The sequence below is a fragment of the Larkinella terrae genome (genome assembly GCF_009668025.1).
GTDB lineage: Bacteria > Bacteroidota > Bacteroidia > Cytophagales > Spirosomataceae > Larkinella > Larkinella terrae.
The window spans coordinates 1-167,141 of the sequence record NZ_WJXZ01000007.1 but is presented as its reverse complement, the minus strand read 5'-3'; the positions used below and the strand labels follow the sequence as shown (position 1 = coordinate 167,141).

At 51.4% G+C, this 167,141-nt stretch carries 134 protein-coding genes and 1 rRNA gene; 61 read left to right on the top strand and 74 right to left on the bottom strand.

Going from position 1 to position 167,141, the window contains the following annotated elements; translation table 11 throughout:
* Positions 1-64 precede the first annotated feature (64 nt).
* Entirely contained in the window at positions 65-367 is a 303-nt protein-coding gene (locus GJJ30_RS13555; protein WP_170299187.1) for a DUF4286 family protein, read from the bottom strand.
* 181 nt (positions 368-548) lie between these two features.
* On the opposite strand from GJJ30_RS13555, the gene GJJ30_RS13550 reads away from it, so the two are divergent.
* The 3 genes from GJJ30_RS13550 to GJJ30_RS13540 all read left to right on the top strand — a co-directional run bounded on the left by GJJ30_RS13550 (position 549) and on the right by GJJ30_RS13540 (position 2,935).
* Entirely contained in the window at positions 549-1,007 is a 459-nt protein-coding gene (locus tag GJJ30_RS13550) for a cytochrome B (protein WP_154175700.1), read from the top strand.
* 108 nt (positions 1,008-1,115) lie between these two features.
* Positions 1,116-1,604: a hypothetical protein gene (locus GJJ30_RS13545; RefSeq protein ID WP_154175699.1), complete on the top strand. Its 489-nt coding sequence runs from the start codon at positions 1,116-1,118 to the stop codon at positions 1,602-1,604.
* Positions 1,605-1,762: 158 nt separating this feature from the next.
* A complete protein-coding gene (locus GJJ30_RS13540) occupies positions 1,763-2,935 on the top strand; it encodes a glutathionylspermidine synthase family protein (RefSeq protein ID WP_154175698.1) in 1,173 nt (390 codons plus the stop codon).
* Positions 2,936-3,072: 137 nt separating this feature from the next.
* Here GJJ30_RS13540 and GJJ30_RS13535 read toward each other — a convergent pair whose 3' ends face one another.
* Positions 3,073-3,870 (bottom strand): SDR family oxidoreductase, encoded by a 798-nt coding sequence (locus tag GJJ30_RS13535; RefSeq protein ID WP_154175697.1) that lies wholly within the window; start codon positions 3,868-3,870, stop codon positions 3,073-3,075.
* Between the two features lie 157 nt (positions 3,871-4,027).
* Between GJJ30_RS13535 and GJJ30_RS13530 the strand changes: the two genes are divergently transcribed.
* Positions 4,028-4,375: a DoxX family protein gene (locus tag GJJ30_RS13530; RefSeq protein WP_154175696.1), complete on the top strand. Its 348-nt coding sequence runs from the start codon at positions 4,028-4,030 to the stop codon at positions 4,373-4,375.
* Here the strand turns inward: GJJ30_RS13530 and GJJ30_RS13525 are convergent.
* Complete coding sequence (locus GJJ30_RS13525; protein ID WP_170299186.1) at positions 4,366-4,914, bottom strand: GNAT family N-acetyltransferase; 549 nt, start codon at positions 4,912-4,914, stop codon at positions 4,366-4,368. The genes GJJ30_RS13530 and GJJ30_RS13525 overlap by 10 nt on opposite strands.
* 86 nt (positions 4,915-5,000) lie before the next feature.
* The gene (locus GJJ30_RS13520) at positions 5,001-5,261 is read right to left on the bottom strand and encodes a hypothetical protein (protein ID WP_154175694.1); all 261 of its coding nucleotides are present in this window, start codon (positions 5,259-5,261) and stop codon (positions 5,001-5,003) included.
* Here GJJ30_RS13520 and GJJ30_RS13515 point away from each other — a divergent pair.
* Positions 5,247-7,283 (top strand): M13 family metallopeptidase, encoded by a 2,037-nt coding sequence (locus GJJ30_RS13515; protein WP_154175693.1) that lies wholly within the window; start codon positions 5,247-5,249, stop codon positions 7,281-7,283. The two genes, GJJ30_RS13520 and GJJ30_RS13515, sit on opposite strands and share 15 nt — an antisense overlap.
* A gap of 14 nt (positions 7,284-7,297) precedes the next feature.
* Here the strand turns inward: GJJ30_RS13515 and GJJ30_RS13510 are convergent, their stop codons facing one another.
* From GJJ30_RS13510 to GJJ30_RS13480, 7 genes are all read right to left on the bottom strand, one after another.
* Positions 7,298-7,945, bottom strand: a complete 648-nt coding sequence (locus tag GJJ30_RS13510; protein WP_154175692.1) for a putative outer membrane beta-barrel protein — start codon at positions 7,943-7,945, stop codon at positions 7,298-7,300.
* Positions 7,946-8,093: 148 nt separating this feature from the next.
* A complete protein-coding gene (locus tag GJJ30_RS13505) occupies positions 8,094-9,170 on the bottom strand; it encodes an aminotransferase class V-fold PLP-dependent enzyme (RefSeq protein WP_154175691.1) in 1,077 nt (358 codons plus the stop codon).
* A 6-nt stretch (positions 9,171-9,176) separates the two neighbouring features.
* Complete coding sequence (locus GJJ30_RS13500) at positions 9,177-9,614, bottom strand: hypothetical protein (RefSeq protein ID WP_154175690.1); 438 nt, start codon at positions 9,612-9,614, stop codon at positions 9,177-9,179.
* A gap of 10 nt (positions 9,615-9,624) precedes the next feature.
* Positions 9,625-11,529, bottom strand: a complete 1,905-nt coding sequence (serA, locus tag GJJ30_RS13495; RefSeq protein ID WP_154175689.1) for a phosphoglycerate dehydrogenase — start codon at positions 11,527-11,529, stop codon at positions 9,625-9,627.
* Between the two features lie 5 nt (positions 11,530-11,534).
* The gene (locus GJJ30_RS13490) at positions 11,535-11,852 is read right to left on the bottom strand and encodes a HepT-like ribonuclease domain-containing protein (protein ID WP_205880561.1); all 318 of its coding nucleotides are present in this window, start codon (positions 11,850-11,852) and stop codon (positions 11,535-11,537) included.
* Positions 11,853-11,880: 28 nt separating this feature from the next.
* Positions 11,881-12,168, bottom strand: coding sequence for a nucleotidyltransferase family protein (locus GJJ30_RS13485; RefSeq protein ID WP_154175687.1), 288 nt, complete (start codon positions 12,166-12,168; stop codon positions 11,881-11,883).
* A 14-nt stretch (positions 12,169-12,182) separates the two neighbouring features.
* Entirely contained in the window at positions 12,183-13,175 is a 993-nt protein-coding gene (locus GJJ30_RS13480) for a YheT family hydrolase (RefSeq protein WP_154175686.1), read from the bottom strand.
* 241 nt (positions 13,176-13,416) lie between these two features.
* Here GJJ30_RS13480 and GJJ30_RS13475 point away from each other — a divergent pair, with 241 nt between their 5' ends.
* Positions 13,417-13,941 carry a DUF2911 domain-containing protein gene (locus tag GJJ30_RS13475; RefSeq protein WP_154175685.1) on the top strand — a complete coding sequence of 175 codons (525 nt, stop codon included), beginning with the start codon at positions 13,417-13,419 and terminating at the stop codon, positions 13,939-13,941.
* 162 nt (positions 13,942-14,103) lie between these two features.
* Here the strand turns inward: GJJ30_RS13475 and GJJ30_RS13470 are convergent, their stop codons facing one another.
* Both GJJ30_RS13470 and GJJ30_RS13465 read right to left on the bottom strand, forming a co-directional pair.
* Positions 14,104-16,119, bottom strand: coding sequence for a hypothetical protein (locus GJJ30_RS13470; RefSeq protein ID WP_154175684.1), 2,016 nt, complete (start codon positions 16,117-16,119; stop codon positions 14,104-14,106).
* Between the two features lie 3 nt (positions 16,120-16,122).
* On the bottom strand, positions 16,123-17,979 hold the full coding sequence (locus GJJ30_RS13465; RefSeq protein WP_229313116.1) for a 3-keto-disaccharide hydrolase: 1,857 nt from the start codon (positions 17,977-17,979) through the stop codon (positions 16,123-16,125).
* A 281-nt stretch (positions 17,980-18,260) separates the two neighbouring features.
* On the opposite strand from GJJ30_RS13465, the gene GJJ30_RS13460 reads away from it, so the two are divergent.
* Positions 18,261-19,058, top strand: a complete 798-nt coding sequence (locus GJJ30_RS13460) for a 3-keto-disaccharide hydrolase (RefSeq protein WP_154175682.1) — start codon at positions 18,261-18,263, stop codon at positions 19,056-19,058.
* Between the two features lie 182 nt (positions 19,059-19,240).
* Complete coding sequence (locus GJJ30_RS13455; protein ID WP_154175681.1) at positions 19,241-20,110, top strand: ChaN family lipoprotein; 870 nt, start codon at positions 19,241-19,243, stop codon at positions 20,108-20,110.
* A gap of 7 nt (positions 20,111-20,117) precedes the next feature.
* On the opposite strand, the gene GJJ30_RS13450 is transcribed toward GJJ30_RS13455, so the two are convergent.
* Genes GJJ30_RS13450 through GJJ30_RS13440 form a run of 3 tightly spaced genes read right to left on the bottom strand, consistent with a single transcriptional unit; the run spans position 20,118 to position 21,328 of the window.
* Entirely contained in the window at positions 20,118-20,450 is a 333-nt protein-coding gene (locus GJJ30_RS13450; protein WP_154175680.1) for a type II toxin-antitoxin system RelE/ParE family toxin, read from the bottom strand.
* Entirely contained in the window at positions 20,440-20,673 is a 234-nt protein-coding gene (locus GJJ30_RS13445; protein ID WP_154175886.1) for a hypothetical protein, read from the bottom strand. Before GJJ30_RS13445 ends, GJJ30_RS13450 begins: the two co-directional genes overlap by 11 nt.
* Positions 20,674-20,725: 52 nt before the next feature.
* A complete protein-coding gene (locus GJJ30_RS13440; protein WP_170299185.1) occupies positions 20,726-21,328 on the bottom strand; it encodes an RNA polymerase sigma-70 factor in 603 nt (200 codons plus the stop codon).
* 200 nt (positions 21,329-21,528) lie between these two features.
* Between GJJ30_RS13440 and GJJ30_RS13435 the strand changes: the two genes are divergently transcribed.
* From GJJ30_RS13435 to GJJ30_RS13400, 8 genes are all read left to right on the top strand, one after another.
* Positions 21,529-22,635 carry a FecR family protein gene (locus GJJ30_RS13435; RefSeq protein WP_154175678.1) on the top strand — a complete coding sequence of 369 codons (1,107 nt, stop codon included), beginning with the start codon at positions 21,529-21,531 and terminating at the stop codon, positions 22,633-22,635.
* A 221-nt stretch (positions 22,636-22,856) separates the two neighbouring features.
* Positions 22,857-26,264 (top strand): TonB-dependent receptor, encoded by a 3,408-nt coding sequence (locus GJJ30_RS13430; protein ID WP_154175677.1) that lies wholly within the window; start codon positions 22,857-22,859, stop codon positions 26,262-26,264.
* Positions 26,265-26,275: 11 nt separating this feature from the next.
* Positions 26,276-27,961: a RagB/SusD family nutrient uptake outer membrane protein gene (locus GJJ30_RS13425; protein ID WP_154175676.1), complete on the top strand. Its 1,686-nt coding sequence runs from the start codon at positions 26,276-26,278 to the stop codon at positions 27,959-27,961.
* A gap of 125 nt (positions 27,962-28,086) precedes the next feature.
* Entirely contained in the window at positions 28,087-30,561 is a 2,475-nt protein-coding gene (locus GJJ30_RS13420; RefSeq protein WP_154175675.1) for a hypothetical protein, read from the top strand.
* Positions 30,562-30,871: 310 nt separating this feature from the next.
* The gene (locus GJJ30_RS13415) at positions 30,872-31,441 is read left to right on the top strand and encodes a hypothetical protein (protein ID WP_154175674.1); all 570 of its coding nucleotides are present in this window, start codon (positions 30,872-30,874) and stop codon (positions 31,439-31,441) included.
* Between the two features lie 109 nt (positions 31,442-31,550).
* Positions 31,551-32,015 carry a response regulator gene (locus GJJ30_RS13410; RefSeq protein WP_154175673.1) on the top strand — a complete coding sequence of 155 codons (465 nt, stop codon included), beginning with the start codon at positions 31,551-31,553 and terminating at the stop codon, positions 32,013-32,015.
* A 57-nt stretch (positions 32,016-32,072) separates the two neighbouring features.
* Positions 32,073-32,501 carry a response regulator gene (locus tag GJJ30_RS13405; protein ID WP_154175672.1) on the top strand — a complete coding sequence of 143 codons (429 nt, stop codon included), beginning with the start codon at positions 32,073-32,075 and terminating at the stop codon, positions 32,499-32,501.
* Between the two features lie 107 nt (positions 32,502-32,608).
* Entirely contained in the window at positions 32,609-33,550 is a 942-nt protein-coding gene (locus GJJ30_RS13400) for a hypothetical protein (RefSeq protein ID WP_154175671.1), read from the top strand.
* 100 nt (positions 33,551-33,650) lie between these two features.
* On the opposite strand, the gene GJJ30_RS13395 is transcribed toward GJJ30_RS13400, so the two are convergent.
* From GJJ30_RS13395 to GJJ30_RS13385, 3 genes are all read right to left on the bottom strand, one after another.
* Positions 33,651-37,034, bottom strand: a complete 3,384-nt coding sequence (locus GJJ30_RS13395; RefSeq protein WP_154175670.1) for a DUF1080 domain-containing protein — start codon at positions 37,032-37,034, stop codon at positions 33,651-33,653.
* Between the two features lie 41 nt (positions 37,035-37,075).
* Positions 37,076-38,311: a Gfo/Idh/MocA family oxidoreductase gene (locus GJJ30_RS13390; protein ID WP_229313114.1), complete on the bottom strand. Its 1,236-nt coding sequence runs from the start codon at positions 38,309-38,311 to the stop codon at positions 37,076-37,078.
* A gap of 184 nt (positions 38,312-38,495) precedes the next feature.
* Positions 38,496-39,245 carry a hypothetical protein gene (locus GJJ30_RS13385; protein WP_154175668.1) on the bottom strand — a complete coding sequence of 250 codons (750 nt, stop codon included), beginning with the start codon at positions 39,243-39,245 and terminating at the stop codon, positions 38,496-38,498.
* Positions 39,246-39,435: 190 nt separating this feature from the next.
* On the opposite strand from GJJ30_RS13385, the gene GJJ30_RS13380 reads away from it, so the two are divergent.
* Together GJJ30_RS13380 and GJJ30_RS13375 are read left to right on the top strand one after the other, a co-directional pair.
* Positions 39,436-40,839 (top strand): Gfo/Idh/MocA family protein, encoded by a 1,404-nt coding sequence (locus tag GJJ30_RS13380; protein ID WP_154175667.1) that lies wholly within the window; start codon positions 39,436-39,438, stop codon positions 40,837-40,839.
* Between the two features lie 153 nt (positions 40,840-40,992).
* Positions 40,993-41,691 (top strand): 3-keto-disaccharide hydrolase, encoded by a 699-nt coding sequence (locus tag GJJ30_RS13375; RefSeq protein ID WP_154175666.1) that lies wholly within the window; start codon positions 40,993-40,995, stop codon positions 41,689-41,691.
* Positions 41,692-41,835: 144 nt separating this feature from the next.
* Here the strand turns inward: GJJ30_RS13375 and GJJ30_RS13370 are convergent, their stop codons facing one another.
* The 3 genes from GJJ30_RS13370 to GJJ30_RS13360 form a co-directional block, all read right to left on the bottom strand.
* Positions 41,836-42,219 (bottom strand): c-type cytochrome, encoded by a 384-nt coding sequence (locus GJJ30_RS13370; RefSeq protein ID WP_154175665.1) that lies wholly within the window; start codon positions 42,217-42,219, stop codon positions 41,836-41,838.
* 244 nt (positions 42,220-42,463) lie between these two features.
* The gene (azu, locus tag GJJ30_RS13365; RefSeq protein WP_154175664.1) at positions 42,464-42,919 is read right to left on the bottom strand and encodes an azurin; all 456 of its coding nucleotides are present in this window, start codon (positions 42,917-42,919) and stop codon (positions 42,464-42,466) included.
* Positions 42,920-43,241: 322 nt separating this feature from the next.
* A complete protein-coding gene (locus tag GJJ30_RS13360) occupies positions 43,242-44,933 on the bottom strand; it encodes a VRR-NUC domain-containing protein (RefSeq protein ID WP_154175663.1) in 1,692 nt (563 codons plus the stop codon).
* A gap of 59 nt (positions 44,934-44,992) precedes the next feature.
* On the opposite strand from GJJ30_RS13360, the gene GJJ30_RS13355 reads away from it, so the two are divergent.
* From GJJ30_RS13355 to GJJ30_RS13335, 5 genes are all read left to right on the top strand, one after another.
* Positions 44,993-45,946 carry a DUF2157 domain-containing protein gene (locus GJJ30_RS13355; protein WP_154175662.1) on the top strand — a complete coding sequence of 318 codons (954 nt, stop codon included), beginning with the start codon at positions 44,993-44,995 and terminating at the stop codon, positions 45,944-45,946.
* A gap of 26 nt (positions 45,947-45,972) precedes the next feature.
* On the top strand, positions 45,973-47,142 hold the full coding sequence (locus tag GJJ30_RS13350; RefSeq protein WP_154175661.1) for a hypothetical protein: 1,170 nt from the start codon (positions 45,973-45,975) through the stop codon (positions 47,140-47,142).
* Positions 47,143-47,276: 134 nt separating this feature from the next.
* Entirely contained in the window at positions 47,277-47,669 is a 393-nt protein-coding gene (locus GJJ30_RS13345) for a RidA family protein (RefSeq protein WP_154175660.1), read from the top strand.
* 38 nt (positions 47,670-47,707) lie between these two features.
* On the top strand, positions 47,708-48,307 hold the full coding sequence (locus tag GJJ30_RS13340; protein ID WP_154175659.1) for a c-type cytochrome: 600 nt from the start codon (positions 47,708-47,710) through the stop codon (positions 48,305-48,307).
* A gap of 376 nt (positions 48,308-48,683) precedes the next feature.
* A complete protein-coding gene (locus GJJ30_RS13335) occupies positions 48,684-49,871 on the top strand; it encodes a phosphoglycerate kinase (protein WP_154175658.1) in 1,188 nt (395 codons plus the stop codon).
* A gap of 305 nt (positions 49,872-50,176) precedes the next feature.
* Here GJJ30_RS13335 and GJJ30_RS13330 read toward each other — a convergent pair whose 3' ends face one another.
* The gene (locus GJJ30_RS13330) at positions 50,177-52,627 is read right to left on the bottom strand and encodes an outer membrane beta-barrel protein (protein ID WP_154175657.1); all 2,451 of its coding nucleotides are present in this window, start codon (positions 52,625-52,627) and stop codon (positions 50,177-50,179) included.
* Between the two features lie 393 nt (positions 52,628-53,020).
* Here GJJ30_RS13330 and nadE point away from each other — a divergent pair, with 393 nt between their 5' ends.
* The 3 genes from nadE to GJJ30_RS13315 are packed head-to-tail and all read left to right on the top strand — an operon-like array spanning position 53,021 to position 57,104.
* Entirely contained in the window at positions 53,021-55,045 is a 2,025-nt protein-coding gene (nadE, locus tag GJJ30_RS13325) for an NAD(+) synthase (RefSeq protein WP_154175656.1), read from the top strand.
* Positions 55,046-55,077: 32 nt separating this feature from the next.
* Positions 55,078-56,337 carry an AAA family ATPase gene (locus GJJ30_RS13320; protein ID WP_229313112.1) on the top strand — a complete coding sequence of 420 codons (1,260 nt, stop codon included), beginning with the start codon at positions 55,078-55,080 and terminating at the stop codon, positions 56,335-56,337.
* A 14-nt stretch (positions 56,338-56,351) separates the two neighbouring features.
* Complete coding sequence (locus GJJ30_RS13315; RefSeq protein ID WP_154175655.1) at positions 56,352-57,104, top strand: hypothetical protein; 753 nt, start codon at positions 56,352-56,354, stop codon at positions 57,102-57,104.
* Positions 57,105-57,190: 86 nt separating this feature from the next.
* On the opposite strand, the gene GJJ30_RS13310 is transcribed toward GJJ30_RS13315, so the two are convergent.
* Together GJJ30_RS13310 and GJJ30_RS13305 are read right to left on the bottom strand one after the other, a co-directional pair.
* The gene (locus GJJ30_RS13310) at positions 57,191-57,607 is read right to left on the bottom strand and encodes a hypothetical protein (RefSeq protein WP_154175654.1); all 417 of its coding nucleotides are present in this window, start codon (positions 57,605-57,607) and stop codon (positions 57,191-57,193) included.
* Between the two features lie 255 nt (positions 57,608-57,862).
* Positions 57,863-59,152, bottom strand: coding sequence for a hypothetical protein (locus GJJ30_RS13305; protein ID WP_154175653.1), 1,290 nt, complete (start codon positions 59,150-59,152; stop codon positions 57,863-57,865).
* 261 nt (positions 59,153-59,413) lie between these two features.
* Between GJJ30_RS13305 and GJJ30_RS13300 the strand changes: the two genes are divergently transcribed.
* Positions 59,414-60,451 carry an SDR family NAD(P)-dependent oxidoreductase gene (locus GJJ30_RS13300; RefSeq protein WP_154175652.1) on the top strand — a complete coding sequence of 346 codons (1,038 nt, stop codon included), beginning with the start codon at positions 59,414-59,416 and terminating at the stop codon, positions 60,449-60,451.
* 87 nt (positions 60,452-60,538) lie between these two features.
* Positions 60,539-61,609 carry an alpha/beta hydrolase gene (locus tag GJJ30_RS13295; RefSeq protein WP_154175651.1) on the top strand — a complete coding sequence of 357 codons (1,071 nt, stop codon included), beginning with the start codon at positions 60,539-60,541 and terminating at the stop codon, positions 61,607-61,609.
* A gap of 90 nt (positions 61,610-61,699) precedes the next feature.
* Here GJJ30_RS13295 and GJJ30_RS13290 read toward each other — a convergent pair whose 3' ends face one another.
* Entirely contained in the window at positions 61,700-61,936 is a 237-nt protein-coding gene (locus tag GJJ30_RS13290; RefSeq protein WP_154175650.1) for a hypothetical protein, read from the bottom strand.
* A gap of 245 nt (positions 61,937-62,181) precedes the next feature.
* On the opposite strand from GJJ30_RS13290, the gene GJJ30_RS13285 reads away from it, so the two are divergent.
* The gene (locus GJJ30_RS13285; RefSeq protein ID WP_154175649.1) at positions 62,182-62,637 is read left to right on the top strand and encodes a hypothetical protein; all 456 of its coding nucleotides are present in this window, start codon (positions 62,182-62,184) and stop codon (positions 62,635-62,637) included.
* Positions 62,638-62,736: 99 nt separating this feature from the next.
* On the opposite strand, the gene GJJ30_RS13280 is transcribed toward GJJ30_RS13285, so the two are convergent.
* The 5 genes from GJJ30_RS13280 to GJJ30_RS13260 all read right to left on the bottom strand — a co-directional run bounded on the left by GJJ30_RS13280 (position 62,737) and on the right by GJJ30_RS13260 (position 66,603).
* On the bottom strand, positions 62,737-63,066 hold the full coding sequence (locus GJJ30_RS13280) for a hypothetical protein (RefSeq protein ID WP_154175648.1): 330 nt from the start codon (positions 63,064-63,066) through the stop codon (positions 62,737-62,739).
* Positions 63,067-63,101: 35 nt separating this feature from the next.
* Positions 63,102-63,536, bottom strand: a complete 435-nt coding sequence (locus GJJ30_RS13275; RefSeq protein ID WP_154175647.1) for a DUF3592 domain-containing protein — start codon at positions 63,534-63,536, stop codon at positions 63,102-63,104.
* A 108-nt stretch (positions 63,537-63,644) separates the two neighbouring features.
* Positions 63,645-65,531, bottom strand: coding sequence for a heparinase II/III domain-containing protein (locus tag GJJ30_RS13270; protein ID WP_154175646.1), 1,887 nt, complete (start codon positions 65,529-65,531; stop codon positions 63,645-63,647).
* Between the two features lie 49 nt (positions 65,532-65,580).
* Positions 65,581-65,922 carry an MmcQ/YjbR family DNA-binding protein gene (locus tag GJJ30_RS13265; RefSeq protein ID WP_154175645.1) on the bottom strand — a complete coding sequence of 114 codons (342 nt, stop codon included), beginning with the start codon at positions 65,920-65,922 and terminating at the stop codon, positions 65,581-65,583.
* A 30-nt stretch (positions 65,923-65,952) separates the two neighbouring features.
* Complete coding sequence (locus tag GJJ30_RS13260) at positions 65,953-66,603, bottom strand: class I SAM-dependent methyltransferase (protein WP_154175644.1); 651 nt, start codon at positions 66,601-66,603, stop codon at positions 65,953-65,955.
* A 293-nt stretch (positions 66,604-66,896) separates the two neighbouring features.
* Between GJJ30_RS13260 and GJJ30_RS13255 the strand changes: the two genes are divergently transcribed.
* The 3 genes from GJJ30_RS13255 to GJJ30_RS13245 all read left to right on the top strand — a co-directional run bounded on the left by GJJ30_RS13255 (position 66,897) and on the right by GJJ30_RS13245 (position 70,576).
* The gene (locus GJJ30_RS13255; protein ID WP_154175884.1) at positions 66,897-68,183 is read left to right on the top strand and encodes an Hsp70 family protein; all 1,287 of its coding nucleotides are present in this window, start codon (positions 66,897-66,899) and stop codon (positions 68,181-68,183) included.
* A 389-nt stretch (positions 68,184-68,572) separates the two neighbouring features.
* Positions 68,573-68,878: a hypothetical protein gene (locus GJJ30_RS13250; RefSeq protein WP_154175643.1), complete on the top strand. Its 306-nt coding sequence runs from the start codon at positions 68,573-68,575 to the stop codon at positions 68,876-68,878.
* Between the two features lie 267 nt (positions 68,879-69,145).
* Positions 69,146-70,576, top strand: a complete 1,431-nt coding sequence (locus GJJ30_RS13245; RefSeq protein WP_154175642.1) for an alpha/beta fold hydrolase — start codon at positions 69,146-69,148, stop codon at positions 70,574-70,576.
* 81 nt (positions 70,577-70,657) lie between these two features.
* On the opposite strand, the gene GJJ30_RS13240 is transcribed toward GJJ30_RS13245, so the two are convergent.
* Entirely contained in the window at positions 70,658-71,893 is a 1,236-nt protein-coding gene (locus GJJ30_RS13240; protein ID WP_154175641.1) for a DEAD/DEAH box helicase, read from the bottom strand.
* A 154-nt stretch (positions 71,894-72,047) separates the two neighbouring features.
* On the bottom strand, positions 72,048-72,434 hold the full coding sequence (locus GJJ30_RS13235) for a DUF3244 domain-containing protein (protein ID WP_154175640.1): 387 nt from the start codon (positions 72,432-72,434) through the stop codon (positions 72,048-72,050).
* Between the two features lie 477 nt (positions 72,435-72,911).
* On the opposite strand from GJJ30_RS13235, the gene GJJ30_RS13230 reads away from it, so the two are divergent.
* The 3 genes from GJJ30_RS13230 to GJJ30_RS13220 all read left to right on the top strand — a co-directional run bounded on the left by GJJ30_RS13230 (position 72,912) and on the right by GJJ30_RS13220 (position 77,489).
* The gene (locus GJJ30_RS13230; protein ID WP_229313131.1) at positions 72,912-75,011 is read left to right on the top strand and encodes a M3 family metallopeptidase; all 2,100 of its coding nucleotides are present in this window, start codon (positions 72,912-72,914) and stop codon (positions 75,009-75,011) included.
* 133 nt (positions 75,012-75,144) lie between these two features.
* On the top strand, positions 75,145-76,104 hold the full coding sequence (locus GJJ30_RS13225) for a hypothetical protein (protein ID WP_154175638.1): 960 nt from the start codon (positions 75,145-75,147) through the stop codon (positions 76,102-76,104).
* A gap of 29 nt (positions 76,105-76,133) precedes the next feature.
* A complete protein-coding gene (locus GJJ30_RS13220) occupies positions 76,134-77,489 on the top strand; it encodes a sensor histidine kinase (RefSeq protein ID WP_229313111.1) in 1,356 nt (451 codons plus the stop codon).
* A 93-nt stretch (positions 77,490-77,582) separates the two neighbouring features.
* Here the strand turns inward: GJJ30_RS13220 and GJJ30_RS13215 are convergent, their stop codons facing one another.
* The 3 genes from GJJ30_RS13215 to GJJ30_RS13205 form a co-directional block, all read right to left on the bottom strand.
* On the bottom strand, positions 77,583-78,404 hold the full coding sequence (locus GJJ30_RS13215) for an alpha/beta fold hydrolase (RefSeq protein ID WP_154175637.1): 822 nt from the start codon (positions 78,402-78,404) through the stop codon (positions 77,583-77,585).
* A gap of 298 nt (positions 78,405-78,702) precedes the next feature.
* Positions 78,703-79,533, bottom strand: coding sequence for a CvfB family protein (locus GJJ30_RS13210; protein WP_154175636.1), 831 nt, complete (start codon positions 79,531-79,533; stop codon positions 78,703-78,705).
* A 22-nt stretch (positions 79,534-79,555) separates the two neighbouring features.
* Positions 79,556-81,340: a DUF885 domain-containing protein gene (locus GJJ30_RS13205; protein ID WP_154175635.1), complete on the bottom strand. Its 1,785-nt coding sequence runs from the start codon at positions 81,338-81,340 to the stop codon at positions 79,556-79,558.
* Positions 81,341-81,721: 381 nt separating this feature from the next.
* Here GJJ30_RS13205 and GJJ30_RS13200 point away from each other — a divergent pair, with 381 nt between their 5' ends.
* On the top strand, positions 81,722-84,586 hold the full coding sequence (locus GJJ30_RS13200; RefSeq protein ID WP_154175634.1) for an FG-GAP-like repeat-containing protein: 2,865 nt from the start codon (positions 81,722-81,724) through the stop codon (positions 84,584-84,586).
* A 98-nt stretch (positions 84,587-84,684) separates the two neighbouring features.
* Here the strand turns inward: GJJ30_RS13200 and GJJ30_RS13195 are convergent, their stop codons facing one another.
* From GJJ30_RS13195 to GJJ30_RS13150, 10 genes are all read right to left on the bottom strand, one after another.
* A complete protein-coding gene (locus tag GJJ30_RS13195) occupies positions 84,685-86,637 on the bottom strand; it encodes an SGNH/GDSL hydrolase family protein (RefSeq protein ID WP_154175633.1) in 1,953 nt (650 codons plus the stop codon).
* A gap of 67 nt (positions 86,638-86,704) precedes the next feature.
* Complete coding sequence (locus tag GJJ30_RS13190) at positions 86,705-87,862, bottom strand: aldose epimerase family protein (protein ID WP_310588242.1); 1,158 nt, start codon at positions 87,860-87,862, stop codon at positions 86,705-86,707.
* Between the two features lie 106 nt (positions 87,863-87,968).
* Positions 87,969-88,793, bottom strand: a complete 825-nt coding sequence (locus GJJ30_RS13185) for a polysaccharide deacetylase family protein (RefSeq protein WP_154175632.1) — start codon at positions 88,791-88,793, stop codon at positions 87,969-87,971.
* Positions 88,794-88,815: 22 nt separating this feature from the next.
* Positions 88,816-90,180 (bottom strand): neutral/alkaline non-lysosomal ceramidase N-terminal domain-containing protein, encoded by a 1,365-nt coding sequence (locus GJJ30_RS13180; protein WP_154175631.1) that lies wholly within the window; start codon positions 90,178-90,180, stop codon positions 88,816-88,818.
* Positions 90,181-90,240: 60 nt separating this feature from the next.
* Complete coding sequence (locus GJJ30_RS13175) at positions 90,241-91,533, bottom strand: neutral/alkaline non-lysosomal ceramidase N-terminal domain-containing protein (protein ID WP_154175630.1); 1,293 nt, start codon at positions 91,531-91,533, stop codon at positions 90,241-90,243.
* 140 nt (positions 91,534-91,673) lie between these two features.
* Positions 91,674-94,727 (bottom strand): PVC-type heme-binding CxxCH protein, encoded by a 3,054-nt coding sequence (locus tag GJJ30_RS13170; RefSeq protein WP_154175629.1) that lies wholly within the window; start codon positions 94,725-94,727, stop codon positions 91,674-91,676.
* Positions 94,728-94,731: 4 nt separating this feature from the next.
* The gene (locus GJJ30_RS13165) at positions 94,732-96,378 is read right to left on the bottom strand and encodes a RagB/SusD family nutrient uptake outer membrane protein (protein WP_154175628.1); all 1,647 of its coding nucleotides are present in this window, start codon (positions 96,376-96,378) and stop codon (positions 94,732-94,734) included.
* A gap of 21 nt (positions 96,379-96,399) precedes the next feature.
* Positions 96,400-99,849 carry a SusC/RagA family TonB-linked outer membrane protein gene (locus tag GJJ30_RS13160; RefSeq protein ID WP_154175627.1) on the bottom strand — a complete coding sequence of 1,150 codons (3,450 nt, stop codon included), beginning with the start codon at positions 99,847-99,849 and terminating at the stop codon, positions 96,400-96,402.
* Between the two features lie 41 nt (positions 99,850-99,890).
* Positions 99,891-100,907: a FecR family protein gene (locus tag GJJ30_RS13155; RefSeq protein ID WP_154175626.1), complete on the bottom strand. Its 1,017-nt coding sequence runs from the start codon at positions 100,905-100,907 to the stop codon at positions 99,891-99,893.
* Positions 100,908-100,976: 69 nt separating this feature from the next.
* Positions 100,977-101,657 carry an RNA polymerase sigma-70 factor gene (locus tag GJJ30_RS13150; protein WP_154175625.1) on the bottom strand — a complete coding sequence of 227 codons (681 nt, stop codon included), beginning with the start codon at positions 101,655-101,657 and terminating at the stop codon, positions 100,977-100,979.
* Positions 101,658-101,857: 200 nt separating this feature from the next.
* On the opposite strand from GJJ30_RS13150, the gene GJJ30_RS13145 reads away from it, so the two are divergent.
* Complete coding sequence (locus GJJ30_RS13145; protein WP_154175624.1) at positions 101,858-103,345, top strand: arabinose isomerase; 1,488 nt, start codon at positions 101,858-101,860, stop codon at positions 103,343-103,345.
* Between the two features lie 22 nt (positions 103,346-103,367).
* Here GJJ30_RS13145 and GJJ30_RS13140 read toward each other — a convergent pair whose 3' ends face one another.
* Together GJJ30_RS13140 and GJJ30_RS13135 are read right to left on the bottom strand one after the other, a co-directional pair.
* The gene (locus tag GJJ30_RS13140; protein ID WP_154175623.1) at positions 103,368-104,450 is read right to left on the bottom strand and encodes a sensor histidine kinase; all 1,083 of its coding nucleotides are present in this window, start codon (positions 104,448-104,450) and stop codon (positions 103,368-103,370) included.
* A 31-nt stretch (positions 104,451-104,481) separates the two neighbouring features.
* The gene (locus GJJ30_RS13135; protein ID WP_154175622.1) at positions 104,482-105,324 is read right to left on the bottom strand and encodes a helix-turn-helix transcriptional regulator; all 843 of its coding nucleotides are present in this window, start codon (positions 105,322-105,324) and stop codon (positions 104,482-104,484) included.
* Positions 105,325-105,413: 89 nt separating this feature from the next.
* On the opposite strand from GJJ30_RS13135, the gene GJJ30_RS13130 reads away from it, so the two are divergent.
* From GJJ30_RS13130 to GJJ30_RS13120, 3 genes are all read left to right on the top strand, one after another.
* On the top strand, positions 105,414-106,355 hold the full coding sequence (locus tag GJJ30_RS13130) for an NADP-dependent oxidoreductase (RefSeq protein ID WP_154175621.1): 942 nt from the start codon (positions 105,414-105,416) through the stop codon (positions 106,353-106,355).
* A 119-nt stretch (positions 106,356-106,474) separates the two neighbouring features.
* Positions 106,475-107,527 (top strand): Atu2307/SP_0267 family LLM class monooxygenase, encoded by a 1,053-nt coding sequence (locus tag GJJ30_RS13125; RefSeq protein ID WP_154175620.1) that lies wholly within the window; start codon positions 106,475-106,477, stop codon positions 107,525-107,527.
* Between the two features lie 100 nt (positions 107,528-107,627).
* On the top strand, positions 107,628-108,083 hold the full coding sequence (locus GJJ30_RS13120) for a cupin domain-containing protein (protein ID WP_154175619.1): 456 nt from the start codon (positions 107,628-107,630) through the stop codon (positions 108,081-108,083).
* A gap of 95 nt (positions 108,084-108,178) precedes the next feature.
* On the opposite strand, the gene GJJ30_RS13115 is transcribed toward GJJ30_RS13120, so the two are convergent.
* A complete protein-coding gene (locus GJJ30_RS13115; RefSeq protein WP_170299183.1) occupies positions 108,179-109,399 on the bottom strand; it encodes a TlpA family protein disulfide reductase in 1,221 nt (406 codons plus the stop codon).
* 209 nt (positions 109,400-109,608) lie between these two features.
* On the opposite strand from GJJ30_RS13115, the gene GJJ30_RS13110 reads away from it, so the two are divergent.
* The 3 genes from GJJ30_RS13110 to GJJ30_RS13100 all read left to right on the top strand — a co-directional run bounded on the left by GJJ30_RS13110 (position 109,609) and on the right by GJJ30_RS13100 (position 113,873).
* Positions 109,609-112,413 (top strand): glycoside hydrolase family 78 protein, encoded by a 2,805-nt coding sequence (locus GJJ30_RS13110; RefSeq protein ID WP_154175617.1) that lies wholly within the window; start codon positions 109,609-109,611, stop codon positions 112,411-112,413.
* A gap of 158 nt (positions 112,414-112,571) precedes the next feature.
* Entirely contained in the window at positions 112,572-113,336 is a 765-nt protein-coding gene (locus GJJ30_RS13105) for a hypothetical protein (RefSeq protein ID WP_229313110.1), read from the top strand.
* Between the two features lie 51 nt (positions 113,337-113,387).
* Positions 113,388-113,873 carry an FKBP-type peptidyl-prolyl cis-trans isomerase gene (locus GJJ30_RS13100; RefSeq protein ID WP_229313109.1) on the top strand — a complete coding sequence of 162 codons (486 nt, stop codon included), beginning with the start codon at positions 113,388-113,390 and terminating at the stop codon, positions 113,871-113,873.
* Between the two features lie 32 nt (positions 113,874-113,905).
* Here GJJ30_RS13100 and GJJ30_RS13095 read toward each other — a convergent pair whose 3' ends face one another.
* The 4 genes from GJJ30_RS13095 to GJJ30_RS13080 form a co-directional block, all read right to left on the bottom strand.
* Positions 113,906-116,332 (bottom strand): glycoside hydrolase family 2 TIM barrel-domain containing protein, encoded by a 2,427-nt coding sequence (locus GJJ30_RS13095; RefSeq protein WP_154175616.1) that lies wholly within the window; start codon positions 116,330-116,332, stop codon positions 113,906-113,908.
* A 118-nt stretch (positions 116,333-116,450) separates the two neighbouring features.
* A complete protein-coding gene (locus GJJ30_RS13090; protein ID WP_154175615.1) occupies positions 116,451-118,667 on the bottom strand; it encodes an alpha-amylase family protein in 2,217 nt (738 codons plus the stop codon).
* 159 nt (positions 118,668-118,826) lie between these two features.
* Complete coding sequence (locus GJJ30_RS13085) at positions 118,827-119,633, bottom strand: SRPBCC family protein (protein WP_154175614.1); 807 nt, start codon at positions 119,631-119,633, stop codon at positions 118,827-118,829.
* 306 nt (positions 119,634-119,939) lie between these two features.
* Positions 119,940-120,389, bottom strand: a complete 450-nt coding sequence (locus tag GJJ30_RS13080; RefSeq protein WP_154175613.1) for an SRPBCC family protein — start codon at positions 120,387-120,389, stop codon at positions 119,940-119,942.
* Positions 120,390-120,517: 128 nt separating this feature from the next.
* Between GJJ30_RS13080 and GJJ30_RS13075 the strand changes: the two genes are divergently transcribed.
* Positions 120,518-121,507: a GlxA family transcriptional regulator gene (locus GJJ30_RS13075; RefSeq protein ID WP_154175612.1), complete on the top strand. Its 990-nt coding sequence runs from the start codon at positions 120,518-120,520 to the stop codon at positions 121,505-121,507.
* Here GJJ30_RS13075 and GJJ30_RS13070 read toward each other — a convergent pair.
* From GJJ30_RS13070 to GJJ30_RS13060, 3 genes are read right to left on the bottom strand one after another with little or no spacing between them, the layout of a single operon-like run.
* A complete protein-coding gene (locus GJJ30_RS13070) occupies positions 121,504-121,992 on the bottom strand; it encodes a YeeE/YedE family protein (protein ID WP_154175611.1) in 489 nt (162 codons plus the stop codon). The genes GJJ30_RS13075 and GJJ30_RS13070 overlap by 4 nt on opposite strands.
* Before the next feature lie 14 nt (positions 121,993-122,006).
* Positions 122,007-122,579 (bottom strand): YeeE/YedE family protein, encoded by a 573-nt coding sequence (locus GJJ30_RS13065; protein WP_154175610.1) that lies wholly within the window; start codon positions 122,577-122,579, stop codon positions 122,007-122,009.
* Between the two features lie 20 nt (positions 122,580-122,599).
* Positions 122,600-123,679: a dienelactone hydrolase family protein gene (locus GJJ30_RS13060; protein ID WP_154175609.1), complete on the bottom strand. Its 1,080-nt coding sequence runs from the start codon at positions 123,677-123,679 to the stop codon at positions 122,600-122,602.
* A gap of 319 nt (positions 123,680-123,998) precedes the next feature.
* On the opposite strand from GJJ30_RS13060, the gene GJJ30_RS13055 reads away from it, so the two are divergent.
* From GJJ30_RS13055 to GJJ30_RS13045, 3 genes are all read left to right on the top strand, one after another.
* A complete protein-coding gene (locus tag GJJ30_RS13055) occupies positions 123,999-124,616 on the top strand; it encodes a DUF4242 domain-containing protein (protein ID WP_154175608.1) in 618 nt (205 codons plus the stop codon).
* A gap of 361 nt (positions 124,617-124,977) precedes the next feature.
* Positions 124,978-125,532, top strand: a complete 555-nt coding sequence (locus GJJ30_RS13050; protein WP_310588241.1) for a gluconate 2-dehydrogenase subunit 3 family protein — start codon at positions 124,978-124,980, stop codon at positions 125,530-125,532.
* A gap of 14 nt (positions 125,533-125,546) precedes the next feature.
* Entirely contained in the window at positions 125,547-127,259 is a 1,713-nt protein-coding gene (locus GJJ30_RS13045; RefSeq protein WP_154175607.1) for a GMC oxidoreductase, read from the top strand.
* Positions 127,260-127,369: 110 nt separating this feature from the next.
* Here the strand turns inward: GJJ30_RS13045 and GJJ30_RS13040 are convergent, their stop codons facing one another.
* The 3 genes from GJJ30_RS13040 to GJJ30_RS13030 form a co-directional block, all read right to left on the bottom strand.
* A complete protein-coding gene (locus GJJ30_RS13040) occupies positions 127,370-128,566 on the bottom strand; it encodes a glycosyltransferase family 2 protein (RefSeq protein WP_154175606.1) in 1,197 nt (398 codons plus the stop codon).
* A gap of 57 nt (positions 128,567-128,623) precedes the next feature.
* The gene (locus GJJ30_RS13035) at positions 128,624-129,850 is read right to left on the bottom strand and encodes a glycosyltransferase family 2 protein (protein WP_154175605.1); all 1,227 of its coding nucleotides are present in this window, start codon (positions 129,848-129,850) and stop codon (positions 128,624-128,626) included.
* Between the two features lie 267 nt (positions 129,851-130,117).
* On the bottom strand, positions 130,118-130,525 hold the full coding sequence (locus GJJ30_RS13030; RefSeq protein ID WP_154175604.1) for a response regulator transcription factor: 408 nt from the start codon (positions 130,523-130,525) through the stop codon (positions 130,118-130,120).
* Between the two features lie 516 nt (positions 130,526-131,041).
* On the opposite strand from GJJ30_RS13030, the gene GJJ30_RS13025 reads away from it, so the two are divergent.
* From GJJ30_RS13025 to GJJ30_RS13015, 3 genes are read left to right on the top strand one after another with little or no spacing between them, the layout of a single operon-like run.
* A complete protein-coding gene (locus GJJ30_RS13025) occupies positions 131,042-132,508 on the top strand; it encodes an O-antigen ligase family protein (RefSeq protein ID WP_154175603.1) in 1,467 nt (488 codons plus the stop codon).
* A gap of 47 nt (positions 132,509-132,555) precedes the next feature.
* Complete coding sequence (locus GJJ30_RS13020; RefSeq protein WP_154175602.1) at positions 132,556-133,128, top strand: gluconate 2-dehydrogenase subunit 3 family protein; 573 nt, start codon at positions 132,556-132,558, stop codon at positions 133,126-133,128.
* A gap of 13 nt (positions 133,129-133,141) precedes the next feature.
* Positions 133,142-134,857, top strand: a complete 1,716-nt coding sequence (locus GJJ30_RS13015; RefSeq protein WP_154175601.1) for a GMC oxidoreductase — start codon at positions 133,142-133,144, stop codon at positions 134,855-134,857.
* Positions 134,858-134,863: 6 nt separating this feature from the next.
* Here the strand turns inward: GJJ30_RS13015 and GJJ30_RS13010 are convergent, their stop codons facing one another.
* Complete coding sequence (locus GJJ30_RS13010) at positions 134,864-135,517, bottom strand: acyltransferase (RefSeq protein ID WP_154175600.1); 654 nt, start codon at positions 135,515-135,517, stop codon at positions 134,864-134,866.
* Between the two features lie 13 nt (positions 135,518-135,530).
* Positions 135,531-136,733, bottom strand: coding sequence for a glycosyltransferase (locus GJJ30_RS13005; protein WP_154175599.1), 1,203 nt, complete (start codon positions 136,731-136,733; stop codon positions 135,531-135,533).
* A 456-nt stretch (positions 136,734-137,189) separates the two neighbouring features.
* Between GJJ30_RS13005 and GJJ30_RS13000 the strand changes: the two genes are divergently transcribed.
* Genes GJJ30_RS13000 through GJJ30_RS12965 form a run of 8 tightly spaced genes read left to right on the top strand, consistent with a single transcriptional unit; the run spans position 137,190 to position 145,827 of the window.
* Positions 137,190-137,951, top strand: a complete 762-nt coding sequence (locus GJJ30_RS13000) for a TolC family protein (RefSeq protein WP_229313108.1) — start codon at positions 137,190-137,192, stop codon at positions 137,949-137,951.
* Positions 137,952-137,960: 9 nt separating this feature from the next.
* Positions 137,961-140,183 carry a GumC family protein gene (locus GJJ30_RS12995; RefSeq protein WP_154175597.1) on the top strand — a complete coding sequence of 741 codons (2,223 nt, stop codon included), beginning with the start codon at positions 137,961-137,963 and terminating at the stop codon, positions 140,181-140,183.
* Positions 140,184-140,211: 28 nt separating this feature from the next.
* Positions 140,212-141,648, top strand: coding sequence for an MOP flippase family protein (locus GJJ30_RS12990; RefSeq protein WP_154175596.1), 1,437 nt, complete (start codon positions 140,212-140,214; stop codon positions 141,646-141,648).
* A gap of 11 nt (positions 141,649-141,659) precedes the next feature.
* Complete coding sequence (locus GJJ30_RS12985) at positions 141,660-142,271, top strand: PKD domain-containing protein (RefSeq protein WP_154175595.1); 612 nt, start codon at positions 141,660-141,662, stop codon at positions 142,269-142,271.
* A 25-nt stretch (positions 142,272-142,296) separates the two neighbouring features.
* Positions 142,297-143,196: a glycosyltransferase family 2 protein gene (locus tag GJJ30_RS12980; RefSeq protein ID WP_154175594.1), complete on the top strand. Its 900-nt coding sequence runs from the start codon at positions 142,297-142,299 to the stop codon at positions 143,194-143,196.
* Positions 143,197-143,212: 16 nt separating this feature from the next.
* Positions 143,213-144,217: a T9SS type B sorting domain-containing protein gene (locus GJJ30_RS12975; protein WP_170299182.1), complete on the top strand. Its 1,005-nt coding sequence runs from the start codon at positions 143,213-143,215 to the stop codon at positions 144,215-144,217.
* A 2-nt stretch (positions 144,218-144,219) separates the two neighbouring features.
* The gene (locus GJJ30_RS12970; RefSeq protein WP_154175592.1) at positions 144,220-145,002 is read left to right on the top strand and encodes a glycosyltransferase; all 783 of its coding nucleotides are present in this window, start codon (positions 144,220-144,222) and stop codon (positions 145,000-145,002) included.
* Between the two features lie 24 nt (positions 145,003-145,026).
* Positions 145,027-145,827, top strand: coding sequence for a glycosyltransferase (locus tag GJJ30_RS12965; RefSeq protein WP_310588240.1), 801 nt, complete (start codon positions 145,027-145,029; stop codon positions 145,825-145,827).
* An 85-nt stretch (positions 145,828-145,912) separates the two neighbouring features.
* Here the strand turns inward: GJJ30_RS12965 and GJJ30_RS12960 are convergent, their stop codons facing one another.
* The 12 genes from GJJ30_RS12960 to GJJ30_RS12905 all read right to left on the bottom strand — a co-directional run bounded on the left by GJJ30_RS12960 (position 145,913) and on the right by GJJ30_RS12905 (position 161,919).
* Complete coding sequence (locus GJJ30_RS12960; RefSeq protein WP_154175590.1) at positions 145,913-149,440, bottom strand: carbohydrate-binding protein; 3,528 nt, start codon at positions 149,438-149,440, stop codon at positions 145,913-145,915.
* Positions 149,441-150,564: 1,124 nt separating this feature from the next.
* Complete coding sequence (locus GJJ30_RS12955; RefSeq protein ID WP_154175589.1) at positions 150,565-151,764, bottom strand: glycosyltransferase family 2 protein; 1,200 nt, start codon at positions 151,762-151,764, stop codon at positions 150,565-150,567.
* 12 nt (positions 151,765-151,776) lie between these two features.
* Positions 151,777-152,730, bottom strand: a complete 954-nt coding sequence (locus GJJ30_RS12950; RefSeq protein WP_154175588.1) for a glycosyltransferase family 2 protein — start codon at positions 152,728-152,730, stop codon at positions 151,777-151,779.
* On the bottom strand, positions 152,709-153,893 hold the full coding sequence (locus tag GJJ30_RS12945; protein WP_310588239.1) for a sugar transferase: 1,185 nt from the start codon (positions 153,891-153,893) through the stop codon (positions 152,709-152,711). Before GJJ30_RS12945 ends, GJJ30_RS12950 begins: the two co-directional genes overlap by 22 nt.
* Before the next feature lie 34 nt (positions 153,894-153,927).
* Positions 153,928-154,338, bottom strand: a complete 411-nt coding sequence (locus GJJ30_RS12940; RefSeq protein ID WP_154175587.1) for a response regulator transcription factor — start codon at positions 154,336-154,338, stop codon at positions 153,928-153,930.
* 310 nt (positions 154,339-154,648) lie between these two features.
* Positions 154,649-155,023, bottom strand: coding sequence for an Hpt domain-containing protein (locus GJJ30_RS12935; RefSeq protein ID WP_154175586.1), 375 nt, complete (start codon positions 155,021-155,023; stop codon positions 154,649-154,651).
* A gap of 56 nt (positions 155,024-155,079) precedes the next feature.
* Positions 155,080-156,603: an ATP-binding protein gene (locus GJJ30_RS12930; protein ID WP_154175585.1), complete on the bottom strand. Its 1,524-nt coding sequence runs from the start codon at positions 156,601-156,603 to the stop codon at positions 155,080-155,082.
* A gap of 3 nt (positions 156,604-156,606) precedes the next feature.
* Positions 156,607-157,746, bottom strand: coding sequence for an FIST signal transduction protein (locus tag GJJ30_RS12925; RefSeq protein WP_154175584.1), 1,140 nt, complete (start codon positions 157,744-157,746; stop codon positions 156,607-156,609).
* A gap of 466 nt (positions 157,747-158,212) precedes the next feature.
* Positions 158,213-158,533 carry a hypothetical protein gene (locus GJJ30_RS12920; RefSeq protein ID WP_154175583.1) on the bottom strand — a complete coding sequence of 107 codons (321 nt, stop codon included), beginning with the start codon at positions 158,531-158,533 and terminating at the stop codon, positions 158,213-158,215.
* A 194-nt stretch (positions 158,534-158,727) separates the two neighbouring features.
* Positions 158,728-159,984 carry an NAD(P)/FAD-dependent oxidoreductase gene (locus GJJ30_RS12915; protein WP_154175582.1) on the bottom strand — a complete coding sequence of 419 codons (1,257 nt, stop codon included), beginning with the start codon at positions 159,982-159,984 and terminating at the stop codon, positions 158,728-158,730.
* The gene (locus GJJ30_RS12910; RefSeq protein ID WP_154175581.1) at positions 159,981-160,982 is read right to left on the bottom strand and encodes a 4-hydroxyproline epimerase; all 1,002 of its coding nucleotides are present in this window, start codon (positions 160,980-160,982) and stop codon (positions 159,981-159,983) included. Before GJJ30_RS12910 ends, GJJ30_RS12915 begins: the two co-directional genes overlap by 4 nt.
* A gap of 25 nt (positions 160,983-161,007) precedes the next feature.
* Entirely contained in the window at positions 161,008-161,919 is a 912-nt protein-coding gene (locus tag GJJ30_RS12905; RefSeq protein ID WP_154175580.1) for a dihydrodipicolinate synthase family protein, read from the bottom strand.
* A 212-nt stretch (positions 161,920-162,131) separates the two neighbouring features.
* On the opposite strand from GJJ30_RS12905, the gene GJJ30_RS12900 reads away from it, so the two are divergent.
* The 3 genes from GJJ30_RS12900 (at position 162,132) to GJJ30_RS12890 (ending at position 166,973) form a co-directional block, all read left to right on the top strand.
* Complete coding sequence (locus GJJ30_RS12900) at positions 162,132-162,995, top strand: AraC family transcriptional regulator (protein WP_154175579.1); 864 nt, start codon at positions 162,132-162,134, stop codon at positions 162,993-162,995.
* A 4-nt stretch (positions 162,996-162,999) separates the two neighbouring features.
* Entirely contained in the window at positions 163,000-165,186 is a 2,187-nt protein-coding gene (locus tag GJJ30_RS12895) for a S9 family peptidase (RefSeq protein WP_154175578.1), read from the top strand.
* A gap of 140 nt (positions 165,187-165,326) precedes the next feature.
* Entirely contained in the window at positions 165,327-166,973 is a 1,647-nt protein-coding gene (locus GJJ30_RS12890; protein ID WP_154175577.1) for a M1 family metallopeptidase, read from the top strand.
* A 47-nt stretch (positions 166,974-167,020) separates the two neighbouring features.
* On the opposite strand, the gene rrf is transcribed toward GJJ30_RS12890, so the two are convergent.
* Positions 167,021-167,132 (bottom strand): 5S ribosomal RNA (gene rrf / locus GJJ30_RS12885).
* Between the last annotated feature and the right edge of the window lie 9 nt (positions 167,133-167,141).

Below are 167,141 nucleotides of genomic sequence, written 5' to 3'. Positions count from 1 at the left end.
TGCCGCGGCCCCTTTTTGCGTTCGCCTCCACAAACGTCGCCCCGGCGAAAACTGTAACCCGCTCTCAAACCTCCTCCAGCAGACTCTGGAATAGCACGTATTGATTCGAATATTGCTGCTGGAGCTTGCCGAGCAGTTCGTCGGCGTGGAGTTTATTGAACCGGAAATAATCGATCCGGCCTTTGAACGAAAACTGAAACGTGTAGGTCTCTCCACCATTTTCCACTTCCGTGAGTAACCGCAGAATTTTAACCGCCAGCGGCAGACCGGTTTCCATGAATTGCGGCACGAGTTCAAACCGCATCCAGTTTAACCATTCCCGCTCGGTGGCTTTGTCAATGTTAATCGTCAGATTGTAAAGAACCATGAATAAAAGAAGTTGAAGACAGACGATTGACCATTGACGATTGTCCATCGTCAATGGTCTACGGTCAATAGAAAAAGGGGTAACAGTAAATTCGCCATTTTTGTCCGGAATCTTGTAGCTATTCTCGCTCGTCTTAGCCACAAATGTTGTTTCTTTGCTACCAGACAAATCTACTCACTCTATGCTTTACAATATACTGGTCCACACCCACTCGGGTCTTCGCTGGATTGTATTGATTCTCCTGCTTGCTGCCATTGTAACCGCTTTTCGCAAGTGGCAGGGGCGCGACGAATACACGCCCGGCAACAACAAATTATACCTTTTTGCCCTAATTGCAACCCATACGCAATTCACCATCGGCCTGATTCTTTATTTCCTGAGTCCCAAAGTGCCCCTGTTTGACGGAATCGATTTTGGTACTATCATGAAGACGGCCATTTACCGGTTTTACAGTGTCGAGCACATCGTTGGCATGCTGATCGCCGTTGTTCTGATCACCATTGGCCGGTCAAAATCGCGACGGATCAGCGGCCCGGTTCAGAAACACCGCACGGTTTTTATGTTTTACGGGTTGGGATTGCTGGCCATTCTGATTTCCATTCCGTGGCCCTTCCGCATTCCTGGTGCGGGCTGGTTCTGATTACGTACCAATACGGGCGCGGCAATGAGCAATAGACAGTCCAGGTAAGGGTGTTCGTTGTTCATTGCCGGGCGGGCCGTTCCGACTGACGTCATTCTATTTCACAAAATGCAACCCGTGCCCCAATACCGAACGGTTTTGAACTGGATTCAACCTTCTGCGGCTGAACGGTTTGAGATTTATTCGGAATTGGGAATGCCGCAGGCCGTTTTAACCATCACCCGGCCCGATTACGCCCTTATTGAGTCCCGCTTTGGCATCTATCAAATTCAGCGACCGACGCAACTACCAGCGATTACCGTTACCGACCTTTCCGGTTCAACGGTGGCAACCATCCGAACCAACTGGTGGGGGCGGTATTCCGTGACGTTCGACGGCAGCGACGAACTGCGGTTCCGTTCATCGAGCGTCTTGCGAAACCGCTGGCTCTGGCGCAATAGCAACGGCGAAGTGCGGGCAGTGGTGCAGCGCAGCCGGATTTTCTTTTCACCCGAGTGGCCCATCCGCGAAGTGCTTTCGGCGCTGTTAGCCGGTTTAACCATTTATTTGATCGTTACCAAATCCTCACTATTTCAACGACTTATGGTACCTGGTTGACGGTTTTCAGTTTTTGCCATGCCGACGGTTCGGTAGCTGGTACGTCCTGTTCGCTACTCAACTTTTTGTATCACTATTCGATAGTTAAGAATGCGCAGGCAACTAAAATGTCGGCCTGACGAAAACAGTAAACCCAATACTGTAAACCACACCTTCACATGGTACGAACTTTCTCTTTACCCATTCCTCCGGATCAGCAACTTCGAAATGTCGGCTGGAGCTGGATGCTCGGCACCGACACGCTACCGTATTTGACCAACGAAGTGGTGGTGGTTAAACCGGAAGAAACCGACGCGTATTACGGAGCCGTCAGTCAACTGTTTGAAATGCTGGTCGAAGCCGGGCAGCACGTCATCGACAACAACCGGTTTAGCGAATTGGGCATTCCTCAAAATCTGGTTGAATTGATCCGGTTTTCCTGGAACGACGACCGGCACATTCAGTTGTACGGGCGTTTTGACCTCGCCGGTGGAATCGACGGTCAACCGATCAAACTGATCGAATTCAATGCCGATACGGCCACCTGCATTCCCGAGACCGCCGTGGTTCAAAACGCGCATTTGCGGGCCAACGGTCTCGACGAAGAACAACAGTTTAATACCGTGTATGAAATGCTGGTCGAGCAGTTTCGCGAAGTGCTGGAGCAAAATACCGATCTGCAACCGACGCTAATGCTATCGTCCATGCGCGGTTTTCCGGAAGACGACAGCAACGTCGCGGTTTTGGGTGAAGCCGCCCGCGAAGCCGGTTTTACAGTCGATTTCGAATACATCGACAAGGTTGAGTTTTCGGTTGAGGAAGGACTTTTCAAGCAAAATCCTCAGAACGGGCAGTTCGACAAATTCGATTTCTGGTTCAAATTGCTGCCCTGGGAATACATTGGCTACGAGGAACCCGACCTGGCTCACATCCTGACGGAAGCCGTTCGCCAACGGAAAGTGATGGTGCTGAACCCCGCCTATTCGCTGTTGTTTCAGTCAAAATACATCCTGAAAGTCCTATGGGAACTGTATCCGTATCACCCGCTGCTGCTGCAGACCGACAGCAAACCGCTGACCGATCGGCCGTACGTCGAGAAGGTTTTGTTCGGTCGCGAAGGCGCTAACGTTCGCATCCTGGATGAGCGGGGCAACGTTCAGGCCGAAGCCGAAGGAGAATACGGCGATTACCCGAAAATTTACCAGGAATACGTCGATTTAGCGACCGATGCCGCCGGAAACCGGTACCAGGCTGGGGTATTTTTCGCGGGTGAAGGTTGCGGTTTGGGTTTCCGGCGCGGGGGCATTATCCTTGACAACGGCGCGCAGTTTGTCGGTCACCTGGTCGAATAACCCTGTCAGCGGTCGAAGACCCTGACAGCGGTTAAAACCCCGTTAATCTTTGAAGACCCTGACAGCGGTTGAAACCCCGTTAACATTTAAAGACCCTGACAGCGGTTAAAACCCTAGCAAAAAACTAAATCACCAAATTACCCCATCAGCAGCGACTCCCCGCCATCAATCCAGAGGGGCGTGCCGGTAATGTGGTTCGCCCGCTCGGAAGCCAGAAAAACCACCAGTTCGGCCACCTGCTCGCTGGTGCCGGGTTTGCCGTCGGTCAGGGGAATGGTGCCTTCCGGAAATTCGACCGGTTCTTTGGCCGACTCGATCTTGCGCTTTTTCGTACTGTCGTCAATCTCGGTTTCGATAGCTCCCGGACAAATGACGTTCACCCGGATGCGGTGTTTCGCCAGTTCGAGCGCGGCCATTTTCGTAAACGCCACCTGACCGGCTTTGGTGGTTGAATAGGCCGTAGCCCCCGTATTGCTGAAAATCCGCGTTCCGTTCACCGAAGCCGTAATGATGATCGAACCGCCGTTTTCCTTCAGGAGCGGAACGGCATATTTGACCGTCAGAAACGTACCGCGCAGGTTTATTTCGATGGTTTTGTCCCACTCCTCCGGCTTCAGGTCCTCGATCGGTGCCCAGACGCCGTTGATACCGGCGTTGGCAAAAACGATGTGCAAACCGCCCAGCTGTTTCTGAATCTCCCGAAACGCTTTCTCCATTTCGTCCGGTTTCGAGATGTCCGCCAGCAGGGCAATCGCTTCGCCCCCCTCCCGCCGGATCTGCTCGACGGTTTCCTGCAATTCGTCGTCCGTCCGGCCCAAAGCGGCCAATCTGGCCCCTTTTCGAGCCAGCAAAAGCGCGGCTGCCTTGCCAATTCCCGATCCTGCACCGGTTACCAATGCTACTTTTCCGGTAAATTCCTTATCTTGACTCGCCATATCGTCAGCCGAATTAGTTGCTTTCTGACTCATCTACCTATCCGCTGCCTTTTTTGTTAGAAAATTCAGTCATTTCTTTTCAAATTCTCTATTAAATGAGCGTTTCTGAATTCATTGAAAACCCAGGTTGTTCGTTTCAAAATTACAGTAATCGTCCATGAACAACCTGAGTCTCTACTGCATCGCTGCGATTTACGTGGTATCGGGTTTTCTGCATTTTTTCCGACCTGAGCCTTACCTCCGCATCATGCCGCCGTACATTCCGAACCACCCGCTGATGGTGTTGCTGAGCGGTATTGCCGAACTCGTTCTGGGCGTCGGGCTGCTATTTCCGGCCACCCGCATGCTGGCGGCCTGGGGGCTAATTCTGCTGCTGATTGCCATTTTCCCGGCGAATGTCTACATGGCAACGGCGGAGAAGTTTTCCTCCATACCGGGCTGGGTCCGCTGGGGCCGGCTTCCGCTGCAACTGGTGCTGATCTGGTGGGCGTGGCGCTACACCTGAACCGGATGATCAGGGCGGCTTTTTCGCCACCGCACCCCTTCTTCCACTTCGCCTACAAACGTGAAACCGGTTTTCTGCAACACCCGCTGCGAAGCGTTAAACTCCCTCAGTGTATCGGCGATGACCGTTTTTACGTCCGGTTGTTCAAAAATCCAGTCCAGAAAACAGTTGACGGCTTCAGTTGTGTACCCTTTTCCTTCGAATTTTCTGTCCATAAAATACCCGATCATTATTTGACCGTCGGCATCCGGCGGCCCCGCCATTCCCAAACCGCCGATGGTCAGGTTCAGCTCCCGATGAACCACAAGCCAGTGCGTATACCAAACCCACCTATCGGGATGAGCAATGAGGTTCGGGATGACAAAGTGTGCGAGTGCTTCATCAAATTCCGCCATAAAACGGGCATCGGCTTTGAGTTCAAAATGAGATAAATCCAGACAGCGGGCGGTTTCCAGCGCAGCCCGGCTGATGGACAGTTGTTCGAGATCAGAAAGTGAAAGTGGAATAATTTGTAACCGGTTTGAAATCAGAGAAGTCATTGAAGTAACTGATAAACGATTGAAAATAAAGACAATAAAAAACCGCATCACCATTTTCAGTGATGGCAGTCCTGAAACATCAATCGTTAAACCAGTTCAGGCGAAGAGCCGGAAAGAAGCAAAATGTACAGAGGCAGTTGTTTTATAACCGGCTTAAAAGTAGAGATAACCGACCAAGAAATCAACTCAACTGGTTCGAATTGAAGCGGTTGGCGGTTTTTAATTTCCAAAATTGTACCAACGGTCAATATCCCCCGTTTTACGGTAATCGATCGAATTCCAAAAAATCCTACTTTTACTTTTTTTGTAAGAGTCAACGAACCAAACCTTCTATGAAATTCACCCATTCGATCCTGCTGGCGGTTGGCGGCATGCTATCGCTCACCGCCTGTAAAACCGAAAAAGACGAAACCGCCCGCACGGTTTTTTTTGATAAATCGGGCATGGATACCACGGTCGTTCCCGGCAATGATTTCTTTTCCTACGCGAACGGAAATTGGGTTAAGAATACGAAAATCCCGGACGATCAAACCGGTTGGGGCTCCTTTTACGAACTGAGCGAAGAGAATCACAGGAAAACCAAGTCCATTCTGGAAGAAGCAGCCGCCAGCGGAGCCGCCAAAGGAAGCACCGAGCAGAAAGTGGGCGATTTCTACGCCAGCGGAATGGATACGGTAACCATCGAGAAACGTGGCTATGATCCGCTGAAAGCCGAACTGGCGAAAATTGCCGGTCTGAAAGATTACAAGGAAGCCCTGCATTACATGGCCGACGACGAAATCAACCGGGGTGGCGTTTTGTTCGGAATGGGGGTTGGCCCTGACGACCGACAGAGCACGATCAACCGGCTTAGCTTCAGTCAGAGTGGGTTGAGTTTGCCCGAAAAAGACTACTATTTCAAGACGGATGCCGAAACAGTGAAAGTCCGCACGGCTTTCCTCAAATACGTGACCCAACTTTTTACGCTGACCGGCGTGGATTCGACGACGGCCCGGAAGAAAGCCGACGGCATTCTGGCATTTGAAACCGCCCTGGCCAAATCGCACAAGGCCCCGGCCGAGCTGCGCGATCCAATCAAGAATTACCATAAACTGTCAGTGGCCGAACTGACCAAACTGACGCCCAACATCGACTGGAAATCGTTTCTGGAAACGCTGACGGCGAAAACCGATACGGTTTTGGTGGGACAGCCGGAGTATTACCAGGCCCTGAGTGCGGTTTTGCCGACGACACCGATCGACGTTATTAAAGACAAAGCGGCATTTGGTTACATCGATTTCAACGCGTCGCTGTTGAGCAAGCCGTTTGTGCAGGCCCGATTTGATTTCTACAACAAAACCTTGTACGGACAACCCGTTCAGTCGGAACGCTGGAAGCGGATTGCTCAAAATACCGATACGTATCTGGGCGAATTGCTGGGGCAATTGTGGGTCAAAAAGTACTTCACCCCCGAAGCCAAAGAGCGGATGCTGACGCTGGTAACCAACCTTCAGAAAGCGTACCGAAACCGCATTGAAAAGCTGGATTGGATGTCACCGGAAACCAAAAAAGTTGCGTTAACGAAGCTGGACGGCGTAACGAACAAAATTGGTTACCCCGACAAATGGAAGGATTATTCGGAAGTGGAGATCAAGCGGGATGGGTATTTTGAAAATATCCAGAGCGCGCGTAAACACGCTACGAAAGAGAATTTCGCCAAAATCAACAAAACCGTCGACCGCAGTGAGTGGCAGATGACTCCGCCCGAAGTCAACGCCTACGCCAATCCGTCGTTCAATGAAATTGTGTTTCCGGCCGGAATTCTGCAGTTTCCGTTCTTCGATAAAGACGCCGACGATGCTATCAATTACGGCTCCATAGGCATGGTGATCGGCCACGAAATGACCCACCTTTTCGATGATCAGGGTCGCCAATATGATGTCCAGGGCAATTTGCGCGACTGGTGGCAGAAGTCGGACGCCGACAAATTCACCGCTAAAGCCGATCAGGTGGTCAATCAGTACAACAATTACACGGTTCTGGATAACCTGAAACTAAATGGACGACTGACATTGGGTGAAAACCTGGCCGATTTGGGCGGTTTGGCCATTGCATTCGATGCGTTCAAGTTAACCGATCAGAGCAAATCCGAAACTAAAATTGACGGATTCACGCCGAATCAGCGGTTTTTCCTGGGCTTTGCGCAGGTCTGGCGTATTAAAATCCGGGACGAGACACAGCGGGCTTACGTTCAGATTGACCCGCATTCCCCGGCCAAATACCGAGTCAACGGGCCATTGTCGAATTTTGCGCCGTTTTATCAGGCATTCAACGTGAAACCGGGCGAAAAAATGTACAAACCGGAAGTGGACCAAACCCGCGTCTGGTAACGTACTTACGGGCGTTAGCGGCTGATGTGAAAATTAGCACCGAGTTTAATCTGAGGGCCCCGGTTGTTGCCTGCATAGACCGGGGCTTTATCGTAATAATTGTTCTCGATCATTAACTCGATCCCTAAGCGGTCGGTGGCCCGGATGCCCAGCCCCAACCCAATATTCAGGCTGCTAAAACCGCGACGATCGTTGGGCCCGACATCGCTGGAGCGGAATTTTCCGACATTAAAACCGCCTTCGCCAAACACATAAAACGCATTTCGAACCGGATAATACCGGACAAAGGCCCCCGCTGAATTAGCCCGGTAACTGGTAGAAGCCCGGCTTTCGAACGCACCCCGCAACCCGATGGCCAGCCCACGCTGAATGAAAAGAGCTACCCGGGGGTTAAAAGCCGTGTAGAGCCCCTGCCCTTTTCCGGTTGCGAAACCCAGCGCAACGCCAATAAAGGCAGCTCCGCGCTGAAACCAGGGCGAACCGGGGCGTTCGATATAGGATTTTTGATCGTCGGATGGCGTTGTCATCCTACTCGATGAATCGGGAACGGGAGTTACCGGAACGTCCCGACGAAGCGTATCCGTTTCCTGCGCCTGTACAGCTACGGTTGTTATCAGACAAATGGTCAATGCATAGATTAACCGATTTATAAACCTTTTCATTGGAGTACAGTGAAGTGTATTCCTAAAACCCCAGAGTCGAAATAAAGTTTATTTGAACGCAAAGAGCACCGGTTTTTACAAGGATTCATCGCGGTTGTGCGATTTTCCCAGTAAAAACCGGTGCTCTTTTCTACGGATTGACTAAAAACTAAACCTTTCCCAGCGCGTCGATCACCTGCGCAACCTGCTCCGCACTCGTTGCGGGGAAGTTGGCAATCCGAATCTGGGAGTCTTTGAACTGCCCGTAACCGCTGCCCACCACCAGGCCGGATTCCTTCACCTTGCTGATGATTTCTGAAGACGGTTTTTGGGTATTGGCCACCACCACCGTGCGCGACCGATGGCGGTCTTCTTTCACAAACGGGGAAAAACCGGGGTGGTTTTCAACGAATTTATAAAGCATTTTGGCCTTTTCTTCCGTCTCCCGGCGAATGATTTCGACACCAATCCGGTTGAAATCTTCCGCGATTTTCCCCAGCAGATAAATAAACAGCACGTTTGGCGTCGCGGGCGTTTCGTAGGTTTTGTAGTTCTTCCACAAGGTCGGCAGGTTGTTGTGCGCGCCGATATGCTGGTCGCCGTGCTTCAGGGTTTCAGCCTTTTCGAGGCACTTCTCATTCGCGATCCAAACGCCCAGACCGGCGGGTAAACCAAACGCTTTCTGAACGGAGAAAAAAGCCGTATCGATCAGCGAATAATCCAGATCCGGAAACGGAGCCGACGAAACCATATCGACCGCGATCAGTTTTTTGGCGTTGCTGCGTTTCAGTTTATGAATATCCGTTGGCCGGATCTGCACGCCCGAACTGGTTTCGTTGTGCGTCACCGCAATCAATTCCGCATATTCTGGTACCTCAATTTCGCCGTAATCGAAGCCTTCGCCGAACGGTTTTTCCTGCTTGTGGGCGTATTTCTGAAGCGAAGTCGCGTATTCGCAGAACTTTTTCGAAAAGGAGCCATTCACCAAATGGAAACTTTCGTGTTCAACGCAGTTGAGCAGAATCCGCTCCCATACTTCGGAAGCCGAACCCGTAAAGAAAATACCGTGCGATTCGGGAATCGTCAACAGCTCGCGCAATTGCTCGACGCAAAACTGGTACAGACTCCGAAACCGGGCGCTCCGGTGCGAAATCGAGCCAATCTGTTCATCCATCGCCGTTTGCAGGTGTTGGTAAACGGTCGGATATAACTCCGCGGGTCCGGCGGTGAAGTAGGTTTGTTTCATAGTTGATCAATAAAAGTATTGCCCTGTCCAGCGCAGACTATCTGGAAACATAAGCCCAAAATTTCCAAACCGCTCCTCATTGGCAAGCACGACGCCATTGTCCGGATTGCCTTTCTCGTAAATAACCGGTAGCTTTTCGTTCAGCACCGCGTTCAGTTGTGGCTTCGTCAATCGACGATTGAGCTTACCCGTGCCCGAGAACGATTTTCCATCCACCGAATACTGAATGCAGGCCCGGTAAAACTGCCGGTATTTGGTGCTGACATATTCGTACCGGACCACGGTTCCAACAGCAAACGCACTGTTTTTCCGAATCTGCTTTCGTTCGTAAATGCTATACATTTTCGGTACGGCCGCCAGAAAAAGCGCAAGAGGGATAAAAGCAACCAGAAGGGCTTTCGAAGGGGGCCAGTCCATTTGTTTTCCTTTTATCTCCTCTTTCATTTTTTTCCTTCTAATATAACAACCGGAATTTGATCGTGTTGTCGATATTCCGCAGTTCGTTCACCACTTCGTCCGAGTAATCCTTGGCAATATCCGTAATCACATAGCCAACCTGCTCGGTTGTTTTCAGGTATTGACCCTGAATATTGATGTGGTAATTGGCAAAAATCGCGTTGATTTTCGCCAGAATACCCGGAACATTCGCGTGAATGTGCAGCAAGCGGTGCGAATCTTTCAGGAGTGGCAATTGCACTTCCGGGAAATTGACGCTGCCGTAAGTACTACCATTGTTGATGTATTCCAGCAGTTTGCCGGGCACAAAGTTGCCGATGTTCTCCTGTGCTTCTTCCGTACTGCCGCCAATATGCGGGCTCAGAATGACGTTGGGCAAACCACGTAACTCGTTGATAAACTCTTCGTTGTTGGTTTTCGGTTCGTACGGAAACACGTCAACCCCCGCACCGGCCACGCGACCGGTTTTGATGGCATTCACCAGGGCCTCAATATCGACGATGTGTCCGCGCGAGAGGTTCAGGAAAATAACACCTTCTTTCATCAGCGCAAATTCCCGCGCGCCAATCAGGTTCTTGTTGCTGGCCCGGCCGTCGGTATGCAAACTGATGAAATCGGAAACGGCGAGCAATTCGTCCAGCGTTTTGCACTTCCGGGCATTTCCGAGCGCCAGTTTATCCACGATATCGTAAAAATAAACCTCCATGCCTAGTGCTTCGGCTACTACGGAAAGCTGCGTACCGATGTTGCCGTAGCCCACCAGACCCAGTTTTTTACCGCGAACCTCGAAGCTGTTTTTGGCCGATTTATCCCAGACGCCTTCGTGCATTTTATTGCTTTTCGGAACGATGTTCCGCACCAGCATGATGATTTCGCCAATGGCCAGCTCCACCACCGAACGGGTGTTGCTGTAGGGCGCATTAAAAACCGCAATGCCTTTTTCGGTACAGGTTTTCAGGTCGATCTGGTTGGTTCCGATGCAGAACGCCCCGACGCACATCAGCTTGTTGGCGTGTTCGAGCACGCGGCTGGTTACCTGCGTTTTGGAACGAATACCCAGAATGGAAACGTCCCGGATTTTCTCGATCAGCTCGTCTTCGTCGAGGGCACCCTTCAGGATTTCAACGTTAAAACCTTCGCTTTCAAACAGTTTCACCGCCACCGGATGGACGTTTTCCAGCAGCAGAACCTTGATGCGGCTTTTGGGATACGATTGACTGCGGCTCAATTTATTATGGTATAAAAACTCGTCGAGGGATGGCGCTACGTGGTCGGCTTTCTCAATGACTTTCGGCCGCATCACGTTCTCGGTAAAGGCATAAAACCGGTTGGCCAGCCCCGACTCCCGGATTTCGTAGTCGGTATAGCCGTCACCGATTACGTAAATGTCACCTTCCAGTTTCAGATCCCGGATCAGTTTTACTTTGCCTTTGTCGGTTGAAAGCGGGTTTTCGCAGTCGCAGCTGACAATGTTACCATCGGCATCGAATACAAACGTATTGGCAAAAACGTTTTCCTCCTTGATTCCCAACGACGTAACGATCGGCACAATGAATTCTTTAAAACCGCTCGACACGATGTAAATATGGTCGGCGTGTTCGGTCAGGAATTCGCGGTTTCGCTGAAAAGAGTCCGAAATTTCGTTTTTCAGTGTTTCGATCAGAGCCGGCAGGTGGTCGCGGTGCGCATGCAAGAGTTCCAGCCGGAGTTCGATTGATTTGGACAATGAAATCTCACCCGACATGCCCCGGTCGGTAATGATCTTGATTTTTTCGAGGATGGCTTCCCGGTCGCGGTGACCAGCCAGTGAGATTTCTCCGAGCACATCCAAAGCTTCAACTTTGGTGAAGGTGCTATCGAAATCAATGACGAAATACGTCTGTTCGAGCGTTTTGGTTAACATCGTGTTTACTCCAGATTATTGTCAGCATTTAATAATTCTTCCAACTCCTGCCTAAGTATAGGAAGATGTACAGTTATTATTTTCCAGATGATCTCATAATCAATTCCAAAATAATCATGCACCAGAATATGACGAGACCTTATTATTCGCATCCACTCAATTCCATCATGCTGATCACGAAAGGGTTTCGGCACCCGGTTTGCGGCCTCTCCTATCACCTGAACGTTCCTGATTACTGCATCACAAGCCATGCGATTCGCCAGAAAATCGTCAAAACTCATTCCTTCCGTGTATTCTCGAATGGCCTGAATCGCATCCAGCATATCATTCAGTAAAGCATGGCTCGACCGCTTAGACATACTGTAATTGCTTGCTGATAAATGGAAGTAATCTGGGTTTGATTGCTTTTCGTGTTACTAAATCAACCTTTTTCTGAAGTAACTCTTCTAGTTCAATCGCCAGATCAACTACCTCAAAACCAACGGGCTCACTAAACTCAACCATAATATCCACGTCGCTTTCTTCCGTAGCAGTTCCGTCAGCGTAAGAACCGAATAAAGCGATCGACACCAACGGATAGCGATGAAAGAGAACATCTTTATTCACTTTTAGAATCTGCTTTATTTGTTCCGCGTCCATTATCAGTTGAATTTTCACTGTACAGCATCATTTTTCAAAAACCGCAATGCCCGCTCTTCCGACCAGTAAACCGTTTTGTTTGGTCCGGCGGGGGCAAAACCGCAATGGCCTCCCTGCGTTGGAAACTCCATCCAGACGTTGGGAAGTTGACGCGCCAGTTCTTCCGGGAAACATTCGCGCGACAAAAAAGGGTCATTTTTGGCATTAACAATTAAAGTCGGGATCGCAATTTTGTCCAGGTATTGCAAGGCGCTGCTCTGCTCGTAATAATCCTCGGCATCACGAAAACCGTGTAATTGGGATGTAAACAGGTTGTCGAATTCCCGCAAAGTTCGCACTTTTTGCAATCCCTCCGTCGGAATGGCTCCCGGCATGAGGGCGGCTTTTTCAAAAACTTTGCGCTTGAGTGTCCGGTTAAAGCGCTTGTTATACACCTGACTGTCCCACGCTTCTAGTCGGCGCGAGGCCGTAGTCAGGTGTAAGGGCACGGAAAACACGACGGCTTTTTCAATGGCCGGATGAATCGCGGTTCCCTGCTCTCCGAGGTATTTCAGGGTCACATTTCCGCCCGCACTAAATCCCATCAGATTAATATGCCGATAGCCTTTTGCCAACGCATGATTGATAACCACTTGCAGATCACCAGTTTCGCCGAGGTGATAAAACCGAGCCTGTCGGTTCATTTCGCCACTGCAACTGCGGTAATGCCAGGCTAAACAATCAAAACCGCCCCCGTTCAGGTGCCGAACCATTCCCGCCAGATACTGCCGCCGGGAATCACCTTCCAAACCGTGGGAGAGAATCGTTAACTCATCACCGCCCGGCGGCCCGGTCTTAACTTCAGCAAAGCTCCAGTCCAGGTCCAGAAAATCGTCGTCGGGGGTTTCAATACGCTCGCGGGTGTAGGCTACGCTGACTTTTCGGAACAAAGCCGGGATGATGGTTTGCAAATGTCCGTTCCACAAATGAGCGGGCGGACGATAATCCGAAGTGGTAATCAGCGGCATAAGGTATTCTCTGAAGAAACACAAAGGTAAGCGGTTCGGCGGCAAAGGGAAAATCAATCGGCCAGAAAGACAAAAGAGTTTGATTCTCTCGATCTATTTGGTAATTTCTTCACATTGGATTGAACTATTTCGACTGACCTTTCAACTTATTTTATCGTCCGATTAAACCAGTTCTCTATCTTTTTGGTCTAAGTTTTGTTTTATTTGTGACCAATCATTCACTAAAAACTTTCTATTACCTATGAAAAAGGGATTGTTAGTATTGTTTGCGTTGCTGGTTACGGCAACCTCAACCCTTGTTTTTGCGCAGGCCAAAAGTCCACACCTGAAAGTTGAAAGCCCCGGTAAAAATGTAAAAGTCGTTTACGGGCAACCCTCGAAACGGGGACGTGTTATTTTTGGCCCGAACGGTTTGGAGAAATACGGGACGGTTTGGCGGACTGGTGCCGACGAAGCGACCGAAATTACATTTGCCAAAGATGTTACATTTGGCGGAAAACCGGTGAAAGCGGGCACGTATACGCTCTTTACCATTCCGAATGAAAAAGAATGGACGGTTATCCTGAATAGCAAATTGGGGCAATGGGGCGCGTACGACTACATCGACCCGGTGAAAGGAGTCGAATTGAAGAAAAAAGACGTCGCTCAGTTCACGGTTCCGGTTAAAACGAACGCAACGCCGGTGGAAAAACTGACCATCACCCCAACGGACTCCGATGTAACGATTGCCTGGGATAACGCAACCATTGCGATTCCGGTAAAGTGACTGCCACAGCGTAATCCAAATTTAATAAAACCTCCCGGAGCGATACGCCGACCTACGTCCTTGTAGCGGTTTTTAGTACCCCGGAAACAGCACAGCCCGACCATTGGCCGGGCTGTGCTGTTTTTAAGAATGAACCGTTAAAAATAGCTGGACGTTTTACCCTTACGGCTGATCCGCGTTTTTGGCAGTTCCTCCGTTTCCACCGGCCAGCGAATTGATCCAGGCGGCAATTTTCATGGCGTCGGCTTTGGGAACCTGCGGCATCGGTGGCATTTCAGTCGAATAATCCGGCCAGTTTTGCGGTTTCGGATTGTAGATCAGCTCCAGAATTTTCTCGTTCGAATAGCCTTTCTTCGCTACATCGACAAATGCCGGGCCGACCTGCCGTTTTTCGGCATTGTGGCAGGCCGTACAGGTATGGCGGTTGAGCAGCGGTTTTACCTCCTCGAAGGTCGGCGCTTTGGCGATCAGCGCACCGGTTTTTGTACCAGTTGCTGCCGTTTTCGTACCGGTTTTTACACCCGGTTTTGCCGGAACGCCTTTTTTGCCCGCCGGAGCGGTTTTCGACGCCGATGAGTTAAACGTACTCACTTCGTTCATCGCCAGTTTCTGACCTTCGGGCAGGTTGTTCAGCGTGTAGTAAGCGGTGGGGTGAACCAGCGAATACGAACCCTGAGCGGCCCGAACCCCTTCAAGCGTCAGGTTGTGGATGTAATACTGGCGCAGGTTGTCGACAATCACGCGGGCTTTCAAACCGTCGGCCGACACTTTAACACCTTTCACTGAGCAGGTTTCCTTGTTGACCGTCGGGCTACCATAAACCGGGTGGTATTTGTAAATGAAGCTTTCGACCGAATACGAAGCCAGATCTTCGGCAGATTTCCGGTCGACGGGCGTGGTGAATTCCACCTCAAAACCGTCCGGCATGGCCCGAACTGCCCGCATTTCAAACGGCATCTGGTTGTTCCAGGTCAGGCGTTGCAAGCCTTCGTCGGCATCGCCCGCCGAACCCCAGCCACGGTTGGTTTCGCCGACAAACAGCGAACCGTCTTTGGCCCACGCCATCCGCAAAACCCCCGAGCGAAAACCGCTGCGGAAATCGATCGAAGCACCCTGGTATTCGCCTTTCACTTTCTCCATAAAAACCCGGGTAATTTTGCTCTGGCCCTGATCGCCAACCAGCAATTGTCCCGAAAAAGGTCCGAATGAACCCTCCGGAATCTGAACGATTTCCGAGTTGGAAATGCCCTGAATTCCGTGCGGCAGCCAAACCACTGGCAGTTGAATTTCCGGAAAATCCTTCTTCATTTCGAACAAGGTGTAGTATTTTTCGTCGATCACGTTTTCCGGTTTGATGGCCCGGCCCCGCTCGTCACGGTTGTCGCGCGGATTAATTTTGGCGTATAACTGCTCCTGCGTTAGCTTAACCGGCGATTTCGGGTCGGCACTCCAGCGCAAACCCGCCGGGTGACCCATAAAAGCTCCTTTTTTGACGTGCCAAACGCCCCCGGAACCAATCCAGTCGCCCTGGTTATCGGCGTAAAACAATTCGCCGTTGATCATTCCCAAACCGGCTGGTGAGCGAACGCCTGTTGCCCAGGGCTCGATCTGACCGTCCTTGGTAATGTGCATGATCCAGCCACGCCAGGGGACACGACTTTCGCCCGCCCACCATTTTTCGTCACCGAAAGCGACGTTACCGGAAATAAAATACGAACCATCGGGCGCGATTTTAGGACCAAATGTATATTCGTGGTAGTGACCCGAAACCGGTATGTTGGTGACGGTTTCGATAATATCGGCTTTTCCGTCCTTGTTCGAATCCACCAGTTTGGTCAACTCGCCACGCTGGGCGCAATACAGGGCGCCGTCTTTGTAGGCCAGGCCCAGTACTTCGTGTAATCCCGACGCAAATTTGCGGAAGAACGGACGGCGGCTCGTCGGGTTTTCAACGATAAAAATGTCGCCCCGACGGGTGGCAACGCCCAGATCGCCGTTCGGCAGAACGGTCAAACCGCCTACTTCCAGCAAAGTGCCTTCCGGTGCCGACACCTTCAGAATTTTATAAAAATCTTCTTCCTTGGGCGACTCCTGCGCCCAGCCCACCGAGAAAGTAGCCGCTGACAACAGGATGCCAGCCGCGGCCCGGCGAAGAATGGATGTATGTATTCGTTTCATAAATTAAAACAGGATCGAGTAAACCAATTTTCCCTTCACCGGAACGATCAGTTCCTGTCGATCGCCCACTTTCCGAACGGCGGGTGTTGCCCCACCGGCATCGTCGATGCGCACGTAATACGCCTTTCCATCCACGATGTACATGCCGTTTTCCAAAGCTGCAATCGTGCTACCTTCCGCCAACCGGGCGTACAGGTCACCGGCGGGATTTTGTACCGTCACTTCCCGGCGAACGCCCTGCCCGTTTTCCAGCACGCGGGTCGCATCCGTAACCGTGGAACCGAAGGTTTGATACCTAAACGTCGGACGATCGCCTTCGTCGAGCACATAGCCCCGTGGACGAAAACCGCTGCCGGTCGTGTCGGTAGCCCAGGCCGCCGTTGGAGACGACAACTTAGCGAGTCCTAATACCGGCGCGCCCAGTCGCTGTACCATACCCATCGGCCGCGACGAACCATCGCCCCGCTCGTGCCACATGGGCGTTGTGTCCAAAAACTGTCCCCGCCAGACCTGCACCAGTGCACCATTGTCCATGTCATAGGTGTAATGCACCTGCTCGGGGCTGCCCACCGAAACCGCATGAACAACCCGTAACGTCCGGCCTTCTTTATTTTTATAGCCGGGCATATCCATAAAACTCCGCAGAATGGTGTTGGTCGACGCATCAACCATGATCGGATCGGTGGGATCGCCGTTGTAGGCACCGCTGGCGTCGCTGATGATGTATTCGCGAATGCCGGGTCCGGTTACCGCCAGGCCGATCGACGGTCTGGCCCAGTCCTCCATTTTGGCGTACAACAACTCGAACGGCACATCGCCCGCGGGCAGCGTAATGCTCCCGCGCTGACGGCGGTCGCCGGGCGTAATAACGGTTTTGTTGTTGATCTTCATCATGCCACCGCCACCGGCAGCACCCAGATTGAAGGCGTAATCACCGGCTTCCTTCACGCGAAGCGTGCCGGTGTAGCGAATCAGAAAGTCGTTCGGAATGCGGGTCACGTTGGCCGTCAGAATAACCGACGAACCTTCGGCTTCCGGCGGCAATTTGCTGAAATCCGGTTCTTTATCGAATCGTCCCTTGTAAACCGCATATTTCAGGTTCATCAATTCCGGACGCGGTTTATCGTAGTTTTTAATGATGATGTTCCGGATTGCAACCGGGCCGTGATCGCCCTGAATCCGGAGCGGCCCGCTGGCTACCTCGTCTTTACCGAGCGCCCCGCGGGTGGGTCCCGCCAGTTCGACGTTTTCGTGAATCGCCACGCCGTTCAGTTCAACGAGCAACATGCGGGCGTTTTCGATTTTCTTGCCGCTGGCGTCGAAGCGCGGAGCCTGGAATGAAATCTTCAGGTGTTGCCACAAACCGGGTGCCCGGCTGGCATTCTGACGGGGAGGGTGGCCGTCGTAGCCTTTCTGTCCATCGGGGCGGCTATCGTCCCAACGTTCGTAAATACCACCATTATCGCCCGCTTTGGGATTTTTGGCTCCCCAGCTATCGAGCAGTTGAATTTCGTAGCGCCCCTGCAGATAGACCCCCGAGTTCGAACCTTTCGCAATCAAAAAATCCAGATCGAGATCCACATCACCGTGCTGGAAATTCGATACCAGATCGATGTTCCCGTCTTTAGCGGGCAAATTGACCAGAATTCCAGTTCCCGGTGTACTTTTCAGGACGTCTTTCTGGTTCAGATCGCCGGAAACGTCACCGACTATACGCCAGTTGTTACCCGGTTTTTGGAAAGCACTTAAATCGTTTAGTGGCAGAGCTGCGGGCTGGTCCGTTTTGGGCTGGGCAATAGCCAGTCCGGCGCTAAAGACCCACCCGACACCAAACACCAAACGGGCGAACGTCGTGTTCATAGAGGTTGACTTCATTAGATTTTAGATGAAGTCGGGAAGTTACCTATTTTTTAAAAATTTTTATAAAATTGATTGCACTTCCACCCATCTACTGCATTATTTCGATAGCGGTTTTCAGAATTTCAAGAGACGTCCTTCACTTACAGGTATCCGGTTCTTTATCGGACAGAATTAAAAAATAAAGTCTCGCAAGCCGGAGCGACTCATGCGTTGACATTTTCGCCTATCTTTGAAGGCGGTTTTTCGTGCAAATCATTGTTCACCCAATCCTATTCTGACGAATGAAAAAAAGTACTTTAGCCCTTGCCCTTGTTTTAGGTCTGACCCAACTGGCGATTGCCCAGGAAAAGGAAAAACCCAAACAAAATCCGGAATCATCCGAAATCTGGGAACCTGTTCCTCGGGTGGTAACACCGGGTGAATTATCGCCCGGCACGGCATCGGGCACCACGGCCCCGTCCGATGCGATCGTTTTATTTGACGGAAAGGACGGCAGCAAGTGGGTATCGGTAAAAGGCTACAGCCCCGACGCCTGGGGTGGTGTAACGGAAGGCTCGAACCCCTGGCCGGTTCGCGATGGCGCCATGTTTTCGGCCAAAGGCGCTTCCCTGCGCACCAAGCAGGAATTCCAGGATTTCCAGCTTCACATCGAATTCCGGACGCCCGATAAAGTAGAAGGCAACGGTCAGGGACGCGGCAACAGCGGTATTTTTCTGCAGGGCCGCTACGAGCTGCAGGTGCTCGACGGTTACAACAACCCGACGTATTCAAACGGGATGGTGGGATCGATCTACAAACAGGCGATTCCGCTGGTTAATCCAAGCCGCAAACCGGGCGAATGGCAGACCTACGACATCATTTACTTCGCTCCCAAATTCAACAAAGACGGCATGATGGCCGAAATGGGCAAGGTGACAGTTTTGCTGAACGGTGTGCTGGTGCTGAACAACTTCAACATCAAAGGAACCACGGAATACATCGGTTACCCGAAAGTTCAGGCGCATGGCAAAGGTCCGCTGTTGCTGCAGGATCACGGCAATCCGGTCGGATTCCGGAACATCTGGATTCGGGAGTTGTAAAAACTTTAGAGCAGCCTTTTTAAAGGGGGGTTATTTCGCGGAGTTGAGCGGAGTTAGAGAAGTTATGCGGAGAAAAAACTCTGCAGAACTCTTATAAACTCCGCTCAACTCCGCGAAATAACCCCTTTTTTTACCAAGCCAGCAAATCCTTGTTTATATTGCGTCTAAATAATAACCTTCTCATGAAATACCTCCTACTGCTCGCGCTCGGCTGCCTTGCGTTCACGAGCGATAAACCGGCTTACCAGTTTTATTCCCAGAAATTAAAAACCGTTCCCTATCAGAAGGTTCTGAAAGAAGCCACCGATGCAGATGTGGTTTTCTTTGGCGAGCTGCACAACAACCCGATTTGTCATTGGCTGGAACTGCAACTGACGAAGGATTTATACGAAGCGAAAAAAGAGCAGTTGATTCTGGGAGCTGAGATGTTCGAAGCGGATAACCAGACGGCTTTATCGGATTACATTTCCGGAAAAACCACGGACAAGGAGTTTCCGAAACAGGCCCGGCTCTGGAATAATTACAAAACCGATTACCGCCCGCTGGTCGATTTCGCCCGTGACCACAAACTGACCATGATAGCCACCAACGTGCCCCGACGGTATGCCAGTGCGGTTTCGCGGCAGGGGCTGGCGTCGCTCGATACGGTTCCGGCGGCTCAGAAAGCCTGGATTGCGCCCCTCCCCATTACGGTCGATCTGACGTTGCCCGGTTACAAAGCCATGCTGGACATGATGCACGGCAGCGGCTCGAAGCCCGACCCGGAACAGGGTGGAAATTTTGCCCGCGCCCAGGCCATCAAGGATGCCACGATGGCGTATTTTATCCTGCAAAACCGCAAACCCGGCACCACTTTTCTGCACTACAACGGGTCGTATCACTCCAACAATTTCGAGGGAATCAGCTGGTATTTGCGCCAGCAACAGCCGGATTTAAAGATCGTTACGATTGCATCGGTCGAGGTGCCGGACGTGGAAAAACCGGATAAAGCCAATCGGAATATGGCCAATTTTATTCTGCATATTCCCGCGGATATGACGAAGACGTATTGAGGAATATTTAGCTATCTTCCAGCAACTTTATCAAGTCTTCTAATTCACCGTCTGAAATAGTACTTCGTTCCGATTTATCGTAAATAAAAGACAGGGTAATCGTCTCATTTAAAATCTTAACGTAAGTGATTACGCGGGCACCACCCGACTTTCCAGTACGTTTAGAGGTAATTTTGAGTCGTACTTTATAAAAGTTGCTGCCCAGTGCTTCGCCAAGCGTCGGATTTGCCAGCAGTTCTTCACCCAGTTGTGCTAGGTCTCTGGCAAGAGAGGGATATTTTTTAGCTAAGCGTTTAAATTGCCTGTCAAACAAGGCCAGCGTCACTATTTTAAAGCTCATTGAGGAGGTCGGCTAGAGGACGAGCCTGTTTTGTTCCCTGCTCGATAGCTTTTAATTCCAGAATAGCTTCTTTTAATTCAGAAAGTAGTTGTTCTTTCGTCGACTCCTCGACTTCATACTGTTCTAAATCCCGGTACCTTTTTTTCAATTGTTTCCAATCCTGCATCGGAATAAACACTCCGGTTGGGTTGCCTTTGCTATCGTGAATAATCTGGAGATTCATACCTGAAAGGTCTTCTTTCAAAAATAAACGAAAATGCCTGTAAAGCAAAATTTCACCGCTCCGCCAACATCATCAATAACCACACGAAACTGTAGTCCCGCAGTTGCGCGCGGAGTAATTTGAGGGCTTTCGAGAGGTGGTATTCAACGGTTTTGTCGGTGAGGTCGAGCTTCTGCGAAATTTCCGGAATGCTCTGGCCTTCGAAACGGCTCAGGCGGAAAACTTCCTGCGTTTTGGTGGGCAGTTTCTGAAGTTCGGTTTCAATGGTCCCGACCAAATCGCTGTAAGCCAGCTGGTTTTCGGTCGAGAAATCGGCCTGAGGGGCAAAAATCTGCTGGTATTCCTGAAATTTTTCGCGAACAATCTGGCCCTTGACGTAATCGATCACCGAATACTTTAAGGCTCCGAACAAATAATGGTCGGTCCGGCGAACGGCCAGCGATTCCCGTTTCTGCCACAATTGGACGAACAAATCCTGGACTAATTCTTCGGCAATTTCCGGCGATTTGGTCTTCTGAAACGCGACACGATACAACGGATACCAATACCGGTCGTACAGTTCCGCCAGCGCCAGCCGGTTTCCGCCGGATAACGCCTTCAGCACCCGCTCATCATCCCAATCTTTCAGCGACGAAAGTCGTAAATCTGCCGACATGATTTCCTGATGTCGAAAAAATGAATACCAAATTACAATTTTTTTATCAAAAAGTGCCATCGCCCTGGATTTACCCCTTGATCGTGTCTTCAGTACAGGCAATTATCAATTGTATTTAACAAACAATAATTTAGCAAAAACTGCCCGTTTATATAAATAATCAAATTTATTATAAAATCATTTAGGGCAAACCGGGGGTTTTGTCGACTTCCACAGTACAGGAACAGGTTCAGCGGCCCATGCAAAAGGAAGAATTCGTCCGACTACTGACTAAATACAACCAGGGTCAATGCTCTGAAGCGGAAATCAGGCTGATTGACCGTTGGTACGACCAGTTGGGTACCGACGGAACATTTGCGCTGAGCGACGAAGAGCGACAGAATCTCAAAAAAAGGCTTTGGCAAAAAATTGATTCGCAGACTACCGAAGAAACCGAAACCGCTGCCCAACCGCCTGAAAAACCGGTCCGTTTGCCCGTGTTCCGGCGGTGGGTTGCGGCTGCCGCCGTGGCGGTCCTGATTGGTTTTGGCACCCTGTTCTTCTACCAAAACCCGACGAATTCACCCAAACCGGAAATTCGGGAAACCGCAGCTGAAACGGGGTTTGTAACGCGGAAGAACGCCACCAGTCAGACCCAGCTCATTACGCTCATCGACGGCAGTATCATCCACCTGCAACCGCAAAGCACGATTCGGTATGCCACCCAGCCGCAGCCCCACAAACGGGAAATCTGGCTCAATGGCAAGGCGTTTTTTCGGGTGCAAAAAGACGCCAGTCGCCCGTTTCTTGTTTACAGCGGCACCATCGTGACGCGCGTGTTGGGAACCAGTTTCTGGATTACGGCCCCGAAAAATGCGCCGACGGTGGAAGTGGCGGTGCATACCGGCAAGGTTGCGGTTTTTAAAAAAGACCGCCAATCGACCCTAAAACCGGAAGAAGTTGAAGTGACAGACAATACCGGCGTCGTGCTGACGCCGAATCAGAAAGTAACCTTTTTTATTGACGAAAACCGCCTGACCCGAGGTTTGATTGATTATCCCGAACCGATCCCGAATCCCGTCCGGCCCGAACCGGCGACCTTCGTGTTTGACGACAGCCCTTTGCCAGAAGTGCTGAAGCAACTCGAAAGCCAGTACGGGATTGCGATGGAAATCGGGAATGAGGTGCTGACCGAATGCCGGTTTACAGGAAACATTACCCGGCAACCGCTCTACACAAAACTGGAACTGATCTGCCAGTCGATCAACGCCCGGTATGAAGTGCAGGGAACGCGTATTCTGATCAACGGAACCGGTTGTAACCCTTAACCAGACCTAAACCCTACAAATGCCTATGAATTAAGCAATTACTCACAAAAAAGCCGAAAGTGCGGCTACACTTTCGGCCCGGAATGTACCCCCTGATGCGCATCATAACTCATCTGCCAGGATGAGTGGGGCTTGTTTTGTCAAATGCTTCCATTTTTTCCAACAAAACATACAAAAGTATGAAATTTTGTCGAATGCTCGGTTTGACCCTTCTAACCGTCATGAAAATCTCTTTTTTACCTATTTTCCTAAGTCTGGTGCTGGCCGGATCGTCGTTGGCGTACGACGGAAAGGCGCAGGACATGCTCCAGCGTCCCATTTCGATCAAGGCGGATGAGGTGGCCCTGAAGCAGATTCTGACCCGGCTGGAGCGAATCGCCAACGTAGATTTTGTGTATAGCCCGAACGCCATTCCTACAGCCCGGAAAGTGACGCTCAATGCCCAGAATCAGAAGCTGTCGACGGTGCTGGAATCGCTGCTGAAACCGCTCGGCCTGACGTATCAGGTCATCAGCGGACAGATCGTGATTCAGTTGCCGCCCGCACCGCAATCGTCAGTCAATGATTCGAACGTCTTTCTCGAAACCGCCCCCGAGGCCGCCGACCGAACGATCACCGGGCAAGTTACCGCCGAAAACGACGAAGGAATGCCGGGCGTCAGTGTCGTGATTAAAAATACGACGCGGGGCACCACCACGGATATGGATGGCAAATTCCGGCTTTCGATTCCCAATGATCCTTCCACGACCCTGGTTTTTTCTTTTGTAGGCTTTGTCAATCAAGAAGTTACTGTCGGTAATCAAACGAATTTCAAAGTCCAGCTGCTCGCCGATCTGAAAACGCTGGAGGAAGTCGTCGTCGTGGGCTACGGAACCATGCAGAAGAAGGACCTGACCGGGGCCGTGGCTTCCATTCAGGGCGACGCCATCACGACCCGCAAAACCACCCAGATTTCACAGGCGCTGCAGGGCGCCATGCCGGGCGTCACCGTCACCCGGGGTAACAGCGCACCGGGAGCAACGGCTAACATCCGAATCCGGGGGATCACCACGATCAGTGAAGCCGGGGCAAATCCGCTAATCATTCTCGATGGGGTTCCCATTGACGACATCAACTCCATCAATCCCAACGATGTCGAAAGCATATCGGTCCTGAAAGATGCGGCTTCGGCTTCCATTTACGGTTCGCGGGCGGCCGCCGGTGTCATTCTGGTGACGACCAAACGGGCCAAAACCGGTCAGCTGAGTCTCGATTATACGGCGGAATACGGCCTGGAACGGGCCACGCGGCTACCGGATTACGTGAACGCCAAACGGTATATGCAGCTCACCAATGAACTGCGCTGGAACGACAACGGTAACAATGCCAATCAATATCCCACCTACGCCAAAGACCTGATCGACAATTACGACAACCTGCACGCGCAGGACCCCAACCAGTATCCGAATACCGACTGGCGCAGTATGATGCTGAAAGATTTCGCGCCCCGGCGCAGTCACATGCTCAGCATTTCGGGTTCGGGAAAATCCCTGCGCTCACGGGTTTCGCTGGGCTACGACAAAACCGATGCGCTCTACGAAGGCCGGAGTTATGAACGGGTTACCGCCCGGGTCAATAACGACCTCACCATCACCAAATTTCTGTCGGCCAGCGTCGATTTAAATTTCCGGCGGGCCTTTTCGCCCCAACCCATCACCGACGACCGAGGCAGCCCGCCTTCTTATCCGTTCTATAAAATGGGCATCATGCCCCCGGTTTATGCCGCCATGTTCTCGGACGGACGCATCGGCTCGGGCAAGGACGGGGCCAACATCTACGCCAAGCTGAAATACGGCGGTTTTAACAATGCCTGGTACAATCAGGTTGGCGGTAAAATCAGCATCGACTTTACCCCAATCAAAGGATTGAAAATCACCGGCGTACTTTCGCCCTTCTTCAATTTTGATAAGATAAAAGTCTTTACGAAAAAGGTCCCGTATACCTTGTGGAACAGTCCGAACACCGTTGCCGGGTACATTGAAGGGCAGTCGCAAACGAAACTGGAAGAAAGCCGCAACGATAGTTATCGGTACACGACGCAGGCATTGGCCAACTACGACCGCTCGTTCGGTAGCCATCACCTGAATCTGCTGGGCGGTTACGAATATTTCTACGCATTCAACGAGTCGCTGGGGGCGTCGCGCGGGCAATATATTCTGAATTCCTATCCGTACCTGAACCTCGGCCCGCTGGACTTTCGGGACAACAGCGGCAGTGCCAACGAAAACGCGTATCGCTCCTGGTTCGGGCGGGTGATGTACGGTTACAAAGACAAGTACCTGCTCCAGGCCAACATTCGGTACGATGCTTCTTCGCGGTTTGCGTCGGCCTACCGCTGGGGTTCGTTTCCGTCGGTTTCGGCGGGCTGGGTCATTTCGGAGGAGCCATTCATGAAATCGAGCGCGTCGTGGCTGCCTTTTCTGAAACTCCGGGCGTCGTGGGGTTCGCTGGGCAATGAGCGGATCGGGAACAATTTTTATCCCTACCAGGCCATCCTGAGTTTTGAAAACAACGCCCTCTTTTACCAGGGGAATACGGCGGTTTCGGCCCAGTCGGCGGCTCAGTTCCAGTATGTCATCCGCGACATTTCCTGGGAAACCACCAGTTCGGTCAACGTAGGATTGGACGTCAATTTCTTCCGCGAACGGCTCCGGCTGACGGGTGATTACTACAAAAAAACCACCCGGGACATGCTGCTGGAACTGGAGATTCCGGATTATGTTGGTTTCGACAATCCTTACCAGAATACCGGGAAAATGCACACATCGGGTTGGGAAATGCAGGCCACCTGGAACGACAATCAGGGCGATTTGCGGTACAGTGCTTCGTTTAACCTCTCCGATTTCAAATCCAGCATGGGGGATCTGGGTGGCACGGTTTTCACCGGTGACCAGATTATTCGGGAAGGAAGCCAGTTCAGGGAATGGTACGGGTACGTGTCCGAAGGTATTTACCAGACCGCCGACGAGGTTGCCAACTCGCCCAAGCTGAACGCCAACGTCAAACCGGGTGACATTCGGTACAAGGACATCAGCGGCCCCAACGGCGTGCCCGACGGCAAGATCTCCCCCGAATACGACCGCGTTTTGCTGGGCGGTTCCCTGCCCCGGCTTTCGTTTGGTGGTAACTTCAACCTCGGCTACAAAAACTGGGATTTCGCGCTGGTCATTCAGGGTGTTGCCAAACAGAATTCCCGGTTGGGCGCGGACATCGTTCAGCCGCTGCGCGAAAACTTCGGAACCTTCCCGGCCATTCTGGACGGCAACACCTGGAGCACCTACAACACGCCCGAGCAGAATCTGCAGGCGAAATACCCGCGCTACACGAACACGTCGGCCGGTAACAACTACGCCCTGTCTGATTTCTGGCTGATCAACGGCGGTTACTTCCGGCTGAAAAACATCAGTGTGGGCTACAATATTCCCCGCGTTTTTGCGCAGAAACTGAAAATGCAGAGCCTTCGCGTTTATGGCTCCGTCACGGACCTGCTGTCAATCAGCAAGTTTCCGAAAGGCTGGGACCCCGAAGTGGGCGGTCTGGGCTACCCCATTACGACCTCCTTTGTTCTCGGCGCTTCCGTTAAATTCTAACCCGATTTTCCATGAAACTGAAAATAGCTATCTTCCTGTCCGGCCTGTTTTTCATGACGGCCTGCGGCAGTCTGGACCTCAATCCATTGTCCGACGGCTCGGGCGAAACCTGGAACTCGAACGCCGAGGAAATCGAAATGTCGCTGAACGGTTTGTACAAAGACGCGTTCTGGATGCAGGATCTGGACGAGTGGACCGACGACTGGACGTATCGCGACGCCACCACGCCCGTCACGGGAGCGACCATCAACGGCGAAACCGATTTCGTCATCACCTGGTGGACGAACACTTACAAGGCCATCGCCCGCGCCAACAACGTGATTCAGAGCGTCGACCGGGCGGGAGCGGTTTTATCGAAAGACCAGATCGACCGCTATGCCGCCGAAGCGCGGTTTATCCGGGCCTGCCAGTATTCCCGTTTGCTTTCCCACTTCGGCAACATTGTGTACACCGAAACCGCCCTGACCATCGAAGAAGCGCTAACCTTGAAACAGACGCCGAAAGAGACGGTGTTGCAAAAAATCTACGCGGATTTTGACTTTGCGGCATCCAAACTGAAACCCACTTACAGCAGTTCGGAATTGAAACGGGTGACGGCCGGAGCTGCCTACGCCATGAAGGCCCGGATTGCGTTGCAGATGAGCGACTGGAAAACCGCCCGCGACGCGGCCAAAGCCTGCATGGACCTGAAAGTGTACAGTCTGCATACCGATTTCGGCAACTTGTTTTTGTCGAAAACTAAAAACTCGGTGGAAACCATTTTCGCACTTCCCCGTTCAGTGGCCCTGAAAGTGACGCTGGGCGGACTACAGGATTACATTCCCCGAAATGCGGGTGGTTATGCCGCCAAAGATCCTTCCTGGGATCTGTTCTGTGCGTTTCTCTGCAAAGACGGTTTGCCGATTGATGAATCTCCCCTGTTCAATCCGCGCGAACCGTTCAAAAACCGCGATCCGCGTTGTACGGCCACCATCGTTGAGTTTCAGACGTCACACATCGGTTTTATTTTCCAGCCGCACCCCGATTCGGTGCAGGTACTCCGCACCAGCAACAACACACGGGTCAACAACAACGACACCCGATCCGTTGCCCAGTTTGCCTCATTCAACGGACTGATCTGGAAGAAGGGCATCGACGCCGACTGGACGTTAAACTCCTGGACCGCCGAACCGGACAAAATCATCATCCGCTACGCCGACGTGCTGCTAATGTATGCCGAAGCGAAAATTGAGCTAAACGAAATTGATCAGTCGGTGCTGGATGCCATTAATATGGTTCGGGCGCGGGCGTATGGCGTCAGCGCGACGGCCACGACGTATCCGGCGGTAAAAACCGGTCCGCAGGTGGCTTTACGCAAAACGCTGCGCACCGAACGCCGGATGGAATTTGCCCTGGAAGGCGCGCGCTACATGGACATTATTCGCTGGAAGCTCGCCGAGAAAGTGCTGAATAAGCTCAATTTCGGCTTACTTGATCCGGCCGACCTGCGCACCAAAGTGGTAAAACCCGGTTTGTGGTTTTTCCCGCAAAAACCGGAGATTGACGACGACGGCGTAGCGGATTTTACGCCCATGTTCACCGCCGGGTTGATCAAACAATTGACGATCCGGAAATTCGACGCGACCCGGCAATACCTCTGGCCCATTCCGTCGAAAGAAGTACTGACGAGCGGTTTGGTCCAGAACCCTGGTTATTAATTGATAGGAACACGGACTAGACGAATGCAACAGATCAAAAACAGATATCAATCTGTGTAAATCCGTTCCATCCGTCCAATCCGTCTTCCTATTCAAACATTCCAAATCTATTTCCTATTTCAAGGATGAGAAAAACGATTCTTTACGCCTGCCTCATCGGCAGCCTATTCACTGGATATCAGACGCTTGCCCAATCCAAAACCGGCAAGTCCTACAGCGGGATTTATCCGCATCTGGCGATGTATAACAACGAGGGTGAGTGCGGTACGGGCGCGGTCGTGCCCTGGGCCGGTAAGCTTTGGGCGGTTACGTACGGCCCGCACCTGCCCTTTGGCTCGTCGGATAAACTGTATGAAATCACACCGGATCGGCAGCAGATTGTCCATTCCGAGAGCATCGGCGGAACGCCCGCCAACCGGATGATTCACCCCGAAAGCAACCAGCTTTTTATTGGGCCCTACGCCATCGATGCGCAGGGTAACATTCGCGTGATTCCGTATAAGACTATGCCGGGGCGGCATACCGGCAATGCCCGCCATCTGACGGATCCGAAGGGAAAAATCTACTACGGAACGATGGAAGAAGGATTTTACGAAGTAGACGTTAAAACCCTGGAGCCGAAACTGTTATACGAAGACGGCAACGTAAAAACCAAAAAAGGCGCCGACGAATCGAACAACCACGCGGGCGAATTGCTGCCCGGTGCGCACGGCAAAGGACTCTATTCCGGTCAGGGCGTGCTGGTGTATTCCAACAACGGCGAGCCTGGTCCGCAGGCTCTCAAGCAGTTCGATATTGAGTCCGGTTCATTGTCGGAATGGAACGGCAAAGACTGGAAAGTGGTCCGCCGGAATCAGTTTGTGGAAGTGACCGGCCCCGGCGGTATTTACGGCAATAAAAATCTCGAAACCGATCCGATCTGGGCCACGGGCTGGGATCACAAGTCGGTTTTGCTGGGCGTTCGCGATGCCGGAAGCTGGCGGTTTTTCCGGTTGCCGAAAGCCAGCCACAGCTACGACGGCGCGCACGGCTGGAACACCGAATGGCCCCGCATCCGGGATGTCGGAACCGCGCAAAAACCGGATTACCTGATGACGATGCACGGGATGTTCTGGCGGTTTCCGGGCCAGTTTTCATCTAAAAACTCAGCAGGCATCCGGCCCCGCTCGGCGTACCTGAAAGTCATTGGCGACTACACCCGCTGGAACGACCAACTGGTTTTCGGCTGCGACGATTCGGCACAGAAAGAGTTTCTGAACAAACGCAAAGCCAAGGGCAACATCGAAGGCCCCGGCCAATCGAATTCCAATTTGTGGTTTACTTCCCTGAACCAGCCGGATCAGTTGGGCCCGAATACCGCCGAAGGAGCCGTCTGGCTGAACGAAACTGTCAAAGCCGCCGAAACATCGGAACCGTTTCTGTTTGCGGGCTGGCCCAACCGCTCGGCCTGGATTCAGAACAACGGCGATGGCGAGGTCACCTTTACATTCGAAGTGGACAAAACCGGTAACGGCAACTGGGCAACCCTGAAAACCGCATCGGTTGGTCCCAAAAAAGCCATCAACGTAGAATTTGCGTCCGACACACCCGGCGAATGGATTCGGATCAAACCCAGCCAGTCGACCAACGCATCGGCCCAGTTTTTCTACACCGCCAACGATACCCGGACAGCAGCTCCGAATGCCATTTTTGCCGGTTTGAGCGGAGTTACGTCGTCCAAAACATCCGGTGGTTTGATTTACGGACTGGGCGATAACCGGCGCGTGCTGGGCATGGCGGCCCTGGATTATTCGGGCGGACAGGCCACCGAAGTTGGCTATTATGAACTGGACGGTACCATGAAACTGGTCCGGAAACAGGACGAGAAAGCGGTTTCGTTTATCAAAAGCAAATTCGCCATTCCTCAAAAAGCGGTGACGGTCGATGAATCGTCAATTCTGGTGGTCGATGACAAAGGCCGGCGCTGGCGGCTACCGCTGGGCAACGAAGCCTATACATCGCTCACTAACCAGGCGGCTTTGCGGATTTGCCGGGAAGTGGCCACCGAACGCGATTTATTCAACGCCCACGGTACCTTCTACGAATTGCCCGCCGAAAACGCCGATGGGTACGCCAAAATCCGACCGGTTTCGTCGCACAACCTCCGCATAAACGATTACGCGTCCTACCGGGGCTTGCTGATCATGACCGGTTTAGACCTGAAACTGGCGGCAAACAACGACCACATTGTAGTTTCGGACGATCAGAAAGCGGCCGTCTGGGCCGGTGCCATCGACGATCTCTGGAAGCTGGGGAAACCCACCGGACACGGCGGCCCCTGGAAAAATTCGGCGGTGCAGGCCAACGAACCATCCGACCCGTACCTGATCGGTTTTTACGACCAGCGGACGCTGCAACTGTCCCACAAAGCCAGCTCACCCGTTACGTTCACGATCGAGGCCGACCCAATCGGCAACGGTCCCTGGATGGTCTACAGAGAGATGACGGTAGCACCCGGTCAGACGCTCAGTTACACTTTCCCGAAAGGATTTCAGGCGCGGTGGATTCGGTTCCGAAGCAATAAAAACTGCGAGGCTACAACTTTCCTACAGTATAAATAGAATTTTTTTTAATTTTTACTTATCTCATTATCAGATATTTATGAAAAAATATTCGAGTACAGAGTAATTTTTCAACTTTTTTTCAAAACCCTGCAATCTAAAATTGAGGGTCCTTCGTAAGTATTGACAACGCGGTGAAGAGTTCTATGGAGGTAGTACGCTTCATCAGCCATACACGTTTCCGACAGAAAGTCCAGAGGCTCAGCTACTGGACTTTTTCGTTTCCGGACCGTTGGGTTGGATGTCTGTTGGTGGGCATAGTTTTGTTATCTTTGTCTAACCGGTTTTATCCATCAGTCGCCGGAATTCTATGCACGAAATTGAGCCTTTTTATAATTGGGAGAAGTGGTATAGCTCGACGGACGATCCGAATTCGCCTTTTTTCGGCCGCGAGTATAACATGAATCAATATACCAATACAATCTATGGGTATTACATTCATCCGCTTTGGGACGAAATCGGGTCGGAGACGCTGTATTGCAAAATTCTCTTCGCCGATTATGACCGCCAGTTTGTGGTCATCGAACTGTTTGGGGAGTGGAACGATACCCTTCACAACGATATTATGTACCTGAAACGCCAGGTGATTGATCCGCTGGTGAATGAGAACATCAATAAATTTATTCTGCTGGGCGAAAACATTCTGAACTTCCACGGTTCCGACGACAGTTATTACGAAGAGTGGTTTGAAGACGTGGAAGACGGCTGGATTGCCGGAGTCAATTTCCGCGATTTTGTCGAGAGTGAAATGAAACGTTACCGGCTGGATTATTACCTGAATTTTGGCGGAACGCTGGACGAAATTGACAACTGGCGGACCCTGAAACCGGTGGCTTTCTTCGACCTGGTCAATAGTTTAATTATTAGAAGATTAGGTTAATCAAACGTTCTTAAATGATTGGATTTTTACCAGCATTGTCTAACTTTTCTTCCACAGGATCGTTTTCATTTTGATAACTGGTATTTTTTTCTAATCAATTTTTGACGAGATGACCGGCCCACTAGCAATATTATTGGTTGGCACTTCTTCCCCTGAGCTGCAGGCTTTGGGGCAATCTTTCCGCAAATTCGGCGTGTCATACCGGCATTTGTCGGCGCAGGAAAACGGGGCGATGGATGCCTATTTTCAGAAAAGTCTGGCGGATGCACCCTTTGTTCCAACGCTGATTATGCTGGACATGGACTCCTGCGACCCCGGAGCCATTCTGGCTATCCTGAAACACCACCCGGTGCTCCGGCGCATTCCCGTCGTTATTTTCGGCCAGGGAAACGACCCCGAACGGGTGAAGCTGGCGTATGGGTTAGGAGCGACCTGCTACATGCCCAAACCGGAAAACTGGGAGGTTTCGATGACCCATTTCTGTTCCTACTGGAAAAAACGCGTCGCCCTGCCAATCATCAAAGCGGAAGATATTTTAGCAACCAACCCAACTTTGCAGCATAACCGCCAGTGACGTTACCGTCCTTCTTCTGGCGGCCACCCGGCAGCCTGATGCGGTTTTATACAACGTATGAAAAACAGACCGATTATAGCCGTCGTAGACGATGACGAAGATGATCTATTTTTGATACAGGAAGCCTTTAAAGCGTGTTTGAAAGAGGAGAAAGTGGTATTGGCGAACAGCGGACAAGATTTGCTGGCACAGCTTGAAACGTTACCTATTTTACCTTCGTTTTTACTTTTAGACCTGAATATGCCGCGCATGAGCGGTTTTGAATTGCTGGGAAAACTCCGGGCCGATGCCCGCTATAACCTCATGCCCATTCTGGTTTTCAGTACCTCAAGCGCCCAACCCGACATCGACCGGGCGTATGAACTGGGGGCGAACTCGTACGTCAAAAAACCGTCTTCGTTCGATGATTATAAATCCGTGGTCGAAGATCTGTGTAACTTCTGGCTGCACGTGGCCTCAACCCCATCGAGCCGGTTTTTACCGTGAAACCGGTAAAGCACGGCCGGTTTTTCCGACATTGATTTCATTCCCAAAAACCTTTTTCCATACCGTCAGTTAATAGTCTATCTATTCATTAACTCGTAACAAACGGTATGGAATCGAATGTATTTCATGATTCGCAACAGGCGGATCTGGTATCCAACGAAAACGCAGATACAAAATACGGCCAGGATCAGGCCGAAACCCATATGGTCAAATTGGTGGACGGAAAACTGGTTTCGACGGCTCACCTCGAAACGGAAGTGACGGACGACCTGAGTGACCGCTACGCCAACGACGAAGAACGCGGTTTGAACTCGCCCAACCAGCGGACGTACGATGTAGTTGACATCCAGTCGGAACATCCGCAGGCCGACATGATTCCGGAACTCCCTTCGACGCCCGATCCGAGCAATCCGATCCCGCCGTCACCGGATTCACCCAATCCGCCGACGCCCGGAACGCCGGGCCCTGAAATTCCGGATTTGCCTTCGACACCCCACCCGGATAAACCCGAAATTACGGAACCGAGTGAACCGGGCCGGTCACACGAAGTAAACAATTCGGCCCAGTCGGATAGCCAGGTTTCTCATCAGGATACGTCGAAAGATACGCCAACCAGTATGCTTGCGGATACTATGCCCGGCGCAGATGTACCGACGCAGAGCCAGGACCCGGCTAAAAACGAAGAGCTCCCGGAGTTTTTAGGAACGTACGGAAAGCAAAACCCGGTCAATGCCAACCCGGACGGACCGGGACCCGATAACTACACTCAACCGAAAGCCGACGAAGGCATGACCGAAAAACCGGATACCGGGACCTCCGAACGTCCGTATGACGTGAACGATAAGGATCAGGAACCGTATCAGGAAGGTGAGCGGCCGCAGGAAACCGCCCAGATGCTGGAGCAGCCTAAAGAAACGCTCGACGAAAGCGCGATCAAAAAACAGCCGATGCAGGAAAACACAACAACACCCGCATCCGAAATGAAATCGACCGATCAGCTCGACCGGAAATACAACGACGCCGACGCAGCGCGGGAAGACGTTATTTAAAGAATGAAAAATGTCAAATGAGGAATGTCGAATGTTAAAGTGCTAGATTAAGAAACACTTTTACATCGACATTCCTCATTTGACATTTTTCATTCCCTTTTTACAGTTCCTTCACCCGGATATTTCGGAACCGCAGCACCGATCCGTGGCCCAGAAAACCGATATGGCCCGATTTTCGGAGTAAACCGGGGTGTTCTTTGTGGTCCATCGTGCCGTTTTTGCTGGCTTCGGCAATATCGCCGTTCAGAATCTGGATGTCGTTCAACACCACCTTCACCTGATTGCCTTTTACGGTGACTTCTTCGTAATTCCATTCGCCAACGGGCTTGAGCGCCCCGCGTTTGGCCGGAATCACGCCGTAAACCGAACCGTGGTATTGATACGGCTCCAGTTTTTTGTATATCTCGGCATCATTATCCAGAATTTGCAATTCCATCCCGGCATAAGCCGCGTCGCCCGTCAGCGGAGCGCGGATTCCGAGTCCGTTGTTGGCTCCCGGCGTTAACTGAAACTCAAACCGGAACACAAAATCGCCGTATTCTTTCTGCGTATACAGGTTGCCTTTTCCGCCGTTGTTGTACCAGACAATATCGCCATCCTCGGCAACATAATCTTTGGTGTTTCCCGTCCATTTACTGAAATCCTTTCCGTCAAAAAGCAACTCAAAACCGTCTTTTTTCTCGGCTTCGGTCAATTGATACGGTTTCGGCTGAGGCAATTCCTTGATGTAAATATTCCGGTACGCGACATAGGTTCCATGCGCCTGTAGCTCAAGCTGTTCCGAAGGAAAAATAGGCAGATTACGGTCCCAGTAGTTTTCCAGAACCGTATTGTCGGTTACCAAAACACCGTTCAGGTAAACCGTCACGCGTTCGCCTTTCATGATGATGCGGAACGTGTTCCATTCGCCCACCGGATTGTCGGCTTTTTTCAGTGGTTTGCTTTCGAATTTCTGGTTGTTATACAAACCGCCCGAACCCACCTGCGCACCCACTTCAACCCGGGCGGGGTCCCAGATCTGCACCTGCGGAGTTCCGCGCAGGTAAATTCCGGCATCGCCTTTTTCGGTGATTTTCCAGTCGACGAACATCTCAAAATCGCCGTACTTTTTTTCCGTACAGATGTTATTTCCGTGACCGCCAAAAATCAGCAATCCGTCTTTTACCGACCAGCCGCTCCGCATGATTTCGTCGGCTTTCTGCTGTTTCAGCGCCAGCGAGTCCGGACTCATTTTGCTGCGTTTGATCGGATTTTCCACCAGCCCTTTCCAGCCCGTCAGGTCTTTTCCGTTGAATAAGGCCACAAAACCAGGACCCGGAGGCAGGGCTTGCAGACGGTTTTGAACAGCCTGGCGCTGCGATTCGTTTTCGGGGCCGGTCAGAAGTTTAGCGGTTTTTTCCAGCAAAGTCCGCACGGCAGTTCCCGTAAAATCCCGGTTCGACGAGGCAACCGCCCAAACCGTAGCCGCAGCCTGCTGCTGGAGCGCGGGATCGTCAAGGTATTGACCCGCAAAAACGAGCGCTAAAAAGGTCCGGCAGCGGCTTACACCTTTCAGAATTTCGATTTTCTGCTGCGGAGTCCGGGCCACATCCATCGCATCCCGGAGCAACAATAACCGCTGATCAGCCGAAAACGACGAGCGACTGACCAACGCGATGTACCCATTCAGAGCCGACTCCGAAGCCACACTATTTTGCCGCGCAATGGCCAGCAGTGCCGGAGCTGCGTCGGGCGTGGTCCAGTCTGATAAAGCAGACACGGCGGCTGGCTGAACCATGCCGTCGCCTTTGTCAAACGACTGCTGGACAATTTGTAAGGCTTTCGGTCCGCCAACGCCCGCCAGCGTACCCAGAAAGCGGGCCTGGCTAGCGGTCGGCGCCTGCTGCATCGTTTCTACCAGTAAATCCGTCCGCTGAATGGAGTCGCCCGCCGAAACCGTTGCGGCCACGATAGCCTGTTGCAGCGCGCGAATGGCTTTTGGCTGCGTTGCGTTGGTCAGTAGCGTCACCAACTGCGGCAACTGGTCTCTGCCAACCAGCGAAGGCAGGGCCGTGGCTGCCGCCAGACTGATGGTGGTATCCTTCTCCTGCACTTGGGCCAACACCTGCTGCACGCTCGATTCGGCGGCTCTTGCCCCCAGAACAGACAGCAAAGCCGCGCGGGCCTCGGCGGGCATACTCGTCAGGCTGTGCGTCACCTGCGCCACCACCAGCGGGCCTTTTATCGTCAGAATGGCTTCTTTTGCCGCCGAAATATCCACCGACGAACCACGTTTCATTACTTCCAGCAAGGCTGGTAACGCGGTTTGCTGACCGGTTTTAGCCACGGCCGAAATGGCCGCCAGCCGAACCGCCTGATCGGTGCTTTTCAGTCCCGGCACCAGAGCCGAAGTCAGCGCGGGGTCACCAATGGCTCCCAATTGCGTAATCAAATCCTTCTGAACTTCGCCAGTAGTTTTAGCAATCTCCTTGGCTAACTGCGCATTGACGACTTTGTTTTTCAAACCCGCTGCCAGTTTCAGAGCCGCCACGCGGTATTGAGCCGATGGGTCCGAAACCGCGGCTGTCAGCAAAGGCAGGCTTTTTTCTTTGTTAAAATCGACCAGCATTTTTAACGCAGCCGTGCGCGTATGAACCTGTTTTGCGTCCGTACATTCCTGCAACAGCTTCCGGGCCAGCGCGTCGGCCTGCGGTTTTTTCCCCGAAACCGCCAGTTGGTGGATATAATCAAGGTAGCTGGCCGTGGCTTCTGTCACCTCATACGTATATCCGCTTTCCCCGGCTGCTTTCGCCAAAACCGGTCCGGCCGCCGGAGCTGCCAGTCGGGCGAGCGCGTACATGGCTACTTTCTTTGCATTTTTATCGCCTTCCTGGGCCAGCGGAAGCAGAGCCGAAGCCGCCGGTTGATACCGACTGTCGCCCAGGGCTTTTACCAACGAAAGCTGGGTAGTTCCCTGCGATTCTTTCAATGCCTGTAAAACCGCTTTCTCCGCCGATGGCGTATTGATTTTAACCAATGCCCGAACCGCCGGAGCACAAAGCCGCTCGTCGGTCAGGTACGGTTTTACGTACGAAACCGCATCGTCTTTTCCGACAATCTGCAGCTGACTGATGATAAACGCTTTACTCTCCGGATCGCTGAGTTTTTCCAGCGCCTGCCCGTAAGCCCGAACCGCCAGCGCGCGTTGCACTTCTTTACCCGGTTTGGTCACGTAATAGGAAAAACCGCCCAGCGCATATTGAACGGCCGTATTGTCGCCTTTGCCGGGAGCCGCCAGCACCAACGCCATTTCCTGGATACCGGCTGAACCTAAAGCGGCCACCGCATCCATGTTGGTAATCAACTGTTTGCCATCGGTTGCGGGCATTTGGGCCAGGTTGTCGGCCACCCGATTTTCCAGCGGCCGCGAATCCGGTTTGGGTTGCGCCCAGGTTGGGGTTTTGAGTAAGATGACGCCAGCAAACGCCAGTAAACGAAGGTTCATACGAGGAATAGTAAAGTGAGTGAAAGGCCGATGTGTCATCATTAGATTATCCAGGGAGCGCGCATGGGTTGATCGATCAGTCGGTTGGCACCTTCGTCGTTGACGAATGTCTGGGTTTGGGGGTCAAATTTCAGCGACCGACCGAGTTGCAGCGCCACTTTCCCCATGTTGATCAGCGTGCATGAGCGAAACCCGTTGGCTTCGTTCAGAGCAAACCGTTTCCGCCCCCGAACAGCATCCACAAAGTCGGTTTGCTGCGGGAAAGGTTCGGGAAATGCCGCCAGTTTTTTCTGCAAATCCGGAATATCGGACTTAAAACCGGGGTACAGCTTTCCTTTCGGGCCTTCGATGTACGGCATGTTCGCGTCTTTGCCTTCACCATCCAGGATGATTTTACAGCCATCGGCGTAGGTATATTCAATCCGGCGCCAGGTGCCGACGGCATCCGGATGCTGCTGGGGGGCGTCGATTTCCACCGAAACCGGGCTGGTATCGTCTTTTCCAAGGAAATACTGAATGGGGTCTAAATAATGCTGGCCCATATCGCCCAAACCGCCCCCGTCGTAGTCCCAATAACCCCGGAACGTGTTGTGAACCCGGTGCGGATTGTACGGTTTGTAGGGCGCCGGTCCCAGCCAGCGTTCGTAATCCAGTTCGGGCGGTACGGGCATCGGGTCCAGATTGGTTTTGCCGACCCAGTAAAATTTCCAGTCAAAACCGGTGTGTTTGCTCACGGTCACTTTCAGCGGCCATCCCAATAAACCACTGTCTACCAGCTTCTTGATAGGTTTCACAGGCGTTCCCATGCCGTAGAAATTATCTTCGAACCGGAACCAGGTATTGAGTCGAAAAATCCGGCCGTGTTGTTGAACGGCTTCCATCACCCGTTTGCCCTCGCCGATGGTGGTCGTCATCGGTTTTTCGCACCAGATGTCTTTGCCCGCGCGGGCGGCTTCGGCGGCCATGATCCCGTGCCAGTGCGGAGGAGTGGCAATGTGAACAATATCGACTTCCGGCAATTGAATCAATTCCCGGTAATCGGCAAAGGTTTTCAGAGCCGGATCTTTGATGATTCCCTTGGCCAGTTCGAGGTGCCGGGTATCGACATCGCAAATGGCAGCAACGCGCGTGCCCGCATACGGAATATGTCCGCGCCCCATACCGCCAACGCCGATGATTCCTTTCGAAAGCTGGTCGCTGGGTGCCAGAAAACCTTTCCCCAACACGTGCCGGGGAACAATGGTAAAAGCCGCCAGTGTTCCCAGCGACTGTTTCAAAAAAGTTCGTCTTGAGGGGATCATTTTTACTTCCATCTCGTCAATTTCGTTGTAGAGCTTAGTTTACGGTATTCGGTTCAGGCGGTGGGATCGGGGCGGTTTTACTCGTCAGGATTTAAGGGTATAATCAGCGAAAGAAAAACCGGTTATTGATAGTACTGTCTGGTTACTGGATCGGGCCACCTCACCGGGCAGGTCTGGACGTCCTTACCAGGTTGTAGCCCAGTTTTACATTCACAATACCGGGTGAAGCCAGCGCGTAATCTCGTTTGTTATAAATCAAATAGCGTGAAGGTATCAGGACGTTAATATCCAGATAGCCTCGCTTCTTAAACATTTGATGCTGACTTCCCAATTGAAAATAAGCGTATTCCAGCAGATTAAACTGATCGCCAATCCGTCCTTTGCCAATAAAAGTATTAGTCTCCGCGCGATTAACGGTTCCTTTGTATTCCCTCGCCAGATCATAGCTAATTGACCTCGAATAAGTTAGCTCGGAAAACAAGACATTGTGCGTTTGAAAAGCTACATACGGACTGAAAAAACTGTGCCGATCAACCCGTTGCTTTTGCCGCTGGGTTAAGGGAAAATAATACCGCAGGGCAACCGGCATTTCCAGGCTGTAAAGGTGAGTCGTCCGACCATCCAGCGCCAGTCCGAATGTATTTTCCAAAGCCGCCAACACCGTTAATCCGCCAACCAATTTTTTCTCAACCGTGGCATCCAGCGAAATCGCAGCGTAATAACCGTTGAAACTACTTTGCCGGAGAATGGGCAGGGAAGCCCCGACTTTGAACAATGTTCGCGCTTTTTGGAGTGTCGGATCAGGTAATCCGTTTTGATTAAATTCGGTTTCCAGCTTTCCGGTATCAAAATTAGGCTGGCCGTATACTGAGGCAATGGCCAGCAGAAAGACAATAGCGAAACGGATCATGGCGGGATGGATTTTAGGGCCGCTCCAAATTACGCTTTTATGGCGTCAGAATCAAACTTGCCGCAACAAGCCAAATTTGCTCAGAAAGCCATTCTTTTGGGTCTATCTCCCTGATTTCAGCCGTGCTTTTTCCCGACTTATTATAAAATCTCGTAAATTACGTGCTCCCGTAAACATTCTTTTTAATTGTATGGAAAACCCTGAACAGGTTCCTTCTCGCAGGTCATTCCTGAAAACATTGGGATTGGCCGGAACCGCGGCCGCAGCCGTTCCTTCGACGCTTGCCAACGCCGGAACGTCAGCGACTTACCTGAATTTAGTAAAAAGCCACAGCAGCACTGCCGCCAACGACAAAGTCCGCATCGCACTGATCGGAACGGGAGGCATGGGCATCGGCGACACCGAAACCGCCCTGATGGTGGAAGGCACCCAGATGGTGGCCGCCTGTGACCTCTACGACGGTCGTTTGCGCCGGGCTAAAGAGTTGTGGGGCGACGGTTTGTTTACCACGAAAGATTACCGCCAGATTCTCGAACGCCCGGATGTCGATATCATCATCAACGGCACAACCGACCACTGGCACGAAAAAATCTCGACCGACGCCATGCGCAAAGGCAAGCACGTCTACTGCGAAAAACCGATGGTGCAGAAGGTCGAAGATGGCCATACGCTGATTAAAGTACAGAAAGAAACCGGCAAGGTGTTTCAGGTGGGCAGCCAGTTTGCCAGCTCAATCATCATCGCCAAAGCCAAAGAATTGCTGAAAGCCGGTGACATCGGCGAGCTGGTTTTTGCCGAAGCGCAATACGATCGTCACAGCGCGATGGGCGCCTGGCAATATTCCATTCCGCCGGATGCCTCGCCCCAAACCGTGGATTGGGATACCTATTTAGGAACCGCCAAAAAGCGCGAATGGGACCCGAAGCGGTTTTTCCGCTGGAGAAACTACCAGGATTACGGAACCGGTGTAGCCGGTGACCTTTACGTTCACCTGCTGACAACGCTCCACACGATTACGGGTTCCAAAGGCCCGAACCGGGTATATGCCAGCGGTGGCCTGCGGTTCTGGAAAGACGGCCGCGATGTACCGGACATTCACCTGGCCATCTTCGACTATCCCGCTACACCGGAGCATCCCGAATTCAACCTGACAACGCGTAGCAATTTCGTCGATGGTGGCGGGGGCGGTTATCTGGTCCGACTGGTGGGTACGGAAGGTGATTTGTCGATTGGTTGGGATAGCCTGACGGTTCGGCACCATAAACTGCCAAAAGCGCCCGGTTTGTCGATCAGCAATTTCCCGAAAGACCAGCAGGAAGCGTACCTGAAGGAATACAAGAAAATGTATCCCGAGCGCCCCGAAATGGAAGGGCCGCGCGAAATGGTGTACAAAACTCCGAAAGATTACAAAGGCGACCGCTACGAGCACTTTGTCAACTTCTTCGATTCGGTTCGCAATCAGAAACCGGTCGTCGAAGATGCGACCTTTGGTTTGCGGGCCTGCGGACCCACTCAGTGCGGGAACATGAGTCTGTTCAAAAAGCAGATCGTGAACTGGGATCCGAATGCGATGAAAATTCTGAATGCTGTATAGATTTTCAGCTTATTTCGCTATTCGTTATTCAGTGTTCGCTATTCAATATTCAAATTGCTCTGCCAATTTCGATTAAATATCGAACACTAAATAACGAATAGCGAATAACGAAATAAACCGGAAACGGTAAACCATAAACCTTACAACTAAACCATGAAAAAAGCAACCTTCGCCATTGGCCTGCTGGCTGGCGTGATGACATTGACAAGCTTGTCTTCTTTTGGGCCGAACGCCGGTAAATGGGTGTCGCTGTTCGACGGAAAAACCACGAAAGGCTGGCACAGCTACCTGAAAGACAAAGCCATCGGCTGGAATGTAGAAAACGGAACCCTGTCGCCCGACGGCACCGGTGGTGACCTCGTGACTGACAAGGAATACGAAAACTTTGACCTGGAATTCGAGTTCAAATTACCTGCCAAGAGCAACAGCGGAGTGGTTTACAAAGTCATCGAAGACCCGGCGAATAAATCAACGTATTGGTCCGGCCCGGAATACCAGGTGATCGACGACACTGGGTATCAGCTGAGTGATGGTGCCAAACTGAAAGGGAATCAGTTGACCGGCGCGAACTACGACATGATTGCCCCCAACGATCTGACCGTGAACAAACCCGCCGGAGAGTGGAACAAAGGCCGGATTGTGGTGAACAAAAACCACGTCGAGCACTATCTAAACGGCAAAAAAGTGGTCGAATATCATTATGGCGGGGAAGAATGGCAGAAAATGGCCAACGCCAGCAAGTTCAAGGATTGGGCTTATGTAAAACCGCACGCCAAAGGGAAGATCGCCTTGCAAAACCACAGCCCGAAAGAGGTGGTGTGGTACCGGAACATCCGGATTCGGGAATTGTAGAGACGCGATTAATCGCGTCTGATAATATATTCGCCTGATAGTCTAATCGCGCCTGATAATCGCGATTTAATTTATTCCAATCAGTTTCGAAATTTATGGGTAGAGACGCGATTAATCGCGTCTCTACGTTTTTCCGGTCGTTCCTTAGGTGGCCTTTTTCTTGGCAGCCGGTTTTTTAGCCCCATCTTTTTTTGCACCACCATCGAGTGAATTGATCCAGGCCGCAATCTTCAACGCTTCATCTTTCGGAACGTTTTTCAGCGCAGCCATCGGCGGATAACCTGGCCAGTGTTCTGGTTTGGGGTCATAAATCAGTTCAACAATCTGAGCGTCGGTATATTTTTTCTTTGCAACCTCTTTATACGGGGGACCGACTAAACGCGTGTCCGGATTATGGCAAGCCAGACAGATGTTTTTCTGGAGTAATGCTTTAACGTCCTCGGGGATCACGGTCTGAGCCTGGGCGTTGCTAGCGGAAATGACTGCGGTAAGAGCAACCGCGAGAAGCATTCCAAACGTTTTTTTCATGTAAAGTCGATTAAAAGCTGTGAGTTAAAATGACCAACGAGTATTGGGCTAGCAAAGTTAAAAGGCTACGTTAATATACACCAATACTCTACTGGCTTTTTCCACCCTGGCTACGGTAAGACAACCTTAATTTAAAAAAGTTTAAATTCCTCAAAAACAAAATAGGGGAATGCTGTGCGGAACGGATAGTCCCCAGCATTTCCCTATTCAGTAAACAAACGAAGGTTTTATTCTCTCAAAGGGGTTACTCGACAATGAATTTTCCCTGCATTAAACCGTAGTGACCCGGAAAGCTACAGATGTACGGATAAACCCCTTTTTTGGGGGCCGTAAATTCAATTGTATCACTCTCTCCGCCCCCCAGCAATTTGGTGTGGGCAATAATTTTGGATGCTTCCGACTTTGGAATGTAGTCATTGTCTCGCGCCAAATTAGCCTTGGAAGCAAAATCCGCAATGTCAGTCCCGGATTTTAACAACACAAAGTTGTGGCCCATTGCCTGCTTGGCGTATTTCCCGGCATGTTTAAACGTTAATTTTATTTTCTGTCCGGCTTTTACTTTAAATTCTTTCGTGTCAAACTGCATGGCATCCGTTCCACTTAGGGTTAATACTTTCGTCTGAGCAAAACTCGCCGAGGCCGAAATAAATAAAAAACCTAAAAATGCCATCATTAACACGCGGTACTGTACTTTTTTCATGGAGAAACTGTGGTTTGTTTTGAATAATTCACATCAATGGTCTTCATTGATCGGGCAAAAGTACATTTGAATTTGAAAATAATTGAATAGTCTAGCGGCAAATTATTATTTAGTCTAATTATAAATATAATTTAAAGAAGTACTAGTGAAAATTTCATTCACTGTTAGAGATTGTCCAAAAATCTCATCTTCTACCGTAAAGGTCCGCCCCCAACCCCCTAAAGGGGGCTTTAATCGGTATGCTAAAGCCCCCTTTAGGGGGTTGGGGGCAAAGCGAAAGAAGGAAAATTGTAATTTTAGACAGTCTCTTACTTCTTGATACCTAAGCCGTCCAGATTACGCGCAGGACCCGTGAACGAACCCCGATAATCTGAAAATATTCCAGCCAGTGTAGCTGCTGCGCACCCAGGTGGTCGGTCGGCGACTTTACCTCCACAAACTCGTAGTCTCCCTGCTCATTCCAGATCAGCAAATCCGGAAAACCGCGCGTGTTTTCGCGAAGGTTCCGGGACATTTCCAGCAGGATTAATCCCAATTGCTTCGGTTCCAGCAAATCGGCCATCTGAAGGTTCAGACTCAACAGCTCTTCATTCCAATCGACCAATACATTTGTTATGCCGTATTTCTCAAAAAAAACCGTCTCAATGTGCTTCTTCCAATCCTCGCGGGTTTTCAGATCGGCCAGCCGTTTTTTCAGCAGTTCTTCCCGCTTCAGGTAAAAATCGGGCAGGTAAAAATCCGAAGGTGTCCGTTGGAGCGGATGATGAATGGCCTGAACGTTGGCGTCGTAAATGATGTCCCAGAATACCAGCCCGAACAAACCGCGCCACGGATAATTTTCGGTAAAAGCCGCTTCCCAGCCATTTTCCAGAAAATGATTCATCACCCCGGCCTCAACGTGGTGCCGGTATATAGCGGGAATACCGACGCTTTCGGCATCGGACAAAAACCGTGTCGTAGCTTTCCGACTGCGTTTTTTCTCACCGGCACTCAGCATTTTCTCCCGAAAATCGGTGGCAAAATACCGCTCGTCGGCGTTTTGCGGATTGAGGGCAATTTCGTCGCAAAGGGCCAGCGCTTCGTCCGTCAACCCCGACCGGAACAGCAATCGTACCCGCCGTTCACGGGCCGGAACCCGGTCGGTCAGTTGATAGACCTGCATGGCCTGTTCGGGCATTTTCTGCCGTTCCAGGAAACCGCCGACGTGCGTCACCAGCTTGGCGTAACCCGGCAAAGCAATTTCACTCAACACCGGTTTGGTTTCATCCCAGTTCATAAACCAGTTGAAAACATCTTCCGGCGGTGTTACCGAATCCCGCAATTCGTGGAACTCTTCGTTGGTAAGCGAAATTAATAGCTTGTCTTCCACCTCTTTGCGGTTAGCGAACCGGGCCGTCAGCTTCGACTCGTCGTACCGCTCGAAAGTTACCATGCCCAGATCCCGAATCACGAACTCGGTCATGTCGCCGGAACGGGTTCCAAAAAAAAGGTATTTCAGCATCATGACCTCCGCATCGAAATTAGGCTTCACCACGGTTTCGTGCCGCGTCAGGCTTTCGATAATCCGGGTAAAATCCAGTTCGTGAAGACTGTACCGGACAATATTTTCTTTCTTGGCTTTTGCCAGCGGCTTCACCTCTTCCGGTTCGAGCGGCAACAATTCCAGCAGTTCCGGCTTGGTGAAGGTGTTCAGCACCTCGTCGCCCAGCACCTCGTGATGCGAGTTCAGCCGTTCAATAAAACCGTTGATCAACAGCTCACCCACGGCAGCCGGAAGATCATCAATCTCCTTATACTGAAGTTTTTGAACCCGAAAGAAAGTACCCCGACGGTTGCTGAAACGCACATACATACACTGCGCATCTTCGGTCAAAGCCTCAAACCGGCGGATAAATTCCTGCTCGGAGTCGTTCAGTAAATGACCGTACATACGCCGGACAAAACCGATCAGGTAGCGAAAATAATCGAGGTAATATTTAGGTGGAAGTTCGATCTGTTGCGGTCTGGTTGCCATTTTTTCAATCCATTTGCCCATCTTTACCGTTATTAGATATAACACTTTTTTTCATCAATATGTCCCCGAAAAGGGTATTGCAGGCACTTGCCGATCAACATTTACTAAGCGAAAAACAACGTACTGTAATCCAATCCGTTGAAGACAATAAATTGTTTTCGGTTCATTGGGAATTACGTTCGCTGCTCTACGCCGGTATCCTGCTGTTTACGACCGGAACGGGTCTGCTCATTTACAAATACATCGACCGGATTGGCCACAACCTGCTCATTCTGGCGCTGGCGGTGGTATGCGCGGCCTGTTTTGCGTATGCCATTTACTTTAAAGGCCCCTTTTCGATGGGCCGCAGCCACAGCCGCTCCTCATTTGGCGATTATGCACTGCTCTTGGGTTGTCTGCTTTTTCTGACGCTCGAAGGATATTTACAATACCAGTACACACTTTTTGGAACACGCTACGGTTTGGTAACTTTCCTACCCGCCCTCCTCTTCATCGCTCTCGCTTATCTGTTCGACCACCGGGGGGTTCTGGCAATGGGTTTAACGGCTTTGATTTCGTGGATTGGTGTAACCGTCCGGCCACTGGAGTTTTATTTCAAGGGCAATCTGAAAGATATGACGGTTTTGCTCTCAGCCGTTGCGCTTAGCCTGGTGCTGATGGCAGGCGGTTTTATTCTTGATCATCAGCGGATTAAGCGGCATTTCACGATAACGACGCTCACGTTTGCGGGCAATCTGTTACTGGTGGCGCTGGTGGCTGGTTTGTTCAATTTTAAAGAATATCACCTCGCCTTTACGGTTGCACTGGCTATAACGTGTGCCGGTTTCGACTGGTACGCCCGGCGCGAACATTCCTTTCTTTTCATTCTGATGAGTACCTTTTACGGCTACATCGGCGTAACGTACCTCGTTTTTCACTATATGCACTGGCACGACGAAGCGACTTATCTGTACTGGATTGTAACCGGCATTGGCATAACCGTTTACTTATCCACAACGAGCCGAAAAATCTGAACCGGTTTTTAAACCACTCCATTCCGATGAAAGCATACAACGAAACCTGGGTCCGAAACAGATACATCCTCGAGCAGGTCGGTCGCTGGCAACGTCAGGGTCTGCTGGATGAAAAGAAAATGGACCAGATCCGGGCGAAATTTCCGGTCGGTTTTCGCAGTTCCAACGGTTTTATCGAGATTGGTTTGTTCGTGTTTTCAGTTGTTGCCATCAGCGGCAGTTATTTTCTTCTGGCAACTTCGTTGTCGAAATTATTCGGCGTTGATCTCTTCTATCATTTCTTCAATATTGGTTTTGGAATAATCGTCGGACTGCTGGCGGGCTACCTGATCAACCGCCGGAAATATTACCGCTCCGGAGTCGACAATGCGATGGTGGTTGCGGCCGTTGCGCTCGTCACCACGGGCATTATCGGTCTTTTTCCCAACAACCTCTCACTCTGGCAGTATGGGTGTTTTGCGCTGCCAATTATCCTGCTGGGCGTCTGGTATTACAGTGACCTGTTGCTGACGATGGCGGCTTTTGGCACGCTGGTCACGATTTTATTTGACTGGATGCTGGATTTTCAATCCGGCAAACAGCTCCTGCCTTTTGTCCTCATGGCGGTATCCGTCGGGCTGTATATTGCTGCGCGTTTGTACGAAAACCGGGATGCGTTGCTGTACTGGCGCGACAATTTTATTCTGCTGGAATGGCTGTCGCTGAGTCTGTTATTGATCAGTTGCAATTACTTTGCCGTTCGCCAGCTTAACTTCTGGATCATGGAAAACCGCCCGACCGAGGCACCGGAAATTGCGTGGGCGGGTCTGTTCTGGACGCTGACAATCGTCGTTCCGGTAGTTCTGTTTTATCTGGGACATCGTCAGAAGGAACGCCCGATGCTCATTATGAGTGCAATTGGCTGGGGACTGGCGCTGGCTACCTGGCGCTATTACCACCCGCTGTTTTCGCTGGAAGCATATCTTGCCATCAACGGTTTGTCACTGATTCTGGTGGCGGTTTTTCTGATACGCTATCTCCGCGTACCCCGCAATGGTTTTACCGATCAGCCCGATGAAGATTCGCCGAAAGAATTTCTGCTCAATGCCGAATTATTAGCCACCGTTCAAACCACTTCGGGTCATTTAGGCCCCAAAGACGATCTCCGGTTTGGGGGTGGTGATTTTGGTGGTGGCGGCAGCGGAGACCGGTATTAAACGTTACCCAAAACCGGGTAACGCTTTTCCGAAATTCTTTTGTCACTTTTTTACAGTTGTCGCATTTCTTCAATACCGGCCGGAATGCCCGCATTACTTTTGCATTCGATTCACAAACGTAAACAACACAAATCATGCAAAAGTCAATCATTAATCCCTGGCAATGGCAAAACCAACTGGGTTACGCGCAGGCCGTCGAAGTTCCCCATTCAACCCACACGCTATACTGCGCCGGGCAAGCCGCCATGACTGCCGATGGCCAACCCGTATCGACCGATATGGCCGGACAAATTAGCGTTAGTTTCGACAATCTGGAGACGGTTTTACACCAAGCAGGTTACTCACTATCGAATGTGATCCGGCTCAATTATTATACGACCTCCATCGACGCCTTTTTTGCGGCTTACGGCGAAGTAATGGGCCGACTGGGCGCAGCCGGTTGCGTGCCATCCAGTACGCTGACCGAGGTAAAAGCGCTGGCTTTCCCGAACTTGATGGTTGAAATCGAGGCAACGGCGGTCAGATAAGCCTTCAGCGTAAAAATCCTTTAAAAACTAAACACATTATGAAACGCATTTATCTGGCGGCATCTGTCACCAGCTGGCTCATTTGTGCCTTTACAAACCCAGCTTCGAGCCCAAAACCGGTCAATGACAAACCCATCGCCCTGGCCCGCCAACACCCCGCCCAGAACCCATTGGTGAAACGGGGCGAATACCTGGTTGGCATCATGGGTTGCGCCGATTGCCACGCCCCCAAGAAACTGACGCCCCAAGGCCCGGTTCCCGATGTGGACCGCTTTCTTTCCGGTTACAACAGCGCCATACCGCTGGGAACGTATGACCCGAATCTGGTCAAAACCGGTCAGTGGGTGTTGTTCAACGGGCAAAACACGGCTTTCATCGGTCCCTGGGGCGTATCGTTCGCAGCTAATTTGACGCCCGACGCGACCGGTATCGGCAGCTGGTCGTTCGGGCAGTTTAACAAGGCCATGCGGCAGGGGAAATTTAAAGGAGTGGACAACAGTCGGCCCTTGCTGCCCCCGATGCCGTGGCCCAATTACGCTGGCATGGCCGATGCGGATATGAAAGCGGTTTTTGCATATCTGAAGTCGCTCAAACCCATTTCCAATGCGGTCCCGGCCGCCATTCCACCAACTCCCTGACCGTTTGATTCGTACTACTTTTAGTCAGTAACAACAAATACAATCATAAAAAAGTAAACGTACTGATTATCAGTGCATTATTAAGCATTGTCGCTTTCGCGGCCCGATGAACGCTTTATTAGGCCGGAAATCGATTTCTACTTAAAACGGGAAGGCAACAAACAATGAAGTTGATAAACGGAACCAACGTAAAAACCGCAAAACCGTACCTGATATATCCCGGTACGGTTTTTTTCAAGTAAGAAATGAAGGCTAAAATTGTATCAATACACGTAAAATTAGCACTAATCTAACAAGCTGATCGTGTGATTGTTCCATTTGCCTAAAAACTCCTAAGTTCGGGCGGATTTTGCCAACTAATCAGGAAATCTGTCGTATGAAAACTTTAGATTCTTATAATTTTTCCGGTAAACGCGCCCTGATTCGGGTGGATTTCAATGTTCCGCTGAACAGCAAGTTTGAAATTACGGACGATACCCGTATGAAAGCCACGCTGCCGACGATCAATAAAATTCTGAAAGACGGCGGTTCGTGCGTTTTGATGTCGCATTTGGGTCGGCCCAAAGGCGGACCTGAAGATAAATTTTCGCTGAAACACCTGGTTGGTCCTTTGTCAATCATGCTGGGTGTGCCGGTAAAATTCGCCGATGATTGCATCGGAGAGTCCGCCAAAGAACTGGCCGACGCGCTGAAACCGGGCGAAATTTTGTTGTTGGAAAATCTGCGTTTCTACAAAGAAGAAGAGAAAGGTGACGTTGCGTTTGCCGAAAAATTGTCGAAGCTAGGCGATGTGTACGTTAACGATGCGTTCGGAACGGCCCACCGCGCTCACGCGTCGACGGCCGTCATTGCGCAGTTTTTTACGGATAAAGTCTGCGGTTACGTCATGCAGGCCGAACTCGACAACGCCCAGCGCGTGCTGGAAGATGCCGAGCGCCCGTTTACGGCGATCATGGGTGGTGCCAAAATTTCGGATAAAATTCTGATCATCGAAAAATTACTCGACAAAGTTGATAACCTGATCATTGGCGGTGGTATGGCGTATACGTTTACGAAAGCCCAGGGCGGTAAAATTGGCAAATCCCTGCTCGAAGCCGACAAGCAGGAACTGGCGCTCGAACTGCTCGAAAAAGCCAAATCCAAAGGCGTTCAGGTTTATCTGCCGGTTGACAACATCATTGCCGACGGTTTTTCCAACGATGCCAACCGCCAGACGGTAAAAACCGGTGAAATTCCGGACGACTGGGAGGGATTGGATATTGGTCCGGAAACCGTTACGTTGTTCAGCGATGTGTTGAGTAAATCGAAAACCATCCTCTGGAATGGCCCGATGGGCGTATTCGAATTTCCAAATTTTGCCATCGGCACCAACGCCATTGCGGACATTGTTGTCAAAGCTACGGAAGAAAACGGCGCTTTCTCGCTCATCGGCGGTGGCGACTCGGCTTCGGCGGTCAACAACGCCGGGTATGGCGACCGCGTGAGTTACGTTTCAACGGGCGGAGGAGCCCTGCTGGAGTACATGGAAGGCAAAACCCTGCCCGGCGTAGCGGCTTTGGACTAACAATCCGCAATTAGTCGGATTATAATTATCATTTAGATTATCACAAAAAAGGTCACAAAAAGTGACCTTTTTTTATGACTTTTAAATTAATAACCTTCATGTGATGCAAATTTATTAAATGTATCTACATCTTGTCACCAAATAGTATTTTGAATTTGTCGAATGTTACCGTATTTTTAAAAATCAAAAAAGCCACTCCTCAAGGTGGGAATGGCTTTCTGCTTTCTTAACCTAAACTAATTATCTATTAAAGTAACGGCGGGTGGACGAAAATTCATTCGCCGTTTGCTTTATTTAACTTTTATTTAATTATTGCCCCCACCGGCCCGGTTACGCTCGGCCTCGGTGCTGGTGCTCCGCTGACGGGCGGCTTTTACGTTCTGGTTCCCGAAACGATACGTGAACGTCAGACGGGCAATGCGGCTTTCCCAACGCGCCCGAACCCGGAAATTAATGTCCTGATACGTCGCTCTTCCTTCGAATCGGTTCAGCCAGAACGGGTCATTTACATTCAGTTTCAGACTTGCTTTCCTGTTCATCAGCGTCTTTTGGACGCCCAGGCTAAAGGCTCCCTGCGGAATGGAACGGTAAAAACCGTAGACACTTTTTGAATTATACCAACCCGCTACTTCAGCACTGAAGCCCTTCGGCAACACAAAGTTCTGCGACGTATACACGTTATAGGACACGAAGCTGACGTTGTACTGCGCCCCCAGATACGGCGAATCATACTTGTTATAATTCACGCCGATGTTATTCTGCATGTTCCACCACTTGGTCACCGTCACCGGGAAGCTCATCGTCAGGTTCACATTGTCCTGCGTGGCCAGGTTGTCAGTGGTTACAAACGTGATGTTCTCTTCCGGAATCTGACCCGGAACTTCGTTCACAATCACGTCGGTCGTCCGGCTATACCCCAGCGTAGTCGAGAATTTACCTTTGTACACGTGGGTCAACTGAAACGAATTGGTAAACTGCGGTTTCAGATACGGATTCCCCTGCTGATACGTATAGGGGTCCAGATAGAACCGGAACGGGTTCAGGTTCTGATAATTCGGGCGGTCGATCCGACGGCTGTACGACAGGTTCAGCACGTTGTTGGTATCGATTTTCTGTGATAAAAACAGCGTAGGAAACAAATTAGTATAGTTCCGGTCCACAATTTTATTAAGCGTCACGGAGTTACCCCGCGAGTGTGTATTCTCCAGCCGCAGACCGGCCTGAATGGTGGTATTCTTGTAGAGCTTGCCCGAAAAATTCGCGTAAACGGCGTTAATATTTTCAGTATACTTGAACTGGTTACTTTGGTTGGGATTGAACACCCAGCGACCGTCTACGTAATCTTCGTAAGTCAGGTTATTGTCCGAGTTCACGAAGCTGGTTTTTAGACCGGTTTCAAACTTCCCGATCTTCGTCGGATGTACGTAATCCGATTTGAACGCCCAGATATCGATGATCGAAGGCATGTTGTTGCGAACAATGGCCGTCGGCTGAACGATGCTGTCGTTGGCGTTGGTGTAGGTCGTGCTCAGGTTGTTGTACGACTGGCCGTTGAACCGGGAATAATCGAGGTCACTAGTGAATTCGCGGCCTTTGCCGTCAAAATCATACTTGTAGTTTACGTTCCCCGTTACGTTCGACCACTTGTTTTTTACCGAAACTTCGGTTGTCGGTTTTAGCGTAATCTGGTGCAGCTCGTTGCTGATCACCGAGTGATTGATGCCGTTGGGCTGTTCCCAGTCGTTGATAAAACCGGTTGCCAGTACGCCAATGGTGCTTTTCTTGTTGATGAAATAATCGATGCCGCCCCGGAACGTGTGTCCGTCGAAGCGGTTTGGGCGGTATGACGACTGGTCGAAATAGGTAATTTTTCCGTTGTAAGGAATGATCCGGTCCAGGCTGTTTTCCTGGAAACGGCGGTTGTGAAAGTAGCTGTAGTTTCCGAATGCGTTGATTTTACCGACGCGGTGGTTCAGGTTCAGGCTGGCGTTGGCTTTTTCAAACCGGCCGTAACCCACCCCGGCAATCGCTGTTCCGTTGGTGCCGAAGTTCTTGTTTTTCTTCATCCGGATGTTGATAATTCCCACGTTTCCGGCTGCGTCGTATTTGGAAGAAGGATTGGTGATGATCTCGATTTTCTCGATGTTGTCGCTCGGCGTGTTTTTCAGCAGGTTGGCCACTTCCTGGCCCGACAGGTAGGTTTGTTTGCCGTCGATCATAACGATAACGCCCCCTTTTCCTTTTAACTGAATGTTGTCGCTCTGGCGGTCAATGGTCACACCCGGCGCTTTTTCCAGCACTTCGAGGGCAGTACTTCCGCTCGCAACGATGCTGTTTTCAACATTGACAATCGTCCGGTCGATTTCCTGCTCGATGAACGGTTTTTTAGCCACCACTTTCACCTCATTCAGGCTCTTGGCTTCTTCCACCATCGTTAACGTTTTCACCTGAACCTCAGGAGTTACCGCATCAATCGCGAACGGTTCTGAATATACTTTCTTGAAACCGATCAGCGAAGTAGCCACCCGATAACCGCCCACGGCTACATTGTCGAACTCATATTGGCCCTTGTCATTGGTAACCACGCCCTTGACCAGCGTTGAGTCTTTGGCTTTGAGTAGCAGGATCGTGACGAATTCCGACGGCTTTTGCGCCGGATCGATAACCAGTCCGCGCACCTTGCCATTCGGAGCAGTCTGGGCCATTGCCGAAGTCATAACCAGCCACGTACACACTGCGGTGATAAACGTTTTCATGAGATCTATTAGTAGGTTGTTGTTTACGTATTACAATTCAAAAGTGTTGTTTACTGTCCGGTTATCCCTGGAGTACGTGGCAAAGTTAAGTAGTATGCATTACATAGAACCTTATCTTACATAGGTGGTATTATTTTCGTGATGACTGGCACGGAAACCGTATTTGTTGTTTACTGCTGGTGTTTGTGTGATGCAAAGATTGGTTACAAGGTTGCATTCGTTCAATCAAAAAGGTGTAAATGGGTGTTATTGGGGTTTAAACGGGGCGTACGTTCGTGTGAACCGTAAAAAGGACGGAGACGTTATTTTATTACCGATCGGATTTTATACTGATCCGAAAAAGTTGTTGTTTGCCGACTGAATTAAAAACTGATCAACCAGAAAATCCCTTACATGAAACTTATAAAAGTTGCGGCCGGTGTTGTCAACCAGATCCCGATGGCCTGGGAACACAACCGCCGGAATATTATCGACGCCATTGAAGAAGCGAAAAATCAGAACGTCAGTATTTTATGTCTGCCCGAATTGTGCATTACCGGCTACGGTTGCGAGGACATGTTCTTTTCGCACGAACTAGTTGAGCAGGCCAAGCAAAGTCTGCTGGAAATTGTACCGCATACCGCCGACATTATCGTGGCCGTCAGTCTGCCATTGCGGCTGGCCAATAACCGCACCTACGACACGGCCTGCCTGATCGCCAACAAGCGGATTCTGGGCTTCGTCTGCAAACAGGTGATGGCCAACAACGGCATTCATTACGAAACCCGCTGGTTCCAGCCCTGGACACCCGGCGTGCGCGACGAAATCCAGATCGGCGAGTTTACCTATCCGGTCGGCGACCTGCTGTTCGATGTTTCGGGCGTGAAGATCGGTTTTGAGATTTGCGAAGATGCCTGGATTTCCAACCGCCCCGGCCGCAGTCTCCACGAACGCGGTGTCGATATTATCCTGAATCCGAGCGCCAGCCACTTTTCCTTCTATAAATCGCACGTTCGCGAACGGTTTGTGATCGACGGTTCCCGGGCGTTCGGAGTCAGTTACATCTACTGCAACCTGGTGGGCAACGAATCGGGTCGTGCTATTTTCGACGGCGATGCCATGGTGGCGTCCAACGGCCAGTTGCTGGTGTCGGGACCGCGTTTCAGCTACGCCGACCAGCTGATCATTACCGCCGTAATCGACATCGATGACACGCGGCTAAGTCAGACTCAAAACAAGGTCAATCTGGCGTACCTGTTTCCCAACCTGCGCGTGGCGGCTCAGTTTGATTTTCCGGCCGTAAAACCGGTCGTGCAAAAAGCCGAACTGGAATACTGGGAAAACGGCAATCACCTGAAAGAAGAAGAATTTGCGCGGGCCGTGGCGCTGGCACTGTTCGATTACCTGCGCAAAAGCCGCTCGCACGGTTTCGTACTGTCGCTGAGCGGGGGTGCCGACTCCTCGGCCATTGCGGCTTTGGTTTCGCTCATGATCCGGATGGCGGACGAAAGCATCGGCCTGGACGGCTTCAAGAAGAAACTCAGCCACATTAAGGCGATTCAGAAACTGAAAACCGTCGAGGAAATCTGCGGGGCCTTGCTGACCACCATTTATCAGGGAACCGAAAACAGCTCAACCGACACCTACGAATCGGCGGAATCGCTGGCGAAATCCATCGGCGCAACGTTCTACAACATCAATATCAACGGTTTGGTCGAAACGTACACCAAACTGATCGAAGACCAGCTGGGCCGTCCGCTCACCTGGGAAACCGACGATGTGGCCCTGCAAAACATTCAGGCGCGGGTGCGGGCCCCGAGTGCGTGGCTCCTTGCCAATATCAACAACGCCCTGCTGCTCTCTACATCAAACCGCTCGGAAGCGTCGGTGGGATACGCCACAATGGACGGCGACACGGCGGGCAGCATCTCCCCCATCGCCGGAATTGACAAGCATTACCTGCGCGGCTGGCTCCGCTGGCTCGAAACCGTGGGCGTGGGCGGCACCATCAAAGTGGCGGGTTTACAAAAAGTGAATAACCTGCAACCCACCGCTGAACTCCGCCCGCTCGATAAGAAGCAAACCGATGAGGAAGACCTGATGCCGTACGACGTCCTGAACGCCATCGAAAAATTCGGTATCCGGGATAAATTATCGCCGAAGGAAGTCATGCAACAGGTCGAAGTGGTGTTTGAAAACCAGTATAGCCGCGATCAGTTGTACACTTCTGTCGACCGGTTTTTCCGACTCTGGAGCCGCAATCAGTGGAAGCGCGAGCGGTATGCGCCTTCGTTCCACGTCGACGACGAAAACGTGGACCCCAAAACCTGGTGCCGCTTTCCGATTCTGAGCAGTGGTTTTGAAAAGGAACTGGCGGAACTGAAGGAATACGTCGAAGGCAACGAAGGCCGGGGGCGAAAGGGGAAAATTGGGTTTTAAGCGTATATTTGAACGTGAACTAGAAAGGCAGAATGATGATTAAGCCAGAAGAATTTCCCTATATCAAATCCTTGCACGTAAACGACTGTTATGCGTACAAGGATTTTGATATTGTTTTACACGACTACCAGCCGTTCAGCCATTTGATTTTGACTGGGAAGAATGGTTCGGGAAAGAGTACGATTTTAAGAGCGATTGATAATTACATTCTCTCTTGGCGTGGCAAGACGGCTTTTATAGGAGGAGAAACAGACCCTATCAAGCAAATTTATCAATTAGAAAGTAACATCGCACATAGAGCGTCTCAACAAGGGAATGACGACTCAACAGTAAAAACGTGGCAAAAAAAATTAATAGAGTTTAAAAAAATAAATCTAGGTTACACAGTTCGTCCAAATACTTTTTGGCCCGTACATAAATCGGAAACTATTTATTCATTTCTTCAAGCAAAACGAGAAATTCCTAATAAAATAGAAGTTAATACTGTTACTAAAGAAGCTGATTTTACAGATAAACTCTTAAGTAATAGCACTACCGAAAGTTTTATAAAAGAATTCAAACAATACCTGGTCAATCAAAAAGTTTACCAAGCATTCAATCAACTAAATAATGATAAGGATAAAATTGAGAATAGTGAGCGTTTCTTTATTGTTCTAACAGACACATTTCGTAAAATTTTTGAGGATGACACACTGGAATTAGTATTTGTCCAAGAAAGTTTCGAATTCTATATAAAATTATCCGACAGCCGCCAACTTACTTTTGATACTTTATCAGAAGGTTTTTCGGCATTGTTAAGTATTCTAATGGATTTGTTCATGCGTGTAGATTTAATTAGAAAACAAGTTGGTGATTATTCATATAATCCATGCGGAATTGTTTTAATTGATGAGCCAGAAACACATCTTCACCTTGAGCTGCAATACCAAGTTCTTCCGCTACTAGCGAGTCTTTTTCCTAATATTCAATTCATTGCTGCTACCCATTCTCCGGCAGTAATATCTAGTGTTAAAAAGGCAACAATTTTTGATTTAACGACTAAAGTTACAGAAACGGATGATGTAGCAGGAAAAAGCTATTCTGAATTGATGGTGACGCACTTTGGTTTGGAAAATGAGTATTCGAATATTGCGGATGAAATAATAAGTCAAGTCAACCTAGCATTACGTGAATTAAAGGAAGATAAGATAAAGCTTCGCCAAAAACTAGAAGAAATTTTAGAAGTTAATGGACAATACCTTTCACCAACATTGAGAGTTGAATTGGAATCTATGATTTTACAAAATGTTTAAGGTACTTTTTATAAATGATTAATATTGACCGTACCCCCGAATCTCCGCAATCTCTAACTTCTATTGAAATACAACACTATTTGGACTCATTAGAAGCCTACAAAGAAGATCAACAACTTCCCAAAGACCAACAGACAATTTCAAAACCGGTCTCTAAAGAGTCGTGGCGCGGTACGGATTTATTTGAACGTTTTGATAACGAATTTCACGCTAAATGCTACCTTACAGAACAAAAGTTTGTTACCTCCTGGGCAATGGATGTAGAACATTTTGTTTCTCGTACCGAAAATCCTAATTTGACTTATACTTGGTCAAATCTATATCCAGCTGAACATGCAGCAAACATGATGAAACCCCGACGAACTCCAGTTGGAGGATATCTTGATCCATGTAATCCACTAGATGATGTTGAGTCTGAATTATTATATCTTATTGATTTTGGAGGTCAGGCAGTACACTTTCAAGCACAGGATAGAAAGAACCAGAAAGCAGTCAATACTGCAAATTTGTTAAAACATCTACACAATGGTAGCAGCCCTGAAACAATAAACCGCACTAAAGACCTACGTTTTGCTATTTATAAAAAATATGAAGAAGTCTTGAGGTGGATGAATAAATGGAGAGTGGCTGAGAAACAAGGTAATGCAGAAGAAGAATTCAAAGCTAAATCGGTATTACAAGGTTTATTATCTCGCAGAAGCGCTTTTACCATGCTCATGCGATCTATTGAGACTGTAAAGGATTTACCTGACGATTTCTTCGATTAGTTTTTGTTCATTTATTTTCCCGTTAGAATAGTCTCAAACGAAAAAAGCGGATTACTCCGCTTTTTCGTTTTTAGAAACCCTGTTCATTAGTACCGGCGACCGTAGTAACCCCGATCGTTCCGGCGGTATTGTTGTTGGTAAGCAAAGAGTCTTTCCCGTTGGTACGGTGTCAGCACCGACATCATTTCCTGATTTTTCCGACGGAGGGTGTATTGATAAGCCTGCGGGTCCCGGCGTCTTGCGGTTTCCATTTCGCGGAAATCATAGCGGTCTTCGATGCGTTTCAGTTGTCGTTCCTGATGGCGTGACAACCCGACGATGGCGTCCAGCCGATCAATCCGGATGTCTTCCTGGATGTCGTCATAGCGTTGGTTGTTGTATCGATTATCGTCATATCTTGGATTGGGAGCCGGGTAACGGTCGTTGTCGTAACCGCGTTGAGCCATTGCTGTTCCGGCGCTTAATACTGCTAATGTGACGAGAGTGAAGATGGTCGTTTTCATGGTTGGTTGTTGTTTATTTGTTGTAATATGCCTCTTAGAGGGACAACCACGCCGAGCGTTTAATGCGGTTTTATTTTTTTCTTTCAAACCCGGCTATTCATCGACAAACGGCCTGTTTTTACCGATTATTTCTACTTTTTATTCGATAAGTACCAGAATAATAAAAAAGCAGATCGCCACACGGTGCTGCGATCTGCTTTTTTGAGAATAAATAAGGCTACTGCCAGACCCTTCTGCGGGTACGGTTTCGGCGGGTCACCGGACACAGTCCATGCACTTCACCCGGAAAACTCCGCGCATTGAAGAAGTGGAAACCACTGGCGGAATCGTGGTGGCAATAACACCCGCTAACTTTACATCAAATGTTCCAAAAATGACGCCGTAGAGCATACTGTTGGCATTGAGTGATCCCGGGCTGACGTAAATTTTCTTATCGACAATATACAGGTGGGTATATTCAGTAATCGGATTTGGGCGGTAGATAATCCCGGGAACGCCCTTGCCCCAGGGAAAAATGCCGAGGGAATTGCGCGGCTGGGAACCAGCTTCCCATTTGATGTTCACCGTTTGCTGGCCATTTTCTCCGTCGAGTCCCTTGATATTTCCCCGCAAATGCGCCCCGGCTTTCGGGAAATGAACCCAGTCTCCCCCATCGGGCTGCAGCGAAATGCCTTCTTTAAGTACGTATACCGTTGAAATCAGTTGGGCAACTTCTTTTCCCGGCGACTTTAATTTCGCGACAACGCGAACCGGGTTTGTGTTTGGTAACTGGCCTGGCGACTGATACGTCACTGCTGTTCCGGCCCCCACCAAATGCCCTTCGCCCTGTACTTCCCAGCCATCGAGGTAGTCGATGGGGGTCGGTTTCGGCAACGGCCTTTCCGCACCTTTGGGAAAATCTTCCAATAACCAGTTAATCGAACTCAACCCAAAGAGCTTGATGTCGACGGATTGCCCCGGATCAATGGCACTCAGTTCGGGCTCCAGGTAAACATACTCGAAAAAGGTAAAATCGGTAAAATGATTTACGTCAATTGAAACCCGACGATTGGTCGTATCAACCTGCGTACCGCCTACCGCCATCCAGACCCCTTTGGCGTTTTGGTAAGCAATTCCAAAGGCTTTCGGCAGGCTCCGCAGCCCTTCTTCGGCGGTATAGTTCACCGTCATGGTCACCGGTTTGGCAAACTGCTGACCGTCCGGCAGCATGCGGTAGCCGTCCCCGATACCCGCGCCGTTGGTGTTTGTAATGCGCTGGACCGAAATAGCAACGTCCTTCGTTAACGCTCCGGCCGGAATCGTGACGGTAAAGCGGTCGTCTTCGGAGGTAATGGCACCGCCCGCCGGGCCAATCGTTTGCATCACCGCCGTTCCCTGCGGGACGCCAACCGGCTGAACTGCACCGGTTTCAGGATCTGAAGGCTTGGGATTGTTCGTACCAGGCTTTTCCGGTACGGGAGTAGTCGGGTCGAGGTCGTGTTTACAGGCCGTCATAAAAAGGCCATACAGGGTTATCCAGACCAGCAGGCAAACAATTCGTTTCATGTAGTTCAGTCGTTTTTGTTGTTTGGTCGAAAAGACGAAAAAACCGCCTTCTGATGCTGCAAAGGTTTTCCTCTTCCGACGGATTTCGGTAAGACATTGGAAGTCAACTGAACTATTTTATCCTTCAACCGGAAAAAACCGGAGGCAGGATGATCGCTCCCGGCCTTTAAGAAAGGCGATTCACACGGTAACTAGCATCGATCGGTAACATTCTGCCGTCTGGTCGGTTGAATACTTATTCACTGGAAAGACAAACGAACGATGAGGTTATCCAACACGAATAAACTGGGACTCTGGGGATTGGCGAGCATTGGCATCGCCGTTGCGGCCAAAGCCCTGCTCGATCAATGGCGCAAAACCGACTTTCGCGGAAAAACCGTTGTCATTACCGGCGGTTCGCGCGGATTGGGGCTGGTGCTGGCGCGGGAGTTTGCGCAGGAAGGCGCGAATCTGGCCATTTGCGCCCGCGACGAAGCCGAACTGGAACGCGCCAAAGCCGATCTGGAATTAAATGGCGGCACGGTTTTTACCTATGCCTGCGACATCACGGATAAAACCCAGGTAACGGCCTTCATTCAGGCCGTCCAGGAAACCGTCGGGCCGGTCGACGTGCTGGTCAACAACGCCGGGACCATTCTGGTAACGCCCTTCGAACACGCAACCGAAGATGACTTTCGGGAAGTGATGGAAACCAATTTCTGGTCGGCGGTTTACGCCATCAATGCGGTTTTGCCCCAGATGCGCGCGCGAAAAGAAATGGGTGGCCGGATCGTTAATATAGCGTCATTTGGCGGGAAAGTGGCTTTTCCGCATCTGATGCCGTATTCCACCAGTAAATTCGCGCTGGTCGGTTATTCCGAAGGGCTCCGTCCCGAATTGATAAAAGACGGTATCTACGTGACTACGGTTTGTCCGGGCCTCATGCGAACGGGTAGTCCGCGAAATGCGCTGTTCAAAGGTCAGAACGAAAAGGAATATGCCTGGTTCAAGATTGGCGACTCGCTGCCGGTTTTGTCGAAAAGTGCGGAAGAAAGCGCCCGACAAATTCTGGAAGCCTGCCGCTACGGGCGGGCCGAACTGATCATTTCGTTGCCCGCCAAAGTGGCCGCTGCCGTTCACGGATTGTTTCCCGGATTGACGGCGGAGGTTCTGTCGGTGATCAATTTGTTACTGCCTGCCCCTGGCGGAATCGGGGAACAACGCGTCAAAGGCAAGGACAGCGAAACCGCCCTGACCCGTTCGATTTTCACGACCAAGACCGACGATGCAGCCGAAGCCAATAATCAGTTCAAATGGTGACGGTTTTTACGGTTTCCGGTCAGGAATACTTTGGTCCTTGCCCAACTTATCAGTAAGTTGCCGGACGAAAGTATTCCTGAATCGAACATGAAAACCGCTATTCTACCGGCGCTGGTCATCGGCTTCGCACTCTTCTTCACATTCCCCGCCAGCAGTCAGACGGCTTCGACCAAAAAAGGCACCGCCGAACGCATTAAAGTCCACGGAAAAGGGCTGGAAGGCAACCTGTCCGGTGATTCGCCCGACCGGGATGTATCGGTTTATCTGCCACCCAGTTATAAAACGGACAAAAACCGCCGGTATCCGGTTCTGTACCTTCTGCATGGTTTTACCGACAACGACGCCCAGTGGTACGGTTTTACCAAACACTGGATCAACCTCCCGGAAGTAGTCGACAAAGCCTTTGCTGACCCTGCTGTGCGCGAAATGATCATCGTTACGCCCAACGCCTACACCCGGTTTTTCGGCAGTTTTTATTCCAATTCGGTGACTACCGGCAACTGGGAAGATTACGTCGCCTACGAATTGGTGAGCTACATCGACAGCCATTACCGAACCATTCCGAATGCCGCCAGCCGGGGCTTGACCGGGCATTCGATGGGCGGTTACGGCACGATGCGCATCGGTCAGAAACATCCCGAAATTTTTTCCAGCATTTACCTGCTCAGTCCGTGCTGCATGAATGCGAACCTGAATCAAAACCGCAGTGAAGCGACCATTGCCCGAATCGAAGCCATTCAATCGGATTCGGCGCTGGTCAAGGCGGATTTCGGGACTAAAGCGGTTTTTGCGACAGCAGCGGCCTGGGCTCCCAATCCAAAAAAACCGCCTTTTTACATCGATCTACCGTCCAAAGACGCGCAAACGCAGGCGGGTTTGATGGCCAAAATGGCCGCCAATGCGCCCCTGGCGATGATCGATCAGTACATTCCCAATCTCAAAAAACTACACGCGATTGCCTTCGACGCCGGGTCGAAAGACGTGGGAATTGCCGCCAGCAACAAGGTGCTCAACAGCGTGTTGAACGATTACCAGATCAGGCACACCTACGAAGAATACGACGGCGACCACATCAACCGGGTCGGCGAACGGATCGAGAAAAAAGTCCTGCAATTCTTTTCGGAGAACCTGTCGTTCGAACAGCCCAAGCGCCGGTAATCGTTACCTTGGCTGCATCAGCTCCATGGGCATCAAAAAGCCCGGCACTTCCACTTTCGGGTTGTGCCGGGCTTTTTGGCTTTCTAAACCTTACTTCTTCTGGGTAGAATCTTTCGCCAGTTCCCGGTAATCCTGACGAGCCGAATCCAGTTCGGCCTGTTCTTCCTGAACGTCACTGCTGTCGCCCTCTTTCTGGGCCTTGATGACATCCTTGTATTCATCTCCGACTTTCTCGGCTTTCTTTTCCGTTTTGGACTCACAGGCCATTTGCGAAATGGCGGTGATCAGAGCCAGTGACAGTCCCCAAATCCATTGTTTCGTTTTCATAACGTTGTCAGCATTGCTTTCAAAAATAACCGCCCTCCGACCGGTTTGTTCGAAAAATGCCCGCCGAATGGGCGTAAATCAGATTGATTGGCCCCAACGGATCTCACTATCGAAAAATGGATTGAGCAGAATCAATCCGGTTTGGTACCACTTCAGCGATCAAAAGTAACAGTTCATGTCACCAGTAATTGATTGTCGGGTACGTTTGGTGCTAGGTTTGCATCGAACATTAAACAACTACACTGATGAAAAAAGTACTGATTTTCCTGTTTGCGCTGGTTACACTGGCCGCCTGTAAAAAAGATTCCGAAAAAGGGGAAGTGAGCCCGAAAGACCCCGCCAGCGCCGTGGCCGGAACCTACAAGTTGAGTTCTTTCGCTTACGAAGTCAACGGCGAAAGCGTTGTAACCTACAAAACCTTACCAGTTACCCAGAAAGGTGTAACCGTCTCAGCCTCCGCCGATATGCAAAAAACATCGGATGGTGCCGTTTCGCTGGTTCTGTTGCTCAAAGCAACGGGTGAAGACGATCGGGAACTGGATTTGGGAGAATATGAAGTCAAAGCCAACGGTGCCAACTACGGTCTCTACAGCGATGGCGGTTCACAAATTGCCGAAATTACGGCCGGTAAACTGGTTTTCGAAGCGTCTGGTACTTCGGATGGCGACAAAGTTGAAATCCGGTTTGCCGGTAAAAAATAACGATTGCTTTTCTTTTCACAGAGCCGACCTGGTAGAAGGGTCGGCTTTTTTTGTTTCGAGTGGCTTTCAAGTTTAACCGTCAGAAGTAAAAACCGGTATTCAATGCTGGCGGACCCAGTTTTCCAGACCCGACAAATTTCCTTCAAACCGGTCATTATCAGCAGTTCCCGCTCCCCTATCAGTCTGCAGATCGAGGAATAAATGACAGGAAATCCGGCCGGGGTATTTGGCAACCAGTAGTTCGAGACGCGATTCACTGAGCCAGTTGATCCGCATGGCGCTCCAGACGTCGCCCCGCAAATCAAACAGAAGCTGGTTATCCGCGACGCGGAAAATGCGCGGGGTTTCGATCCAGTGGCTCATCTTCACTTCGAAAACATCAAACTGAATGACGTAGGTACCTTCGGGTGAGAAAATGTCGTCTTTCATTACTTTTAGCTGGCTATTAATGGGTTGAAAACCGGTTATTCACTCCAGGCCCACTGCCAGATCGTTCCCACGGAATCGGCAATATCCCAAACCGAAAGCAGCAGAAAAACCGCTCCCATTCCGGCAAATACATAAACCATCAGGTAATCACCCGCCAGTTGAACATGCTGGAAGTCTTTGGGATCGTAATAGAGCGTTACTTCATCGCCAACCCGGTATTTCGGCGGATTACGGCCTTCCGAACTGTGAAAAATCACCTCCCGACCGTCGGTAGTCTGGTAGCGAATGGAAGGCGCCAATGGATATTCGTGACGTTCCATCCGGTGCAGCCCGATAACAATGCCTTTGGCGGCAATCCCGTTTCGGGTCAGGTTCCGGCGCTTACGAAAGATGAAATAGCCAATGCCGACGAGCGTCAGTCCGACTGAAAAGAAGAGCAGAATGAACAGTTCTCCGGCGGGAAAATCCATCTTTAGCAGGCAGGATTTTTAGTAGTTATCGATCTGTAAGCAAGTTTGTACAATTTGGCAACTTGTAGTTGCTCAAATTTTGGATTTACTATCAATTGAATTACCTGCTTATTCATGGGGCCATTGTGCCAGCGAAACCATGGGTGAGGTGGTTTCCAGCGAAATGCTTCCGGGAACGAATTCCACTTTCCAGGACCGTTTCGTTCGGGGCGGAATCGTGGTTTCGAAACCCACTTGCATCGTACCCGGATTAGCCGAATCGTGCTCATAGCGAGGGCCGGTCGACCAGGCACGCAGCGTTAGCCCCGAATTTGGTTCTAAAGCAACCAGAATCTTCTTGTCTGATTGGCTTAGAATGGCTCGATGTGAATCGATCAGCTCAACCTCAGCTCCCGTTGCAAAAACCCACCGCACAACTGATTCCTTAGCCCCTGTTTCCAGCTCATCCTGAACAAGCATGGACCGGCCATCAAGAATGGCTACACCCCGTCTGGCACTGACCAAATCTTCGGCATAGAGGGACGTCAAATCTGTAATCGCATTCCGAAAAGCCGGTTGATTGGAATGACTGACGATTGGGGCAAATCCGTTCACTAACTGAGCGCCATAATTCACTACCAAGGTGTTATGCCCCATGGTTGAATTTCGATAAACTAACCAGCGCGGGGCATTCTGGTGGGTTGGTTGCATATCTACACCGGCGAGCTGTAAAGAGTCCATATTTTGAGGACCCAGATCGATCGCCCAGCGCACTCCCTGGGCCTCTACCACAAACGAACCAACATCCATGTGGGCATCCGCCAGGGAGGGAGTACCCGCTTTTAATCCCATAAACAAAGCGGTTGAGTCGTTCCACGAGCTACGGAGCAAAGCTACGGGCTCCTTACCCCGACCTACCCACACCTGGCTTGGAGGTTGGTTGGGAACAGTTAAAGGATGACGATAACTCCAAATTAATAGGGCGGGTGGAAGCGCTTCTTTTTGCCAGGTATTTACCTTTTTTCTTACCAGCCAGTTTCGTTCTATCCATCCGGCCCACTGATTCTCCGCCCGATGGGCAAGCCAAAATTGAACGGGTTGAAGCGGGGCTTCCAGATTCGTTTTCCCATAATTGAAGCAGTTGCCCGATGGAGCCCGCATATGGAGTCCATAATCTGCGGTTTTTAAAAAGCCAGGCTGCGCAAGCAAGCCAAAGTCGGTTCTAAATTCGTTTTGTAAAGCGCTGATCAATAAAGCCGTGAAACCCGTCGCGTAACTCCAGGCCGAATAGCCATACGGATAAGCGCCGTCCGGATCGTAGATTGCTATTATTTGCCTGGTGGACCGAATCGAACGGTTTAAAATCGAACGAGCCAGCGCAGGTTGAGACTCGTAAGTGGCTAACGCACCGAAAACTAAGCCCGTGTTAATAACTTGCATTTGATAATCGGTGGGAACGGTCCAGCTGCTATCGCGAGGAGTTAATGCGGCTTCCAGTCCCTTTTTGATGATTGTTTTTTGCACAAAATCACGTTCTCTGGACGACAAGTTACCATACAGCCAATCGTAAGCCAGGGATGCCGCCGTGGTGATTTCGGCCAGGTGTTCTACCTGCTCCCGATGCCAATGCACAATTAGCACCATCCATAGTTCGTGTTTTGCCCGGTCAAAATAGGCCTGCCTTCCCGTCATTCGCCAGCCATAGGAAAGGGCAAAAAGCCGTCGTAGCGCTTCCCGGACGTCGCTATGTTGGATACGGCCCACTCGTGTAGAACTTAGTGCGGTCCGCTTGCTCAGCAATATACTGTCACATTGATTTAAAAGAGATTGGTGAACAAGATGCAGGCAGGTATCGAATTGGATTGCCTTTTGGAGTGCCTGTATCTCACTTTGACGAAGTAAGATTCTGGGATGATCAGAAATTGTCACGGTAGCATTGATAGAATCCATTTGCGCGTAAGCGGACGGTTGGCGGATTCCAAGCCAGATTAGAAAGATAATCCCTAGCGTTTTCATATATCCTTTCGATATGGTAAGGGATTAGGTCATAAAAACTCAACATGCATTACAGACTCTTCTTCGGCTGACCTTTTGACGAATTAACTACCTGTTGATGAGCGGTTTTCAGCGCGTCGATCAGCGTTTCTTCTTCCACTTTTGCCAGTTCGATAAACGTCCAGCCCTGCTTGCCCCATTTGTTCGGAACGGGATAAATAACGGTTTGGTCGAACGATGAAAAAACCGATTGATCCACTTCAGAAAACTTCAGACAGGCCCGGTTGTGCTTTTCGGCTAAGGTGGCGAAAATCTTCTTTTTTACGCGAAATGACGTGTTTTCAAAATGCGGCAATTCCACCACATCCGGGAGTGCCGAGGCCAATTTCCGAAATTCCGCATTACTTACCATCGCTCGACCAAATCGAAAGAAACAAGTTGATTATTGTTTTACGGCCCGCACAATAACGGTCACCATCTGGACGGAATCGCCATGCACATTCTGATGAACTGGCTCGTCTTTTTCGAACACCCCGAGCATGTGAAAACCGTTCCCGGTAAGAAGCTCAATGACGCCTTCTTTCTCGTACAACGTAAACCCGTACTGCGTAAAAGGCAGCTTTTTCATAAGGGATTCAGGTCGAATAGCCACCAGCAACTCGCCTTCCGGTTTCAGAATCCGGTGAATTTCAGCCAGATCGTCGACCGGTTTCTCCCAGAAATACAGCGTATTGATCGTAAAAACCGTGTCAAACGTTGCATTCGCAAACGGGAGATTGGTCGTAGAACCCCTATCGAATTGAGCCTGACCGCTATCAATAAACGATTGATTTAACTGGCTGGCTTCCTCCACCATCGTCTCCGAAAAATCACAGCCTGTATACGTAACCGAAGGCTCTTTAGCGAAAATATCCTTGACAAAAAAACCGTTGCCCATCCCAATTTCCAGCAGCTTGTCGTGGTTTTTCAGATTCAGGTTTTCAATCAGGTACTGATTGATGTACCAGTTACTTTCGTTCATTTTGGCCCCAACCTGTTTGCCGAATTCGCCATCGGGTTTGCGTAACTGGGCGGCAACTGCTTCAAAGTCCATTTTGTAGTCGCTGGTTTCGGGTAAAGATGCAACGGATATTCCGAAAACTCAATCCGCTGTGACAAACCGCCCTGACTGCGGCCCGATTACAGGGAATTGAATCAATCCTGCTGAGCGACTGTCAGAAAATTCACTTTCCGACCGATTGGCGACAACATTTTCAGCTCAAAAACCAAATTTTAGACGTACATTTGCGCCCCTTTTATCCTCCAGAAGCCGTGGCAGACCATTTTCGTCCGATTCCTTTTTCGGACGCCGAATGGTTTTTGCACGCTAAAACCGACACAACCGGAATGACAACACTTTCCTGCGGAATTGATTTTGGTACCTCCAATTCAAGCATTGCGATTGACAAAAATGGTGAAATCAGTCTCGTACCGGTTGAAAACGGTCAGGTAACCATTCCGAGCGCGATCTTTTTCCAGCGCGACGACAACAAAGCCTTTTACGGCAGAAATGCGGTCAACCTGTTTTTCGACCGTAAACCGGGGCGGTTTATGCGCAGCCTGAAGCGGGTGCTGGGCACGCCCCTCATGAAACACGGAACCGTCGTAAACGGCACGACGATGAATTTTTCGACCATCATTTCCTCCTTTCTGCGAACGCTGAAGGCCAAAGCCGACGCCGAAGCAGGTCAGGAAATCGAACATGTGGTGATGGGCAGACCGGTTCACTTCGTCGATCAGTCGCCGGAAGCGGATGCCCAGGCGCAGGCCGAACTGCAGGAAATTGCCCGGCGGATCGGTTTCAAACACATCGAGTTCCAGTTCGAGCCCATTGCTGCGGCATTTGCCCACGAAGCAAAACTAACCGGCGAAAAACTGGCGATTGTGGCCGATCTGGGCGGGGGAACTTCTGATTTTACAGTTATCCGGTTATCGAATCAATCGGCCCGCAAAACCGACCGATCGTCGGATATTTTGGCCAATACCGGGGTACGCGTGGGCGGCAACGATTTCGATAAAGACCTGAGTCTGACGGCCATTATGCCCGAACTCGGTTACCGCAGCCACTACGGCGAGAAAAACCTGGAAGTCCCGCTCAAACCGTATCACGACCTGGCGGAATGGAGCAAAGTTAACTTTCTGTATACGCCCAAACTCATTATGCAGACGCGGCAGTTGCTGCACCAGTCGCACGACAAAAAGCGGTATAAGCGGCTGTTAAGTGTACTAGAAAACGAAACCGGTCACACGGTTTTGGCGGCTACCGAAGGGGCGAAAATTGCCCTCACCAACGCTGATGCCTTCGAAACCCCGTTCGAGTTTGTGGAACCGGATTTTTTCATCCCGATCAAACGCACGCTCTTTGAAGAGTCGATTCGTGCTGAAGTTGACAAAATAACAGCCTCGGCCACCGAGTGTCTGCAGAACGCGGGCGTCCGCCAGCAGGACATCGACCTCGTTATTCTGACCGGCGGCTCGACCGAAGTGCCGCTGGTTCAGGCCGAATTCAAACGCCTGTTCCCCAACGCGGCCATTGCAGACGAAAACAAACTTTCCAGCGTCGGGCTGGGACTGGCCTACGACAGCCAGAACAAGTTTGGCAAAACCGCTGAACGAAAAATCGAAATCTTGTAAATATCCTTTTTAGTAGAAATAAAGCTCCCAACCGTTTTTTAGTTAGCCAGAGAATGATTCACTAGTATGTGTGATCGATCCGGTCGCTCAATGCGGATTCGCCAATAAATCCATGTCTATTCATTTGTATTCTCAGAATGTCCGTTCATGTGGTTTTTTGGGCGTTTCGTACTATTGGCTCTATCGGACAGGCCTTTATGCAGTTTAAATAAGTAGCTGATGATTTAGCTAGGGTCATCAGCGTTACCGACCTCTTTCTTCACAGCCCGATTGCCTTGCAGTCGGGCTGTATTTTGCCAATAAAGCGGTTTTGAAAAAATATAACCGGCTGATCAAGGCCCGATAAGCCAGCCAGTTATATTTGTGAATAAGGCTAACTTCTTCACACCATGACACTTGACGAATTTGCAGCCCTGAATCTGGATGCTTCCAGCCACTTTCTGACCCTCAAGCTGAAGGGTGCCGAATCGCTCATTCAGCCCATTAAACTGCACGATCCTTTGCCGGAAACCGATGACGCCTTTCTCAGCTACCTGCTTTTCGTGGGCAAACGGAAGATTTTCTCGGCCGTGCCTTACGAATTTTCCGGTCGGGTCGCCTTCCGGCCGGGTCAGGTGAAACTCGAGCAAATCGAATCGATCGTGGAAATGCCCTTCATTGTTCGAAATAACTGGAGTAGCAATTTTAAAACTTAGGAGCACTCCGGGCGGGGCTACCATCGCCAGGTATTGGTGCAGCAGTACCTGATTTCTCTTTTTGCATCGATCTGTATTTTGGGCGGTGCCGTAGGTCATGTTGGTGATTGTTGCCGTCGTTCGCTGAGCCGCATAAAGGCGGTTTTTGTCTTTTCATTCGGGGAGAAAATTAGAAAATACTTGGGAGCCTCGAATAGAATTGTCCGTTTTTTACTAAAATCCCGACCCAAAACCGCCTTGTTTTGTCGAAACGAATTTCAAGAACTGATGAACAAGCTTTCGATCTTGCTGATGCAGGCGGTTTTCCTCCTGTCCTACACCTGTGCCCGCGCCCAACCCGGCACCGTCCGTCCGCTGGAACCCTGCGCCTGCCCCGTTGAGATCGACAGCAGCTTCCGCACGCGATGCGCGTACCTGATTGTTCCCGAAAACCGGTCGAAGAAGAACGGGAAAACCATCAAGCTGCCGTTCGTGCTGGTGGAGAGCAAAAATCCGAATAAAAAGAAAGACCCGGTTTTATTCACCGGCGGGGGGCCAGGTAGCAGTTCGCTGGGCTGGGCCAGAGGAGCGTCGCGCTCGCCCCTCATCAACGACCGCGATTGCATTGCCTTCGAGCAACGGGGAACCCGCTACGCCCTGCCCCACCTGTCGAGCCCCGAACTGGATGACGCCATTAAAGAATCGTACCGCAAAAACCTGAATAAAGACAGCATGATGGTAGTTGGCGTTAAACGCTACAAAAAAGCGCTGGAGTCGCGCGGAATCGATCTCTCGGGTTACAATACCGACGAAACCGTATCGGATATTCACGATCTGCTGGCGACTTTGAAAGCGGATTCGGTCAACCTGTTGGGGATTTCGTACAGCGGAGGGCTCATGCTGGCGGTTTTGAAGAAAGATCCGTCCCGCATCCGGTCCCTCATTCTGGATTCGCCCCTGCCGACCTTTGTCCCAATCGATGAAGACGAACCGGCCAATTTCAATGAATCCCTCAACATCCTGTTCGAACGCGTCGCCCGCGACTCGACCGACAAAGCGGTTTACGGAAATTTGAAGGAACGGTTTCAGCAGTATTTTACGGCCATTGGCACGAAACCATTTTCCATTCCGTACCTGGAAAAGGGCACGAAAGACAGCGTTCGGATTCAATATACCCGCAGTGATTTAATGGGAATATTGGTGAATACGTATTACAAACGCCTTCCGTTGGTCATTAGCGATATGATCAAAGGCAATCATTATCCGTACATCAAACAGCTGCTCGATCGCACGTTTGAATACGGCAACGGTCCGTCGGGCATGCGTTTGTCGGTCTATTGTGCTGACCAAACCGCTTATCATAGCGAAAAAATTGGCCAGCAACTCTACGATGCGTTCCCGTACCTCAAAGGCTACCACATCAACGACGTCTACCAGGAGCTGTGTGATTGCTGGAAAGTGCCGCCGATCAAACCGGAAACCAAGCAGCCTTTTTACTCCAACAAACCGGCGCTACTGGCGGATGGTGAGCTGGATAATGCCTGCCGCCCGCTGTACATCGATAGGATTCATCACTACATGCCCAACAGCCAGCGGTTGTTGTTCCGGAACGAAGCCCACGGCGTCGGTGGCGAAGACATGACCCGCTTTATGCAGCAGTTTCTGGAAAATCCGTACCGGAAACTTGCATCGAACAAACCGGAAATTGTGGTGTATTAAAAACCGGTTTCAGCTCATTTTCAACCAAATACTAAAAATCAGCAACATTGGAAAACGGGCGAAAGCGGAGCGGTTTTCTGGCTACTTTTTCTTCTTTTTCCTGCGTCCTTTCTCAAACTCCTCAGCTTCCTGCATCAGGGCCTTCAAATCGAATTTGGATTCCTTGCTGGCATCGACGGTTTCGGTGTAGTCGATCTGGTCGATTTGAGTTACGCGAATGGGTTTATCCAGAAAGGTTTCGATTTCGTCGAGGATCGGTTTTTCTTCGGGACTGCAAAACGAAAAGGCCTGGCCTTTCTGCGTACCCCGGCCCGTCCGGCCCACGCGGTGGACGTAGTTCTCGGGCTGCTCCGGCAGGTCGTAATTGACGACGTAATCCACGTTGGCAATATCGATGCCGCGCGCGCTGACATCGGTGGCAATCAGCACCTTAACAGCTCCGGTTCGGAACGCATTCAGCACCTTCAGCCGATCCTGCTGCTCTTTGTCGCCGTGGATGGTCTCGCTTTTGATGCCGACCCGCTCGAGGGCTTTCTGCACTCGCTCCGCCCGGACTTTCGTGCGGACAAACACCAGAATTTTGCTTTCCGCGTGCTCGTTGATGAGCCGTTCCAGAAAAAAACGCTTGTCGTCCATCCCCACGAAAGCCACGGAATGGTCGATGTTTTTGGCCACCGGATCTTTCGGTGAAATCTGAATCCGGATCGCATTATGCACCAGCGAATACGCCAGCTTCTTGATTTTCTCGTTGATAGTCGCCGAAAAAAACAGCGTCTGCCGTTTTCGGGGCAAAAACCGCATCAAATCCTGAATGTCTTTGATAAAGCCCAGATCGAGCATGTGATCGGCTTCGTCCAGAATCAGAATTTCGACCCGCTGCAGGCGGATGTACCCCTGACTCACCAGATCGAACATCCGGCCGGGCGTGGCAATCAGAATATCGATGCCCGATTCCAGCTGCGCAATCTGCGGCCCCTGCTCCACCCCGCCGAATACGCAAAACACTTTCAGGTTCAGATAGCGGGAAATCTGCTCAAAAACGCCCGCAATCTGGAGCGCCAGCTCCCGGGTCGGCACCATCACCAGGCACTTGATTCCGTCGGCGCGTCGCGAGGTTTTGCGCTCATACAGCAGATTGATCACCGGAATGGCAAATGCTGCGGTTTTGCCGGTGCCGGTTTGGGCAATCGCCAGCACGTCTTCCCCCTTCAGAATGTTCGGGATCGACTTAAACTGAATATCGGTCGGTTTTTTAAACCCTAACTCGCTCAGATTCCGCTTGATTTCGGAGGCAATGGGATAATCGTCAAATTTCATGGGATGTACGTTGGACTCCAGGCCGCAACCGGTTTCGCGTAATACTAGTGCGAATTAGTCGAATATTCCTGAAAAACCGTTCCGGTAAAAACAGAAAAAGCCACCTCCGTCGAGCAGAAGTGGCTTTCCAGTTTGTCTAAATCTACATTCTAAATTATTCTGCGGGGGTATTCATCAGAATCACCCGGGCTGGCTCGGCTACCGGTTGGGTAGCCACGTTGACCTGCTTCCGGATGACTCCCTGAGCCGACTTAAATTCCAGTTCATACGCGCCATCGGTCAGGTTTTTCATGTCCAGCTTGGCCGCGTATTTTAAGTCTTTTTTCGAAATCATTTCCTGAAAAAGGATTTCATTTTTGCTGTTGCGCAGTAAAACCACGACCGGCTCAGGCGCTGTTTTCTCAACGGCCACCCGAATCTTGTTTTCGGTAGTTACATAGGCGCTTACTTCGAATGGCAGGGCTTTTGGAGTTGCCGGTTCGCTAACGACAGGGGCGCTCAACAGCGCGGTACAGATCAGGTTACTCAGGAAGTTTAACATGGTGTTGTTTACGTTTATTATTTGTTGTTGTTCGTACTGGTATGATTCAAAAGTTGTTGTTTACGTGTTCGGTTACCAATAATCCAAATGCCGTGCCAATCCAATAACAATCTGATAATCAGCACCTAAAAAATAAGACTTAAAAATTTTACTGTACGATGCCGGACAGTTGCTGTTCGCTGGCGGACAAAAGTGTACGTTTTACGCTTTTCCGTATACCAATCCGTTTTTTGACCGGTATCTGCTTTGGACAGGACAAAGGTAGGGCTCAACTTGCCTGACTATCAAGACAATAAACACCGAAGCAACAAAACTCCCGCATGAACTGACAGAACCAGCGTTTAAATGGGCCGATTCGTACCCACGGACCGCCGGGCGGCCCCGTTTGGCTTTCGCGACGCGATTCTGTAGTTTTGAGTTACTTCATCCAATGCCTTCTTCATGAAATCAACATTTACTTTTATCGCATCGACCCTAATGCTGATGGCGCTCGCACCGGCGCACGGACAAACTACCGTGGACAATCCTTTTTTTAGCGCGTACAACACGCCGTTTGGGGTACCGGCTTTCGACAAAATCAAGCCCGAACACTTCGAACCGGCTTTCGACGAAGGCATTAAACAACAACTGGCCGACATTACGAAAATTACCAGTCAAAAATCGGCCCCGACCTTCGCCAACACCATCGAAGCCCTGGAAGCGGGTGGCGATTTGCTGAACCGGGTCAGTACGGTATTTTTCAATCTCAACAATGCCAACACCAGTGACGCGCTGCAGAAAATCGCCCAGTCGGTAGCGCCGAAACTGGCAAAAAACGGCGACGATATTTCGCTGAATCCAGCGCTTTTCAAGCGGGTAAAAACCGTCTACGACCAGCGTAATCAACTCAAACTGACCGGCGAACAGCAACGGCTGCTCGAAAAAACCTACAAGAATTTCGTCCGGGGTGGGGCCGCGCTAACGCCCGAAAAACAGGAACGGCTCCGGAAAATCAACGAAGAACTTTCGGTGCTGACGATCAAATTCGGGCAAAACCTGCTGGCGGAAAACAACGCCTACGCGCTGGTGATCGAAAAACAGGAAGACCTCAGCGGGTTGCCCGCTTCGCTGGTGAGCGCGGCCGCCGACGAAGCCAAAAAGCGGAACTTGTCGGGCAAGTGGGTTTTCACGCTCCAAAATCCGAGCATCATGCCGTTTTTGCATTATGCCGATAACCGGGCGCTCCGCGAACAACTATTAAAGGCATACCTCGAACGCGGCAATCACAACGACGCCCGCGACAACAAGGCGGTTATGGCTAAAATGGTGATGCTTCGGGCCGAAAAGGCGCAATTGCTGGGCTACGAAAACCACGCGGCTTTTGTACTGGAAGAAAGCATGGCGTCAACCCCGGCGAAAGTGAGCGAACTGCTCAATCAACTCTGGGCCGCCACCGTGCCGGTGACCCGGCAGGAAGCCGCCGAGTTGCAAGCAATGATGGATAAAGATGCGGATCCCCGCCGGGGCAAAAACGAAAAACTCGCGAGTTGGGACTGGCGGTATTATGCCGAGAAGCTACGCAAACAAAAATACGCCCTCGATGCCGAGCAACTGAAACCGTATTTCTCGCTGGAGAACGTGCGCGAGGGCATTTTCATGCTTACCAACCGGCTTTACGGCCTGCGTTTCGAACGGAGGACGGATTTGCCGATTTACCAGGAAGAAGTGCAGGGTTACGAAGTTAAGGAAGCCGACGGACGGCATATCGGTATCATGTATATGGATTTTCACCCGCGCTCCAGCAAACGCGGGGGTGCCTGGATGACCAGTTTCCGGCGGCAGGAAGTAAAAAATGGCAGGAAAATAAGTCCGGTAGTTTCCATCGTCTGTAACTTCTCCCGGCCATCGGGCGACGCCCCGGCTTTGTTGAGTCTGGACGAAACCCGGACGTTCTTCCACGAATTCGGGCACGCGCTGCACGGTCTGCTTTCCAACGTCACCTACGGCAGTTTGTCGGGAACCTCGGTGCCGCGCGATTTCGTGGAATTGCCGTCGCAAATCATGGAAAACTGGTCGACGGAAGCGCAAATGATGAAGCTCTACGCCAAACATTACAAAACCGGTGAGGTGATTCCGGACGCGCTGATCGAGAAAATCAACAAAAGCAGCCTGTTCAACCAGGGTTTTGAAACCACCGAGTACCTGGCGGCTTCGCTCCTCGACATGGATTACCACACCCTGAAACCCGACCAGACGCCCACCGACGTGCTGGCGTTCGAGGAGAAATCAATGGACAAAATCGGCCTGATCGAGCAGATTCCCCCGCGCTACCGGAGCACGTATTTCCAGCATATTTTTGCGGGCGGTTATTCGGCGGGGTATTACAGCTACATCTGGTCGGCGGTGCTCGACGCCGACGCGTTCGAGGTGTTCAAGCAGAAAGGACTTTTCGATCCCAAATCGGCCCAGTCGTTCCGCAAGAATGTCCTTGAAAAAGGCGGTACCGACGAGCCGATGACGCTGTACAAAAACTTCCGTGGTGCCGAACCTGACATCAAACCGCTGCTCCGCCGGAGAGGCTTGATGAAGGTGTTGTAAGATCGGTTTACGGTTTTCAGTTTACGGTTGGCTGGCGCATGTTATTCAGTTTCAGGGAACCACACCGTAAACCACAAACCGTAAACCACAAACCGTATACCGAAACCCTGAAATCCTAAACTCAAAAACCTTCATGAAAACCTCCCTTTTTGCCCTTTTGCTGGTCACTTTTTTAATTGCTGCTACTGTCGATGAGGCTCCTCAGGCGGTTATTTCCAACAGTTCCGTCAAAGCGACGCTGTATTTGCCCGACACGGCGGCCGGTTACTACCGGGGAACCCGCTTCGACTGGGCGGGCGTGATTGCGAATCTGGAATACAAAGGTCACAGTTATTTCGGGAAGTGGTTCGACAAGTACGATCCGTTCCTGCACGACGCCATCACGGGCCCTGTCGAAGCCTTTGATCCGCTGGGCTACGATCAGGCCAAACCCGGTGAGTTGTTCGTCAAAGTGGGCGTGGGCAGCCTGCGAAAAATCGACAATGATACGTATAAATTCATGGTGAACTACCAGCACGTGGACAAGGGCAAATGGTCGGTGCAGAAAAAGGGCGATCAGGTGCGGTTTACGCATGTTTTGAAGGATGCCGCCGGTTATTCCTACGAATACGAAAAAACCGTAAAGTTGATCCCGAACAAGCCGGAAATGGTGTTGGAACACCGCCTGAAAAATACCGGCAAGAAGCGGATCGAAACGGCGGTTTTCAACCACAATTTTCTGGTGTTCGATCAGTTGCCTTCGGGGCCGGGTTTCAAGGTTGAGTTTCCCTTTACGGCCAAAACCGGCGATCTGAGGGGGATTTTGTCCAACAGTGGACAGGCACTTACCTTCGCGCGGCCGCTCCAGAGCAAGGAAAACATTTACACGCTCGTGGATGGTTACGGAACCAGCGCCAACGATTACGACATCAAAGTTGAAAATACCCAAACCGGTGCGGGCGTCCGAATTCGGGGCGACCGACCGCTGTCGAAACTGGCGTTCTGGTCGAATCCCCGGAACCTGTCGCCCGAGCCTTTCGTGGCCGTTAACGTCGAGCCGGGTAAGGAATTTACCTGGAAAATTGCGTACGAATTCTACACGACTGGAAAGTAAACCACCAGGCAAATCCGATCCGTTTGCGTATGTCCGGCGAGACCGTCATGTTTTTCTACTTTGGAGCGGTAAGCGCCATTCTGGTGCTGAACGCCGTGCGCTGGAGTTTTTCCCAGACCTGGATCGACGGACTCTTCACGCTGGTGGTGCTTATTTCGTTCGCCCAGTCGGTTTTCTTTTCCCTCTTCGGCGAAACCGTCGTCCTGACGAAAGCGGGTTATCTGGTCATTCACGTATTGCACCGGGGGCTGGTCAAACTCCTGCTGCTGGAGCTCATCTTCCTGCTTTTCAACGGAGTTAGCTGGCCCGTTTCGTCGCGGCAGCGCTGGCGTTGGGGGCAGTTCGTGCTATCGGCTTTCGTTTTGCTCGATACGGTTTTGCTGCTGTCGATGGATGAAAACTGGTATCAGTCCCTGGCAGGCCATATCGTTTCGGGATTGTACTGGAGTTTCCTGATCGGACTCAGCGCCGTCGGAATCGGGATTGCAGCCCAAAAACGACACGCGACCGGGCTGACGTTCATCATGGGCAGTATTTTTATGCTCCTGAATGAGCTGTATGTCCTGATTTATGCGCTGTTGCACCGCTGGCCTTTTCCGGACCATGTCGTGTCGATCGATCTGCAACGGCAGGTTCTCTGGGGCGGGCGAATCCTGGAGTTGCTCTGTTTTTCGCTTTGTCTGGTCTTTTACCAACGCCACATGGCCGTCGTTAAAGCGGTGGAACAGACCCAGTTAACCGAACAAATCAAGCAGGAACGGCTGGAAAATGAACTGTCGATGCGCCGGCTGGAGCAGGAAAAAACCAACGTTCAACTGCGGGCCTTGCAGGCGCAGGTCAACCCGCATTTTCTCTTCAACAGCCTCAACTCGTTGTCGGCGCTGATCGTCGTCGATCAGGAGCGGGCCAGCCTGTTTGTCGATCAGCTCAGCCAGGTGTACCGGTATCTGCTCACCACGCGCGACCAGTCCGTTACCACCCTGTCCAGCGAACTCCACTTTATCGAATCGTATTATCACCTGCTTAAAACCCGTCACGGCAACGGTTTACAGCTGCAGATTCAGGTCAGTCCGGCGTACCAAAACCGCTTATTGCCTCCGCTGACGCTTCAGTTGCTGGTCGAGAACGCCGTCAAGCACAACATTGTTCAGGCCAGCGAGCCGCTGCAAATCGACATCGCGACCGATGAAGCCGGGTATCTGATGGTGAGCAACAATTTGCAACGCAAGCGCTCACCGATTCTGTCAAATGGCGTCGGCCTGTCGACCATTCTGGCCCAATACCAGAAGCTCGACCAGCCCACCCCGGAAATCGTCACCGAGAACCGGCGGTTTATCGTTCGGCTACCGCTCATTCAGTCTGACGTTATCGTGAATCAGCCCTAGAAAAGGTCGGATTGTTTAGTTGGCACCCCTATGTTTCATAAAAAAACCGCCAACAAGCTGACGGTTTTGATTCTGATTGATGCTTTTTCGCGATCAGGATTTAAAAAAAGCTAATAGATCGGCATTAATCGTTGCCGCTTCGGTCGTTGGCATTCCATGCGGAAAACCGGGATATGAAATAAGTTTTCCATTTTTCAACAGTTTGACCGCCCTGGCGCCGGTAAGCGGAAACGGAACGATTTGATCATCTTCCCCGTGCAAAACCAATACCGGTACGTCCACACTTTTCAGATCTTCGGTAAAATCGGTTTGTGAAAAAGCTTTGATGCAATCGTGATGGGCTTTTATGCCGCCCATCATTCCCTGGCGCCACCAGTTATCCCGAACTCCCTGCGATACCTTTGCTCCTTCGCGGTTGTATCCATAAAATGGAAGGGTAAAATCCTGAAAATACTGGGGCCGGTTGGTCGCGGTATTTTCCCGTATTTCATCGAATACCGACATGGGAATGCCATCCGGATTCGTTTCGGTTTGTGCCATGATCGGGGTTACCGCACTGACCAATACAGCTTTGGCTACGCGTCCCTGGTCATATTTCGCGACGTAGCGAATCACTTCACCACCACCGGTTGAGTGGCCAACGTGGATGGCATCTTTCAAATCAAGCGCTTTGGTCAGTTCCGCCACATCAGCGGCATAGGTATCCATATCATGCCCATCGGCCGTTTGACTAGACCTTCCATGACCCCTGCGATCGTGCGCAATAACCCGAAATCCCTGATTTAAGAAAAACATCATTTGTCCATCCCAATCGTCGCCCGACAAAGGCCAGCCGTGGTGAAAAACAATCGGTTGTCCGGTTCCCCAATCTTTGTAGTAAATTTCGGTACCGTCACTTACTGTAATCTTGCTCATTTTTTTGGGTTTTGATGATGATAGTGAATAATAGAAAGGCCCTTTTGTCTTAATTGAATAGAATGCCTGGTTGCCTGAAATAACCGGTTTAAGGTAAGCACTAAAGTTTAAAATAGTGGTATCCGGGCGACAAATACAACCGGCTTTACTACAACAAAAGCGGCACGCCTTTCAACCTTAGCCTCACCTATCGCTTTGGAAAACCGGTTACAACAGCCAATCAACCGCCGAAACGGAGCGAAACCGGGCGCGGTACCTGCCTGCCAATGATGAATGGGGTGCTACTGGATTGAATAACTCACGCCAGGTAAATACCGTCCTCCTTAATCACGATTTTGCGCTCCCGGAATAAAGCTCCGACGGCTTTTTTGAACGTTTTCTTGCTCATTTCCAGCTCCCGATAAATGGCATCCGGTTCGCTGTAATCGTTGAGGGGCAGAAACCCTTTTTGTGTTTTCAGCGCAGCCAGAATTCGCTGGGCGTTGGGCTCGACGTGTTCGTAACCCGGTTTTTGCAGACTGACATCGATCCGGTTGTCGTCGCGGATTTGTTTGATGTAGCCCGTCATGCGATCGCCCGGGTAGACCTGCCGGAAAATTTCGTTTGCGTAAACCAGCCCCCGGTAGCGGTTGTTGATGATGACGTTAATGCCGAGGTCGGTGGGCTCCCAGGCCAGCAGCGAAACCTCCTGGCCTTCTTCCAGATTAGGCACCTGCGAATCCAGAAACCGGTTGAGTCGGCTGGAAGCCACCAGCCGGTCGGTTTCGTGGTCGAGGTACAGATAAATCACGTACCAGCGACCCACTTCCATCGGGCGGCTTTGTTCGCGGTAGGGCACCAGCAAATCCTTTTCGAGCCCCCAGTCCAGAAACGCCCCCACGCTCGTGACAGAAACCACCTGCAAACGCGCGAACTCGTTGCGCTTGATTTTCGGCGTCAGCGTGGTCGCAATCAGCCGGTCCTCGGAGTCGGTGTACACAAACACATCGATCTCATCATCGAGCCGCAGCGAATCCGGGACGTATTTGTTCGGCAGCAGAATGTCATTTCCCTCATCGTCGCCCAGAAAAACCCCCACGCTCGTATCGCGCAACGCGACCAGGGTATTTATTTTTCCAATTTGTATCATTCTATTGATTTTCAGCCCTTAACTATTCCTTCTGCCGCGCGGCCCAGGCATCCATTTTATGTTCCAAAACGTCCAGCGGCATGCAGCCGTCTTTCAGAAATTCGTCGTGGAAAGCCGCCAGGTTAAATTTATCGCCCAGTTGAGCCTCGTATTTGGTGCGCAGTTCCCGAATTTTCAAGGCGCCGATTTTGTACGACAGCGCCTGCGCCGGAATGGCCATGTAGCGCTCGATTTCGGCCACAGCGCCGTCTTCCGCAATCGGTTCGTTGTCCATCATGTACTTTATGGCCTCTTCGCGGGTCATGTGTTTGGTATGAATCGCCACGTCGACCACCAGCCGGATCGCCCGGTGAATTTCGTCACTTAGCGCACCCATGTACTGATACGGATCGGTGTAAATGCCCAGCTCTTTCCCCAATGACTCGCAGTACAACGCCCAACCTTCGCCGTAGGCACCGTACCAGGAAAACCGCCGGAATTTGGGCAGATCGGTATTTTCCTGCTGCAACGAAAACTGGTAGTGGTGACCCGGAATGGCTTCGTGCAGAAACAGCGATTCCATGCCCGAGGTGACGTTGAATTTTTTGGCGTCCGGAATCGGAACGTAGAAAATGCCGGGCCGACTGCCATCCGCCGAGGCCGGATTGTACTCCGCGCTGGCCGACGCTTCGCGGAACTTCTCGGTCTGCCGGATTTCGAATTTCGACTTCGGCGTTTTAGTGAACATTTTCTTCAGATTCGGCTCGATCCGCGCCAGAATGGCGTTGAAGGCATCCAGCACCTCCTTCGGTTGTTTGTAGGGATACAACTTCGGATCGGTTTTCAAGTGGGTGAAAAACTCGTTCAGCGTCCCTTTGAAACCTACCTGTGCTTTCACTTTTTCCATTTCGCCCCGAATCCGGGTCACTTCCCGCAAACCAGTCTGGTAAATTTCCTCCGGCGTTTTGTCCGTCGTCGTCCAGGTTTTCACGAGGTACCGATACAATTCCAGCCCCTTTGGCACGGCGTCGATGCCCGAAGTGGTGCGCGCTTTGGGCAGGTATTCATTTTTCAGAAAATCACCCAGTTTTTTATACGTGGGCACAATTTCGTTCAGAATGGCTATTTTATACGCCGAAGTCAGGCGGTTTTTGTCCACCTCGCTGAAATCCCCGGGCAGTTTGGTAATCGGTCCGTAAAACAGGCTTTTGGTGGCGTCGGTCACGACCAGATCGGTCATCTGCGGAATCATCTTGACGACCAGGCTTTTGGGCCAGACGATCCCGACGGCCATTCCTTTCCGGAAATTCGCAATCGCCGAATCGCCCCAAACCGTGAACGCCGACACCCGTTTCAGCCAGTCGTCGTAATCTTTGACGGTTTTGAAAGGTTGCGCTCCGGCCCCGCTCCCCAGTTGCCCGAACGTCAGCGTCAGGCCCTCAAACTGCGAAAACGGGACGTATTCGAGGTGATACGTGAACTGCTCCAGTTGCAGCTCCAGCTCCCGTTTCAGAATGTCGTACGAGATTTTGTCCTGATCCGGCAGTTTTTCCCGGTCAAAAGCGGTCAGTTTTTTGAGACTTTCAGCATAGAAATTCTTCGTCCGGTCGAGAAACTCCTGCGAATTACTGTTCGGCAACTGGTCGTTATACCGGTTATCGCCCTGATAAGTCGCTTCGATGGGAAACAACTTCAGCCGTTCTTCGTAGTAATCGTCTACGGTTTTTGCGAAATCCGTATTGCTGGCAGTATTTTCCTGCCCGTTGTTGTTGGAATTACAAGCCATCAGGGAAGCCATTACAAAAGCGGTCAATAGTATCTTCTTCATAAAGGTAGCGCAACGGGTGTCGTTCGAATCGGCAAGGTAGAAAGAAACCGCTGAAAACCGTCCGGTTCTCGTCAACCACCGGATTTTACCCGTTCAATACCGGTGGAATCAAATCGTAACACAAAAATAACAAGGGCCATTTTCCAGTCAATTTGGGACCCTTTTTTACCCGAACAGGCTTTTTATCGACAGCAACGTAAAAAAGGGTCCCGATGCCGTTCCATTAATCCGCCAGAGTCAAACGGCAACACTGATTAGCAACTACGAACTTCCCGGTAATCTCCTATCTTACAGCCCCTTTTGTGATCGACTGGATGCGAATTTTGCTATCTTGAAAGAGATCCGTATGTCTTAAATCTTGTCCTGTCAAACCCGATTCCCATGAAGAAACTCTATCACATTTTTACGCTGCTTGGCTTGCTCGCAGCGTCCCCCTCTTTTAGTCAGTGTTTTCTGCCTTATTTCACAACTGCTGCCGGTAATGGGCCGAATTCTGTCGTCGTCGGAGACTTCAATAAAGACGACAAACCCGATTTAGCCACAAGCAATAGAATCGGTAACAATATCTCAGTGTTGCTGCGGCAGGAGGATGGAACCTTTGGCTCACCTACGTACTATGCGGTGGGCAATTTCCCAGATGCCATCACATCCGGCGACTTTGATGGTGATGGCCAGATCGATCTGGCCACGGCCAATACAAACAGTAACACGGTATCGGTCCTGCTGGGCAATGGCAATGGCACGTTTAAGGATGCGGTCAATAATCCGGTGGGTACTTTCCCTGAATCTATTGTCGCCGGCTTCTTCAACAACGACGGCAATCTTGATCTGGCCATTGCGAATATAGGAACCGACAATGTTTCGGTGTTGCTGGGCAACGGTGATGGTACGTTTGGCCTTGCCACCAATTACCCCGTGGGCGACGAGCCTCACGACATCGCCGTTGGCGATTTTGATGGCGACAATGATGCTGATCTGGTGACTGCCGATTCAAGGAGTAATCAGGTCTCGGTTTTGCTCAACAACGGTGATGGCACCTTTGCCACAGCCGCCCCCTATGATCTTCGTGCTGCCGGGGTTACTAACGATGTATACGTCTACCGGGTTGCAATTGGCAACTTCAACGGCGATACCAAACCCGATCTGGCCGTCATCCTTTCTCCCGGTGGCAAGCTTTCGATTTTACTCAATAAAGGCGATGGCACATTTAACACTGCAATGAATTATACCCTGACGAGTGGCATTGCGGATGCGGCCGTTGTTGATTTCAATGACGATGGCAAAGACGATCTGCTTATCCTTGACAGTAGCTTTGACAATTTACTCGCACTGCCGGGCCAGGGTGATGGCACTTTTGGCGAAGCAAAAATCTTCGATGTTGGCCTGAATGTAGATCCGGTCGCACTAGCGGTAAGCGACCTCAATGGTGATGGCAAACCCGATGTGGTTACCGCCAATCGAACCGCTGGCAATGTTTCGGTGTTGCTGGCCTGCCCAACCCCCACGCTGACAGGGTTCTCGGCCAGTCCCAATCCAGTCTGCCCCGGCCAAACCGCCACGTTTACGGCCACGGTCGGCAACCCATCCGACAGTTACAGCTATACCCTCTCCAACGGCGTCGGGAGTCCGCTGTCGGGAACGGCCACCACGGCGGCTTTCAGTCAGACACTCACCAGCAGCGGCACGGGCGTTCAATCGTATACGCTCACCGTCACGACCGGGGGTGGAACGGCCACCAGTTCGGTCAGTCTGACGGTCAATACGTCAACAGCACCGACGATAACGGCCAATGTGCCTGCCGGTAGTCCGGGTACGGTTTCGGTGCTGCAAAACACGCCCTTTGTCAGCTTGATGGCTAGTGGTTGTTCGGGAACAGTTGCCTGGTCGGGTGCGGGTTCAGGGAGTGGCACCAGCCTGAGCGTTCCTACTTCGGTCACCGGAACACTGGTTTACTCGGCCTCCTGCACGGCGGGAAGTTGCGTTAGTCCACCGGCCACCTTCACGGTAGTGGTTACTCCCCCAACGGCGACCGGTTCGTTCGACGGTTTTGTCTATGGCGCCGACTGCTCCACCTTCCGGGGCTGGGCCTGGGATCGCAATAAACCCAATAGCGCCGTTTCGGTTGAAATTCTGGACGGCCCCAACGTCATTGGTATGCTACTGGCGGATGTGTTCCGGCAGGACCTGCAAACCGCAGGAAAAGGCAACGGCAAACATGCCTTCTTCTTCCCGATTCCTGAAAGTCTGAAAGATGGCTTATCGCACAACCTGTCCGCCCGAATCAAGGACAGCGGTTTTATTCTGAAAGATTCACCCAAGGCGCTAATCTGCGTCGGAACCGGAACGCCGGAAAATAAACCGCCCGTTCCGCCATCGCCCACGGTCCTGATTGCTCCGCTGGCCGCGCAGGTGAACGTGCCTTTCTCCGGAACGCTGGTGGCATTTACCGATCCCGAAGGCCAACCCCTCACCTACGCCCTGAGCGGTTTGCCAAACGGCCTCTCAATCAATCCGAACACCCGCATCATTTCGGGAACACCGGTCGAATCGGGCACTTTTACGCTGGCGTACTCGGCAAACGATGGCGTGCTGACCAACTCGGTGAGCTTCCCGCTGACGGTGAATCCGGCTTCCACGACGACAGTTACGGGTAGCTTTGAAGGCTATCTCGACAAAGTCGAATGCGGCACGATTCGCGGCTGGGTCTGGGATCGCAACAAACCCAACACGCCGGTGACCGTTGAGTTTTACACCGACGGAATGGTTTGGGGCAGTACCGTCGCCAATATTTACCGGGATGATCTGAAGAATGCGGGCAAGGGCAATGGCGCTCACGCTTACAGTTTTACAGTTCCGAATGCGTTGAAAGACGGAACTACGCGGATTATTTACGGCCGGGTGCTGGGCAGTACCTACGCGCTGAAAGATTCAGGAAAACCGCTGACCTGTTCATCCCCCGCGCCGGTTCGCTTATCGGCCGACACCGGTTCAGACTTGCAGGTAACGGTGTTGGGAAATCCGGTAGTGGGCAGTCAGCTTGCGGTGGAAGTGCGGGGAGCGGCAGGCCAGCCGTTACAACTCCGACTGATGAATGCTGCGGGGAATTTTGTTCAGGCGTTGCAAGTAAAAACCGCCCAGGCCGTTGAGCAACAGACGATTTCCGTTCAGGACCAACCGGCAGGAATTCTGATCTTGCAGGTTAGTACGCCTGCTCAAAACCGCACCCTGAAAATTCTGAAACGTTAATTTCAGTACGCGTACTGCTCTGCATTTTACCTCAAAAACCGCCCGGTTGTCCGGGCGGTTTTTGAGGTAAAATCGGATTAACGACCTTAATGGAAGCTTTAATTCGCTAAAAAATAAACAATCCGGCAGGCGGTTCCCTTGCTTTTGGGATGTTTGGTGGCTGCAACCCGCAATTGCAAAACGTGCTTTTTATCCGGCAAATTACTGGCAAAGAGCTTATACCAGGGCAAATGCAGCGAATGGCTCCACTGGGTATGCAAGTCCATTTTCTGGTACGGGCCTTTGTCGATGCGATATTCCACTTCGCCCGCGTCCGGCCCCGAGATAATCGCCAGACCGACGGCGGTTCCCGTAAAATCCAGCGACAAGGTAGCGCCCGGCGTGGTGGCTTCGAGCATCGGTCGATCGACAAAACCGGGTCGGGTCGAAACGCCATCGGCCGGTTTCCAGTTTTCAACCAGCTTCCAGCCATCGCCGAGTTTGGCTTCCTCAATCGGCACGTACCGGCCATTGACAAAACTGCTGCGTTCCAGCGGAGCAATCGTCGCCAGCGGTTTTGCCGGTTTTCCGGCGGAGGCCACGGCGGTTTGCCAACTGGCGTTGAGCAGGTATTTCATCGTCTGAAAATAGAGTTCCTGCCCGAACGGCGACGGATGCAGATCCTTGAAATCGTATTCCCCCGAAAACTCTCCGGCTTCGATCCGGTCATATACTTCGCGCGCTAAATTGAGGGAAGGCAGTTGGTAATGGGCCGCTACCTGCTCGTGGTTCAACAGTTCCACCGGTTTTTTTCCCTGCCGAAAATCACCGAATTTGTCGGGATCGGCAAACTCCATCAACACCACATCGACGGCCGGATTGGCTTTCCGGGCGTGCCGGACAATGCCTTCCATTGCCCGAATCTGCGTCAGGCTGTCGGTGGCATTCGTGCGGTCGTTGACGGCGGCTTCCAGAAACAGCAGATCCACTTTGCCCTTGCTCAGCACGTCCTGCTCAACGCGGAACGAATGCGGCAAACTGCCCAGCGACGGAATACCGGCTTTGATGAACGTAAACTCGGTTTGCGGAAATTTCTCCCGCAAATACTGGCTCACCTTGTCGCGCCAGCCGGGATTGAACGTGATGGAACCGCCCAGAAACGCCACCGTGGCCTTTTTCTGTTCCGTAGCGGTCCGGAAGAAGTTGGGCAAGCCACCCCGGATTTGCACGTACGATTTAGAGTCGAGCGGTTTTTGAACCGGAACCGAATGCTGTTGAATGAAGTCCGCCCACCAGTCCGGATGTTCGATCGGGAAATGGTGCCCCTCCAGCGTTTGCGCTCCCCGCGACATGGCATAAACCGTGGCCGGTCCGCCCAGTTTCTGGTATTTTTCGATCAGCGGGAAAGTGTTTTCGTCGGGTGGTACAATCTTGTCTTTCAGGCTGATGACGTGCAGAACCGGAATTTTGTAAGCCGCCAGCCCTTCCAGGTGGTCGATCGGATTGTCGTCAAAGTCCAGCGCCTGTTGCTCCGAAAAACCGTAGACAGCCAGCAACTGCTGCCACGATTTAGTGTCGCCTTTGCTTTTTCCCTTGCCGCCCGGCCAGCTTTTGAAGTCGCAAACCGGTGCTTCGGCATAAATGCAACTGACTTTGGCCGGGTTGCGTTTGGCCCAGCCGTACACGTATAAACCGCCCCGACTGACGCCTTCGAGGGCGACTTTGGGCGAAAATCCTTTTTCCGAGACGAGGTGCTGGTAAAAATCATCCCAGATCATCATCGCTTTCGGGTGGCCATACAGATCGTTCGTGTTGATGTAGGCAATGTGAAAACCGCGTTCGAGCAGCATACTGTCCATCTCAACGTGCCAGTCGGGAAAGTGCGCCCGCCAGACCCACGGATTGCCGGGCAGCGGTTTCCGGGGTTTTACGTAGCGCGCCGGTACGTTGTTGAGCGTGAAATCGACCCGGTCGAAACCGTGCCAGAGGCTGTTTTTTTCGCTCGGCTGAGCCTGCAGGACAAGGGATTCGGCACTAAAAAAAAGGAAGAGTAAAATGGACAGCAACCGCATAAAGGAGAAGTAAGGACACAAAACCGGAAGTTGCAAACCGTGCCGATCTACTCTTTTCAGCGCATTTTCAGCGGTTTACGCGGGCGCTTTTTACCGAAAACTGGTAGATCGTCGTCTGGTGGTAGACTTCGCCGGGTTTCAGGAGCGTACTGGGGAAGGTCGGTTGATTGGGCGAATCGGGCAGGTGTTGCGGATACAGCAGAAACCCGGACTGTTTGGCGTAAATCCGGTTTTCTTTGCCTCTCAGCGTTCCGTTCAGCCAGTTGGCCGTCGCCAGCTCAAGGCCCGGTTCGGTGGTAAAAACCGCCAGATACCGACCGCTTCCCGGTTCATACGCCGTTGCCGCTAGCTGGATTGCGTGGCCGGGAGATCGATTGAGTTGATAATTATGGTCGTAAGCGCCCGGCAACTGGTCGATTCGCGAACCGATGGCCGTTGCTTTTGTAAAATCCAATGGAGTATTTTTCACTTCGCGCAGTTCGCCGGTCGGCACCATCTTGGGGTCCATAACCACGTAGTGGTCGGCATTGATCCAAATTTCGTGCGACAGAATCGTCGGATTTTTCCCCGCCGAAAGATCGAAATAATTGTGGTGGGTGAGATTGACGTGCGTTTTCTGATCGGTGCGGGCTTCGTAGTCGATGCGGAGTTCATTTTGGTCGGTGAGCGTATATGTCACCCGGCAGTCCAGCCTGCCCGGAAAGCCTTCTTCGCCGTCCGCACTCGTGTAAGTGAGCCGCAAAACTGCCTCCTTTTTTCCGGAACGGACTTCCTCCGCCTGCCAGAGCTTCTTGTCAAAACCACTCCTTCCACCGTGGAGGTGATTGGTTCCGGCGTTGGTCGCCAGTGGGTAGTCTTTGCCGTCAATGGAAAACCGGCCGTTGCCAATAAAGCTGCCGTAACGGCCCAGGAGCGCGCCCAGATACGGCTGGCCGGACAGATAGCGGCTCAAACTATCGAATCCCAGCACCACGTCGCCGGGTTGGTTGTTCCGGTCGGGAACGCGGATGGACGTGATAATGCCACCAAAATCGCTCACTTTCACCACCATGCCGTGTGCGTTGGTGAGCGTGAAAAGATGAGCGGTTTTTCCATCGGCGGTCTGGCCGAAAACCGCTTTCCGGAAACGGCGAAGGGCGGGTTTTTCCAAAAAAGCCGTCAGAAAAAGTACCGTAAAGCCAATAAAAACCGCATATCGTACAGTTTGGCCGACTAAGTTATTCACGCGAAAAGGGAGGAAAAAAAGTAAAACGGCTAATTGTTTGGAATCAAAGGCAACTGAAAATCAGGACCTCCGGCTAAAAACCGGAGGCTGATTCCACTTACCATCTCTATTTCCGTTGTTTCAGGACGTATTTGGAAACCGTTCCAATCGGCGCGATCCAGACCCCGTTGGCCGGGTCTTTGGCGTATTCGCAGAGTTGTTTCAGCATCGCCAGCCGCGTGGTCTGGTTGCCGGATTCGGCCGTTTCGTGGCCCGCCAGCACCAGCCACTGGCCGGATTTGCGGGCGGTTTCGATCAGTTCCTTGATTTCGCCAAAATCCTTGCCGTCCATTTCCATCCCGTAAATCTGTGCCATGTCGCAATACGCGGGGTCGTTGGGGGCTTCGTTGCGCCAGCCACGACCACTGAGAAACAGATCGGCCACAATGGGAACATAGCTTTGCGTATTTTTCCCGCGATTCATAAACATCTGGCCGCAGGGATACGCAAACACTTCCGGTTTCACGCCCAGCAGTTCCTGCACCTGTTTGTTGGCTTCGATCAGTTCCGCCCGCATTTTCGCCGGGGTGTAATCTTCCAGCGCTTTTTCCCGCGACCACGTGAAGTTGCCGCTGCACGGGTGATTGACCGAATGATTACCCATTTCGTGGCCGCTGGCAACGGCTTTTTTCCAGCCTTCCAGGCGTTTTTTTACGGCAGACGGCACGACGAAAAATGTGGCTTTGACACCGTATTGGTCAAGTAAAACCGTGCCTTTATCGACGTTGGTCAACCGCGCATCGTCGAAGCTCAGGCTGAGGGCCACTTTTTTGCCGTCTGGCCATTTAATGGGTTCGGGTGCCGGTTTTGATGGCGGTACTTCGCCCGAAAACGACAGACTTAGTACAGCGGAAAACAGAATTGAAGCGCGGAGAATGGGGTTAAGTTTCATAGGAATACAGTTCTGATTTAAATTATTTTTTACCCTGCAACTGATTAACCACGGCATCCGTCAGGTCTTTGGCGGCCTGGGGCGTGTAGGGCGAAACCGTTACTTCATAGCCTTCGTGTTTGATCTCTTCTTCCGTCAGCAGATAGCCCAACCAGCCGTTGCCGTAGCCGAAATAAAAGGTGTACGGATAGGGCGATTTGTCGCGAATTTCATTCGAAATCTCACAGAACAGCTCGAGCGGGGCACTCCAGATCGCAATGTCGTCATTGATTTGCAAAAACCGCACGGGCAGTTTTACCATGTTGACGCCCGCTTTGGTCGTGCGGGTATAATCGCTCAGGTAATCGACCCAGCCCAGGCCCGCTTTTCGGGGCGTCTCTACCGTTAATCCGCTGGCTTTCAGCGTCACATCATCCGTGGTCGCCCGGATCGACTGGTTGGCGTCGATGATTTTATCGCCCAGCAACACCTTGAACTGGTGCAGACGACCGCGCTTGTGGTCGGCGTACTGGCTGTAAATCGGAGCGATATTTCCCGCAGCGCCGTTGATGAACAACATCGGAACGCCCAGTTTCTCCTCGACGTATTCGGCCACAACACCCGGCGCATCGCCACTGATGAGCGTGTATTCGCCCCCCATCACCGTGCCGTGAATGGCATAGTTGGCAATCAGCGCCATCGGGCTGCCGTCGGCTTTGTCAATCCGGATCAGGCCAATCCGGCGGTCGACCGGGCCGTCGGGGTCCATGCCCAGAAACGCCTTGCCATCGACGCCTTTCGCCCGGCGGTTGATGTTGGCCTGCGCCCGGCCCCAGCCCACGCCCAGCCGCGCCGGTTCGAGTTTTTTGCGGGCTTCGGCTACGCCATCGATGAGCTTTTTTTCCACCATATCCGTGTATTCCGTGTCGAACTGGTGTTTATACCGCTCGCCCAGAAAGATAATCGGCAAACCGGGAGGACCCACTTCGGGCGCCGAATGCGTGTGCGTCAGGTTCCACCAGAAATTCACCGGATTGATGCCCAGCTGGCTTTTCAGTTTGGCCGCAACTTTGTCGTATTCGGAGGGCGAAACCACGGCGAAATCCGACGACACCAGCACGAACTGCGTTTTGCCATCGTCCAGCACCGTAATCCGGTGGTAAATCCGGTCGTTGATTCCCGTGGACAGGCGGGGGCCGTAACCCAGCAGCATCTGGTGCCGTTCGGGCGTCACGTCCACCTTCACGACAGCCGCCCGAAAACCGGTAGCTTTCGGTTCATTGGCCGGAAATGCTGTAACCTGACTGGTAATCAACAGGTTGAGGAACGTAATAAAAAGGGCAGTCGCTGAAAGAAAATATCGGTTGCGGAAAAAACCGGTCGTGTCTGGTTCAGGAGAAAAGTACATAAGCAAGGTGTAAAAAGATGGTTGAATCGGGTTAGGGCAGGTGTTTTCGGGAAATGATGCTTATTTTTTGCCCTGCAACTGATTAGTCACGGCGTGCGTTAAATTTTTGGCGGCTTCGGGCGTGAAGGGCGAAACCGTTACCTCGTAGCCGCCGTGTTTGATTTCTTCCTCGGTCAATAAATAACCCAGCCAGCCGTTGCCGTAGCCAAAGTAAAAGGTGTAGGGATACGGCGACTGATCGCGGATTTCATTCGAAACCTCACAGAACAGCTCAAGCGGTGCGCTCCAGATCGCAATGTCATCGTTGATCTGCAAAAACCGCACGGGCAGTTTCACCATATTAACCCCGGCTTTGGTCGTACGGGTATAGTCCCTGAGTTCGTCGATCCAGCCCAGATTCGGTTTTCGGGGCGTTTCAATCAGCAGGCTGGCGGTTTTCAGGCGAATGTCATTTGTTGTGGCGCTTATCGACTTGTTCGCAGCGAGGATTTTATCACCCAGCAAAACCCGGAACTGGTTCATTCTTCCGGCTTTCGGGTTTGGATACCCGCTGTAAATCGGGGCAATATTCCCCGCAGCGCCGTTGATGAACAGCATCGGAGCGCCCAGTTTCTGCTCCACATAGTCGGCCACAACGCCGGGCGCATCCCCGCTGATTTGCAGGTTTTCCCCACTCAAAACCGTGCCGTGAATGGCGTAGTTGGCAATCAAAGCTATCGGGCTGCCATCCTCCCTGTCGAGTCGGAGCACGCCAATCCGCCGGTCGACCGCGCCATCGGGGTCCATGCCCAGATACGCTTTGCCGTCGATGTCCTTCGCCCGGCGGTTGATGTTGGCCTGCGACAATCCCCAGCCCACGCCCAGCCGGGCCGGAACGAGTTTCTTCCGGGCTTCGGCAATGCCGTCGAGAAGCTTCTTTTCGGTAACTTCCGCGTAATCCGAGTCAAATTGATGCTCGTAGCGGTTCGCCATAAATAGGGCGGGCAAACCGGGCGGGCCCAGTTCGGGAGCCGAATGCGTGTGGGTCAGGTTCCACCAGAAATTGACGGGATCGATTCCCAACTGCTTTTTCAGGCGGGCCGCCACCCGGTCGTATTCGGCGGGCGACATCACGCAAATGTCCGACGACACAAGAACAAACTGCGTTTTACCATCGTCCAGCACCACGATCCGGTGGTAAATCCGGTCGTTCACCCCGGTGGATTTTCGGGCGCCGTACCCCAGCAACATCTGGTGACCTTCCGGTGTGATATCCACCTTCACGACAGCCGCCCGAAAACCGGTAGCCGCCCAACCACTCAGGGATAAACTGAGCAGCAGTGCCAAAAAAAACAGTCGTCTCCGGGTTTGCATAAAGAGCTTAGTTTTCGGTTTAAGGTATTCAGTTTATGGTAGGAGACGCATCCATTTTAAAATATCGAATAACGAATATTGAACAGCGAATAACGAACGGGTTACTTCCTACCATGAACTGAAAACCGTATACCGAAATCTTATTTCGCCTGTTTGATATACGCCAGTAGATCAGCCATTTGCTGCGGATTGATCTGTTTTTCAAGACCGGCGGTCATGGCCGACATGTTCATGGCTTTCAACGACTCGATGTCCTGGCGGGAAATGGTGGTTTCCTGTCCGCCCTGGTTGAGCAGGGTCAGCGCGGTCGGGGTTTCGGTCGAGATCAGGCCCTGAAGCGTTTCGCCGTTTTTTAGCGTGATGGTCCACAGGTCATAGCCATCGGCTATGGACAGATTCGGGTTCAGGATGTCGCCCATGATGGACGCCGGACGCCGGTTTCGGATGGTCGCCAGATCCGGCCCGAAAGCAATGCCGCCCGTGCTACCGATCTGGTGACAAAGTGCGCAGTTTTGCTGGAAAACCAGTGCTCCTTTTTCGGCCGTCGCGGATAGCTCCAGCGCGGGCTGATACTGTTTGATCACCTCATCCCGTTGTTTGTCGCGCTTCGTCAGCAGTACCCGGGCGCGGTTGCGCAGGTCCGGGTCCGAATTCGCCATCAGCCCCACGGTTCGAGGCCAGCCGATGCTGTTCTGGTCGATGATTCCTTTCTCGACGGCATCCAGCAGCAGTTTGATGCGCAGTGGCCGGGCTTTTTCCGAAGACGTAAAAAAGGTAGCAATAGCGGGTTGGCGGATATCCGGCGTCATGACCGGCCACTTTTGCAGGACGTACTCGCTCACGGTTTCGTCGGGAATCGAACCGAGGGCCTGCAAAGCCGCCACCTGAACGGAGAGCGGTTCGCTGGGCGCAATCAGCTTTTTCAGGAGCGGAGCCTGCGGTTTGGCATCGCGCATGGCCAGAAAACCGATGGCTTCCGAGCGTTTCTCCGGCGACTGTCTGGCGTCTCCTGCCGTTTGCACCGCCCGCTGCCAAGCCGCCGTCGTCTGGGCGGTTTCCGGAAGACCGGTTACCTGCAAAACCTGCAGACAGGCCGAGCGAACCGAGGCCGCCGGATGGTCGAAAAAGGCACGGATCAGTAGTTCCTGTTCCGCCTGAAAATTGGAATCCAGCGTATTGTTCCGGCGTTTCAGCCCCTGCGCAACGCCTTTGATCAATGAAGCCTGCCAGGTATTTTTTTCTTCCGAAACCGGTGCAGTGGCTTTTTGAAGCAGTTGGTTGATGGTTTTCGCGGGCTGACTCGCTCCGGCCATCGCGCTGAGCCGTTCGACCAGCGAACCGTAGGCCGGATCGTTGGATTTGTAGCGAGCCAAAACCGCATTGAGCAAATCGCCTTTTTGCGAAGACGGCGCCGACAATGCGGCAATTTGCACCCACGGATCATCGACGTCGGCAAACAGCAGCTTTTGTCGGACAGCCGAAGCTTCAGCGTTGTCAACAAAACCGAGCGTACAAAGCAACTGAAAACGCACTTTGGGATCGGCGTCGGACTGCAATGCCAGTAAGGACGGCACCAGCGTCGGAGCGGTTTCCAGGTGGATTTCCGCCAGCTTGATCGCGTTCGTCCGTACGCCCGCTACGGGATCTTTCAGGGCCGCCGTGATCAAGTCCGGGCGGAGTTTGCCGAGTCCTTCGAGTGTCCAGAGGGCGTGCAGCCGCCCGAGCGGTTTGGCCGGATTCCGGGCCATTGCTTCCAGCGCGTTAACATCCTGAGCAGTTGCGCGATCGAGCAAAAGCCGTTGGGCATTCCGACGCCACCAGACATTCCGGTCAGCCAGTTTTTCGATCAGTTCCGCAGTCGTCGCTTTTCCGAGCAGGTCTTTTCCCCAGGTTGCGGGTTTGCTGCCGGTAGGCGTGATGCGGTAAATCCGACCCTGTTCCGTGCCGTTGTACAACGCTCCGGATTTGGTCACCTCTTCGGACATCCACTCCGGGTGTTCAACAATCTGGCGGTAATAATCAACAACATACAACGCACCGTCCGGCCCGACGTACATGTTCACCGGCCGGAACCAGGCATCCGTCGACGCCAGAAACTCTTTTCCAGGATGCACCCGGCTGGCCGTAAACGTGGCTCCTTTGTCGGTAATTTTATCGAAGTGAACCAGGTTGCTGACGGGTTCGGCTACGAACGTAATGCTGTCGTATTTCGCCGGGAAAGCGCCACCGAGGTAATGCGTTATGCCGCAGGCTGAGGTAATCACGCCCACATCGGTAAGTAGTTGAAGTTGCGGATTTTTGGTAATCGGGAACACCTCGGCGGCATTTCCGTGATCCGAAATTGACTGCGAGACGTTAGAAACCAGCAGGTCCGGATTGCGTTTCAGGTACGGCGTCGTGATGACTTCATGAAAAGCGTGGTTGGCGTTGCTGACCAGCAGGCGGTTTCCCCAGGCATCGAACGAATGACCAAACTGCGTATTGCCCGCTACCGGTTCCAGTTCGTAGCGATCTGGCCGAAACCGGACGCTGCGACCACTGGCATTATCAGGCAAGCGGATACCGTCGGGGCGCTTGGGATACATGATGTCGCTGCCCCGGTCGCCGAACTCTTCCTTGAATACCTGCGCCGTAACGGCCGACTCGTGGGCCAGGTAAATCCAGTTGTCGAGTCCCAGCAGCGGACTGTTGACGTTGTGCTGCGGATTTGATAAAGCAAAACCGGTCAAAACCGTATCGCGCACGTCCGATTTTCCGTCGCCGTCGGTGTCTTCCAGGTAATACACATTGGGCGCGTCGGTTACCAGCACCCCTTTTTTCCAGCGCATGATGCCGGTCGGCAACACCAGATCTTCGGCAAAAACCGTACTCTCGTCCATCCGCCCGTCGCCGTCCTTGTCGGTCAGCAGTTTAATTTTTCCGGTACCGGTTTTGTCGAGCGGATAACCGTGCATTTCCACCACATAAAACCGCCCGTTTTCGTCAATTTCCATCGCCACCGGATCGGCCACCTGCGGTTCGCTGGCGACCAGTTCGATTTGAAAACCGGGTTCGAGTTCAAACGTCGTGAGGGCTTCTTCGGGCGAAATAGCCGAATTCGTCGTTGACTTCTGGCAACCCGGAACGGCACCCAGCAGCGTTGCCATCAAACTGTAAATAAACCACTTATGCGTATTTCTGAATGGTATTCCCATCGGGTCAGTAATTCGGGTTTTGGGTAAGCTTCGTGTTCTGGTTCATGGCCGACTGCGGAATGGGCAGCAGGTAATTCTTGTTGGCGTAGAACGTTTTGGCACCTTCCGGCGCCGGAATGACGGTGTAAACCGGTTTACCGCCCACCAGCTCGATTTTCATGGCGTGCAACGTTCCGTTCAGGTTCTTTTCCGCCAGTTTCAGCCGGATCAGGTCAAACCAGCGCCGTTCTTCAAACGCCAGCTCGACCCGACGCTCCCGCTGAATGGCCACCCGCATCTCGGCCTGGGTCAGGCCGGTTTTCAGGCCGGGCAGTTCCGACCGCGTCCGCACCTGGTTGACGGCCGCGTACACCGACGCATCGGGGCCAACGGCTTCATTTTGTGCTTCGGCATAACTGAGTAACACCTCCGCATAGCGATAGATAATAAAACTGCCACTGTTCAACAGGTTGTTACCATTTACGGTGTATTTCGGGTTGAGCGTTTTCCGCAGGTAATAGCCGGTATTGGTGGCTTCGTTGGTATTACTCAAATCGGTCGCATTCCGACTACCGACGCCCTGTTTCATCACCATTTCTGCGCCCACCCAGATCGATCCGTCGTACACAATCGACTGATAAAACCGCTTTTCCCGGTTGGCGTACGGATTCTGGGGATCGTAGCCCGAAGCCGGGTCCGTGATCGGTAAACCGTTGGCCATCGAATATTCGTCCACCAGTTCCTGCGTCGGATCGACGCCCCCGTAGGCTTTTTGCACCCCGCCCACCATCCAGGGGCCCCACAAACCTTCTTTTCCGCTGCCGAGCGCGGTGCCGCCGAGGTATTGTTTGGCAAAAATCACTTCCACATTGTTGTTGTTGTCCTCGTAAAACTGGGTTTCGTAATTGGAAAACAGACTGTGAGAGCCCAGGTCAATTACTTTCTTGTTGGTGGCAGCCGCCAGCGCCCAACGGGCTTTGTCGTTGGTAGTATTCTTCAGCGGACTGGCCCAGAACAGTTCACAAAAGCCTTTCAGTGTCAGCGCCGAAGCTTTGGAAACCCGGCCCGCTTCGGCCTTGAGCGGCAGGTCGTCGACAATCGCGGCACACTCATCGACAATGAATTTATAGGTTTCCTCATCGGTGTTGCGCGCCCGGAAAATGGCGTCGCCCTGGGCGTTCTGGTTCAGCGTGTTGGTGATGATGGGCACCCCGCCGTGGGCCGTCCAGAGCAACTGGTAAAAGTAGGCGCGTAAAAACCGGGCCTCCGCGATTTTGGGCTTTTTCCAGGTATCCGGAAAGGTGGAAGCGGTTACTTTCTCGATGAATAAATTGGCCCGGCGAATATTGGCGTACTGCCCCCACCAGTTGGGCGCGTTGCTGGCGGTGTAGACCGAGGGCGAATACAAAACCCGGCTGGGAAGCCCATTGACGCCGTTCATGGCGTTGTCCGTGAAATTCTCCCAGGGATCGAAGCCGTTGAACGGCCCCGCAATTCCCGAATACACGTTGTTCAGAAAGAGATCCGCCGTACCGGTATCAGTCCAGACGGCCGTGTCCGAAATCTGGTCCCGGGGTTGTACTTCCAGGAAATCTTTACAGGAAAAGACTCCCAATGTCAGGATCAACAGAACGATCCGGGTGTTCAATGTAGTAAGCCTGTGCAGGTTCATGTGGGTATCGTTTTGCAGGGATTAGAACGTAACATTTAAGCCGACTGACATCACTTTTTGCTGCGGATAACTCCAGGCATTGGTCTGGGTGATTTCAGGATCAAAATTCCGCAACTTGGTCCAGGTCAGGATGTTTTGTCCGGAAACATAGACTCGGGCGTTCTGAATTTTAACCTTTTGCGTGATGACCGACGGCAGCGAATACGACAGGGTCGCGCTCTTCAGCCGCAGGTAGCTGGCGTCGCCGATCCAGAATGAGGAGACCTGCGTGTTGTTGGTTGTCGGGGCGTTGGTGATGCGCGGATAGGTCGCATTCGGATTTTCCGGGGTCCAGTAATCCAGCGTTTCGCGGACCGCACCCATGCCGTTGCTGAACGCCCAGGCCGCGCTGCCGGTGTAATAGAAGTTGGTTTTGGCCGCGCCCTGGAACAGAATGTCCAGCGTAAAACCCTTGTACTGAACGGTGGGAGCAATACCGTAAATAATGCGCGGAGTCGCCACGGCGTCGCCGATCCGGGTCAGGTCGTCGTCGTTGATTTTGCCGTCGTTGTTCATGTCCTGATACCGGATGTCGCCCGGTTGAACCGCGCCCCAGGGCTGCACCGCAATCCCCGGTTTCAGCTTACCGGTTTCGTCAAAATCCGTCGTCTGGAACAGGCCCAGTGCCTGGAAACCAAACTGCGTGCCGAGCGGTTTTCCGGTCAGCCGACGGTTCAGGTTGTTGTAGGTGGCTCCGGCTTCAAACACCTGCAGCAGCTTGTTTTTGGCGTAGGTAAAGTTTCCGTTGAGCGATACGCGCAGGTCCTGCGAAAACCGGTGCGACGAGCCGATGGACAAATCAATGCCCTGATTCTGCATGATCCCGGCGTTGACCTGGCTCAGACCAATTCCGTATTCGGCGGGAACGATCACGTCCGGATTGACCAGCATGTTGGAGCGTTTTTCGTAGAAATAATCGGCTTCAATATTCAGCAACCCTTTCCAGAACGTTCCTTCGATACCGACATCGGTTTTCTTGGCGCGTTCCCACGTAATGTTCGGATTCGGCTCGTTGCGTTCGCGAATGGCCTGCACCGCGTTGCCGCCGATCACGTAGGCCGGACCCGCCACGCTGTAGGTACTCATGAACTGGAAGGCACTCCCCGCCAGCGCACCTACTTCCCCGTACGATCCGCGCAGTTTCAGGTTGTCGACCCAGCGAACGTTCTCCTTCATGAAATTTTCTTCCGACAACCGCCAGCCGAGCGAAAACGCGGGGAAAAAACCGAAGCGGTTTTCGGGCGCGAAATAGTAACTGCCGTCGTAGCGACCGCTGGCTTCCAGCAGGTATTTATCGGCGTAATCGTACGTAACGCGGTAGACCAGACCCATTTGCCGACCGAAACTGGACGTTCCGGTGGTGGTCATGTCGGCATTGCTCGAACTCCCCATGTCGATCTCGTCGATGCCCAGGTTGTAGTTCCGGCGGGACGCACCCAGCACGAGTGCGTCGTTGGCTTTGGCTTCAAAAACCGCCAGCGCACCCACGCTGCTCTTGCCAAACGACCGCATGTAATTCAGGCTGGCCTGGTAGGTCAGTTGTTGTGTCTGGTTGTAATTCTGATTCAGGGATGCTTTGGCCTGACCGAAAATCCCGTCGGTGATCACTTTTGTGGTCGTATTGATCGTAGCGAGGTGAACCGGCGCCGTCCAGATTTTATCCATGATCATGGTTGGATCGTAGGCAATCGTTCCTTTGGCAACCAGCCCCGGAATGAACGGGATCTCCTGCTCGACCGACAGTTGCGAATACAAGGCGGTGGTATTGGTTTTCTGATAACCGCTGTTGTAAATGCTGCCGGTGATGTAGGTACCGTTCATGCCGTTGCTGAAAAAGAGCGGGCCGTTTTGCAGGTGGGAATAGGCAATCAATTCAAAAAGCCGCGGGGTTCCGATGGACGGATATTGGGCCTTCTGAATCCGACCGTTCAGACCAAACGAGATCTTGGTGGTTTTGGTGGCCTGCGCATCCAGATTCATCGCCAGATTGTAGCGTTTGTTGTTGGTCGACGGCCACATCCCGGCCTGATACTGATAGCCTAGGCTGGCGTAGTATTTGATCCGCTCGGCCCCGCCCGAAAGCTCAATGTTGTGCGTCGTGATAATAGCGTTGCGGTTGACGATTTCCTTTACATAATTGTTGGCCGGATACGAATCATTATCGGAACCGTCCCTGAATTTCTGTAACGCATCGGCGGAGTACGGTTCGGGCAAACCGGCGTATTTGGCAGCCGCATTTTTCAGCATGGCAAAATCGTAACCATACAGATAATCAGGCATTACTGTCGGATTCTGAAAACCGACATAGGCGTTGTACGACAGCGAAGGCGTACCGGTTTTTCCGCGCTTGGTCGTCACCAGCACGACGCCGTTGGCCCCGGCCACTCCGTAAGGCGCCACCGCTGCGGCATCTTTCAGAACCGTAAAGGTTTCAATCGTATTGGGGTCGAGTTGCTGGAAATTACGCGGAATACCGTCCACGATCAGCAGCGGCTGGTTGTTACCCGTCGACGAAATCCCGCGCACAAAAATGCTGGAGCCATCGCGACCGGGTTCGCCGGAAGCCTGTTTGACAATGACGCCCGGCAGCCGACCGCCCAGCCCGTTGCTCAGGTTAGTAACCGGAACGGACGCAATCTCGGTACCTTTTAAGGTCGAAACGGCCGCTGTCACCGAGGTTTTCTTTTGAACGCCGTACCCCACAACCACCACTTCGCTCAAGGCTTTGATGTCCGGTTTCAGGCTGACGTTGATGTCCGTCCGACCGCCCACCAGCACTTCCTGTGGTTCGTAACCGACAAAACTGAACACCAGCACCGCATCCGGTCCCGGAATAACTAGTTTATAACTTCCGGTTACATCAGTGGTCGTGCCCCGCGTCGATCCTTTCAATACGATGCTCACCCCCGGCAACTCATCACCTTTGGCACCGTCGGTAACTTTTCCCTGAATAGTGATGTCGGCAACGACCGGTTTTTCGGCCACAATAGCGTTCGGCGCAGTCGTCAGCGCTCCTTCGGGGGCGAGTCGGTTTTCGATTTGGTGGCTGGAACCGGCTTCGGGAAATCGGCTCTGAATCGGCTCCGTCCTCCGCTGCGGTTCTTTGGCGGTAATGACATACCCGCCGTTTTTCGCTTTTTTATACCCCAGCCCGAACGGTTTCAAAACTGTTTCCAGATTGGCTTCCAGCCGGTCATCCCAGCGAATGGCGTCCGCCGAAACCACGTAGCCGTCCACAATCCGGTCGAAAAACAGCAGGTCTACCTTGTAGTAATTTTTCAGTTCGCGGAGGGTTTCTTTCAACTGGCGGTTTTCGGCCCGGGTCGAAACCGGCTGGCGGCTGGTGGTTTGCGCCTTGGCCAGCATCTGGGCAACGCCGGGCCTGACAACGCCCAGCAGCAGAATGAACAGGATAGGTATTTCTTTTCTCATGGTGGTAAGAAATAATGGGTTAGTAAGCAGAATTTGACGGGTTAGGGATTGCTGGCGGGATTCGTAATGACAATGTGTTTACCGGTTCGTTTGTAGGTGAGGGCCGCGCCTTCCATCAGCGACTCCAGCAATTCTTCGGCGTTGCGGGCGGTAAATGAGCCCGAAACGGTCCATTTAGCCAGTTTCGGATCGGCGATTTCCAGAATCAGGCCGTAGTTTTCCTTGAATAAATGCGCAATTTCCTCGAGGGTCGTTTCTTCGAACACAAAGCGGTTTTCGCGCCAGGCCGATACGTTTTCGGGCTGACTGAGCTGGCGGAGCTGGGCGTGGCCGCTCCGGCGGTTGAGCGTTACGAGGTCGCCCGGTTTCATCATCAACTGCCGGGGCGCTTTGCCTTCCTGATACCGGAGTTGCACTTTTCCTTTGTTCAGCACGACCTTGCCGCCCCGTTCGCGGTTATACACCGTAAACTCGGTTCCGAGCACGACCACTTCGAAATTATGCCCGGTTTTGACCACAAAACGCTGATCGTCTGTAGTATGCGTTACGGAGAACGAAGCCTCGCCCACCAGCGCAACGTCGCGGGTGTTGTAGCCGAAGCCAAACCGGGGCACTTTCAGCGTGGAGTTGGCGTTGAGGGTTACTTCGCTGCCATCGGCCAGTGTTACCCGGCGGGTTTCGCCGTAAGCCGTGGCGTATTTTTCGTTCAGCATATCATCGCGATAAACCCAGCCCGCCGATAGCAGCAGGGCGACCGACGCAGCTGCGACCCACTTAAACCAGTTCTGACGACCCCAAACCCGCTCATTCGGCCCATCCGCATCCTCCGACGACTCCTCTTCTATGCTGTTGGCCATCCGGTTCTGGTGCCGACTGAGCGCGGTCTGCACGTCGGCCACGTATTGCGGATTCTGGCTTTCCCAGATTTCCAGCCACATAAAAAACTGTTCCCGGTTGTCTGTATCTTTGGCCCATTCGTCAATCAACTGCTTCTGAAAAGCCGTTGTCCGGCCGGCGAAGTAGTTGAACAGTAATTCTTTGGTTACTTGTGTTTTCATAATTGAGACCCGTTCCGATAAGGCAAAACCGCCCTACCAAAAACACATTTCAGGAAGTGGATTGTGGTTTTATTGCGTATACTGGCAGAAGCTGATGAGTAAAATCAGCCATTTGTCTTTCAGGAATGCTCGGACGTGGTGAATGGCCCGGTACATGTGCACCTCGACGGTTCGCAGGGAGAGGTTGAGTTCCGTCGCAATTTCGGTGTATTTTCGACCCTCAAACCGGTGCATCACGTACACCTGGCGTTGCTTCATCGGCATGGCGTCGATGGCCTTTTCCACGTCGTGATACAGTTCCTCAAACTGGGTAACAGAGTCGGGCTGCTGTTCGGTAGGGAATGAAATCCGCTCGGCCTGATCGAGCGAGGTGCTGCGCTTCATCTCGGCCCGCACGTAATCAAAGGCCCGGTTTCGAACGGCGGTAAACAGAAAGGCGCGGTAGGAGGTTGTGATGGTCCGGTACACCTGACCGGCGTGAAATTCGTAGAAAATGTCCGAAACAATGTCTTCGGCAATTTCCTTGGACGAAACAAACCGGACCACGTGGCTGCAGAGCGACTGGTAATAATGCTGAAAAAGCAGGGCAATGCCTTCGTCGGGGTTCTGCTCAAACGCTTTGTGAATCAGCAGTTCCGCATCCAGTGCCACCGTGGGGCGCTGAAAATGGGCGGGTGGATGCTCCCCGAACGAAAAGGGATACCCTTCTTTGGCACTTGGATCCGGTAGTAAACGTCTAACCTCTCCCATTCTGATAGTGAGTAAAATGAGTCAAAAAGGCAAAATCGCTGATTCGATACAGGGAGACGTTTCAACGCTGGAAAAACACTTACTGTAATTTTGGAATTATTTGGCAGATTTGAAAAATACGTTGGCGTTTTTACCAGTTGATCTTTTAAGTACCAATAATATTTCAGGAAATTATCGTTTCAGAATTTTTTATACCCCTTATGCAAAACCGCCCCGAAACCGCCTTTGAACCCGAATTGACCGCATCGCTCCTGCCTTCCTCCGCATTTCCCTTTAAAATTGGCCTGTTCGGCATCGGGCTGGATACGTACTGGGCGCAGTTTGACGGGCTGGAAAACCGCCTGAAAGGCTACCTCGACCGCGTCGAATCCCGGTTTGTTCGTCCGGGAGTTGAAGTGGTGAATCTGGGGCTGGTCGATTCGCCGGAAAAAGCGCTGACGGCCGGTCACAGGTTTCGGCAGGCCGACGTTGATCTGCTGTTTATTTACGTGACAACCTACGCCCTGTCGGCGACGGTTTTGCCCGTGGTGCAGCGTGCCAAAGTGCCGGTGATTGTCCTGAACCTCGCACCCGAACCGGCCATTAACTACGAGTGGTTCAACCAGTTGAACGACCGCACCAAAATGACCGGCGAGTGGCTGGCCTACTGCTCGGCCTGCCCCGTGCCCGAAATTGCGAACGTGTTCCGGCGGGCCCACATTCCGTTTCATCAGGTAACCGGTATGCTCGAAAACGACCCCGAAGGCTGGCAGGAAATCGACGACTGGATCGAAGCCGGGCGCGTGGCCCACGTGATGGCGCACAACTGCCTGGGTCTGATGGGTAATTATTACAGCGGCATGCTCGATATTTATTCCGACCTGACGCTGCAAAACGCCACTTTCGGCGGCCACATGAAAATCGTGGAAGTGGATGAACTGTCGGCCCTGCGCGAAACCGTATCGGCCGAACAGATTCAGGAACGGACCAAACTTTTTTCCGAAACCTTTGATGTTCAGGAGGATTGCCTGCCCGCCGAACTGGAACGGGCCGCCCGAACGTCGGTCGCACTCGATCAGCTGGTGGCCACGCACGGTTTGGGTTCGCTGGCGTATTACCACAAAGGCAGCGGGAACGCGGCCAATGAAGACACCATGAGTTCGGTCATTCTGGGCAATTCGCTGCTGACGGCGCGCGGCATTCCGGTGGCGGGCGAATACGAAGTCAAGAATGTTCAGGCGATGAAAATCATGGACACGTTCGGCGTAGGTGGCTCATTTACCGAATATTATGCGATGGACTTTGCCGATGACGTGGTGCTGATGGGCCACGACGGTCCCGGCCACATTCGCATTGCGGAGGGAAAAACCAAAGTTCGCCCGCTGTATGTCTACCACGGGAAAGTCGGCAAAGGGCTTTCGGTGGAAATGTCGGTCAAAAACGGGCCGGTTACCTTGCTGTCGGTAGTGGAAAACGGGAACGGAAAAATCAGTCTGCTGGTGGCGGAGGGCGAGTCGGTGCCCGGACCGATCCTGCAAATTGGCAACACCAACAGCCGCTACCGTTTTTCGCTGGGGGCCCGCCACTTTGTCCAGACCTGGAACAGCCACGGCCCGGCGCACCACTGCGCAGTGGGCATCGGTCACATTGCCTCGAAGCTGACCAAGCTGGGCGCGTTGCTGAATGTGGAAGTGATTCGGGTTTGTTGACCAGGATTTGCGGATCTTTGCATCAGCCCAGCAACGGCAACGCTACCGTAAACTGCGTCTCCGTTTCGTCCACAATGGGTTGAGGCAGATTCAGCATCTGGTACTTGGTAACAATATTGGTCAACCCAACGCCATTCGACAGAACCCGGGTGGTTTTCCGCTGCAGGGTATTGCGCACCAACAACCGGTTCTGACTGTCCACCAGCACCTGAATGTGCAGGGGCCGACGGGCGGAGGCCACATTGTGTTTGACGGCATTTTCGACCAGCAGTTGCAGACTCAGGGGCGGTAATTGGTACGAATAATAGGAATCTTCCACGGTCACTTCCAGCTGCAGGGCCGCACCGTGGCGCGTTTGCAGCAGGTGATAATAGGCCGCCAGAAACTGCAATTCCGCTTCCAGGGTTGTCAGATGCTGCTGATTGGACCGCAGTAAGTAACGATACACCTCGCTGAGTTTATCCACAAATTTTTCCGCCTGTTTGGGATCTTCGCTGATCAGTGAGGACAGCGAATTGAGCGCGTTAAACAAAAAGTGCGGGTTCACATGCTGCTTCAGCGCATCGAGCTGGCTTTGCAGGTGCGCAGCCCGCAGTTCTTCTTTCTCCTGTTCGACGAGTTTAAGCCGGTTTCGGTACGAAGTGGAAGCCCCGATATAAAACAGCACCCCATAAACCGTCATGAAGAAAACCGCATACTGAATGCCGTACATGACATCCAGCCCGAAAATGCTCAGCTTCAGCGTAACATGATTGATGGTAAAGGACGTCACCTGATGACGCGGAAAGTAGTTCTGTAAGCTACCGCCCAGGGCCAGGTGTTCGACGATTCGCAACACAAACGTGAGCAGGGTTGTGGCGATAACGCTGCTCAGAAACGTTAGCAACAACCGTTTGCCCGATTGATTTTTAGCCGGAAAAGCGGCCCGGTAGCGGAAAAGGATCGCCCGGTTTAAGTGCCAGGTCGCCGTGATGGCCCCCACCCCAATCAAAAACTTGATAAAGACCAGCCCGGTAAGCGGTTGCTGGTAAAAATCATCGATCGCTACAGAGAGGGCTACCAGGAGCGTAATTCCAGTGATTCGTAGCCATTTATCGTTAATCATCGTGTCGTGTTGCACCAAAAAACCGCCTAACTCAGTTTGCCACTAAGACTTTCCGAAACGCCGATGGACTTCTCCCCTTCTGTTTTCGGAAGAATTTGTTCAGGTGGCTTTCGTCCGTAAAACCCAGTTCCTGCGCAATTTCGGTGATGCGCATGTCGCTGTGCTGCAGGCGGTTTTCAATGAGTTTCACCCGGTAATTGGTGATGTATTGCTGCATGGTTTCGGAGGTGTGCTTCTTGAAATACCGCCCCAGATACGTTTCCGAAATACCGAAATGGCCGCTAACGACTTCGGCCCGGATTTTTTCCGGCTCGTAAATATGCGTCTGGATGTAATTTAGAATGTCGAGCGCTTTTTCGTCGGTGTTTTCGCCCACCTGCTCGGGCATGTATTTGGCAATATTGCGGGCCACCACCACGATGAGCGTATTGACGAGGTGCCGAATCAGTTCCTTGTTGTACAGATCCCGATTTACGTACTCCCGAATTATGGCCTCCACCACCGGCCGCACCAGGCTTTTGTCCGACTGGTTTTTCAGGATACAACCCGGCTGGTGATTGGCATTTTGAAGGATAAACTCCAGGCGCTGGATGTTACCGGTGTGAAACGCGTTCGACTGGATGTAAATGTCGTTGAACCGCAGAAAAAATAACTCCGTGGTGGTTTCGATTTCCAGCGAGTGACAATCTTCCGGCGTGATCAGAAACAGGTGTCCGGCGTGGTACGCAAACTGGTTTTTATTGATGCATTGCCTGCCAGTTCCCGACAGGATATAGACCAGTTCAAAAAACGAATGCTGGTGCGCCAGTTTCGGGCATTCATCCAGCGTTTTGTAGACAATCTCGAACGGTTCGTGCAGGCTTTCTTTGATCATGACGTAAATTTACCAAAAAAGAGAAAATTTATACCGGCTTATAAACCATTTTATAGTACAAATTTGCGTCAACAAAATCAACTTCAACAATGAAAGCAATCATTCTCGACGGTTTTGGCGGTGTCGAACACTTGATCCAGACCGAACTTCCCACACCGACCATCAACGACAACGAAGTGCTGATTCAGACCAAAGCCCTCAGCATCAATCCGGTGGATGTAAAAACCCGGGCGGGTAAAGGCGTATACGGTTTATTGAAAGAACTCAACCCCATCATTCTGGGCTGGGATGTTTCCGGCATTGTGACGGAAGTAGGCAAAGCAGTTACCGGTTTTCAAGTTGGTGATGCGGTTTTCGGAATGATTAATTTTCCGGGGCACGGTCGAGCTTACGCCGAATACGTGGCGGCTCCCGCTTCGCAACTAGCCCTGAAACCCTCAACTATTTCCCACGAAGAAGCCGCAGCCGCTACGCTGGCGGCCCTCACGGCCTGGCAGGGCCTGGTGGATCACGCCAACCTCCAACCCGGCCAACGGTTGCTGGTGCATGCGGCAGCTGGCGGTGTCGGGAATTATGTCGTTCAGATCGCTAAACACCTGGGCGCGTACGTCATCGGAACCTCATCGGCGGGAAACAAAGATTTCGTACTGAGCCTGGGAGCCGACGAACACATTGATTACCAGGCGCAGAGGTTCGAAGAAGCCGTTTCGGCGGTGGATATGGTTTACGATGCGATTGGGGGTGACACGATTGACCGCTCGCTGGAAATCATCAAGCCCGGCGGAACGATTCTCAGCATTCCGAGCGGGTTGAACGAACAGGTCGCCGAAAAAGCGGCTGCCCGGGGCGTCAACGGCATTCGGTACCGGGTGCAATCCAACGGAGAAGATATGAAAACCCTGGCCGGTTTACTGGAAAAAGGCAGCCTGAAATCCCACATCTTCCGGACGTATTCGTTCGACCAGATGGCGGAAGCCCATTTGCAGATTGAAACGGGAAAAACCGCCGGAAAAGTAGTTGTGACAGTTTAATCCCCCGATTGATCAGGGGAGCGTTCCGGACAACCAACTTTTATACGGATAATTCTGTTCCGGTTGAACACAGGTTTACGCCTGTGCATCGGTTCAACTTTAACATTCGTTCAATAACAATGGAATTAGGTATCAGTAGCTTTGGTGAAGTCCATCCCGATGGCGTTGCCGGAAAAGCCGTCAACGCCCACCAGCGCATGCAGCAATTGCTGGAAGAAATCAAACTGGCCGACGAAGTGGGGCTGGATGTTTTTGCGTTGGGCGAACACCACCGCCCCGATTTTATGGTGTCGGCGCCCGAAGTGATTCTGGCGGCTGCGGCCACCATCACCAAAAACATCCGCCTGTCGAGTTCCGTAACGGTTTTGAGCTCGGCCGATCCGGTCCGGGTCTTCCAGAATTTTGCTTCGCTGGACCTGATTTCCAACGGCCGGGCCGAAATCATGGCGGGTCGCGGGTCTTTTATCGAATCGTTTCCCCTGTTCGGGTACGACCTGAAAGATTACGACGAACTGTTTGAGGAACACCTGGACCTGCTCGTCACGATCAACCAGCACGAGATCGTTACCTGGCAGGGCAAACACCGGCCTTCGATCAACAATCTGGGCGTTTACCCCCGCCCTTATCAGTCGTCGCTGCCTATCTGGCTGGCGGTTGGCGGCACGCCCTCGTCGGCGGTGCGGGCCGGTACGATGAATTTACCCATGACGCTGGCCATGCTCGGCGGTACGCCCGACCGGTTTGTGCCCTTCATCAATTTATTCCGGCAATCGGCCCGCAATGCCGGGCATGACGTCAGCCAGTTACCGTTGGGCATCAACTCGCACTTTTATGTCGCGGACGATTCGCAACAGGCTGCCAATGAACTGTTTCCGCCCTACGAATCGATGATGAACCGGATTGGCCGGGAACGGGGCTGGTCGCCGTTGGGCCGGGATCAATTCGAGTACATGCGCCAGTACGGGCCGTTGCTGGTGGGGAGTCCGCAGCAGATCATCGACCGGATTCTGAAGTTCCACGAGCTGTTTCAGAATACGCGCTATCTGGCTCAGGTGATCGGCGGCCACCAGATTCCACATTCCAAAATCCTGCATTCCATCGAATTGTTCGGAAGCAAAGTGGCCCCGGCGGTGCGAAAAGCCCTGGAAGTGTCGAAGGAAAAAGTCAGTTAATAAAGTACCCGGACTGGGCTACCCGGTTTCTTCAACTGGACTACCGGAAACGATTGTGATCCAGCTATTTTGCGGGCGTTTACCCATAAACGCCCGCAAAATGTTCCTAAAAACCGCCCCCTTAAAAACACTGCCTGCTTCCTTCCTCTTTTTCCTGAGTCTTACGACCGGTTTTGCCCAGCACCAGCACGATGCGAAGGCCGAACAAAAGTCCAATCCGCTGAGTTTCGCACCGGTTTTTGCGACGATGCTGACGGACCCGGAGCTAAAGGACTACAAAATGGATTCCTCCCTGATGACGGTTGCTCCGGGCGGCCAGGATACCGTAGCCCACCGGCACGACGCCGAGCTTTTTGGGTACATTGTCGAAGGAAAAGTTGAGATCGGGCTGGACAAAGGCGCTCCGAAGACCTATTCCGCCGGGCAAATGTTTTACGAGAAACGGAAGATCATGCACTCATTGACCCGAAATCCGGATCCGTCAACACCCGCCAAGGTGCTGATCATTTTCATCATTAAAAATGGCCGGCCGGGTTATACGAAGGAATATAAATAAGGTGAATAATTAACTTTTAAAGTAATGTATGAATTTGACAGTAGCCAGTTATTACACAGTTTTGCCCAATAACTGACTACTGCCGAATCCATTCATTATTTATTACTAATTGTCTCAATTTGTTCCTTCAACCTTTGAAATCCCGTCAATCCTTCGTCTTTAAAAACAATTTTGCCGGAAGGGTCAATGACAATAAAAGTTGGATAAGACGACACTGCAAATTGTTTCCCAAAGACACTACCCGACTGTGGATCAAACAATTGAGTCCAGTCAATTTCTCTTTTCTTCAGGAAGTTTTCTACGATTTCGACATTTTTATCGTAACATACCCCAACCATCGTTATCTTTTTATTATCGAGCGTCGTATGCATTTTCTTCAAATCCGGCAAAATCTTTAGACAGGGAGCGCACCAGGTTCCCCAAAAATCCAGTAAAACATATTTTCCCTTTAGAGCCTTCGATAAAATCGGTGCTTTCGACAAGATATCGTTTCCCGAAAAATCCGCTGCCAGAAAGCCCACTTTGTCTCCATAAATCTCTGACTTAACGTCTATTGTCCGCAAGTAAATGTAATCGCCGGCTGCTGATATTTTTTCAAAAATATACTTATTATTACCAGCTAAAATGATGTCTCCTTTCATATATTTATTATCGGTTTTATACGTGCTTTTTACCGTTTTGATGTTAATCCGATCCGGCACAATAAGCAGATATGAAGAGTTTTTTGAAAAATCAAAAATATTCTTTGAAAACAAAACCAGCTTATATGTAGCTGTATCTGTTTTTATTTGCGTATACCGGTATTGGTAGGGCCGCACCATGAAATGAATCTTGTTTTCCAACGAATCACCATGATCAATGTTTAGCTGAACAGGCTTGATAATGGAATAATCAAATTGGATTGGATAGCTACGTCCTGTAATCGTTAAATCAGACGAAAAGCGTTTGTAATTCCCTCTTGTTGGACTTTTTAACGTATCCGGAAAATACTCGACCTTATCATCCGATAAATCGTGATTAAAGTTCTGGTCGATAACTATGAAATCCACATTTGAGGTAGTCCTTCCAATCAAAACCGCAATTTCTGTATTAAAATCAGGCAATTTTATACTGCGGGATAACGAATGATACTTTGATTCAATAGCAGGTAGTTTTGCACGGAGACCGGTTATAGCCGGATGAATATAAGAAAAGGAATAAGCAGTCGAATCAAACACACTGGTAAGCGGATAAGCTTGTGAAGTATGTTGTGAAAATGCTTCAAATGAGTAGCCAATCAGAAATTGAATACTTGCAATCAACAGGAAGTTTTTCATAAGAGCAGGGATTAGAGGGTACTTTTGGGGCGGATTTACCTCCATTGAGCTGTACTCACCGCCCAATCTTCGCCCAAACCCGCAGGGCAATTCAAAACAACTAATAAACAAGTTCAATAACTAATATATTAGTTAATTTTTCACTAAAAAGCTTCCTCCTTTCTTGTGATATTTGTTTTTTGCTACCGAACCGGCCCAATTAGACCTTTATGAAGTTAGTTTACTATCGTCTTTTCTTTTTTCTCCTAATCTGCTCCAATGCCTGGGCAGCTAAACCCGCCCTCGTTTCCCTGACCCGGCTCCGCTGCGACTACCGCGATAATCCGCTGGGTGTCGAGAGTCGTCAGCCCCGGTTAAGCTGGCAGATTGTGTCGGCGGTTCGGGGGCAAAAGCAAACCGCTTACCGCATCCTAGTGTCTGATAATCCAAAGACCCTGGCCGCCAATCAGGGCAATCTCTGGGATTCGGGCAAACGGATTTCGGATCAATCCATTCAGGTGGCTTACGAAGGAAAACCACTGCAGGCTGGCCAGTCGTATTTCTGGAAAGTGCAGACCTGGGACAAAGACGGCCAGCCGTCGGTCTGGAGCGCTCCGGCCACCTGGCAGATGGGTCTACCCGACAAATCCGATTGGGGGAAAGCGCAGTGGATTGCGCTGGAAGACCTGCCCGCGTCGGAGCGAATTGTGCCGTTCGTTCACAACCCAACCTCCAAAAAACCGCTGGGCGACCGCCAATCGGCGCAGAATGCACTGCCGCAGTTTCGGAAGGAATTTAGCCTGAAAAAGCCCCTGAAACGCGCTACGGCATTTATTTCCGGTTTGGGCCACTACGAATTGAAACTCAACGGACAGCGCGTGAAAGACCATTTCATCGATCCCGGCTGGACCAATTACGACCAGTATGCCCTCTACGCCACGTACGACTTAACTACCTCCCTCCGCAAGGGCGCGAATGTGTTGGGCGTGCTTCTCGGCAACGGTTTTTACAACATTCCCGTTGAACGTTACCGGAAAATTGTGGGCTCGTTTGGCTATCCGAAACTGATCTGCAACCTCCAACTGGAGTACACCGACGGTTCGAAAGAGCAAATCGTTACCGATCAATCGTGGAAAGTAACCAAAAGCCCGATTACCTATTCCAGTATTTACGGCGGGGAAGACTGGGATGCGCGAAACGAACTGACCAACTGGATGTCAGCGGGTTACAACGATTCAAACTGGCAAACTCCGCTCATCGTTCAGGGATCGCCCCAGCTGCGGTCGCAAACCGCTCCGCCGGTGAAAATCATGGAAACTTTCACTCCCGTTCGGATTACGGAACCGAAACCCGGTGTTTTCGTCGTCGATCTGGGGCAGAACATGTCTGGTATTCCGCAGATTTCCGTTCGGGGAAAAACCGGTTCAGTCGTTAAAATTACGCCCGGCGAATTGCTGGGCGATGACAGTCTGGTAACCCAGAAGGCCACCGGCGATCCGCATTTTTACCAGTACACGCTGAAAGGAAGTGGCAGTGAAACCTGGCAGCCGCGCTTTACGTACTACGGTTTTCGGTATCTGCAAATTGAAGGGGCAGTTCCCGATTCGCATCTCGCAAATGTACCTTCAAAACCGGTGGTCGATTTGCCGGTTCTGACCGCCATCAAAGGGCTGCACATTCGGGGTTCTGCCGAAACCGTCGGGACGTTTTCGTGTTCGAACGACCTCTTCAACCGAATCGACCGGCTGATTACCTGGGCCATTAAGAGCAACATGGTCAGCACGTTAACGGACTGCCCGCACCGCGAAAAACTGGGCTGGCTGGAAGAAACCCACCTCATGAGCGGTTCGGCCCGCTACACTTACGATCTGGCGACGCTATTGCCGAAGATCATCCGGGATATGCAGTCGGCGCAGTTGGCGAACGGCCTGATTCCCGACATTGCACCGGAATACACCGCTTTTGTGAGCGGTTTTCGCGATTCGCCCGAATGGGGCAGCGCGGGGGTGATTCTGCCCTGGTATACTTACCAATGGTACGGCGACAAAAGCATTCTGACGGAGAGCTACGACATGATGAAGAAATACGTGGCGTATCTGGGCACCAAAGCCAACGACCACATTCTGACCCACGGTCTGGGCGACTGGTGTGACCTGGGGCCAAAACCGCCCGGCGAATCGCAACTGACGCCGAAGGGCATTACGGCAACCGCTACCTATTATTACGACCTGACGATTCTGGAAAAAACCGCCCGTTTGCTGGGAAAAACCGCCGACGCCGACCAGTTTCAGCAACTGGCCGAAAGCGTAAAAAAGGCCTTCAACGGAAAATATTACGACGCGGAGAAAGGCTACTACGGCTCTGGTAGCCAGACCTCTAACGCGATGCCGATTTACATGAATCTGGTGACGCCCGAAAATAAAGCCACGGTTACGGCAAGTTTGCTGAAGAGTCTCAAAGACAACAAGTACAGCCTGACGGCGGGCGACATTGGGTTCCGGTATTTACTGCTGGCGCTGACGAAAGTCGATGCGTCGGATGCCATTTATGCCATGAACAACCGCTCGGATGTGCCCGGCTACGGCTACCAACTCGCGCACGGTGCCACCGCGCTCACGGAATCCTGGCCCGCGCTGCGGTTTGTGTCCAACAACCATTTCATGCTGGGGCACCTGATGGAATGGCTTTACAGCGGCCTGGGCGGCATTCAGCAGGACGAAAATGTGCCGGGTTTCAAAGCCATCGTGATCAAACCGGAGCTGGTGGGCGACATCACGCAGACCAACGTTCGCTACGTTTCGCCCTACGGCCCGATTCGGAGCGACTGGAAAAAAACCGGTCAGCAACTGGAGCTGACGGTCAGCATTCCGGCCAACACCACGGCAACGGTTTTTCTGCCCGCGTCGGTTGGTCGCTCGATTTCCGAAAGCGGAAAACCGCTTGAAAACCGCAGCGACGTCAAAGTTTTGCGAACCGAAAACGACAAAACCGTGCTGGCCATTGGCGCCGGAATGTACGTTTTTACGGTGCAGTAAACCAACTTCCTTTTCTTTGCCGAAGTCTGCCCCCAACCCCCTAAAGGGGGCTTTAATCGGCATTTCAAAGCCCCCTTTAGGGGGTTGGGGGCAGAACACCTTTGGCGGAGCGGCCCGGAACGAATACTTTTACAGCATTCCAATCATTGGTTCCCAAAATGAATTATTCCCTTTTGCTGATCAAAGTCATTCTGATGCCTTCAGTTGTTGGGGTAATCACACTGATCAGCCGTCGTTGGGGGAATAAAATAGGTGGGTTAATTGCCAGTATGCCCTGGATTGCGGGGCCAATTCTGCTCTTTTTCATTCTGGAACAGGGAACCGCGTTCGGCATCCGTTCGGTGCCCGGCATTCTGGCCGGAGTGGTTTCGCTGGTTTGCTTCTGCCTGAGCTACACCTACCTTTCCCGGCACCTCAGCTGGCTTCCAACCCTGCTGCTCTCCTACCTCAGCTACCTGCTGCCCGCCCTGCTCTTCAATTACGTCAAGCTACATTTGGTCGCCATTTATGCGATTTCGATGGGGAGCATTGCGCTCGCGTTGCGCGTATTTCCCAATCCGACCAATCGGCCAACTGGTTCCCGGCGTTTGCCCTATGATTTACCCATCCGAATGATCGTTGCCACGCTTTTTATGGTTGCCATTACCGGCCTGGCCAGTTTATTAGGCCCAACCTGGAGCGGTATTCTGACGCCGTTTCCCATCATGACCTCCATTCTGGCGGTTTTTACGCATTATACGCAGGGCAAAAATGGCACCATCGTCATTCTGCGCGGTCTTGTTTTGGGCTTATTTGGATTCACGACCTTTCTGTTTCTACAAGCCTTTCTGCTGGTTGAGTTTTCGGTCGGATGGTCGTTTTTTCTGGCCTTTCTGGTCAATAGCGTCATGAATTTACTGGTTGTCAAAATCCGCATTCGATGATCAAAACGGCATCTGTTGTCACAAAAAAAGGGTAGCTTGCACCCTACGTTTATGAATATGATAAAATACGGTTTTATTCTGCTGGCCCTCGTAGCTGTTACGATTGGCTGCCAGCCCAATGTCGAACAGACGCCCTGCGACCCCACTCCGGTCACGCTGAAGGCTCCCCAGGCGGAGATAACTGCGTTAAAACAATACATCGACTCCAATAAAATTGCCGCTACGGCCGATGATCGCGGCTTTTATTACACTATTCAGGCACCCGGTTCGGGGGCAAAACCCACGGTTTGCTCCACGGTAACGGTTAATTATGCCGGCAAACTGACCAACGGCAATACGTTTGACAGCGCGAACGGGATTACCTTTGGCCTGAATCAGCTTATTCTTGGCTGGCAGGAAGGCATTCCCTTGATTTCGGCCGGGGGCAGCATCACGCTGTATCTGCCTCCCAGCCTGGCCTACGGTTCGCAGGCCCAAAGTGGTATTCCGGCCAATTCCATTCTGATCTTCAAAATTGACCTGATCCGAATCGACTGATTTAAATTTATAATCCGCTAACTACCTGCTATTTAGCGCACTGAAACCTTAATCTCCCCAGCTTGCAAACCCGGAGTGGTGGCTTTCAACCTCATGGCACCCGGTTGGGCATTCGGGCGGAGAATCGCCAGACAGCGGCCCCGGAAAGTGGCTTTCTGCGGTTTTTGAAAACTGCTCAGGTCGGTCGGATTGGCATTGCCGACACCCGCCAGCTGGCCTTCCCCGCTGAGTTGGAATGAAACCGGAACAGCCGCCGACGGAATCAGGTTGCCTTGTTCGTCCACCACCTCCACGGCGACGTACGACAGATCGTTGCGATCGGCACGGATGATCGAACGATCCGCCCGGAGCCGAAGGTGATGCGGTTTTCCGGCGGTTTTCAGTTCAACCGTAGCGCCTGGTTTACCGTTTTCAAAACCGGTTGCTTTCAAAACGCCCGGCTGATACGGAACCGTAAACGTGGCCGTAATGGACGTATCCGGTATCGTTTGCTCCCCAATCACTTTGCCGTTCAGCTCCAGTTTCACCCGCGGGCTGCGCGAAAAAATTCGCACCTGAAGCGGCTGCCCTTCCGCCCCCGCCCAGGTCCAGCTCGGCTGTTCGTCCGGCCAGCCCCAGTTGGTCACGGTTTCCTTCATGCCAGCCGGAATCGGACTGTGGACCGCCAGTTCGATTTTGCTGTTCCGCCAGACCACATCCCGGTAATGCGACTGCGGTTTTTTGAAACCGATCAGGTCCAGATCCCCGCAGTAGGCGTTGAACCACGGCCACGGAAAAACCGCAATCGTGCTGTCTTTGTCGGTTTTGGGCTGCAAAAGCGAATGACCGATGGCGGTTTCGCCCATGTAATCCATCGCCGTCCAGACAAAATCACCGATGACGTACGGGTGTTTTTCCACCATCTGCCAGTTCTGAAACGCTTCTTTCGCGAACGTTTCCGTTCCGACCATCACCCGGTCCGGAAACCGCTGGTGGTCCGATTCGTAATTCTTCCACTCGTAATTATAGCCGCCAATGTCCAGCAGCGCGAACGCCGGATCGGAGTCGGTCCAGACTTTGCCGGGATGTTCCCAGAACACGCAAAGCGCTTCCGTCACCGGGCGGGTGGGGTCCAGCCGCCGGGCTTCTTCCGCTAGTTTTTTTGTGATCGCCAGCCCTGAGGGTTCGGCGCGTTCGTTGATTTCGTTGCCGATACTCCAGATCACCACCGACGGATGGTTGCGGTCGCGGTGAATCATGGCCTGCAAATCCCGCTGCCACCATTCATCGAAAAACCGGTGGTAATCCTGCGGTTTTTTGGGCCGCTGCCACATGTCGAACGCTTCGTCAATGACCAGCAAACCCACCCGGTCGCAGGCATCCAGAAACGCCGTCGACGGCGGGTTGTGGCTCGTTCGAACGGCATTGAATCCATTGGCTTTCAGGAGTTCCACCTTGCGTTCCTCGGCCCGGTCGATGGCCACCGCACCCAGCGGCCCGTTGTCGTGGTGAACACAGCCACCCTTCATCAAAAACCGCTTCCCGTTCAGCAGGAACCCGGTTTCGGCGCTGTACGCAATCGACCGGATTCCGGTGGCAGTCGTCACGCTGTCGAGCCGTTTTTGGCCGGAAAGAATCACCACTTTGGTCCGGTAAAGCCGGGGGGTTTCGGGCGACCACCGCTGCGGATTGGCAATCGTCATCAATTGCCTTCCTTCGGTTTGTCCGTTGGCCGCGACGGTAATCGTTTGCTGGTTTTTGCCAACGGTTTTTCCATTTGGTGCGATTAATGAAGTTTCAAGAATGATCGGCACCGGTTTTCCGGACGGGTTTTCAACGGTGGTAACAACCTGTACCTGAGCGGTTTTCTCGGAAACCTCCGGTGTGGTGATCGAAATACTGAAGGGCGTGATGTGAACCGGTTCCGTAACCGTCAGCCAGACGTGGCGGTAAATGCCCGAACCGGTGTACCAGCGACTGTTTTTGCCGTTATTTTTTACCCGAACCGCCAGCACGTTGTCCTGACCCGGCGGCAGCAAATGGGTTGTCAAATCGTAAGAGAAGGGCGTATATCCGTACGCGTGGTAGCCCAGATGATGCCCGTTCAGCCAGACATCGGTTTCCATGTGAACGCCGTCGAAATAAATCGATACGGTTTTTCCTTTCTCAGACGCATTGATTTTGAACAACTTCCGGTACCAGCCCGTGCCGCCAACGGTATATCCGGTGGAAGTGGCGCCCACACTGGCCCGCGAAAACGGTCCGGCCACCTGATCCGGGCTTTGGTTCGGCAGATCCTCGATGCTCCAGTCGTGGGGCAGGTCGAGTTTCCGCCAACTGGCGTCGTTGAACGCATGGCTTTCGGCCTGCACGGTGGAGTCTTTCAAAAACCGCCAATCGGAATCGAAAAGCCGCGTTCGTGATTGGGCATAGGCGTGGATCGTCGTCAAAAAGCTACAGGCTAGAAGGAATAATTTCATGTTGTTCGCAAAAATGTTGTTTCGCGGAGCCAAGCGGAGGTACGCAGAGCTAAGCGGAGTTTTTTCTCTGTTAAACTCTCCTTTTCTCCGCTTAACGCTGCGAAACAACTTACTTTTCTCATTTATAAACCAGAAATCCATTCAAAGAAGGATTGTCACGCAGCGTTCGGGCATCGATTCGGATCTTCCCGGCTTTCCATTCCCAAAATTTAAACGGTTTTTCTTCCTGGTTGAAAACCGCTACCACTTTCAACGGGGCTTTCCCAAACGGCATTTCCACAAAACCGCCGTCGAACGGAACCAGTGCCACTTTTTTCGCTTCAAAAATACTTTGTTCGTCCTGGGAAATAATCGCCCAGCGGCCCTGAAACTGAATATTTTGAATGCGTGATCGATCCAAAGGAAGCGGGCTTTCGCGCAGGGCGAGAGCCGTTAACCGGCCGTTTTCCAGACGCCCCCAGCAGTTGGGCTTCGGTTCCTGCAAGAAATCGCCTTTCTGACTGTTCAGCCAGAGCGGAGTCCAGCCCACCGACCGCCGGTGCCAGAGCGCCAGCGCCACCCGGCGACTGATTTTTCGGGCCGGAACCGCCGAACCGTCATTCAGCTTTCGGGGTAAAACCGCCCCCTGCGACCCGATAATCGCCGTGTTGAGCAGCACTTCGTCGTCGGCATTCCAGTCGTAACCGCTCGACGCCATGATAGCCATGCCCTGCCGACCCGCCAGCGAACTCCAGATGCTCCACTGGCCGTGGCCTTCCGCTTCCCGCCCACCGGCGTCGCCCAGATCGTCGAGCGCGAGCAGGTTCTGAATATCCCGAAACAGCGGATGAATGGAATAATACTGCACCGTGATGTTCGGATTGATTTCGCGGGCGGCATCGGCAATCAGTTTGATGAGCGTGTACGCCAGTTTTTCACCCCGAAACGCCGGGTTTCGGGCCGTTGCCATGTCCGGACTCGGAACGCCGTAGCCGAAATCCAGTTTCAACAAATCCGGCTTTAACTCCTTCACAATCCGCTGCGTACGGTTTCGAATCAAGGCAGCGGCATTGGCCGAGCTGGGGTCGAGACAGTAATTTCCGCTGCCGTGCGGGTTCATGTTCCAGGACGTTTTGACGGGCTGGCCGTCGGCTCCGCAGAGCAGATCGTCGGCCGTCAGCCCGAACTGTTCCGGCTTATCAATCCAGATCACGTTCTGCCAATAGCCGGTTTTCAATCCTTTCGAACGGGCATAATCCAGGTCGGTTTTATAGTTCGGAAACCGCTCTTTATACCACAAACCGCTGCCCTGCGAACTTTCCCAGGAATCGTCGATGGCGAGTACATCGGCTTTAAAAGCAAGGGCTTTGTCGGTGATGGCTTTCAGATCGAAGTCCCGGTTTTTGAAGTCGCCCCAGGTGTTCCAGACGTTGAGCTGGTGGGTTTCGGAAACCGGCGTGAAGGGACCAAAGGAATTAAAATACGTTTCGCAGGCATCGTAAGCCGTTGCAGCCCAGGCGATTCGGAGAGGCTCCGTCCAGACGCGCTGCGATCCGGCCGGTTTATTCCACAGATCTTCCCGGTACAAATACTGCAAACTGCCGTTGGACGCCTGAATTTTGAACACCATAGCCGCATCCGGAATCGATCCTGCGCCCAGCACCAGCCAGCCGGAATCGTTGCCCATCGCGCAACTGTAGATCGGGCGGGGATAGGCGGCCGCGTAGGGCGTTCCCAGGCTCGGGCCGAAACTTCCCAGTGGTAGGGTGGCATGGCCAAAATCCCACATCCGGAAAAAGCTCTGAATCGGGTTTCCCTTCGCGCCCGGAATGCAAACCCCGGCGGCTTCCCAATCCGGCCAGAACGGTTGCTCCGGATTCGGCGACCGGTTTTTCTCGGCGGTTTTCAGGGGCGAGGTGCCGAAATGCATCGAAATGAGCTTCGGCGCATCGCCTTTCCAGTTTACGGTCAGCTTACTGATTCGAACAATACTCTGACTGTAAGCGAGTTCCAGCACGCCCGTACCGATGGTCCCGAACGTCAGCTGAACGAAACCGCCGGTTTCGCGCAGGCTGGCCGCGTCGGAAATGGTGGCCTTCACGTACTGATTTTCGCCGGATGCGGTCCGAAGCCAGAAAGCGGGCAATAAACTGCCTTTCCAGAGCGTAGCGGCCGGTTTTTCTTTCGTCAAAACCGCCGAGTCCTTCGCCAGATTCCAGGAAAACCGGTAACCGCCGGATTGCACCGAAAAGACGGTTTCCGCCCGTAAAACCGTAGTAATCAACAGGAAAGAACTCAGGCAAAAAAAGCCTAATCGTTTTGAGAAACGTGTAAAAGCAGGGTTTAGGAATTGCATTGGTTTGGCTACGTGTCAATAGCTAATAGCCCAATCGATGGGCCGGATACTGCCCCGACCAACGGTTTTTATTAGTAAGACGGCCCAACCGTCCAAACATACCCGGTTCGATTCGCGAATAAAACCGGGTATGTTGAATTCCCGAAACGAGAATGGGGTCTAATAGAAGAATTGCTCGGAAATAATCTGTCCGTTTTTCACTTCGTAGAGCATGATTTCGTTGAGCTGGATTCGGCCGTGGCCCTGCACCGTGATATCGACTTCCCGTCCAACCGCAAAATGATTGCCGCCCACAACGGGCGCGGTGGTGTGCATCCGATGACCGGCCTCAACCCGTTTCACCCAATCCTCGCCTTTCTGCCGAACGGGAACTTTACCCGCCGTGCTCTCAAAATACGGCGAATGGGCCGGTTCCAGGCTCCTGACATCATTCGCAAAAAGCTCGTCCTGAATCTCAAACCACTTTTCCTGCTGAGCCAGTTCGTGGAATCGGGCGGCCACTTCGTGGACGGTGTAAGCGGTTTTGCTGCTGTTGGGCTGCCCTTTCCCGGTGGTAATCAGGCTGAACAGGCTGCGGTCAATGTATTGCGTCCAGCCGTGTACACACGCGTTGTAGCATTCGTAGTCGGGCACCAGGCCTTCGTGCGTAAAGCGGAGCTGCGTTTTGTGATCCTGTTCCGAGATTTCAAAGATGACTTTCGTCCCGATCCACTCGCTTTTGTCTTCCGTAAAACTAAAATAATTGTCCAGCACCTGCCAGACGGCTTTTTTCTCCGGAACGACTTCGATTACCTTCATTTTGCAGCGATGAACGTCCTGATACTGGTACAAAAATTCATCGTTGAGATTTGCGGCATTGCCCACAATTTCTTCGGACCACCAGCCGCGAACGTTCGTGATGGCATCAAAAACAGCTTTCGGAGACTGGTCGACGGTCAGGGTGGTTGTGAAACTTTGATTGTTCATGGTATGCGTTGTTTAGAAATATTTCCCTTTTAGTGTAGTTGTAAATAGAAAGTATTATGATTCAATTACGTGCCAGAGGCACGGTATGTTTGTAGTAAAGTAGCTATCAAAATTCGCACGCGTGCCGTCAGGTACGCAATCGAAGAGTGTGAAATAGTTGCGTACCTGACGGCACGCGGGGCCACAAATTGGCATCTATTTCTCCTACAAACATTTGACCGCTACGCGGCCGCCCGACAATTCATCTCATAATCAATATTTTACAATAAAAAATAAAAGATCCATTTTAATTAATGAATCCGAAAATCAGGCTTGACTCACCAGATTCGGCTGTCCAATCCCGGTTGTGATCCGGTTCAATAGACTTCCCAGGTAAAACCGCCAGCCGCTGGAACAATCGTTGAAGCATTCAATTTCGGGCACCAGGCCGAGATGCGTGAAGCGGATTTGCGTTTGGTCACCGAGGGCGGAAATGTCAAAACGGATGTGGGTGCCGGTCCACTCGCTTTTGTCTTGCAGGAAATTCAACCGGCTGTCCGTCACCAGCCAGACGATTTTCTGGTCCGGGACGACCTCGACCAGTTTCTGGCGGGAATAATGGACGTCGCCGAACCGGACCGCAAATTCGTCGTTCAGCGTTTGGGAATCGCCATCAAAATCTTCGGACCACCAGCCGCGAACATCGTTGATGGCCTTGAAAACTTCGCCCGGCGTTTGGTCGACCAGCAGGGTTTTGGTAAAATCGGATGTTGTCATTGTTGATTTGTTGTAAAGTTTATGCTGCAAATGTATTGTCTGAATTGCACTTCGAGAGGGTGTAAAATGGACTTTGTAATGGGTTGATTTGGACACGATAGAATTTCTATCTTTGAGAAAAAAAGCCGATGAAACATCTGACGATCATCGTTCCAGACGGACAGAGCAACCTGAGCACCATCGCCTGTATTGTTGGGGCTTACGAGGTCATTTCCCGCGCCAATGACTACTGGCAGGAAACCGGCAAAAAGGAGTTGTTCACCGTCGCGCTGGCCGGAATTTCCGATAAGGCGGAAGTTTACGGCGGTTTGTTTACCGTGAAAGCCCAGGTTCACATTTCGGCAATTACCAAAACCGATCTCATCATTATTCCTTCGCTGGACCGGAGCCACCAAAAAGCCGTGAAAGGAAATCAACTGCTGATCGACTGGATCAAAAACCAGTATAAACATGGAGCCGAACTGGCCAGCATGTGTACCGGGGCCTTTTTGCTGGCGTCATCCGGTTTGCTGGATGGGAAGAACTGCTCGACGCACTGGTCCGCTGCGGATACGTTCCGAAATCAGTATCCCCGGGTACATCTGCAAGCCGATCAACTGATTACGGACGAAAATGGCATTTATACGAACGGGGGTGCCTATTCATTCCTGAACCTGATGATCTACCTCGTGGAGAAATACTACGACCGGCAAACCGCCATTTACTGCTCCAAAATCTTTCAGATCGAAATAGACCGGAACAGCCAGTCGGCGTTCGCCATCTTCAACGGCCAGAAGTTACACGGCGATGACATGGTGATGCAGGCGCAGTCGTACATTGAAAGTAAACTGGATGAAAAAATATCGGTAGAAGATTTGTCAGCCCGGTTTTCGGTCGGTCGCCGGAACTTCGACCGGCGGTTTATCAAAGCCACCGGAAATACGCCCATCGAATATTCGCAACGGGTCAAAATCGAGTCGGCCAAGAAAGCCCTCGAAACCAGTCGCAAAATTGTGAACGAAGTGATGTACGAGGTGGGCTATTCGGATGTGAAAGCGTTTCGGGAAGTATTCCGGAAAATTACCGGCCTGTCGCCCCTGGAATACCGGGCGAGGTACAACAAGAACGCGGTGGTTTAACGCGGGGCCAGTTTATCCCGGAAGTAACCGTAAACCCAGGTTCCGGCAATGGCGCTCAGGAGCGTTACAATCACGACCACGTAACCAGCCCCAATTTGGGCAAATAACGGGCCGGGACAAGCGCCGGTCAGGGCCCAGCCCAGGCCGAACAACAAACCGCCGTAGACCTGCCCGGGTCGGAACGTTTTGGTATGAAACACCACGTCTTCGCCCGCTATGGTTTTGATTTTGAACCGTTTGATGATCCAGACGGACAGCATGGCCACGGCGATGGCCGAGCCGATGACGCCGTACATGTGAAAACTTTGCAGCCGGAACATTTCCTGAATCCGGAACCAGGAGACGATTTCGGCTTTGACAAAGACGATCCCAAACAGAATTCCAAGAATACCGTATTTCAGATTTCCGGCCAGCCCTTCCGGCCGTTTCATGTCATTACCGGTTTCCTCGACGATCGTTGGCCCCGGTACAAATTTGGTTTCCATGGTTGGAATCGGGTTTAGAACAATTGCATGATGTAAGGTAAAAACAGGTGTGTCATGGCAAAACCGCCCGCCATAAAACAGCAGGTGGCCACCACCGACGGTCCTTGCAGGTTGGAAATTCCCATGATGGAGTGGCCCGATGTGCAGCCTCCGGCCATGCGCGTTCCGAAGCCCACCAGAAAACCGCCCACGACAAAAAAGATAAAGCCTTTCAGGTTGAACAAATTGGCGACACTGAAAATATCCGACGGCATCAGTCCCGAAAAGCTGTTGACGCCCAGCGCTTTGAGATCGGCAACGGTTTGGGGAGCAATCTCCATGTCGTTCGGATTATCCAGAAACTGAACCGTCAGAAAACCGCCGATCAGAATTCCGGTTACAAAAACCAGGTTCCAGATCCCGTCCCGCCAGTTGTACTTAAAAAACGGCAGTCCGGCCGGGACGCAGGCCGCACAGATGTGCCGGAGCGACGACGAAATACCGAATGATTTGTTGCCGACCAGGAGCAACGCGGGCACTGTGAGCCCAATCAACGGCCCGGCCACGTACCACGGCCAGGGTTTGCGGATTAATTCCAGTAAATCCATAGTTTATGTGTTCGCTACGATCAGGAGAACTTCAGATGCCGCGCAAAAGTTTCCTTCACCCGCTGCCACATTGCTTCGGAGAGTACGTGGGCCTGCCCGGCTTCAATAAATGAGGTAAAATTGCCCGCTGCACCCGCCTTTTTATACGCTGCCTCAATGCGGGGCAGACTTTTGCGCACAAAATCAATCGGCGAACCGGAATCCTGCTCGCCAAAGTTCAGGTGCAGGGCGCGCGGAGCAATGAGGGCCGCGATGTCGGGCGTATCGCCAAACTGATGCCAGCCGGGCACGAAGTTGGGAAAGCAGTGCAGCAAATGTTCGTGTTCGATGGCGGCATAGCTCGGCAGGCAGCAGTTGCCGACAATGCACTTCAGCCGGGGCTCCAGCGGTCCCACCAGCCACGAATGCGTGGAACCCATCGAATGGCCGTAACAACCTAGCTGACTGGCGATTACTTCCGGACGACCGGACAAATAATCGATGGCCCGGCGCATTTCCAGCACATTTTTCCAGGCCATGCTGCGGCCCCGCACCACTTCGCGCAGAAACTCAAACCGCTCAAAATCGCCTTTTTTCAGCTTTCCGGTCGGGTCCTGCCGTTCCTCGAAACAAAGCGCATCGGGGCAGAGCACTACGTAGCCCTCGCGCACCAGCGCCACGGCGGTGTAGTGCATGGGATTTCCGGCCAGCCCGGCCGGTTCGGATTTGCCCAGGTGGTACTCGCCGTTATGTTGATGCCAGACCGCAATGCCCGGTGCCGGGCGACTGGCCGTTGCCGAATCCGGAATCAATAACAGGGCCGGTACCCGGTTATTCGGTTCCGTTTCGTACGTCAGCGACTCAATGCGATAACCGTCTTTTCGAATCGTTTCCCGGAGCTGGGGAAGCAGGGACGACGGTTTCGGAAAGGGCCCGCCCAGGCAACTCTGATAGTGTTTGAGTAAGTCGGCAGCGGATAAAACCGGTGGATTGCTCATCGAATCATCGTCTAACGACAGCTTACCGGCGGTTGAAAGGGCGCCCAAACCAAAGGCCAGTTGCGCTTTCATGAAGCGCCGACGGTTTTGTTTCGACGAGGAAGAAGAAGGAGTGCGCTTCATAGATTAAGCCGGATTCTGTCTGATTATCAATTGTTCATTTTCGGAAGGTCTGAAATTAGAACAAAAGCGATTGAAACGAAACGCTGGTCCCGAAAATATAAAAGACTTCGGCCAACGAGCGGTTACAACAGGCCGCAAAACCTTGAAAATGAGAGACAAGAACAGTATACAGGTCAAAAATCACGGAACTCAGGGACAGCAAATCACGGTTTTCGGTGATTTTCAGAACGGCTGAAAGCGAGAACTTTGTAACGCAAAAATGCAATACACACTCGTACAGCCGCAATAAATGGCGGCTATACAATTAACCAACAAAAAAATGAAAACAGTAAACCTACTATTGATCGCGTTGAGCCTTGTTTCGTTCTCCTGCCAAAAATCCGCCAACGAAGTGGATTCATCTCCAAAGAAATATCTTTTTCTGGACGTGCATAACCTCGAACCGGGCAAGGTGACGTTCGAAGCCGTGATGGAAGCCCATAAAAAGGATCTGGCCACGCAGGGTAAATACGACGTTAATTTTATTAAATTCTGGGTAGACGAAGCCGCCGGTAAAGTCTACTGCCTTTCGGAGTCACCGGATTCGGCCTCGGTTTACAAAACCCACCGGGATGCGCACGGACTGGTTCCGGCCAAGGTCCAGCCTGTCAGCACCGGCCACGAATCGGCGATGGGTGCCAATTCAACCCTGTTTCTGGACATTCACGAACTGGGACCGGGCAACGTAACGGCCAAAGCCGTTGCGGAAGCACACGCCAAGGACCTGGCGGTTCAGGGCAAATACAACGTCAACTTTATCAATTACTGGGTGGACGAAGAAACCGGCACGGTAATTTGCCTCTCGGAAGCCAAAGATGCCAACTCGGTCATCAACACGCACAAAGAAGCCCACGGACTGATTCCGGCTGAAGTTCACCCGGTCAAACAGGGTCAATAGTTTCGTTCCACTTGTGGGGATACGGACCTGTCAGCAATGGCAGGTCTTTTTTGTTTCCTTCCATTTTGCGTTTCCCGAACAAGTTCTCTCCCAATTGTCCTATCCCATCGTACTTTTTAATTATATTTGTTAGATTATCCATCCCGTTTTTTGTAGGTAAAATCCAATCTCACTTTCCTTTTTGGTATACGGTTTTCCATTTTCGGTGTTAGACGCGTTCATTTTATACTATCGAATAGCGAATACAGAATGTTGAATCGAGAAAACGGGTTAGCCACCGAAACGTTGGCCCGGCGAAAACCGCAAACGGAATACCGAAAACTAGATCTAAAAACTAAACCCAATTCTAACAAATCACCTCGTGGAAAGACGAAAAGCATTACAAAGTTTGGCGGTGGCCGTTGGGGGACTGGTGAGTCTGCCGGGCTGGGCAAGCGGCTGGAACCGGGCAGGCATTCCGTCAGGGCCGTCGCTTCTGGCTCCGAATGCCGATGCGCTCCTGGCCGAAGTCGTGGAAGTCATCATTCCGGCCACCGACACACCGGGCGCGAAAGCGCTGGGCGTTCACACGTTTATCCAGAAAATCGTAACGGATTGCCTGGAACCGTCGGCGCAGGAAAACCTGACCAAAGGCCTGACGGCGGTGGAAGCGCTCGCCCAGAAAACCTTCAGTAAGTCGTTCGCGTCGCTCGATGCCACCCAAAAAACGGAGTTGCTCAAAACCGTAAGTCAATCCACGGAACCGGATCAGAAAGGATTCTTTTCGATGGTGAAAGGTATGACCATCCAGGGCTACATGACTTCGGAATACGTCATGAACAACATCATACACTACGAGTTCGTCCCGGGTCGCTACCACGGATGCGTGCCTGTGGTGGCCAAAAATTCGACCTCAAAAAATCAACAAAATAAATAGCAGCCCGAACAGATATGGCAAATTTTGCAATCGATGCAGTAAAAGCAACTACCTACGATGCCATCGTGATCGGATCGGGAATCAGTGGCGGCTGGGCTGCGAAAGAATTGACAGAGAAAGGATTACGGACCCTGGTGCTGGAACGCGGCCGCGACGTCAAACACGTCGTTGACTACCCGACCACCATGCTCAACACCTGGGAAATGGAACACCGGGGGCAACTTCCGCTGGCGATCCGGCAGGAGAATCCGATTGTCGGAAAATGTTACGCGTTCCACGAGGCTTCGGCCCATTTTTTTGTAAAAGACGCTGAACACCCTTACGTTCAGGAAAAACCGTTCGACTGGATTCGCGGCTATCAGGTCGGCGGAAAATCCCTGTTGTGGGCCCGCCAGACCCAACGCTGGAGCCAGTTTGACTTCGACGGCCCGGCCCGCGACGGTTTCGCCGTTGAATGGCCCATCGGCTACGCAGACATCGCGCCCTGGTACAGCCACGTCGAAAAGTTTGCCGGGATTACGGGCAACAAGGACGGGCTGCCCCAATTACCGGACGGTGAGTTTCTGCCTCCGCACGAATGGAACTGCGTCGAAAAATATTTCAGCCAGCAAATGGCGGCCAAATACAAGGATCGTCCCGTCATCATGGGCCGGGCCGCTCACATTACCCAGCCGCAGCCGATTCACCTGCAGCAGGGCCGGGCGAAATGCCAGCACCGGAACATCTGCGTGCGCGGCTGTCCATTCGGTGGTTATTTCAGCAGCAACGCTTCGACGCTCCCATGGGCGGCCAAAACCGGTAAGCTGACCCTGCGGCCCCATTCGGTGGTTCACTCGATTATTTACGACGAGAAAAAGGGCAAGGCCACCGGCGTACGTGTCATCGATGCGACGACGAAGCAAATGATCGAATTTTACGCGCGGATCATTTTCGTGAATGCCGCAGCGATGAATACGAACCTGGTGCTGCTGAACTCGACTTCGAACCGGTTTCCGAACGGTTTGGGGAACGACAGTGGCGTGTTGGGAAAATACGTAGCATTCCACAATTACCGGGCAGGCATTTCGGGCGAATACGACGGTTTTCTGGATTCGACGACGGAAGGACGGCGGCCAAACGGGCCGTATATTCCGCGGTTCCGTAACGTCTTTAAACAGGAAACCGACTTTCTGCGGGGTTACGCGGCCGGTTTTTCGGCCAACCGCATGTCCCGGACGAATCAGGACGGTTTTGGGGTGGATCTGAAGAACAGCCTCGCCAATCCGACGCTGGGCGGCTGGAGCGTCAATTCGCACATGATGGGTGAAACCATTCCGAAAGTGACGAACTTCGTGGCTCTGGACAAAGACCTGAAAGACCCGTTCGGCATTCCGCAAATACGGTTTTCCGTTGCCTATGACGACAATGACGATAAGATGGTCAAGGATTACCAGGAGCAGATGATGGAAATGTTCACGGCAGCCGGTTTCAAGAATCTCCGCGTTCGCGATGAAAACCGCAATCCGGGCATAGATATTCACGAAATGGGGGGAGTCCGGATGGGCAAAGATCCGAAAACGTCGATGCTCAACAAATGGAGCCAGTTGCACCACTGCAAAAATGTGTTCGTGACCGATGGTGCGAGCATGACTTCGACCTCGACCCAAAACCCGTCGCTGACCTACATGGCCTTGACGGCCCGGGCTGCGGATTACGCAGTGAAGGAAATGAAGAAGATGAATTTATAAGTTTTTGAGGGTTATTTCGCGGAGATACGCAAAGGAAAAGGAGTTAAGCGGAGAAATATAAAAAACTCTGCTTAACTCTTTTTTTTCTCCGCTCAACTCCGCGAAATAACTCAATTTTCTTTTGCAACCGTTGTTTCCCCGTGGGGCGTATGCAGGAATTTCTTGCCGGCGGCTTTTATCTTCAGCAGGGAACGGATCATGCGGAAAACCAGGAGCGGGAACGTCAGCACGTCTTTCATCGAAATTTTCTGCCACAAATAACCGGGAATCGAGATCAGCAGGCTGAACAGCAGGGTTCCGAGCAATACGCCGAAGAACTCCCAAACCGGTCGGTAGCCAACGACCAGCCCCACCAGAAAGCCAAAGGACAGGAGCGCCAGAAACAGGACGCGCGGAATGAGTAGGGATTTCAGAAACGCATTGAAAGCGTGTGTGTTCCCTCTCAGTAAATGCCGAACCCCGACGCCAGAATAGAGCTTGACGAAATGCACCTGGGCCGCAATCCAGCGAGTGCGCTGCCGTTCGAATACCTCCAGATTCTGGACTTTCTCGTCGTAAATCAACGCATCATTCAGGTAGGCAATGCGAATTCCTTCGCCGAGCAGGAGCATTTCCAGTTCCTTGTCGTACCCGCCGACCGACTGAATTTGGGTCATCAGCCGCTTCATCGTTTCGGGTTCGAACGCCATTCCCGAGCCAATCAGCGAAGCCGACAAGCCCAGCGCCCGCTGACCGCGCCGGAACAGATTGTTGTTCACTTCTTCGTTCATCGCGTCAAAAACCGCTACACTCGTGTTTGTGTTTTTCGCGACCCGATGCCCCTGAACCGCCCGCCAGCCGCTGTCGAAAGCCAGGTTGATGCGTTGCAGGTAATCGGGAGCCATGTGATTGTCGGCGTCAGAGATTAAAACGATGTCGTAGACATTCCGGGGTAATTGCAGCAGGGCCTGCGTAATCGATTTCTGAACGGTCGACTGTTCGAAACTCACCACGATGACTTTGATGGGTAGTTCGGCCAATCGCTCGAGCGTCTGGGGCTTGAACGAATCAGCAATAACGAAGAGATCGTATGAAGCAGTGGGGTAATTCTGTTGCAGATTGGCCTGAACGGAATCCAGAATGACGGTATCTTCTTTGTAAGCCGGAATCAAAACGGCAATCTTCCGCACCTGCCGGGGCTGTTTCGTCGGCGGTTCGTCATCCTTTCCGCCGAAATGGGCCGCTACCGCCGAAATAAGCAGGTAACCAACATTAAAAAGCAGGTATGACCCAACCAAAAAAAATACTCCCAGCCCGAACAGTTCCATATGAATGTTAACTAATTATCTTTCATTAGTAACATAGCATTTTCTATACCAAAGTTCTTAAGCTGCCCGGCGCGCTTTTTCCCAAATGCCGGATTCGTTTTGTTTTAAATACCGGATAAAGCCCAGAATAACGCACCAGTTCATGAACACGAAGTAATACGGCACAAAGGCGATTTTCCAGCGCATTTTCCGGTTTTCCAGTAAATAACCGAGGTAAGCAAAGGCGTAGAAGATGGTTTGCGCGATCAGAAGTCCACCCCAGAAAACCAGGGTCTGGGTTGGCGACTGCGCTTCCAGGTGACTTAAAAAAATCACAACGTTCAGCAGCCAGATCAGCGGCAGGCAAAAGGGCGTTACGGCCCAACGCAGCACCCGGTGGGAGATATACTGAAAGCTAAGAATACCGTATTTGAGGATATTGAGCAGGTACGTCAACCGGCTAATAGCCTGAAAACCACCGGCCGCAATCCGAACTTTCCGCTTCTTCTCGTCGCCGACCGAAAACGACGGACTTTCCATGGCGTAGGCATCCGGCTCATAAATCACCCGGAATCCTTTGCCCGCAATCTGGAGGGAAATAATAAAATCGTCCAATAAGGTGTTAGTAGCAACGGTTTCGTACAAGTTCGTACGGATGGAGAAAAGCGCGCCGTCGGCTCCCACGATGGAATGAAGTTCGGAATCCATTTTTTTCAAAAACGACTCGTACTTCCAGTAGATACCTTCTCCGCTGCCAGCCGCCGAATCCGCTTCGGCGGTCAGAATCCGTTTTTCACCGGCCACCGCGCCCACTTTTTCATCCTGGTAATGGCGAACCATGTTGCTAACCGCCGACAGATTCAGATTGGCATTGGCATCCGAAAAAACCGTAATGGGCGTATGAACCTGACCCATCGCGTTGTTGATGGCCCCGATTTTGCCCATTCGCTTCCCTCCTCTCACCACCGTGATGCGGGACGATGTCGCTTCAACCTGATCCAGGTACTCACCCGTTCCGTCCGTCGAACCGTCGTCGACAAACATCAGGTGCAGCCTGGTTGCGGGATAATCCTGATCCAGACAGTTTTTGACCTTATCTTTTATGTAGGCAATTTCATTGAAAGCCGGTACGACCAGCGTCACCTCGGGGCAAAACTCCTCTTTTAATACCGGCGTATTGTATTTAACAAAAATTCGTTTGAACACCACCATTCCCCATACCACAATCCCATAACCCAGATACGTATAAAATACCATTAGTACGCAAATGGCTACTAAAATTTCAATAATAGATGTAACGTTCATAAAAACTTAAGTGGAGGTTCAAAGGTCATCACGTTGGTAAAAGGCACACTTTTTTGTCCGACAAATAGAAGTAGGTGAGGTATTTATACTACGACAAAATAAGTGCCAGAGCTTCATCTGTTGGCAAAATATGCCGAACTCTAAATATTTAGTGAATTTTCATCATTTATGCCCCGACACGCAAGGGCATAAATGATGAGTCGAACGGTTTAGACGGTAGTCTGGTAATCGCAAACAATTAAATAGTGACAGGAAGAATGGACGGCATCAGGCAATCATGCGGTGGCCGTTAAATGCAGTCCGCCGGATCAATGCCATTACGCGGGCTTTTATTTCAAGCGGATTAAACGGTTTGGCCACACAATCATCGGCCCCCATTTCCAACGACTGGATCCGGAGCGTACTGTTCAGCGTTCCGGAAAGCGCCAAGATGGGGATATTTTTGTAGCGCTGGCTTCCACGAAGCAGCCGAATCAGGTCGATCCCGTCAAAATGGTGCAGATTCAACTCCGTGATAACCAGGTCCGGTTTCTTTCCCTGTTCGATAAACTCGACAGCTTCGATGCCGTTGGTCGCGATTTTTACATTAAATTCTGAAGAAAGTGTTTGCTGAAGGATACCCGCTAAAAATGGATTTTGCTCCGCAATGAGTAAATTTAACTTTGGGCTTTTCATGGTTGTATTCAATCTACGGTAAAAAATGAGGATAGAACAGAGAAAATAGAAATTTTTTATAAAAATTAGTAATAATTACTCGTTTACCTCCAAATGTCATGCTATTAAAACAACACGTATTTCTTTCTGATCATTAAGTTACTAACCGAATAACCCTCTAAAAAAGCCAATTTTTCTTTCAACAATTGTACAAAATTTGGCTAATTCCGATTTCCAGCCCCACTTTCTTAATTAGCATTACTTAATTATCAAACATTGAGACAAATATAAGAGTGAAAACAAGAAATGTGTAAATTATTTCTGCTTTTTAAGTATAAAAACTAAGTATATTGATTATACGGCGGCAATCCTGGCTTATGTGCAGTTTACCCTTAAAATATAATTTTTACAATTTTGCATTTATCGAATCATTAATTATCCCTTACCCATAAAACCCGCATTTAGAGCGTTAATTGGCCGGGTTTTTGCAGCAACAGCTTGTACGATATATGCTGACTGTTTACCCGCTGTTATCTAATGCTCGATTCTGTTGCCCTCCCATCTTTTCGATTGCAAAACCGGTTCTGGCTTTTTAGCCTCATTGGAACGATCTGCGCGGTCGTTGCCGGTTACGCCATCGGCACGCATGAAATCGTGGGGGCGGCCCTGGTCGTTGTTGTACCAATGGGGCTGGTTATCCTGGCGGGCGTGCTTTCAGAGCCGCGTGTGGGCTTTCTGGTTTATATTCAGGTCAGCTTTCTGGTCAACGTTTTTGCCCGGTTTCTGCCCCTCAGTCTGCCATTCGGGATGATGGTCGATGGCGTTCTGGCCCTCACCATGCTAAGCCTGCTTCTGAACAGTAAACGAATGCAATGGAGTAAGCTCAGGCATCCCATTATGTACCTGGTGGGTTTCTGGTTTGTTTACACCTGTCTGGAATACTTCAACCCGGAAGCGCCCTATCGCCCGGCCTGGTTTTTTCACATCCGGCCGTTTTCCATGCAGTGGATTTTTGCCGCCTGCATCATTCTGGTCAATCCGATTCGAAAAGGTGACATTCAATACCTGCTCGTTACCTGGCTTTTCTGGTCGTTTCTGGCCGCGTTATGGTCGTTCAAACAGCAATACCTCGGCTTAACCAATGCCGAACAAATCTGGATGAATACCGTAGGAGCCAAAACCCACCTGCTGTTTGGCCACCTTCGCAGCTTTTCGTTCTATTCCGATGCCGCTCAGTTTGGCGCGGAAATGGCCGGTATTACGCTGGTTGCCCTCATTCTGGCGCTCGAAGAGAAAAGACTGCTTTACAAGCTGTTCTATTTCTTTCTGATGCTGGTCTATTTCTGGGGTTTTGCGGTTTCCGGAACCCGCAGCGCTCTTTTCGTCATTCTGGCGGGCTTTCCGTTCTACCTGGTTTTGAAGCGGGACGTCACCAAACTGGTACTCGGCGCGGCCGTGGCCGTTCCCTTGTTTGTGATTCTGAAATTCACGGAAATCGGCAGCGGAAACTACCAGATTCAGCGCATGCGCACGGCCGTCCGGCCCCTGGAAGATCCGTCCTTCATTCTCCGCCTTCAAAATCAGGAAAAGCTGTCCCGATTGATGAAACGGCTGCCGTTCGGGGCCGGTTTGGGCACTTCCGAGAGCGTGGGCGTCCGGTATTCTCCCTGGCATTTTGCGTCCCAGATTGCTCCGGATAGCTGGTACGTTGAACTCTGGATTGAAACCGGGATTGTGGGCGTCTGGATTTACGTCGCAATGCTGGTGGCGATTGCGGGAATTGGTGTCCGCAAAGTGCTAAAACTCAGGGACCCCTGGACGCTCATGGTGATGCGGGTTTTCCTGTGCGAATACGTGGGCATCATGGTCATGGGCTATTCCAATCCGGTTCTGGGCCAGTTTCCGACCGGGACTATCATATTTGTCAGTACGGTTCTGTTTACCTCCTGCGAACGCTGGGACAAGCCCGCTAAAAAGCCCGAGCCCGAACCAGCGCTGGCCTGATTCAAAGCCGTCTGTTAGTTTAAACCACAAACCAATCTAACCGAGTTATGAAACGTCGCCGGGCTCTTTGGGGCATCGCTTTGGTGGGTAGTAGCGTTGCTGCCTTTGGTGGCTTCAAGTGGTTTTCCTGGCGTAAGGAACCGGACATCGCTTTTTTAAATGAACAGAAGGCCCTGCTGGATGCCCTGGCCGAAACCATCCTGCCCAAGACCGACACGCCCGGCGCCATCGAAGCCGGTGTACCGGATTTTATCCGGAAAATGATCATTGAAAATACGCCGGTTGTGAGTCAAAACCGCTTCATCAATGGCCTGAAAGACGTTGAGTCCTATTCCCGGGATACGCTCGGAAAACCGTATGCGCAATGCAGCAAGGAGCAGCAAAACGAGGTTATGCGGCATTTTGAAGAACAGGGAAAACCGCTCAGCGGACTGCCCGGAAAGGTGGAACGAAAACTGGTGGGCAGCTCCTTTTTTACCATTTTAAAAGAATATACCTGCATCGGCTACTGCACTTCGGAGATGGGCATGACGCGGGGATTGGCCTACGAACTCGTACCCGGACGTTTTGCGGGATGCATTCCGCTCGCTCCCGGCCAGAAATCCTGGGCTACCAAATAACCCTCTCAACGTTATGAATCCCGTTTTTATCAATACAAAAGGCAAAAAGGAACACACGTTCGATGCCATTGTGGTCGGTTCCGGCATCAGCGGTGGCTGGTCGGCAAAAGAACTGTGCGAAAGAGGCTTGAAAACCCTGGTGCTGGAACGGGGTCGCCATGTGGAACACATTACCGACTACCCCACGGCCATGAAAAGCCCCTGGGAATTTCCGAACCGGCTCACCGGCAATTTGAAAGACCAGGCCGAAAATCCGGTGCAGAGCAGTTGTTCGGCGTACAGCGAGGACACCAAACAGTTTTTCGTCAACGACCGCGAACATCCGTATATTCAGGAAAAACCGTTTTCCTGGATTCGGGGCTATCAGGTGGGCGGCCGCTCACTTACCTGGGGACGGCAATGTTACCGCCTGAGCGATCTCGATTTTGAAGCCAATGCCAAAGAGGGCATCGCTGTCGACTGGCCCATCCGGTATAAAGACCTGGCGCCCTGGTATGGTTACGTCGAGAAATTTGTGGGTATCAGCGGTCAGGCCGAAGGACTTTCGCACCTTCCCGACGGGCAGTTTCTGCCGCCGATGGAATTGAACTGCATCGAAACCCATTTTGCGAAGAAAGTCCGTCAGAATTATAAAGACCGGCTGGTGACCATCGCCCGAACTGCTAACCTGACGCGGGGCTGGAACGGTCGCGGGCCGTGCCAATACCGTAATTTATGCAGCCGGGGGTGTCCATACGGCGGTTATTTCAGCAGTAATTCAGCCACCTTGCCAGCGGCAGCCGCCACGGGGAACCTGACGCTGCGCCCCGACTCCATCGTTACGGAGGTGTTGCTGGACGAAAAAACCAACCGGGCCACCGGCGTCCGCGTTATCGACGCGCATACCAAACAGGTGACCGATTATTTTGCCCGGATTATTTTCCTGAATGCCTCCACCATTGCCACCACGGCGATTTTGTTGAATTCAACTTCCCGGCGGTTTCCGAACGGTTTGGGCAATACGAGCGGACAGATCGGGCACAACCTCATGGACCATTTCATGATGGGCGGGGCCATGGGCGAACACGCCGATTTTGGCGATCAGTATTATGCCGGACGGCGGCCGATCGGTTTTTACGTGCCGCGTTTCCGGAACATCAACGCCCAGACGCAACGTCCGGATTACCGCCGGGGGTTTGCCTATCAGGGCGACGGCGAACGGGCAGAATGGTCGGATCGCTACAAATTAGAGGGCGGTTTTGGTGCCGACTTCAAAGCCAAACTGGCCCAGCCGGGGCCGTGGACCATTTTTATTGGGGCCTGGGGCGAAACGCTGCCGTACGACGACAACCGGGTTTCTCTGGACGACAAACAAACCGATCAGTGGGGACTGCCGCTGGTGCGGGTTAATTTTGAGTACCGCGAAAACGAGATTAATATGCGGAAGGATATTAAAGAAAGTGCCGGGGAAATGCTCACGCAGGCCGGTTTTCGCAACGTTCAGCAATTTTACTACGATCTGACTCCCGGTTCAGCCGTGCACGAAATGGGCACCGCCCGGATGGGCCACGACCCGAAAACGTCTGTGCTCAACGGCTTCAATCAGATGCACGATGTCAAAAACGTTTACATAACGGACGGCAGTTGCATGACTTCCTCGGCCTGCCAGAATCCGTCGCTGACTTACATGGCGCTGACCGCCCGCGCCTGCGCCCACGCCGTGGATGAGCTGAAGAAACTCAATTTATAAGCGGTTTTACTCCGGGACTTCGACCGGTTTTGGGGCCGGACTGGTCGCGGGTTTTACCCAGGTGTTGGATGCCGGATCGTATTGTTTCAAAATCCGGGTGGGGTTGCCGCCAACGACCGAATAAGCCGGTACGTCGCGGGTAACCACGCTCCCCGCAGCCACGACGGAATGCCGTCCGATGGTAACGCCCGCGGTAATGACCACATTGGCCCCGATCCAGCATTCTTCCTCAATCACGATCGGGCGGGTGGTGACGGGCTGCTCCCGAATTGACATCTTGACGTCTTCGTAACGGTGATTCAGGCCCGACATGACGACGTGCTGGGCAATAATCACATCATTCGCGATTTGCACCGGACCAATCACCACCGACCCGATTCCGACCGTGCAATTATCGCCGATGGTCACACTCCCGACGCCGTTGTTGATGACCCCAAACGCTTCGACGATGCTGTGTGCTCCCAACGAAAAACCGCTAAACGGCAGGACATCCATCCGCACGGACGAGCGGATTTTGGAAGTCCCGTGGCGCTTGTGAATGAAGGGGTTGACAAACCAGCTCACCCACCGGCGGGGCCGGGCTTCGTGCCGGGGAATCAGCAGCCAGTGGATAAACTTTTTAAAACCGGGACGACTGTCGACGTAGGCTTTCAAATTCATCGGATACGTTTGGTTAGGCCGTTTGGGGTTGCTTCGCAATCAGGCGGTCGATGGCATCGATCATCAGACCCAGCGAGTTTTCCCAGGTATGTTCAAGGGCAAACGCAATGCGTTCTTCGGCCGTTGAAAGCTGTCGCCCGTTGAGGGCGTCGTCAATACCGGCAATGAACTGATCGGGATTTTCGGCCAGATAAACGTGTTTCGCAAACAACGACATGGTTTCCGTTTTGAGGGCAACCACCGGTTTTCCCATCGCCAGGTATTCATCGATCTTGCGCGGGTAATTCCCGATCGTTACTTCGTTCAGTTTCTGCGGGTTGATCAACACATCCATCCCGGCCACGTAGGCCGGAATCTGGTGAGAAGGCTTGGAACCGAGGAATTTAATGTTCGGAATGGCTTCAAGCCGTTCTTTCTGAAAGGAATCGTCGGTTGATCCGATGAGCACAATCTGCCAGTCGGGTCGCCGGAGCGCCACGGTTTCAATCAGATCCACGTCCAGCCGAAGGCCGGTCAACGCACCGGCGTAGCCCACGATCGGTTTGGGAAGCACGGCCATATCCGCCGGAACCTCGCCAACGCGGTTTGGGTCAAACAGCGACAAATCGCAGCCCTGGCCGACGTACACCGAATTCGGATTGTAGCGGGCCGCCTGATTGGCCAGGTAAATGGAATTGCTGGCCACCAGATCAACCTTGCTCATCAGCTTGGGTTCGAGACGCTCACCGTGCCGCTTCCAGTAATCGACCGCCAGAAAATTGTCCCGCAGGTAATAAACAGCGGCTTTGGGCTTCAGCAATTCTTTGAGATAAAATCCCTGAAGCATGTCGTTGTCATTCAGCAAAATGAATGATTTCCAGTTCAATTGCTGAACGGCGGCTTTGATTTCGGCGGCAATGACATTGCCATTATAGCGGTTCAGCCAATCGTACACCACCATATCGGGCAACCAATTGATGGACGTCAATAAACGCTGCGGACTCAGCACCCAGAGATTTTTCTCCGCCTGAACCAGCCGGTCGCCTTTGTACTGCTCGATGAAAGAATTCCGCTGCTGCACACGGGGGGATTTTTTGGCAAACAGCGACGACCAGTCCAACGGATCGTTGATGAAAAGAACCTGATGCTCTTTGGATAAGCTCCGGGCCATATCCCGGATATTGCTCCCTAAATTCTTTTCCTCCCAGGGCTGACGGGACGTAATAACGAAGTTCATTCGATCGCTGGCTTATATAAATTTTGAATCGCGTATTCATTCGGTACCTGCTCCCGGCACCTACAACCTATTTGTCTGATAAAAAACAGCAGTATTAGGAAATTTCGGTACACTAAAAGCAAATACTATGCTTAAATTTCAAAATAAGGGAGTTACTTAAAAAGTCGGAATTTTAGATTAAAATCAATTTAACCATTTTTAAAAGTTGGTTAAAAATAAAATTTATTGAAGATTCTTAAACATCTGAACGAGTGAATCTCACCATATTACGCTATATACCAACAGTTTAACCTATTAAGCATCCATCCGATGGGGTAAACGCATCCGTGAGAGTGGTATTGTTTTTGCTACTCCTTTGCTATTTGTAGTACTATGACTGACCTATTTGTCTGGTTTTAAAAAATGATAAAGAGCGTCTACGGATTTAGGATACCAACCAGCCGAACCATCTTATTCTTGTCTTGTTATTTACTTTTTTGGGCTGAGCGAAGCTATGCCCAGAAGCCAGCTGTATCCAAACCGGTTTCAACCACCCAACCCGTAACGGTGCCGGATAACAGCATCGGACTTGACGTCAGCCAGGATCTGTCAGGCCAGTTGCTGCCGTTCGATGATATATACGATCTGGCGGTCGCCCACTCACCATTGATCAAATTAGAAAACGAAACGGCGGTGTCACTGAATGCCGCCTATAAGGTTGCCAAGCTCCAGATTCTGCAGAATGCGAACGGGTTTGTCAACTATTCGATGGGTAATCAGGCTATTTTCTCCTCCAATTCCTACACCTCTGACCTGCTGGGGCAAATCGCCAATGGCTATCGGGCGGGCGTGAACGTAAACCTGAGTTTGTTCGACATTTTCGGGCGTCGCCAACTGCTGCGGCTAAACCGCGCGAATTATCAGGCAGCCATGCAAAAAAAGGAATCCGTCGCGATGGAATTGAAGCGCGACCTGATCACGGTTTATCAGGACATGCTGACCGCCCAGCGGGTTCTGGCGGTCCGGATTCAGGATGAACAATCGGCGCTCACCGCCTATCGGGTGGCCGAAGCCGAAATGCAGCAGGGGAAAATAGAACCGCGCGCGCTGGCCAGTGCCAACAACAGTTACGCCCAGGTCAAGTCGATTACCGAGTCGGCCAAAGGCGAATTGATGAAAAATATCTATTATCTCGAAGCTATGGTGGGTGTGCCCCTCCAGCGGTTAAAACGTAATTAAGCCAATCGTATGACACCCCGGGTTCTACTGCGACTTTTAAAGCAACATGCACTCTGGTTTATTCTGCTCCCCTGTATTACCGCCATAACGGTTTTCTTTCTGACGCAGGATATGCCTAAAGTTTATAAATCACAGGCTACTCTCTATACAGGTCTGGCGTCTGGCTATTCGTTGCTGACTGATAATCAGAACGGTTACATCGATCATTCGGCGGCTTCTTTCGAAAATTTATTAACGACACTGAATTCGCAGGAAACGATGCGGCAGATCGGAACCAGCCTGCTGGCGCTGCACCTGCCGCTGGAAGCCCCCAAACTCACTGTTTTGTCGGAACCCGGTTTTCAGAAACTCCGGAAAGCGGTTCCTGAGAACTTACGGCTTTCACTGATCAAAGACCCGGCCCGTTTGCCTGCCAAAATTGACAGCCTGTTGATGATGGAGGGCGACAATCCGATTAAAAAACTGATCACTAAACCGGAATCAGACTACAGTCCGGGCGTTATTTCCAAGAAGTTAAAGGCCAGCCGCAAGAATTCGAGCGACATGCTGGACCTGGAATACGAATCGGAAGATCCGGCTATCGCCCAGAAAATCATCAGCCTGGCCATCGACATTCTGAACAAACGGTATATCGCGCTCAAAACCACCGAAACCAATACCGTTGTCAATTATTACAACGAGGAATTCAGGAAGGCCAAGAAGAAACTGGACGATGCCGAATCCCGGATTCAGGCATTCAGTATCCAGTATAAAGTGCTTGATTTTCGGGAAGAATCAAAAAATATGGCGGATTCAAAGGAAGTCATTTCCAACGAATACAACCAGGAGTTGATGAAGAATAAGGCCGCCAAAGCCGCAGTCGATGTATTAAGCCGGCGGTTGGGTCAGCGGGGTACGCTCCTGACCGTCAGCTCCGAAATGAAAGCCAAGCAGGCGGCTTTGACGGAAGCCGAAAACCAGTTGATCAACGGACAGGCATACGGCCAACCAAAAGCCACGATCGACCGCTTAAAAGCCCGCGTCAATCAGATTTCGGAGGAGATGAAGACCATCGCCAGCAAATATTACGCGGCTACGGATTCCCCCGATGCCATTCCGCAGCAGTTGTTGATCAACGAGTGGCTGACCAAAGTAATCGAATTTGAAGAATCGGCCGCCCGCCTGGAAGTTTCTAAAAAACAGATCGAAGATTACGATACTAAAACGCGGCAATACAGCCCGCTGGAATCGCAGCTCCGCCAGCTAAACCGGGAGTTGGGCATTGCCGAAAAAGAATACCTGGCCGCCGTTCAGAGTCTGAATCAGGCTACGACCCGCCGTCAGGATATTCTGGTGGATGGGGCGCTGACGGTACTGGACCCGCCCGGTTTTCCGGCAACGGCCGAATCGAAAAGATGGTTGTTCGTAGGTCTGGGCGGAGCCGTCGGCATCTTCCTGGCGTTGCTACTGGCTGCTTGCCGGTATTGGTTCGACCGCCGGATCAGTTCGCCGGAGCAAGCTGAAGCGATGATTGGTCGGCCGGTTGCCGCGCTTTTCCCAACAGTTCGGAAGTTCACGATGGATTCCGTTGCCGGTCGGACGGCCTTCAGCATGTTCGAGCAGCTCTGCAGCGCCATCAATATCGAGCTGGCCAAAATTGGATTGACCCGTAGTTATCCGCCGGTGATCACCCTGTTCAGCGTCCGCTCGAAACAGGGAAAAACCTGGACGGCCAACGGTCTGGCCCGTATTTATGCCGAATCGGGCCAGCGTATTGCCTACTGTTACCCGCGTCTGACCGACGACCAGCAGATCGTCGATCAGGAAGGAATTACGTTTTTTCCGTATACCCGCCGGACCGATTTCATGAATCTGACCGAATTGGAGGACTTGTTTGAAAACGGTCAAAAGTTCGATCCGTCCGCCTACGACAAGATTTTGCTCGAAATACCGGCCATCATCACCAGTCCCATCCCGGTTTATCTGCTTCACCTGAGTACGGTTTCCCTGCTCATTACCGATGTGAACAGCATCTGGGCCCGGACGGAAAAGCAACTGCTGGCGATGTATCTGAAGAGTGTCTCGCACCCGGTTTTAGCCGTTCTGAATCGCGTTGACAATAGTTACATCGACGCACCCAGCCGCGCCGACGCCCGGGAAAGGCCCATTCAGCCCGAAAGTTCGGTCGAACTGCAACGCTCGATGCGGTCGCTGGAACAACAACGTACCCTTCGATACGGCAAACTGACGTAACCTCAATCTTTAGGCCGGTATCACGATTATGGATAATAAGCAAAAAGCAATCAGCGGGGGCAAGTGGATAACGATTTCAACCGTTATTTCCACGGTTCTACAATTCGTGCAGGTTTCGATCCTGGCCCGGCTTCTGGAACCGTCCGTGTTTGGGGTAGTGAGCGTCAGCACGCTGATTATTAACTTTTTCTACATTTTCAGCAACCTCGGTTTTTCCAATTCAATTATTTACAAGCAGGAAAGCGACCGAAAAGTCCTGTCGACGCTCTATTTTATGGGCCTGATTCTGGGCACGACTATTTTTATCATTGTCTTTTTCAGCTCACCACTTGTCGTTGCTTTTTATAACGAACCCCGGCTGGATAAAGTCATCAAAATTGCTTCGTTCTACTTCGTTATTATCTATTTCGGGCAGATTTATTTATTCATTCTGCAAAAAGAACTGCGGTTTAAATCCGTTGCTTTGATTGAAATTACGGGTGCCATCAGTGGAACTGCCGTTGCGATTACACTGGCGTTCAATGGGTACGAAGAAACGTCCTTAATATTCGGTCAGCTTGCCATGCAAACCGTCCGAACCATTCTCTGTATTGCATTGGGGATAAAGCTATTTGTCCCTCTCCTATATTTCAATATTAGCACGATCAAAGAGCACCTAAAGTTTGGGATTTATAATGTTGGCGACGGTGTTTTGGGGTTTATTCAATCCAATTCCGATAATATCATTGTAGGAAATATGTTGGGCGTTAAGCTGCTGGGCTATTATACCATTGCCTATCAGTTAGCGGTTTTTCCAATGACCAAATTAAACCCGATTGTCTTGCAGGTGGCTTATCCGCTCATTGCCAAAATGAAGGAAAGTAACGCGGAGTTAAAAAAATCGTACCTGCAAATTCTGGATCTGATCAGCTACCTGAACCTGCCCTTACTCGCCGGTTTATTCATCACCGCCGACAGCCTCGTCCCGCTGTTTTACGGCCCCGGTTGGGAACAAACCATCGATCTGATCAAAATTTTCGTCTTTGTAAGCCTGTTTAGCTGCCTGAGCCACCCGCTCTTTACCCTGGCATTTTCAAAAGGAAAACCGAATCTGCTCTTTTATCTGAACCTGGTAACGCTGATTATAAAAATTCCGATCATTTACCTGTTCGCGCACTATTGGGGCATTACTGGTATTGCACTCGCGTTTCTCACCGCAACTATTATTAATGTCGCGATCAACTTTGCGATTGTCCATTATTTAATCGGTGATTTCCTGCGGGATTTCGTAGCAAACTTCATTAAACCGGTTTTGTTCTGCCTGATCATGTACGTGGTATTGACCATTTATAAAACGTATGTCGGGCACGAAGGAATTATCAATACCGTAACTCAGATTTTAATAGGCGGTTTTATTTATATCGGCTTAACCCTGATGTATAAAATTCCGTTGGTTGAAATAAAAGCATTACGAAAATCTCTCTGATACAACTAACCATGAAAAAATCAGTACCGGTATTCTCTCACACCAGAAACTTAATAATCTCATTAAGCTGCATTAGTGCCGTTTTAATCTTTGTCATTAGTTGCCAGCCAACCGTCAATCCCAAACCCATTGCCAACTTTAGTATTGAAGCCGTAACCGGTAAGGCCGGTGCTTATAAACTGACCAATAAATCCCAGCACGCCGATCGCTACCAGTGGAACTTTGGCGACGGACAAACGTCGACCGAAGAAAACCCCACGGTTCAATACCGGACCAATGGAATTTATAACATTCAACTGACGGCCAAGAACGAGGTCGGGAGTGACGATGCCGCCAACAGCATCAATGTAGATGGCGTCAACGTCGCCGGAAGCGTCATGTTCTGGACGAACGCCCGCGGTGACAGCACCGATATAGAGGTGTACGTCGACAATGTTTTGCAGGGAGCGATAACCTCTTTTCTACCGACCGGCACGCCGGGTGGCTGTGGCACGGACGGTTATGTAACCTTTTATCGTTCACAAGGCACGTATTCATTTTACGCCAAATCAAGGCGACGTTCCTGGTCGGGGACGGTCACCATTACCAATGGCGTTTGCAATTTTAAATTACTTCCCCGTTAACCGATACCCATAAACGAACCGTGCAATGAGTATGTTACCCGGATGGCTTTCTAAACATACATTTGTTTACCAGGCCGACAATGTTCCTGCCCAGCGAATCTATGATCTCCGGACCCGATTGGCCCGGTTTCAGGTCGATAATCCGGAAATATCCATTGTTATACCGGCTTATAACGAGGAAGCCAACCTGCTCAATACCCTTTCATCGCTGGCAGATCAAAAGGTTTCCGTCCCGACCGAGTTACTTGTAGTTAACAACAATTCGTCGGATCGGACTCAGGAACTACTGGATAAATGTGGCGTCCGTTCCATTATTGAAAAACAGCCGGGAGTGGCCTATGCCCGACAGGCGGGTTTGCTGGCAGCCCGGGGCCGGATTCACGCCAATGCCGACGCCGATTGCCTTTATCCGGCGGGTTGGGTGGAAGCCCTGACGGCACCGTTGAATACGCCCGGCATTGCCTGTACCTACGGTTTGTATTCGTTTCTGCCCAGTCCGAAATCGTCCCGTCTAGCCCTGGCCTGCTACGAAAAAGCCGCTCAATTGATCAGTTGGGTACGAAACCGTCATAAACCGTACCTGAACGTATACGGTTTCAACTTTGCTTTTCGCCGGGAAGATGCCCTGGCGGTGGGCGGTTTTGATCTGGATTCGGGCCGGGAAGGCTCCGTTGCCGAGTTGATCGCGGCAGGCACGCCCCCTCCCCCAACGGGTCGCTGCGAGGATGGCCTGATGTCGCTTTCCCTGCAGCAACAGGGCAAAGGTGCCACGTTTCGGGTTACCGATCCGGGTGCGCGCGTCTGGACGAGCGATCGTCGGCTGGTTGCCGATGGCAATTTGGGCAAAGCATTTATGGTTCGGGTCGGTAAGGCCATTCGGGAGCTTGGGTTTTACCTCACGCCATCCAGTTCGACGCCGTCATGATTCAACTGCGAAAGTCATGTTTTCCTGCATTAAGCACTTTCGTATCAATCAGCCAACAGGTCGTAAAACGATCGCCATACCGGTATTAATTAGTTGTTTTTTAGTCATTCAGTGCCCTTGTTTTGCGCAGTCCTGTAATCGATTAGCCGCCGAAATAAACACCAATCAGACGTTTGGTACCAATGGAATAACTACCCTGTTACCCGAACAGATTCCGTATACGTACGTGACCGATGGCTGCCCGAATGACGGGCAATATGCCGTCCGAAGTTCGGTTGATAAAACCTGTTATACCTCAAGCTGGCACGGGCTCGCTGAAGATCACACGCCGGATGACGTAAATGGAAATATGCTGGTTATCAATCCGCCTTATAAGGGGAGTTTTTATCAGCAAACCATAACCGGGCTTTGCAGTGGCACTACCTACGAATTATCGATGTGGGTGGTGAATTTAAATTTGATCATGCCCGACGGAACGTGCGGTTTGGAAGTGCCGCATGATCCCGATATAACGATGCAAATTGAAACCAGCGATGGCGAAAGTATTCAAACGGGAAAAACCGGTACTATTCCCCGCACGCGCTCGCCAATCTGGGTTCGTTACGCTGTCCTCTTTACGGTTCCGGCCAATACCGATCAACTGATTATTCGATTAATCAATAATGAACTGGGTGGTTGCGGTAATGATTTTGCGCTGGATGATATCCAGATAAAACAATGCAGTTCGTGCCGGTTATCCCGGATTGATGTACCGGATTCGTTTAGCCCGAACAATGACGGCACCAACGACCTGCTGGACATTTATTACACCGAAGTTATTGCCGCCAAACTGATCATTTATAACCGCTGGGGCAACGCCATTTTTTCAAGTACGGACCGGGAAACAAAATGGAATGGAACCTATCTGGAAAACCCGTGTGAAACCGGCGTCTATGCGTGGATTATTAAATATACCATTCAGGACGAGAATAATCAGGCGATAGAATATACAAAAAGAGGACAGGTTTTACTGTTTAGGTAAGCATGAAAAATCATTTTCCAGAGGTTACATTACTGATAACCCACTACAATCGAAGTAGCTCATTAGAGCGATTATTGAAGGCATTTCAGGACTTAGACTGTTCGTTTGGGGAAATCATTGTTTCCGACGACGCCAGCAAACCGGAACACCAGCAGGCGATTCAGAAAATGATGAATACTTATCCGTTTCGTCTGATCTCAACGCCCAAGAACAAGGGCCTGGCCAATAACATTAATAAAGGTCAGGATGCTGTCAAAACGCCGTATACGCTCTACGTGCAGGAAGATTTTGTTCCGAAATCCAGCTTTGCCGCGCATTTTAAAGATGCTTTGCAAATCATGAATCAGGAGTCGGATCTGGACATCGTGCGGTTTTATGCTTATTACCCTTATCCGTATATGAAACCGTATAAAAACGGTTTTTCACAGATGCTTTATAAACCCGGGATCTGGCACGCCGATCATTTAAAATTTTACTATTACAGCGATCATCCCCACCTGCGGAGAAGTACTTTTCTGGACAAATTTGGCCGCTATGTGGAAGGAATTCAGTCGGATAAGGCCGAATTCCTCATGTGCCTGTCGTTTCTGCATCGGAAAGGGAAAGGGCTGTTCCTGAACAATTTCAGCGAGATGTTCGATCAGGTAAATTCATCGCTCGAACCCAGTACGATTGGACGCAGTGACTGGCGGCAGAACAAAAGTCTCCCCTTTCTTTTTGTACGGTGGTTTTATTTAAAATTCAGGTTAGTTAAAAACAGTTTCGAGTTAGCTACTACAAAGTGATAAAATAAAGTATAAGCTATTTTAATGCTTTTCCAATACAACGCTATGACGGCTCTTAAAAATCATTTCCCGGACGTTACACTACTGATCACGCACTACAACAGAAGCAGTTCGTTGGAGCGTTTGTTAAAGTCTTTTCGAGATTTGAAATGTTCGTTTGGGGAAATTATCGTCTCGGATGATGCCAGCAAACCGGAGCACCAGCAAGCGATTCAGAAAATGCTGGAAACGTACGAATTCCGTTTAGTAGGAACTCCCAAAAATAAGGGATTAGCCAACAATCTTAACAAAGGACAGGAAGCCGTTAAAACGCCGTATACGCTCTATGTGCAGGAAGACTTTGTTCCCAAGCCGACGTTTGCTGAACTGTTCAGTGAGGCACTGCTGATCATGAAACAGGAAGCCGATCTGGATATTGTGCGCTTCTACGCTTACTTTGCGTATCCCTATCTAACGCCGTATATAAAGCATTTTTCGCAGATGAATTATAAACCCTGGTACAGTGATTACAACAAGATTTATTATTACAGCGACCATCCTCATTTACGGAGAAGTACTTTCCTGAATAAATTCGGCAAATACGTGGAAGGAATCAAATCCGATAAAGCCGAATACCTCATGTGTCTTTCTTTTATCCGGAAGAAAGGAAAAGGTCTTTTTCTGACCGATTATAGTTCCATGTTCGATCAGATCAACTCATCAGATGAACCCAGTACGGTTACGCGGAACAACTGGCGACAGCAAAGCAACAATCCTTTTATTAGCCTCGCCCGAACGGTTTATCGCCAAATCAAATACAATTACGATCTGCATTTAGCTCCTTAATTTTCATCTTAATTGTTGGCAAATAAAAACCGCCATCCGAATTTCGGATGGCGGTTTTGTATTCCCAAATCACTCTATAAACCTACTATTTCATCTTAATGATTTTGCGGAAAGCGCGGTCGTTGCCCTGCTTGATTTCGAGAATATAAACGCCGGTTGGCAACGAAGAAACGTCGATTTTTCCCGTAAAAGCCGCTTCATTCTTGTCGATATTTATTTCTTTGTGCAGCGTTCCAAGCGTCGCGCTAAACAGTTTTACTTCCAGCTTATTCTCGTTTTCGTTTTGCAGATCAATGCTGATGTAATCAACCGTTGGGTTCGGATACACCTTGATCGCATTGTGCAGTTGAGTGCTTTCCGCCGATCCCAGATTCTTATCAACACCAACCCGGGCGCTCCCGCCGTTATCGACCACTACATCGGCCGACGTTACAAAAACCGGTGTTTCCGTTACGGTCATGGTCAGCTTCCCCTGCGTGGTGCTCACCAGTTGCATATCCATTGCGTTGCTGCCCGCTTTCGGCGTGTACACTTTGGCCTGCGTTGCCGTTCCCAGATCCAGTGTGTACGAAGCCGTCCGGCCAATTTCGTCGGGAACCACCAGCATGTAGGCTGATTTTCCGTTCAGTTCGTACCGATCCACGATGGGATTGTTGCTCAGCGTTTGCTTGTAAACAAATTCGCCAAACGCCTTTTTAGTCTGATAAATGAAATCGCCGGCGGGTTTGCGGGTTTTGTCGGTATTGATTAAACCCATCGACGCAAACTGGCCGGGGCTGGGCGCATAATCGTCGTAAACCTGATACAGGAATACTTTTTCAACACCCGAGCGGGCATACAGTAACGACGTCCGCAGAATCCAGTCGGCCTGGGTTTGCAATACGGACTTGTTACCGATCGCAATGGCTTTCAACGGACTTCCCTGGTTCACATCGTAACCGGCTTCGCTCATCCAGACCGGCATATCCTTCACGTACTGGTACGCCATCTGAACATAACCCTTGGCGACGTCGGCCGTAATGGCGACTTCAGGAGCTGCTCCGCGCGTCGACGTACCGCTTTGCAGGGAGTTCGCGTTGTCCGAATACAGGTGGTAGTTGATCACATCCCAGCACAGGTTCACCGAGCCATCTGCTTTGTAGCCCCGGTATTGGCGGCACCATTCCACCATTGCCCGGACGTAATCCGCACCGGTGGTTGCTCCGGCCAAACCGGCCATTACCACTTTCACATTCGGATCGGCATTTTTCACGCCCACGCCCGGTCCCATCGTATTCTTGTGTCCGTCGTAAAAAGCGGACAGGTTCGCAGCGTATTCGTAAGCGGTTTGGTAACCTTTGCGGCCTTTCCACCATTTATCCCGCTCATTGTCGCACTCAATATACTTGATGTAACCCAGGCCGATTTTTACAGTATTGATACCGTCTCCGTTCCAGCGCTGGGCCGAATTGACCTTCATCAACGACGGATCGACGTTGGGATTGTAACCGTAGCGACCGATGTACTGGAAGGCAACTTTGGCCTGCTCGATGTACGAAAGAGGGCTTGAAAAGTCTTTCCCGAAGCGAACCGGTACGTTTTCCGAATCGCGCTCGCCATCCGGATACGTGGCCTGCAACCACGGTGGAATGGTTTTCAAACACGCCAGCACCTCGACCCCTTCCGCCTTCAGGCGTTCGTACAATAAGTCATAGTTCCAGCTGCCACTGTGGGTCGGGTTAAACGTGTAACCGCCTTCGGTCGACTCCAGTTTTTCCCAGTCCATGTAATGCCGAATGCCCGTAAACGTTTTGAGCGCCGTCAGTTTCGACTCATCGACCAGCGACGACTGCGCGTCCTCAACGTCCCACTCGAAAGCATTGATGTGCATGACATCCTTCAGTTTGATGGATTTCAGGGGAGCCGGTGTTACCGGATTGGTTGGGGGTGTATACGAACCGTACAATTCGATTTCGGTCGGATAACCCCACCAGGCGTTGATGACCAGATAACGGGCGTTGGTGATGGGCGTATTCAGCAAAAATTTAGCATCACCAGTAGCCTGCCGATTGGGGTCCGGTCCCACCCAGTTATTGTATTCCTGTCCGGTAAAGGTCGCGACAGGAATCCGCTGCCACTGGTCGGTGATGACCGACAGGGTCATGGGTTTATCGGTCATCGTCCCTTCACCATCGTAAAATTTAACCCCTTTCAAATTGAACTGCTCACCGGGTAGCAACGGGTAATAGGCATCAAAGTTTTCCAGAATTTTTCCATAACCGGTATTCACAACCACGTTGGTTACGCCGTCGAACAAACCGTCCATTCCGTACGTGATGTTGTTGAGCTGATACCATCTTTTGGGATCGATCGTAATTTTGGTACCCAGCGTGCCCGTTGTCGACGGGGGTGGTGTAATCGGCGCGGCCTGAATGACCTGCGTGCGAACTACATTAGCGGCCGCCGTGTAATTGCTGTTCCCGGCTTGTGAAGCGGTAATATTCGCCGTTCCGGCTGCAACGACCGTTGCTTTCCAGCTACCCGTGCTGTTGGAAACCGAAACAATGGACGGATTGGAGGAGGCAAACGTGATCGGTGTCTGGGTATTGTTGCTGGTAGCCACCAGATTAAAAGGTGCATCGCCCACGGTTTTGTCGGGCAGAGCCGCGAACGTGATGGTGGACTGCGTCGGTGGCGGGGTTAGACTGATGACTTCAAACCAGTTGAAATTCCAGCCACCCAGCAAAGCGTTAATCCGAATGATCTGATCACCGGCAGTCAAGTTACAGGTTCCGCTGACGGTTGCCCAGGTTTGCCAGCCGCCCGTCGGACTCACCGTCACTGTACTCAATACTGTACCCGAAGCGGTTTTGATCTGGATTTTACCGTCACCGCCGTAACTCCGGGCTACTCTGAAATTGAATTTATACGAACCGTTGAAAGGCACCCGGACATTGTAATCCATCCAGTCGTTATCATCGATCCAGCCCACATCTTCTCCTCCGCCCGTATCCGAGGTGGTTTCGGGTTTAACATCGCTGGCTAAATCATAACTTTCGGCTTCAATTTTAGCCGGGACGGCTCTGGCGGCTGCCACTTCAAACCAGTTGAAATTCCAGGCGCCCTGTTTGGCGAAAACGCGCAAAATCTGGTCACCGGCGGGTAAGGTAGCGATCATATTGACCGTGGTCCATCCCTGCCAGCCACCGCTCTGGGGAACGTTCAGCGTTCCCAGTACCACGCCGGTCGAACTGCGCAGTTCCAGTTTGCCGTCCGGCTGGCCCGTCGCCAGACGAAATTTCAGGGTATAAATGCCGGCGGTTGGAACGTTGACGTTGTAATCCATCCAGTCATTCATTTCAATCCAGCCCACGTTCAGTCCTCCGCCCGTATCCGACGTGTTTTCCGTATTGACACCGCTCATGGCATCGTAACTTTCGGCTTCAATTTTTCCCGGCAGCGCTCTGAAGTTAGTCAGCGCATTTAGCGAAATACCATAAAACTGAGTTTTTCGGGCAGCCAGTAAACTGGAATAGCTATCTAGAAAAGATCCCTTTTCAAGTGGTTCGGCAACACCTATAAAAACGATAAAAGATGCAATCAATAAGGTACAGAGAAGTAATTTTTGTTTCATATTGTAAGTATTAATACAGGACTTATTGAATAAAATTCACATAAAGAGTAAAATTCACTGAAAGAATTTCACTTATTATAGTGTTGAAGTACTCAAAAATCATACCGGTTTTTAACCAGCTTTTAATATTTTATTTACGGATTCAAGACTTGGTTACCAGACAAAATAGTATTTCGAAACACCCCGAAAAACCACCATAATCAGCTAAAATATAGGACAATAACTTACTCATCCTGATTAAAATAGGAAAATATTATTGCGCCCAGCCCCAGCTTATTTTGATAGAGATTAAATTAATCTTATCAATTTTATTACTCCTGACTTTTTTTTGAAAAATGGATTATCTGCTACAGTTTGGCACGCCGGTTTGTTGATTTGCGCACAACCGATTTTATATAGGTTGGGCAAAGCGGCAAGTCTGGTTTAATCACAAATCTCAGTAATGATTCAATGGTTATGCGATTGCGCAGCGATTGAACCCGCTTCTATTGATAAAAAGCCAATTTTAAAAGTCGGGGAGTTGTACCGGAGGCTGGATAGAATCATTAAAAATAGCTAAACGAGAAGGCAAAGCCTAATTTCCTCACGGACGGAAGTAAACTGCCCATCCCAACCCATTCAGAATTTGGCAGCGGGGTTAGATATCGAAACGGAAAAATTGTACATTATATAGTCTGGCAAATAGGACATTTCCGGTGATAGAATAAAAAACCGCTTCCGTACATTAAATTAAATTTTAATTACTCGTTCAATAGTTGTACAAATAATTATTTAATTGTCGGCAAATAACAGACAAAATAAATTAACCGCACAAGAACGTTTCTTTCGTAGAAAAAGTCATTTACTGATCAATAGTAAGTGACTGTCTAAAATTCAAATTTTCCCTTTCTTCGGTCGGCCCCCAACCCCCTAAAGGGGGCTTTAAAATGCCGATTAAAGCCCGGCACCGGCCGCCCGGCCTTTAGGGGGTTGGGGGCACCATAGAAAACATGATTTACTATTTTTGGACAATCTCTAAGAGTAAGTAATAGTCGTTACGATTTTAGAATCGCCTGTTATTTCTCCGGGAGGTATGAGCAGGTAGTACTAACAGGTAAATCAGGGAGGTATAACGAAGTTGTGGGTCAAATGCCCATCTCATCGGCCCGGCGGACTTTTTCCCAGGTTCCGGACTGAGCGCCTTTCAAATACCGCGCCAGTCCCGCCAGAATGCACGCATTCATGAAGGTAAAGTAAAAAGGGATAAAAACCGCTGCCCATTTTAACCGCTTTTTCTCTAACCCGTAGCCCACCCAAGCGGCAGTGTAAAAAAGGCACTGGAGAATAAATAGGGCCGACCAGCCGTGTGCCCAGGGAGAGGGCGACGAAAAAGCTTCGATGGCCAGGTACGCATTCGCGAGCAGAATCAGTGGCAGACAAAACGGCACCAGCGCCCATCGCATCACCCGGTGCGAAACGTACTCGAAGGTGAGCCAGCCATACCGAAACGGATTCAGCAGGTATTTGAGACGCACCATCGACTGAAAACCGCCCGCGGCAATCCGTATTTTCCGCTTCTGTTCGTCAACAATCGAGAACGAAGGGCGTTCCATGGCGAAAGCTTCCGGCTCATAAGCCACCCGGTATCCTTGTCCGGCAATTCGCAGGGAAATGACAAAATCGTCGAGAATGGTATCTGTTTCAACCGGTTCGTATAGTTCCGTCCGAATGGCAAATAATTCACCGGCGGCCCCCACAATGGTGTACAATTCCGAATCGAGTTGTTTAAGCAGGGATTCGTATTTCCAGTAGAGCCCCTCGCCCGAACCGGCCGCCGACTCGCTGGCATTGGTCAGAATCCGCTTTTCGCCCGCTACGGCTCCCACTTCCGGGTCCCGAAAATGACTGACAATTTTTTCAACCGCCTGCGTATTCAGGATCGTGTTGGCATCAGTGAAAATAGCCAGTGGCGTGGTTACCTGCTGCATGGCCCGGTTCATGGCGGCTACTTTGCCCAGGCGCTCCGTGCCCCCCAGAATTTTTACTCTTGAGCCATACTCAGAAAGCAGAAATTCAGCAGAACCGTCCGTCGATCCTTCGGTGACGAATAAAAACTGAATCCGATCGGGAGAATACGTTTGACCCAACGAGTTGGCCACTTTGAGCGGCAGGAAAGCCCTCTCGTTGTAAGCCGGAATAATCAACGTTACGTCGGGCATAAAAGCCGTGTCGGTCTTCAAAACCGGTCGCTGCCCCCGAATCCGAATCAGAATCCATACAATCAACGCGTATCCGAAGTACGTATAAAGGACGATACAGCCACAGGCTGCCAATACGATTTCCATAAAAAAGAGTCGTTAAACACCCGCAATCACGGGCGGGAAAACTTCTTTTTCCGGTCGGTGAATCTTATTCGTAAAATGCCAGAGGACGGCATTTTTCAGCGCGACGAGATACGCCGTTTGTCGTTTAACGGCATAAACGATTGCCGCTTTGGTGAGCGCAAAACAGAAGTAATACAGGACGAAGAAAAACAACGGAAAACCGCTGACATTTCTCCGCATGAACAATAAGCGGTTTCGCGTGTGGTAATAAACCTTCATGGGATTGGTTTTACCCACGCTGATCGATTCCTTGTGGTAAATCAGGGCCGAAGCCTGGTAATAAATCTGAAAACCGGCCCGCTGAATCTGCATCGACCAGTCCAGTTCTTCGTAATACAAAAAGAACGATTCGTCCATCGCCCCTCCTATCTCAACCGCCCGGCGGCTGGCCATCATGGCAGCGCCGTGGGCAAAATTGGTGAGTCCCGATTTGTCGTGCTGACCGCGATCGGTTTCGCCCAGGCCAATTGACCAGGTGCGGCCCGTATACCGGTTCAATGGATAATAACCGGCGTACTGAATGACGGTCGGGTGATCGTAATAGCGAATTTTGGGGCAGGTAATCCCGATTTTCGGATTGGTTTGGAAAGGCTCCAGCAGTTGATGCAACAGATCCGGCGTCACCTCGGTGTCGTTGTTCAGGAAAAAAAAGTAGTCACCGCTGGCATGTTGCATTCCGAGGTTGTTGCCGCCCGAAAACCCGAGATTGACCGGGCTGACGACGACTTTCACGTTGGGATAATTGCCGCTCATGATGAGATCGGTCGGATCTTCAACGGACGCGTTATCAACCACGATAACTTCAAAACGCGGGTATTTTAACCGCCGGGTCGATTCCAGCAACTGGCAGGTCACCACTGCCTGGTTGTAATTGATTGTAATCAGCGAAATTAGCGGTGCGCTGTCTACACGTTCTCCTTTTGCCATACCGCTTTCAGTGTTCGTATTACAATCATTAAATCGGTCCGGAAGGAGTATTTTTTGGCATAAAGCACGTCGAGTTGAATGCGTTCCTGATCCGAAACGGCGGCTCCGCCCCGCTTGGTCACCTGCCACAGACCCGTCAGACCGGCCGGAGCTGCAAACCGCCGGGCGTATCCCGAAGCAGTCAGTTTCTCGGCTTCGTAAGGCGGCAGCGGCCGGTTGCCAACGAACGACATATCGCCCCGGAGAATGTTATAAAACTGGGGAAGCTCATCAATACTGGTATTACGCAGAATTTTGCCCAGTCGCGTCACGCGGGGATCTTCCTTGAATTTCGAAAACATCGCTTTCGCCTTCTCGTTGCGGAAATACACTTTTTCGCACACCTGCTTGTCGTCCAGAAAAAGCGGACGCTGGCAGGAACCGACCAGCTGGCATTCGTCGCAAATCTGGTCGACCGGTTCTTCCGCTTTTTTCACGTTGTACATATTCTTCGATGCCATGCTGGCCAGCATCTGGTCGGCATCCGTCCGCATCGTCCGGAACTTGTACATGTTGAACACTTTGTAGCCCATGCCCACGCGCTTGGAACCGTAAAAAATCGGACCTTTCGAATCGAGTTTAACCAGAATAGCCACCACCAGCAGAATGGGTGAAATCATCAGCAGCAGGAAAAACGACAGCGTAATGTCGAAAATCCGCTTTCCAATGGGCATTCGCACCTTCGTGTGTTTGTGCTCCCCGCCTTCGCTTTCGACTACCTGCTTTTTCTCCGCATACTGCTTTTTCAGAATCAGATACGACAGGCGCGTTTGAAAAGCCGCTTCGGAATAGCCGTAATGAAAAACATCGGTAACCCGCCCGTGGTATGGCTCGGCACCCAGGTCAATGGAGCCTTCGCCAGTCAGCAAAATGGTTGAAAACCGCCCGGAATTCGGCTTGTCCTTGATCCTGTTCAGAAAAGAAGCACTGTTCAGGCGGTCATTGTAAACCACGAGATCAATCGACGGGTCGGCATCCAGACAAAAGAGAGCTTCTTCCAAACTGGTTACAATCGTAATCGAAGCGGTTTCGCCAAACGCCCGATTAAAAGTCGCGGCCATTTGCGGGTCATCTTCAACGTATAAAACCCGATAAGTTGTTCCGTTTGCTAAAGCCGTCATCATGATGATCGAGAGCTAGGAAGAATCAGAAAGATGGTCAGTTTCCGGTGGAAGACGAGGGTGTAGTGGCACCACTCCGGCGGAGAATCGCGTTGATTTTGGCCCTTACCTCCATCGGGTTGAATGGCTTAATCATATAGTCATCAGCGCCTTGCTCCAGACAAGCAATCTTGGTAGCACTATCGGTGAAGGTGGACAATACGATGATCGGAACCTGACGCAACAACGAACTGGCCCGGATGGTTTTGATCAGGTCCTGGCCGCTCAGGTACGGCATTTGCAAGTCGGTGATAATAATATCGACAGGATTTCCCGCTTCCAACCAATCCATCGCTTCAATCCCGTTATTCAGCGTTGTGATTACAAATTCAGCTTTCAGAGTATGGCGAAGAACTTTACGAATGTACGTATCATCTTCTACAACAAGAACATGGTATTGGTTTTCCATAAAATGAATTGTAACTATTTAAACATTCAAAAGCCGGGTTTGATACGGTGGGTATTCAGTTTCATCAAACCCAGCTATTTGTTCGTAGCAAGTATCATGCGCGCTACCCTTATTGAAGCAACTACAAAAACCGTACTACAATCCTATCTAATTTAATTATTGTCTGATAAATATAACTAATATTCACAAAAAACGAGCCATTTAGCTTGAAAATGAACTTATTTAACTAATATTTAATAATTCTATATCTGATTATCAGAACATTTGAAGCATTGTTATCTGCATATTTTTATTCAATCTAAATCGAGTGCTATTTGGTTAATTCTTTCAATTCAAGTTGCAGGATCGGAGTCATTTTGCTCAGGTTTCGGTTGAAATCCGTACAGGAAATCATGAGTATTTCGGCGTTCGGATTTTCCCTGGCCAGCATTTCAATTTCCCACAGCCTGGTTTCCAGACTGGTCAGTCCCACCATACCCAGCCAGGGCCTCAGTTGGTGCGTTAGTTCGCTCAAACCCTCCCAGTTCTGCGACCCGGTCAGGTTTTCCAGTTCCGAAAAGCTGATCACTACTTCATCCAGAAAAGTCTCGATTGCCGAAATGAGCATTTCGGTATCGTCTTCATAGAGCCGCACCAAGCGTTCACGATCTAAAAAATCGATACCATTGTCGGCGGGATGTTCCATACCTATTGAAAAATAAAGGGTGGATGGGAAATCAGGTGTGGTTTTTTCGGCGGTTTTTAATTCAGCCGGTGGCAATATTTGGCAATCTTCTGAAACAAGTCGTTGGGATTGAACGGTTTCGTTACGTAATCGTTGATCCCGGCGTTAATCGCCCGGTCGCGGTTGCTGTAGGTTGCCGAAGCCGTTAGCGCAATCACCGGAATTTTCGTATCGGTTTCCCGGATCTGCTGCGTCGACGTATATCCGTCCATCACCGGCATTTGCAAGTCCATCAGAATGAGGTCGTAAGAACCCGCCAGGAATTTTTCGAGGCCAATCTGACCATTTTCAGCTACATCGACCACAACTCCCCAGCGGCTCAGGAACTTGAGCGCGACCTTTACATTCACGGGATAATCCTCCACCAGCAAAATCCTGACCCCTTTCAGCGTCTGGTCGTTGATGGTATCCATCAGAGCGTACGACTGCTTGACGCCGGAACTGATGCGTAAATCAAGCTTGAAAGAAAACTTGGCACCTTTTCCTTCCTCACTTTCAACTTCGATCTTGCTGCCGTGCAGTTCCAGTAACCGCTTGGTAATCACCAGTCCAAGTCCGGTTCCACCAAATTGCCGGGTGGTTGCGGAATTGGCCTGCGTAAACATTTCGAAAATAGCCTCCTGCTTTTCGGGCGCAATGCCGATCCCGGTATCCTGCACCGAAACGTAAATCGAGGCCACTTCGTCATCCTTATGGAGCAGCGACAATTCGATGGTAATCGTACCTTTTTTGGTAAACTTGATGGCGTTGGAAACCAGGTTGGACAATACCTGACCAATCCGCAGCGAATCGCCCAGCAGCGAATCGGGAATGTCGTCGTCCACCATCAGTTTGATCCGGGTGCCGTTTTCCTCCGCTTTGAACTGATGTGCCCGTTTGATATTGGAAACCAGGTGTTTAAAGTCAAAACTAGCTTCTTCCAGATCAACTTTGCCCGCTTCAATCTTGCTGAAATCCAGAATGTCGTTGATCAGGGCCTGCAGGTGTTCAATCGAAAACTGCAGGGTTTTGAGATTTTCCGCCAGTGTTGGTGACACCTCTTCCTGGCTCATCAGGTAGGTCATGCCGACAATACCGTTGAGGGGCGTCCGGATTTCGTGGCTCATCATGGACAGAAAATCCGATTTGGCCAGGGTTGCATTTTCGGCAATTTCTTTAGCCGTCCGCAGTTCGTTCTCGATCTGCTTGCGGTTTTCAATCTGCTTTTGCAGAAAATCGACCAGCGCAACCAGGTTTTCGGGTCCGAAAACCGGCATTTCATCATCGCCCGGAATTTCCATCGATTTGATGGCTTCGATCAGTTTTTCTTCCGACTGCCGACGCTGACTGATTTCCTCCTTCAGCTTGAGATTGATCGTCGCATACTCTTTTTCGTTCAGAAGCGCTGAATGTTCGAATAACTCCTTGTCCCGATCGAAGTTCCGGTAAGAGTCGTTGACGGCTTTTACAAAATGCTGAAACCGTTCGTGTTGCAGGCATTCGTCCGTCAGATGCTTGTTGATTTGTCGGGCAAGCAGTTTATGAAGGTCAGTTGTTTCCATGGATCAATTCTCAGAAAAGACCGTTACGGTCATCGTTTGGTTGTGCAGTTCGCACCGGGCGCTGGATTGTAAAGGCGAAATCTCGCCGTACGAATAAAAACCGGTCATCACCGCATTGTTCCCGAATACTTCCCGGGCCGCTTCCACTTCTTCTTCAGTCCGCTGCCCCAATACCAGTTTCCGGCCGATACAGCTAACCAGGATCGCCAGTTCGGGCGCAAAATGCAGTTGGTTCATGGACGTATTGGCCGCCGTAGCCGAGGCATCGATGAGTCGGTCAAAATTGGCCTTCATAAACCGCACCAACGCTTTTTCGGGCATTTCACCCGCAAAGGTCATACTTTTGGTTTCCTCGTCAATCGCCAGAATGGTTCTTACCAGCGGTTCGGATTCGGCCGTTGTCCGCATCGACAGCGGGAACAGCAGGGCCGCCGACGGTAAACTTTCGGCGTATTTCCCTAAATATTCCTTGTATAAATCCAGCGCATGCTTGTCATCGATCTGATACAGAACATTATACGTTGCCTTAGTCACTTCGCGTTCCGGCCCGAAAACATCCCAGCCGCCCATCGAGCCATGCCCGACTTTCAGATCGTGGCCGTAAAAACCGATGCCGACAATTTTACCGGCCGCCGGATTCTGGTTGAGTCCCACCACGGTCCGTTCAAACCGGGCGCCATCTCCGGCTAAACCGCCCGATACGGGAACCGGCTGTTTCAGCAGTTGATTGAGCGCTTCGATCAGGTCGCTCCCGTTTACCCAACTGCCATCGGAAATCAAAAACAACGCTGACAGATCCGGTGCGTCCAGGGCTTCCGCGATTTTCTCGCCCGCCTTGTAACTTTCAGTGTGTTTACTAATATCGATTTGAACCGTCCGAACAGCGGTTTTTTCAAACTCAATAGCCGTCACAATAATCGAATCATCGTGCACCTTATCGAGGTAAATTTCACCGGAAGTTGAATTAATGACGATGTCGGCATTCGGATAACGCGCCCGAAGCTGGTCGTATAAATCAAATCGTTCCAATAAAAACCGTTCACCGAACGCCAGTACCAACTGCACATTATCAGCCAAAAAACCCGGCGTTTCCGATATAAAATTCCACGCCTGATCTTTGTAAACAGATTGATTCAGTTTCATTTGTGTATATCAATTGAGTTATGGTAGTGCAGTGGGAGTTAAAGTGGCAAGAATTGAATGTAACTAAGTAGTTTCCTGCAATAAGTGTACTAAATGAAACTAAATGGTAACTTTTTGTCTATGGATGCGAAAATTTCTTTAAAATATTGGACGCGGTCTGGGAAATGGCACTTTAGACATGCCGACAATGGCATTCAACGCGCTAAAAACTTGGCGGAATCATATGCCACAAAACGCCCTGGCGCTGATTTCAGGCGGTTTCCTTGGAATGATACCCGTGAATAACCGGTTGTGAGCAACAGCTATTTTTCTTGAAAGGAAGCGGGAGGTGTAGATGGTCAGTGCCTAATTATCAGACAACAGGTATACGCAAATATCGTGCTAAACCTACTTACGAATCAGAAAGCCTTCATTTTATCCGGAAACCGGGAAAACTGCTAAAACCGCCGGGAGCTGTTGGAAATGGTTAGGACTGCGTTTTGAGAGGCAGTTCGGTTTGGTAAATATCGGCAAAGCATTCCTGGAGTTCATGCACGTAATGCAAATACCGGCGGGTGCTCACGCACAGCCAGCAATTCAGGCCGGGGACCAGTTTCAAATCCTGAAAAAACCAGAAATGGCGGGCGGAATCCGGCCGAAAGCCGAACAGGGTCAACCATTGCTTGGTCAACCGAATGGGTTGGGGACGGTGATGCGGCAGGATTTCCTGCAGGAGTTTTTCCGTAAAAAGCGTCGGTTCATTTCCGACGTAATAATATCGGCCAACTTCTGGCGGGCTGATTTTCATGGCATGGGATAGTTATAGTCTATAACTACACAAAAGTAGAGCGTTTCTGTCAATTCCGTCAAGCAGAATCGAAAATGGCAAGATACTATTTTTTCAATAAGTTGATAACTACTTGTTAGTTAACGGTTTTTATAAACATTATTATCTATAAACGGCTTTTTTTGTTCGGGAAACCGTACATTCTTGAAATTTTCTCAGGAATTTGCCGCAAATCGCTTCGGATTGAACGGAGTTAAATCCATTTCCGGCGTCTTATTTTCAATGCAATCCGCCACTAATTTTCCCGAAGCCGGTCCCAGACTTACGCCCATCATGCCGTGCCCGGTCGCCATCGTTAGATTCTCAAAACCCGAAACCCGGCCCAGATAGGGCAAACCGTCGGGCGAGCAGGGCCGCAAACCGCTCCAGACTTTCGACACGTCCGGCAATTCAGCGGGCATATCAGGGTAATAGTTTTGAATGGAATTGACAATGCCCCGCACGCGGTTCATGTTGACCGACAGATCCGTTCCAGCCACTTCGAGGGTCCCGGCAAACCGCAGATCTGCACCCATCGGCGTGGCCGTGGCCCGCGCTTCCAGCATAATGGCCGGAACCCGGATATTCGGGCGTTGATTTCGCAGCATAAAACTGTACCCTTTTCCGCCCTGCAACGAAAGCGGAAAGCCCAGCAACCGCGTCAGTTCCGGCGACCAGGCTCCGGCGGCAATCACCAGCTCGTCGATGGAATGCTCGCCCGAAACCGTTCGCACGGATGTAATCCGCGAACCAGTCTGACCAAAACCGCTTACCTCCTGCCGTTCCAGCAGCGTCACTCCGCGCTTTTTCAGGTACGTAACCAGCGAGCGAATCAACTGCCCGGGGCTCAGATGGGCGTCGCCGGGATAAAAAACCGCCCCCCGCACATTCACACGGACATCCGGCTCCAGATCCTGAACCTGCGCACCCGACAACTGCCGCGCTTCAATCCCGGCCAGGTTGGCGACGTCCGCTTCTTCGGTCATTTCATGTTCGGTAGCCGCGTTTTTATACAACATCAGCAAGCCGACTTCCTGCCAGCCAAACGATAAATCGCCGGATCCGGCCAGTTCCTGGTACAATTTTTTACTCAACAAACTGATGTCGCGCAGCGCCGGAATCGAGCGCTCCACATGTTCGGGCGTCGAATGTTTGTAGAACAGCCAGCCCCAGCGCAACAGGTCGGCGTTTAGGCGCGGTTTGATGTAAAACGGACTGGTCGACTTCAGTAACATCCGCATTCCTTTCGCCACCATACCCGGCTGCGCCAGCGGAATAATGTGGCTCGGCACAATCATGCCCGCATTCCCGAACGAACAGCCGTCGGTCAGCGTGTTTCGATCAAAAACCGTTACTTTATACCCCGCTTTGTCGAGGTAGTAAGCTGAAAATAAACCAATTACACCTCCGCCAATTATCCCGATGTGCTTCATATTACCTGAAAACCGTGGACGTACGGATCGTCTTCGTCCAGAATGATGTGATTAAAACCGTGGATGATCGCCCAGCCTTCGATGCTCGGCACAATGGCCGGTTTTCCCGCCAACTCGGTTTCCTGCTCGATCCGGCCCGTAAAAATGGAACCGATGATGCTTTCGTGAACAAAATCCTGACCCGGTTTTAACCAGCCCTTGGCGTACCATTGCGCCAGTCGGGCTGAGGTTCCGGTGCCGCAGGGCGAACGGTCAATGGCTTTGTCGCCGTAAAAAACCGCATTGCGGGCCGTGGAAGTAGCCGCCAGTGGCTCGCCGGTCCACAAAATATGGCTCAAGCCGTTGATGGTCGGATTTTCGGGATGCACAAATGTATATTGCTCGTTCATCCGCTGCCGCATTACCCGCGCCCAGGCAATGAGTTGCTCCGCTTTGTAATGCTGCAAACCGGGAAAATTCGGTTGCGGATCAACGATGGCGTAGAAATTACCGCCGTAAGCCACATCGACCGTCAGAGTTCCCAGGTCCGGGCAGTCGACGGTCAGGTTTTCGGCCGCCAGATACGATTTGATATTGGTGATTTTCACTGATTTCACCTTGCGACCCTCCTGCCGGTATTCGACCCGCACCAGACCGGCGGGCACTTCCAGATTCAGGACGCCCGGCGTTTTGGGCACCACGAGCCCCTGTTCAATCGCGACCGTCACGGTTCCGATGGTTCCGTGGCCGCACATGGGCAGGCAGCCCGAGGTTTCGATAAACAGCACCCCCACGTCGTTGGCGGGGTCGCTGGGCGGGTACAAAATACTGCCCGACATCATATCGTGCCCACGCGGTTCAAACATCAGGCTCTTCCGAATCCAGTCGTAGTCGCGCAGAAAATGCTGGCGTTTTTCGCTCATCGTCGCCCCCGTCAGGTGCGGAATGCTGCCGCCCGTCACCACCCGAACCGGATTGCCGCAGGTGTGGGCATCGATGCAATAAAAGTTGTAGTTCATAAAACCGTATAACCGAAAACCATGCTTAAACCGCTTGCAAAACGGGCCGGGTTGCCAGTGCAGCTTCGATGACGGCCAGTACGCGCGTCCGTTCTTCGCCCACCAGCGTCAGTCGCGGAGCCCGAACGTATTCCGAGCCAATTCCCGTTGCGGCTGCGGCTAACTTAATGTATTGCACCAGTTTAGGCTGAATATCCAGCTCCAGCAAGGGCATAAACCAGCGGTAAATAGCAAGCGCTTCCTGAATCCGTCCGGCGTTGACCAGTTCAAAAATAGCAACGGTTTCCTGCGGAAACGCATCGACCAGACCGGCCACCCAGCCGTCGGCCCCCGACAGCTGCGCTTCCAGCGCCAGCGTATCAACGCCCCCCAGAATGCGATAGCGATCGCCAAATGCATTCCGCATCCGGGTAATGTTGGTCAAATCGCGGGTCGATTCCTTGACCGCCTGAATGTTCGGCAGTTCGGCCAGTTCCTCAAACATGGACACAGTCGTCATGATTTTGTAGTCGACCGGATTGTTGTAAATCATGACCGGCAGCGACGTTTCCTGCGCAACGGTTTTGAAAAACGCGACGGTTTCGCGCGAATCGGCAAAATACCGCATGGGCGGCAGTAACATCAGGCCATCCGCACCGGCGGCTTCGGCTTCACGTGCTCCCCGAACGGCATCCTTCGTAACCGCTTCGGCAACGTTCATGATCACCGGCACCCGGCCGTTGGTGGTTTCCAGGGCGGTTTCCAGCAGGGCCAGTTTTTCCGACCCGCTCAGCGTACTGACCTCGCCCAGCGATCCGGCAATGATCATTCCGTGAACGCCCGCGTCGAGCTGAGCGTGTAAGTTCTTGGCGAACAGCGGCAAATCAAGTTCGTCGTCGGCCGTGAAGGGCGTGAGCAGCGCCGGATAAACGCCTTTCCAGTTTACGTTAATAGCCATAAAATGCAGGATTTTAGCAGAGTTGATTGTCAGGACTCAGGTAAACAAAATTGGCAAAAAGAAGCATGGACAACTTCACAGGAGTTGATTGATAGTAATACTATTTTTGCCAGTTTAGTCATTTCAATGCATTTATTCGACTAATTGTGTACCACTTATTCGTTTTATTACTACTTTGTTCAACTGCGTATCGCTAACTTTTCTCAGACCTGATGAAACCGCTGCTGTTTCGGGTACCTACCGTAGATGACCGCTCGTTTCGGGTGCAGGTCGACGACGGCCCGCATTTTTACGACCGGCTGCATTTTCATCCTGAGTTGCAACTGACCCTGATCAAGGAAAGCGTGGGAACCCAGGTTGTCGGCGACCGCATCGATCGGTTCCGGCCTTACGACCTCCTGCTCCTGGGCGCCAACTTGCCGCATGTATTCCGCAACGATCCGGCTTATTTCGACCCGAAAACCACCCAGCGGTCGCTTTCTTACTCCGTATACCTGCGTCCTGAACATTTGCAGGAATCTTTTTTCGGCCTGCCGGAACTGAATCATCTCAATCAACTTTTTCAGGAAGCCCGGCACGGCGTCCGGATTCGATTCAACGAACCGGTTTCTACCACGACCTATATGGAGCAACTGCATACGCTCCGCCCCTTCGAGCAGTTGATGACTTTGCTGACGGTTTTGGACCGCATGGCTGCCAATCCCAACCGGGAACTCCTGTCGGTGACGGCCTATGAGCAACCCCGCCGACCCGACGATCACCAGCGGCTGGACAATGTCTTTACCTATATTCTGAACCAGTACGCGTCGCCGATCACGCTGGAAGATGTGGCCGCTCAGGCGCATTTGACTCCCAGCGCTTTCTGCCGGTTTTTCCGGCTGCATACCCGAAAAACGTATTCGCAACTGCTGAACGAAGTGCGCATCGAACACGCGTGTCGGCTGTTGCAGGAATCGAAGTTACCCATTAGCCAGATTGCTTTTTCGTGCGGTTATACGAATTTATCCAATTTTAACCGCCAGTTTAAACTCATCAACAACCTGACCCCCGGTCAGTACATTAAAGCTTTATTCTAACCATATGAAACTGATTGTCAGAACATTTTTTTTCAGTTTACTTCTAGTTACCAGCTTAAAAAAGGAATCGGCAGCCCAAGCTCAGGGAGTTCGCTGGACTTCCGATGGCAAGGCTTATCTGTCGGTTAATCGGGAGGCCATCGTCCAGACCGCCGTCATTTCCGGGCAGGAAAAAACCCTGGTTTCCAAAGAACAGTTAACACCCGCTGGTGCCACAAAACCGCTGACTGTGGCCGGTTTTGCCTTTAGCAGCGATTCTGCCACCGTCCTGATTTTCACGAATACCGCCCGGGTCTGGCGGTATAACACCCGTGGTGATTATTACCTGCTCAACCGAAAAACCGGTCAGTTGCGGCAGGTTGGAAAAGGCCAGCCTGGTCAGTCGCTCCTTTACGCGAAGATCTCCCCTGACGGAACCAAAGTTGCGTATGTGAGTAAGAATAATTTATTCGTTGAAGATATTGCAACCGAAAAAACGACTCCGTTAACCACCGACGGTACGCGCAAACGCATCAACGGCACTTTCGACTGGGCTTATGAAGAAGAATTTGGCTGCCGCGACGGTTTTCGCTGGAGCCCCGACAGCAAGCAGATTGCCTATTGGCAGGTTGATGCCAGCACCATCCGTGACTATTTGATGCTCAACACGACCGATTCGGTCTATTCGCGCGTCGTTCCGGTCGAGTATCCCAAAGTCGGCGAATCCCCTTCGCCAGCGCGCATCGGGGTCGTTCCGGCAACCGGTGGCGCAACCCTGTGGCTGGCTATTCCCGGCGATCCGCAGCAGCATTACCTTGTTCGCATGGAATGGTTTCCCAACACCAACGAACTGATTATCCAGCAATTAAACCGAAAACAAAACCGCAGCATCCTTTTCGTCGCCCAGGCCTCCGATGGCTCGGTCGCACCGATTCACGAGGAAACCAGCACCACCTGGATCGACACGAAAGAAAGCTGGAATCGGGGCAATCCGAGCGGCTGGGAATGGCTCGACGGCGGCAAATCGTTCATATGGGTTTCAGAAAAAGATGGCTGGCGGCATTTGTACCAGCTTAGCCGCGACGGTAAAAAGGAAACGCTGCTTACCCCGGGCGCCTTCGACATTGCCACCATCAGCGCCATCGACGAAAAAAACCGGTATATCTACTTCATTGCCTCGCCCAATCAGCCGACTCAGCGGTATTTGTACCGAACGAAAATGGAAGGAAAAGGGAAGCTGGAACGGATTTCGCCCGCCAGTGAAACCGGAACGCATTCGTACGACATTGCTCCCGGCGGCCAGTTTGCACAGCATTCGTTCAATAGCCACCAGGTTCCCCTGAAAACCGAGTGGGTCCGCTTGTCCGATAATCAGGTTATTCGGACCGTTCCCCGCCCCTCTCCGGCAGCACAAACGCCCCGAAATGTTGAGTTTTTTACGGTCAAAACGTCCGATGGAATCACGCTGGATGGCTGGATTCGGAAACCGGTTGCTTTTGACAGTACGAAAAAATATCCGGTGGTTTTCTATGTCTATGGCGAACCGGCTTCCACGACGACCAACGATGTTTTTTCGGCAGGCAGCAATGCGCAATTTGATGGCGACATGGCTAAAGCGGGTTATTGTTACGTTGCGCTGGACAACCGGGGAACGCCCACGCTCAAGGGCGCTGCCTGGCGGAAAGCCATTTACCGGCAGATTGGTCGCATTAACGTCCGCGATCAGGCAATGGGCGCCAAAAAATTGTTCGAACAACGCGCTTACCTGGACACGAGCCGGGTAGCCGTTTGGGGCTGGAGCGGAGGAGGTTCGACCACGCTGCAATTGCTGTTTCAATACCCCGAAATCTATAAAACAGGTATCGCTATTGCCGCCGTTGGCAACCAGCTATTCTACGATAACATCTATCAGGAACGTTACATGGGTTTACCGCAGGAAAACCGGGAAGATTTTGTAGCTGGTTCGCCCATCACCTACGCCAAAAATTTGCGGGGGAATTTGCTGTATATTCACGGAACGGGCGATGACAATGTGCATTACTCCAACGCTGAAGTACTTATCAATGAGCTAATTAAACACAATAAGCAGTTTCAGGTCATGCCGTATCCAAACCGTACGCACAGTATTTCGGAAGGCGAAGGGACGACTAAACATCTCCGCACATTATACACCAACTATTTGTTGAGGTACTGCCCGCCCGGCCCTCGCTAACGTCCCATAAATCAACATTCATATCGTTTTAAACTCAGACAAAAGAAGAAAGAGAATAGATAAGCGACTAACCGGTTAAAAATCAATGAGATAATCTATTAGCTTTTCTCTTTTGTCTAACTGTCTCCTGTAGTTACCCTATGATCAATAAACTAGCTAAAACCGCCTGGCTGTTGCTCGGCCTGTTCCTTTCGGTCGCGGCTTCCGCCCAAAAGTTTGCGTTTACGCACGACGATACCCTGCGCGGTTCCATCACTCCCGAACGGGTCTGGTGGGACCTGGCCTTTTATCATTTGCAGGTAAAACTGAATCCGGCCGACAGCGCAATCAGCGGCAGTACAACCATTCAATACCGCGTTCTGAAACCCAGCCAAACCCTGCAAATCGATTTGCAGCGTCCGCTCAAAGTCCAGAAAGTTGTGCAGGATGGCAAAGAGCTGGCGTTCCGGCAGGACGGCAATGCGTATTTTGTTACGCTTCAGAAAAAACAGGTAACGGGGCAGCAGGAGTCATTGATAGTTTCGTATGCGGGAAAACCGCACGTTGCCAAACGGGCGCCCTGGGATGGCGGTTTTGTCTGGAAACGGGATAAAGCCGGGCAATGGTTTATTGCCACGGCCTGTCAGGGATTGGGAGCCAGCGCCTGGTGGCCGTGCAAGGATCACATGTACGACGAGCCCGACAGCATGCTCATCAGCGTTACCGTGCCGAAAGAATTGACGGATGTGTCGAATGGCCGTTTACGCCGGGTTACCGAAAATGGAGATGGCAGCCATACCTTCGACTGGTTTGTCAGAAATCCCATTAATAATTACGGCGTCAATCTGAATGTGGGCAACTACGTTCACTGGTCAGACACTTTTCAGGGTGAAAAAGGGTCACTGAACCTGGATTTCTATGCGCTGCCTGAACACGAAGATTCGGCGCGTCGGCAATTTCAGCAGGTTAAACCCATGTTGAAAGCCTTCGAACACTGGTTTGGCCCGTATCCATTTTACGAAGACGGTTACAAACTGGTCGAAACCCCCTATTTGGGCATGGAGCACCAAAGTTCAGTTACGTACGGAAACCGCTTTCGAAACGGGTATCTGGGCCGGGATTTGTCCGGAACCGGGTTTGGACTTCTCTGGGATTTCATCATTGTCCATGAGTCTGGCCACGAATGGTTTGCCAACAACATTACGTACAAAGACATCGCCGATATGTGGGTGCACGAGAGCTTCACCAATTATTCTGAAAATCTGTTTACTGAATATTATTACGGAAAAGATGCAGGATCGGCTTATGTTACGGGTACCCGCGCGCTAATCCGAAACGATAGACCTATTGTCGGCTATTACAATGTAAACCGTTCAGGATCAGGCGATATGTATTACAAGGGAGGAAACATGCTGCACACCATTCGACAAATTATCGGAAATGACGAGAAATGGCGGCAAATTCTACGAGGACTCAACCAAACCTTTTATCACCAGACGGTAGAAGGGAAACAGATTGAGGAGTACATTAGTCAACAATCGGGGATTGATTTCCAGAAAGTATTCGATCAATACTTATGCGATTACCGCATTCCAACCCTGGAATATAGAATGGTAAAAAACCGGGTGCAGTATCGCTGGACAAATTGCGTCCCCGGGTTCAATATGCCTTTACGTGTTTGCCTGAATAACGCCGGACCTGAGCAGAATTTACATCCGACAACGGCTTGGCAATTTTTACAAACACCGGGCGTCACTCAATTGACCAGCGATCCAAATTATTATGTGTTTGTCCAGTTGAAACCGTAAGGCCATAAAAAAAGGTCCGTATCGGTGGATACGGACCTGGCATTCTGTGGTGGCGGCAACCTACTCTCCCGGAAGTGACTCCAGTACCATCGGCGTAACGGGGCTTAACGGCTCTGTTCGGTATGGGAAGAGGTGTTCCCCCGCACCCTTGCCACCATCCCAGCTCGT

Excerpts from the sequence above, each read along its gene's own strand:
- GJJ30_RS13525 (WP_170299186.1), bottom strand. The coding sequence starts at position 4,914 with ATGACTTCTCTGATTTCAAACCGGTTACAAATTATTCCACTTTCACTT.
- GJJ30_RS13235 (WP_154175640.1), bottom strand. The coding sequence starts at position 72,434 with ATGTTAAACTTCCTGAGTAACCTGATCTGTACCGCGCTGTTGAGCGCC.
- GJJ30_RS12940 (WP_154175587.1), bottom strand. The coding sequence starts at position 154,338 with ATGGAAAACCAATACCATGTTCTTGTTGTAGAAGATGATACGTACATT.
- GJJ30_RS13300 (WP_154175652.1), top strand. The coding sequence starts at position 59,414 with ATGAGGTTATCCAACACGAATAAACTGGGACTCTGGGGATTGGCGAGC.
- GJJ30_RS13170 (WP_154175629.1), bottom strand. The coding sequence starts at position 94,727 with ATGGGAATACCATTCAGAAATACGCATAAGTGGTTTATTTACAGTTTG.
- GJJ30_RS13520 (WP_154175694.1), bottom strand. The coding sequence starts at position 5,261 with ATGGGTGAATTTCATAGAAGGTTTGGTTCGTTGACTCTTACAAAAAAA.
- GJJ30_RS13165 (WP_154175628.1), bottom strand. The coding sequence starts at position 96,378 with ATGAACCTGCACAGGCTTACTACATTGAACACCCGGATCGTTCTGTTG.
- GJJ30_RS13460 (WP_154175682.1), top strand. The coding sequence starts at position 18,261 with ATGAAAAAAAGTACTTTAGCCCTTGCCCTTGTTTTAGGTCTGACCCAA.
- GJJ30_RS13020 (WP_154175602.1), top strand. The coding sequence starts at position 132,556 with ATGAAACGTCGCCGGGCTCTTTGGGGCATCGCTTTGGTGGGTAGTAGC.
- GJJ30_RS13375 (WP_154175666.1), top strand. The coding sequence starts at position 40,993 with ATGAAAAAAGCAACCTTCGCCATTGGCCTGCTGGCTGGCGTGATGACA.
- GJJ30_RS13015 (WP_154175601.1), top strand. The coding sequence starts at position 133,142 with ATGAATCCCGTTTTTATCAATACAAAAGGCAAAAAGGAACACACGTTC.
- GJJ30_RS13160 (WP_154175627.1), bottom strand. The coding sequence starts at position 99,849 with ATGAGAAAAGAAATACCTATCCTGTTCATTCTGCTGCTGGGCGTTGTC.
- GJJ30_RS13510 (WP_154175692.1), bottom strand. The coding sequence starts at position 7,945 with ATGAAAAGGTTTATAAATCGGTTAATCTATGCATTGACCATTTGTCTG.
- GJJ30_RS13010 (WP_154175600.1), bottom strand. The coding sequence starts at position 135,517 with ATGAATTTGAAAGCCTACGTCGACAGTCGTCCCGGTTTTAAAAAGTTT.
- GJJ30_RS13245 (WP_154175642.1), top strand. The coding sequence starts at position 69,146 with ATGAACAAGCTTTCGATCTTGCTGATGCAGGCGGTTTTCCTCCTGTCC.
- GJJ30_RS13145 (WP_154175624.1), top strand. The coding sequence starts at position 101,858 with ATGCAAAACCGCCCCGAAACCGCCTTTGAACCCGAATTGACCGCATCG.
- GJJ30_RS12900 (WP_154175579.1), top strand. The coding sequence starts at position 162,132 with ATGAAACCGCTGCTGTTTCGGGTACCTACCGTAGATGACCGCTCGTTT.
- GJJ30_RS13450 (WP_154175680.1), bottom strand. The coding sequence starts at position 20,450 with ATGAGCTTTAAAATAGTGACGCTGGCCTTGTTTGACAGGCAATTTAAA.
- GJJ30_RS13420 (WP_154175675.1), top strand. The coding sequence starts at position 28,087 with ATGAGAAAAACGATTCTTTACGCCTGCCTCATCGGCAGCCTATTCACT.
- GJJ30_RS13265 (WP_154175645.1), bottom strand. The coding sequence starts at position 65,922 with ATGGTAAGTAATGCGGAATTTCGGAAATTGGCCTCGGCACTCCCGGAT.
- GJJ30_RS12910 (WP_154175581.1), bottom strand. The coding sequence starts at position 160,982 with ATGAACTACAACTTTTATTGCATCGATGCCCACACCTGCGGCAATCCG.
- GJJ30_RS13400 (WP_154175671.1), top strand. The coding sequence starts at position 32,609 with ATGGAATCGAATGTATTTCATGATTCGCAACAGGCGGATCTGGTATCC.
- GJJ30_RS13250 (WP_154175643.1), top strand. The coding sequence starts at position 68,573 with ATGACACTTGACGAATTTGCAGCCCTGAATCTGGATGCTTCCAGCCAC.
- GJJ30_RS13140 (WP_154175623.1), bottom strand. The coding sequence starts at position 104,450 with ATGATTAACGATAAATGGCTACGAATCACTGGAATTACGCTCCTGGTA.
- GJJ30_RS13330 (WP_154175657.1), bottom strand. The coding sequence starts at position 52,627 with ATGAAAACGTTTATCACCGCAGTGTGTACGTGGCTGGTTATGACTTCG.
- GJJ30_RS12890 (WP_154175577.1), top strand. The coding sequence starts at position 165,327 with ATGATCAATAAACTAGCTAAAACCGCCTGGCTGTTGCTCGGCCTGTTC.
- GJJ30_RS13005 (WP_154175599.1), bottom strand. The coding sequence starts at position 136,733 with ATGAACTTCGTTATTACGTCCCGTCAGCCCTGGGAGGAAAAGAATTTA.
- GJJ30_RS12945 (WP_310588239.1), bottom strand. The coding sequence starts at position 153,893 with ATGATGACGGCTTTAGCAAACGGAACAACTTATCGGGTTTTATACGTT.
- GJJ30_RS13500 (WP_154175690.1), bottom strand. The coding sequence starts at position 9,614 with ATGAAAGAGGAGATAAAAGGAAAACAAATGGACTGGCCCCCTTCGAAA.
- GJJ30_RS13270 (WP_154175646.1), bottom strand. The coding sequence starts at position 65,531 with ATGAAAACGCTAGGGATTATCTTTCTAATCTGGCTTGGAATCCGCCAA.
- GJJ30_RS13155 (WP_154175626.1), bottom strand. The coding sequence starts at position 100,907 with ATGAAAACACAAGTAACCAAAGAATTACTGTTCAACTACTTCGCCGGC.
- GJJ30_RS13185 (WP_154175632.1), bottom strand. The coding sequence starts at position 88,793 with ATGAAACTTAACCCCATTCTCCGCGCTTCAATTCTGTTTTCCGCTGTA.
- GJJ30_RS13130 (WP_154175621.1), top strand. The coding sequence starts at position 105,414 with ATGAAAGCAATCATTCTCGACGGTTTTGGCGGTGTCGAACACTTGATC.
- GJJ30_RS13395 (WP_154175670.1), bottom strand. The coding sequence starts at position 37,034 with ATGAACCTTCGTTTACTGGCGTTTGCTGGCGTCATCTTACTCAAAACC.
- GJJ30_RS13070 (WP_154175611.1), bottom strand. The coding sequence starts at position 121,992 with ATGGAAACCAAATTTGTACCGGGGCCAACGATCGTCGAGGAAACCGGT.
- GJJ30_RS13135 (WP_154175622.1), bottom strand. The coding sequence starts at position 105,324 with ATGATCAAAGAAAGCCTGCACGAACCGTTCGAGATTGTCTACAAAACG.
- GJJ30_RS12915 (WP_154175582.1), bottom strand. The coding sequence starts at position 159,984 with ATGAAGCACATCGGGATAATTGGCGGAGGTGTAATTGGTTTATTTTCA.
- GJJ30_RS13415 (WP_154175674.1), top strand. The coding sequence starts at position 30,872 with ATGCACGAAATTGAGCCTTTTTATAATTGGGAGAAGTGGTATAGCTCG.
- GJJ30_RS12950 (WP_154175588.1), bottom strand. The coding sequence starts at position 152,730 with ATGGCAAAAGGAGAACGTGTAGACAGCGCACCGCTAATTTCGCTGATT.
- GJJ30_RS13085 (WP_154175614.1), bottom strand. The coding sequence starts at position 119,633 with ATGAACAATCAAAGTTTCACAACCACCCTGACCGTCGACCAGTCTCCG.
- GJJ30_RS13550 (WP_154175700.1), top strand. The coding sequence starts at position 549 with ATGCTTTACAATATACTGGTCCACACCCACTCGGGTCTTCGCTGGATT.
- GJJ30_RS13025 (WP_154175603.1), top strand. The coding sequence starts at position 131,042 with ATGCTCGATTCTGTTGCCCTCCCATCTTTTCGATTGCAAAACCGGTTC.
- GJJ30_RS13345 (WP_154175660.1), top strand. The coding sequence starts at position 47,277 with ATGCAAAAGTCAATCATTAATCCCTGGCAATGGCAAAACCAACTGGGT.
- GJJ30_RS13480 (WP_154175686.1), bottom strand. The coding sequence starts at position 13,175 with ATGCCGCTGATTACCACTTCGGATTATCGTCCGCCCGCTCATTTGTGG.
- GJJ30_RS13180 (WP_154175631.1), bottom strand. The coding sequence starts at position 90,180 with ATGTACTTTTCTCCTGAACCAGACACGACCGGTTTTTTCCGCAACCGA.
- GJJ30_RS13055 (WP_154175608.1), top strand. The coding sequence starts at position 123,999 with ATGAAAACAGTAAACCTACTATTGATCGCGTTGAGCCTTGTTTCGTTC.
- GJJ30_RS13210 (WP_154175636.1), bottom strand. The coding sequence starts at position 79,533 with ATGATACAAATTGGAAAAATAAATACCCTGGTCGCGTTGCGCGATACG.
- GJJ30_RS13045 (WP_154175607.1), top strand. The coding sequence starts at position 125,547 with ATGGCAAATTTTGCAATCGATGCAGTAAAAGCAACTACCTACGATGCC.
- GJJ30_RS13295 (WP_154175651.1), top strand. The coding sequence starts at position 60,539 with ATGAAAACCGCTATTCTACCGGCGCTGGTCATCGGCTTCGCACTCTTC.
- GJJ30_RS13105 (WP_229313110.1), top strand. The coding sequence starts at position 112,572 with ATGAATTATTCCCTTTTGCTGATCAAAGTCATTCTGATGCCTTCAGTT.
- GJJ30_RS13125 (WP_154175620.1), top strand. The coding sequence starts at position 106,475 with ATGGAATTAGGTATCAGTAGCTTTGGTGAAGTCCATCCCGATGGCGTT.
- GJJ30_RS13200 (WP_154175634.1), top strand. The coding sequence starts at position 81,722 with ATGAAGAAACTCTATCACATTTTTACGCTGCTTGGCTTGCTCGCAGCG.
- GJJ30_RS13430 (WP_154175677.1), top strand. The coding sequence starts at position 22,857 with ATGAAAATCTCTTTTTTACCTATTTTCCTAAGTCTGGTGCTGGCCGGA.
- GJJ30_RS12980 (WP_154175594.1), top strand. The coding sequence starts at position 142,297 with ATGAGTATGTTACCCGGATGGCTTTCTAAACATACATTTGTTTACCAG.
- GJJ30_RS13150 (WP_154175625.1), bottom strand. The coding sequence starts at position 101,657 with ATGGGAGAGGTTAGACGTTTACTACCGGATCCAAGTGCCAAAGAAGGG.
- GJJ30_RS13410 (WP_154175673.1), top strand. The coding sequence starts at position 31,551 with ATGACCGGCCCACTAGCAATATTATTGGTTGGCACTTCTTCCCCTGAG.
- GJJ30_RS13035 (WP_154175605.1), bottom strand. The coding sequence starts at position 129,850 with ATGAACGTTACATCTATTATTGAAATTTTAGTAGCCATTTGCGTACTA.
- GJJ30_RS13120 (WP_154175619.1), top strand. The coding sequence starts at position 107,628 with ATGTTCCTAAAAACCGCCCCCTTAAAAACACTGCCTGCTTCCTTCCTC.
- GJJ30_RS13405 (WP_154175672.1), top strand. The coding sequence starts at position 32,073 with ATGAAAAACAGACCGATTATAGCCGTCGTAGACGATGACGAAGATGAT.
- GJJ30_RS12975 (WP_170299182.1), top strand. The coding sequence starts at position 143,213 with ATGTTTTCCTGCATTAAGCACTTTCGTATCAATCAGCCAACAGGTCGT.
- GJJ30_RS12990 (WP_154175596.1), top strand. The coding sequence starts at position 140,212 with ATGGATAATAAGCAAAAAGCAATCAGCGGGGGCAAGTGGATAACGATT.
- GJJ30_RS13315 (WP_154175655.1), top strand. The coding sequence starts at position 56,352 with ATGATTAATATTGACCGTACCCCCGAATCTCCGCAATCTCTAACTTCT.
- GJJ30_RS12965 (WP_310588240.1), top strand. The coding sequence starts at position 145,027 with ATGCTTTTCCAATACAACGCTATGACGGCTCTTAAAAATCATTTCCCG.
- GJJ30_RS13260 (WP_154175644.1), bottom strand. The coding sequence starts at position 66,603 with ATGGACTTTGAAGCAGTTGCCGCCCAGTTACGCAAACCCGATGGCGAA.
- GJJ30_RS13440 (WP_170299185.1), bottom strand. The coding sequence starts at position 21,328 with ATGTCGGCAGATTTACGACTTTCGTCGCTGAAAGATTGGGATGATGAG.
- GJJ30_RS13290 (WP_154175650.1), bottom strand. The coding sequence starts at position 61,936 with ATGAAAACGAAACAATGGATTTGGGGACTGTCACTGGCTCTGATCACC.
- GJJ30_RS13385 (WP_154175668.1), bottom strand. The coding sequence starts at position 39,245 with ATGATCCGTTTCGCTATTGTCTTTCTGCTGGCCATTGCCTCAGTATAC.
- GJJ30_RS13205 (WP_154175635.1), bottom strand. The coding sequence starts at position 81,340 with ATGAAGAAGATACTATTGACCGCTTTTGTAATGGCTTCCCTGATGGCT.
- GJJ30_RS13175 (WP_154175630.1), bottom strand. The coding sequence starts at position 91,533 with ATGCAAACCCGGAGACGACTGTTTTTTTTGGCACTGCTGCTCAGTTTA.
- GJJ30_RS13465 (WP_229313116.1), bottom strand. The coding sequence starts at position 17,979 with ATGAACACGACGTTCGCCCGTTTGGTGTTTGGTGTCGGGTGGGTCTTT.
- GJJ30_RS13425 (WP_154175676.1), top strand. The coding sequence starts at position 26,276 with ATGAAACTGAAAATAGCTATCTTCCTGTCCGGCCTGTTTTTCATGACG.
- GJJ30_RS12970 (WP_154175592.1), top strand. The coding sequence starts at position 144,220 with ATGAAAAATCATTTTCCAGAGGTTACATTACTGATAACCCACTACAAT.
- GJJ30_RS13065 (WP_154175610.1), bottom strand. The coding sequence starts at position 122,579 with ATGGATTTACTGGAATTAATCCGCAAACCCTGGCCGTGGTACGTGGCC.
- GJJ30_RS13475 (WP_154175685.1), top strand. The coding sequence starts at position 13,417 with ATGAAAAAGGGATTGTTAGTATTGTTTGCGTTGCTGGTTACGGCAACC.
- GJJ30_RS12895 (WP_154175578.1), top strand. The coding sequence starts at position 163,000 with ATGAAACTGATTGTCAGAACATTTTTTTTCAGTTTACTTCTAGTTACC.
- GJJ30_RS13335 (WP_154175658.1), top strand. The coding sequence starts at position 48,684 with ATGAAAACTTTAGATTCTTATAATTTTTCCGGTAAACGCGCCCTGATT.
- GJJ30_RS13095 (WP_154175616.1), bottom strand. The coding sequence starts at position 116,332 with ATGAAATTATTCCTTCTAGCCTGTAGCTTTTTGACGACGATCCACGCC.
- GJJ30_RS13485 (WP_154175687.1), bottom strand. The coding sequence starts at position 12,168 with ATGGACGCGGAACAAATAAAGCAGATTCTAAAAGTGAATAAAGATGTT.
- GJJ30_RS13370 (WP_154175665.1), bottom strand. The coding sequence starts at position 42,219 with ATGAAAAAAACGTTTGGAATGCTTCTCGCGGTTGCTCTTACCGCAGTC.
- GJJ30_RS12930 (WP_154175585.1), bottom strand. The coding sequence starts at position 156,603 with ATGGAAACAACTGACCTTCATAAACTGCTTGCCCGACAAATCAACAAG.
- GJJ30_RS13455 (WP_154175681.1), top strand. The coding sequence starts at position 19,241 with ATGAAATACCTCCTACTGCTCGCGCTCGGCTGCCTTGCGTTCACGAGC.
- GJJ30_RS12905 (WP_154175580.1), bottom strand. The coding sequence starts at position 161,919 with ATGGCTATTAACGTAAACTGGAAAGGCGTTTATCCGGCGCTGCTCACG.
- GJJ30_RS13225 (WP_154175638.1), top strand. The coding sequence starts at position 75,145 with ATGAAAACCTCCCTTTTTGCCCTTTTGCTGGTCACTTTTTTAATTGCT.
- GJJ30_RS12955 (WP_154175589.1), bottom strand. The coding sequence starts at position 151,764 with ATGGAAATCGTATTGGCAGCCTGTGGCTGTATCGTCCTTTATACGTAC.
- GJJ30_RS13280 (WP_154175648.1), bottom strand. The coding sequence starts at position 63,066 with ATGAAAGACGACATTTTCTCACCCGAAGGTACCTACGTCATTCAGTTT.
- GJJ30_RS13350 (WP_154175661.1), top strand. The coding sequence starts at position 45,973 with ATGAAAGCATACAACGAAACCTGGGTCCGAAACAGATACATCCTCGAG.
- GJJ30_RS13110 (WP_154175617.1), top strand. The coding sequence starts at position 109,609 with ATGAAGTTAGTTTACTATCGTCTTTTCTTTTTTCTCCTAATCTGCTCC.
- GJJ30_RS13115 (WP_170299183.1), bottom strand. The coding sequence starts at position 109,399 with ATGAAAAACTTCCTGTTGATTGCAAGTATTCAATTTCTGATTGGCTAC.
- GJJ30_RS13340 (WP_154175659.1), top strand. The coding sequence starts at position 47,708 with ATGAAACGCATTTATCTGGCGGCATCTGTCACCAGCTGGCTCATTTGT.
- GJJ30_RS13505 (WP_154175691.1), bottom strand. The coding sequence starts at position 9,170 with ATGAAACAAACCTACTTCACCGCCGGACCCGCGGAGTTATATCCGACC.
- GJJ30_RS12960 (WP_154175590.1), bottom strand. The coding sequence starts at position 149,440 with ATGAAACAAAAATTACTTCTCTGTACCTTATTGATTGCATCTTTTATC.
- GJJ30_RS13360 (WP_154175663.1), bottom strand. The coding sequence starts at position 44,933 with ATGGCAACCAGACCGCAACAGATCGAACTTCCACCTAAATATTACCTC.
- GJJ30_RS13060 (WP_154175609.1), bottom strand. The coding sequence starts at position 123,679 with ATGAAGCGCACTCCTTCTTCTTCCTCGTCGAAACAAAACCGTCGGCGC.
- GJJ30_RS12925 (WP_154175584.1), bottom strand. The coding sequence starts at position 157,746 with ATGAAACTGAATCAATCTGTTTACAAAGATCAGGCGTGGAATTTTATA.
- GJJ30_RS13305 (WP_154175653.1), bottom strand. The coding sequence starts at position 59,152 with ATGAAACGAATTGTTTGCCTGCTGGTCTGGATAACCCTGTATGGCCTT.
- GJJ30_RS13220 (WP_229313111.1), top strand. The coding sequence starts at position 76,134 with ATGTCCGGCGAGACCGTCATGTTTTTCTACTTTGGAGCGGTAAGCGCC.
- GJJ30_RS13240 (WP_154175641.1), bottom strand. The coding sequence starts at position 71,893 with ATGAAATTTGACGATTATCCCATTGCCTCCGAAATCAAGCGGAATCTG.
- azu (WP_154175664.1), bottom strand. The coding sequence starts at position 42,919 with ATGAAAAAAGTACAGTACCGCGTGTTAATGATGGCATTTTTAGGTTTT.
- GJJ30_RS13470 (WP_154175684.1), bottom strand. The coding sequence starts at position 16,119 with ATGAAACGAATACATACATCCATTCTTCGCCGGGCCGCGGCTGGCATC.
- GJJ30_RS12995 (WP_154175597.1), top strand. The coding sequence starts at position 137,961 with ATGACACCCCGGGTTCTACTGCGACTTTTAAAGCAACATGCACTCTGG.
- GJJ30_RS13545 (WP_154175699.1), top strand. The coding sequence starts at position 1,116 with ATGCAACCCGTGCCCCAATACCGAACGGTTTTGAACTGGATTCAACCT.
- GJJ30_RS13255 (WP_154175884.1), top strand. The coding sequence starts at position 66,897 with ATGACAACACTTTCCTGCGGAATTGATTTTGGTACCTCCAATTCAAGC.
- GJJ30_RS12935 (WP_154175586.1), bottom strand. The coding sequence starts at position 155,023 with ATGGAACATCCCGCCGACAATGGTATCGATTTTTTAGATCGTGAACGC.
- GJJ30_RS13090 (WP_154175615.1), bottom strand. The coding sequence starts at position 118,667 with ATGCAATTCCTAAACCCTGCTTTTACACGTTTCTCAAAACGATTAGGC.
- GJJ30_RS13075 (WP_154175612.1), top strand. The coding sequence starts at position 120,518 with ATGAAACATCTGACGATCATCGTTCCAGACGGACAGAGCAACCTGAGC.
- GJJ30_RS13100 (WP_229313109.1), top strand. The coding sequence starts at position 113,388 with ATGAATATGATAAAATACGGTTTTATTCTGCTGGCCCTCGTAGCTGTT.
- GJJ30_RS13445 (WP_154175886.1), bottom strand. The coding sequence starts at position 20,673 with ATGAATCTCCAGATTATTCACGATAGCAAAGGCAACCCAACCGGAGTG.
- GJJ30_RS13275 (WP_154175647.1), bottom strand. The coding sequence starts at position 63,536 with ATGGATTTTCCCGCCGGAGAACTGTTCATTCTGCTCTTCTTTTCAGTC.
- nadE (WP_154175656.1), top strand. The coding sequence starts at position 53,021 with ATGAAACTTATAAAAGTTGCGGCCGGTGTTGTCAACCAGATCCCGATG.
- GJJ30_RS13515 (WP_154175693.1), top strand. The coding sequence starts at position 5,247 with ATGAAATTCACCCATTCGATCCTGCTGGCGGTTGGCGGCATGCTATCG.
- GJJ30_RS13310 (WP_154175654.1), bottom strand. The coding sequence starts at position 57,607 with ATGAAAACGACCATCTTCACTCTCGTCACATTAGCAGTATTAAGCGCC.
- GJJ30_RS13080 (WP_154175613.1), bottom strand. The coding sequence starts at position 120,389 with ATGACAACATCCGATTTTACCAAAACCCTGCTGGTCGACCAAACGCCG.
- GJJ30_RS13555 (WP_170299187.1), bottom strand. The coding sequence starts at position 367 with ATGGTTCTTTACAATCTGACGATTAACATTGACAAAGCCACCGAGCGG.
- GJJ30_RS13320 (WP_229313112.1), top strand. The coding sequence starts at position 55,078 with ATGATGATTAAGCCAGAAGAATTTCCCTATATCAAATCCTTGCACGTA.
- GJJ30_RS12920 (WP_154175583.1), bottom strand. The coding sequence starts at position 158,533 with ATGAAAATCAGCCCGCCAGAAGTTGGCCGATATTATTACGTCGGAAAT.
- serA (WP_154175689.1), bottom strand. The coding sequence starts at position 11,529 with ATGTTAACCAAAACGCTCGAACAGACGTATTTCGTCATTGATTTCGAT.
- GJJ30_RS13540 (WP_154175698.1), top strand. The coding sequence starts at position 1,763 with ATGGTACGAACTTTCTCTTTACCCATTCCTCCGGATCAGCAACTTCGA.
- GJJ30_RS13230 (WP_229313131.1), top strand. The coding sequence starts at position 72,912 with ATGCTGATGGCGCTCGCACCGGCGCACGGACAAACTACCGTGGACAAT.
- GJJ30_RS13530 (WP_154175696.1), top strand. The coding sequence starts at position 4,028 with ATGAACAACCTGAGTCTCTACTGCATCGCTGCGATTTACGTGGTATCG.
- GJJ30_RS13535 (WP_154175697.1), bottom strand. The coding sequence starts at position 3,870 with ATGGCGAGTCAAGATAAGGAATTTACCGGAAAAGTAGCATTGGTAACC.
- GJJ30_RS13215 (WP_154175637.1), bottom strand. The coding sequence starts at position 78,404 with ATGAGCAAGATTACAGTAAGTGACGGTACCGAAATTTACTACAAAGAT.
- GJJ30_RS12985 (WP_154175595.1), top strand. The coding sequence starts at position 141,660 with ATGAAAAAATCAGTACCGGTATTCTCTCACACCAGAAACTTAATAATC.
- GJJ30_RS13355 (WP_154175662.1), top strand. The coding sequence starts at position 44,993 with ATGTCCCCGAAAAGGGTATTGCAGGCACTTGCCGATCAACATTTACTA.
- GJJ30_RS13040 (WP_154175606.1), bottom strand. The coding sequence starts at position 128,566 with ATGGAACTGTTCGGGCTGGGAGTATTTTTTTTGGTTGGGTCATACCTG.
- GJJ30_RS13380 (WP_154175667.1), top strand. The coding sequence starts at position 39,436 with ATGGAAAACCCTGAACAGGTTCCTTCTCGCAGGTCATTCCTGAAAACA.
- GJJ30_RS13030 (WP_154175604.1), bottom strand. The coding sequence starts at position 130,525 with ATGAAAAGCCCAAAGTTAAATTTACTCATTGCGGAGCAAAATCCATTT.
- GJJ30_RS13195 (WP_154175633.1), bottom strand. The coding sequence starts at position 86,637 with ATGCGGTTGCTGTCCATTTTACTCTTCCTTTTTTTTAGTGCCGAATCC.
- GJJ30_RS13285 (WP_154175649.1), top strand. The coding sequence starts at position 62,182 with ATGAAAAAAGTACTGATTTTCCTGTTTGCGCTGGTTACACTGGCCGCC.
- GJJ30_RS13490 (WP_205880561.1), bottom strand. The coding sequence starts at position 11,852 with ATGCTGGATGCGATTCAGGCCATTCGAGAATACACGGAAGGAATGAGT.